This window comes from Haemophilus parainfluenzae (genome assembly GCF_003252795.1).
GTDB classification, from domain to species: domain Bacteria; phylum Pseudomonadota; class Gammaproteobacteria; order Enterobacterales; family Pasteurellaceae; genus Haemophilus_D; species Haemophilus_D parainfluenzae_K.
Genome location: NZ_QEPQ01000004.1, coordinates 1 through 189,278, shown reverse-complemented (window position 1 = coordinate 189,278; position 189,278 = coordinate 1). Strand labels below are relative to the sequence as shown.

Sequence of the window (189,278 nt, the reverse complement as noted above, 5' to 3'; positions counted from 1 at the left end):
AAAGAGTCCCTCTAAATAGACACGGTTATCGATGGGTAAATTAAACCACATTAACCAATAAAATCATTACTATTTAATAAGGAGAGAGGAATTTGGAAGGCTGGTGCTGATAGGCGGATTTGAACCGCCGACCTCACCCTTACCAAGGGTGCGCTCTACCAACTGAGCTATATCAGCGTTTGGAGCGGGCAGCGGGAATCGAACCCGCATCATTAGCTTGGAAGGCTAAGGTAATAGCCATTATACGATGCCCGCAGTCCTAAATTCATCTGTCCCATCAGAATTCATTTAGAAAATGGTGGAGGGAGAAGGATTCGAACCTTCGAAGGCTGAGCCAACAGATTTACAGTCTGCCCCCTTTGGCCGCTCGGGAACCCCTCCACGCTAAATGAATACTTGTTTACTAAAGGATGGTGCCGACTACCGGAATCGAACTGGTGACCTACTGATTACAAGTCAGTTGCTCTACCTACTGAGCTAAGTCGGCGTGTTGTAAGCAAGTGAGGCGTATTATATGGAAAATTTTATGCCTGACAAGTTTTTTTTATGAAAAATGCGTTTTTTTTAACTATTCGTCTAATTTACAAGCAAAAAGCCACATTCTTGCTTTAAAACTCATCACTTTTAATAAAAAACAATGATCACAATTCATTTATAGGGTATATTTTGTCCAATTTTTTCACTCCAGATATAAAGCACCGTGGAAATTACCGAACAACTAACCCCCTTTCTGAACTTTAGCCGTCAACAATGGGCTGAATTAAGAAAATCTGTTCCGCTAAAATTAACGGAGCAAGATCTCAAACCGCTTTTAGGTTTTAATGAAGAGCTTTCTCTTGATGAAGTGAGCACCATTTACCTGCCACTTGCACGTCTCATCAACTACTATATTGATGAAAATCTTCGTCGCCAAACCGTTTTAAATCGTTTTCTTGGCGGACAAAGCCCTAAAGTCCCTTACATCATTAGTATCGCAGGTAGTGTTGCTGTCGGGAAAAGTACATCGGCTCGTATTTTACAATCGCTGCTAACTCATTGGCCTACCGAACGAAAAGTTGATTTAATCACTACCGATGGTTTCCTGTATCCATTAGAAAAACTAAAAAAAGACGATCTGCTACAGAAAAAAGGCTTCCCTATTTCTTATGATACGGCTAAATTAATTCGTTTTTTAGCTGATATCAAATCAGGCAAGCCATCGGTAAAGTCGCCTATTTATTCTCATCTAACTTACGATATCGTTCCTGATAAATTTGATATTGTCGATCAACCGGATATTTTAATTTTAGAAGGGTTAAATGTTCTCCAAACAGGTTCAAATAAAGCAAATCAAACCTTCGTGTCTGATTTTGTGGATTTCTCCATTTACGTTGATGCAGACGAGAACTTGCTCAAAGAATGGTACATCAAGCGATTCTTAAAATTCCGTCAAAGTGCTTTCACTAATCCGGATTCCTATTTTAAACATTATGCCAATCTCTCTGAGCAGGAAGCCATTGAAACGGCTAGCAACATTTGGGATAACATTAATGGATTGAATTTAAAACAAAACATTCTGCCGACTCGTGAGCGCGCCAATCTCATTCTTAGAAAAGGTGAAAATCACGAAGTTGAGTTAGTGAAATTAAGAAAATAAAAAAGGCGGTCAATTTGACCGCTCTTTTTCTCACTGCCTTACGACATTCTTCCATTCTCAATGCCAATCACCTGATCGCAAATCGCCATGGTAGATTGGCGATGACTCACGAGAATAATCAATTTTTCTGCTTTCACGTTCAACAATGATTTCAAAATCATCGCTTCGTTTAAGCTGTCCAAATTACTAGTTGGTTCATCGAGTAAAATAATCGGTGCGTTGTGTAAGAATGCACGAGCAATACCTATACGTTGTTTTTCACCATCAGACAGGTTACCGCCCAATTCCGTCATTTTCGTTTGATAACCTTCAGGCAAACTCAAAATGAAATCATGAATTGATGCTTTCTTCGCGGCTTCCATAATTTCTTCTAACGTAGCATCACGGCGCGCAAGCCTAATATTTTCCTCGATGGTTTCGTTGAAAATATAGGTTTGCTGAGTAATGTACGCCATATTGTCACGCAAACTACGGGTGTTGATATTCGGTAAGATTTCGCCATTAATTTTAATGCTACCCGATTTAGGATCGTAAAAACGCATCAGCAGTTTTAACAAGGTACTTTTACCGCTACCACTTCTGCCATGAATCCCTAAGATTTCACCCTTTTTCACAGACAAGCTAACATCCGATAAAATTTGTTCTTCACCATAAGCAAAACTTACACTCTCAACATCAATGCGAGAAACCTCTTTCAAAGAGACCGCACTTTCTACGTCTTTTAATTCTGGTTCTTCTGCTAGCAAGCTCAATACACGCTCACCTGAAGCCAAGGTTTGTAACAAATTGCTTGAAAGGTTACTTAACGCAATAACTGGGCCGTAACTCGACATCAATAAAATTACGCCGATTAAAAAGGCTGAGAAATCAATCTTATCTAGGCTAAACAAAATTAAGCCTGTGAATAACATAATAATGTTAAACGCCGATACCGCCACTTCAGTGTAAACGCGCACTTTTGCTTCTTGGTCTTTAATGCGCTCAAAAGCCGTATCAATTTTTTGGCTGCGTTGTTGAATTTCATCTAAACGTTGTTTTGCATAACCGAAAAGTTGAATTTCTTTCATACCACGCACACTGTCGAGGAAGAAATCATTCATTTCGCCTACTAATTCACGATAGCGTCTGCCATCTTCACGCGCCAATTTGGTGGTGATAATGGGTAAAATCACCCCCACCGTTAAATAAGCGGCTAATGCTACAACCACAAACCAACCTGAAAGATGCCCAAAGACCAATAATAAAATCGCAGAAGTAAAGAACGCAATCATAATTGGTGCGATGGTATGCGCATAGAACACTTCGAGCAATTCGATATCATTAGTCACCAAGGACACTAATTGCCCCGCTTGTTTGTCTTGCAACTTCACAAAAGCTAAGCGGCGTAAAGAAGAAAATACTTTATCACGCAATAATGCCAATAATTTAAAAGCAATATAGTGCCCGGACATTTGCTCTAAATAACGCAATGCGCCACGAGCCACCGCTAACATGATAAGTGCGGTCAAAATTCCAGAAAAACTTAAATGGGTGTCAAAGTTTAATAAATTTACTAAACCCATCGCCCCAAGCACCATAATAAAAATGGCAGCAAGAAAACCGAGCGTTCCCATGGTGATAGTAAACGCCATGATATGCGCCAGTGGGGTCACTAATTTCAGCAAATGCCCCATCACAACAAAACCATTTTTACGCATTTGCCACCTCTCTAATTTGTTCTAAATCTTTTTGTTGTTGGAACATTTCAGCATACGCACCTTGTTTTGCCATGAGCTCTTTATGTGTACCTTGCTCAATTAATTTGCCTTGTTCAAGCACATTAATGCAGTCGGCATTCACGGCATTCGCCAAACGATGAGAAATCATCACAATGGTTTTTTGTTGTTTAAATTGCTGAATGAACTGCAAAATAATTTCTTCGCTTTCCACATCAATGTTACTGGTCGCTTCATCAAAAATATAAAGCTCGGCATTGTGTAATAACGCGCGAGCTAACGCTAAACGTTGAATTTGACCGCCAGATAAATTCGCACCACGGCTTAATAACGGCATATCTAATCCACCATTATCTCGAACGAATTGCGCCAAATTGACTTGTTCTAAACACGCGTAAATTTGCTCATCTGTGGCATCAATTTTCGCCATCGTCATATTTTCACGTAGCGTACCTTTAAACACATAACTGCTATGGCTCACCAAAGAGACTTTTTCATAAAACGAATGACGATCAATCTCTTGAATTTCTTGGCCGCTGAATAGAATTTTGCCTTGTTGTGCCTTATTAAAGCCCATTAGCAATGAAACCAAGGTTGATTTACCACAACCACTTTTACCCACAAATACCGTAAGCTGATTTGGTAAGATGCTTAAATCTAAGCCTGTAATTGCTGGTTTTTCTTCGCTATAAGCAAAATGCAGATCTTGAATATCCACCTGAATGGCATTTTTCGCTGCAAAATCGACCGCTTGTGTTTGGGTTTCCACTGGCGTATCTAACAAAGTAAAGATCTTATCGGATGCCGCTTTACCATTCATTGCTACATGGAAGAAAGAACCCAATAAACGAAGCGGAATAAAGAATTCAGAAGAAAGCAGAATAAATAAAATGACACCTAATACGGTTAATTGATCGGCTTGGAATTGCAACAAAGCCGTTAAAATCCCGATTGTCGCACCACCGTAAGCAAGTAAATCCATCAGCGACACTGAGTTAAGCTGCATAGTGAGCACTTTCATGGTAATTTTGCGGAAATGTTCCGCTTCTTCATCCATTGCTTTCGCTTTATAAGCATCATCTTGATAGATTTTCAGCGTGATTAAACCTTGTAGGTTATCTAAGAAACTGCTGCCTAATCCTACATAAATGGACCAATATTTTGCCAAGAGTTTTTTCGCAATTTTATTCACTGCAATGATCGACATCGGAATCAACGGCACACAAATCAGCAAAATTATGGCTGTTTTAAAGCTGAAAAAGATCAGAAAAGCAAAGAGTGTAAGCGGGGCAAGCAAGCTATAAAAAAGCTGAGGTAAATAACGCCCAAAGTAGATTTCAAGTTGTTCTACGCCTTCTGAAGCCACTTGAATGATGTTTGACGTAGATTGTTGATTCACTTGATTAAGCGGCATTGAAGCCAATTTGCGATAGATGAGGCTACGCAGCTCATGTTTTACTTTCGTACTGGCAAAATAAGAGGCCTGCACCGATTTTTTACCTGCAAAGGCACGCAACGCCAAAGCAGCAATTAAAACGATACCCAAAATGACCGCACTTAGTGGGCCCAATTCATTAAAATAAGCCGCCTGTAAAATATAAGAAAACACGACGGCACTAATAATCCCACCAATTAACGCCACCCAGTTCCATAACACTGTGATGCCAATCCATTTTTTACTATCGGCCACCGCGTTAATTAGGCGTTTATCTATCATCATAATGATTGCTCCTAAAAACAAAAAAGAAGTACGCACATTACTATGCGTACTTTGCTACCAATCTAACAACCAAAAAACGAGTCTATTTCGTCTCATTGTCTTTAAGCGATATAAGTCGCAAAAATTATAGTCAAGAATATAAATAAATAACAGATCTAATTGAAAATTATTTTTATTTATATTCTAGATAAAAAAATACCGCACTTGGTTTCCCTAAGTGCGGTCATTTTTAGTGATATTTTTGAGTGTTAGACTAAACGTCTAGATTTGCTCTCAACGCATTCATTTCGATGAATTCACGACGAGGCTCAACTTCATCACCCATTAATGTAGTGAAGAGTTGGTCTGCTGCAACAGCATCTTTAATTGATACTTTTAACATACGACGAACATTTGGATCCATGGTGGTTTCCCAAAGTTGCTCAGCGTTCATTTCACCTAACCCTTTATAACGTTGGATTTCTAGGCCTCGGCGAGATTCTTTCATCAACCATTCAACAGCTTGTTCAAATGACTGAACAGGTTGCGTTTTTTCACCACGAGTGACGTAAGCGCCCTCTTCTAGCAAGCCATTCACTTGCTGACCGAAGGCGGTAATCTTCGCAAACTCATTGCCCGTTACAAAATCAAAGTTGATGAAGTAATCAGTATCAATACCGTGTTTACGAACGGTAATGACTGCCTCATATACTTGGCGTTCGCTGTTAAATTGCGTTCTTGCTGAATATAAATGTGCTTCTGTTTCTTTTTCAGTTAAGTAGGCAACAAAAGCATTCGCCCAATTTTCGACCGCACTTTCATTACGCATTAAATCAACGGTTAATTGTGGTTGGTAAACCAAACCTTGTAATAATGGCTCTGGATAGTAACGACTTAAACGAGTAATTAATTTCTGAACATTGTTATATTCACTCACTAATTTCTCGAACACTAAATCATTCATTGCTGGTGCATTAGCACTGATGTGCAACGCTGCGCCATCAAGTGCAAGCATTAATTCATATTGCACCATTTCGTCGTTATCTTTGATGTAACGCTCTTGCTTACCTTTTTTCACTTTATAAAGTGGCGGCTGAGCAATATACACATAACCACGCTCAATTAATTCCGGCATTTGACGATAGAAGAAGGTCAACAATAACGTACGAATGTGTGAACCATCCACGTCCGCATCGGTCATGATAATGATGTGATGATAACGTAATTTATCCGGATTATATTCATCGCGACCAATACCACAGCCAAGCGCTGTAATTAATGTACCCACTTCTTGAGAAGAAAGCATTTTGTCAAAACGTGCTTTTTCAACGTTAAGAATTTTACCTTTTAATGGCAGAATCGCTTGGGTTTTACGATCACGACCTGATTTTGCCGAACCACCCGCAGAATCCCCCTCCACGAGGTAAAGTTCTGAAAGTGCTGGATCTTTTTCTTGGCAGTCCGCTAATTTACCCGGAAGGCCTGCAATATCCAATGCGCCTTTACGACGGGTCATTTCGCGGGCTTTACGTGCTGCTTCACGCGCGCGTGCGGCTGTAATAATTTGATTTACAATGATCTTCGCATCGGCTGGATTTTCTAATAGATATTCCTGCATACGCTCATTCATTGCAGATTCAACCGCACTTTTCACTTCAGAAGACACTAATTTGTCTTTTGTTTGTGAAGAGAATTTAGGATCGGGCACTTTCACCGAAATAATTGCCACCAAACCTTCACGTGCGTCGTCACCTGATGTGCTCACTTTCTCTTTTTTCAGTAACCCTTCGCTTTCCATATAGTTATTTAAGCTACGCGTTAATGCACCACGGAAACCGGCTAAGTGAGTACCACCATCACGTTGTGGAATGTTATTGGTAAAGCAATAAACGTTTTCGTTTACACCATCATTCCATTGCAATGCGACTTCCACACCAATACCATCTTTTTCAGCTGAAAAATAGAACGGTTTTGGGTGAATTGGATTTTTATTTTTATTTAAATACTCAACGAATGCTTGAATACCACCTTCATAATGGAAGTGATCTTCTGTGCCATCACGTTTGTCGATTAAACGAATTGATACGCCAGAGTTTAAGAATGAAAGCTCACGTAGGCGTTTTGCTAAAATCTTGTAATCAAAAGTTGTAATTGCAAAGATTTCTGGACTTGGCCAGAAACGCACCGTTGTACCCGTCGCTTGAGTTTCACCGATAATAGTTAAAGGCCCTTGAGGCTCACCCAAGTGATAGAATTGCTCGTACACATGACCTTGGCGACGAATGGTTAATTGCAATTTATCAGAAAGCGCATTTACTACCGAAACACCTACGCCGTGTAAACCACCTGATACTTTATAAGAGTTATCATCGAATTTACCGCCCGCATGAAGCACGGTCATAATAACTTCTGCCGCAGAAACCCCTTCCTCTGGGTGGATATCTACTGGAATACCACGGCCGTCATCTTGCACGGAAACAGAGTTGTCATCATGAATAGTGACGATAATATCGGAACAATAGCCGGCAAGTGCTTCATCGATCGCGTTATCCACTACCTCAAACACCATATGGTGTAGGCCTGTTCCATCATCGGTATCCCCAATATACATGCCCGGACGTTTCCGAACCGCATCAAGCCCTTTTAAGACTTTAATACTTGATGCACCATAAGCATTTTCTGTAACCGGTGTTTCTGACATAGTTTTTCTCTATTTTGTAATGAAAATTGTGCGGAATTATAGCAAAAAACTGACTATTTTGCGAAATAAAAGTGCGGTCAAAATTTTCGGTGTTAAAAACCCAATAAACAAGTACATAGCATATAAAACAAAAAGACGAGTTTTTATCTAAACTCGTCTTTTATTACATTAACGTTTATTTCCAAATATGGTTATTTAACCCGAGTTCTTTCACCATATCTGTAAAGCCTTTGATACTCGAAATATAATCACGAATCGTATTGTCTTCTAACAATGACTTTTCAAAGGACGGTTCAAAACTATTCTTTCCTAAATTAAGTGCAATAATCACTTCTCGGTTACGAAGTACCATCGAAATAGGGCAATTAAATTTCTCTTTCAGTCCACAAAAACGTTCCATTAACTTAGGCGATAAAGCATATCTGGCTAAGATTTGATCTTCCGTAAATACATCAAAATAGCGATTAAAAGACGGATTATCCATCAAGGCAATTTCACCTTCTTTTCTTAAACCTGCTTCTTTCTTATCACAAACATAAACCCAATGAGCCAGCTCTTTAGGGAAAGTGGCTTTAAATAAAATGCCTTGGAAATTCTGAGCACCTAATGCCTTAACGGATTTCTCTTTCAACGACATGTTAAATGCTGAAAAATCACAAATTTCAACTTCAGTTTGGTTAAACTCACCAAAGATTAAATCCTCACTACGGAAGGTCGCGGGACCACTATCATAAACGGAGAGAAAATCACCAATATTCAGTCCTCTATCTGCGTTAAACTGGAAACCAAATTCCTGGACAATTGTATTAATCACTCGAGTTTTAAATTCTGCGATAAAACGCTTATATTTAAAAAATAAATGACGAAAAGAATAAATGAGCACACCAAGGATTAAAGCTGTACTTAATAGATACCCATTCCCTATCGTTCCGATGAGGAAAAATAACCCAACGCATAGCATAATAATCCATTTATTGATGAGCGATTTTATGGCTAAACGTTCCTCATCTAACTTTTCTAATCCCAGAAAACGAATCCCTTCAATTTCTTTTGGTGTATTCATGGTTTTTCCACTTATTGTTTAAATAAATTACCCACATTAGGCACTTCAGCTTCATTCTGAGGAATATCGAAAAATGTTCCCTTCTGGAAATTAAACAAGTTTGCAATTAAATTTGACGGGAACATTTCCACCGCATTGTTATACTCTTCAACTGCTGAATTATAAGTACGTCTTGCTGCAGAAATTTGCTCTTCCACATCACTAAGTGTGGTCTGAATTTGCAAAAGATTTTGATTGGCTTTGAGATCCGGATAATTTTCTAGACGAACCTGTAAATGACGCAATAAACCCGAAATCTCATTATTGAGTTGGAATTTCTCACTTGTAGAATGGGCTGATTTAGCACTTTCACGTAACGTCACAATACGCTCAAGCAGGCTACGCTCATGCGACATATATTCCTTGGCGGTGGTGACAAGGTTTGGCAATAAATCATAACGACGTTTCAACTGAACATCCACACTGGCCTCAACACTACTCACCTGATTACGTTTTCTAATCAGTTTGTTATACATTGAAATAGTGAAAGCTAAACCTAGAAGGACAATACCTACAACTATATTCATCATTATTTCTCCATAGAAATTTTTCCCTATTCAGTATAGGGAAAAGCACAATAAAATCTATTCGCTTAGACAATATTTTGTTGATAAAAATCAATAAAACCAAGAATTTAGTTTTATCTACTTCCCCCATTCATATTAGCCAGAAGTGCGGTCAATATTCACGAAGTTTTCCTGAGCCCAAATTCTTACTTTATTATTATGATTTAGTGTACAAAAAATGGACTCCAAGTGAATCTGGCGTCAATAAATAACAATCATTCTCAATAATCAAGTAAAAACAATCACTTACCCACTTATTTTGTAAGGAAAATAAGAGTATTTTTGATTACGATCAAATAAATTTCCCGCGTCAGGGCATATCATAGCTAGATTAACCATACAAGTAACGTGCCAATTGGAGTGATTATATGCAACGAAGTGATGGATTATTTTCTGCTTTAGCAGAAGTTTCCCGTCGGGATTTTATGAAGTTATGTACCGCGCTTGCGGCGACTATGGGGTTAAGTTCAAAAGCGGGGGCAGAAATGACCGCGGCTTTAACCGAACCTAAACGTCCACCAGTATTATGGATTGGTGCGCAAGAATGTACGGGTTGTACTGAATCCTTGCTACGCGCCACCCACCCAACAGTAGAAAACTTGGTATTGGAAATGATTTCCTTAGAATACCACGAAACTCTTTCTGCAGCCTTCGGGGAACAAGCTGAAGATAACAAACACAATGCAATTAAACAGTATTATGGAAAATATGTTTTAGTCGTAGATGGATCTATTCCGGTGAAAGACGGCGGCGTCTATTGTATGGTAGCAGGTAAACCGATTGTAGAACACATCCAAGAGGCCGCTAAAGGGGCTGCGGCGATTATTGCGATCGGTTCTTGTGCGGCATGGGGTGGCGTACCTTCCAGCGGTGGCAACCCAACTGGTGCAAGCAGCCTATCTGAAGTATTACCAAAAGGTACACCTGTGATTAATATTCCAGGTTGTCCACCAAATCCACACAACTTCCTGGCAACTGTCGCTTATATTCTTACTTATAAGAAACTGCCAGCAATGGACAAATTAAATCGTCCATTATTCGCTTACGATCGCTTAATTCACGAAAACTGCTATCGTCGCCCGCACTTTGATGCAGGTCGCTTCGCTAAAGAATACGGCGATTATGGTCACCGAAATGGTTGGTGTTTGTATCATCTTGGTTGTAAAGGGCCAGAAACTTACGGCAACTGCTCTACTTTAGAATTCTGTGATGTCGGCGGTAATAACTGGCCAGTCGGTATCGGACACCCTTGCTATGGTTGTAACGAAAAAGGTGTCGGCTTTACTAAAGGTATCTTCCAATTAGCGGGCGTAGAAAACCCAACACCACGCGTTGAAAAACCTGATGTGAACAATACCGAAGGTTCAGGTGCAACTATGACCGCTATTGGTTTATTAGGTGGTGCAGCAGCAATCCTAGCCGGCGTGAGTGTTGTGACCTTACGCGAATTAAGCGCTCAACATAAAGCTCGTTCTGAAGCTAAAGCTGCAGAGAAAGAAGAACATGCAGGTAAATAATAATGGATAGACGAAAATTTCTAAAAGCGGGTATGCTTGGCGGAATCGCATCTACTTTGCCTGTGTCAAATGTGCAGGCATCGGAAGCGGTTGAGCCTATTCCCGGCGCACTAGGAATGCTTTACGACTCTACCCTTTGTGTAGGTTGTCAAGCATGCGTGGCTGAATGTCAAAACGTGAACCACACACCCGTGAATCCAAAAGGTGATCAAACTTGGTCAAATAACGATAAGCTCACGCCATTTACTCGTAACGTGATTCAAGTATGGAGTGATGGCGATGGCACAAATAAAGATAAAACCGAAAACGGCTATGCTTATGTGAAAAAACAATGTATGCATTGCGTTGACCCTAACTGCGTTGCCGTTTGCCCTGTTCAAGCACTCACCAAAGATCCAAAAACGGGTATCGTGAAATATGATCCCGATATTTGTACTGGTTGTCGTTATTGTATGGTAGGTTGTCCATTTGATGTACCAAAATACGATTACGACAATCCATTCGGTGAAATCAGCAAATGTGAACTCTGTAACCAAAAAGGCGTTGAACGCTTAGATAAAGGTGAATTACCTGGTTGCTGTCATGTCTGTCCGACTGGTGCCATTATTTTTGGTACACGTGAAGAATTATTGGCGGAAGCGAAACGTCGTTTAAGCTTATTACGTGGCACCGAATATGATTACCCACGTCAAAGTGTCAATAGCACAGATAAATATCGTGCTACCGTGCCAGCATATCAATATCATATCTACGGTGAAAAAGAAGGTGGTGGTACACAGGTACTTGCCTTAAGTGGTGTGCCTTTTACTAACCTTGGTTTACCAGACTTAGATGAAGTCGCAACAGGTTCTCGTGCGGCGCATTTACAACACTTCTTATATCGCGGTTTAGCCTTGCCATTAGTCGCACTGGCTGGTTTAACCTTTATGACTTACAAAAATATGCATGGCGATAAAATCGCTGAGCGTATTGCAGCACAAAAAGAAGCCATGCGTCAGGCACGCAAGGAAATCGAAGAAGCGGAGGATGAGCATCATGAGTAATCCACGTCCGGTAGGCGGTCGCCTTGTTTCTGCCGCAATTCTCTTTTTTGCACCACTTGCTGTGCTTTGCGTTTTATTAATTTTAAAACGTTTGGTTTTCGGTATTGGTTCTGTGACCGCACTTAATGGCGGTTATCCTTGGGGTTTATGGATTGCCTTTGACTTACTTGTCGGTACAGGATTTGCCTGTGGCGGTTGGGCACTCGCTTGGACCGTGTATATTTTCAATAAAGGGAAATATCACGCTCTTGTTCGCCCAGCATTGCTTGCAAGTTTATTCGGCTATTCCCTTGGTGGTTTATCTATCACCATTGATATGGGACGTTATTGGCATTTACCGTATTTCTACATTCCAGGCCAGTTCAACACGAATTCCGTTCTATTTGAAACGGCATTTTGTATGACGGTGTATATCATCGTAGTGACCCTAGAATTCGCCCCTGTATGGCTTGGTTTCTTCGGCTTGAAAAAATGGTTTAATAAACTGAATAAAATCATGTTTTTCATTATTGCCTTGGGGGCCTTGTTACCAATGATGCACCAATCTTCAATGGGTTCCTTGATGATTGTAGCCGGTCACAAAGTCCATCCGGTATGGCAAAGCTATGAAGCACTACCAATTCTCTCCTTGCTGACTGCTTTCATTATGGGCTTCTCTATTGTGATTTTTGAGGGTTCTTTAGTTAAAGCGGGTCTTGCAGGAAAAACACCAGATGAACGTCATTTATTTACTCAATTGGCACGCGTTACCGCAGGATTAATTTTCTGTTTCTTAGCGGTGCGTTTTGGTGAGTTGATTTATCACGACAAACTGCAAATGGTTGTAGGTTTCGATAAATTAACTAAATTTGAAGCATGGATGTTCTGGATGGAAGTCTGGTTGATGGTATTACCATTACTAACCCTCTTCCTTGGGGAGAAAAAATCAGATTCCCGTTGGTTATTTATTTCGGCATTAAGCATGTTACTCGGTGCAGCATTATGGCGGATGAACTACTCGCTTATCATGTATAATCCGGGCAACGGCTATCAATATTTCCCATCTGCGGAAGAATTGCTTATTTCAATCGGTTTCGTATCTATTGAAGTATGTGCCTATATTTTAATCATTCGTTTATTCCCTGTATTACCGGTATTTAAAGAAAAACATACCGAAGACTCAGAAAAAATTATTGCCGAAAAAGCGGCATTCAGCAAAAAAGTTAGCGGAGCAGAATAATGTCAGAAAAAAAACGTATCTCAATTGACCCAATTACCCGTATTGAGGGTCATTTACGTATTGATTGTGAAATTGAAAACGGTGTTGTCACCAATGCTTGGTCCTCTGGTACCATGTGGCGCGGTATGGAAAATATCGTAAAAGGTGCCGACCCACGTGATGCATGGATGATTATGCAACGTATTTGTGGCGTATGTACCACAGTACACGCGATTATCAGCGTACGTGCCGTAGAAGATGCTATCGGTGCTAAAGTACCCGTCAATGCACAGTATATTCGTAACATGATTCTTGCTGCACACAGCATTCACGACCATATCGTGCATTTCTATCAACTCTCCGCGATGGACTGGGTGGATATCACCGCTGCGCTAAAAGCTGATCCTGAAAAAGCAGCAGATATGCTAAAAGGTGTCTCTACATGGTCATTAAACAGTGCTAACGAATTCCGCAACGTACAGAAAAAAATCCAAGCATTAGTGGATAGCGGACAACTTGGTATTTTCGCTAACGGTTATTTTGGTCATGCAGCAATGAAACTTCCACCAGAAGTCAACCTCATCGCAGTTGCGCACTATTTGCAAGCCCTTGAATGTCAACGTGATGCTAACCGCGTGGTGGCATTACTTGGTAGTAAAACACCACATATTCAAAACTTGGCGATTGGTGGCGTAGCAAACCCAATTAACTTAGATTCCCAAGCGGTACTAAACCAAGAACGTCTCATGTTCGTGAAAGCTTGTATCGACCGCTTAACTGACTTCATTAACCAAGTGTATAAAGTAGATGCGGCAGTATTTGCGGCTTACTATCCTGAATGGTTAAGCTTAGGTAAAACATCAGGCAACTACTTATCTGTACCAGAATACCCAATTGATGCAGATAACTCTAAATTCATGTTGAAAGGTGGTTATATCGAAAACGGCGATTTATCGACTTTCCGTGCAATCGACCAACAAAAAGACGAGTTTGTTGTAAAAGGCATTAAAGAAAGTGGTAAACACGCTTGGTACGAAGATGATGAGCCATTAGAACCTTGGGCGGGCTTAACTCGTCCGAAATATACCGGCTGGCAAGATGATGGTAAATACTCTTGGGTAAAAGCACCAACCTTCTACGGTAAAGTCGTTGAAGTGGGTCCTCTCGCCTATTTAATGTGTGGTTTGGCTTCGAATGACACACCAACTGTCAACCACTTCAATGAATTAAAAGGCATTTATGAAAAATTGACTGGCAACACGTTAACTACCGATAAATTACATTCTACCCTTGGACGTATTATCGGTCGTACCGTGCATTGCTGTGCGATCAACGACATTTTAAGCGCTCAATGGCAAATGCTCATTGATAATATCGCTAAAGGTGATATGACGGCGTATATCAAAACAGATATTCCAGCAAGCGGTGAATTCCGTGGTGTTGGTTTCGGTGAAGTACCACGTGGTATGCTTTCTCACTGGGTTGTCATCAAAGACGGTCGCATTGAAAACTACCAAGCAGTTGTACCATCTACATGGAATGCCGGTCCGCGTAATGAACAAGACCAAATGGGCCCTTATGAGCTTTCCATTATTGGTACACCGGTGGCAGATCCAACTAAACCGTTAGAAGTGGTCAGAACCATTCACTCTTTCGACCCTTGTATGTCCTGTGCCGTACACGTAGTTAATACCGAAAACGGCGAAGTGACTGAAGTGAAGGTGTTGTAATGAAGCCGTTAATTCTTGGCGTCGGCAATATTTTGTTAAGCGATGAAGGTGTTGGTGTGCGCGTGGTGCAGGAGCTTGAAAAACGGCCTGAAATTCAACCGCACTTTGACATTATTGATGGTGGTACTTGTGGCATGGAATTACTGGATGCGATGGCAAACCGCGAGCATTTGATTATTGTCGATGCCGTGCTTGCTAATAAACAGCCAGGTGAGATTGTCGTGTTACATGACGAGCAAGTGCCAACCTTTTTCTCTCGCAAAATTTCGCCACACCAACTCGGCATTTGTGATGTACTTTCTGCAATGAAATTAACGGACGAATTTCCCAAACACCTTTGTCTCATCGGCATCCAACCAGAATCACTAGAATCTGGAATTGGCTTGACTGAAACGATACAAAATGTGTTGCCAAAGGTTTTTGAAACGTTAAATCAAGTCATTAAGGAATACGGCTTAACGCCCGCTATTTAGAATAGCAAAGAATTTAATAGCTAATCACTCATAGCACGCATCTTTTGATGCGTGCTTTAATTTGATTAAGTTTTATGTGAAAAATAAACCATGTATCGACACGAAAAAACACCTGAAAACTCTACCGCACTTTTAACCTCTGTTACTGGCTTTGAAGAAAACCCAACGGAGATTTTCCTTGCTGAAATGCAAAACATTGTACCTGAAATGCAAGATCTCCCTTTCTATCACAAAGGCATCGAGTGCTTCTGCCCTAAATTTGTTTTATTCGAAGACCAATGGATCGGCACCGTATTAACGCCATGGATGATGAGTGTGGTGATTCTACCTGGTCCTCAACAACAATGGGAACCACGTGAATTAGGCGATAAACTCACTGTGCAACTGCCTTACAAAGCACTCACTTTCACCGTTAGTAGTCTTGAAAATGTACCGCAATATTTAAGTTGCTCCTTACATTCACCACTCGACCCGAATCTGACTAACGAGCAAGCGGTTCAACTTACACAAGATTGTTTGCGTATGATTTTATCCATCCCAACCGCACAGCCGACATTTAATTCTGATCGCCGTAATCTATTTAAGGCGATGATCAAATAAATGTTAGCTGCAAACAGTTAATAAAAATGGGCAAAGTAAACTAACTTACTTTGCCCATTTTGCTTTCCATCCCACACAAAGTGCGGTCAGTTTTTACTTAATTTTTCGAATTAATACAACACACGTGCTTTAATTGTACCTTCAATTTCACGAAGTTTAGCCAATAACGGTGACGCATCATCTGTTTCGATATCAACGACCACATAACCAATTTTCGGATCGGTTTGTAAAAATTGTGCCGCAATATTGAGATTAGCTTCAACAAAAATTTGGTTCAATTTGTTTAATACACCAGGACGGTTTTCGTGAATATGAAGTAAACGTTTTGTACCAACGTGTTCTGGCAAGGATACTTCAGGGAAATTCACGGAAGAAAGGGTTGAACCGTTATCTGAATATTTCACAAATTTACCCGCTACTTCAAAACCAATGTTTTCTTGCGCTTCCGCGGTTGAACCACCGATATGCGGGGTTAAGATCACATTATCAAATTTACGTAGTGGCGAAACAAACTCTTCATTGATTGATGCAGGCTCAACAGGGAATACGTCAACCGCTGCACCACGAACTTTACCTTGTTCAAGCGCAGCTGCTAAAGCATCAATATCCACTACCGTGCCACGTGCTGCATTAATTAAAATAGAATCTTGTTTTAATTGCGCAATACGTTCAGCACTCATTAAATTACGAGTTGAAGGTAAATCTGGTACATGAAGCGAAATCACATCACAAGAACCTAACAACTCTTCAAGTGTGTGTAATTGTTTTGCATTACCCAATGGCAATTTATTTTCAATATCGTAGAAATATACTTCCATCCCTAGAGATTCCGCAATAATACTTAATTGCGAACCGATATGGCCGTAACCCACAATACCTAATTTTTTGCCACGCACTTCATGAGAACCCACTGCCGATTTATTCCATAAACCACGATGCACATCGGCATTCGCTTGAGGAATATTGCGCATTAAGAGCAAAATCTCACCCAACACTAATTCAGCCACAGAACGTGTATTAGAGAACGGTGCATTAAATACTGGAATCCCACGCATTTTTGCTGCATTAAGATCCACTTGGTTTGTACCGATACAGAAACAGCCAATAGCAATAAGCTTTGGTGCAGCTTCAATCATTTCAGCAGTTAATTGGGTACGCGAACGTAAGCCGATAAAATGCGCATCTTTAATCGCTTCTTTTAGCTCATCACCATCTAAAGCTTTTTTGTAAAAGTCGATATTGGTGTAGCCCGCCGCATGTAAGGTATCTAATGCGCTTTGGTGCACGCCTTCTAATAGCACAAATTTAATTTTTGATTTATCTAATGAGACTTTGTTTGTCATGTTTGCTTCCTTATTTTTATTAATCAATAATTTTTGCGCCGTCTGGTGTACCGACAATCACAATATCCGCCCCACGTAATGCAAAAATACCATTTGTTACTACACCTGCGACATTATTCAATTCTTTTTCCATTTCCACTGGATTTAAAATAGCGAAGTTATGTACATCTAAAATCACGTTGCCGTTATCCGTTACCACGCCTTCACGATATTCAGGTGCGCCACCAAGAGAGACTAATTTACGACCGACTTGTGAACGTGCCATTGGAATCACTTCTACTGGCAATGGGAATGTGCTGCCTAACACATCCACTTGTTTACTAGAATCCACGATACAAATAAATTTTTTCGCTAAAGCGGCCACAATTTTTTCACGAGTTAGTGCTGCACCACCGCCTTTGATCATCATTTTTTGCGGATTGATTTCATCTGCGCCATCCACATAAATATCTAAACTTGATACATCATTAGCACTAAACACTTCAATACCCTGTTTACGTAATAATTCTTCTGAAGCTTTAGATGCTGCTACTGCGCCTTGGATTTGATCTTTTAATTCACCTAAGGCTTCAATAAAACAATTCACTGTTGAACCACTTCCCACGCCAACAATGGTATCGGGCTTAACATATTTTAACGCCGCACGTGCCGCTAATTTTTTCATTTCTAATTGGTCCATTTTTCTCTCCCTTTTAAATCGTGGATAACAACGTAAACGTTTGCTTTACTTTAATACGACACTATTAAATAAACAAGTATAAAAATTTATTCGTGATGATGAAAAAATTTTATTCATCTAAAAAAAGTGCTAACAGCTCGTTCAAAAACAATTTTCCGTGTTCAGTGATTTGCCAAGAATCCAGTGTTTCGACGATATAATTCTGTTGAATGGCAAAATCAATTTGATTTTTGACCGCACTTTGTGAAAGCCCCGTGTAATGCTCAAATTCTTGTTTTGGCACCGCTTCCAGTAAGCGGAAGCGATTCATGAAAAATTCAAAAGCGCGGTCATTTTTTTCCACGTTTTTTTCTTCATAAAGGTATTCACCACGCAAATAGCCTTTTGGATGCTTCGTTTTAGAAAAACGTAAAATATCGCCATCAGGGAAAGTGAGTTTTCCATGTGCGCCACAGCCTATCGCCAAATAATCCCCGAATCGCCAATAATTCAAATTATGCTGACACTGAAAGCCCGGTTTCGAATAAGCGGATGTTTCATATTGCTGATAACCGGCTTCGGTTAAAAGTTGGTGGCCTTGCTCAAAAATATCCCAAAGCTCATCATCATCTGGCAACGTAGGCGGACGATAAGCAAACATGGTATTAGGTTCAATGGTGAGTTGATACCAAGAAAGGTGTGGTGGAGCAAGCTCAATGGCTTGTCGCAAATCATCTAGAGCTTCTTCAAGCGTTTGGTTTGGCAAGCCATGCATTAAATCTAGATTGAAACTTTTTAACCCAGAAACTTTCGCCAAACTGACCGCACTTTTAGCCTCCGCCGCATTATGAATGCGCCCTAAACGTTGTAATTTATCGTCATTAAAACTTTGGATGCCCATAGAAATACGTGTTACACCAGCGTCCACATAACCTTTAAAACGCTCTGCTTCCACGGTGCCAGGATTGGCTTCCATAGTGATTTCAATATTCTCTGAAAAAGGAATGCGACGTTTAATTTCTGCTAATAACCACTTGATACTTTCCGCTGAAAATAAACTCGGCGTACCACCACCAATAAAAATTGAATGAAGTGGCCGATTTTGAATACTAGCCTGATATTTCTCTAAGTCTGTCTCAAGATCGGCGATCAGATGTTGCACATATTCTTGTTCAGGAATTGTGCCTTTCTGTGCATGCGAATTGAAATCACAATAAGGGCATTTCTGCACACACCAAGGAATGTGAACATAAAGGGAAAGAGGGGGGAATTTTTGCATAATTAAAAGTCAAAAGGGCTTGTTTTCACAAGCCCTAAAAATGAGTCATTAATTGACCGCTCTTGCTGTTTTAGTCGCAGCTTTACGGCGTGGTGCTTTCGCTTTCGTTTCCACTTTCACGAATTCAATGCCTTTAGGTGGATTCTCTAACGCTAAACCTAACACTTCATCAATGGTTTCTACCGCATGAATCGCTAGATTTTCTTTCACGTTATCTGGAATTTCTTCCAAATCTTTCACGTTATCTTTTGGAATCAATACAGTTTTAATACCACCACGATGTGCCGCAAGTAATTTTTCTTTTAATCCGCCAATTGGTAATACTTTACCGCGTAGGCTGATTTCACCAGTCATTGCGACATCGGCACGCACTGGGTTACCTGTTAAACAAGAAACCAATGCCGTACACATTGCGATACCTGCGCTTGGACCATCTTTCGGTGTGGCACCGTCTGGTACGTGAATGTGAATATCACGTTTTTCATGGAATTCAGAATTGATACCCAATTTTTCAGCACGTGCACGAACTACGGTCATCGCAGCTTGGATAGATTCTTTCATCACATCGCCTAATGAACCGGTGAAGGTTAATTTACCTTTACCCACTACTGACGCAGTTTCAATGGTCAGTAAGTCACCGCCCACTTCTGTCCATGCAAGACCTGTTACTTCGCCTACACGGTTTTGGGTATCCGCTTTACCAAATTCAAAACGTTTCACACCAAGATAGTCATGCAAGTTGTCTGAATTAACGGTAATGGATTTCACTTTTGGATTGACCAATAAATTCTTCACCGCTTTACGACAGATTTTAGAAATCTCACGCTCTAATCCACGCACACCGGCTTCACGGGTGTAATAACGGATAATATCTAAGATCGCGTTTTCTTCGATGGTTAATTCGCCTTTTTTCAATCCATTACGTTCAATTTGTTTTTGTAACAAATGTTGCATCGCAATATTGAGTTTCTCATCTTCGGTATAACCAGAAAGACGAATGACTTCCATACGATCTAACAATGGGCCTGGAATATTCATGGAGTTTGAGGTTGCCACAAACATCACATCAGACAAATCGTAATCCACTTCAAGATAGTGATCGTTGAAGGTGGTATTTTGTTCAGGATCAAGCACCTCTAACAAGGCTGACGCAGGATCACCACGCATATCCGAAGACATTTTATCAATCTCATCAAGCAAGAAGAGTGGGTTTTTCACGCCAACTTTTGCCATTTTTTGAATCAATTTACCTGGCAATGCACCAATATAAGTTTTACGGTGACCACGGATTTCTGCTTCATCACGTACTCCACCTAATGCCATACGCACATATTTACGACCTGTTGCATTGGCAATAGATTGACCCAGTGAGGTTTTACCTACCCCTGGCGGTCCCACTAAACAAAGAATTGGACCTTTGATTTTGTTTAAACGTGCTTGCACCGCAAGGTATTCTAAAATGCGTTCTTTCACACGTTCTAAACCGTAGTGATCCGCATCTAAAACCTGTTGTGCTTTTGCAATATCTTTCTTCACTTTAGTACGTTTATGCCATGGCACTTGAAGCATCCACTCAACATAGCTACGCACCACCGTTGCTTCCGCAGACATCGCTGACATCATTTTGAGTTTTTGTAACTCACTTTCTACTTTTTCGCGCACATCTGCCGGCATACCTGCCGCTTCAACCTTTTGACGAAGTTGTTCAACTTCATCAATGGTATCTTCGCTTTCGCCTTCGTCCATTTCTTTGCGAATCGCTTTGATTTGTTCGCTAAGATAATAGTTACGCTGGCTTTTCTCCATTTGTTTTTTAACACGGCCACGGATGCGTTTTTCAACTTGAAGAATATCCGCTTCAGACTCCATCATGCCGAGCAAGTATTCTAAACGCTCTTGCACATCTGCAAGCTCTAACACACTTTGTTTATGGCGAACAGTTACTGGAATATGCGCAGCCATGGTATCCGCTAAACGATCGGCATCATCAATGCGTTGTAATGCCCCTAAAACGTCAGCAGGAATTTTTTTGTTGAGTTGAAGATAGCTTTCAAATTCATTTAAAACAGCTGCCTTCACCACATCTAATTCTTTTTCATCACCAAATGTGGTTTCAATCGGCGTGACTTCCGCTGAAAAATGGTCTTCACCATCATTTAATTGATTGATTTTCGCGCGTTGTTGCCCTTCCACCAACACTTTCACCGTGCCGTCTGGCAATTTTAATAATTGAATAATATTCGCAATCGTCCCGACATCGAATACATCATCAACGGTAGGTTCTTCTAAATCTGCTTGCTTTTGTGACACCAATAATAATTGTTTGCCCTCATTCATGGCTTCATCAAGGGCGCTAATCGATTTTGCACGCCCAACAAAAAGTGGCATCACCATATAAGGGAAAACGACAACATCCCGTAATGGCAATACAGGAAGTGTACGTTGTTGAGTTCTTTTGGCGTTCATAATTATCTCTCTTACATCAATTCTATAATTTCATTGAATATGGGGATGAGTTGCATAAATTCAAGGTAGGATTTGGCATATTAAGGAGAAATCGAAAAATAGGCAAGTAAAGAACCACCTTTATTGATGGTTAATTGGAAAAACCATGGAATACAGGTACAATAAGTGAGGTCAAAAATCAGCATGATTTTACCCAATAAAAAACGTTTGAAAAAATAACCGCACTTTATCCACTATGACAGCAAAACAAACTATTACTTTCGCGACCTTTCAAGAATTACTACCCGATTCTTGTAATCATCCATTAAAAAAACAATTAAGGGATAAAGCCCGTTATTACGGACGCAAATTTTTATTTAAAAAACAATGTGATGCACTGGTTGATTTCTTAAATACTCATCAAACTTGGATTCCGCTTTTTCAACAAAATCCATATCGTTTTAATGCATTGCTCGCGACCTATTGTGACAAACGTTTTTCTGCAACCGATCGACTCAATGCCATTACCAATAATCTGCTAATACTTGAAGAAAAAATGGGCGTAGAATTTTGTAAAAAACTACTCCAAGAAAAATCCCTTTTATTAGCACAATTAACGGATCAACTTGGTATTTATTTCAACATCAACCAGATTGACCCTTTTGAAGGTTATTTTTCCATTAACTTAAAAGACAATGATGGGCGTAGCATTTATGATGCTTCTTTCACCTTCTTAAAGCCAAATAAATTACTTATCGCCTCAATTCAAGGCCCTTCTTATGAAGGGGCGCAAGAAGCTGTGAAACAAGCCACAAAAGAATTACACGGTGTTCGTCCAATGTTTATGTTGATGAATGTTTTCCGCTTGTTAGCTGAAAAATGGCAATGTAAACTAGTCGGTATTCCTCACACTTCACAAGGTAAATACCGTTTATCTGCGCGCAGTAAAATCCTATTCAACTACGATGAATTCTGGCAGGAAAACCAAGGGCAATTAAAAGGTCAATATTGGCAATTACCGCTTGAAAGTGCCCGCAAACCGCTGGAAGAAATCGCCAGCAAAAAACGTTCCATGTACCGAAAACGTTATGAAATGTTGGATGATTTGAGTGAAAAAATTACTCAATTTTCCTAAATAAAATAGCCTTAAGCCAGGCTAACCAGATCTAAGCCAGGCTTAAGTAAACGATTGCCAACCTTGCTATTAGTGCATTCTTTCAAAAATCTCGCTTTGCTTTTTTGCTCATTTTGTGTAGAATACGCGCTCGGCTTATTGATTAATCCGAACACAAGGAGTTCTCCATAATGGAAGCATCAAAGAAAAAGATGAAATTCCCTTCCGCATTTAGCATTCTCTTTATTATTCTTCTTATTGCTATTGGTCTTACTTGGCTTATTCCCTCAGGGTCCTACTCTAAACTTTCCTACGACAGCACCGAAAATCATTTTATTGTCAAAACCCACGGAATTCCTGATCAAAGCTATCCAGCAACAGAACAAACCCTTAATCAACTCAATATCAAAATTCAACTTTCTAATTTCACCAACGGCATTATCAAAAAGCCGATTGCTATCCCCGATACCTATCAACGCATTGAACAACACGAAAAAGGCATTACCGATATGATTCACGCCATGGTAGATGGCACCATTGAAGTCGCGGATATTATGATTTTTATCTTCATACTCGGTGGGATGATTGGTGTGATAAACAAAACAGGGGCGTTTAATGCCGGATTAATGTCTCTAACCAAGAAAACAAAAGGAAATGAATTCTCTGTTGTCTTTGCTGTCTGCGTGTTAATGCTGTTAGGCGGTACGGCTTGTGGTATTGAAGAAGAAGCCGTAGCCTTCTACCCAATTCTTGTTCCTGTCTTTTTAGCCTTAGGTTATGATTCTATTGTCTGTGTTGGTGCCATATTCCTTGCTGCATCAATGGGCACTGCCTTTTCAACAATCAATCCATTCTCTGTTGTTATTGCTTCAAACGCGGCAGGGATTCCATTCACTGAAGGGATGGGATTTCGCACACTGGGACTTATTCTTGGTGGAACCTGTGTAATAGCCTATATGTATTGGTACTGTAAAAAACTGCGTGCCAATCCTGAATTTTCTTATACCTATGACGATCGCCAAGCCTTCTATGATCTCTATATGAAAGATATTGATCCGAATGCAACCGTTGAATTTACCTTTAGAAGAAAACTGATTCTGATTCTATTTAGTGGTGCCTTTCCTATCATGGTATGGGGTGTGATGTTTGGTGGTTGGTGGTTCCCTCAAATGGCGGCTTCCTTCCTAGCCATTACCATCATTATTATGTTTATCAGTGGATTGCCTGAAAAAGATGTTGTAAATGGGTTTACTCATGGTGCTTCTGAATTAGTCGGCGTCGCATTGATTATCGGACTCGCTCGAGCAGTTAATATCATTCTAGAGCAAGGAATGATTTCCGACACGATTCTCGATTATATGACTCATCTTGTTGGAGGAATGAATGGCGGCATCTTTATTATTGGTCAGCTCATTGTCTTCATATTCTTAGGATTGGTTGTTCCTTCATCTTCAGGTCTTGCCGTACTCGCTATGCCAATTATGGCACCGCTGGCTGATACTGTTGGCATTCCAAGAGATATCGTCGTATCGGCTTACAACTGGGGACAATATATTATGTTATTCCTTGCGCCAACAGGATTAGTCCTTGTCACGCTACAAATGCTTGGTATTCCATTCAATAAATGGCTGAAATTTGTCATGCCAATCGTGGGCTGTCAATTTGTTATCTCATCGATACTTCTTCTCGTTCAAGTATTTATGTATGCACAATAAGCAATAAAATAAAAAGCCACGCAATCTAGCGTGGCTTCTTTTTATCATCTAATGTTATTTGACAAACTCATCAAACTCTAACTCATAATCATCACCATCTCTGGTGTATTTGATATAACGTGGAAATTGTTCACCTGAGAATTTCTTCACCATAATATCCTTATTACCTGTTTTAAATGAATAAGTGATTTCAGTGACAGTTTGCTTGTTATATTGGATCTGTTTTTCCACTTTCTTCACATTCACATTTTCCATTGGGTAAAGTTTTTTACCATTTGTGATTTGGAAACTGGTTGGCAATTTATCGTAATAGCTCAACTGAAATGCCATGGTGAATAAGTCAAAAGTCGGTAATGTTAACGGTTCGGTTTCTAACCCATTTTTCACTTTACCGTATTCAATTGTTGTTGGCGAAATTTTAGAAATAGCATAAGGCTTACCATTACGCACATCTTGATAATTTACCATTTTAAATTGGCTCGCAGTTTGCGAACCACGAGAAGTAAACACAATGTTGTACAACGGAATATTAATTTTCGCATTGACTGAATACTGTGAACCATCAGCTTTAAAATGCACATACGCCGGCATTAAATAATTGGAACTGTATTTAATATTATAATCCACCGCAGACCATGCTGTTGGCACATAAGCAATTAATGCAGTAAAAAGGATTTTAAATAACTTCATTGGTTTTCCTTATATATAAAAATAGGTTGCCCTTTAGAGTATCACAGCGAGAAGAAGTTCCCCATTAAAAAAACCATCTTGTCTGCAGATAAGATGGTTTTCATTTATGTTAGCTTAATGGGAGATTATAAAACTGCACCCGCCATTAAGAAACCGAATAATACAGATAAGCTGATTGCAATCACACCTGGCACTAAGAATGGGTGGTTGAATACATATTTACCGATACGAGTTGAACCAGTATCATCCATTTCTACTGCCGCAATTAAGGTTGGGTAAGTAGGAAGAATGAATAATGCTGATACTGCGGCAAATGCTGCAATCGCTGCTTCCGGAGAAACACCTAATAAAATTGCAGTTGGGTATAATGCTTTTGCAGTTGCAGCTTGTGAGTAAAGTAAGGTACTAGCGAAGAACAAGATTACCGCTAAACTCCAAGGGTATTGTTGTAAGAACTCAGCTGATACCGCTTTAATTTGATCGATATGACCTTCAACAAAAGTATTACCTAACCATGCTACACCAAGCACACAAATTACTGCTGACATACCTGATTTAAAGGTTGCTGCATTAGTAATTTTTGCGGTATCCACTTTACATGCCATAGTGATAATGGCTGCAGTCGCAAGCATGAAAGAGATAATGGCGTTATCACGAGAAAGAATTGGGTTTTGAATTAAACCAACTGTTTTACTGATTGCAGTTGCATAAAGCATGACCACTAAAATCGCGATAAGGAAAATTGCAACAGAACGTTTTGCATAAGGTTTGATCTCAATTTGCATTTCACCACGCATAGTAATTAAACCTTTTGCTAGACGATCTTGATAAACTTCATCATCTTTCAAATCTTTACCAAGGAAGTTACAAATCACCGCAGTAATCATACATGCTGCGTAAGTAGTTGGGATCCAAATACCTAATAATTGTAAGTAACTTAAACCAAAGTTTTTCTCTAATTCAGCAGAAAGGAATACCACCGCAGCAGAAATTGGAGACGCTGTAATCGCAATTTGTGAAGCGATAACCGCAATAGAAAGTGGACGTGAAGGACGAATACCTTGTTCTTTTGCCACTTCAGCAATCACTGGAAGTGTTGAGAACGCTGTGTGACCAGTACCCGCAAGTACAGTCATAAAATAAGTCACAGTTGGCGCAAGGAAAGTGATGTATTTTGGATTTTTACGTAGGATTTTTTCAGCCATTTTTACTAAGAAATCCATACCACCCGCAACTTGCATTGCCGCAATCGCCATGATTACAGACATGATAACTGAAATTACATCAAACGGAATAGCACCCGGTTTTAAACCAAGTAGTGAAAGTGCAACGACACCCATACCACCCATGAAACCAATACCAATACCGCCTAATCTAGCCCCTAGGTAAATAAAGAGTAGGACGACTAAAAGTTGAGCCCAAATCATAATATTTTCTCCATATTAATTTTAAAAATAATTCCGGAACATATATTAACAACAAACTAGTGCATTATCTATATTTATTACTTGGATTAGTCTATTTTATCCGAAAGTGCGGTTAAAATTTGATTCAAATTCTGACCGCACTTTCAATGACTTTCCTAGAAATCCTCGAAGTATTGCTGAATCACTTTTGGATCTTTTGTTTGTGTTAAGGCTAATTGTAATAACACACGTGCTTTTTGCGGATTCAATGTACCTGAAGCCACAAAACCATATTTAGAATCATCTACTTCAGCATCACGTGTTGTGTAACCCGTTGGCACACGAGATGAACGTACCACCACAACACCATCTTTAGTCGCTTTTTCTAAACGTTCTAAATGGGCTGCATTCACGTTACCATTACCCACACCTGCAGAAACAATACCTTGATAACCCGCATCCAATAATGAATTTAACGGCTCAATTGGTGCATTAGAATAAGCATAAACAATGCCTACTTTCGGTAAGCTGTCTAATTTATCTACGTTAAATGGTGTGTTTACAGTATGTTTGCTTTCAGGTGAGCGTTCGTAATCCACTTTACTGTTATGGATATAACCCAAGGTACCATAGTTTGGAGAATGGAACGTTTGTACCGCAGTGGTACTCATTTTGGTCACATCACGTGCACCTAATACTTCATCATTCATCGCCACTAATACACCGCGACCAGATGATTTTTTATCCGTTGCCACGACTACAGCGTTATAAAGGTTTAACGGACCATCCGCACTTTTTTCTGTCGCAGGACGCATTGCACCGACTAATACAATTGGTTTTTCACATTTCGCGGTAAGATCTAAGAAATAAGCGGTTTCTTCCATGGTATCGGTACCATGAGTAATCACAAAACCATCGGTATCTTTACACTGTGCATTAATCGCTTTCGCTAATTTTAACCACACATCATCACTCATATCTTGTGAACCAATTTTTACAATTTGCTCACCTTTTACATTCGCGAGTTGCTTAATTTCAGGCACCGCATCAATTAATGCGTCAACATTGAGTTGCCCCGCTTTATAAGCAGAAGAAACTGCGGTATCACCGCTTCCGGCAATCGTGCCACCCGTTGCTAAAATTGTAATATTAGGTAATTCCGCAGCTTGTGCGACCGAAAAACCGAATCCGAGCATCATAAGTGCCGTTAATTTTTTTAATTTCATGTGCGTCTCCTTTCACGTTTAATCATCTAAGTTTGGCTATTCTCTACTTAATTAGGCGTAGAATAAACACAAAGATAAGATATTTATGATCCCGATCACATTTTTATCGATCCGATTGTATAAGCTTTCGCCAACGTTGCGTTTCCTTGATAATTTTTTTGAAAGATAACTAAAGTGCGGTTATACTTAAAGCCTTATTTCATCTGAAGATAAACTCTTATTCATTATCAAAATTAAGTTGAGAACAACATGCAAGAATTTATGCCTCAAGCAATTGAATTTGCTCAAAAACACACTTTTTTAACGATCGCATGGTTTGCTGTCCTTTTTATGACACTTTTCACCTTTTTTAAAAGTGCGACACAAAAATATCGCGTCATCACCAACCCTGAAGCGGTTCGCTTAATGAACGACGAAGAAGCAGTAGTGATTGATTTACGCCCTATTGATGAATTCCAACGCGGCCATATCATTGGTAGCGTCAACTTGCTTCCAACTGAAATTAAAAATCAAAATGTAGGCAAAATCGAACATCACAAAGAAAAACCGCTTATCATTGTGGATGTTAACGGTGTTTCTTCTGCTACGTCCGCAGAACTTTTAACCAAACAAGGCTTTGAAAAAGTTTATGTGTTAAAAGACGGTTTAACTGCTTGGGCGGGTGCAAATTTACCATTAGTAAAAAAACATAAGTAAGGATCCTCTATGTCTGAACAAAATCAACAACCTGAAGTAGCGGCTGAAGAGCAACAAGAAGCGGTACTTCAAATTCAACGTATTTATGTAAAAGATGTTTCTTTTGAAGCACCAAATCTTCCTCATATTTTCCACCAAGAATGGAAACCTAAACTCGGCTTCGACTTAAGCACTGAAGCGGTTCAAGTAGGTGAAGATTTATACGAAGTCACTTTAAACATCAACGTAGAAACCACCATGGAAGATTCTGGTGATGTAGCATTTATTTGTGAAGTGAAACAAGCTGGCGTATTTACAATCAGCGGTTTAGAAGATGTTCAAATGGCACACTGCTTAACATCTCAATGCCCAAATATGCTTTTCCCTTATGCACGTGAATTGATTTCTAACTTAGTAAATCGTGGTACATTCCCAGCATTAAACCTTTCTCCGGTAAACTTCGATGCGTTGTTCATTGATTACATGAACAAGCAGCAAGCAGCAGCTGAAGCGGAAGAAAATCAGGAAACCCAACATTAATTGTGATAAGGGCAGGCGATATCGTCTGCCCTTTTATTTTAAAGGTGATTGAAATGAACCCATCCCAATCTCCAATTACCATTCTTGGTTGCGGTTCTTATGGAACAGCGCTCGCTATCTCATTTTCTCGCAATGGTTCTCCAACCTATCTTTGGGGGCACAATCCCGATCACATTCATCAAATGCAACAAGAACGTCAAAATCGCCGTTTTCTGCCGGATATTGAATTTCCAGAAAGTTTGCATTTAGAATTAGATTTGAAAACAGCGCTTGATCAAGCTAAAGACATTTTAATTGTGGTGCCAAGCCATGCTTTTGGTGAAATTCTGTTAAAAATTCGACCGCACTTAAAACCTGATCATCGTTTAATTTGGGCAACCAAAGGGTTAGAACGTAACACTGGCCGATTACTACAAGAAGTAGTGGAAGAAACCTTAGGCAAAAGAATTCCGACAGCAGTGCTTTCAGGTCCCACTTTTGCGAAAGAATTGGCTCAAGGTTTGCCAACAGCGATTACCCTTGCCTCTCGTAATGAAAAGTTTGCCTTAGAATTTCAAGCTCGGATTCATTGCAGTCAGCATTTTCGGGTGTATGTAAACCAAGATATGATTGGCGTTCAATTAGGTGGCGCCATTAAAAACGTAATTGCGATTGGCGCAGGTATTTCAGATGGTATGGGATTTGGTGCCAATGCCAGAACGGCATTGATTACCCGTGGGATTGCGGAAATTACTCGCTTAGGTGTAGCCATGGGCGCCAATACGCAAACCTTTATGGGTATGTCTGGTTTGGGCGATTTAGTGCTCACTTGTACCGATAACCAATCCCGTAACCGTCGATTTGGTTTAATGCTTGGTAAAGGTACCGATAGCCAACAAGCTATGGATGAAATTGGCCAGGTGGTGGAAGGGTTTTATAACACCAAAGAAACCTATTTATTAGCACAACGACAAGGCGTGGAAATGCCAATTACAGAACAAATTTACCAAATGCTCTTTTGTGGTAAAAGTGCACAAGAAGTCGCACTGAGCTTATTAGGTCGTGAACGAAAAGGCGAATAAGGAGAAAAAATGACGTTAGAAGTATGGCAACACATTCGCCAAGAGGCAAAAGAATTAGCAGAATGCGAACCAATGCTCGCCAGCTTTTTCCATTCCACTATTTTAAAACATCAAAATCTTGGCAGTGCCTTGAGTTATTTACTAGCGAATAAACTGGCTAACCCGATCATGCCGGCAATTTCGCTGCGTGAAATTATTGAAGAAGCCTACCAAGCCGAGCCCAATATCATTGATTGTGCTGCTTGTGATATTAAAGCTGTGCGCCACCGCGATCCTGCCGTGGAATTGTGGTCCACACCATTGCTTTACCTAAAAGGTTTTCACGCCATTCAGAGCTATCGAATTACCCATTATTTGTGGAACCAAAATCGAAAAGCACTCGCACTTTATTTACAAAATCAGATTTCAGTGGCTTTCGATGTAGATATTCACCCTGCGGCCAAAATTGGGCATGGCATTATGTTTGACCATGCTACCGGTATTGTCGTGGGCGAAACTTCGGTAATTGAAAATGATGTGTCTATCTTGCAAGGCGTCACCCTTGGTGGTACAGGTAAAGAATCCGGTGATCGCCATCCAAAAGTACGAGAAGGCGTAATGATTGGAGCGGGAGCAAAAATTCTCGGCAATATCGAAGTGGGCAAATATGCCAAAATTGGGGCTAACTCTGTTGTACTCCAACCTGTGCCTGAATATGCCACTGCAGCAGGTGTACCTGCTCGTATTGTTGGCAAAGACAAAGCGGCAAAACCGGCATTCGAAATGAACCAATATTTTATCGATGATGATATAAATTTGAATATTTAAGGAATCGATATGATTAACAAAGATACCCAACTTTGCATGTCTCTTTCTGGCAGACCGGGCAATTTTGGTACAACATTCCATAACTATCTGTATCAAAAATTAGGGCTTAATTTTATCTATAAAGCCTTTACCACCACAGATATTGAAAGCGCTGTCAAGGGCATTCGTGCACTTGGTATTCGAGGTTGTGCCGTTTCAATGCCATTTAAAGAAAGCTGTATGCCATTTTTAGATGAAATTTCACCTTCCGCACAAGCCATTCAGTCCGTGAATACCATTGTGAATGATCAAGGTTTTCTTCGTGCTTACAACACCGACTATATTGCCATTGTTAAACTTATCAAAGAATATCAATTAGATAAAAATAGTCGCGTGATTGTACGAGGCAGTGGTGGTATGGCTAAAGCGGTCGTCGCGGCCTTTAAAAACAGCGGATTTGAGCATCTGAAGATTTTTGCTCGAAATGAAAAAACAGGTAAAAATTTAGCCGCACTTTATGGCTACGAATATATTTATTCTTTAGATAATCAATCGGCAGACATTTTAGTCAATGTCACACCAATTGGGATGAAAGGTGGGAAAGAAGAATTTGATCTCGCCTTTCCTGAAAATCTTATTCAACAAGCTCAAACCGCTTTTGATGTGGTGGCGATTCCTGCTGAAACACCATTTATCCAATTTGCTCAACAGCAAGGCAAACAAACCATTTCTGGTGCAGAAGTCATTGTGCTACAAGCTGTCGAACAATTTGAACTCTACACAGGCATTCGGCCTGATGACCAATTAGTTGCTGAAGCCGCAACTTTTGCTCGAAAAAACAGTTAAAAAATAAACCGCACTTTAAAAAAGTGCGGTTCTTTTTATCTGAGTTTTACGCTAACAATTTTCTTGCTGCTTCCACTACCACAGATACTGCTTTATCTTCCGTATCTTTCATGGTGGCTTCATTTGGAATTTCTTGTTGTGTACGGTTTACAATCACACCAGCTACCATACCTGCTCGTAAGCCAAGGGCATTACACATCGTGAATAACGTTGCGGATTCCATCTCATAGTTCATCACATTGAGATCTTGCCATTGTTTTAACAAACCTTGGTAATCACGATATACTTTACCACTGTAGGTATCGTAACGTTCTTGACCTGGATAGAAGGTATCTGAAGAAGCTGTAATTCCTACAAATGGCTCAATGCCTTTTTCTTTAGCCGCATTGAAAAGTGCCGTGGTACATTCAAAATTTGCTACTGCTGGATATTCAATTGGGGCAAAGTGACGGCTTGCACCATCAAGACGAACTGAACCCGTTGTAACAAGAATATCGCCCACATTAATATGCGGTTGAATCGCACCCGTTGTGCCAATACGTAAAAATGTACGCACACCAAGCTGAGCCAGCTCTTCCACACAGATAGATGTAGAAGGACCACCAATACCGGTTGAACACACCACCACCGGTTGACCATTTAAATAACCTAACCAAGAAGTGAACTCACGTGTACTTGCAAGAAACTCAGGATTATCAAGTTTTTTAGCAATACGTTCGCTACGCGCAGGATCACCTGGCACGATAGCTAATGTTGCACCTTTCAGTTGTGCTTTAGTTAGGTTTAAGTGAAATACATCAGACATAACAATCTCCTTTTTATCATTATTGCCGCAAAGTGCGGTCAAATTTTCGTTATTTTTTCAATGCCCCTAAGATACCACGCATGATTTGTTTGGTCACTTCATTACGAATATTGCGACCAACTGATTTTGCCACGCTATTCACAATTTGTTCTGTCGGAGAAAGTTTATCCCCGCGTTTTTGTGTTCCAAAAATCATACGGCTTAAGCTACCAAATAAACCGCTCTCTTCCTCTTGCTGTGCTTGTTCAGCTTGTTTTTGTTGCACTGCGGCTAAATCCGCTTGCGCATTTAACACTTCGAAAGCCGACTCATTATCCACATAATCTTTATAGAAGGCATAAAGCTCATCGTCTTTCACCCACGCAGCACGCTCTTCTTCAGTAATCGGTGCAAGTTGGCTTTTCGGCGGGTAAACATACGCCACTTCAACTGGCGCAGGCATACCTTTTTCATCTAAGAATGAAATCAATGCTTGCCCCACACCTAAGGTTGAAATGGTTTCAACCACATTGACAGCTGGATTTGAACGGAACGTTTCTGCCGCGGATTTCACTGCTTTTTGATCTCGTGGCGTAAAGGCACGTAACGCATGTTGCACACGGTTACCTAATTGCCCTAACACGGTATCCGGTAAATCTAATGGATTTTGGGTCACAAAATAAATACCCACACCTTTAGAACGGATCAAGCGAACCACTTGTTCCACTTTGTCCACCAACACACTTGGTGCACCATCAAAGAGTAAGTGTGCTTCATCGAAGAACATCACAAATTTTGGTTTATCTGGATCGCCCACTTCCGGCAATTGCTCAAATAATTCAGACATTAACCAAAGCAAGAACGCACTATACATTCTTGGGGAATTAATTAATTTTTCAGAATTTAAAACATTGATCACACCACGACCATCACGGGTTTGTAACCAATCTTCAAGATTTAATGCAGGTTCACCAAAAAGATTGGTTGCCCCTTCATTTTCAAGGGTCAGTAAAGCACGTTGAATCGCGCCCACACTCGCAGCTGATACGTTGCCATATTCTACTTGGAACGATTTGGCGTTTTCTGCTACAAATTTAAGCATTGCACGTAAATCTTTTAAGTCGATGAGTAACAAACCTTTGTCATCTGCCACACGGAATACGAGGTTTAATAAGCCTTCTTGAGTTGCGTTTAAATTTAATAAACGGGAAAGTAATAATGGTCCCATTTCAGAAATCGTGGTGCGAAGTGGAATACCGGTTTCACCGAATACATCCCAAAATGACACAGGATAGCCATTTAAATAACTCTCGCCACCTAAATCAAATTGCTCAATGCGTTCCGCCACTTTGCCACTGAATGTGCCCGCTTTGACTAAACCAGACAAATCGCCTTTTACATCAACTAAAAAGACCGGCACGCCATCATCACTGAACGCTTCTGCCATTTTACGTAATGTTACGGTTTTCCCCGTCCCTGTTGCCCCTGCGATCAGGCCATGACGGTTTGCCATTTTTGCGGTAATACCAAGGGTTTGACCTTGTTCGGTACGCGCGAGAGAATATTGCATAAAGATTCCTTTGTTTTGTTGGTTTTATTTAAACGAATAATAAGGAAAAAACGAAGTGCGGTCAAAATTAAAGTGATTTTACGGTATAATTTATCAAAACTAACTCAAAGTAGGAAAAATAGATGTCAAACGCAAAAATTCTTATTATTAAAACAGGATTGATCGAAACCTTAACATTCCCAGATGGTAGCTCATATGAAAGTGCCATCCGTAAAAAACCGGTATCGATGGTAAAAGTGCACACGCTGGGTGCTGAAGGTAACGATGTGGGTTTAAAAGCCCATCACGGTGGTGTAGATAAAGCCTTGTTTTTTATGTCTGATGTGTCTTTCGACGCTTTAAACGAGCTACTTGGTGAAAAGTTTGATTTTCACGGTAGCGCGATTTACGGTGAAAACTTTGTGGTATCCGGCTTACATGAAGATAATGTTTGTATAGGCGATCGTTACAAAATTGGCACCACGCTTTTAGAAGTGTCACAACCACGTAAACCTTGCGAACGTTTATCTCATAATACCAAGAATGAGAATACAAGAGAGGTAATTCGTCAATCTGGCTGGACAGGTTGGTATGTTCGCGTGATCGAAGAAGGTGAAATTCATCAAGGCGATGAACTCATCTTGCAACACCGTCCTTATCCAGAATGGACTATTCGTCGTTTAAACACGCTACTTTCTGCTCCTTCAAGTGTTGCAGAATTAGAAGAAGCCTTAGCCATTGAGGAATTAGCGCCAGCGTTTAAACGTTCTGTTAACTCACAATTACGTAATTTACAGCAGGCGGGCTAAAATGTCGGCTAAAACGACCGCACTTTGTCCGTGCCAATCTTCGCTTTCTTACGAAGATTGTTGCGGACGTTTTCATTCAGGCAATCTGTTTCCAGAAACAGCGGAACAACTTATGCGTTCCCGCTATTCCGCGTTTGTGCTCAAAAATATTCCTTATATTGTGCAAACCACTGTGCCAAGCCAACAAACCTTATTAGATGAAAAAGCCCTGCAAGATTGGGCTAATGAAACGCAATGGCTCGGTTTAGAGATTGTCAAAGCAGAAACCTTAACCAAAACACAAAGTGCGGTTGAATTTAAAGCACATTTTCAAGGCGGAGAACAGCCGCAAGTGCATCACGAATATTCTCTTTTTGTAAAAATTGATGGACATTGGTATTTTGTTGATCCCACTGTACCGCTCCCAAGCAATAAACAGCCTTGTGTTTGTGGCTCAGGGAAGAAATTTAAACATTGTTGCGGAGGCTTGCTCTAATGACCTTAACGTCTTTTCTCGCATTATTCTGGCAGCGTTCTCAAGAAAATAAATTAACGCAAGCCGCCGGTTCACTCACTTACAGCACCATGCTCGCTATCGTGCCATTAATTATGGTGGTGTTTTCTATTTTCTCTGCTTTTCCCGTTTTTAACGAAGTCACTGGTGCATTGAAAGAATTCATCTTCACCAATTTCGCCCCTTCTGCGAGCGATGTTGTGGGACAATATATTGATGAATTCGTCTATAATTCAAAGAAAATGAGCGCCGTGGGGATTGTGAGTTTGATTTTAGTGGCATTAATGCTGATTAACTCCATTGACCGTACACTCAATGGCATTTGGAAAGACACCAGTAATCGCCCGATTTTTACGTCATTTGCTATTTATTGGCTCATTTTAACGCTCGGCCCGCTTTTAATCGGTACTAGCATTGCGGCAAGTTCCTATGTTAAAGCCATGTTCGAGCAATCTGAAACGCTCTCTTTTGGCTTAAAACTCCTCAGCTTTGTGCCATTTCTTTCTACTTGGTTTATTTTCACGCTCATTTATATGGTCGTGCCGAATAAGAAAGTGAGCATCAAACATTCTGCAGCAGGTGCATTAATTGCGGCAATTTTCTTTACTTTAGGGAAACAAGCCTTTACTTGGTACATCACTACCTTCCCATCTTATCAATTAATTTATGGCGCCATGGCGACACTGCCGATCATGTTATTGTGGATTCAAATCAGCTGGACAGTGGTGTTATTCGGTGCACAATTAGCCGCAGTACTTGCAGAAGAGCGGTCAACGAATCAAACAAATTTAGAGGAAGTAAAATGATCGCATTAATCCAGCGTGTAACACAGGCTAAAGTGGAAGTTGAAGGTCAAATTGTAGGACAAATAGCCAAGGGCTTATTGGTTTTATTAGGCGTGGAAAAAGAAGATGACCAAGCCAAAGCAGATAAACTCGCCGAGAAAGTCTTAAATTACCGTATTTTCAGCGATGAAAATGACAAAATGAATTTAAATGTGCAACAAATCGGTGGCGAAGTACTTGTGGTATCACAATTCACCCTAGCCGCTGACACGCAAAAAGGCTTACGACCAAGTTTCTCAAAAGGTGCCGCACCAGCATTGGCTAACGAATTGTATGGCTATTTTTCGCAAAAATGTGCAGAAAAAGTCACTGTTGCCAACGGACAATTTGCGGCAGATATGCAGGTGAGCCTCACCAATGATGGCCCGGTTACATTTTGGTTAAATGTCTGAATAAAGAGAAAAATTGCTATTTTTTTCAAAGCAAAGGAAACTCTTTCTTTGATCGCATTGTCGTATTAACGCTCAAATGCATATAACAATTTCAAATCCCATCCATAATTGCGTTGGTAATCCCCTTATTTTATGGGTAAACTAAGGCAGTTTGATGGGGATCTTCTTAAAGTTTAGCTTGTAATAAAATGAAAAAAATTTCGTTAAAAATAACCGCTCTTTTGCTTGGATGGATGAGTTTTTCAGCCCTTGCAGAACAAACCGTGGATATTGAGATCCGCGGAATTAAAGGTGAACGCGCCATTCGCAATACTGATATGAATGTCAAACTCATTGATAAAGGTGAGATGGACGGCTCAGATCGGTATAAACAATTAGTTTCAGATGCTGTCGATAAAGGCCTTCGAGTCTTCGGTTATTATGGTTCTTCAGTCACCTTTGAATTGAAAAAACGCAAAGGTCAACGAGACTTACTTATCGCCAATGTAAAACCCGGTGAACCAAGCAAAATTGCCGGAACAGAAGTTGAAATTATAGGCGAAGCGGCAGAAGATGAAAACTTCACAGCACTCCGTAAAAACTTGCCAAAACAAGGTGAGTTAGTTGAGCATCAAAAATACGATGACTATAAAAGCAGCATTTCAAACCTTGCCCTTGCTCGTGGTTATCTTGACGGAAAATTCCAAATTTCTCGCTTAGAAATCAGCCCTGAAACCCATGAAGCATGGTGGCGTATGCTGTTTGATAGTGGCGTGCGTTATCATTACGGCAACATCACATTCAACCATTCCCAAATTCGCGAAGACTATTTGCAAAATATGCTCAACATTAAATCGGGCGATCCTTATTTAGTCAGCGATTTATCTGAATTAACTAACGATTTTTCTTCTACCAACTGGTTTAGCTCAGTGCTTTTACAGCCTCATGTCCGCGAAGAAGAAAAATTAGTGGATATCGAACTGTTGCTTTATCCACGCAAGAAAAACGCAATGGAGCTCGGGGTCGGTTTTGCAACCGATACGGGCCCTCATGTCCAAATTGGTTGGACAAAACCTTGGATTAATAGCCGAGGTCATAGTTTCCGTACAAATCTTTACGTCTCTGCGCCAAAACAAAACTTTGAAGCCACCTATAAAATGCCACTGTTGAAAAATCCATTAAACTATTATTATGAATTCTCAACCGGTTATGAAAAAGAAAATAAAAATGATACGGATACCAAATCGCTCACTTTTGCTGCATTACGTTATTGGAATAATAAAGAGGGTTGGCAATATTTTGCGGGTCTTCGTGTCCGTTATGATAGCTTCACCCAAGCTGATTTCACTGATAAAACGCTCCTTGTTTATCCAACTGGAGGTTTTAGTCGTACTCGTTTAAAAGGCGGTCAATTCCCAACATGGGGAGATACCCAAAAAATCACGGTCGATTTAGGAAATAAGCTTTGGATGTCAGAAGCCAATTTCTTTAAAGTTCAAGCTTCCACAGCGTGGATTCGTACTTACGCAGAAAATCACCGTTTTATTACCCGTGCCGAAATTGGCTATTTGAATACTGCGGATATTCGTAAAATTCCACCTGCATTACGTTTCTTTGCAGGTGGCGATCGCAGCGTGCGAGGTTATGGTTATAAGAAAATTTCGCCGAAAAATAAAGATGGGAAATTAGTCGGCGGTTCTCGCTTAGTAACAGGTAGCCTTGAATATCAATATCAAGTTTACCCAAATTGGTGGGGAGCCGTATTTGCGGATACAGGTTTAGCCGCAGATGCTTACAAAGCAAATGAGTTACGCTACGGCGCAGGTTTCGGTGTGCGTTGGGCATCGCCAGTTGGCGCTATCAAATTTGATATTGCGACGCCAATTCGAGATAAAGATAACAGCAAAAACATTCAATTTTACATTGGCTTAGGGGCTGAAATTTAGGGTATGACTATGTCTGAACAAGAAAAACAACCAGATAACCAAACCACACAACCCGTCAAAAAGAAAAAGACCTGCCGTAAAATTTTATGTGTCGGAAGTGCGGTCATTTTTGTCCCTGTTTTAGGCTTAGTCACAGCACTTTCTTTTGATAGTGGGCAACGTGCAATTATTCAACTCGCCGATAAAATGCTCGATAGCTTATCTATTGAGCAAGTCAGCGGTGGCTTACAAGATGGTTTAATCTTAGAAAATTTACGTTTTCAAACAACCGGCGTAGATGTGGCTCTTCCTAAAACGCGCTTACAACTGAATTTAGCTCGTTTACTGTCGGGAGATATTATTGTTGATGATCTCAGCTTAACGCAGCCGAAAATTGCCATTGATACCAGTGTTATGCCGCCTTCCGAAGAGAAAGAAACAGAAAGTGGTCCAATGGAAAAAATCCATTTACCGGTTTCTGTAAAAGTGAAAAATGTAGCGATTACTGACTTTGATATGAAACTCGATCAAAGCAATATTACGTTTTCGTCATTTAAAAGTGCGGTCAGTTTAAACAATGAATCAGGCCTTACCCTTGAGCCCACCACGCTTTCAGATGTGCTTTTCTCAACAGTCTCCCAAACTCAACCGAATCCCCCTCAGCCCGAGCAAAAAGAACCTGCTAAACCCGTTGATTGGGCGAAAATTGAGCAAACACTCACACCGGCTTTTTTAGGTAATTTAAATACGGTGAACTTGCCTTTTGATATGCACATTCCAAGTGTTTTGGGTACAAACTGGCAATATCAATCGCTCAATGAAAAAGGCGAAGAAACGCAAAAAATCACCGTGCCTAAAGTAGAATTGCAAGCGGATGCCACCGATCATTTAGTGAAATTACAAAAACTCGACATTGACAGCTCTCTCGGTACACTTTCTAGCCAAGGACAATTCCAGCTCAATGAAGATTTTCCTGTTGATCTCACATTAAAATCTGATCTCCAAGCGTTTAAATCAAAAGACAAAACCATTCTGCCTGCTAGCAAGGTTGATCTCAATTTATCGGGTTCATTGAAAAAAACGACCGCACTTTCGTTAACCACACAAGGGGTGCTTGATGCCACCTTAACCGGCGACGTGAAACTGGCTGAAGATAAAATGCCATTAAATCTGCAATTAAAAGCGAAAAAAGGTCAATATGCTTTTGCAGACAGCCTAGCGCCGCTCAAGATTAACGATGTTGATATCAAACTCACGGGCGATTTATTGAATTATCACGCAGAAGTTGTTGGTGGCGTGGAGGGGATGGATCATATCCCTCACACCCATGTTGATTTGAATGCAGACGGTAAACTCTACGAAGTCACCATCAACGAATTAAAACTTGCCGCCCTAGATGGTACGGCACGTTTAACAGGTTCATCAAACTGGAAAGATGGCGCGCAATGGGATGTGACGGCTGATTTAAATAAAATGAACATTCGTCCTTATGTGCCCGCCATGCCAGCCGTATTATCGGGTAAAGTGAGTTCACAAGGCTCCGCTGATTCCAATCATTGGAAAGTGGATGTGCCTACCGTGGACTTAACCGGTAGTCTTTCCTCTCGCCCATTGAGCTTGAAAGGTAGTGTCTTTTTAAGTAATGAAACTTTATTAAACATTCCTGATTTATTGCTGAACTATGGCGATAACCGCATTGCGGCAAAAGGTACATTAGGTGATAAATCAAACCTAGATTTAGATATCAACGCACCAAGCTTACGTGGTCTGTGGCAAGATTTAGCGGGCTCCGTGGTTGGTAAAGCACAGATTTTAGGTAAGCTTACTGCACCAACCATTAATACCGATTTAACAGCACAAGGCTTGCACTTCCAAGGATTAGAATTATCCAAAGCCTTAATTAAAGGTAATGTTGTCAGTGAACCTCAAGTAAAAGGTGAACTTACCGTCAAAGCGGAAAACTTCCGTTATGGTGACAGCATCAAATTACATAATATTGATTTGAATGCATCAGGTGATGAAAAACATCATACGCTCACCTTAAAATCAAAAGGTGAACCTGTTGCAGCTGATTTACAAATCGCGGGGAATTTTGACCGCACTTCTCAGCAATGGAAAGGCAATTTAAGCCAAGTGAGCCTAAACTCACCTATTGGTGATTTTAAAGTGAATCAAACTATTCCGGTGACTTATGATAATAAAAAAATCCAAGCCACCATTGGTTCACACTGCTGGATTAACCAAGATTTAGATCTGTGTTTCCCTCAACAATTTACGGCAGGGAAAAACGGCGAAGTCCCTTTTGAGCTTAAACGCATCAATTTAGATTTAGTGAATAAATTGATGGGACAAGACACGCTCAAAGGCCAGTTACAAAGCCGAGGTAAAGTGGCATGGTTCACAGATAAACCATTACAACTAAATGTGGTAGTAGAAGGAAATAACATTGGTGTGGCACAAAAATTAGACTACCGCACCTTTAAGCTGGATATTCCTAAATTAAGTGTGAATGCCGATATTCAAAATAACAATTTAACCTTGAAATCTGACATTAACGTTCAAAATCAAGGTCGAATCGGCACAGACTTAAAAATTAATGATTTAAGTAAAGGTCGTCAATTAGGCGGTACCTTTACCATTGAAGGTTTACGCTTATCCTTAGCCAATCAACTTTTCTCCAGCGGTGAAAGCATAGATGGTGAAGTGGTCTCACGCTTAAGTTTCGGTGGTAATTTAGAAAAACCATTATTAAATGGCAATTTCGACATTCGAAATGTGAAAACGAAACTGAAAAGCCTGCCTTTTGATGTGACTGATGGCCAAGTAGCAATTCGCTTTAATGGCACCTCTTCAACCTTAAATGGTCATGTTCAAACACCAGATAGCAAGCTAAATATTAACGGGCAAGCTAACTGGGCTCACATGGATAACTGGACGGCAGAAGTCAGAGCGCAAGCAGATAATTTCAAAGTTGATATCCCATCCATGGCGAAATTAAAAGTCAGCCCGAATGTGGTTGTCAAAGCTTCGCCAAAACTCTTAGATTTGAGTGGTAATGTGGATATCCCTTGGGCAAGAATTGCTATTGAAAGCTTACCGGACAATGCTGAACCAGTGAGTGAAGATGAAGTCATTTTAAATGGCCCAAGAAAAAGTAAAGAAGAACTCATTAATCGCCAATTTGCTTCAGAAACGAAATCTGGGATGCAAATTCAATCTGATTTAAAAATTAAAATCGGTGATGATGTGCATTTAGATGCCTATGGTTTAAAAACGAATTTGGATGGTTTACTTTTGGTGAAACAGGATAAAGGTAAGCTAGGATTATTTGGTCAAATTAACTTAAAAAATGGTCGTTATGCTTCTTTCGGACAGGATTTATTAATTCGTAAAGGACAAATCAGCTTCGCTGGTTTACCTTCACAACCGATGTTAAATATTGAAGCGATTCGTAACCCTGAGGCTATGGAAGACAGTAAAGTGACCGCGGGGGTAAAAGTGATTGGTATGGCATCTAGCCCACAAGTCACGATTTTCTCTGATCCAGCCAAATCTCAAGACCAGGCACTTTCTTATTTATTAACCGGTCGCTCATTAGAAAACAGTGGTGAAGCAGGCTCTAGTGGTTCTGTGGGTGCAGCATTACTTGGCTTAGGTTTAGCGAAAAGTGGTAAAGTGGTCGGCGGTATTGGTGAAGCCTTTGGTATTCAAGACTTAAACTTAGGCACTGCCGGTGTTGGGGATAGCTCCAAAGTACAAGTTAGTGGTAATATTGGTAAACGCTTACAAGTGAAATACGGTGTGGGATTATTTGATGGCTTAGCCGAAGTGACCTTGCGTTACCGCTTAATGCCACAACTTTATTTCCAATCAGTAACCAGCACAAACCAAGTTTTTGATTTATTGTATAAATTTGAATTTTAGGAAAGGACATGCATAACGACAAGCAACTGGCTCAACTCGCAGAACCTCATCACCGAGGTGAGGCCCGGGAGATTGCCGCCATTGATTTAGGCTCAAACAGCTTCCACATGATTGTGGCGCGGATTATCAATGGCTCAATCCAGGTGCTTTCTCGTTTAAAACAAAAAGTGAGGCTCGCCGACGGCTTAGACGATCACAATGTATTAAGCCAAGAAGCCATTGAGCGCGGTGTAAATTGCCTTGCACTTTTTGCTGAACGCTTACAAGGTTTTGCGCCAGAAGATGTGAATGTGGTGGGGACTTATACCCTACGAAGAGCGGTCAATAATGACGAATTTTTACGTCAGGCTGCCACTGTCTTTCCTTATCCAATTAATATCATTAGCGGTCAAACGGAAGCCAAAACCATTTATGCGGGCGTTTGCCACACTCAACCTGAAAGCGGACGTAAACTGGTCATCGATATTGGTGGTGGCTCAACCGAAATGATCATCGGTGATGATTTCACCCCCTTAGTGGCAGAAAGTCGTCACATGGGTTGTGTGAGCTTTGCCAAAAAATTCTTCCCGAATGGCGAAATTTCCAAAGAAAACTTCGAGCAAGCTCGCCAAAGTGCGGTCAATAAAATTGAAGATTTAGGCTGGGAATATCGAAAATTCGGCTGGCAATCGGTGCTAGGTTCATCAGGCACCATCAAAACCGTCTATCAAGTGATTACCGCAACGCTTGATCCGAACGGCATCATCACCGCTGAGCGCTTACAAAATTTAATTGAACGAACCTTACAAGCTTCTCATTTTGAAGAACTTAATATCGCGGGATTAAACCCTGATCGCGTGGATGTCTTTGTGCCAGGCTTAGCCATTTTAAGCGCTGTTTTTGACGTTTTTGGCTTAGAAAATATGCGCTATTCTGACGGCGCTTTGCGTGAAGGGGTGATTTACAGCCTGGAACAAAACTTCCAGGTTTCAGACATCCGTACACGTACCGCATTAGGACTTGCCGAACAATTTAACTTAGATTTGGCGCAAGCCGATCGCGTGGCAAATAGTGCGAAAACCTTAATTGACCAATACACCCATTGGCAAAAACCGCATCTTGCTGATGAAATGAAAAATCTGTTGATTTGGGCGGCACGCTTATTAGAAGTCGGTATTGTCATTAATCATCGCAATGTACAAAAACATTCGGCTTATATTCTGCAAAATATGGAATTACCGGGCTTTGATCGCGAGCAACAACGCTTATTGGTGAATTTAGTTCGTTATCACACTGGCGCATTTAAAAAGAATGATTTACCGATTTTTGCTCGTTATGCAGATGAAGATGTCCTTGTTTTACTGCTTCTTTTACGCATTTCGGTGATTTTAAATAAATCTCGCCAAGCGACAGATAGCACCGACAAAATCAATCTTAGAATTGACCGCTCTTTACAGACTTGGGAACTGACTTTTGAGAAACATTATTTGGATAACAATCCGTTAGTGTGGAATGAATTGCGCCTAGAAAGCAATTTACTCAAAGATTTAGAACTCAGCTTGATTTTTAACTGATAGAATAAGGGCTTTCATGCCCTTATTTTTTATCTTGCTCCAGCAGCAAGCTATAAATATTAGCTAAATAATAGCTCTGCTCGGCTTCGGGAATATCTTGCGGAATAAAAGAAAGCAAATCGTGGTGAATTTCCAAAACATCAGGAAAAATGACCGCACTTTGCATTTCATCATAAAAAGGCTGATGAAGTGGGGAAACGCAACCGCCTCGTTTTAAGCGAGCAAGGCTGTTGGCAATATGCAATAAGAGAGTGATGACAGTCGGAATAGACACATCTATGCGCCAATGATGCTCTAGGCGACTTTGCAAAGTCAGAATAATATCAATAACTTCCTGATCAATCTGACCGCGAATTTTCCAACGGGTTAATTGTTTGAGTAACGACATAACATTCCTTTTTAAGATAGGATAACTTTACCGCTATTTCATAAAATTACCAGTGCACAGATCACAAAATTGAAACAAAGTGAAAAAATTTACGAACTAGGAAAGCAATAAATGATAGATAACAGACTTTTTGAAAAATATGATGGCCTGATTTTTGATATGGATGGCACTTTAATCGACACCATGCCAGTACACGCCCGTGCGTGGAACATGGTGGGGGAACAATTTGGTTATCGTTTTAACAGCCAAATTATGTATGATTTAGGTGGCGCAACTGTGAGCACTATCGCCTCTGCCATTATGCAAGATGCCGGTATGCCACAAGAACGTTTAAATGAAGTGATACAAGCAAAACGCAAACTTTCCTATGAATTGATTCCAACAGAATCAAAATTACTCCCGACCTTTGATGTGGTGCGTCATTACTATCAACAAAAACCAATTGCGCTTGGCTCAGGTTCGAACCGCCGAATCATTGATATGTTGATGCAAAAATTAGATATCAAACATTACTTTAACGCCATTGTCAGCGCTGATGATGTGAAAGAACATAAACCGCATCCAGAAACCTTTTTACGCTGCGCAGAACTGGCAAAAGCCGAACCATCACGTTGCATCGTCTTTGAAGATGCCGATCTCGGCGTAAAAGCGGGATTAAGTGCAGGGATGGATGTGTTTGATGTCAGAACGCGTGAGATTATTAGAGCCTAATGTGGGACATTTTCTCTTTCAGCTTTTTGACTGATTTTTGGCAAACCCATGGCTTGTGGTTGATGTTTTTCAGCGCTTTCTTAAGTGCCACCATCTTGCCGGGTAATTCAGAAATTGTGTTTGTCTCCCTTGCTGTGCCAAAAGTATTGATCGGTTCATTATTAAGTGCGGATATTTTTTGGCTTGTTTTTCTGGCAACCGCAGGCAATACACTTGGCAGCCTCACCACTTATTGGATTGGTCGATGGTTTCCGAAAATTGATAGCAAAAATGACCGCACTTTATGGGTGATAAACAAAATACAACGCTATGGTGCCATCACTTTATTATTAAGCTGGTTGCCTATTGTCGGGGATGTGTTTTGTGCAGTAGCCGGTTGGCTTCGATTGAATTGGCTAAGTTGTTTGATTTTTATGACGATTGGAAAAGGACTACGTTATATTGCCTTGCTCTTTTTCAGTTTACCTTTCGTGTCATAGTCGAGAATAGCCTTTGTGCATAACCTGGTTGTGGGCTAGAATAAAGACGAATTAATATTCAACAGATAAAAAAACGCCCCTTATCGAGTAAGGGGCAAATAACCTAAGGAACCAATTTTATTAAAACAACTGCAAGTTGCTTGTTCTATAAGACCGACGCTAAAAAGAAAAGTTCAAAGAAATTGTAAAAAAATGTAAAAAAATTTACAAAAACTTGCAATTAATTTACAAATCACTGATTTTCAAGGAAATAAATATGCCATTACTCGACAGTTTTAAAGTGGATCACACCCGTATGAACGCACCTGCCGTGCGTGTTGCCAAAACGATGCGTACCCCAAAGGGCGATAACATCACCGTTTTTGATCTCCGTTTTTGCATTCCAAACAAAGAAATTCTCCCACCAAAAGGGATTCACACCCTTGAGCATTTATTTGCAGGCTTCATGCGCGACCATTTAAACAATGACAATGTAGAAATCATCGATATTTCCCCAATGGGCTGTCGTACCGGTTTTTACATGTCATTAATTGGCACACCAAACGAGCAACAAGTAGCTGATGCATGGTTAGCTTCCATGAAAGATATTTTAACCGTGCAAGATCAAAACCAAATTCCTGAATTAAACGAATACCAATGTGGGACTTACACCGAGCATTCTTTAGAAGAAGCACATGAAATTGCTAAAAATGTGATTGCTCGCGGTGTGGGGATTAATAAAAATGACGATTTAGCGCTTGATGAATCTTTCTTAAAATAAGGACACAACATGACAACCCTAGGTACAGCATTAACCCCGAATGCTATTAAAGTGATGATGCTTGGCTCTGGTGAACTGGGCAAAGAGGTGGTGATTGAATTACAACGTTTAGGCGTGGAAGTCATTGCCGTCGATCGTTATGAAAACGCCCCAGCACAACAAGTGGCACATCGTGCTTATACGATTTCCATGCTAGATGGTGCAGCACTCAAAGCCTTAGTGGAAAAAGAGCGCCCAGATTACATCGTGCCGGAAGTAGAAGCCATCGCGACTGATACGCTAATTGAATTAGAACAAGCGGGTTTTAATGTTGTACCTACCGCCAAAGCCACCAAGCTGACGATGAATCGCGAAGGCATTCGCCGTTTAGCCGCTGAAGAGCTTAAATTACCAACTTCACCTTATCAATTTGTTGATAACTTTGCTGACTTCCAAAGTGCGGTTGAAAAAATCGGTATTCCTTGCGTGGTAAAACCAATTATGTCTTCTTCTGGCCACGGTCAAAGTATTTTGAAATCCAAAGACGATATACAAAAAGCCTGGGATTATGCGCAACAAGGTGGTCGTGCAGGTGCGGGACGCGTGATTGTAGAAGGGTTTGTTAAATTCGATTATGAAATCACCTTGCTCACCGTTCGCCACATCAACGGCACCAGCTTCTTAGCGCCAATTGGCCATCGTCAAGAAGATGGCGACTATCGCGAATCTTGGCAGCCACAAGCCATGTCTGATGCAGCATTGAAGAAAGCCCAAGAGGTGGCAGAAAAAATTACCACCGCATTAGGTGGTCGCGGTATTTTCGGGGTGGAAATGTTTGTATGTGGTGATGAGGTTATCTTCAATGAAGTCTCCCCTCGCCCACATGATACTGGTATGGTCACGCTAATTTCTCAAGAATTATCCGAATTCGCCTTACACGCCCGCGCGATTTTAGGCTTACCTATTCCAGAAATTACTCTCATTAGTCCATCGGCTTCCAAAGCCATTGTGGTGGAAGGCCAATCGAAAAACGTGCAATTTGGCAATATCGCCGAAGTATTGGCTGAACCACACACCAATATCCGCATTTTCGGCAAAGGCGAAGTCAATGGTCATCGCCGTTTAGGTGTCTTACTCGCTCGTGATATTTCCGTGGAAAAAGCATTGGAAAAAGTAGAGCGTGCTTACGCGAAGTTGGATGTGAAATTATAAATAAGGTTTACTTAGCATAAGTATCGTTGAAATACAAAAGTGCGGTCAATATTCAAGAGATTTTAGAATTCACTGAATATTGACCGCACTTTTATATCTTTCAAATTCAAATTGTTATTTGAAAAATACTTACTATCTAATAAAAATACTAATTTCTGGATAAAAATTTATTGTTATAATCAAGTTATCAGATAACTTAAATGACAGAGAATCTCCATTTTCATCTAAATAAAGTTCTAATAGATCCTCTCTATAAAGATCAAATACAAGAGTATCATTTCTGTAAAACAGAAGTCTCACAGAGTTTACAGTAATATCAAAACTCAAATTAACTCTCTCATCACCATGCACAAACTTGAGAATCTGGATAACATCATCCATTTCACAATCGAACCCATAGATAGACATAAAATCATTACAACTTGGGATCACTAATTTAGTATTATTCATTTTTATTTCCCACGATGGCTCGCGTTTCCCAACGCGTGCCCATAACATCAATTTTGTTTGATTAAATTTTCATGAATAACTTCATTCAGCTTGTCTATTTTTAGTGAGATAAAAGCACGTATTAGGAGACGGGCTATCTGAGGTTGGTATAATATTCTAAATAATCGCAGATAAAATTTATCCTAATCTAATTTTTAGCAAAAATTTTATTAACAACAAGAAGCATTAAACCACCAATAAGAGAAAATCTTATTGGATCTAAAAAAATATGCTTTGACATATATAAAGATCCACTCTCCACATAAATTCTGAGCGTATAAATAACTAAGTTAGATACAAGTAAACCAATATAAATAATAAAACAAAAATATAAATATTTTTTCATTATTTTGACTCCTTAGATTATTCCTTATTATTTAATGAAGATCAGCTTTCCTTAACTTGATTTTCAGTTTTTAAAAATGATTGGTATCCGCTGCAATATCAACATCATGTCCACCTTAAATGTAGAGATTATTATTCGCAATAGCCTGAACTCCTCTAGGGAGAGTTACTCACTCGCAATATTTCCGTGGAAAAAGTAGAACGAGCTTACGCGAAGTTGGATGTGAAATTATAAGGTTTGCTTAAAAATAAGCATCATTAAAAACACAAAAAGTGCGGTCAGTTTTTAAGAGGTTTTAAAACTCTTTGAAAATTGACCGTACTTTATCTCCGCTTTTTAAATACTATTTCACCAAAACAGATATTTTAAGGCATATTATTAGAAACATCTCCCACTGGAAATAATGGACGTTCTAAATCTAAAGCTAAATTATTTTCTAAAAAAATATTATTTACCTCATCTATAAACATCATCCATCTGTGATCTTTTTCATTAAATTCTTCATATCCATATAAACCGCATTCTTCGCATATTTTTACCAATTTAGTTGTACCATCAAAAAACTCACAACTCCATACTTTATGCTGTAATTGTGTACCCAAGCGTTGCCATTCATAAATACCAATAGGTGAATTAGCTAAAAAAGAAGCGTAATCTTCTAATGTACCTGGCTGTTCAGATAAAAAAATTGAACCATTTAAAAACATAATTAAATCACATTTTAAACATCTATAAATAAACTCAATACTTACTTGGTTATACATTATTTCTGCTTCATAGGATATACCTTGTCCATAAGGAAAAAAACTACTAATGGAAAAATCCTCTTGGCTACACCATTGCAACTGTTCATAAAGTAGATTTATATAATTATTCATATTATTACTTCACCTCACTTTTGACTGGAAACTTTAACTTCAATTGCTGATTTCTATTTATATCTCTTAATTCTTGGCTATTTATTTCAACAGTAGTAGTTGTCTTTCTGCTAGCATTTCCTGCTAGTCGATATAAAATTCCCCTCTATTAAAATACAAAAAGCACGGTCAAATTTTGAGAAGTTTTAAAACTCTTTAAAAATTTACCGCACTTTCATGCTGAGACTAGCTATCTTGCTGTTTCTTCCTTCGCTTTTACTCGCTCTTCCCAAATTTCTCTAGGAATTCCATATTCCGTTATCTCATTTTCGTCAAGATCACTAACACCTCGAAGATAGAGCATTGGCCAACTATCTTCATCTGAAACATATGCAAATTTAATATTAAATTCCATATTATCAAATAGGGAAAACTTATATTGAGTCCATTCTTGAGATAAGGTTGATCTCAATTGTTTCATTAAATTTATAATTTCTCCTTCAATTTCATCAGGTCTTTGACCTAATGGGAAATAATGAATATCACCATTCGCAACAACCCATTCAGCTCCACCAGAATAATGTTCAGGGTAAATAGAACCAATAAAATCAATCCTTACAGCTTCTTCAGGCATTATTGACCACAATAACTCCCCAATTTTCTGGTAAATTTCTTGTTCTTTCATATTAATCTCCTATTGGGGTATTTTTCATAATTCTTTCAAATTGCTTACCATCAACTGAATAAGATACAAATCCCAACACCAAAGAATATCACAGAAGTATTGTCTAACCCCATCCCACTAAGCATTATAAGATTTACTTAAAGTAAAACACCACAGATAACCTGCCGTTTTTTACAATATATTTGCTATAAAAAATAAGCGGTTATAGAATACCTGTAGCAAGCTGAAATTAATGAGATTAAGTTGGTATGAATAACGTACAAAAGAAATATTTTATTGGCCTAACCCATTTTTTGGGAAATGTTCTCGGCCCTAAATACGAAGTCGTATTTCATTCTTTTGATAAGAATAAGGCTCATATGGAAGCCATTGCGAATAGCCACGTTAGCGGGCGGACCCTTTCCTCTCCACTTAGTTCTTTTGGTTCTAGTTTGTTGCAGGATAAAGTGTATTTAGATAAGGATTTTGTCTTTAACTACAAAGCCGTGGCAGATTCCGAAAAGGTCATTCGAGGTGCAACTTATTTCATTAAAAACGGGGATAAATTAGAAGGCATCCTTTGTATTAATCATGATACTTCTGAGTTGGTTGATGTGATGACCAAATTAATTTCACTGGAAAACCTTGGAAATTTCGTCAATATTTTAGGTATTGATGCGGCCTTTGCCGAAGTGGAAGAGGCTGAAATAATTAATAAAGAAAAACTCGAAAACTCTATCGAAGATATCCTTTGTGAATACCTTGATTTCACCCTATTACATTCCGACAAACCACTCAGCTTAAGACAACGAGAAAACGCCATTAAAGTATTATTTGATAAGGGTATTTTCAATATCAAGGGTGCCATTCCGATGGTCGCCAAATATTTAAAAATCTCAGAACCTAGCGTATATCGCTATCTTAAAGCGATCAAAGGAAAAGCATAAAAAAGTGCGGTTAAAATTAACCGCACTTTTTTATTTTAATCGTGTTATTAACCCACTACTTCAGGCAATATACCTAATTTAATTAGGAATGGGATACTCACGATAATAATCCCTAGAATTGAGACAAAGAGTAGGAGCCCTGAACCACCCGGCACACGATAAGGTAAGTTTGGATGTTGATGGCGAGCTTTCCAAACCAATGCTGCCGGCAATACCACCGCATAGAAAGCAAACATTTGTCCTGCATAACCTAATGCAAGGATGAAGCCTTCTGGATAGAAGAACGCAAAGAGCAATGGCGGAAGGAAGGTTAAGAAACCTAAACTTAAACGGTTTGCTGAAATATTGAAAGCGCGTTTTAACAAGTCGTCAATACATTCTAGTAAACCGAGTGCCACCCCTAAGAATGAGGTAATCAGTGCTAAGGCAGAGAAGATTTTCACGACAGCCGCAATAATGGTGCTGCCTGTAATCACTCGAACGGCTTCAATCAATCCATTTAATGTTGGATCTTGATTAAGGATTTCTAAGAATCGGCTTTGGCTTAACACACCGTGAGTAGAAAATTGCCATAAGAGATAACCCACTAATGTGATTGCAGAGCCCACAATAATAGAAAATCTTAAGGCTTTTACATCACCTTCTAAATATTTATTTAAGCAAGGAATTGAGCCGTGGAAACCAAAAGCAGTAAAGAAAACCGGGCTAGCCGAAATTAATAGCGCTTTATCAATTGGCATGGCCATTAAGTTATCGATTTTAATTTCTGGAATCATCAATCCAAGCACAATAAATAAAGCCGCAATCATCGCGATAAATAAGAAGCGATTTAAGGCATCAACAAAGCTTGTGCCAATTGCCACGAAGATACCAAAGAAGATTGTAAATGCCAGGATAGAACCTTTCATTTTAAGATCAGGTGTCGCAAAATCAGGTAAAGTTGAAGCAAGAATTGCACCACCACCGGTTACATAGGCGGAAAGTAACGCATAAAGGAAAATCATTAATACGCTGGTTGCGACAATTCGTCCCGGTCGACCAAAATACTGTGCGGCAAGCGTGCCAATACCGGCATCATGTTCAGCAGTTTGATAAACCTCAACAAATAATAATGCGCTATAGGTGAGCAGAATCCATAAAAGAACAAGTAGAACAACTGTAAACGTGAAACCTATTCCTGCAGAGGTGAGAGGCATAGCAAGCATCCCAGCTCCAATCATCGTCCCTGAGGTAATCAAGGTACTTCCCAATGTTTTGTTCATAAGTTTTCTCCTTTCCGATTATCGTAGAAAGGCTAGTCACTTCCTTATTTGACATACATCAAACCACAATGTCATTAGAATGTTTTCGCATTTTTCTCATTAACCAAATATTTTTTAGATACAAAAAGCCCTTACCCCGTTACTGAGGTAAGGGCGGTAGGCCTATTTTTGTTCAAAACGTGCAGTGAAGAAACGTAATTGTTTTGGTTCATACACGAAACGAAGCCCTTTAATATCCTCTTTATGTTTGAATAAGTGGATAATACCATCAGCAACTAAATCCATGTGTGCATAGGTGTAAACACGACGAGGAATAGTAATACGTACAGTTTCAAGTTTTGGATGATGGTTTTCGCCAGTTTTGATATCACGACCAGCTGAAATAATACCACGTTCCATTGTACGTACACCGCATTCAACATAGATTGCTGCCGCTAATGCTTGTGCTGGGAAGTCTTCTTCTTGTTTCAAATGTGGACAGAAACGACGTGCATCTAAGAACACCGCATGACCACCAATAGGTTCTACAATCGGTACACCCGCTGCTTTTAATTTTTCACCGAGGTAACGTACTTGTTTAACACGGTGTTCAATGTACTCTTCCTGAGTTGCTTCTTTCAAACCGATCGCCATCGCTTCCATATCACGACCAGCCATACCACCGTAAGACGGCATACCTTCGAACACCACAACCAATTCTTTCGCTTTCATGAACAATTCTTCATCATTCATACATAAGAAACCACCAATATTGGTTAAGCAGTCTTTTTTACCACTCATTGTACAGCCATCTGCATAGCTGAACATTTCTTGAACGATAGATTTGATTGAGCGATCTTGATAGCCTGGTTCTTGTTCTTTAATGAAATAAGCATTTTCAATACAACGAGTTGCATCGTAGAATACTTTAATGCCGTGTTTTGCAGTTAATTCACGGACAGCTTTCATGTTTGCGATAGAAACCGGTTGACCACCTGCTAAGTTTACTGTTACCGCCAAGCACACATAAGCAATATTTTCAGCACCTTTTTCGTTAATTAATTTTTCTAATTTTTTAACATCAATATTACCTTTGAATGGGATATCTAATGTTGCATCATGCGCTTCATCACGAATGATATCGTAGAAAATACCGCCATTGGCTTCTTGGTGGAAACGTGTAGTAGTGAAATACATATTGCCTGGTACGTATTGACCCGGTTTAATCGCGATACGAGAAAGAATATTTTCAGCACCACGACCTTGGTGAGTTGGCACAATATATTTAAAACCAAATAAGTCTTGAACTGTTTCTTGTAAATGGTAGAAGTTGCGGCTACCTGCATAAGCTTCATCACCCATCATAATACCGGCCCATTGACGGTCACTCATTGCATTTGTACCGCTATCGGTTAAAAGGTCGATATAAACATCTTTTGAATCAAGTAAGAAGGTATTGAAGCCTGCCGCTTTCATCGCTTTTTCACGTTCTGCTTTTGGTAAGATTGAAACAGGTTCAACACTTTTAATACGGAACGGTTCTGCTGGATAGTATGCCATAATAAATCTCCTATTATGTTAGGTTTAAAGTCCATGATTATTAACCCGCTACTAAAAACATCTATCATCGAGTTGCAAGCATAGTACTGAATTTTTTTCTGCAATACTGTGATCAAAGTCACAAATCGATAAATTTTTATCAAATTCATATAAAAATATTTTTATTTGATAATTTTATATCAAAAAATCATAAGCATTCTGATTTTTAGAGCAAGTAAACAAGCGAATTGGACTAACCAGTTTTCTCAATAGAACAACATAGGAATGGTGTTGCAGGCGGGATTGCTATGAGAGGGCGATATTTCGGTAGAAGAAGCATCAAAAATACAAAAGTGCGGTCAATTTTTGAGAGGTTTTAAAACTCTTTGAAATTGACCGCACTTTAATCCAACAATTTCTTTTGTATAAGAGCTATTAGAATGGAAGTATTGAATCATTTTTTGATATAAAAACTTTGTCACACTCTTTGTTTAGATATAAATAATCATATATGTTTTTTTCTATCCAATTCTTATCTAAAGAATAAATCGCGTCTTTTTTAAAAGCCTCTTTAGGAAAGATAAGCACTATTTTTCCAGCCTTATAACCAGATATAGATAACAATCCAAGCGGTCTGTCAACATCCTCTGTTTCAAAGATAATAAAGTCCACGACTCGATCTGTGTAATAATTCTCACCCTTATTCTGGATAAAAACTCTAAATATATTCCCAGACCATAACAATTCATCTTCATATTCTTCTAATAAATAAAACATTGTCACACCTTAATTATCTCATTTTTGCATCATCAGTAAGTCATTAATATTTATTATTACCTAAAGAATATATTAATAAAAATAAAACAAATAGAGAAAGCCATATCTTTAAACTAAAGAATAAATGCTCTTTACTTACAAAAAAATCAATCTGATCAACATTACCCGTAATAAACCATGCATTTATATAAAAAATAAGTTGCAGAATGATAGTCATCAAAAAAGATCTTTTTAAAATAAGTAATAAATATCTCATGCCTATTTCTCTTTTTCTTTTAATTTATCATGTGAAATACAGTCTATAACTTTCAAACTTATGACCTCTCGTTCTTCATTTGTCTTATCAGGAAGATTTTTATATTTCTCATAACATGATTCAAAAATTTTTTGTTCCTCATATGGCCTTTCAGGTATCACATCCCCATTCCAGAATCGAACAAAATAACTATTAGAAGAAACACATGCTGTCAAAATACTACAAAGCAAAAAAATACTGAGATTTATCTTACTCATTTTTTATCTCCAAAATATTTTTTCATTCCAACCGATCTAATCTCGTTTAAAAAAGAGAAGATAAATAGGCAAAGCAACCACCTGGAATTTTAGAGACATAAGTAAAGCCTCTTTCATAAGAACTGCATATTGCAAATTATTTCTTCCCATATCGAACTGAACTATCACCATAAACAAGAAAAATATGAATGCAACAGCTATAAAAAACTTTAATATTTTTAAAATCATTTTATCTTCTGTTATACAGTGCAACACATGAAATAAATAGACTAATAACTAATGATGGAATTAGAATAAGTTCTACATCCTCAAAACTAATATAAAAAGAAACGCCAAAATTAGTATGAATTAAAATATAAATATTTCTAACAACAATCATAGACACCAATAAAGTCATAGATATATAAATAAAACATCTAATAAAATTTATTAAAAACAACATAATCATTTATATTTTCTCACTTATTAAATTTTTTAGTAATGGTGACTATAACTTATAATACAATCCAATAATAATTAAGACGATCTTATTAAAAAATAGTTTAACTAAACTTAATGCTTTTTATTTTTTGTTCTTTTATATGATTTTATTGCAAAATCAATAAAACTAAGAGGTAAATACATAGCTAGTGTTGGGATCAATGCTTCTTTAAATACATCTGAATTCCAATACACTTCATTAAACTTAAAATATATAAATAGGGAGAAAATTATATCTCTAGAGATAAACAATAAATATAAAAGAGAAAATAACACTAGATTGCTAAACCATGAGTTTTTTCTAATCTTATTAAGCATGTTTTCCTCGAGAGATTCATGTGCGAATTAAATTATTAAACATGCATGGATTTTCAAATCAATGCACCCTACCTAGCTATTTTTCGTCATCAATACATTTTAATGTAGCAAGACTTGCTTTTCCCCTTTCCTCAGCTGTTCCTCTTGGTAAATTTTTAGTTTTCTCATAGCATAGATCAAATTTTTTCTCCTCCTCTGGAGTCATGTCAGATATAACATCACCATTCCAGAACCGAACAAAATGGCTATCAGAAGAAACACATGCAGTCAAAATACTACAAATCAAAAAGAAACTGAGATTTATCTTTTTCATTTTTTATCTCCAAAATATTTTAACCACTCTAATCTCGTTTAAAAAAAAGAAGATATATAGGCAAAGCAACCAGCTGAAATTTTAGAGACATAATTAAAGCCTCTTTTATCAGGAGAGCATACTGTAAATTCTTTCGTCCCGCATCTAATTCAGCGATCACCATAGCAAAGAAACATAGTAATGCAACAAATATAAAAAATTTTAATATTTTTAAAATCATTATTTATTTAGGTAGTAAGTGTATATTATACCCATCTCCTTTCCTCTAACTAATATTAATTTTATATATTAAATATTTATACAAACTTAAAATAAAAAACATGAAATGATATATTCTAAAAAATTAATGTTAGTATAAAAAACTAAATCAGTTTATTATTCATAACAATATTTAGATCTCGTAAAAACTCATCTTTCTCAACATCTTCAAGATCCATAATTAAATCATCAAGACTATTTAAAGATAAAATTTCTTCTATATCAGAAAAGATAGAATAATGGGCTATTTTATTTCTCCCAGACAATCCTGTTATAGCGATAACATATAACATCAATTTTTCTATAGGGAGCTGAAAAGCATTTTCATACGTATCTAAAGCTGCGCCCCATTCATTTTCATTAATAGTCCAATCATGAATATAACCGCTATTAAACTTTTCTTGACACCAAGAAAAAGCATCTTGAAAGAAAATGCTTTTTAAAAAAGAATAATTTGTTCTTTTATACATAATTAAATTCCTTACTTAGGGATAACCACGCTGCCATTATTATCAAAAATATAAATATTTATCAATTTCAAGATTATTACTCTCCAGTTTAATACTGTTTACCAACAATCATACCAAAATTTGTTCATTCTTAAACCAATTGAACACGCCGTTTGAACTAACTAATTTTCCAAACAGTCAAAGCAATCGTAAAAGGAATGCTTTTACACGCCGGATTGCATAAGTGCTTAGGCAAGCAATCCCGACAAAAATAGAGGAGTAGATTTATGAAATCTAAATTGATGAAAGGGTTAGTGATTGTTGCATTAGCAGGAAGCTTAACCGCTTGTGAAATGGACAGACAACAACGTCATACTGCAACAGGTGCAGCAATCGGCGGCGTAGCCGGTGGTTTATTAGGTGGTGATATTGCCACAACACTCGGCGGCGCAGCATTAGGTGGCGTAATCGGTAGTCAAGTGAATAAAGGTGGAGACTACGATGACAGAGAATATCGCCATCATAAAAAACATAAAAGACATCACCACCACAGAAAACATCGTGATTGGGATGACGACTGGGATGATTAATTCAAAATACAGATAAAAATGACCGCACTTTTGAGATTTAAATCAAAGTGCGGTCGTTTTTTTAGGGATTTTTATGAATTAATAAGGATTACCACCAACCTAGTAGTTTCATCCATAATCCACCCACACCGAACCAAATCACTAATGAAAGGATGGAAACAATAAAGCTCACGCCCCACCATTGACCGGTTGAGTTATAACCTGAACCGTATAGTGCTGGACCAGGACCACCAGCGTATTGCGTTAAACTCATGGATAATGTTGAGGTGTAACCTAAACCGATTGCAGCAATGATTGGTGGTGTACCCACAGCGATAGCCGCAGCCACGAAAGCGAGATACATTGCGGAAATATGTGCCATGGCTGAAGCAAAGAAATAGCGGGTATAGAAATACACCAACACTAAAATAGTAAAAGCAATTGGCCAGCTGAAACCTCCCACAGATGAGGAAATATGAGTGGAAATCCAAGTGATTGCACCGTATTTATTAAGTGCATTCGCCATCATCACCAATACCGCAAACCAGAACATCGTATCCCATGCGGTAGTTTCTGCCACGATATTTTTCCAGCTCATAATGTTGGTTAATAATAAAATCACTAAACCGATAAACGCTGAAATTGTTGCAGGGATATGGAAGACTAAATCACCCACCGTCCAAAGGAATAAAAGAAGGATAAAGTCTAGGGCAAGAATCCATTCCGCTTTACTCATTGGGCCCATGCTTTTTAATTCTTCACGTGCCATTTCTGCCATTTTAGGCGTATCTTTTAATTCTGGCGGATAAATTAAATACACGAAATAAGGCAAGACGATTAGGCTCACAATACCCGGTACGATCGCCCCTAAGAACCATGTCATCCAAGTGATTTCCACACCTTGGCTTTTCGCGAGTTCTGCAATTAACGGGTTACCCGCCATGGCGGTTAAGAACATGGTACAAATAATGGTATCGATTTGAGAGACCGCAATCGCTAAGAAAGCACCTGCACGACGAGCAGTTGGACCCGGTTTGGACTCATATGCATCAGCAATAGATTGCATAATAGGGTACATAATACCGCCACCACGCGCAGAAGCCGAAGGAATACCCGGACCGATAACGACATCAGCCAACGCCATACCATAAGCCACACCCATCATTTTTTTACCAAAACGACCAACGAAGTACAGCGCGATACGTTTACCTAAACCGGTTTTAATCACCGCGCGAGATAAAAACATAGCAATAGCAATCAACCAAATCGTGCCATTAGCAAAGCCGGATAACATGCCAACATCACCTTGTTTTGGCGAAATTGGTGTAAGACCAGTTAATCCACTGATCACCAATGCCACCAAGGTTGCAGCACCCATAGGCATTGCTTTCGCGATAATAGCCACAATGGTTGCGACAAACAGCGCTAGCATTCCCCAGGCTTTAGCGGATAAACCTTCTGGTGTCGGGATTAACCAAATCCCTAAACCAACGATGACGGCTATCAGCAGCCCCTGCCATTTAAAGCCAAGTTTGACTTCTACTGCTGGAATTTTACTTTCCATAGGATAACTCCTAGATAAATGAACAAAAAATAATTCATCACGGATAACGACCGTGACGCAATCGATTAAATAAGCGGTTATAAAGATACCACTTATTTAGTACGAGTAAAGATTTAAGCGCATTTTTTTAATAGAGTTGAGTAAAAATTTGATATAAATAAAAAAATAACCGCACTTTGATGGATAAAATCAAAGTGCGGTTTATTTTTAGGTTAGAAAGTGAGTGATTAATACATACCTTCGCGCTCTTCACGGGTGCTGATAAAGATGTTTTTCACCTGTGTATAAGCGTCAAGCATCATTTTATGGGTTTCACGACCTATACCGGAGGTTTTATAACCACCGAAAGGTGCTCCAGCTGGTAAACGGTTATAACAGTTCACCCAAACTCGACCGGTTTCAAGTGCGCGTGCAACTCGTAGCGCACGGTTAATGTTATATGTCCACACCGCACCACCTAGGCCATAATCACTGTCATTTGCCATTTTAATTACATCTGCTTCATCCTTGAATTTGATTACCACAGCAACCGGACCAAAAATTTCTTCTTGTGCCACGCGTTTTTTGTTATCAGGCGCTAAAATTAAGGTTGGTTGGAAAAATTCGCCTCGAGCCAATGCCGGGTCGGTTGATTTACCTCCACCAAGGATGATTTGACACCCTTCTTCTTTAGCAATATCAACATACTTGCTAATAACCTTAACTTGATTTCCGTTTACTTGCGCCCCCATTTGCGTGTCATCTTCCCAAGGTAAGCCGACTTTAACTTTCTTAAATTCTTCTTTTAGTGCCGCTATAAATTTATCGTAAACGCTTTCTTGTACGAAAATACGTGAACCGGCACAACACACTTGCCCTTGGTTGAAGAGAATTCCTTTTTGTGCACCCTCCAATGCTTTATCAAATGGCATATCGTCAAAGAAAATATTGGCTGATTTACCACCTAATTCCAAGGTGGATGGAATCAACATTTCAGCAGCAGCCACACCAATTTTTCTACCGATTTCGGTGGAACCGGTGAATGCCAGTTTGTTAAATCCAGTATGGTGCAACATGTATTCGCCAGATTTAGAACCCTTACCAGTAATAACATTGAAGACACCTTTCGGTAATAAATGATTAATTTTTTGAGCTAAGGAAAGTAAGCTCAATGAAGTAGAGGAAGATGGGTGAATCACGACAGTACAACCTGCTGCCAATGCCGGTGCTATTTTCCATGCAGCCATTAAGAACGGAAAGTTCCATGGAATAATTTGACCAACAACGCCAATAGGCTCGCGTAAAATCAACGACAAATCTTCGCTATCCAGCTGGTTTGCGACACCTTCTTCGGCGCGAATAACACTGGCAAAATAACGGAAATGATCTGATGCCAACGGAATATCTGCTGCGCGTGTTTCGCGAATCGGTTTACCGTTATCCAACGTTTCTTGTAAAGCGAATAATTCAGTATTTTCGTCAATAATATCTGCAATTTTATTCAAAATTGTAGCTCGTTCCGTTGCGCTGGTATTTTTCCAGGTTTTAAAGGCCTCTTTCGCAGCATTCACTGCAGCATCGACATCTGCATCCGTAGCGTCAATAAAGGTGGCTAAGGCTTCACCATTTGCAGGGTTATATGCTGTTAAGGTATTACCCTCAGAGCCATTTGTCCATTCGCCGTTGATCAATAAACCATAGTGTTTATCAAAGACATTAAGATCTTTTGTCATCTGTTTTCTCCTTTTTTCTACGTTGTGAATCAAAGTAATACCTGATCTTTTTACACCATCAGGTCTTTAATATTTTGTCCGTAAAAGAGGACTATGGGTTGATTTTAGTACAAGACAAGACTTAAAACTGGGAGACAGATCACATTTTGGTGGTCAGAAGGAAAGGTAGAGAAAATTGATTTGATAGGTGAAAAAAAACAAAGTACAGAAAAACTTATTGAAAAAAGACCGCACCTGAATGGATAAAATCAAAGTGCGGTCGTTTTTTATTGGTTTTACACAGCGTGTTTCGGTTGTTTGAATACCGTCACTTCAGGTGCTTTACCGGTAAATTTTTCAACCTGAACAATACAGGTATTTGGTGAGTTACCTTGAGCAAGTTTTGATGTACCCTCATCGCGTGTTAATACGTTCGGGCAACCATTTTTACACAACGGTTTTTCACTTTCGCCTAAGTCCATTGGGTCATACCATGCACCTTCATGGAGAGCAACAGTACCTTTAATGATATTTTCTGTGACAACCGCACCCGCAAGCACTTGACCACGTTTACTGTGAACACGAACAATATCACCATCTTTAATACCACGCGCAGCCGCATCTTCAGGATGAATCATCACTGGCTCACGATCATTTACCGCATATTTTTGACGTAATGAAGTATGCGCCAATTGGCTATGTAAACGATAGTAAGGGTGTGGCGTCACTAAAGCTAACGGATATTCTTCCGTCACATTACCCGCAAACTCTTCTGGTTCCATCCAGCTTGGGTGACCTTTACAGTCGTTATAATGCATTTTCTCAATAACATCAGAGAAAATCTCAATTTTGCCTGACGGCGTACCGAGCGGATTAAGCAATGGATCTTCACGGAATTCACCATAACGCACCCATTTCTTCGCGGCTTCGCCCGCTTCAAAACTTAATGGTTTATTTTCAGCCCAGAATTTATCAAAACGTGGCATTGCAACACGGTTTGCACGTGCGGCAGTAAAGGCTGCATTGTAGAATTCTTCCAGCCATTCCATTTCCGTTTTACCTTCAGTGTATTGTTCTTCCACACCTGCTCGTTTAGCAAGCTCAACGAAAATATCGTAGTCATTTTTCGCTTCAAATTGTGGTGGAACCACTTGTTTCATCGGGTAAATGCTCATCATGGAGTAGTCGCCTGCCATGGTTAAGTCATTACGTTCATAACTGGTAGTTGCCGGCAAGACAATATCTGCCATGCGCGCAGTTGGCGTCCAGTTTACCTCATTCACAATCACCACATCAGGTTGTTGGAAAGCCTTCACTAAGGTATTAGTATCTTGATGGTGAACAAATGGGTTACCGCCCGCCCAATATACTGCTTTAATGTTCGGGTAAGTAATTTCAGTGCCGTTATAGTGAATTTTTTTGCCTGGATTGAGCAACACATCTGAAATACGCGCCAATGGGAAAGCGGATTTAGATGTATCATCCAACCATGTTTTTGCACCTGCTTTGCCTGATGGACTTGCGGTAATAGAACCGATAATACCACCTGCTGCTGTTGGCACCCCACCATTTGAATAGTGATAACTTAAACCGAAACCACCACCCGGCAAGCCAATTTGTCCTAACATAGACGCTAGCGTTACTAACATCCAGTGGGTTTGTTCGCCATAGCGTTGACGTTGCATACCCCAACCACCCATTAACATGGTACGTTTGCTTGAGAAATCGGCTGCAAGCTGTTTAATCGTTTCTGCCGGTACACCACAAATTTTTGCCGCCCATTCTGCTGTTTTTGGTTGGCCATCAGTTTTACCTAATAAATATTCCTCGAATTTAGCGTAACCCGATGTGTATTTTTTCAAGAAATCTTTATCGTGCTTACCTTGTTCAACTAAAGTATGCGCAATACCCAGCATTAATGGTACATCCGTTGCGGTATTCACCGGAATCCATTCTGCATTCAGCATTTGACACGTTTCGCTTTTTTGCGGGTCGATACAAATAATGCGTTTTCCAGTCGCTTGGAATTTTTTGAAATATTCAATCCCTTTTTGGTCGGTGGACATCCAAGCAATACGCATGGTTGTGAGTGGGTTTGCAGACCAAAGCACAATGATATCGCTGTTTTCTAGCACTGATTCCCAGCTGGTTTGTTGTTCATAGACTTCAATGGTACCAAGTACGTGTGGCATGATTACTTGCGCGGCACCCGTAGAGTAGTCCCCTTTGTGGCCCACAAAACCACCGGTAGCGTTCATGTAGCGCTGTAATAACGTACGAGAAGCATGTAATGAACCACAGCTAAACCAACCATAAGAACCAGCAAAAATGCCTGTTGGACCATGTTCGTCACGAACACGTTTAAGCTGATTGTGTACTAAATCTAACGCTTCATCCCAAGAAACACGCACCCATTCATCACGACCACGCATTGTGGTATCGCTTTTTCCTGGGTTAGCTAAAAAGCCTTTACGCACCATTGGATATTTCACGCGAGTTTCGCTGTAGAGCTGATCAGCTACAACCGTTTGTAATTCGTTTGGTACAGCAGGCTCAATAGCAGGACCGGATTTCACAACCTTACCATCTTCCACAACCACACCAATCGGTCCCCAGTGAGCGGCAGTAACCACGGTTTTCATTTCAGCTTCTTTTGCCACCGCACTTTTTGATACAACGCCCACCATACCACCAGAAAGGGCACTACCTGCCACGCCTAAAGATGTTTTTTTCAGAAAATCACGACGTTGTTCGTTTACGTTATTCTTTTTCATTTCAGCCTCTTTTAGATAGTTAATTCATTATTGTTTTGCCATATCTTTGGCATTGCGTTGCAGATAAATAGTTAACGCACGTACTTCATCTTTATTCATTGATGTACGCTCTTTCATGGAATTCACTACACCAATCCATTGGTTAGCCGTGTAATGATCTGCGCTAATTGCTGCGTGACAACCACTACATTGAGTTTGATTTAACTGATTACCGTATTGATTAAGTGCGGTCAGATCTGATGTCATTTTTTCTTTTGCGACATTCACCGTAACATTGATTTCTTTCCAGTCAGAATCCGTTACTGCATCATGCACAGTTTTTACGACTTGAACATGGTTACGTGCATCTTCATCCAGTAAAGCAAGCGTAATACGTTTACCCAATTCTTGATAAATAACCGCTTCAGCTCCCACTTGTTGCCAACCATGTAAAGTGCCTTGAAGTTGATCACCATTTACTTTCCATTGCATTAATTCTGCATAAGGCATGAGGCGAACTTCATTTCCTTTGTCATTGGTCGCTTTCACCATTTCAGTGGCAAAAATCGCTGAGCCATCAGAGAGAGTACCGCCTTGTACAGCAGAAGATTTTTGCGCATTTTGATCGCCATGCACTTCAGGAAGGAAGTGAACAATGCCTTTATGGCAATCAATACAGGTTTGGCCATTTGTTTGCGCATCTGTATGAGTTTGTTTTGCTAATTTAGTTTGCTTTGAAAGCTCCATTGCATCAAAACTATGGCAGCTACGACAGGTTTCTGAATCGTTGGCTTTCATATCATTCCATACCATTTGAGCAAGCTCAGCACGGTGGGCTTCATATTTTTCTTTATTCTCAATCTTGCCTTGTGCTTCATACCACAAATCTTTCAAAGCAATAAATTTAGCTTTGACATAATGCCAACCTTCTTTTGGAATATGACAATCTGAACATTGTGCTCGCACGCCTTTTGCATTAGCAAAGTGGCTAGAACCTTCCCATTCTTCTTTTGGATAGCTCATTGAATGACAACTTACACAAAACTCAGGTGTACTGGTTTTATGCATAACCCATTGCGTTCCCCACAATGCCACAGCGCCGACACCAGCCAAGCAAAGTGCGATCACGATTTTCTTCATTTTTGACATAGACACTCCAACTATACAAACAATAAAAAGTATAACTATAAATAAGTATTATGAATTGTAGGGATATAGTGAGAAAGAAACTATGATCTTGCTCAACAAAAGCTAAACACTTATGAAATAGAAATAAAAAAACATTATATAAATCAATATATAATGCTTTATATTTAATATAATAAGGGAGGTTTAAGAATGAAGAAATTGATTCACGCGTTCAAGTACCGCTTTTCTCACGTTATCCTTTTCAAAAAGAATTTCATGTTTTGCTTGAGGTACAAGCATAGATTCGGCATGTGGAAAAAGTGCGGTCAATTTTTCAAGATTTTTGTTATCTACAATCTTTTCCTTTTCCGCTTGTAGGATAAGCACAGGTATTTCCACTCTTGGAATGATTTTAGGGAGCGCTTTGATTGCAGTTAAACACAAATGTACCCAGCGGAACGTCGGGCCGCCTAAGTGAATAACAGCGCGTTTTCGATTAATTCGGTTCATCCATTTCATTCGCGTTTTAGAATGGCTAAGTTCATTAAGGTTTAAATCTGCCGGTTTGTAATGTCCCTTACCAAAAACATAGCGATGACCTTGACCAAATGCCATCATCGTTGCAATGATGAGTTCATCTCGTAATGGATGTTTCATGGGAACGCCAAAGAAAGGCGAAGAAAGCACGGCTTTTTTAATATGGTGATCGTAATTGGCCAGATAATAGGTGGAAATCAATGCGCCGAGGGAGTGTGCGAGAATATATTGGGTTTGATAATCATAAAGTGCGGTCGTTTTTTCAATGATTTTTGCCATATCATCGGTATAAAAACGAAACTCATCTAAATGCCCTTTTTGAGGAATAATACGCTGTGAATAGCCTTGTCCTCGATGATCGAAAAGCAAAACATCATAACCTTGTTGGTAAAAATCATAAGCCAACTCAGTCCATTTCAGCATATTTTCTGCTCGACCATTCACCAAAATCATCAATTTTCTGACCGCACTTTCAGGCTGAACCAAATGACGATAAGCCAATTTGATATTTCGTTCGCCAGAAAGATATTGCGTCGGAAATTGCTCAAAAAAAGGCAATAACTCCGCAAGAGCAAATTGATGAAAATAAGGTTCTCTGATCATAATTTTCTAATGAAAAGGGCGTAGTGAATACGCCCTTTGTCGTGAAAGTAAAACTTATGCCACCAATTGTTTTAAGATGCGGCGAACTGGCTCTGCAGCACCCCATAATAATTGGTCACCTACAGTGAATGCCGCTAAGTATTCTGGACCCATTGCCAATTTACGTAAACGACCAACCGGCACGCTTAATGTACCTGTTACTTTAGCTGGGGTTAATTCACGTAATGTGGTTTCTTTGTCATTTGGAATCACTTTAACCCATTCGTTGTGAGCTGCTAAAATTTGTTCAATTTCTTCTAATGGTAAATCTTTTTTCAGTTTGATGGTGAACGCTTGGCTGTGGCAACGTAATGCACCGATACGTACACATAAACCATCAACCGGAATTGGATTGTCGCTTAAACCTAAGATTTTATTGGTTTCGGCATAACCTTTCCATTCTTCTTTAGTTTGTCCTGTTTCAGGGAGAAGTTTGTCAATCCAAGGGATTAAGCTACCACCTAATGCTGCACCGAAGTTATCCGTTGGGAAACTATCAGAACGCATTTCTGCAGTCACTTTACGTTCAATATCTAAAATTGACGAAGCTGGGTCTTTTAATTCACTTGAAACCGCTTGTTCTAATAAGCCCATTTGTGAAATCAATTCACGCATATTTTTTGCGCCCGCACCTGAAGCCGCTTGGTAAGTTGCGACAGATACCCATTCCACTAAATCTTTTTCAAATAAACCACCGATAGCCATCAACATTAAGCTCACGGTACAGTTACCACCCACGAAAGTTTTAATGCCTTTTTTCAAGCCTTCAGAAATCACGTGTTGGTTTACCGGATCAAGTACGATAATCGCATCATCTTTCATACGTAGTGCAGAAGCGGCATCAACCCAATAACCGTCCCAACCTGTTGCTTTTAATTTTGGATAAACTTCATTGGTATAGTCGCCACCTTGGCAGGTCACGATAATGTCTAATTTTTTAAGTTCTTCAATGTCGAATGCATTTTTAAGCTCACCTGCCTCTTTACCTGCAAATACAGGGGCTTTTTGACCTGCTTGAGAAGTGGTGAAGAAAACTGGATTAATATTGGCAAAATCTTGCTCTTGCACCATACGATCCATTAATACGGAACCGACCATTCCGCGCCAACCGATAAAACCGACGTTTTTCATGAATTTTTCCTTATTTTATGTTGTGTTGAATGGGTCTATTAATTACAGACTTTACGCTACAAAATCAAGCTTTTTTAGAAAAAATGAGGCTTTGTTTAATTTTTCTCAATAAAAAATCCCCTTTCGGGGATTTATTGATTATTTATCTGCTTTTTTCGTGGTTTTCTTTACCGTTTTTTTCGGCTCAGATTTACCTTCAGATTTGACCGCACTTTTCTTTGTTGTAGTAGACTTCGTAGTCTTCTCTTTTGTCGTTGCGGATTTAGTTGCTTTTTTCTTTGGCTTTTCAGCTAAATTTGCCGCTTTCCATTCCTCAAATTTTTCAAGTAATACTTTACCCATTGGGCTTGGATCGCCTGTAAACAAGGTTTGTAAACCATTATTTTCAATGATATGACGGCGAAGTGCTAAACGTTCTTGATGGTTTTCTGCTAAACGAATTGCACGTTCAACATATTCATCTACCGTATTTGCAATTAACCATTCCGGTAAACCTAAACGTTTAAATAACCCTTCATCAATATGTTCATGGACTTCTGCACCGGTTTTACATACCCCCACTAAACCTAATGTCACCATATCAATAATGCCATTCGTGTTACCGAATGGGAATGGGTTTACCATCATATCACAGTTATGCAAAATACGCAGATATTGATCATAAGGCGCATGTGGATGAGCTGTCGCATCATTGCCTAAATAAGACTTAATAAAACGCTCAACATAAGGATGTGTCACGCCACTAGATTGACCTAACGCAAAGTGGAAATGCACTTTCACGTTAGCACGATCACGAATAGCCTTTAATGCCGCCAAGAAATAGGGATTAAGCTTCATTGTAGTAGAAGCAATACCAATATTTACCACTTCAGGATTTTCACGTAAACGATACTCTACGTGTTGCGGTGCAAGAGCTGAAGGCACATAAGGTAAGGCATCTTTCGGTAAACGCAATAATTGCTCACTGAAGCATTTTTCAGACCCCACATAATCATCTTCTACAATCACATATTCAATAAAATCAGAATGTGTCGTAGCAGGATGGCCTAAAGCAATTACTTGAACTGGCGCAAGACGCGTGTTACTTGCAAAAATAGTGGTTAAATCCATCCCAATACTTGGCATATAAAGAACGGCTGCACCATTTTTCTCACAAATCTCTTTTAATTCATTCAATTTACTAAAAATATTATCGCCTTTTAATAAATGGAATTCATCAAACACCGCTTGGCCTGCCGCATCTACTGCTTCATTACCCACACCAATTAAATGAAAACGCTCACGTGCAGCAATCATTGATGTGGAATGCGTACGATAAATTGAATGGGATGAATGGAAATGCTCCAATAACACCACCATGACAGGTTTGCCATTACGCTCACCTAATTTCGTGACATCGCGATCTGTCCATCCACCTTGCAATAAATGACGGCGAATAACTTGGTTTAATGCTTTTTTCACCCAGTGTTTATTTTCAGCAATATCGTAGCTGCAATGCATATACACATCGTGTGAAATTGCACTTGGTAAATTATTTAAGTTTTCAATCGTCGCTAATTTTTCAGGGAACCATTGTAAAAGCGTACCACGCTTAGAGAACGCTTGATCAGTACCGATAAAACGTGGTGATTGCAATGCAAAACAAAGCGATGCGCATAACTCTGGATCTAAATTCCATAAAGCATCAAGATTAACATTCACATTAGATTCTGGCAGGTAGAAAATACAGAATTTAATTAATGATGATCTCGTATTGTCTAAATGGAAATCGGATAAATTGGTTTTATCTGGATTGCGGTTATAAGCTTGCAACACATGATCCGCATTTACAAATGGCGATGATGCGAAAATCATGTTAATCCAACGTTGTAAGGTAAAGAAACGTTGCGCCCCACCTTCAGAAATATCTAATTTAGGATCAGAAAATAGCTCGCTCATTGCTACCGCTACACGGGTACAAAAATGCTTAATTTTATCTTGTACTAATTCATCATTTAATTGGCTAGGATAATCAATTTCAATGCCTTCAATACCACCAAAATTAGTATCAATTTTGCTTAAAATATCGAGCAATTCTACGCAAGCTGCTTCATAATTTTTTGCCGCAACTTCTTGTTCAAAACGGATAACACTTGGTTGTTTTTGTGTTTCTGCCATTTTTTAATTCCTTTGGTAAAAAATAAATAATATTAATAATTAACAGGTTCCCCACAGATCGTATTCATCTGAATGAGTAATGGTTACTTTAATAAATTCGCCCACTTTCACAGGCGTGCCACTTAGATTTTCAATATAAACTAAGCCATCAACTTCAGGTGCATCAGCTTTTGTACGGCCGATAATACCTTCATTATCAATTTCATCCACAATTACATCAAGCGTTTGGCCAATTTTTTGTTTTAATCGTTCAGCCGAAATTTCTTGTTGTAACTGCATAAAGCGGTGGAAACGTTCTTCTTTTACATCTTCAGGCACTTGGTCAGTCATTTCAGTTGCAGGTGCGCCTTCTACTGGGCTAAATTTGAAACAGCCCACGCGATCAAGTTGTGCTTCTTTTAAGAAATCCAATAACATTTGGAAATCTTCTTCTGTTTCACCTGGGAAGCCTACGATGAAAGTTGAACGCAAGGTTAAATCTGGACAAATCTCACGCCATTGCTTGATGCGCTCTAAAGTGCGGTCAATTTTTCCTGGTCTTTTCATTGCTTTTAAAATTTTCGGACTCGCATGTTGTAATGGAATATCCAAATAAGGCAACAATAAACCTTCCGCCATTAATGGAATTAAATCATCCACGTGCGGATAAGGATAAACGTAATGTAAACGCACCCAAATGCCTAATTTACCAAGCTGTTTGCACAAGGTCATTAAGTCATTTTTAATTGGCATGCCATTCCAGAAAGCAGTTTTCACGCCACCTTCTTTGCGTTGTGTATCCATCGCATAAGCAGAAGTATCTTGTGAAACAACCAATAACTCTTTCACGCCTGCATCAGCAAGACGTTTTGCTTCATCCAATACTTGCGTGATAGAGCGGCTTTCTAAATCCCCACGTAATGAAGGGATTATACAGAATGTACAGCGATGATCACAGCCTTCTGAGATTTTCAAATAAGCGTAGTGTTTTGGTGTTAATTTCACCCCTTGTTTTGGTACAAGGCTGGTGTAAGGATTATGCTCAGGTTTCGGAACGTACTTGTGTACTTGTGCCATTACCGTTTCATAACTGTGAGGACCGCTCACTTCCAATACTTTAGGGTGAACTTGACGAATTTGATCTTCTTTCGCACCCAAACAACCCGTCACAATCACACGTCCGTTTTCTTCCAACGCCTCTCCAATAGCTTCTAGGGATTCTTGCACAGCACTATCAATAAAACCGCAAGTATTCACAATAACCAAGTCCACATTTTCATAACTTGGCACAATGTTATACCCATCAGTACGTAATTCAGTCAGAATACGTTCGGAATCCACTAAATTTTTAGGACAACCTAAACTTACAAAGCCAATATTCGGCGTTGATTTTTGCATAAATTTATTCTCAGCTATCATCATCTTTCAAAACTTTAGATTTTACTCAATTTCAAGCCGAAAGGCGATAAATTAAAGGTAAATTGATTGTAAATTTGCCCATTAAAGTCCTTTTTTCAGGTAGAATAATGCCCGTTTTTTTTATTTACTCATATTCATTATTAACATGGAAAATTCTTTTCTTTTTTCGACCGCTCTTGAACAGACGGCTTATTTACTTATCCTAGGGAAAATGCTACTTGCACTTGTACTTGGCGGGATTATTGGCTTAGAACGTGAACTTAAACACAAACCGGTTGGGGTCAAAACCTGTGCCATTATTGCGGTGACGACTTGTGTACTGACGATTGTATCTATTCAAGCTGCAGAACATTATGCGCAAGTTTCAGATAATATTCGAACTGACCCTATGCGACTTGCCGCACAAGTAATCAGTGGCATTGGTTTCTTAGGTGCAGGGGTAATTTTACACAAGAAAAATGATGCCATTTCAGGCTTAACCACAGCTGCCATTATTTGGGCAGCGGCGGCTATCGGTGTGGCAACAGGTGCAGGCTTTATTTTTGATGCCATTATTGCCACTTTAATGATTTTAATCGCTATCCGTATCAGCCCTATTGTGCAACGTTATGTTCGTCGTAAAACCTATAAAAAACGTACTCGATTGGCTATTCAACTAAGTTCTGCGAACGGCATCAGTAAAGTGACAGATTTATTATTGAAACATGACTACCGCATTGAAAATATCTCAGTAAAAGACCAAGCAAGTGGCGAAGTTCGCTTGCAAGTGCGATGCTACAACATTGATAATGAAATGCTAAAAGATGTCTATACGCTATTAAAAACAGAAGATGAAGTTTTGAGTGTGGATGTAGAAAATTAAAATCAGCTTAAAGTAACACATTACTTCTATCGTAAAACCACTACTTGCTAGACAAAAGTTAAATACTTAAACTGGATAACATCATGAATTTACAAGATAATTTCGAGCAGCATACGCCGATGATGCAGCAATATCTCAAGTTAAAAGCAGAAAATCCTGATATTTTGTTATTTTATCGAATGGGGGATTTTTATGAGCTTTTTTATGATGATGCAAAAAAAGCGGCAGCGTTGTTAGATATTTCTTTAACGAAACGTGGGCAATCAGCAGGTAATCCCATTCCCATGGCGGGTGTGCCTTATCATGCGGTAGAAGGTTATTTAGCAAAATTAGTGCAATTAGGTGAACCTGTAGCCATTTGTGAGCAAGTAGGTGATCCTGCCACCTCAAAAGGGCCGGTTGAACGAAAAATTGTACGAATTGTAACGCCAGGTACGGTAAGTGATGAAGCGCTTTTACCAGAACGCCAAGATAACTTAATTGTGGCGGTTTATCAGGAAAAAGAAAAATTTGGTCTAGCCACATTAGACATGACATCTGGACGCTTCCAGCTTTGTGAACCTCATTCAAAAGAAGCCTTACAAGCTGAATTACAGCGTATTAATCCCGTAGAATTACTTTATTGTGAAGATTTTGCCGAAATGGCCATTATCGAACATTATAAAGGTCTACGTCGTCGTCCTATTTGGGAATTTGAGCTCAGTACGGCGATTTCAGAACTTAATCGTCAATTTGGTACGAAAGATTTACGTGCATTTGGTGTAGAAAAATCCCCTCTTGGCTTGGCAGCAGCAGGTTGTTTATTGCAATATGCAAAAGAAACACAACGGGCTTCTCTTCCACATATTCAAAGCATCAGTATTATTCAAAATAACGATAATATTCAATTAGATGCCGCAACACGCCGAAATTTAGAACTTACTCAAAATCTTGCGGGTGGTACAGAAAACACGCTGGCTTCGGTATTAGATAAATGCGTTACCCCAATGGGTAGCCGTTTGTTAAAACGTTGGATTCATCAGCCTATCCGTCAAACAGACATTCTATTAAAACGCCAAAAAACCATTGGTGAAATTATTGAGCAAGATTTGTATCACGAATTGCAGCCTTATTTGCAACAAGTGGGAGATATGGAACGGATTCTTGCTCGTGTAGCACTACGTTCTGCGCGTCCTCGAGATCTCACACGTTTACGTACTGCATTAGAACAAATTGAACCGATAAAATCGCTGATTCATACAAAAATATCGTCAAATTTGACCACACTTTCCGCACAAATTGATGATTTTTCCGCGCAAATCGACCTACTTCAAAAAGCAATTATTGAAACTCCTCCGTTATTAATTCGCGATGGTGGCGTTATTGCTGAAGGCTATAATGCAGAATTAGATGAATGGCGAACCCTTTCCGCTGGCGCAACGCAATATTTAGAAAATTTAGAACAACGTGAACGAGAAAGCACAGGTATTGATACCTTAAAAATTGGTTTTAATGCGGTGCATGGTTATTACATTCAAATTAGCCAAGGACAAGCCCATAAAGCACCGATTCATTATGTTCGCCGTCAAACATTAAAAAATGCCGAACGTTACATTATTCCTGAATTAAAAGAATATGAAGATAAGGTTTTAAAATCAAAAGGAGCGGCGCTTGCTTTAGAGAAGCAACTTTATGATGAATTATTTGATTTATTGTTGCCACATTTAGGTCAATTACAGTTAGCGAGCTTGGCATTGTCTGAATTGGATGTGTTAGTTAACTTGGCAGAGCGAGCAGAAACCTTAAATTATGTTGCACCACAATTTAGCGATGAAATTGGCGTAAAAATTGAAAATGGTCGCCATCCTGTGGTGGAACAAGTCTTAAAAGACCCCTTTATTGCTAACCCTGTTAATCTCAATCAACAGCGTCATTTACTGATTATTACTGGCCCAAATATGGGCGGTAAAAGTACCTATATGCGTCAAACAGCTTTAATTACGTTAATGGCGTATATAGGCAGTTTTGTGCCGGCTGATAGCGCGGTTATAGGGCTAATTGATCGAATTTTCACTCGAATTGGCGCCTCTGATGATTTAGCATCCGGTCGTTCTACATTTATGGTGGAAATGACAGAAATGGCGAATATTCTTCATCAAGCCACTTCACAAAGTTTGGTTCTGATTGATGAAATTGGACGAGGTACGTCTACTTATGATGGGCTTTCTTTAGCTTGGGCTTGTGCTGAATGGTTGGCAAAGAAAACTCGTTCGCTTACGTTATTTGCGACCCATTATTTTGAACTCACCGCACTGCCAGAACAAATTGAAGGCATTGCTAATATTCATTTAGATGCATTAGAACATAACAATACCATTGCCTTTATGCACGCTGTTCAAGACGGTGCAGCAAGTAAAAGTTATGGTCTTGCTGTTGCCGCACTGGCTGGTGTGCCTCAATCCGTGATTAAACTGGCGAAGCAAAAATTACATCAGTTAGAAAAATTGTTGGCTCAAAATGGTGATCAACAAATTCAACATTTAAGAGCGTTAAATAAACATCAAGGTGAATTGGCTTTTGAAGCGGAACCGGATGCTTTACGTGAAGCCATTGAGCAGCTTGATCCAGATGAATTAAGTCCAAAACAAGCCTTAGCTTATTTGTATCAATTGAAGAAAATGCTGTAAGAAATAAAAAAGAGCGGTCAAAAAATTCATTGTTTTTTATGACCGCTCTTTTATTTTCACTAATTTCTTAAAATCTCATAGATTTCAGAATCTTTTCTATCAAGATAATGGATAGATTGGATTTTACGGATGGTGCGTGATTTACCACGAATTAATAAGGTTTCTGTGGTTGCCAAGTTGCCACGGTGAGAAATTCCTTTGAGTAATTCACCGTGCGTAATTCCCGTTGCGGCAAAAACAAGGTTATCATCACGTACTAAATCCTCTAATTTTAAGATTTCATTGACCTTCACACCTAAGGCTTCACAACGTTGAACTTCTTTTGCGGCAATTTTACGGTTTTCTTCTGTATCGCCTTTCACTTCATTACGTGGAATAAGGCGAGCTTGCATATCCCCACCTAATGCGCGAATTGCAGCGGCAGCTGCCACACCTTCAGGTGCACCACCAATGCCATAAACCATATCCACTTCAGCATCCGGTAAGCAACATAAAACCGAAGCAGCAACATCACCATCTGGAATAGCCATCACACGAATACCAAGATTATGCATTTGCTTAATCACTTCATCATGACGTGGTTTAGCGAGCACCATCACGGTTAAATCCGATAAGGATTTACCTAAACGAGAAGCCACACGGCGAAGATTTTGTTCAATAGGTAAACTTAAATCAATCATGCCTTTCACTTCAGGACCAACAACCAATTTTTCCATATACATATCTGGCGCTTTTAAGAAGGTTCGTTTACCGCCAGCAGCCAATACTGAAATCGCATTTGATTGGCCCATTGCTGTCATTCTTGTGCCATCAATTGGATCAACCGCAATAGAAACGAGTTCACCATTACCTGACCCTACTTTTTCGCCAATATAAAGCATTGGTGCTTCGTCAATTTCCCCTTCACCAATCACAATTTCACCGTCCATATGGATTAAATTCAGCATATAACGCATGGCTTTAACTGCCGCCTCATCTGCCGCATTTTTATTACCACGTCCAAGCCAAGTATAAGCCGCTAATGCAGCTGCTTCGGTTACTCTTGAAAATTCAATAGCTAATGCACGATTCATTTTTCTCTCCCAATGCAAAAAGTCTCGCTATTTTATCACTAAGCAAACGTTTGCATAATAAATTTTGACAAGAGGCTTTTAAAAATAGGATTAAGTGGGTAGAATAAAGCCGTTTCGGACTTATTTTAAAAAAGGAAATCACTATGTCTTTAGAAATTTTAGATCAGCTTGAAGAAAAAATTAGACAAGCAGTAGAAACCATTCAATTACTTCAACTTGAAGTGGAAGAATTAAAAGAACAAAAAAATCAATCTCAACAAGCGGTAGAAGCGTTGCAACATGAAAACGAGCAACTTAGAAATGAACACCGCAACTGGCAAGAACACATTCGTTCATTGTTGGGTAAATTCGACAACGTATAATGACTATAAAGGCTTAGAAAATCTAAGCCTTTTTTCTTATTAGGAAACAATATGAATATTTGCGTGATTTCAGGCAGCACATTAGGTGGCGCTGAATATGTGGCGGAGCATTTAGAAGAGGTGTTAAAAACACAAGATTTTTCTACCGTACTTTTCCACGGTCCAGAACTTGATGATGTGATTGATGAAAATATTTGGTTGATTGTCACTTCAACACATGGCGCAGGTGAATTGCCTGATAATTTGAAACCACTCTTTGAACAAATTGCGGCATCAGATAAAGATTTATCTTCCCTCCGCTTTGCCGTTGTAGGCTTAGGCAATTCAGATTACGATACATTCTGTCATGCCGTGAATAAAGTCGAAACACAATTAAGTGAAAAAAGTGCGGTCAAAATTTGCGAGAGTTTAAAAATCGATGTCTTACATGTTGATGATCAAGAGCAATTTGCGGAAGATTGGCTACCACAATTTATTCATGCACTTTAGTCATAATAAAGCGATAATTTGAGTTATCGCTTTTTCTTTATCCATTATCCAAAAAAATAACCTGTGGATAACTTTGATAAAACCTGTCAAAAACTTGTTCTTTTCCACTGAGTAAATATGATGATTGTTTTAGCTGTGGATAAAATTAAAGGTTATCCACAAAAAAAAGCCTCCAAACTGACGACATTTCAACACAGTCTAAAATGATCTAACTTCTTCATTTAAAAAAGGAAAAGGATCTTATTCACAAGGTAAAAGGATCTTAATAGTAACAATAGTAAGATCTTTATATATAAATAGATCTTATCTTTATTACCTCTCGATCTTCTCTTATCACAAATTGAATTCTTGCTTTCAAGCACACGTAATTTTCAGTAGAATAGCGCCTATTTTTAGATCGAAGATCAAATTGAAGACGAAGAGATATATATATGTTTTACACCGAAAATTATGATGTGATCGTTGTTGGTGGCGGTCATGCCGGTACAGAAGCCGCATTGGCACCAGCACGTATGGGATTAAAAACCCTGTTATTGACACATAATGTTGATACCCTTGGACAAATGTCATGTAACCCTGCTATTGGTGGTATTGGTAAAGGCCATTTAGTGAAAGAAGTGGATGCTATGGGCGGCTTAATGGCGCATGCTGCAGATAGGGCGGGTATTCAATTTCGTACTTTAAACAGCAGTAAAGGGCCTGCTGTACGTGCAACTCGTGCTCAAGCTGACCGCGTGTTATATCGCCAAGCCGTACGTATCGCACTTGAAAACCAACCAAATTTAGATATTTTTCAACAAGAAGTAACCGATATTTTAATTGAACAAGATCGCGTTTGTGGAGTGGAAACCAAAATGGGGCTTAAATTCCGTGCTAAATCAGTCATTTTAACAGCCGGTACTTTCTTAGCGGGTAAGATCCATATTGGTTTAGAACATTATGAAGGTGGTCGAGCTGGTGATCCGGCATCTGTTACACTTTCTCATCGTTTACGTGATCTGAATTTACGTGTTGATCGTTTAAAAACGGGTACGCCACCGCGTATTGATGCACGCACGATCAATTTTGATATATTGGCTAAACAACATGGTGATGCTGTATTACCTGTATTTTCTTTTATGGGATCGGTATCTGATCACCCTCAACAAATTCCTTGTTATATCACCCATACCAATGAACAAACCCATGAAGTGATACGTAATAACTTGGATCGCAGTCCAATGTATACTGGAGTGATTGAAGGGATCGGTCCACGTTATTGTCCATCCATTGAAGATAAAGTGATGCGTTTTGCAGATCGTAATTCACATCAAATTTATTTGGAACCAGAAGGCTTAACCAGCAATGAAGTTTATCCAAATGGAATTTCTACCAGTTTGCCGTTTGACGTGCAAATGGGCATTGTAAATTCTATGAAAGGTTTGGAAAAAGCTCGCATCATTAAACCAGGTTATGCCATTGAATATGATTATTTTGATCCACGTGACTTAAAACCAACGTTAGAAACTAAATCGATTTCGGGTTTATTCTTTGCGGGTCAAATTAACGGTACAACCGGTTATGAAGAAGCGGCAGCACAAGGCTTATTGGCGGGGATTAACGCAGGTCTTTACGTACAAGAGAAAGATGCATGGTATCCACGTCGCGATCAATCTTATACAGGTGTATTAGTGGATGATCTTTGCACGCTTGGCACCAAAGAACCGTATCGTGTATTTACTTCTCGTGCTGAATACCGTTTGTTATTACGTGAAGACAATGCAGACATTCGTTTAACGCCAATTGCCCATGAATTAGGTTTGATTGATGAGGCTCGCTGGGCACGCTTCAATCAAAAAATGGAAAATATTGAACAAGAACGCCAGCGCTTACGCAGCATTTGGCTGCATCCACGCTCTGAATATTTAGAAGAAGCGAATAAAGTACTTGGCAGCCCACTTGTGCGTGAGGCCAGCGGTGAAGATTTATTGCGCCGTCCGGAAATGACCTACGATATTTTGACTTCTTTAACGCCATATAAACCGGCAATGGAAGACAGAGAAGCCGTAGAACAAGTGGAAATTGCCATTAAATATCAAGGCTATATTGAGCATCAACAAGAAGAAATTGAAAAACAAAAACGCCACGAAAATACAGCTATCCCGGCTAACTTTGATTACAGCAAAGTGTCTGGTTTATCTAATGAAGTGCATGCGAAGTTGGAACAGCATCGTCCAGTTTCCATTGGTCAAGCAAGCCGAATTTCAGGTGTTACTCCTGCAGCAATTTCAATTATTCTGGTTAATTTGAAAAAACAAGGCATGCTAAAACGTGGGGAGTAAACTTCTCAGGTATTGAAAGCAAAAGTGCGGTGAATTTTCATCGCACTTTTTTATATTACAAATTAAAAAGATGTAATTGGTAGGCTAAATTTTTGCTGAAATAAAAACACTAAGGATTTTAACCGCACTTTCAAGTAGAATGACGACAAACAGACAAGATAGATAGAAAAATGAAAGCAAAACTCGAAAATTTACTGGCTCAAGCAGAAATTCAATTAACCGATCTGCAAAAAGATCAGCTGATTCAGTTGGTACAATTACTCCATAAATGGAACAAAGCTTATAATTTAACCTCTGTACGTGATCCACAAGAAATGTTAGTAAAACATATCTTGGATAGTATTGTTGTTAGTCCTCATTTACAAGGAGATCGTTTTATTGATGTAGGAACAGGTCCAGGCTTGCCAGGCCTGCCTTTAGCCATTATTAACCCCACCAAGCAATTTGTCTTGTTAGATAGTTTAGGTAAGCGTATTAGCTTCATTCGAAATGCAGTACGTGAGTTAGCACTAACAAATGTAGAACCTGTTCTTAGCCGTGTTGAGGAATACCAACCTGAACAAAAATTCGACGGTATATTAAGTCGTGCATTTGCTTCGTTAAAAGATATGACAGATTGGTGTCATCATTTGCCAAAAGAAAATGGGTATTTTTATGCTTTGAAAGGCATTTATCACGAAGATGAAGTTCAAGAATTAGACAAAAAATTCGAAGTGAAAGACGTGATTACTTTGCATGTCCCTGAGCTTGTAGGTGAGCGACATTTAATCGTTTTACAATAAAACATACTTTTTTATGAGTATTTTGTGAATAATTTTTTAAAAGTGTGATTTGTTTAACATTTTTTAGTGGTTTAAAAGTTGAAACTCTTCGTAGCACGGGTATAATTAGATAGTTTTTGTATTTTAAAAAAATAAGATAATGTCTAAGGTTTTAACACAGGCTAAAAATCGATATCAAAAAGCGATAATCATTGAATCGATTTGTCTTGTTGTTTTGGGATTATTCCTTGCAATTTGGCAAGGTGAAAGTGCGGTAGATTTCAGTTTAGGATTTATCAGTGCTTTTGTACCATTTTGTGCTTTTGCTTATATTGTTTTTTTTCGCAAACAAGATTTTTCAACAAAATTAACGGCATTTTATCGTGGTGAAGCGTTAAAGTTTATGCTAACGATTGTGCTTGTGGGGGTGTCCTTTAAATGGCTTGTTATCTCACATTTTATTTTATTTTTTGTTGGTTTTTTTACAGCATTAGCGTTGAATAATTTTATTCCGTTTTTGTTAAATAGATCTTAATTTTTTCTACAAAGGGTTGACTATGTCTGGACAAACAACTTCCGAATATATTAGTCACCACTTGTCTTTCTTGAAGACAGGTGATGGTTTCTGGAACGTTCACTTCGATACGCTTTTTTTCTCAATTGTATCGGCAGTGATTTTCTTGTTTATCTTTTCTCGTGTTGCAAAAAATGCTACGACAGGCGTACCAGGTAAAATGCAATGTTTGGTTGAAATTGTTGTAGGTTGGGTTGATGGCATTGTGAAAGAAAACTTTCATGGTCCGCGTAATGTGGTCGCACCAATTGCTTTAACCATTTTCTGCTGGGTATTCATTATGAATGCTATTGACTTAATCCCAGTTGATTTTCTTCCTCAATTTGCCGGTCTTTTTGGTATTCATTATTTAAGAGCAGTACCAACAGCAGATATCAGTGCAACATTAGGTATGTCAATCTGTGTATTCTTCCTCATTCTTTTCTATACAATTAAATCAAAAGGTTTTGGTGGTTTAGTGAAAGAATATACACTCCATCCTTTTAATCATTGGGCGTTTATTCCTGTAAACTTTATTCTTGAAACAGTAACTTTATTAGCTAAACCTATTTCTCTTGCTTTCCGTCTTTTCGGTAATATGTATGCAGGGGAATTAATCTTTATTCTTATCGCTGTGATGTACTCTGCAAATGTGGCCATTGCAGCATTGGGAATCCCATTACACCTAGCTTGGGCTATTTTCCATATTTTGGTTATTACGTTACAAGCATTCATCTTTATGATGTTAACGGTGGTTTATTTAAGTATTGCTTATAACAAAGCAGAACATTAATTTTTTATTAACCGGCTCTAGGGCTAAACTTAACTTCTATCTATTGGAGAACATTATGGAAACTGTAATTACAGCGACAATCATTGGTGCATCAATTCTTCTTGCATTTGCTGCATTAGGTACTGCAATCGGCTTTGCGATCTTAGGTGGTAAATTCTTAGAATCATCTGCTCGCCAACCTGAATTAGCATCTAGCCTACAAACTAAAATGTTTATCGTGGCTGGTCTTTTGGATGCGATTGCAATGATTGCTGTTGGTATTTCATTACTTTTCATTTTCGCAAACCCATTCATCGGTTTATTACAATAATCACCTTATTTGCTTATCAACGTAAAACAAGCATAGTAAGGAGGACGTTGTGAATTTAAATGCAACATTGATTGGTCAACTTATTGCGTTCGCACTTTTCGTGTGGTTCTGCATGAAGTTTGTTTGGCCACCAATTATTAATGCGATTGAAACACGTCAAAGCCAAATTGCGAACGCGTTAGCGTCAGCTGAAGCAGCGAAAAAAGAGCAAGCAGATACTAAAAATCTTGTGGAACAAGAACTTTTATCTGCCAAAGTACAAGCTCAAGAAATTTTAGATGCTGCGAATAAACGTCGCAATGAAGTGTTAGACGAAGTGAAGGCAGAAGCTGAAGAACTAAAAGCAAAAATTATTGCTCAAGGTTATGCTGAAGTAGAAGCAGAACGTAAACGTGTTCAAGAAGAATTACGTGTTAAAGTGGCTTCATTAGCAGTAGCGGGTGCTGAGAAAATTGTGGGTCGTTCTATTGATGAAGCGGCAAACAATGACATTATTGATAAATTAGTTGCAGAGTTATAAGAGGCTTAGCTTATGTCAGAATTAACTACAATAGCTCGCCCTTATGCAAAAGCTGCATTCGACTTTGCCATTGAACAAAGTGCGGTTGAAAAATGGACTGAAATGTTAGGTTTTGCTGCAGCCATAGCTGAAGATGAAACGGTAAAAGCTTACTTAAGTAGTTCTCTTTCTGCACAGAAATTAGCTGATACAGTAATTTCTATTTGTGGCGAACAATTGGATCAATATGGGCAAAATCTTATTCGGTTAATGGCTGAAAATAAGCGTTTGAGTGCGATTCCTACCGTGTTTGAAGAATTTAAACATTATGTGGAAGAACATCAAGCTATTGCAGAAGTTGAAGTAACTTCAGCACAACCATTGAATGCAACACAAATCGAAAAAATTGCAGCTGCAATGGAAAAAAGATTAGCTCGCAAAGTGAAATTAAATTGCAATGTAGATAGCTCACTGATTGCCGGTGTAGTGATTCGTACAGAAGATTTTGTGATTGACGGAAGTAGTCGTGGACAACTTGCTCGTCTCGCAAATGAGTTGCAATTATAAGAGGAATACAAGATGCAACTAAATTCAACTGAAATTAGTGAATTGATTAAAAAACGCATCGCTCAATTTGACGTGGTGAGCGAAGCCCGTAATACAGGGACTATTGTTTCTGTAAGTGACGGGATTATTCGTATTCATGGCTTAAGCGATGTGATGCAAGGCGAAATGATCGCCTTACCAGGCAACCGTTACGCAATGGCACTTAACCTTGAACGTGATTCTGTTGGTGCGGTAGTAATGGGTCCTTACGCAGATTTAGCGGAAGGTATGGAAGTACAATGTACTGGTCGTATCCTTGAAGTACCAGTTGGTCGTGGTTTATTAGGTCGTGTGGTAAATACACTTGGCCAGCCAATCGATGGTAAAGGTGAAATTGAAAACGATGGTTTCTCTCCTGTTGAAGTGATTGCACCAGGTGTTATCGATCGTAAATCTGTTGATCAGCCTGTACAAACCGGTTATAAAGCGGTTGACTCCATGGTTCCAATCGGTCGTGGTCAACGTGAGTTAATCATCGGTGACCGTCAAACGGGTAAAACAGCATTAGCAATCGACGCAATTATTAACCAACGTGATTCAGGTATTAAATGTATCTATGTAGCGATCGGTCAAAAAGCGTCGACTATTGCAAACGTAGTGCGTAAATTAGAAGAGCACGGTGCGCTTGAAAACACAATCGTTGTTGCAGCATCAGCATCTGAATCAGCTGCGTTACAATATTTAGCACCTTACGCTGGTTGTGCAATGGGTGAATATTTCCGTGATCGCGGTGAAGATGCGTTAATCGTTTACGATGACTTATCAAAACAAGCCGTTGCTTATCGTCAAATTTCATTATTATTACGTCGTCCACCAGGTCGTGAAGCCTATCCAGGTGACGTATTCTATCTACACTCACGTTTACTTGAACGTGCAGCGCGTGTAAATGAAGAATACGTAGAAAAATTCACTCAAGGTGCAGTAAAAGGAAAAACAGGTTCTTTAACCGCTCTTCCAATTATTGAAACTCAAGCAGGTGACGTTTCAGCATTCGTTCCAACCAACGTAATTTCGATTACCGATGGTCAGATTTTCTTAGAATCTAACTTATTTAACTCTGGTATTCGTCCAGCGGTAAACCCTGGTATTTCGGTATCTCGTGTGGGTGGTTCTGCACAAACTAAAGTAGTGAAAAAATTAGCTGGTGGTATCCGTACCGCATTAGCTCAATATCGTGAATTAGCGGCGTTTGCTCAGTTCGCATCTGACCTTGATGATGCTACCCGCAAACAACTTTCTCACGGTGAAAAAGTCACTGAATTATTGAAACAAAAACAATATGTACCGCTTAGCGTAGCAGAGCAATCTGTGTTGCTTTTCGCGGTTGAGTTTGGCTATTTAGAAGATGTGGAATTGCAAAAAATTGCAAGTTTTGAAGCTGCACTTTTAGATTACGCTCGCCGTAACCACAGCGAGTTTATGGCTGAATTGACCAAAACCGGTAATTACAATGATGAAGTTAAAGCATCATTGAAATCGATTTTGGATAACTTTAAAGCCAACAGCGCGTGGTAAAAGTAACGGAGAAATAAGATGGCAGGTGCAAAAGAGATAAAAACCAAAATTGCCAGTGTACAAAGTACACAAAAAATTACAAAGGCAATGGAAATGGTGGCGACCTCGAAAATGCGTAAAACGCAGGATCGTATGTCGGCTTCTCGTCCGTATTCTGAAACAATACGAAATGTTATCAGCCACGTCTCTAAAGCAAGTGTTGGTTATAAACACCCATTTTTAATTCAACGCGAAGTAAAAAAAGTCGGGATCTTAGTGGTCTCGACTGACCGCGGAATGTGTGGTGGTTTGAACATTAACTTGTTTAAAACCGTCATGACAGAAATCAAACAATGGAAAGATAAAGGTGTTAATGTTGAATTGGGTTTAATTGGCTCAAAAGGCATTAGCTTCTTCCGTTCATTAGGATTACCTGTCCGTGCACAACTTTCCGGTTTGGGTGATAATCCGACAATGGAAGATTTAATTGGTGTTGCAAACGGTATGTTTGGTAGCTATAAAGACGAAGAAGTAGATGCAGTTTATATTGCTTACAATAAATTCGTTAATACAATGGCACAAAAACCTGTTTATCAACAATTAATACCATTACCGGCATTAGAAACCGATAATTTAGAGCAAAGACAAAGCACCTGGGATTACCTTTACGAGCCAGAGCCAAAAGTCTTATTAGACAGTTTGCTTACTCGTTATTTGGAATCACAAGTGTATCAATCTGTGGTAGATAACCTTGCTTCCGAGCAAGCTGCTAGAATGGTAGCAATGAAAGCGGCAACTGATAATGCAGGTAATTTAATCAATGACTTGCGATTAGTTTACAATAAAGCCCGTCAAGCAAGTATTACAAATGAATTAAACGAAATCGTCGCCGGCGCGGCAGCGATTTAATGAAAGAGGAACGGTAATGTCAGCAGGAAAAATTGTACAAATCATCGGTGCGGTGATTGACGTTGAATTCCCACAAGATGCAGTACCAAAAGTTTACGATGCATTAAAAGTTGAATCAGGTTTAACGCTTGAAGTTCAACAACAATTAGGTGGCGGTGTAGTTCGCTGTATCGCATTAGGTACGTCTGACGGCTTAAAACGTGGCTTAAAAGTAGAAAATACGGGTAACCCAATTCAAGTTCCAGTAGGGACTAAAACGTTAGGCCGTATTATGAACGTATTGGGTGAACCAATTGATGAGCGCGGTGAAATTGGCGCAGAAGAAAGTTGGTCTATTCACCGTCCGGCACCAAGCTATGAAGAACAATCTAACAGTACGGAATTATTAGAAACTGGTATCAAAGTTATCGACTTAATTTGTCCATTCGCAAAAGGTGGTAAAGTGGGTCTATTCGGTGGTGCGGGTGTAGGTAAAACCGTTAACATGATGGAATTAATCCGTAATATCGCGATTGAGCACTCAGGTTACTCTGTATTTGCGGGGGTAGGTGAGCGTACTCGTGAAGGTAATGACTTCTATCATGAAATGAAAGATTCTAACGTATTAGATAAAGTATCATTAGTTTACGGACAAATGAATGAGCCACCAGGTAACCGTTTACGTGTTGCGTTAACTGGTTTAACCATGGCTGAAAAATTCCGTGACGAGGGTCGTGATGTATTATTCTTCGTGGATAACATCTATCGTTATACCCTTGCTGGTACTGAAGTATCTGCGTTATTAGGCCGTATGCCATCTGCGGTAGGTTATCAACCAACATTAGCAGAAGAAATGGGTGTGTTACAAGAACGTATCACTTCAACCAAAACAGGTTCTATCACCTCTGTTCAAGCGGTATACGTACCTGCGGATGACTTAACTGACCCATCTCCGGCAACAACCTTTGCGCACTTAGACTCAACAGTTGTATTAAGTCGTCAAATTGCGTCTTTAGGTATTTACCCTGCGGTTGACCCATTAGATTCAACTTCACGCCAATTAGATCCACTCGTTGTTGGTCAAGAGCACTATGATGTAGCGCGTGGCGTACAAGGTATCTTACAACGTTATAAAGAATTAAAAGATATTATTGCAATTCTTGGTATGGACGAGTTATCTGAAGATGACAAACTTGTGGTAGCACGTGCACGTAAAATTGAACGTTTCTTATCACAACCGTTCTTCGTTGCTGAGGTATTTAACGGTACTCCAGGTAAATACGTTTCTTTAAAAGAAACTATCCGCGGCTTTAAAGGTATTTTAAACGGCGAATACGACCATATTCCAGAACAAGCGTTCTACATGGTCGGTACAATCGACGAAGCGCTAGAAAAAGCCAAAAATATGTAATCACTTCAAGTCATTTGAAGGAGAACAAAAATGGCGACATTTAACCTAATAATAGTCAGCGCAGAGCGAAAAATCTTTGAAGGTGCTGTTAAACAAATCCAAGCAACAGGTGTGGAAGGTGAACTTGGTATTTTACCAAACCACACCCCTTTGATGACGGCGATTAAGCCAGGGATTGTTAAATTCACCCTTGAAGATGGCAATGAAGAAGTTATCTATGTTTCAGGCGGCTTCTTAGAAGTTCAACCTAAAGTAGTAACGGTACTTGCCGATGTTGCAATTCGCGGTAGCGAGTTAGATGCAGATCGTATTCGTGAAGCAAAACGTAAAGCGGAAGAAAATATTGTGAATCACGCAGTTGATGTGGATCATGATTTACTTGTAGCTAAACTTTCTAAAGAGTTAGCGAAACTTCGTGCTTACGAACTTACTGAAAAACTCGTTAAATCAAAACGATAAGTTAATGATAATAAAAAAGAGCGGTTATTTTGACCGCTCTTTTTATTTTTCTATCGTAAGAAATATCGATATGCTTTACTTTCACTCACATCTTCATAAACATAGCCGAGTTCTGCTAAAGCTTGTTCAAATTCTACGTTATCTTTTTCGCCTAATTGGAAAGCCGCAAGAATATTACCGTAATCGGCTCCATGTGCACGATAATGGAATAATGAAATATTCCAACGTTTACCCAAAATCTCTAAGAATTTAAGTAAAGCGCCTTTTTGCTCTGGAAATTCAAAGCTATAAAGTCGTTCATGATGATTGGATACTCGTCCACCCATTAAATAACGTACGTGAGTTTTCGCAATATCATCATCAGACATATCTTCTACATCAAAACCATTTTTCGTTAAATCAGCAATAATTTCCGATTTTTCAGCTTCATTAGCCGTGCGCACACCAACGAAAATACAGGCTTTTTGATTATCTGCATAACGATAACTGAATTCTGTTACCGCACGGTTGCCGATGACATGAGCAAATTTTAAGAAGCTGCCAGGCTGTTCCGGCATGGTTACCGCCAGTAAAGCTTCACGGTTTTCACCAATTTCGCAACGTTCTGAAACATAACGCAATGTATGGAAGTTAAGATTGGCACCAGATAAAATTGCCGCCATATTTTTGCCTTCCAGATTGTTTTGTTTTACGTATTTCTTTAAACCGGCTAATCCTAAGGCACCAGAAGGTTCTGCGACAGCACGCACGTTTTCGAATAAATCTTTCATTGCCGCACAAACTTCATCGCTGTCTACCAATACCATACCGTCTAAATATTTTTGACATAAACGGAATGTTTCGTCACCAATACGTTTTACTGCTACACCATCAGCAAATAAGCCAACGTGTGCTAAATCGGTAGGTTCACCTTTTTCTAAGGCCGCATTCAAACAAGCTGAATCTTTGGATTCGACACCAATGACTTTAATTTCCGGCATAAATTGTTTGAGTAAAATGGCTACGCCAGCGGCGAGACCACCACCTCCGACTTGTACAAAGACATAATCCAAATCGGCAACTTGTTGCAACATTTCCATCGCCAATGTACCTTGCCCAGCGATAACCAATGGATGATCAAACGGCGGGATAAATGTCATATGTTTAGATTTTGAAAGCTCAATAGCTTTAGCTTTGGCTTCATCAAAATTGGCTCCGTGTAGCAACACTTCACCACCAAAACCGCGAACTGCATCCACTTTAATGCTTGGTGTGTTTTGTGGCATAACGATCAATGCTTTTAGCCCAAGTTGTTTCGCTGATAATGCTACGCCTTGCGCATGATTGCCCGCAGAAGCAGCAATAACACCAGCCTGTTTTTGTTCATCAGAAAGGCTGGAAATCATTGCATAGGCACCACGCAGTTTAAAGCTATTTACTGGCTGGCGGTCTTCACGCTTAATCCAAATATTATTATGTAGGCGATCAGACAATTTTCCCATTTTTTGTAGCGGGGTTACAGTAGCGGCTTCATATACTCTGGAGCCAAGTTTAACAATCGCGTTAATGTAATCCGATTGAGAGGGTTGAGGATTGGTGAGTAGGTTTTTCATGATATTTGTTGTTTATGATGAAGTGCGGTTAAATTTTCTTTATTTTATTTATCCCTCTCATAAAAGAGAGGGAGAATCAGACACTATTTTAAAAGTGTTTTATCACGAACGGCACCTTTATCCGCAGAAGTAGCGAAGTGACCAAATACTTTTAATGCAAAAGACACTTCACGTTCACGGTTAGCTGGTTGCCAGCCTTTGGCATCTTGCTCGGTACGACGTTTTGCTAATTCTTCATCGCTGATTTTGAGATTAATCGCGCGATTTGGAATATCGATTTCGATAATATCGTCATCATGTACTAAACCTATGGCACCGCCAGATGCCGCTTCAGGCGAGGCATGGCCGATAGATAAGCCGGATGTGCCGCCGGAGAAACGTCCGTCCGTTAACAAGGCACATTTTTTGCCTAAGCCCATGGATTTTAAATAGCTGGTCGGATAAAGCATTTCTTGCATACCCGGGCCGCCTTTCGGGCCTTCATAACGAATCACGACGACATGGCCTTCTTTAACTTTGCCGCCTAAAATCCCGGCAACGGCATCTTCTTGGCTTTCAAACACGATGGCACGACCGGTGAATTTCCAGATAGACTCATCTACACCCGCGGTTTTTACGATACAACCATCTTTAGCGATGTTACCAAACAATACCGCTAGACCGCCTTCTTGAGAAATCGCATTTTCTTTGTTACGGATACATCCACTTACACGGTCATCATCTACGCTATCCCAACGACAATCTTGTGAGAAGGCTTGCGTGGTACGAATACCTGCAGGGCCGGCACGGAAGAATTTGTGTAATTCTGCATCTTTATTACGAATGATATCATATTGATTTAATTGCTCTTCTAAAGTCATACCTAACACGGTTTTAGTGTTATGGTGGATTAATCCGGCGCGATCTAATTCACCCAATAAGCCCATAATGCCACCTGCACGGTGTACATCTTCCATGTGGTATTTATTAGTATTTGGTGCAATTTTGCTTAAGCAAGGCACAACTCGTGATAAGCGGTCAATATCTGCCATTTTGAAATCTACACCAGCTTCTTGAGCAGCTGCTAATAAGTGTAAAACAGTGTTACTTGAACCACCCATCGCAATATCTAAGCTCATGGCATTTTCAAAGGCTTCAAATGTACCGATTGAACGTGGCAGTACACTTTCATCATCTTGTTCATAATAGCGTTTGCAAAGCTCAACAATTTGACGACCTGCTTTTAGGAATAATTCTTTGCGGTCAGCATGAGTCGCTAACATCGAGCCATTGCCAGGTAAAGATAAACCTAATGCTTCGGTTAAGCAGTTCATGGAGTTAGCGGTAAACATGCCTGAGCAAGAACCGCAAGTAGGGCAAGCGCTGCGCTCAATCGCATCAATACGCTCATCGCTTACATTCGGATCTGCCGCTTCAATCATCGCATCTACTAAGTCTAAGCGAATAAGCTGATCAGATAATTTCGTTTTACCCGCTTCCATTGGGCCGCCTGAAACGAAGATAGTTGGAATGTTCAAACGCATTGCCGCCATTAACATTCCTGGGGTGATTTTGTCACAGTTGGAAATACATACCATTGCATCAGCACAGTGAGCATTAACCATATATTCCACGCTATCTGCGATTAAATCACGGCTTGGTAAGGAATAAAGCATCCCACCGTGACCCATAGCGATACCGTCATCTACTGCAATAGTATTGAATTCTTTTGCTACACCGCCGGCTTTTTCAATTTCAGCTGCAACCAGTTGTCCCATATCTTTTAAATGAACATGCCCAGGTACGAATTGGGTGAAAGAGTTCACCACCGCAATAATCGGTTTACCAAAGTCATTTTCTTTCATCCCTGTTGCACGCCATAAGGCACGTGCACCCGCCATATTACGACCCTGAGTACTGGTCGCTGAACGTAGTTTTGGCATAAATAATCTCTCCAAGTAAATTTTTAGGGTTCGTTGAATTATTCGATATAATTAAGTTTATAAATACAATTATTTAGATAAAGAATCTACAGCTTGAAATGGTAATGTAATAATTGCTAATGGAATCATAAGAATAGCAACACCTCCCCAAACTAAAGCCATTGAAGCTCCATCTGTGGTTCCTTCATAATCAAAACTTGTTGATTTTTTATATTCAATAAAATTTGTTTTTAATGGTTTAGATAGTTTTCCTTTAATTAATATCTCATCTTTATTCTGAAGTTTTACAAGCTCACCATGACTTATTTCAAAAAGTAAGTCAGGATTTCCCTGAGATGATTTGTAAACATCACGTTTATTAAATAAACTTTCTATCTCTTTTTTAGCCAATTTTTTGCTATCAAGTTCAATAAATATCAATGCTTTAATTTTGTTATCTTCACTATTTTTTTCAATACGATCTATGCGTGCTTCTTTAAAAGCTTTCATATCTTTAGAATTTAAAAAATTAATGAAATTTCGCACATCTTCTGATTTAGAAGAAGAGAACTGATAGCTATTTAAATCTCCTACAGCATAAATATTATTATTTGCAATAAAAAAGGCTTGAATCACCTCTGTTTGCTTAGATATTTCTTTTTCTTGTGTTGTTGTACATCCAAATACAAATAAAATAGAAATGACAAGTAAGATAAATTTTTTCATCATTTTATTCCTAATACATCCGGTAATTTCGCCAACTGATTCACCAACAAATCAAAAGTGCGGTCAGATTTTACAGTGATTTTTATCTGCACTTGGGTTTCTACCAATGCCATATCCATATTAGTCACAGTGAAACCGCGTAAACGAATAACGCGTAATATCCGTTCTAATACTTCCGGACGATGTTGAGCAGTCAATTCAAAAGTATAGTGATTCATCTTAAATTTCCTCCAACATATCGGCATTACACGCACCTGGTGGGACTAACGGCCATACGCATTCCTCTGGTGGAATGCATACTTGCAATAAATAGGCAGTTTCACTATTTAATAAACGATTAAGTGCTGTATCCACCTCATCAGCACGCTCAATGCGTTCAGCTGGAATATCAAAGGCTTTTGCTAACATCACAAAATCAGGATTATCTTCTAAGATGGTTTCAGAACGGCGTTTGTTCCAGAAAAGGTCTTGCCATTGACGCACCATACCAAGGCGTTGGTTATCTAACAGCAAAATTTTTACCGGTAATTTGCCGCGTTTGATAGAGCCTAATTCTTGAATGTTCATCATCAATGAACCATCACCTGTCACTAAAATCACTTCATCATGAGGGCGTGCTTTTTTTGCACCCACCGCTGCAGGTAAACCAAATCCCATGGTGCCAAAACCTGCGGAGGTAATATAATTTTCTGGTGCGAAATGGCGCATATGTTGTGCAGACCACATTTGATGTTGACCCACATCGGTGCAAATCACCGCATTTTGAGGTTTACGCTGTGAAAGCGTGTTGAGCAACGACCAAGGGTCAATAGGTCGGTTGCCTGCATTGTCAATATAAGTGAAATCGAGTTTGGCTTTCAATGTTTGAATGTGTGCTCGCCAATCGTCAATTGCAAGAGGGATACTTAAAGCTTCTAAAGCTTGAATTAAATCACCTTGAAGGGCAACATTGGCCACACGGAGTTTGTTGATTTCCGCCGCATCAATATCACAATGAATCACTTTTGCATGTGGAGCAAAACTATCTAATTTGCCGGTCACGCGGTCATCAAAACGTGCACCGCACACTAACAATAAATCACATTCTTGTACGGCTACGTTTGCAGCTCTTGTGCCGTGCATACCAATCATGCCCATATAAACAGGATCGGTTGGGTCTATTGAGCCTAAACCTTTCAATGTTGAAACAGATGGCATTTTGGTGATTTGTAGGAATTTTTTGACCGCTTGCGTTGAGTTTGCCATACCTACACCGCCGCCCACATAAAGCACCGGTTTTTTGGCTTGCGTCAATAACGCTTTAGCTTCCGCTAATTTTAATTCTGAAAGTGCAGTTGGTTTTACGACTGGTTTGACAATGGGTTTGATATGTTCAGGCACATCACTTACTTGAATATTGCGAGGCACATCAATGAGAACTGGACCAGGTCTGCCACTTTGTGCAATTTGGAAAGCAGAGGCAATAATTTCGGGTAATTCTTCGATAGATTGCACAATATAGCTGTGCTTGGTACAAGCAAGAGATAAACCTAAAACATCGGCTTCTTGGAAAGCATCGGTACCGATAAGAGGAGCAGCCACTTGGCCAGTAAATGCTACGAGTGGCACAGAATCAGCAAAGGCATCGCCTAAACCTGTAATTAAATTGGTGGCGCCAGGGCCTGAGGTTGCGACACAAACGCCGACTTTGCCTGTGGAGCGAGCATAACCAATTGCGGCTATAGCGGCACCTTGTTCGTTACGGCAAAGAAGATGGTCAAGACCTGAGTCATAGATGGCATCGTAGGTTGGCATGATTGCCCCGCCTGGGTAGCCGAAAAGATCGGTTACACCGTGCGCTTTTAAACATTCGATAATGAGTTGTGCGCCTGTCATGTTGCTTCCCGTTTTTATGATTATTAAATAATTTTATGAATATTGAAGTTCAGCATTGTAGCGGAATTTTTCGCCTTTGGTTAGGTTTTCGCGAAAAAACAAACGAAAAAAACACGATAACTAAGATTATCGTGTTTTTTGATAAGAAGTGCGGTCAGAAAACATAATGTTTTCTACACAAAATTAGAAGCCTGCTTGTTTTTCTAATTGTTCAACAAGCGCATCGTCTAAGCCTAATGCTTGAGCTAAATCTGCTAAGAAAATGATTTCTTTGCGAGATAAATCTTTGCTTACTAAGCGAGCAGCTAAGTACACATTGCTTGCAAGTGCAGTATCATTACCTATAAGATGTGCAATTTCATTGATAGAAATTGGATTTTGGATTTCTTGTTCAAGCCATTGCGCTAATTCAGGGTTGTTACCTGCTTCGTTTGCAATAGTTTGTTTTTCATCTTCAGTGATTTCACCATCTGCTGCCGCTGCGGCGATCATAGTACGTAAAATTAATTCACCCGCATCGACATGGCTTGATGAATTTAATACATCAAACGCATTTTCTGAAATGTTTGGTTGGCTATTTTGTTGGGATTTTTGATAGTTTTGGTATGCTTGGTAAGCAAGATTACCTAATACAGCAAGTGAACCTAATTTTGCTAAACTTGCACCACCGCTGCGGCCTAAAATCATTGATAAAAGACCGCCTAACGCAGCACCGCCCCCCACTTTGGTGAGAGAATCGATTGTTTGGTTGCCGGTTTCAAGTTTGCTTGCAGAGTTTTTAGCGACATCTAAAACTTGATTTAAAATGCTATTGAGATCCATAAATGTTTCCTTTTGGTTGTTAATAGATATTAAATTTGGCCTTTAGACAGTGATTTTAAAAAAAAATTCATTATTTTTAACCGCACTTTAAATCAAATTCTTGACTAGGTTTTAGAATTCATTATATTGAAATCTTTCTTCATTCAAAAGGAACTTAATATGACGCAGTCAAACGCAAAGCGAGAGACCTTTTCTGGTCGGAAAGCATTTATTATGGCGGCAATTGGATCCGCTGTTGGCTTAGGAAACATCTGGCGTTTCCCTTATACCACTTATGAAAACGGTGGCGGTGCATTTATTATCCCTTATCTTATTGCACTTTTAACCGCTGGTATTCCATTACTTTTCTTAGATTACGCAATCGGTCATCGCCATCGTGGTGGTGCACCGCTTTCTTATCGTCGCTTTAACCCACACTTTGAAGTGTTTGGTTGGTGGCAAGTAATGGTTAACGTCATCATCGGTCTTTACTACGCGGTAGTATTAGGTTGGGCGGCAAGCTATACTTATTTCTCACTTAATTCTGCTTGGGGTGACCAACCGATTGATTTCTTCCTACACGAATTCTTAAAAATGGGCGATATCAGCAATGGTGTGAGCTTTGAGTTTGTCGGCATGGTAACTGGTCCATTAATTGCCGTATGGTTAGTGGCTTTAGGCGTACTTTCTTTAGGTATTCAAAAAGGGATTTCTAAATCTTCAGATATCTTAATGCCTGTTTTAGTCGTGATGTTTGTGGCATTGGTGGTTTATTCTTTATTCTTACCAGGTGCAGAAAAAGGCTTGAACGCGTTATTTACACCAGACTGGTCAAAACTCTCTAATCCGAGCGTGTGGATTGCGGCTTACGGTCAAATCTTCTTCTCTCTTTCCATCTGTTTCGGGATCATGATTACGTATGCATCGTACTTGAAAAAAGATTCAGATTTAACAGGTAGCGGTTTAGTTGTTGGTTTTGCGAACTCAAGTTTTGAAGTGCTTGCCGGTATCGGTGTATTTGCGGCATTAGGTTTCATCGCAACCGCACAAGGTGTAGAAGTGAGCGAAGTGGCAAAAGGTGGTATTGGTTTAGCTTTCTTTGCATTCCCAACTATTATTAATAAAGCACCATTCGGTGAAGTGTTAGGGGTATTGTTCTTTGGTTCATTAACCTTTGCGGCATTAACCTCATTTATCTCTGTTATTGAAGTAATTATTTCAGCGATTCAAGATAAACTCCGTTTACGTCGAGCAAAAGCGACCTTTGTTGTTGGTTTACCAATGATGGTGGTGTCAGTCATTTTATTTGGTACGACAACCGGCTTACCAATGCTTGATGTATTCGATAAATTTGTAAACTACTTCGGTATTGTAGCAGTGGCATTTGTTTCATTAATTGTGATTGTAGCAAATGAAAAACTAGGCTTATTAGGCAACCACTTAAATCAAAGCTCTTCATTCAAAGTCGGTTTCCTATGGCGTTTATGTATTGTCATCACAACCGGTATTCTTGCCTTTATGTTATTCAGTGAGGGTGCGAAAGTATTTACAGAAGGTTATGAAGGCTATCCAAGCTGGTTTGTAAATATCTTTGGTTGGGGTATGGCAATTTCGCTAGTGGTGGTTTCGTTCATTCTTTCTCGTTTAAAATGGAAAAATGAAGACAACTTCAAGCTTGAAGAAAAAGGAGAATAAAGATGACAAGTATTTCAATTACAATGATGATTGTGGCGCTTTTAGTAATTTGGGGCGGCTTGATCTTTTCCTTAATCAGACTTCCAAAAGAAGAAAAATAAGGTCAAAATTGACCGCACTTTGAAATAAGTAGGGCGTGCTGAGCACGCCCTTTTTTGTTATTTCGATAAATCGATTTGATATACCGCAAATCCCACTTCATCGGTGCCGACTTTCTTCATTGGGTATTGCGCATTGTCTTGAATAAATTTCGCTGCTTGTTCGCTTGGCGAGGTTTCAAAACGTACATCTAATTTATCGTTACCTTTAATCGGTGCAAAACGCCAATTTTTATCCGCACTTGGGTTTACATGGCCATTTTTTTCGCTTTCTGCTTTGATGTAATCCGCAAGAATTTGGCGGTTTTCATCTGGAGAAGCGTAAACAATGTGCGCATCGCCTGTGCCTGGGAATTTATTACCGTAAGCACGATAGTTATTAGTCGCAATTAAGAATTCTGCTTTTGGATCAACCGGTTTACCTTGGTAGGTTAAATTCACCACACGGTGTGAATTCGGGTTAATCAATTTACATTCGCCGTCATAACGCGGTGGTTGAGTGAGGTCGAATTCATAATTTACGCCGTCAATTACATCGTAGTTATAAGTACGGAAACCGTCCCAATCAAGTAAAGATTGTGGTTTGTCGCTGGTAGGATCGATTTGTTTGAACATACCTGCGCTACATTCTAACCATTCTTTCAATTCTTCACCGGTTGCTTTCACAACAACTAAGGTATTTGGATAGAGGTATAAGTCTGCTGCGTTACGGAATGTTAATTCACCTTTGTTAACTTCTGTATAGCCAGTAGGGTCATTTTTACGTCCACCTGCTTTAAATGGTGCGCCCGCACTTAAAATTGGTAAGCCCGCCATTGCTGCAACACTTGGTGCTACTTTTTCAACGTAAGCTTTTTGTGCTTGGTTCACAATTTGAATGGTTGGGTCATCTTGCACTAGGGCTAAGTAGCTATACATGTTATCGGTCGCTTTACCGATTGGCTGTGCCACGAATTCACGGGTGGCTTCATGCACAGGTTTTAAAAGTGCGGTCAATTCGGCATCACTTTCTGTGGTCGCTTTTTTGTTTTCTGCATCGTAAATTGGACGAAGTACCGCTTTACCATCAGCCACTAACCATTTGCCGTTGTGTTGAGCAAGGGTTAAGTCGATTACACTAATGTTGTTTGCCCAGTAGCCCGCCATACTTTCAGGTACGCCTTTTACGGTTCCTTTAGCAATATCTGCATTTGGTGATTTGGCGAACTCTTTGTTTGGGAATAAACGGTGAGAGTGACCGAAAACAATCGCGTCAATGTGTGGTACATCAGCAAGGTAGAATGCCGAGTTTTCTGCACCTTCTTGATATGGCTCATCTGATGGGCCTGTGTGAGCAAGTGCCACAATAATATCGGCGCCTTTTTGTTTCATTTCTGGCACATATTTTTGTGCGGTTTTCACGATATCGCGCGTTTCAACTTTGCCTTGTAAATTTGCTTTATCCCACACCATAATTTGTGGTGGTACAAAACCGATATAACCAATGTTTAGTTTGTGCTTTTTACCTTGGCTATCCACCACTTCTTTGGTTTGAATTACATAAGGTGTGAAATAGGGCTCTTCAGTACCGACTTTCACTACGTTAGCATTGATGATAGGGAATTTCGCTTGTTTAATCGCATCAGCTAAATAATCTAAGCCATAGTTAAATTCGTGGTTACCTAATGTGCCCACTTCATAGTGCATTGCATTTAAGCAATCTACAGCGGGGTTTGGTTTGCCTTCTTTATAACCTTTCGCTGCTTGATAGTCAGCAATTGGGTTACCTTGGATTAAGTCACCGTTATCAACTAAAACGCTGTTTTTCACCTCTTTACGTGCTTGACGAATCAAGCTTGCTGCACGGGTAAAACCGAATTTCTCAGTAGGTGCATCTTTGTAGTAATCGAAGTCAGTTAAAAAACTGTGAATATCGGTCGTTGCTATGATACGTAAATCGACTTGTGTGTCGCTTTTCGCAAAAGCAAAACGGCTCGCACTCAACGCTAAAATGCTGCTTGCGCCAAGTTGGATGAAATCTCTTCTGTTGATCATATGTGCTCCTGTTGTGTGAGAATCGACGGGATTTTAAATCTCTTTTATATATAAAGAAAGCGCAATATAAAGTTCTGGAATGAAGTGTGATGAGCATCACAAAATAAAGGATTGAATTTGGTTGCAAAACTCTGCATTTGGGACAAAAATAGGCTATCCAATCAACTAGAAATTAAGTCATTCATAGTAAGGTAGCCTGCATTTATTGATGGCATCCGATAAGGAGATCGCTATGGCTTTTAATCTTAAAAATAGACACCTATTAAGTCTTGTTCATCATTCAGAACGCGAAATTAATTATTTGTTAGATTTATCACGTGATTTGAAACGTGCTAAATATGCAGGAACAGAGCAACCTCAGCTTAAAGGTAAAAATATCGCACTTATTTTTGAAAAGACATCAACGCGTACTCGTTGTGCTTTTGAAGTTGCAGCTTATGATCAAGGTGCTCGAGTGACTTATATCGATCCAAACTCTTCTCAAATTGGACATAAAGAAAGCATGAAAGATACAGCTCGAGTACTTGGAAGAATGTATGATGCGATTGAGTATCGAGGCTTTAAACAAAGTACCGTACAAGAACTTGCAGATTATGCTGGAGTGCCGGTGTTTAATGGTTTAACGGATGAGTTTCATCCTACACAAATGCTCGCAGATGTTCTCACGATGACTGAACATTGTGATAAGCCACTTTGTCAAATTAGTTATGTGTATATTGGTGATGCACGCAATAACATGGGAAACTCTCTTTTACTGATAGGCTCAAAACTAGGGATGGATGTGCGTATTTGCGCCCCTAAAGCCTTATTACCAGAAGCCAGTTTTATTGAAATGTGTAAGGGTTTTGCTAAAGAAAGCGGTGCGCGGATTACTGTAACGGAAGATATCGATAAAGCTGTAAGCGGCGTTGATTTTGTGCATACTGATGTTTGGGTCTCAATGGGGGAGCCATTAGAGGCTTGGAGAGAACGTATTAAGTTATTGCTTCCTTATCAAGTAACGCCTGAACTCATGAAGCGTACAGGCAATCCAAAAGTAAAATTTATGCACTGTTTACCTGCATTCCATAATAGCGAAACCAAAGTGGGTCGCCAAATTGCTGAAAAGTATCCTGAATTAGCAAACGGCATTGAAGTGACTGAAGAGGTGTTTGAATCGCCGATGAATATTGCATTTGAGCAAGCAGAAAACCGTATGCATACGATTAAAGCAGTCATGGTAGCGAGTTTAGCTTAGGAAAGATCTCGATAAATGAGTACATTTATTAATCATCTATTTTAAGAATAATTTATTTCCATACTTTTTGTGATTTTATTTTTTATGTGAAAAATTAAATTTATTTTTTGATAATGATCACATTTTTTGAAAAATATTATTGACATGATATTTACACAAGCAGAGAATATACCCAACTAAGGTTAGTTTAGATAGAAAGAGGAAATTTTTCTATGCTACTTCGTACATATATACACAGATACGTCCATACGAAAGTATTGAGACTTTTACGGTTTAATCCGATAAAAGGTCGTTCTTTGATGGCGCATATCCGTCGTACACGTCATATTATGATGCCATCGCATCGTTCTTGCTTCTCATATTCAGTATTTGCTTCTCAAAACAAACCATCCAACACGGCTCTCTAAACAGAGTTGTTCTCTCTGTTTAGAGAGTCTCCACAGATTAATTTCTGAATATTTTTGTATTGTCTAGAACAGGCAAGAAATATTTTGTGAAATTAACTTAATCTTATTTAATTTAAAATAAAAAATTCTTACTTTAGTTTTTTTATATAAAAATCTAGAGCGGGTTGTTTTATTCTAAATAAATCTATTGCGTTATTAAAATTAATAATGCAGGGTAACTTTACGTCAAAAAAATAAATAAAAGGAGTTTATTATGCCAAACTTAAAAATTGCATATAGTCCAAAAGTTGAACAATATTTCTCTACAAATAGAGAATTAGTTGAAATTACCAAAACAGACTTTACTGATGTTGCCGCTATTGTGTTGACATCAGGGGATGTAGGTGAATACCTTGAACGTATTCAAGCAACAAATTTTGGTATCCCAGTATTTGTTGTTCAAACTGAAGAAGAACAAGTTGATCCGAAATTCTATGATGCTATTTATCATATTCAAGATTTAAATGGTTATGACATTAAGCTTTATAGCCGTCAAATCGAAACTGCTGCAAGACTTTATGAAGAAAAAATGTTACCTCCATTCTTCAAAATGTTAAGTGAATATGTAGAAATGGGTAATATTGCTTTTGACTGTCCGGGACACCAAGGTGGTCAATACTATCGTAAACACCCAGCAGGTCGTTTCCTTTATGACTTCTACGGTGAAAACATTTTCCGTTCAGATATTTGTAATGCTGACGTGAAATTAGGTGACTTGTTAATTCACGAAGGTGCAGCTTGTGATGCACAAAAATATGCGGCTCAAGTATTCAATGCAGATAAAACTTACTTCGTATTAAATGGTACATCTTCTTCAAACAAAGTTGCGTTAAACGCAGTACTTGCTCCGGGCGATTTAGTGTTATTTGACCGTAATAACCATAAATCAAACCACCATGGTGCATTAATTCAAGCGGGTGCAACCCCAATTTACTTAGAAACTGCACGTAACCCATTTGGTTTCATTGGTGGTATCGACAGTCACTGCTTCGAAGAAGATTATTTGAAATCATTAATTAAAGAAGTCGCACCTGAAAAATTAAACCAAAAACGTCCATTCCGTTTAGCAGTTATTCAATTAGGTACTTATGACGGTACAATTTATAACGCACGTCAAGTGGTAGATAAAATTGGTCATCTTTGTGACTACATCTTATTCGACTCTGCATGGGTAGGTTATGAACAATTCATTCCAATGATGAAAGACTGCTCTCCATTATTGCTTGAATTAAATGAAAACGACCCAGGTATTTTAGTGACCCAATCTGTTCATAAACAACAAGCAGGTTTCTCACAAACTTCACAAATTCACAAAAAAGATAAACACATTAAAGGTCAAGATCGTTATGTAAACCACAAACGTTTCAATAACGCCTTTATGTTACATGCGTCAACCAGTCCGTTCTATCCATTATTTGCGGCATTAGATGTGAATGCGAAAATTCAAGGTAGTGAAGCAGGTCGTCGTTTATGGCATGAATGTGTGAAAGTAGGTATCGAAGCACGTAAATTAGTATTAAATCACTGTGAATTAATTCGTCCATTTATTCCAACCACAATTAAAGGTAAAAAATGGCAAGATTATGACACAGAAGAAATTGCAACTAATCTCGAATTCTTCAAATTCCACCCAACAGATACATGGCATAAATTTGAAGGCTATGCTGATGAACAATACTTCGTTGACCCATGTAAATTCTTGCTTACCACTCCAGGTATCAGCTTAGAAACCGGCGAATATGAAAAATTTGGTGTACCAGCAACTATTCTTGCAAACTACTTACGTGAAAACGGTATTATTCCGGAAAAATGTGACTTGAACTCAATCTTATTCTTGCTCACTCCGGCAGAAACCCTCACCAAAATGCAAACTTTGGTTGCTCAAATCGCCTTGTTTGAAAAACACATTAAACAAGACTCTTTATTAAAAGATGTATTGCCAACTGTGTATAAAAACAACGAAGACCGTTACAAAGGCTATACCATCCGTCAATTATGCCAAGAAATGCATGACCTTTATGTAAGCCGTAATGTAAAACAACTTCAAAAAGACCTATTCCGCAAAGCAACATTACCGGAATATGCATTAAATCCACACGATGCGAATATTGAATTCGTTCGTAACAAAGTTGAACTTGTTCCATTAACAGACATTGTGGGTCGTGTGGCTGCGGAAGGTGCGTTACCTTATCCTCCAGGTGTGTTATGTGTGGTTCCAGGAGAAAGATGGAGTTCAACTGCACAAAAATACTTCCTTGCATTAGAAGAAGGTATTAACACATTACCTGGCTTTGCACCTGAAATCCAAGGGGTTTACTTACAAAAAGACCCTGATGGACGTACTCGTGCATATGGCTATGTTTTAACTGACTATTAATAAAGTGAGGTTATGAGGTTTTTCCTTATAACCCTCTCAGCACAAACAAAAAAAGTGCGGTTAAAAACATCTGATTTTTTGACCGCACTTGTAGGAGTATAAATTATGAGTGCTAAAAGTAATAAAATTGGTGTGGTACAACTCACCATTCTTACCATGGTTAATATGATGGGTTCCGGTATTATTATGTTACCGACCAAATTAGCCGAAATTGGGACTATTTCCATCGTTTCTTGGCTTGTAACAGCCGTTGGTTCAACAGCCTTAGCTTATGCATTCGCACAATGCGGTATGTTTAGTAAAAAATCTGGTGGTATGGGCGGTTATGCGGAATACTCTTTCGGTAAAGCCGGTAACTTCATGGCAAACTACACTTACGGTGTATCATTAGTTATTGCCAATACAGCAATCGCAATTTCTGCGGTGGGTTATGGCTCAGAGTTCCTTGGAGCAACCCTTTCTCCACTCTCTATCGCATTATGGACCATCTTCACCCTTTGGCTTGCAACCGTCCTTAATTTTGGTGGTGCAAGAATCACTGGTAATATCAGTTCATTCACCATTTGGGGCGTAATCATTCCTGTGGTAGGTATTTCAATCATTGGTTGGAAATGGTTTGATGGTACAATGTATGTAAATTCTTGGAACCCACACAATGTACCTACTTTTGAAGCGATCGGTGTATCTATTTCAATGACATTATGGGCGTTCTTAGGATTAGAATCAGCTTGTGCAAACGCAGATGCTGTTGAAAATCCAGAGAAAAACGTACCAATCGCAGTACTTGGTGGTACTTTAGGGGCAGCGGTAATTTATATCGTTTCAACTAACGTGATCGCAGGTATTGTACCTAACCTTGAACTCGCTAATTCAACAGCGCCATTCGGTTTAGCCTTTGCTCATATGTTTGATGAAACAATCGGTAAAGTCATCATGGGCTTAATGGTGATGTCTTGCTTTGGTTCATTATTAGGCTGGCAGTTCACAATTGCCCAAGTATTTAAATCTTCAGCAGAAGAAGGTTATTTCCCAGCATTCTTCAAAAAAGTTACCAGTAAAGATGCACCAATCGTTGGTATGGTGACCATTACTGCATTACAAACTTTACTTTCTTTGATGACAATTAGTCCATCATTAAATAAACAATTCAATGTGTTGGTGGATTTAGCGGTAGTAACAAACGTTATTCCATACTTGCTCTCAATGGCAGCACTTGCCGTGTTATTGAAAGCAGAGAATGTTGCGCCACAAAAATATAAAACAACCGTCTTTGTTGCCTTTATTGGTTCACTCTATAGTATCTATGCGCTTTATGCAGCTGGTGAACAAGCGATGTTATATGGTTCAATTGTGACCTTTATCGGTTGGACATTGTATGGTTTTGTTTCTTACAAATTTGACCTTAAAAAATCACAAGCAAATTAAAAAAGAGAAGCCTACATCTTCATGTAGGCCTTTCGAGTTGCAATAAACTTAAAGTATAAAAGCGCGGTTGAAAATTAACTTGTTTTTAACCGCGCTTTTTATTTAGGACAATACTCTCAACAATACAGGTTGAAATTCCGTTTGTTGGCCAAGTTTTTGGGTGTAACGTTTAACCATGACAAAGGAAAGTGCGGTCAACATAAAGATTAAAATCGCACGAATGAGTTCATTCTCACTGATATAGTTGGAAAGTAATGTTGCAACCAATAGTGTGAAAAGCGGCACGATATACATTAACAATGCTGAAAATAACATGGATTTTTCTTCTAGACCGATTTCTACCATTTGACCTGTACGCAGTGGCGTAATGGTTTCGAGCGTGAAGATATGTTCGCCTCGTTTTCCATTGAGTTCAGACAGGGAAGCTGTTCCACAGGCTTCTCTAGCCGAACAAGCTCCACAGGCGCTTTGTGACTGACATTTCACTTTAGCAAGACCGGTTTCTGCATCATAGCTCATCACAATGGCACTTTCTTTTAGCATCGTGCTTCTCCCATATAAATATCAAAGCGGTGATTTTTGGTTTCACGACTAACATGGGGCGCTTTTTGCGCTAAGAATTCCGCATAATCAGGACGTTTTACCACCACGCGTTTACGGGCTAATTGTAGCGCAGGTGTCAAGAGTTCATCGGCATCCAAATCGGCACCAACCAAATGTTGGAATACACGCATTTCTTTTTTGACTAGGGCGGATTTTTGCTTGTGCGGATACATTGGATCCAAATATACCACATCAGCACTATCGATTTGTGGATTAAGTTCGGCAATATGATGAACATTTAGTAAGCGCATATTTTGTTGCATCATTTCACCTATTTCTGCATCCTGATAAGCGCGGTTGAGGCCATCCTGCAATAGTAAATATACTACCGGATGACGCTCCACTAAACGCACTTGGCAACCGATAGAAGCTAAAACAAACGCATCTCGACCAAGTCCTGCTGTGGCATCAATCACGCTTGGCAATTCTGCACCCTTAATACCTACAGCTTTGGCAATAGCTTCGCCACGTCCACCACCAAATTTACGACGATGCGCCATCGCACCAGCTACGAAATCTACAAATACATCGCCCAACTTGGGTTCATCCAGTTTGCGTAGGGCTAGGTGAGTTTCAGTTTGCACCAATGCAAGTGGGCTTTCAGTACAATGCTCGATACCAAGAGGGGCGCAAAGTGCGGTCAATTCTGACAATGTTCCCGCTTCGGCAAGCAGTTGAATTTTTATTTTTTCACCAGCCATACGCCGCTTTCCATATGATCTGTGTAAGGGAATTGATCAAACAGCGCCGCTTTTTCAATGCGGTGGGTTTGGCTTAGGGTTTGCAAATTCTCACAAAGGGTATGTGGGTTGCAGGAAATATACAAAATACGATCGTAATTTTGCACCAGTTTTACCGTGTCAGGGTCAAGCCCTGCTCGTGGTGGATCAACAAAAATCGTATTGCATTGATAGGCTTTTAAATCAATGCCTTTTAAGCGATTAAACTCACGTACACCATTCATTGCTTGGGTAAATTCTTCTGCCGACATACGGATAATTTGCAGATTATCTATACCATTTTCCGCAATATTAAATTGTGCGGCAGCCACGGATGGCTTGGCAATTTCAGTAGCAAGCACTTTACGGAAGTTTTGTGCAAGGGCGATAGAGAAATTGCCGTTGCCGCAGTACAGCTCTAATAAATCGCCCTGAGAACCTTGAGTGCAATCAATCGCCCATTCCAACATCTTGCAATTCACGGCTGCATTTGGCTGAGTGAAACTATTTTCTACTTGGCGATAAACATAATTGCGTCCTTTTATCGGTAACACTTCATCGACAAAATCTTGCTCTAAACAGATTTTTTGTTTATTCGCACGACCAATCAGCTGCACATCAAAACCAAGTTGTTGTAATTCACTTTTTAGGTTTGCTGCAGCGCTTTGCCATTCTTCCGTGAGTTGCTTGTGGTAAAGCAGGCTTACAATAATTTTATTGCTGAGCGTGCTCAAATAATCAATTTGAAACAGTTTTTTATGTAGCACTTCCTGCATTTTTAACAACGGTAATAAGGCTTTCATCATGTGATTGATCAGTTTGCTGGCAATTGGAAACTCATCAACTCGATAGCGCTGCAAGGTGCTTTGATCAAACATGATGTGATAAAAATCGCCTTTATCATGCCAAATACGAAATTCTGCACGCATCCGATAATGGCTGGTTGGCGAATCAAACACGGCTATTTCTGGGGCGTTAAAAGGCTGCAAAAGTGCGGTCAGTTTTTCAGTCTTTTTTTGCAGGAGTTCGGTATATTGGGAAATGGGTAGTTGCATTGATGTTTACGTTTGAATGATAAATATCCCACAGCCCTTGGCAAGCATGGGGATTGAGTAAAAAAGCAAAAGGCAAGCTTCTGCCTGCCTTTTAAAATGTATTATTCGCCAGAATAATCTTCGCCACCAGAAGCCGCTTCGCTCACATCACCTGATAAGGTGTAAACACGTTTTGTTGTGTTAATGCGAGTACGATATTTATTCCAGGTTTTTTCGAAGAAAGTTTCCGGTGCACGTTCACCACGGCAAAAAGCAACAAATTCTTTTTCTTCTTTTGTCGCTGGCTTGCGTTCGCCTGAATCTAATGCTTTAAACGCTTGACCATATTGCTCTAATACTTGGGATTCTTTGATTGTATAATCACCGTGACGGGAAAATCCGCGTGGGTAGTTTTTGTCGTCAAAAAAACGACGAGTAACACTGAAACTAGCAGCCATAATCATCTCTCTTCTTTATATTTAAAAACGGCAGGCATTAAACCAATTTTTTTTTATTTTTGCAATAAACCTTTCACGGTTTCTACATAATCTTTGACGAAATCATCGTAATTTAAGCCTTCAGGGTTTACACGATATTTGCCATTTACATAGAAATCAGGTACGCCATGTACTTTAAACTGCTCAGCCGCATTCACTTGTTTATTCACTAAACCGTTTACAGCAAAGCTGTTGATGTTGTTATCAAATTGTTCAGCAGTCACACCGTTATCAATGAAGATTTTACGAATATCGTCCATTGAGCTTAATTTATCTTGTTGTGCAGCTTCAAATAAAGGCGCTTTCACTTTGCTTTCTGCACCAAGTGCCATCGCTAATGCCCATGCACGAGTGAGGTTTTCAGATTGACGACCTAAGAAGTTAACATGATATTGTTTAAATTCAGTGCCTTTTGGTAAGCTTTCTGCAACTTGTTTTGGAATGTGGTACTCCATTTCAAAGGCATAGCAGTGCGGACAGTAGAAAGAGAAAAATTCAATCACTTCAGGCTGTGCAGAAGCGGTTTGGCTCACTTGAACGTATTGTTTACCTTCTTCTAGATTAGCTGCGAATGCGTTAAATGAAAATAAAGCACCGAGTAAAAATAAAACTTTTTTCATTTGTTTTCCTTATTTAATAATTCCGCGTGCTTTTAACAATGCGGTTTTAAAATCTTCTTCATAATCTTTTTTGATGCCAGGAATTGGCTCAAGTTTATCTGTATCGTGCATTTTTAAATGATAAATAATCACTTCATCAGATAATTCTGCTACGGGTTTATCAAAACCTGCTTCATCAGCAATTTTTTGCAAAATTTGTAACAAGCTCAGATCTGGGTCTTTAGACCAGTAAGGTTGTAAAAGTTCCAAAACTTCATTTAAACGCTTACATTTCATTGCTATTTCCTTTTAAATGGAGAAAAATAAGGCTAGATCATACTTCAAATAAGGCAATAAGAAAATATGGAATACACAATAAGTGCGGTTATTTTGGCTGGCGGAAAAGCACGGAGAATGAATGGGTCGGATAAAGGCTTGCAGCTTTTACAAAATAAACCATTAATTAGCCATGTGATTGAACGCTTACAACCTCAAGTGATTGATATTTCAATTAATGCTAATCGCCACCATACGGAATATGCACAATGGGGTTTTCCCGTATTTTCAGATGAATTGCCTGATTTTCAGGGGCCGTTGAGCGGTATGCTAACAGCACTCGAAAAAGCTAAAACGGATTTTGTACTTTTTGTGCCTTGTGATAGTCCGTATTTTCCACAAAACTTATTAGAAAAACTAAAAAGCGCGGTTAAAAATGACCGCACTTTAATTGCTTATGCAAAAGATAAGGAGCGTGAACACCCGACATTTTGTTTGATGTCCGTTCAGCTTAAAGAGAAGTTACGCGCTTATTTAAACGAGGGCGAACGTCGCTTATTACAATTTATGAACAAAAATGGGGCGGTTGCTGTCCAATTTGACGAACGAGAGGGGCGATTTGTAAATTTTAATACCTTAGAAGATTTACAATAAATTATTTGTTAAATCTTGAATTTTGCAAAAAATTCTCCATTATTGCAGTGTTTACTTTCTATTTTATTGAGGAACTTTATTATGATGCGAATCCTTTTATTTTTAGCTACTAACTTTGCTGTAATGCTTGTGTTAGGGATTATTTTAAATGTGACCGGTATTGCAGGAAATAGTACTGGTGGCATTTTAATTATGGCGATGCTTTTCGGTTTTGCTGGATCGTTGATTTCATTATTTTTATCAAAAACCATGGCATTGCGCTCTGTGGGCGCGGAGGTAATTACCGAACCTCGTAATCAGGCTGAGCGTTGGTTAGTGGAAACTGTACGTCGTCAAGCACAACAAGCAGGCATCCCAATGCCAGATGTGGCGATTTACCATTCTAATGATGCGAATGCCTTTGCTACGGGTGCGACTAAAAACAATTCTTTAGTGGCGATTAGTACAGGCTTATTAAACTCCATGACGGAAGAAGAAGCTGAAGCAGTATTGGCTCATGAGGTCTCACACATCGCGAACGGTGATATGGTGACCATGACTTTATTACAGGGCGTATTGAATACCTTCGTGATTTTCTTATCTCGCGTGATTGCCAATGTGGTGGCGAGCTCCCGTAATGGTGATGAAGAAAGTCGGAGTTCAGGCATTTACTTCTTAGTTTCAATGGTGTTAGAAATTGTATTTGGTATTTTAGCGAGCATTATCGCGATGTGGTTCTCGCGCTATCGTGAATATCGTGCAGATGCAGGTTCTGCACAGCTTGTTGGAAAAGAAAAAATGATCGCGGCATTACAACGTTTACAACAAATTCATGAGCCACAAGAGATGGAAGGTTCACTTAATGCCTTTATGATTAACGGCAAACGCAGCGAACTCTTTATGAGCCATCCTCCGCTTGAAAAACGTATCGAAGCATTACGTAGTTTATAAAAGATAAAAAAAACAAAGGGCTAAATGTAATATTTAGCCCTTTTTATTGTAGATTATTTAATATCCGCTAAGACTTTAGTGAGTAATTCCCAGTATGTTTGTACTGTTGAAATTTGGACTTTTTCATCTGGCGAATGCGCATTGCGAATAGTTGGCCCCACAGAAATCATATCAATATTTGGATAATGTTCTTTCAACAAACCACATTCAAGCCCCGCGTGAATCACTTTAATCTCAGGCTCTTTGCCAAGCACTTCTGCATAATGTTTTTTCATTAATGTCAAAATTGCGGTGTCATTTACTGGTTTCCAACCTGGGTAAGAACCTGAAAGTTCAACTGTTGCACCAGTGAGTTTAGCGAGTGAGGTTAAGGTGTCTTCTACATATTCTTTACCGCTTTCAATCAATGAGCGAATAAGAATCGTGCCTTCGATTTTATCTTTAAGGGTTTTTAACACACCAATACTTAATGAGCTTTCCACGACGTTTTTGATTACATCACTGTTACGAATCACACCGTTTGGTAACACATTCAGTAAATTAATCACTTTTTGGGTGCTTTCAAGCGTGAAGGTTTGTTGTGGATTTTCAACTTGCTCAACTGTTAAAGTTAAGTTTGGCTCAGCGATAGCAAGCTCTTCTTTTAATAAAACTTCAAATTTTTTGACCGCACTTTTTACGCTTTCTACATCATGATTGAAGCAAATGGTTGCAGCCGCTTCACGTGGAATCGCATTACGAATTGAGCCACCACGAATTTCTGCAAGGGCAAAGTGCGGTTGATTTTGTGTAAGTTTTGCTAATAAGCGTGCTAATACTTTAATTGCATTCGCACGTGTGGTGTGAATATCACAGCCTGAGTGGCCGCCGCGTAAACCTTTTAAGTTAATTTGTAGGGCGTGGCTAAATGGATTGTTTTCACGGTGAACAGGTAACTCAACATTAGCATTTACCCCACCAGCACAACCAATATAGATTTCACCGATTTCTTCGGTATCGGTATTAATTAAGATTTCTGATTTTAACCAGTTACGACGAAGGTGTACGGCACCATCCATGCCGGTTTCTTCAGTCATGGTGAGTAACACTTCAAGTGGTGGGTGTGCAATATCGGTACTTTCTAATACCGCTAAGGTAGAGGCTAAACCAATACCGTTATCCGCACCAAGTGTCGTACCTTGCGCTTTTACCCAATCACCGTCGATATAAGGACGAATAGGGTCTTGGGTAAAATTATGAGGATTGCCTTCATTCGCTTGCGGCACCATATCTAAATGTGCTTGTAAGACAACAGGTTGGCTGTTTTCCATTCCTGCAGTAGCGGGTTTACGAATTAATACATTGCCGGCTTCATCACGTTCTGCAAAGAATTGTTTTTCTTTTGCCCAGTTGACAATAAAAGTGGCGAGTGCATCTTCATGATGTGAAGGATGTGGAATTGCACAAATTTGATCAAACCATTTCCAAAGTAATTGCGGTTGTAATGTGGTAATTTCTGACATAATGAACTCCTTTTTTCATTAAAATTTTTGCGGAAATCATAGCATAAAACGCCAATTCAGGTTAAAATTCCGCAATTTTTTTATTTAGCGACAAAGTTTAAGGTATTTGTTATGAGCGAAAAATATGTTGTTACTTGGGATATGTTCCAAATGCATGCCCGCAAATTAGCGGAACGTTTACTTCCTGCCACTCAGTGGAAAGGTATCATCGCAGTAAGCCGTGGTGGTTTATTCCCAGCAGCGGTACTTGCTCGCGAATTAAATATTCGTTTCGTAGAAACCGTGTGTATTGCGAGTTATGATCACGATGAACAAGGTGCATTAAAAGTATTACACCGTGCAAGTGGTGATGGTGAAGGAATGATCGTGGTAGACGATTTAGTGGATACCGGCAACACTGCTCGTGCAATTCGTGAAATGTATCCAAAAGCAAAATTCGTCACAGTATTCGCAAAACCTGCAGGTGCTGAGTTAGTGGATGATTATGTGATTGATATTCCACAAAATACTTGGATTGAACAACCTTGGGATTTAGGTTTAACTTTTGTGCCACCATTGGCAAGAAAATAATTACAAATATGAGTTGGGAATGCGGGGCTTAGCCTCGCATTTTGTTTATTGAGCCAATTGTAAAATCCCGTTAAAATTAACCGCACTTTTACTGAACAAGGAATTTGAATGTCAACTCAACCGCGTTTTGTACATCTTCGTACACACACCGATTTTTCAATGATCGATGGTATCGTGAAAGTGAAACCATTGGTCAAAGCGTGTGCTGCAAACAATATGGTTGCGTTGGCATTAACGGATTTTACCAATTTCTGTGGTGTAGTGCGTTTTTATGGTGAAACCCTTTCTTCGGGGATTAAACCGATTATTGGCGCAGATGTTCATGTTAAAAGTGAGCTATGCGGTGAGGAATTATTCACCCTCACTTTACTTGCCAAGAACAATGAAGGCTATAAAAACATCACTTTACTGCTTTCAAAAGCCTATCAACGCGGCTATGTGGACTTGCCTTATATCGACCAGGAATGGTTGATTGAACACCGTGAGGGTGTAATTGTTTTATCAGGTGGCACACAAGGCGATATCGCGAAAAAACTCCTTAAAGAAAATATTTCCGAAGCGGAAAGTGCGGTCAGTTTTTATCAAGAATTTTTTCCTGACCATTTTTACCTTTCGCTGTCTAGAACGGGTCGTCCGGATGAAGAGCGTTATATTCAAGCCGCATTAAAATTAGCTGAGGAACATGATTTACCGCTTGTTGCAACCAACGATGTTGTCTTTCTCGTACCTGATGATTTTGAGGCACACGAAATTCGAGTTGCTATTCATGATGGCTATACCCTTGACGATCCGAAACGTCCAAAACGTTATACCGAGCAACAATATTTCCGTTCAGAAGAAGAAATGTGCGACTTATTTGCGGACATTCCTTCTGCACTTGAAAATACGGTATTAATAGCTCAACGCTGTAATGTGACTTTGCGTTTGGGGCAATATTTCCTCCCTCAATTTCCAACTGGCGAGCTGAGCACGGAAGATTATTTGGTGATGAAAGCCAAAGAAGGCTTGGAAGAGCGTTTGGCGTTTTTATTCCCCGATGAAAAAGTGCGGGCAGAAAGACGACCAGAATATGATGAGCGTCTTCAAGTTGAACTCGATGTGATTAACCAAATGGGTTTCCCGGGTTACTTCTTAATCGTCATGGAGTTTATCCAGTGGTCAAAAGACAATGATATTCCGGTAGGGCCTGGACGTGGTTCTGGTGCGGGTTCATTGGTGGCTTATGCATTAAAAATTACCGATTTGGATCCCCTTGAATTCGATCTTCTTTTTGAGCGTTTCCTCAATCCAGAGCGTGTTTCCATGCCCGATTTCGACGTGGATTTCTGTATGGATGGACGGGATCGTGTTATCGATCATGTAGCAGAAACCTATGGTCGTGGTGCGGTATCACAAATTATTACCTTTGGTACCATGGCGGCCAAAGCGGTAATTCGAGATGTGGGTCGTGTATTAGGCCATCCTTATGGATTCGTAGATCGTATTTCGAAAATGATTCCTCCTGATCCCGGCATGACTTTAGCCAAGGCTTTTGAGGCTGAACCACAGTTACAAGTGGCATATGATTCAGATGAAGAAGTCAAAGCCCTAATTGATATGGCGCGTAAGCTAGAAGGTGTCACGCGAAATGCAGGTAAACACGCGGGTGGCGTGGTAATTTCGCCTTCTTTGATTACAGACTTTGCGCCACTTTATTGTGACAATGAGGGGCTTCATCCGGTTACTCACTTCGATAAAAATGACGTGGAATATGCGGGTTTAGTGAAGTTTGACTTCTTAGGTTTGCGTACACTCACCATTATCAAATGGGCACTAGATATGATTAATGCCCGCCTTACTCGTGAAGGCAAACCAGCAGTCGATATTGCTGCTATTCCATTAGATGATCCCGAATCCTTTGAGTTGCTGAAACGGTCTGAGACGACCGCCGTATTCCAGTTGGAATCGCGCGGGATGAAAGATTTAATTAAACGTCTTCAGCCAGATTGTTTTGAAGATATTATTGCGTTGGTGGCATTATTCCGCCCTGGTCCATTACAATCAGGCATGGTGGATAACTTTATTGACCGTAAACATGGTCGTGAGGAAGTGTCTTATCCTGATGCAAACTACCAACATGAAAGCCTTAAACCGATTCTAGAGCCAACTTACGGTATTATTTTGTATCAAGAGCAAGTTATGCAGATTGCTCAGGTGTTAGCGGGTTATACTCTTGGTGGTGCGGACTTATTACGCCGTGCGATGGGTAAGAAAAAGCCGGAAGAAATGGCGAAACAGCGCTCAGTATTTAAAGAAGGCGCTGAAAAAAATGGCGTTGATGGCGAACTTTCCATGAAGATTTTCGACTTGGTGGAAAAATTTGCCGGCTATGGTTTCAATAAATCGCACTCCGCCGCCTACGCATTGGTATCTTATCAAACCCTTTGGCTGAAAACCCATTTCCCTGCTGAGTTTATGGCAGCAGTAATGACCTCGGAAATGGATAATACGGATAAAATTGTCGGCTTATACGATGAATGTTTACGTATGGGCTTAAAAGTTACCCCACCAGATATCAATGTAGGGAAACATCATTTCAGCGTGAATGAAAATGGTGAAATTGTTTATGGGATCGGCGCAATTAAAGGTGTGGGGGAAGGTCCGATTGAGGCATTGATTACTGCACGTAATGAAGGTGGGATTTTCAGAGATTTATTTGATTTATGTGCTCGCGTTGATTTGAAGAAAATTAACCGTCGTACCTTTGAAAGTCTGATCATGTCGGGCGCATTTGATAAGCTAGGACCACACCGTGCGGCGTTATCTAAGAATCTCGAAGATGCACTCAAAGCTTCAGATCAGCATGCAAAAGATGAGGCTATGGGACAAGCCGATATGTTCGGTGTGCTGACAGAAACGCATGAAGAAGTGGAAAATGCTTATGCCCACACGCCACCTTACACAGAAAAACAAATTTTAGATGGTGAGCGCGAAACACTTGGCTTGTATTTGAGCAGCCATCCGGTAAGTCGTTATTTGAAAGAGCTTTCTCATTATAGCTCTACGCGATTAAAAGATCTCACGCCAAACCGCCGTGGACAAATTAGCACGGCAGCTGGTTTGTTGGTCTCAACACGTTTCGCGACGACGAAAAAAGGCAATCGAATTGGTATCGCCACTATTGACGACCGTTCTGGACGTTTGGATTTAACCCTATTTGGCGAAAGCTTAGACCAATTTGGTGAAAAACTGCAAAAAGACACGGTTGTGGTGGTATCTGGTCAGGTAAGTTTTGACGATTTTTCAGGCGGATTAAAAATGTCAGTACGGGATTTGATGACTTTAGATGAGGCGCGTTCCCGTTATGCGAAATCTTTGGCTATCAGTTTGTCAGAGGAACAGATTAGCCCAAGTTTTATTAAGAAACTGAAAGACATGTTAGAACCTGTTAGTGGCGGCACTTTACCAATTAACGTATATTATCAAAGTGCAAAAGGCCGTGCGTTATTGCGTCTAGGGATTCAATGGTCGATTACACCAACGGATGAAATTCTAACAGAATTGGTGAATTTGCTCGGTGAAAATGCGGTAGAGCTAGAATTCGGTTAATATTCCAGTCAAAGTGCGGTCAAAAAATCCGTGTTTTTTAACCGCACTTTAAGCGATATAAATAAAGCGAGAGATAAAATGGAAAAAATCATTATTGATGCAGACAGATTTTTACGCACCATTTCACGTATTTCCCATGAAATTATTGAGAAGCACCAAGATTTCGATAATGTCATTTTAGTTGGGGTGAAACGCCGTGGTGCAGAAATTGCTGAATTGATTCAACGCCGTATTGAAGAGTTGAATGGTGTAACGCTTCCAATGATGGAATTGGATATCACATTTTACCGCGATGACTTAGAGTATGTTGAACCTGAAAATCCGACGCCTGTGTATAGCGGTGCCTCCAGTTATATGAATATTCAGGGTAAAGAAGTCATTTTGATCGATGATGTGTTATTCACTGGTAGAACCATTCGTGCTGCGATGGATGCGTTAACAGATTTTGGTCGAGCAGCTAAAATTGAATTGGTGATTTTAGTGGATCGCGGGCATCGTGAATTGCCGATTCGGGCAGACTATGTAGGTAAAAATGTGCCGACTTCTCGTGATGAACAAGTTCAGGTGCGTACATTAAAATACGATGGTTGTTATGAAGTGGCATTATTGCCTAAATAACTGTCGACCTATTGTGAACCTTTGATAAAATTGATAATCTAACGAGCATTATCCTATTATTTTTTAAGACAACTAAAATGAAAAAATCAATGTTAAAATCTCTTTTATTTGCCATGATCGGTCTGTTTACTTTTTCTCAAGTACAAGCAGAAGAGCGCGTTGTGGCGACCGTAAATGGTACACCAATTTTACAAAGCCAAGTGAATGCTGTGATGGGCAAGAAAGGTAGCCAACGTGCAGCATTAGATAAGATTATTGATGATATGCTGACTGATAAGGCTATCAAAGAATCAGGCGTAAAAGTAAACCAAGCGGAAGTAAACCGTATCGTAGAAGATATTGCGGCGAAAAATGGTTTAACTTATGGTCAATTCTTAGATGCGTTGGATTATCAAGGGATTTCCTTAAATGCATTTAAACAACAAATCTCTCGTCAAATGTTAATGGCGGGTGTGCGTAACCATGCCATTCAAAACAGCGTAGATGTGACTCGTGAGCAAGTAGATGCATTGGGTAAACAAATGCTCGATGAAGCGAAAGCAAAAGGTACCGCACAAAAAGTGATGGGTAAAGAGTATGAAGTTCGTCATATTTTATTAAAATTAAACCCATTACTGAACGATGCACAAGCTAAAGCAGAATTAGAACGTATTCGTAGCGAGATTATTTCTGGCAAAATGACATTTGCCGATGCCGCATTAAAATATTCTAAAGATTATTTATCTGGTGCGAATGGCGGCAGCTTAGGCTATGCCTTCCCTGAAGCTTATGTAGGCCCATTTGCAAAAATGGTTGAAACAACCCCACAAGGTACTATTTCTGCTCCATTTAAATCTGAATTTGGTTGGCATATTCTCGAAGTAACCGGTAGTCGTGATGGCGATAAAACAGAAGATGCCTATCGTCAAAAAGCTTACGAACAAATCGTGAATAGCCAATTACAAGATGCAACCAAAGACTGGGTGAAAGCATTACGTAAAAATGCTGATATTCAATATTTCGATAAGTAACAGAAACCGTTAGAATAAGGGGGCATTTTTGCCCCTTTTGTCGTTTTTATAAAATGAGTGACGCATGAAAAAATTTTTTGTCTTTTTACTGATTCTTTTGCTAATTCTTGGTGGTGTTGGTTTTTGGGGTTATCAAAAACTAACGGAGTTTGTTGATACGCCGGTGAATGTCACGCAAGATCAATTGCTTACAATTGAGCGAGGCACTACTGGCAGTAAACTCGCAGCTTTATTAGAGCAAGAAAAAATTCTTGAGCATGCCGATTTATTACCGTGGTTATTGAAATTACAACCGCAGTTCAACAAAGTGAAAGCAGGGACTTATTCTTTAACGGGCGTGAAAACGTTGCAAGATTTATTGGATATGATTAATTCCGGCAAGGAAGCGCAATTTAGTGTGAAGTTTATTGAGGGTAAGACGTTCAAGGAATGGCGTAAAAACCTTGAAAGCGCACCGCACTTAAAACAAACCTTGCAAGGTAAAAGTGATAAAGAAATTATGGCGTTATTAGATATTCCAGCCGTTGCAAAAGCCGTTTACGAATGGAATAACATGGATGGGTGGTTGTATCCAGATACCTATAATTACACGCCAAACTCAACTGATCTTGAATTATTAAAACGTTCAACTACTCGTTTACAAAAAGCCTTAGATAAAGCGTGGAATGAACGTGATGAAAATCTCCCATTAGCGGATCCGTATCAGATGCTGATTTTGGCTTCTATTGTGGAGAAAGAAACGGGTGTTGCGGCGGAGCGCCCACAAGTGGCTTCCGTATTTATTAATCGCTTAAGAGCCAATATGAAACTGCAAACTGACCCAACGGTGATTTATGGAATGGGTGAGAGTTATACCGGCAATATTCGTAAGAAAGATTTGGAAACGATAACTCCGTATAATACCTATATGATTGAGGGTTTACCGCCAACACCGATTGCGATGGTGAGTGAAAGTGCCTTGCAGGCCGTGGCGCATCCAGCAAAAACGGACTTTTATTATTTTGTTGCCGATGGAAGTGGCGGTCATAAATTTACTCGTAATCTGAACGAGCATAATAAAGCAGTGCAAGAATATTTACGTTGGTATCGTAGCCAACAAAAAGGAGCCAACTAATGCAAGGCAAATTTATCGTGATTGAAGGGCTGGAAGGTGCAGGTAAAAGTACCGCCATGCAAACGGTGGTGGATACATTAAAATCTCTTGGTGTAAATGATATCGTATTTACTCGTGAGCCGGGTGGTACGCCGTTAGCAGAAAAATTGCGCCATTTAATTAAACATGAAACAGAAGAACCTGTTACGGATAAAGCGGAATTATTGATGCTTTATGCGGCACGAATTCAATTGGTAGAAAATGTGATTAAGCCAGCATTAGCAGAAGGTAAAATTGTGCTTGGCGATCGACATGATATGTCTTCACAGGCTTATCAAGGCGGTGGGCGTCAGTTTGACCAAACACTTATGGCGAATTTAAAAAATATGGTATTAGGCGATTTTGAGCCTGATTTTGTACTGTATTTAGACATTGATCCTGCAGAAGGGCTGGCTCGTGCTAGAGGTCGTGGTGAATTAGACCGCATTGAACAACAAGGACTCGATTTCTTCCATCGTACCCGCCAACGTTATTTGGAATTAGTACAGAACAACCCAAAAACTGCCGTTGTTAATGCAGGTCAGCCTTTGGAAAAAGTACAAGCTGACATACAAAGTGCGGTCAAAAATTGGTGGGTTTCACAAGCAAAATGAGCGAACTTTATCCTTGGTTAGTGCCTACTTATCACAAAATTAGCCAAACTTTTAGCGAAGGTTTGGGGCATCATGCATTATTGATTAAAGCTGATCAAGGTCTCGGTGCTGAAGGTTTGTTTGAGGCTTTGACAAAACACATTATGTGTCAAACGCCAGATAATGCACCTTGTGGCCATTGTCATGCTTGTCATTTAATGGCAGCGCACAGCCATCCTGATTTTCATGTTTTAGCCTCTCAAGAAGGCAAAGATATTGGTGTTGATCAGGTGCGGGCAATTAATGAGATTGTCAGCCAACATGCGCAACAAAATGGCAATAAATTAGTGTATATCCAAGATGCAGAGCGTCTTACAGAGGCTGCGGCTAATGCGTTGCTCAAAACCTTGGAAGAGCCGCGTCCGAATACGTATTTTTTATTGCAAACAGAACCCTCCTCTTCATTGTTAGCGACTATTTACAGTCGTTGCCAAGTGTGGAATGTGCCTTTGCCAGCAGAGGCGGAAGCCCTAAATTGGCTTTCTTCTCAATTTCAGGCAGAAACATCTGAATTATTGACCGCACTTGCGATGAATTTGGGGCGCCCACTGTTAGCATTGGAAACTCTCCAACAAGGATTAATTGAACAACGGAAGAATTTCCTACGCCAATTTTGGCTGTTTTATCGTCGTCGTTCGCCTTTGGAAATTTTGCCTTTCTTTGAAAAAGAACGCACCGTACAGCAAGTAGATTGGATTTTAGCGTTTTTAAGCGATGCCATTAAATACAAACTCGAAATACAAAGTGGCTGGCAAACACTTGATCTTAAAACAGGTGTAATTCAATTTGCAGACGAGCAAACAGCGCTTGGGTTATTAACCGCAAATAAAATTATGCAAAAAGTACGCTCGGATTTACTCACTATCAACGGCGTTAACACAGAATTAATGTTATTAGATGGTTTGACGAAGTTAATTACCGACGTATTTAAGGACTAAATAAATTATGTTTATCGTAGATTCCCATTGCCATTTAGATGCATTGGATTATGAAAATTTACACAAAGATATTGCTGATGTAGTGGCCAAAGCCCAAGCACGAGATGTGAAGCATTTTTTGGCGATTGGCGTAACATTAAGCCGTTTTGAAAAAGCTTACCCTGAGTTAGCAAAATTTCCGAATGTGTCTTTAGCTTGCGGCGTGCATCCATTAGATCTTGAAGAAGAACCTTACGATGCCGATCGTTTATTACGTTTATCCCAAGATAAAAAAGTGATCGCAATTGGCGAAATTGGTTTGGATTATTATTACAGCGCGGATAATAAAGCGTTGCAGCAAACGGTTTTTGCGGATCAAATCAGAATTGCTAATGAAGTGGATAAACCCGTGATTATTCATACGCGTTCAGCACCGGAAGATACCATTGCTATGTTGCGTGAGCACCAGGCTGAAAAGTGCGGTGGATTAATTCATTGTTTTACGGAAACCTTAGATTTTGCGAAAAAGGCGCTTGATTTAGGTTTTTACATCTCTTGTTCGGGTATTATTACCTTTAAAAATGCGGAAAGTATTCGCGAAGCCATTCGTTATGTACCAGCAGATCGTTTGTTAGTTGAAACGGATTCGCCTTACTTAGCGCCCGTGCCTTATCGTGGCAAAGAGAACCAACCTGCCTATACGCGAGAGGTGTGTGAATATGTGGCAGCGTTAAAAGGGCTGTCTATGGAAGAATTTGCACAAATTAGTACACAAAACTTCGAGCGTTTATTTAAAATTAATGTACAATAAATCATCGATTTAAATGAGAGAGTTTTATGCGTAAGTTTTTTAAATACTTTTTATTTTTAGTGGTCTTTGTTTTTCACGGCTTTATGTTTGCTGTGGTGGACTACGTTTTCCCACACTATGATGTAACGCGAGTAACGGGTGTGGAAGTGAAACGTGTTGATAAAGATGGCCCGATTACAAAATCGAATCCGGCTGATGGTCCAACGCGTGATGTGTATTTTATTAATACACAAAATGATGATGGAAAAATCATGGTATATCGTAATGAAGATACCCGTTGGGGTTTTCCATTCTATTTCAAATTTGGTTCAGCTAACTTACAGGCTCAAGCTCAAGCCTTTGGTAATGAAAATAAATTAGTACAAATCAAGTATTACGGTTGGCGTATGACGATGTTTGATGAATATCGTAATGCGGTTTCGGTGAAGGAAATCAGCGACGATATCACACCAAGCCATCCAATTTTATCTTGGGTATTCTATGCATTCCTATTAGTTACCCTTTTCCTTTCAGTACAATTTGTACGCGGCTGGTTCGACAGCGAAAATTAGCGTATCTCAAATAGGGCGTCATAGAACGCCCTAACAATTTAATAATAACATTTCTAACCTAAAAACCAGCGGTAATTGACCGCACTTTAAAACCAATAAAGAGAACATTATGAGTTTATCTGCAGCGATTTTAATTTTAATCGTATTAATTATTATCAGTGCAATCTTGTCATCAGCCGAGATTTCTCTCGCGGGTGCGAGACGCATTAAGTTACAAACGTTGGCCAATGAAGGCAATATCAAAGCGGAGAAAGTCTTAAAGTTACAGGAACAGCCTGGTCGCTTTATTACTGTGGTCCAAATTGGACTTAATATGGTCGCCGTACTCGGTGGTGTGATTGGTGAAGCAACCATTAGTCTTCACTTACAGAGTTTTTTACATGAATACACCACGGCTGAATGGGTTGAGCCAGCCTCCTCTTGGATTGCCTTTTTCATGGTAACCATAACATTTGTTTTATTAGCCGATTTAATTCCGAAACGTCTCGCACTGATTAATCCTGAAGGTGTTGCACTGCGGACTATTGGCATTATGCAAGCCTTTATTTTCTTATTGAAACCCATTGTATGGTTTTTTGATGGTCTTTCTAATATCTTCTTCCATTTAATGGGCGTATCCACTAAACGTGAAGATAACATGACTTCAGAAGACATTGTGGCGATCGTAGAAGCTGGAGCTGAAGCGGGCGTGCTAAAAACACAAGAGCATTATCTAATTGAAAATATCTTTGAAATGCAAGAACGCACTGTGTCTTCAACCATGACGACCCGTGAAAATATCGTATTTTTAGACCGCACTTTCACTCGTCAAGAAGTGTTGAATACCTTATCGGCAGACTCTCATTCTAAATTAGTGATCTGTGATAATGGTTTGGATAAGATTTTAGGTTATGTGGAATCACATACCTTATTAACACTCTATCTTCAACAAGAAGTGGTAGATTTAACGGATAGCCGTTTATTGCGTAAAGCGTTATTTATCCCAGATACATTGTCCTTATATGAGGTATTGGAGTTATTTAAGTCTACAGGTGAAGACTTTGCGATTATCGTCAATGAGTATGCACTTGTGATGGGTTTAATTACCTTAAATGATGTGATGAGTATTGTGATGGGAGAATTGGTTTCTAATGAAGAGGAGCAAATCGTTAGCCGTGATGAAAACTCTTGGTTAATCGATGGTGCAACGCCGCTTGAAGATGTGATGCGTGCTTTAGATATTGAATCTTTCCCAGATGAAGAAAACTATGAAACCATCAGTGGCTTTATGATGTATATGCTACGCAAAATCCCGAAAAAAACTGATTTTGTGTTATACGATAAATATAAATTTGAAGTTATTGATACCGAAAACTTCAAAATTGATCAAATTTTAGTTTCTATTGTCAAAGATAGCGGTGTGAGCAAAGAATCAGCGTAGTGCTAGGCGTTTCCTTGCTTAATCCCCCATTCTAAGTATAATTAACGGCGTTTTTAACCGCCTATAAATAAGGAAAATTTAATGTTTAAAAAAATCTCGGTATTCTTTGTGGCAGTAATGCTTGCAGGTTGTTCTTCGATTTCAGATATGACCTCTTACATTCCGTTTATGGGTAAAGACAAAAAGGTCATTGATTTAGATAAAGATAAAATCGACCAAAAATCTTATGCGGCAGCTTATGAAGCCACTGTGGCAACGTATAAAGATCGTGTAACAAAAAATTTCTTTGTGGATAATTTTGCAAGTGGTGCAAATGACTGGTATCTCGGTCGTATTGTGGTGCCAATCAAACAAATTCAAGATAAACTCTACACAGGTGGTCATGACTCTGATGTGTATGCTTACTACAGTGGTGTGTTGCATGCAGAGGCATTACAAACCAACTTCAGCCGCTTAAGCGCGAATTGTTGGCAAAAAGTGGATTCACCAAGTGTGACACAAGGGATCTACGATGCAATGCGTGATTTGCAAAAAGGCAAAGAGCGCGGTGAAAATGACGCTTACATTTCCCAAGGTAGCGAAATGCTACTCAAAGCCTGTACCGGCCAATAATCAATTTGAGCTGTTGATGAGCGATCTCATCAGCAGCTTTTCTTTTTTAAAATCATCGATGTGAAGGAGCAAGAATGTTAGAACTTTCGGAAAGCAACATTCATTTAAATGCTACAGCAACAAATAAGCTGCAAGCTATTGAAATGGCTGCAAGTGCGTTAGAGCAAGCTGGCAATGTTGAACAAGGCTATTTGCAAGGCATGCTTGGACGAGAACAACAAACCTCCACTTTTTTAGGCAATGGGATTGCGATTCCACACGGTACATTAGAAACCCGTTCGATGGTAAAAAAAACTGGTGTGCAAGTTTTCCAATTCCCACAAGGTATTGAGTGGGGAGAAGGCAATATTGCTTATGTTGTAATTGGTATTGCGGCCCGTTCTGATGAACATCTTGCTTTACTTCGTCAATTAACGCATGTTTTAGGTGATGAAGACACTGCAGCACAGTTAGCGACATTAACAGATGTTGAAAAATTCCGTGCTATTTTATTGGGTGAAAGTGATGCTTTTAGTATTACTGATGAAACATTAAGTTTAGATATTGAAACGCAAAGTTTGCTCATACTTACAGCCATCAATGCAGGCAAATTACAACAGCAAAGTGCGGTTGAAAATAGCTTTGTTTCTGAAGTGGTTTCCAATTCTGCTCTGCCACTAGGCAAAGGTTTATGGGTAACCGATGCTGTATCAGGTAACGTGAAAAATGCCTTGGCATTCAGTCGTGCGAAAACTATTTTTAATCATAATGGCAAAGCGGTGAAAGGCGTATTGACGATTTCGGCTGTCAATGACCAAATCAATGAGACATTAGCGCGTTTACTGGATGATGAAGTCCAAAATATTTTATTAAGTGGTAATGCGCAGCAAATTTTGACCGCACTTAATGGCGGTAAAGTGCCCGCTGCAGCAGTGGCTCAATCTGAAGACCAAATTGCGACAGGTGCAGTGATTGGTACCTTTACGATTCGTAATGAACATGGCTTACATGCTCGCCCAAGTGCCGTGCTTGTCAATGAAGTGAAAAAATTCGCCTCCAAGATTACGGTACAAAATCTTACTCGAGAAACCGCACCAGTTAGTGCAAAAAGCTTGATGAAAATTGTGGCATTAGGTGTCACTCAAGGTCATCGCTTACGTTTTGTTGCAGAAGGGGATGATGCGAAACAAGCCATTGAAGCCTTAGGTAAGATCATTGCGAGTGGGCTTGGCGAAACTGTCTCTGCTGTGCCACCTGCTGAACCGGATACTATTGAAGTCAGCAGTGAGCATGCACCACAAATTCACGAAGAAAAAACAGGTTTACCAGCCGATGCCATTGAAGCCGTATTTATGATTCGTAATGAACACGGTTTACATGCTCGTCCAAGTGCGGTACTGGTTAATGAAGTGAAAAAATACAATGCGTCGGTTGCGGTACAAAACTTAGATCGTGATAGCCAATTAGTCAGTGCGAAAAGTCTGATGAAAATTGTGGCGTTAGGCATTGTGAAAGGTCACCGCTTGCGTTTTGTGGCGAGTGGTGAAGAAGCTCAACAAGCGATTGACGGTATCGGTGCAGTCATTGAAAGCGGTTTAGGTGAAGGTAAGGAGTAAGTGATGGCAAAAGTAGCAACAATTACCTTAAATGCCGCTTACGATTTAGTTGGGCGTTTGCCGCGTATTGAAATTGGCGAAGTGAATACCGTAGAAGCCCTTGGTCTTTTCCCTGCCGGTAAAGGCATCAATGTCGCTAAAGTGTTGAAAGACTTGGGCGTAGAGGTGGCAGTTGGTGGCTTCTTAGGTGAAGACAACGTGGGTGATTTCGAAACGCTATTTAAAAAACAAGGCTTGGAAGACAAATTTCATCGTGTAGCAGGTAAAACTCGTATTAATGTAAAAATTACGGAAACCGAAGCTGATGTGACGGACCTAAATTTCTTAGGTTATCAAATTACTCCAGAAGCTTGGCAGCAATTTACAGCAGATTCATTAGCGTATTGTCAAAACTTTGACATCGTTGCGGTTTGTGGCAGTTTACCGCGTGGTGTCAGTCCTGAATTGTTCGCGGATTGGCTTAATCAGTTGCATCAAGCCGGTGTGAAAGTCGTATTAGATAGCAGTAATGCGGCACTCACAGCAGGTTTGAAAGCCCATCCTTGGTTGGTAAAACCAAATCATCGCGAATTAGAAGCGTGGATTGGTCATCCGTTAAATTCTCTTGATGAAATTATTGCGGCGGCTAAAAAACTTAAAGCAGAAGGCATTGCTAACGTCATTATTTCGATGGGCGCGAATGGTTCTTTATGGTTGAATGATCAAGCTGTTATTCAAGCTCAACCACCTAAATGTGAAAATGTGGTGAGCACTGTAGGCGCAGGTGATTCCATGGTGGCTGGCTTAATTTATGGTATCGAAAAAGGCTTGTCTCAAGCGGAAACTTTAGCGTTTGCGAGTGCAGTTTCCGCCTTTGCGGTTTCTCAAAGTAATGTGGGCGTGAGCGATATCGCCTTGCTTGAGCCAATTCTGGCGAATGTCAAAATTTCTGTGATTGAAGGATAATGTAATGAATTTGTTTTTAACTCAATCTCCGCAAATTGGTGCGGCAAAATCCTATTTACTTCGCCAAGCATTGAGCATGGCAGCGAAAAAAGCCAATCATACTGTGGTTGAGCAAGCCAAAGAGGCGGATTTAGTGATTGTTTTCGGATCTAGTTTGCCAAACTCTGCTGAACTTGTGGGCAAAAAAGTCTTTTTAGTCAATGAAGATGCGGCGATTGCTTCCCCTGAAGTCACGCTGACAAATGCACTTAATCAAGCAGTGGACTATGTTCAACCTACTCAAAGTGTGGTTGGGTTTGGCGGTGTTTCTGGCGTCAAAAATATTGTCGCGGTGACAGCTTGTCCGACAGGGGTTGCGCATACCTTTATGTCTGCTGAAGCTATTGAAACCTATGCAAAAAAACAAGGTTGGCAGGTAAAAGTAGAAACGCGTGGTCAAGTGGGCGCAGGTAATGAAATTACCCCAGAAGAAGTCGCTGCTGCAGATTTAGTCTTTGTTGCGGCGGATATTGATGTGCCGTTAGATAAATTCCAAGGTAAACCGATGTATCGTACTTCGACCGGTTTGGCTTTAAAGAAAACGGCACAGGAATTCGATAAGGCATTTAAAGAAGCGAAAATTTATGAAGGTGGCGCAGCAAAATCTTCTGCGAAATCAGAAGAAAGCGGTGAGAAAAAAGGCGTCTATAAACATTTGATGACTGGTGTATCGCACATGTTGCCATTGGTGGTTGCCGGTGGTTTATTAATCGCGATTTCCTTTATGTTTGGTATCGAAGCCTTCAAAGATGAAACAATTTTTCATGGTATTCCAAAAGCCTTAATGGATATCGGCGGCGGTGCAGCATTCCATCTGATGATTGCAGTATTTGCCGGCTATGTGGCCTTTTCTATTGCAGACCGTCCAGGGCTTGCGGTAGGTCTTATTGGCGGTATGTTAGCCACCACAGCAGGCGCTGGGATTTTAGGTGGGATCATTGCGGGTTTCTTAGCAGGTTATGTGGTGAAAGGATTAAATGCAACCATTAAATTGCCGGCGAGTTTAACCTCCTTAAAACCGATTTTAATTCTCCCGCTCTTTGGTACCTTGATTGTTGGCCTTGCCATGATTTATGTGATTAACCCACCGGTTTCACAAATTATGACAACCTTAAGCGATTGGTTAAAATCCATGGGGGAAGTCAATGCGATGGTATTGGGTGCGATTATCGGTGCCATGATGTGTATTGATATGGGCGGTCCAGTAAACAAAGCAGCTTATACGTTCTCTGTGGGAATGTTGGCCTCTCAAGTTCACACCCCAATGGCCGCTGCTATGGCAGCCGGTATGGTGCCACCAATTGGGATGGCGATTGCAACTTGGATTGCACGCAGTAAATTTACCAGTAATCAACGTGATGCAGGTAAAGCTTCTTTTGTCTTAGGCTTGTGCTTTATCTCTGAAGGGGCATTACCGTTTGTGGCTGCTGATCCATTGCGTGTTATTATTAGCTCGGTGATCGGTGGAGCAACTGCCGGTGCCATTTCAATGGCATTAAATATTTCTCTGCAAGCACCACATGGTGGTTTATTTGTCATTCCGTTTGTTTCTGAGCCATTACTCTACTTAGGTGCAATTGCAACGGGGGCATTATTAACCGGTGTGGTTTACGCGGTGATTAAACCAAAGGCGACAGAATAGCCAATTCTTTGATTAAAAAAGTGCGGTAATTTTTAACCGCACTTTTCATTTATCAGGTATAATTACAATGATTTAGGGAGAAATTATGGATAAATACAATAAACTCCGCATTGAATGGGATTGTCGTCGAGGCATGCTTGAGTTGGATAAAATCATCATGCCTTTTTATAAAGCGCATTTTGACCAACTGACTGACGACAAAAAAGATATTTTTATTCGTTTACTTGCCGCCACGGATTTACAACTTTTTTCGTGGTTTTTTAATGGCAGTCAATCAGACGATGCCGAAGTGCAAGCGATGGTTGAATATATCCAAGATGTGCAGAAAACGAATGTCCATTAATTTTTTTGAAATTTTTTATACATAAGGAACTTTTCAATTTTAACTCTGTCTGATAAAGCAACAATAGCTTGCTGTCTTGAATATATGAAGGCGTGTTAGACGTAGCATAGGAGATATATGGCTGAACAGCTAACAGATCAGGCTTTGGTAGAAAGAGTGCAGCAAGGCGATAAAAAAGCCTTTAATTTATTGGTTTCTCGTTATCAAAATAAAGTAGCCGGACTTTTAACCCGCTACATTTCTCATAACGACATTCCAGATGTTGTACAAGAATCCTTTATTAAGGCCTATCGTTCCATTGAATCCTTTCGGGGCGATAGTGCATTCTACACTTGGCTATATCGAATTGCCGTTAATACGGCAAAGAATTACTTAACGGCACAGGGGCGCCGTCCACCGAGCGAAGATATTTTGGCTGAAGATGCCGAAAGCTACGATGTGGGAACCCATCTACGTGATGTAGATACCCCTGAAAATGAAATGTTATCTAGCGAATTAGAAAAAGTGGTATTTGATACTATTCACAGTTTGCCAGAAGATTTAAGAACCGCGATTACCTTGCGTGAGCTTGAAGGGTTAAGCTACGAAGAAATCGCAGAAATAATGGATTGCCCAGTAGGCACTGTACGTTCTCGCATTTTCCGTGCTCGGGAAGTGATTGAGAACAAAATACAACCGCTTATGCAACGTTAAAATAAAGTCGGAGTTTATAAAATGCAAAAAGAGTTACTTTCAGCCTATATGGATGGAGAAGAAGTCAGTGCCGAGTTGACGGAACAACTTTGTCAGGATAAAGATTCACAAGAGTCTTGGGCGGCGTATCACACAGTAAGAGCAGTTATGCGTAAAGAGTCACCAGTATTATTAGGTGCTGATTTTACTGCGAAAATGGCTGATTTAATTGAATTAGAAGAAGTAAAACACGTTGAGATTACTGTTTCTCAACCAACACCAGAAGAAGCAGACAGTTTACCATTCGTGCAAAAATTAAAAGCATTCTTTGCACCAATGACACAAATTGCAGTGGCTGCAGGTGTGTGTTTAGTGGCAGTAGTAGGTGTGCAATCATTTAATGCGAAAAGCACGTCGGTTACACCTGAAAACCCAGTTTTACAAACCTTACCATTTAACAATTCTGTTCAAGAAGTAAGTTACAACGCTCCGACCAAAGATGTAGCCACTTCGGAACAGGTTGAACAAAAAAATCGCCGTATTGGTACGATGTTACAAAACTATGAATTACAGCGTCGTATGCATGCAGACAGCTTAAATGTGGGTAGCAACCAAGCGAAATAATTACAGCAATTAATCGATAATTCACCACCTTAGGCGTGGTGAATTTTTTTATGGATCAATTGATTTATTTATGAAAAAAACGTTTCTTAAATTAACCGCACTTTTAGGCTTATTCTTCTTGCCTTTCACGGCATTTGCAGAAGAGCCAATTCAGTCATTAAATAAAATGTCGCAAGCCATGCGAGATTTAAATTATGAGATTGCTTTTGTGCAAACGACACCAACAAATATGGACTCATTCCGCTATCGCCATATTAAGCAAGGGCAAAAAGTGTATGCACAGTTGGTGACATTAGATGGTGAGCAACAAGAGATCATCCAGCGCGGTAATTTAGTCAGCTATTTCCAGCCAGGGTCACGTGCTTTCACGATTAACAGTGGTGAGATTGTGGATGCACTTCCAGCAGTGATTCGTACTGATTTTAGCAAGCTGAGCCAGAATTATGATTTTATTAAGCTTGGAAAAGACCGAATTGCAGGCCGATTCGTTGATACTATTCGTATTGTGCCAAAAGATGATTTTCGCTATCAATACCTCGTTTTCTTAGATGAAGAAAATGGTTTATTATTGCGTGGCGATATGCTTGATCGCGAAGGCAAGTTATTGGATCAATTCCGCGTGGTGACGTTATATATCGATGATCGTCTACGTGGTTTAACCGATTACCTTAATAAGGTATCAGTGCCGCCACTTTTAAATGAAGGAAAACAAGAATCATTGCTTTCAATCAATTGGAAAACTGATTGGTTACCGCAAGGGTTTGATTTAATTCGTCAAAATCAAGATGTGATAGACGGTGAAGTGATTGAAAATGCGTTATTTAGTGACGGTCTTTTCACTTTCACACTTTATATCAATAAAGCGGATAGCACTGCTGCAAAAGAAAACACGTGGAAACAAGGGGCTTACACGATTTACAGTGAAGTCATGGGCGATAAAGAAATTACCTTTATCGGACAGCTTCCAATTGCCGCAGCTAAACGAATTGTACAAGGTGTAACATTCCTAAAATAATTCAGTAGCAGTGAGAAAGTTGCTATTTTGTTTCCCCTTGCTATACTTTCTTCACCTAATGGATTTTGATAGCTAAACCCCGTCCTGCGGGGTTTTGTTTTATCAAGTGCGGTCATTTTTCTTAAGGTTTTTACAATGAATAATCCCCTTCCTCTTCTTGGCATCACAGGTTACAGCGGTAGTGGCAAAACCACATTGCTGGAAAAATTGCTTCCTCAATTAATTAAAAAAGGTCTACGTGTTTCAGTGATTAAACACAGCCATCACAACGCTCATGTGGATAAAGAAGGAAAAGACAGTTGGCGCATGAAAGAGGCGGGGTCTGCGCAAGTTATTATGGCTTGTGATAATCGTTGGGCATTGATGACAGAAACCCCTCAAGAGCCGGTTTCATTATCCTATTTAAGCCAACAATTTGATTGTCATTTAACGGATTTAATTTTGGTGGAAGGATTTAAACAAGAACCTATTCCAAAGATTCTGTTGCATCGACAAGAGATGACAAAACCTTTGCCGGAATTAGATGAAAACGTGTTGGCTTTAGCAACAGATTATTCGCTTGAAACTGACCGCACTTTATTAGATATTAATCACATTGAACAGATCGCTGAGTTTATTTATCAATGGTGGAAAAAGACACAGTAATAGAACGTCAGCATTATAAAGGGCTGGCTTGGGTGGCTTCCATGGCTTTGTTTATGCAAAGCTTGGATGCGACTATTTTAAATACTGCCTTACCCACCATCGCAACAGATCTGCAAACTCCTGTCTTTGAAATGCAAATGGCGATTATCGCCTATTCTCTTACCGTTGCTTTATTTATTCCTTTAACCGCTTGGGCGGCAGCTAAATTTGGTACACTTACGGTTTTCCGCTCAGCAGTTTTTACCTTTGTATTGGGTTCAGTCGCTTGTGCGATGGCTACGTCTCTCGAGACCCTTGTGCTTGCACGGATTCTCCAGGGTATTGGCGGGGCATTTATGATGCCTGTCGCTCGCCTTGCGATTATTCAAACAGTACCGAAAAATCAATTAATTAATGCCTGGAATTTAATGGCGACAGCAGGACTCATCGGCCCGATTCTTGGCCCGATTTTAGGTGGTTGGCTTGTTGTACATACGTCATGGCATTGGATTTTCTTAATCAATATTCCTATTGGTATGTTAGGCTTCTGGGCTGCCGCTAAAGTGATGGGAAATCATAAGGGTAATGCGAATAAGTTAGACTGGACAGGCTTTTTACTCTTTGCATTTGGTTTAGTCGGTTTAACGCTCGGGCTTGATTTACTGGGCGAAAGTCACCGTGACAATATGACGACATATAGTGCATTGTCGATTGGTATTGCATTATTGGTGGCCTATTATTTTTATGCAAAAGGTAATGAACGTGCCATTTTGCCTTTATCTCTTTTCAATACAAGAACATTCCGATTAGGCATTGCAGCCAATATCTTTATCCGTCTTTCTGGTTCGGCTGTGCCGTTCTTATTGCCATTAATGTTCCAACTTTCTTTTGGCTATTCAGCTGAAGAGTCAGGCTGGTTGCTTGCACCCATTGCGCTAATGTCTGTCGTATTTAAACGTTTTATTGGGCATATCTTAAATATCTTAGGTTATAAAACCACGTTAATTTTATCGTCACTTTTAATGGCAGGCTCAACGGTTTCCATGTCATGGCTTGATACCTCATCATCAACGACGTGGATCATATGTAATCTGATGTGGTATGGTGCCTGCATGTCGATGATTTTTACCTCAATTAATACACTTACCGTTGGCGATCTATCACAGGCTCAAAGCGGTGTAGGCTCAACGGTACTAAGCATTGTGCAACAAGTGGGTATCGGATTTGGTATCGCTGTGGCATCTATTATTTTGACGTTATATCGTCAATTTATGGGTAACGACGGCGACGCATTACAACATGCTTTCAGCTATACGTTTCTGACGACTTCCATTTTTGCTATCGCATTAGTTTGGATATTGAGCTATTTGCACAAAACAGACGGGGATCATTTACGGAAAAAACGCTGATATTGAATGTCTTAGTCTAATTGGTTATAAGAAAGATCTTTTTCTTATTTCGTAAAAGTTTGATTTGCTTATATCTTAGGTGAAATTTTATATTCATGTTTGGGTGTTTCACCCGATTAAAGAAGGAAAACTTATGAAATTAAAAGCGACCTTAACGCTTATTGCTGCCAGTTTGTTTTTAGCAGCTTGTGATCAATCTGGTTCTGCGGCAAAAGAAAATGCGAAAGCAGAAACAGCAAAACCTTCAGGTAATAATACATTTGTGTACTGTACAGCGAAAGCACCACTTAGCTTTAGCCCAGCATTGGTAATGGAAGGCACATCTTACAATGCAAGTTCACAACAAGTGTATAACCGTTTGGTTGAATTCAAAAAAGGCTCTACTGATCTTGAGCCAGCCTTGGCTGAAAGCTGGGAGATCAGTGACGATGGTTTAACTTATACTTTCCATTTACGTAAAGGGGTGAAATTCCATACGACAAAAGAATTTACGCCAACACGTGATTTTAATGCGGATGATGTGATCTTTTCTTTCCAACGTCAGTTAGATCCTAACCACCCTTACCACAATGTATCAAAAGGGACTTATCCGTATTTCAAAGCAATGAAATTCCCAGATTTATTAAAATCAGTTGAGAAAGTGGATGACAACACCGTTCGTATCACCTTGAATAAAAAAGATGCGACTTTCTTAGCAAGCTTAGGTATGGACTTTATCTCTATTTACTCAGCTGAATATGCAGATGCGATGTTGAAAGCGGGTAAACCAGAAACGATCGATAACAAACCGGTAGGTACAGGTCCGTTTATTTTTGTGGATTACAAAACTGACCAAGCGGCACAATACGTAGCAAATGAAACCTATTGGAAAGGTCGTACACCGCTTGATCGTTTGGTGATCAGTATCGTACCAGATGCAACTACGCGTTATGCGAAGTTACAAGCGGGTTCTTGTGATTTAATTTTATTCCCGAACGTGGCGGATTTAGCCAAAATGAAAACCGATCCAAAAGTACAGCTTTTGGAACAAAAAGGTTTGAACGTGGCATATATCGCATTCAATACGGAAAAAGCACCATTTGATAACGTGAAAGTGCGCCAAGCATTAAACTATGCAGTGGATAAAAAAGCAATTATTGAAGCGGTTTATCAAGGTGCAGGCACTGCAGCGAAAAACCCATTACCACCAACAATTTGGAGTTATAACGACGAAATCCAAGATTATCCGTATGATCCAGAGAAAGCGAAACAGCTTTTAGCGGAAGCGGGTTATCCAAACGGTTTTGAAACGGATTTCTGGATTCAACCGGTGGTACGTGCGTCTAACCCAAATCCAAAACGTATGGCTGAACTTGTGATGGCAGACTGGGCGAAAGTTGGCGTAAAAGCAAATCCAGTCACATTTGAATGGGCTGACTATCAAAAACGTGCTAAAGCAGGCGAATTAACAGCTGGTATTTTCGGTTGGTCAGGCGATAACGGTGATCCGGATAACTTCCTTTCTCCGTTACTTGCAAGTGCTAACGCTGGTAACTCAAACTTTGCGCGTTTCAAAAATGCAGAATTTGATGCCTTATTAGATAAAGCGATTGGCTTAACGAATAAAGAAGAACGTGCGGCGCTTTATAAACAAGCACAAGTAATTTTCCATGATCAAGCACCGTGGATTCCAGTTGCACACTCAGTTGGTTTCGCACCACTTAGCCCTCGCGTAAAAGGCTACGTACAAAGCCCATTTGGCTATGATGCGTTTTATGGCGTGAGTGTTGATGGTAAATAATTAACGGACTATACTAGCCCTTGCAACTGCAAGGGCTTTTTGTTTTCAAGCAAAAGGAGAAAGAAAATGGACTTACATGATATTCGTGAGGATTATTGCAAACAGGCGCTTTCTCAGCATGATTGCGATCCCAATCCGATAAAACAATTTGAAAAATGGCTCAACGAAGCGATTACGGCTAAAGTCAATGAGCCGACAGGTGTTAATGTTGCGACGGTCAATGAAGAGGGGCGTCCAACAAGTCGAATGGTGCTGTTGAAAGAAGTGAACGAACAAGGTTTTGTATTTTTCACAAATTATCACAGCCGAAAAGGTCGTGCCATAGAACATAATCCTTTCGTCGCCCTGACATTCTTTTGGCCTGAATTAGAACGTTCTGTGCGTATTGAGGGCAAAGCCGAAAAAATCTCGCCTGAACAATCAGATGAATATTTTGCAACTCGCCCTTACACTAGCCGAATTGGCGCTTGGGCCAGTGAGCAAAGTGCGGTCATTTCTAGCCACAAATCTTTATTAGCGAAAGCGGCACTGATTGCAGCAAAACACCCATTAAACGTACCTCGTCCACCACATTGGGGTGGCTATCTTGTGATTCCTGATCGCATCGAATTCTGGCAAGGTCGCCCAAGTCGTTTACATGACCGAATTTGTTATTTATACAATGGTGGAAAATGGGAAAGAGAGCGGTTATCGCCATAAACTCCTTAAAAACATGCTAAAAAACAACCGCACTTTGATTTTTCAACCAAAGTGCGGTTAATTTTTACGTTATTTTTATTTACCGATGATTTCTGATAAATCAACTTTGCGGTTTTCGTAACGAGAACGAGTACATGCATCGGCAGTGGCGATGGCGGCACGAGCAGCTTCACCGGTGAGTAATTTTACAAATTCCTCAGTTGGTTTCATACCATGGAGAATGTCATTTAAATAACGCATTTCTTTTTTCATGATAGAACTCAACCAGAGCGGTGTACGTTTACCTGGTTTACCGTATTGAATCGCACCGTCCATTTCTGTGCTGTTGTAAATACGGGTACGGTCATCATCTTCTTCTTGGGTTTCGTGAATGAGGAAATAGGTGTCTTTTCCATCCACGCGAAGGGTACCTTTGGTATTGTACATATCAAGTTTGATCGCACCTTTTTCCCCTTGAATTAATACATAATGCTCACCCCAACGGAAAGCGGAGCCCCATTCGAGAACAGCAAAGCGATTATCATCGTATTCCATGGTGACAAAAATCATATCATCTTCATCACCGAATTTTTCGCCTTTGTGTGCAACATTGGCAGCTGCCATGGTAACGGTTTTTGGCATACCACCCATAATGAATTGTACGCAGTCTAATTCGTGAATGTGATGGTATAAGTGACCGCCAGATTTTTCACGGATTTTTTTCCATGAAATAGTCGGTTGTTGTTCTTCCCAGCCATTACGTGCGGTATGGCAGTAAAGCACTTTACCGATCACGCCTTGATTGATTAATTCTTTGGCGTGGTGAACACCGTTAAAGAAGTTCATCACATGGCCAGCCATAAAGGTAACGCCATTTTCTTCGCAAGCGCGCACCATGTCGTCACAGTCTTGATAACTTAAGGCGATTGGTTTTTCACAGAAAACGTGTTTTTTGTTTTTCGCTGCTAGGATTACCGGTTCTTTGTGTAAGTAGTTTGGAGTGGCGACAATTACGCAATCCACATCAGGTGAAGTGACCAATTCTTCAAGAGATTTTGCCGCTACGCATTGTAATTCTTGAGCAATGGTTTCACCATTTTCAGGGTCATATACCATGGTAATCTGTGCATCATCAAATTCATTCATGAAGCGTGCTAGATCTGCACCAAAATAGCCAACGCCAACAACACCATATCGCATCATAATAAACTCCTTATTTTTTCACTGAGATTTGTTTTTCCGTTACCATGGATTGCTTCGCTGCTTCTGCAACTTCGATGGCTTCAGTTAAACATAGACTTAATGGGCTGGTTTTTCCTTGCGTTAAGTGCTCTACCACGCTTTGCACTTCGATTTCAGCGGCTCGGCTTAACCAAAGTTGGCAAGGTGCGTGGGTGACATTATATTGCTGTGTGCCTTTGGCACTTTCGCGTAAAGATAAATCAGCCTCAAATTCATCAAATAAATCAACGTGTTCTATTTTTCCATCTAGATAATTAAATGTGACACTTGAGGTAAAGAAATTGACTTCAATCACACCATTTTCACCATGAATTTGAATGCCCCATTGGTGTAATCGATAAGCGGTGCCCATTTCTAGCGAACCTAATACGCCATTTTCAAAACGTAATAGCAACTGCAATACATCACGGCTATCAGGTGTATCGTGATGCGCTTGATTAGCCGCTTGAGCAAAGACCGCCTCAATATCGCCCAATAACCAACAGAGTAAATCCAGTTCGTGAATGAGGTGGAAAAGCTCACCGCCCGTAAGATTAGCATCTAATTTCCACCATTCTTTATTTGGTAGGTTTTCAATCCAACGCTGACGCATGGCTCTCGCGACCGTAATTCTGCCTAACTTTCCTTTTTCTAAAGCCGCTTTGACTTTCAACATGCCAGGTAAAGTACGTTCTAAATGGCCTACAAAAATTAATTTGCCTTTTTCTTCGGCAAGACGGCGTAAATGTTGGCCTTGAGAAGAGCTTAAGGTAAAAGGCGTTTCAATAAAGACATGACAGCCGGCATTTAACGCCAAAATAGCTGGGGAATAATGAGCATAGTTTGGTGTGGCGATAACCACTAAATCAGGTTTGGTTTCGGTCAACATTTCTTCCACACTAAAAAAGGCTTGGCTATCGTATTGCTCTGCAAGTTTTTGTGCAAGAGAAGGATTGATATCGGTCACTGCAATTAAGTTTGCTTGGGCTTTATCAAATGCTGAAGCCAACTGAACGCCAAAAAAGCCACAGCCGATTAAGGCAATGTTTAATCCATTAGTTTGCATTATGCCCTCCTTGTTGTAAGCGTTGGCGAATACTTTGGAAATATTGCAAGATCGCGCGTTGCATCCGTACCAAATCATGTGCTTCTACCGCATCAATTAATTCACGATGTTGCATGGCTAATTTTTCAGGAGAAAGTATTGGTGGCGGTAAGCTTTTTTCTACTTGCTGATAAATTTGCCAAAACGCATCTAAATATTGAATCAGTAACGGGTTATTTAATGGTTCATAAAGTTTTAAATGAATGTGGTATTCATCTTTAGGCGAAAATTTTTGCTCACGGGCATTTTTCTCCATATTTGCGACTGATTTTTGCAAAAGTGCGGTCTGTTCTTGGCTAATTTTTCCCAACACCATCGGAGCAAAACCGTATTCCAAAATTTCCCGAATATCCAAAATATTAATTAGCTGATTATGATCATTATGCAAATTCAGTTGGGTGTGAAAGCTTAATCCACGAATCATTGGCACAAGAGATGATTCACTCACAAAAGTGCCGACGCCATGGCGAATATCTAAAATGTGTAGCGCCTCTAAAGATTTAATGGCTTCACGTAAACTGGAACGGCTCACACCAAGCTGTTCAATCAGCTCATTTTCTGTTGGCATCAAATCGCCGGATTTAAGATTTTGTTTGATGATGAGCGATTTGATCTTATCCTGCAAAACGAGACTTGCTTCTTTTTTACTTGTTTTTTTCATTTCTGTTCTCATTTTCTAATCTATTTTCTGAATTTGTGATCCAGCTCTCATTCTCTCTAATTGACATAAGACATCATACGTCTTATCTTTATTTATGCAAGCAGAAATTAGCAGTGATTTTAAATTCTGTGATCTATACCACAAAATTCTCAAATACAAGGAAGGAGGTTGTTATGGCAACATCATTACCATGGTATAAAGAAGTCAGTCCTACGCAAAAAAAAGCGTTATTTGCGGCTTGGTTAGGTTATGTTTTTGATGGCTTCGATTATATGCTTATCACTTACGTGCTTTTGGATATTCAAAAAGAATTCGCCATGAGCACAACGGAAACATCCACATTATTACTTGCAGCGTTCGTCGCACGTCCATTAGGTGGAGCGATTTTTGGTAGCTTTGCCGATAAATATGGTCGTCGTTTAGCAATGATTGTTTCCATTGTTACGTATTCCGTCGGCACATTCTTGTGCGGTTTATCCACCAGTTATATTTGGCTTTTCATCTTCCGTATGATTATCGGTATGGGGATGGCTGGTGAATATGCGTGTTCTTCCTCTTATGCCATTGAAAGCTGGCCACAACATTTACGTACAAAAGCCAGTGCATTCTTAGTGAGCGGCTTCTCCATTGGTAATATTCTTGCTTCTCAAGTGATTCCTTGGGTGTCTCAAACTTATGGTTGGCGTATGGCTTTCTTCATTGGTTTAGCACCAGTCGCTTTAGTGCTCTACGTTCGTCGCCATGCACCTGAAAGTGAAGAATGGGCGCAAGCAAAAGCGGCGGGTAAAGTGAATAAAGTTCCACTTACTGACCTATTCACTAAAAAACAATTACCAATCACCTTAATTATTTTCTTAGTTTGCTATTCAATTTTCTCCGTAAACTGGCCGGTAGTAGGTTTACTTCCACTTTACCTCAAAGAAAACGGTTACGCTGAAAATGTGAAATCACTGATGTTCTGGGCGGGCTTTGGTATCCTTATCGGTACTTTAATTGCTGGCTTTATAGGGGATAAATTGGGTGAGAAGAAAACCTTTGTATATAGCTTATTGTTATCACTTTTCTTCCTCTTCCCAGTATTCTATTTGCCAGAAAATAATGTATTAGCGCTTGGTGCATTGCTCTTCTTCTTACTTGCAACTAACCTAGGGATTGCTGGTTTAGTACCAAAATATATGGCGACTTTCTTCCCTGCTGAAATGCGAAGCACAGGTATTGGTTTCATTTATAACTTTGCCGCAATCGGCGGTGGGGTGTCTCCAGTGATAGCCGCCGCACTTAGCGAAAGAGTAGGACTTGGTTCAGCTCTTGTGTATGTGACCTTATTCTGGACAATTGTCCTTGTTGCTCTCGTTGGATTAAGATTGCCAGAACGTATTCAAGCACGCATGCAACAATAAAAAACGAAAGCAAAACAGACCGCACTTTTAGGTGCGGTTTGTTGTTTATACAAAAATAGTTTGAAGCGCATCACAAATTTGTTAAAAATATGTTTCAATTTTCTCTGTTAAATGCTAATTAATAATCTCCCCTATCGTTTTATAGGAGATTGTATATGCAAACTCAACAAACCTTTCTCTCTAAATATAAAAGTCTCATTATTCTTGCCTTAGACTTTGTCTTCATGTTGGTGTTAATCAAAATACTGCCGTTTTCTGCTCAAGAGAATCGCGGGCTAGCCTTGCTGATTTTTATTGGGATTTTATGGTTAACTGAAGCCTTTAATATTACCGTGACATCCCTCATGGTGCCTGTTGTTGCTATTGGATTAGGCTTGATTAATACACAAAAAGCCCTTGCCCCATTCTCCACGCCAATTATTTATATGTTCTTTGGGGGATTTGTGGTGGCTGCAGTGCTGCAAATTCAGAATCTAGATAAGATTATTGCGAATTACATTATTCGTTTGGCCAAAGGAAACTTAAAACTTTCTATTACCTACCTTTTCACCGCAACGACATTCCTTTCCATGTGGATTAACAACACCGCTGTGGCGGCGATGATGTTACCGCTCACGATGGGCATGCTAAAAGGTATCAATGCAGAGAAAAATCATCGATTGTATGCTTTTGTCTTGTTAGGGATGGCATTTAGTGCCAGTATCGGTGGTATTGGTACATTAGTAGGAAGTGCGCCGAATGCGATTTTGGCGTCTCAAATTCAAGTGACCTTCACGGAATGGTTAGGTTACGGTTTCCCAGTGATGGTACTGCTTGTGCCTTCAATGATTTTTTCTTTATGGGTGATTTTACGTCCAGACTTTTCTGTGGAATTTAATCCGTCACTTGAGAAAGTCAGCTTTAATCGAAAAAATATCATTACTTTGCTGATCTTTATCGGTATGGCGATTATGTTGCTTTTCAGTTCCCTCTTGAATCCGTGGATTAGTGCTTTCCTTGAATTACCGAAAAAAATCGAAAACTTCGATACGGTGATTGCGTTATGTGTGGTGATCTTTATTTGTGTTTCAGGGGTCGCGAGTTGGAAAGAAATTCAAGAGCGTGTTGAATGGGGCGTGCTCGTTTTATTCGGAGGTGGTTTAACACTCAGTATCGTGATGAAAGATTCTGGCGCCAGTAAGATTATGGCGGATAGTATCGTTCAGTTTGTACAAACCAAACCACTTTGGGTGCTTTGTTTTGTGATAACCGCATTTATTATTTTCTTAACAGAATTCACATCGAATACCGCCAGTGCTGCATTGATTATGCCAATTGTGATTTCAGTGGCGCAATCCATGAATTTACCGCCTATCGCTTTAGCAGCAATTATCGCTTGTGGGGCAAGTTGTGCATTTATGTTGCCAATCGCTACACCGCCAAATGCTATTGTATTTGCAACAGGAAATGTGAAACAACTTGATATGGCTAAAGTCGGTTTGATTCTCAATCTATTCTGTATCGCTATCATCGGCAGCATGACTTATTTTGTTTGGTTGTAAATGTGGTTAAAACTGACCGCACTTTATTATTAACCTATAAAAGTAACCGCACGTTAAAGTGCGGTTTATTGTTTAATAATGCGGAGGAGGTGTTTCTTCTGCTTGGCTAGCAATGTTAGAAGATTGCATATCTTTTAATTTGCCGGCGAGATAGCGGAGTTGAAGTTGAATTTTATCCATATCAAACTGTTGTTGAACTAATGCTTGGTTTAGCTCGTCTAAAAGTTGTTCTTGAAATGCAATTTTCATTTCAAGTTCAGCAATGCGATCTTCTAAAATTTGTTGATTTTGCATAAAATTTCTCTAATTTTTAAAAAAATGTTGTGAATTTGGTCAATCCGATTTAACCTATTCGCTATTCCGTTTCTATTATAAAGGATCAAGCAAAATGTTGAAAATTCAAAAGCTTTCTCTTGCTGCGCTTATGGTAAGTGCGGTTGTTTCAGGTTCTGTTTTTGCAGAAGATAAAGCAGCGCCAAGCGCAAGTGATGCGTCTTATGCTGTAGGTGCATTAATGGGTAACCAAGTAAAAGATTTAGTGGATGCTCAAAAAGAAGTTATTCAATACGACAATGCGCGTATTTTAGATGGCTTAAAAGATGCATTAGAAGGTAAAGTTGATGTTCGTAAAGACGAGAAAATTCAAAAAACCTTAGATGGCATTCAAGAACAATTAGTATCTGCAGCGAAAGCAAAAGTAGAACAACAAGCGAAAGCTGCAAAAGAAGAAGGCGATAAATACCGCGCTGAATTTGCGAAAAAAGATGGCGTGAAAAGCACCAAAGATGGCTTACTTTACAAAATCACTGAAGCAGGTAAAGGTGATGCAATTAAAGCAACAGACACTGTAAAAGTACATTACACCGGTAAATTACCAGATGGTAAAGTATTTGATAGCTCTGTTGAACGTGGTCAACCGGTTGAGTTTAAATTGAACCAAGTGATCAAAGGCTGGACTGAAGGTCTTCAGTTAGTGAAAAAAGGCGGTAAAATCGAATTAGTGATTCCACCTGAATTAGCTTACGGTAAACAAGGTGCAGGCGATTCAATTCCACCTGATGCAACGCTTTACTTCGAAGTTGAAGTATTAGACGTTAATCCTAAAAAATAATCCTTAATTTAACCGCACTTTGTCCAAAGTGCGGTCATTTTCCCTACCAGATTTGAAAAATGATACTAACCGATAGACAACCTTTCACTGATGAAGATCGTGCTATTCTGATTTCCTATAAAGCGGTAGTTGATGGCGTGAGCGCGTTGATTGGCGAGCATTGTGAAATCGTATTACATTCTTTGGAAGATATTGAGCATTCTGCGATTTGTATTGCCAATGGGCATAATACTAATCGCCAAGTGGGTTCCCCGATTACGGATTTAGCCTTAAAATCCTTGCGTAATATGCAAAGTGAGAGTGTGTCTAAGCCTTATTTCACGCGTGCGAAAGGCAATGTGTTGATGAAGTCTGTGACCATCGCCATTCGAAATAGCAAGCAGCGTATTATTGGTTTACTTTGTATCAATATTAATTTGGATGTGCCAGTTTCTCAATTTATGCAGGCCTTTATGCCAACGCAGGAGCAAAATGAAACCTCTTCCGTCAATTTTGCAAGTTCAGTGGAAGAATTGGTGGCACAAACGGTAGAAAAAACCATTGAAGAAGTGAATGCTGATCGCTCGGTTTCGAATAATAATAAGAACCGTCAGATTGTGATTTCACTTTACGAAAAAGGCATTTTTGATATTAAAGATGCGATCAATTTAGTGGCTGATCGCCTCGCGATTTCTCGCCACACCGTGTATTTGTATATTCGTCAAATCAAACAAGAGCAAGAGTAATGAACTATGTTCTCGCCGTGAAAAGTCCCGTTTATGGAAAACAAGGGGCTTTTCTTGCCTATCAATTTGCCCAAGCTTTACTCGAAAAAGGGCATGCCATTAGCCAAATTTTCTTTTTCCAAGACGGTGTGAGTAATGGCAATGGCTTGGTTTATCCTGCCAATGATGAATTTAATCTCACGCAAGCTTGGCAAGCCTTTTCAGCGCAACATCATATTCCTTTGCATTTATGTGTAGCCGCTTCACAACGTCGTGGCGTAGTGGATTCACTTACGGCAAAAGAGACTGATAAAACCAATTTGGCAGAAGGTTTTGAGATTGCAGGTTTAGGCGAGTTTATGGCGATGGCATTAAAAGCGGATCGGGTGGTGACATTATGAAACTGGCATTCTTATTTCGTACCGCGCCACATGGAAACGCAATTTCTCGAGAAGGCTTAGATGCTTTGCTTGCGGCAACAGCATTTTGTGATGAAGAGGAAATCGGTGTTTTTTTTATTGATGATGGTGTGTTGAATTTACTCGATGGGCAAAATCCTGAGTTATTGTTACAAAAAGATTTTATTCGTACCTTTAAATTATTAGATTTATACGATATTGAACAGCGCTTTGTCTGCGCCGATTCGCTCGACCAATACAATTTGCAAACAGAACAACTCATTATTTCTGCTGAAAAAATTGACCGCACTTCGCTGATTAATAAACTTAACCAAGCAGAAAAAGTGTTTACGTTTTAAGGAATATTATGCTTTATACCTTTTCTCAAGCTCATTATTCTGAGACAGAACTTCAACGTTATTTGACTGAAACCACGGAAAATGATGCAGTGGTTTTATGGCAAGATGGCGTGTTGCTAGCGGTAAAGTACGGGGAAATGTTTACCCAATGCAAAGGGCAATGTTTTATGTTGGAACAGGATGTTTTAGCCCGAAATTTAACCGCACTTTTGCCAGAAAACAATCAAGTGCGGTCAATTTCATTAACAGATTTGGTGGATTTAACTGCTCAATATTCGCCTCAAATCGCCTTATAGTGGGCGTTCTTTCGGTAACAAGAGCGGTAATACCATAACAGAATAAAGTGCTAAACCTGCGGCCATTAAGCAGGTAATTTCTAATCCTCCTGCGCGTAACCATTCGCCAAACCCCGTGTCATTAACGAGTGTAGCATAAAAGAATCCTGCCACGACGGTATAACTAAATCCGATTAATCCTGCAATTAATGCAATAGCTTTTACGTTGTAGCTTGCATAACGGTGAAATGCTGCCCAAAGCGTAATGAGAAAAGTCGGTACTGCAGCCACAATAAAGACAGAAAGCAGCGAGCTCTGAATTTGAGCAGTATCATTATTCGAGAATGTTAAGGCAACAGTGCCAATAATTTGAATAATCAATGGAAAAAGAATAAATGCTTTAAGATATTTTTTCATGAGATGTCCAATTAATAGAAAAACGGAAGCATTGTATCAATCAAATGACAGAGAACCAATCTTTTCTCTATTCGGTTTTTATTACATCCACTAATGTGGGCTGAACGATTGAAGCATAATCTTGGGTATTAAGGATAATAGAGCGCTCCAAGGTGCCTGCATTAAATGCTAATTCATCATAACGAGACAGTAAGCTAGGATCAGCAATTAGCAACAAATCAGGATGAAAGCTAAAAGGTGGAATTGCACCAAATACACAGTCAGTTAGGGTGTCTACTTCTGCTGGGCTGGCAAGCGAGGCTTTCGTGCCACCTAAATAGGCCGCTACTTTGCTCAAATCAGATTGTTGATCGGCCGGCAATATAACTAATACCGCTTGTTTTACGCCATTTCCTTTCACTTTGCATACTAGCGCTTTTGCCCCTTGCCCTAATTCTGTACCACGGATTTTAGCCACTTCCTCAGATTTCCCTGCAGTCGGATGTTTAACCACGCGATAGCGTGCTTGATGTTTATCTAAAAGTGCGGTCAATTTTTCAAATGTTTTTACAGACATGACTATTTCCTTAAAGGGGGATAAGTTTAATAAGGATTCGAACCCTTTTTTATGTGAGTACAGGAATAAATCTATTTTTTAGTCTTTATCATTTTTATTCCTTGTAAAAGCATGTCGCTTAGTAATAAGTTTCTACTCAACAAACCTTGCATCTATACCATATAGCACCTCTAAATCATGCTGGGGTAAGAAGTCTTTTTCTTTTACTTGATATTGCACAACTTTATCGTTTTGCAGCACTTTTTTCACTTCGCCTTTACCTTTCCAACAGAAAGAAACGATCTGTGTTTTTGGTCTTTCAATGGTAAGCGTAAAGTCCGCAATAGGTTTTGCCCAGTTTGCCCCAGTTTTAAGAATATAGCCTAATTCGTGGTAATATATTCCTTGCGATTTTGCTTTTACTGATTTTTTGAATGCGGGATCAATACAAAAGGTATCGGCAAACTTTTTAATGTTCACGAGTTCAGGAAGCCCCACCCCCCCCCCGACTAGAGGGGCATATTCGTGCTGAATTTGAGTAATCGAATTGGCTTTAAAGGTTTGTTGCCAGCTATAAATAATTTGTCCACCCCAAGTGATATCCTGGCTATCCTCAGAGTCTTTGTATGAATATTTAGCAAGACGTGGATCCTGACATTTCAAGATTTTCTTATTTGCCGAATCAGATTTACGCAACCAAGGCTCCATTAACTCTTCTTCAGTTAAACCACAGGCACGAAGAATGTCCGTGACATCATGAGAAACAAATTCTCTTTTCTCTGCATCATCTACATTTTGGGTTTCGTAAAAGAACGCGCGTACATGAGTCATCGGTTTGATTTCTTTGCCATTCGCATAAATCTTAAAAGAATTGATTAAACTTTGGGTGTCAGCAAAATCACCGTAATCGTGCAGCATCACTTCCGGTAATGGGAATAGCACCGTCTCAGTAATGTCTTTATCGGTCAGATTGCGATATTCATATTCCACCTTAATTTTATCTTGGCTGATAAATAGGTTTTCTTTTTGCATCGCAATATGTTCATTTTTAATATATTCCACACCACCAGTAGAGACTGTTCCCGTACTGTCGTTAGCTTGAGCCATAGATGGAAGACAAAGAATCGTTAAGATAAGGGACTTTTTCATGTTGAATTCCTTATTGAATAGAGAGATTGGTAAAATTCCTCAAATTTAACTGCTTACAAACCCTTTTGAATTGCTAAGTTATGAGTTTACTAGTTTTATTTCTTACAATAAAGGTAGGATAACAAACTTAGCAATAATGGGCATAAAAAATAAATATAAACTGATGAGGTTTGGAATACGCCATCATAATTAGTGCTTTATAGTGCATTCAAATAAATATTTCCCGAATACTCCAACTTTGGCAATCCATAGCAACATCGCAAAGCTGCGATAAAAACGTTGAAAAATAGCAAAAAAGAGATAGCTGAAACTGGTAATAGCAATAAGTAATAGATATCAATAGAATGCGTTAGGTTTTTAGTGGCTTGGTCGTTTAACGTTAAATCATAATCACTAACCTGCAACCAGTGAACGCTAAAGTTGTACCAGAAATAAGCACTAAATAACAACATGGCGAAATGTGTTAAAAAGAGTAGCGTTCTCATTTGTAACGTCTCAAAAGTAGTAAATACTTAAAAATTTATTTTTCTTAAAGAGATAAGCAAATAATAGACAAATACATTTATGCCCCGTACTATGTTTCTTTTTCTTTGGTATCGATTATGACTCGAATTAATCTTGTTCCGCCAGCGGAGCTGTGTGATCAGCATCTTTTAGCTGAACATCGTGAATTAACCCGTATTCCTAATGCCGTAGCGAAAGGTAAATATCACTTAAAAGGACAGCCTGCAGAATATAAGTTAGGTGAAGGGCATGTGCGTTTTTTCTTTAATAAATTGGCGTTTTTAAAGAAACGGTATGATGCATTACATGCGGAATGTAAAGCCCGAGGCTTTAACGTGCAGTATATTTGGAATGAAACATTACCCGATGACCCAAGTTTATGGTTGGACTATGAGGCCACAGAGGCTGCATTGCAGATTAATCGGGAACGTATTCTGGAACGAATGCCATTAAAGGCGAGATTTACACCGCATCTTCCAAAGAGCGGTCAAAAATAAAGGAGTTTTCACTTATGAAAGGCAGTGAGAATATAAAAAAGGTGAGCATCGCTCACCTTATGAATAGTTTAATCTTTCAATTTAATAAAAAACGTACCACTAGGTATGATAGGCAAATAGTTTTTATGGAAATCCATAAAGGTTTTTTGTGGGTCTATGTCTTCAAAAAGTTTTGGGTAAAGTGCTTTTGCCATAAATTGAGCGGCTGCTAGATCACTTAGTGAGCGAGAAGCCGTATGATAAATACCGTAAACACGGTGGTTTTTAACTGCAGGTAAATCTTGCCACCCTGCACGGGTTAAGAAACCTTTTAGGCGTTTTTGTGCATCCTGTTCATTGATGTTTATTCCCATCGCCATCATTTCATCGTTAGTTTCATGCCCCATTTCTGTGCCAGAAATCATAATCACTTCAGGTTGTGCGGCAAGAAGTTGTTCTGGATTAATTGGTCCCCAATTTTCGACAAAAGGCGCGCTTACGTTATTCCCGCCAACAGTTTCAGCAATAGCACCCCACATATTTTTACCAAAGGTAAAGCTATATTCACTAGGACCTTTATTGCCAAATTCTACATAGATTTTAGGTTTAGGTAGGTTAGCCTCTTTTACACGTTTTTGAATATCAGTAATGCCTTGAGCATATTCATCTGCAATTTTATTTGCTCGTTCTTCGGTACCTGCAAGTTGCCCAAAAATCTTTGCGCTTTGGGTGTGTCGTTCTACACTTTGAGCATTAAAATCGACAACAATAATTGGAACGCCAGCTTGTTCTAACTTTGGTAGTTCGGAACCAATAGTTTGATATTGCCATTCTGCAAGAATCAATACATCAGGTTTTAATGCCAAGGTTTTTTCGGTTGAGAAAGTTCCTGTATTTACATTACCAATATCAGCAATATTTTTGAGTTCAGGCATTTTTTCAGAAAACAATGCCCAACTTCCTGGATTAAATTTTTCCCAAAATTCACGTGAGATACCTTTAACATATTTAAAATTTTCAACACCCGTAACAGCAATGTAATCAGGATAGTAAAAGCCTAACACGGCATTTTTTACGGGCACATCAACGTTAACTTCTCGTCCTAATACATCTTTGATTGTTTTTATTTCTGCTTGAGTAGTGATACCAAAAGTCAGTAATAGAACGGCCAAAATTAAACGAATTGTTGATTTTTTTTGCATATAAACTCCTGTCTGAATAAAACATCAGAATATTGCCATAAATAAGAATTATTATCAAATTTAGGTGTTATAAAGTGATAATACAAGAAATGCTGTTGAAGGGTAAAATAGGCATATATCTAGAAAAAACATATTTCGCATTTAAAATTGGAAGTGCGGTCAAAACTTAGTAAGTTTTCACTTCTCCTTGAGTTGGACTAAAGGAGAAGTGAATGTGGGAGAATTATTTATATTCAACCACGATATCGCTTTCGCTAACAGTATCACCATAAACTGGCAATAAGGTTTTTTCGTAAGCTTGTTTTAAACGACCATCTTTGCCTAAGGTTTGGATTTCGTTGTTTAACCAATTTAGCAATTCAGGTGCATCTTTGCGAACAGCTGGTGCAATAACATCTTGATCACCAAAGTTTTTTACGCCTACGGTATAACCTGGATTTTGTTTTGCCCAAGCGAATAAGAAGGTATTATCGTTAGATAATGCATCACCACGGCCATCACGTAAGGCTTCAAAGGTTTCGGTATTTTGTTCAAATTTTAATAACTTCACATCTGGATAGTTTTTGGTGAAGAAAATATCGGCCGTGGTACCTTTATCCACGATCAAAGTTTTGCCTTTTAATTGCTCAAGATTAGTAATGACTGAGCCATCTTTTGAAACGACACCGAGTGCCACTTTCATGTATGGATTCGCAAAATCCACCACTTCTTTACGTGCTGGAGTTACAGTAAAGTTGGCGAGAATAATATCAACTTTCTTAGAAAGTAAGTATTCAGCACGGTTTGCGGCATCCACTAAAACAAATTCCACTTTGTTTTCGTCGCCTAATAAGTCTTTACCGATCGCTTTACCAATTTCAACATCAAAGCCTTGGCTTTTGCCTTGTGCATCAACATAACCAAATGGTGGTTTATCGCTAAATACACCAATGCGCACTTTGCCATCTTTTTGTATTTGCTCAAGGCTTGAAACCGTTTTTGCCCCGTCTTTAGCTGGTTCTTTATCATTACACGCAGTTAAGCCTAATGCTAAGGTGGCAGTAGCTAAAAGTGCGGTCAATGTTTTAAATGTTTTCTTCATAGTTTGTCCCTCTCGGTTCATAATTTAAGATATTTAAGAATGTTTTCGCACGATCCGTAGTTGGATTCGTGAAGAAATCTTCCGGTTTTGCTTGTTCAATAATTTGCCCTTTATCCATAAACACGATGCGATTAGCCACTTGGCGGGCGAAGTTCATTTCGTGGGTAACGATGAGCATCGTCATGCCGTCTTTGGCGAGACCTAAGATCACATCAAGTACTTCACGTACCATTTCAGGGTCAAGGGCAGCAGTCACTTCATCAAACAGAATAATTTCAGGGTTCATGCAAAGTGAACGTACAATGGCAATTCGCTGTTTTTGTCCACCGGATAATTCACGTGGATAGGCATTTTTTCGGTCATATAGGCCTACGCGTTTAAGTAACTCATCGGCTTGTTTTTCAGCTTCAGCATGATCGCGTTTTTGTACTTTTAAAGGGCCGAGTAAAATATTGTCAATCACTGATAAATGAGCGAAGAGTTCATAACTTTGGAATACCATCCCAATGCGTTGACGCGCTTTGACCCAAGGAATGTCTTTGCCTAATTCGCCTGCATTTTGCAGCAAAATCTGACCGCTCTTTATTTCCTCTAGTCCATTTAGGCAGCGTAAAAAAGTACTTTTACCACAACCCGATGGACCTAAAATCACGACAACTTCGCCTTTCTCTATAGAAAGATTGATGCCTTTGAGTGCTTCTACATCACCGTAATTTTTGACGAGGTTTTTAATTTCTAATAACGCCATGTGTTTTCCTAATTAAAATTAACTTTCCCAACGGGTTTCTAAATAACGGGAAAATAAGGATAGTGGGTAACAAATCACAAAATATAAACCGAAAATGACACCGTAAATCCAAAGCGCTGCCGATTGATTACTAAATAATGAATGTTCGATAATTTGTTGACCGACTTTAATCACTTCGACTACACCAATTAACATCGCCAAAGAGCTGGTTTTTACCATGCGAGTAAAGAGGTTAATAGCACTTGGTGTCACACGTTTTAAACTTTGCGGAAGTAAAATATACACAAAGGTTTGAAACGGCGTTAAACCTAAAGCGTAGGCTGATTCCACTTGATGTTTTTCAATGGAAGTTAATGCACCACGCACTAAATCGCCCATTTCTGCCGTTCCCCAGAAAATAAACACTAAAATACATACAGAAATGCCATCTAAGTGAATATCAAACCATTTTGCTAAACCGAAATAAGCGAGAAAAAGTAATGCTAATAATGGAATGATGCGTACAAATTCTAAATAAAAGCGGCAGATGGCTTTGATAATTGGATTTCTGCTTGTCATGATTACGCCAAAAATGACACCTAAAATACAGGCGAAGAAGACAGAAACGAATGCAATTTCAGATGTTACCCATAAACCATTAAGCAAGCGTTCGATGTTGCTGCCTTGGAATAATAACTCAAGCCCCATATTTTGCTCTCCGAGTACGGCGTTCTAAATAACTGATGAACAGAGACATCGGTAATAGAATGATCAAATAAAATACCACTAATAAAAATAAGGCTTCATTGGTTTTGTAATCGAGCCCAATGACTTCTTTTGCGACAAACATGAGTTCCGCAACTGCGACAGCACTGATCACAGAGGTTTCTTTCATTAAGAACAAGCAATTTGCACCAATTGCAGGTGTTGCAATCGCAAAGGCTTGTGGGAAAATGACATAGCGAAAAGCTTGAAAAGGGGTTAGACCAATACTTAAGGCTGACTCAATTTGTCCTTTTGATACCGCTTCTAGGCCTCCGCGAATGGCTTCTGCCATATAGCTTCCACCTAAAAATGCCAGGCCAATAATACCGCAAGTAAACCCATCTAATTTCAGGCCAATTTTAGAAAGCCCAAAATAGAGAAAAAACACTTGAATCAATAAAGGCGTATTACGAGAAAGCTCAATATAACCTTTTACGAGCCAAGTTAATGATTTGACTTTGTAGGTGGTAATCACAGCACAAATCACACCAATCACCAGCGACAATAAAATGCCCCAAAAGGCAAGATGAAGCGTCATCAGCGTGGCGTGGATAAAACGTGGAGTGACGCTTAAAATATAATCCCAATTCATTTTTTATAATTTAATCGTTTGCTTGACGATATAGTAAAAAATTTTGAAACGACGAGAAAAGAATGGAAATGCATTATTTATAATGAAATGTAATAAGAGATGTGTTTTAAATGAGATCAGTGAGGGTGAAGTAATAAAAAACGGGGCTTTACTTAGCCCCGTCGTTGTTTATTTTAATCACGTTTTGCGATAAGTGCGGTTGGTTCTTCGTCTGTTTTTGCTTCAGTTTGTGTTTCAGCGGGTTTGTCCTGAATAGACATGGCTGATTTTAAACTATCCTGACGAATTTTTTTAGCTGCTTCTTTGTCACCAGCTTGTTCAAACACATAAGACGCCATCATAACATCATTTGGTTGAAGCTGAGTTGGGCAAGCAGTCACTTCTTTAAATGCTTCTGCTGCTTTAGCAAAATCGTTATTACGCACATAAAGATAGCCTAATGCACGATTGAGACAACAACGTTGGCTTTCATCGGCACGTTTCGCACGTTTTTCCACGAGTTTGAGCAGCTTGCTGTTATCTTCTGCTTGTAAACGAGTGATTTGCGTGCAAAGTTCAGGGCTAATTGGTGTGTTATCACCCAATTTCTTCATGATTTCAAGCGTGAATTCATAAGCCGATTCATGATCGTTACAATCAATTAAACGTTGAATTAAAGCGGTTTTTAACTCTAAATCATTGCGACGACGGCGTGGCTGAGCTTCCCACCATGCGAGCAAGCCTTCAACGCCTTCTTCATTCATTTTCTCATCTAACAAGCCATTTTCTGTTTCTTGTTGAAGCGCTTTAAATTCTTCTGCTGAGAATAAACCAGAACCTTCGATTAAATCTAAGATGCCATCAAGTGCTTGGTAAGCTTTGGAACGGCTATAAATTTCAGCCGCAAGTTTTAACACTTCTTTGTTGCGATCTGACATTTCAAGCAAGCTATCAACAGAACTACGCGCTGCCGGTAATTTATTTTGTTGTAATAAAATACGAGTACGGGCAATTTCGACTAATAGATTATCTGAACCGGCAAGCTCCGTCGCCTCAATCAAATAACGGTTTGCGCTGAATTCATCACCGCGTTGTTGAGCAGCTTCTGCGGCTTTAATCAGATTCAATACTGGCTCTGCAGAGTGTTTCGCGTTTTTACCAATTAGTTTTTCTGCCTTGGCATAATCGCCTTCATTCATTTTCATCAAGCCTTCAAGGGTTTGACGTTGTGCTTTCACACGTTTACGGCGAGAAAACCAGTTATAGGTATTGCTACTTAAACGGAAGAAACGGGTAACAATCCACTCTAATGTATAAATCACTGCAAGTGCGACCACAAAGAGAATGACTAATGTGGTAAGTGACATTTCATACACGGTGTTTGCCGTTTCAACTCTGACATAACCTTGCTGACCGGAGAGGTAAGGCCCTGCAATCAATCCGGCAAGTAAGGCGATCATTAAAAAGAGAACTCTAAACATTATCTATCCTTATTGTTGGGGTTCAGTTGCCGGTTGTGCAGCTGGTGCTTCAGCGGGTTTTTCTTCCGCTTTTGGCTCTTCTGCTTTCGCTTCAGGTGCCGGTTTTACTTCTTCTTTTCTTGGTGAATTATCCACTGCTTTTTCTGCTTCGATTTCCACTTTTTGCACATCTAAAGGTGTACGGTTTAAGTATTTATCAAGCATGCTTAAGCTTTGTAATTGGCTTGGCACATCCACATAGATGGACAATTCAGATAATTCATCCACTGATTTTAAGAAGCTTTGAGTTACTTCAGCATTGGTATCAAAATAGCTACGAATCCAAGATGCGACGGCTTCCAAAGATTGTTTATAAAGCTCGTTTTGTTGACGAGGCACTGCCATAATCGCTAATTGTAAGCGTAAACGAATGTTTTCACGCAAATAGATATCTTGGTTTGGCGCTAATAATTCTTTGCGATCCGCACCATGTTTCGGTGAAATACGGATAAAGTGATTTAAGAATGAGGTTGCACTTTTTTCTGCATTTTCAGCCCAATCTGAAAGAGAATCCGATAATTTTGTTGCATTTTGATCATCACCGAAATTCACATCTAACACAGGTAACTCATCAACCGTATTGGCTAATTGCGATAATTTTTGCATCACCGCATTTTGATCAACGCCAGCTACGGAGAGAAGTTGTTTCAGATCTTGATTGATTGCACTACGGATAGCCGCGGATTGTGAATTATTCACTTTAGCAAGAGTTTCATCAGCGAGTTTTAAGAGTGAAACCGCTGTGTCCACATCATTATCTAATACTAATTTGCGTAATGCATTGTTGAGCAAGAAATCCGCTTCTGAGAATAACCAATCTGTAGGTTGTTGAGCATTAGCTTGAGCGCTCACTTTATTAATTTGTGATTGTAAGCCAACTAACTCATGTGATTTGGCATTGATTAGCTCTTCTACTTGCGCAATTTTGTTTTGCGTTGCTTTATTTGCAGACTCTAACTGAGCAAGCTGTGTAGTATCAAATTTTACGTCTTGAGCAGGTGCTGAAACCACCGTTTTATTATTGATTTGAGCTTCAAGTGCGGTCAATTTTTGTTGGAATTCATCCACCTGTTGTTGGCCAAAATAATAACCTGCACCACCCACGCCAAGTGCAATGAGAATAGCCAATAAACTTAATCCAGTACCACTTTTCTTCACAACGGTTTGTGTACGTGGCGCAACAGGCTCGCGATCTTCAGTTTGAATTTCCACCGCATCTGTTGCTTGGATTTCATCTGTCGTTTCAGGGGTTAATTTCTCTTTCGCCATATCTTTTCCTTAGTGAGAAAGGGGAGTTACTTCATTAAGTAAGGTATTAAGTAAACTTTGATTGTCCGCACCGGCGGAAACCACCACATTATGCCAACCTTGTTGTATTGCAACATCCGCAATGCGTTGACTTACCGTGACTAAACAGCAATTTTTTAGCCAATTTTGTTCATTTTCAGGCACAAATTCGATTAACGCCTGCAAAATTTCAAGACTTGTTACTACAAGGGTTTGTACACCAGAACGAATACAAATACTGGTTTGCTCTTCGTTATTATAACTAATCGGCGTGCGTTGGTAACATTCGACTGTCTCAACAGTTGCACCGCGTAGTGTGGCCTGTTCGCGTAATAATTCTCGTCCACCGTTGCCGCGTAAAATTAACAAGTTTTTATCTGTTAATTCTGCCATTTGCGGTAAATTTAGCACGCCTTCCGTATTTTCCGACGTGATTGGATAACGAACAGTACATTCAGTTTGACAGGAAAAATGCTGTGCCGTTCTATGTCCAACTGTAAAGTATTGTAAATCTTGACGCCAGCTAAAGCCAATATCTTTCAGGGTTTTATCCGCAAAATCGACCGCACTTTTGGATACCAAAAACACATAATCACCGCTTTTTAGCTGATTAAGTTTCGTTGGTAATTGTGCCAACTCAGCACCCGCCTCAATAGAAAACAAAGGCAAATGCAAGGCAACCACACCGGCTTGATTCAGCTGGTCAACTAGGGCTTTTCCTCGTTCATCGGGGCGAGTGACTAGTACGGCCATGGTAATTTCCTATGCTGAATAAATCTTCGCCAGAATCTTATCTGCGCCTTGTGCTAGAAGTTGTTCTGCAATGGTCACGCCTAATGCTTCGGCGTTTTCAACCGCACTTTTACCTTCTGCACGAATAATCGCAGAACCATCGGTTTCTCCGACGAGTGCACGCAAGAAAACTTCGCCATTTTGCTCAATGGCATAGCCACCGATTGGTACTTGGCAGCCGCCTTGTAAGCGGGTATTCATTGCACGCTCAGCCAAAACACAAGTCGTCGTGGTCGCATCTGCAAGTGGAGCAAGTAACGCTTTCACTTCTTCGTCATTAAAGCGACATTCAATGCCCACTGCACCTTGTCCGGCAGCCGGTAAAGATTGTTCTACTTCAATAAATGAGGCGATGCGTTCTGCTAGTCCTAAACGAATTAAGCCGGCTGAGGCTAAAATAATGGCATCGTATTCGCCATTGTCTAATTTACTTAATCGGGTGCCCACATTGCCACGTAAAGAGCGAATATCAAGATCAGGACGTAATTGTTTCAATTGGCATTGACGACGTAAGCTTGATGTTCCAACAATAGCACCTTGTGGTAATTCATCTAATGAACGGTATGTATTGGAGACGAAAGCATCGCGCGGATCTTCACGTTTACAGATTACACTTAACCCTAAACCTTCTGGAAATTCCATCGGTACGTCTTTCATTGAATGGACGGCAATATCGGCACGTTTTTCGAGTAAAGCATTTTCTAACTCTTTAACAAATAAGCCTTTTCCGCCAATTTTAGCTAAAGGAGAATCCAGGATGACATCGCCTTTTGTCACCATTGGAACTAATTCAACAGAAAGCGTTGGATGAAATTTCTCTAATTGATCTTTTACAAAATTCGCTTGCCAAAGGGCTAAAGGGCTTTGACGAGTCGCTATTTTTAAGGTTTTAAGTACTGCCATAAATACCGCTGATTTTAAATAGAAATATGCCCTATCCTACCATTTTTAGGGCAAAAAGTCAGATCATTTAAATTTTTGATTTCTGATGAGCTAAGTGGTACAGTAATATCAGTTATATGGTCATAGGTAGGAAGCCTTGAAATACGATCTCACTCAAGCCCGAAAATGTATCGAAACTCTAGATAAACGTCGTTTTGATCGTGCATTATTGGGCTCTGGTGATGCATTCCGACACATCGTCTCTTTGGTGCCGCTGTTGTTGCATCTTAATCATCCAGCTCTGCCGGGTTATGTGGAAGATGCCCCTGCAGGCATTGCCGATTTTATCCTTTCCAATTATCAGCAAAATTTTCTCTCAAAAGAACATCTCGAACTTGTCGAAGACGTGCAAAGTGCAGTCAATTCTGATGTTGTTTTTACTCCGATTTTAGGTATTTATGTGATGGGCAGTTTTGGCTCCATTAGCCAAACTTCAGCTTCGGATTTGGATATTTGGATCTGCCATCAAGATGATTTATCTGAACAAGATCAGCAACGTTTGGCGGAAAAAACGAAGAAAATCAGCCTATGGGCATCCACATTTCATGTGGAAATGCATTTTTATTTGATGACGCAAAAACGCTTCCGTAATGAGCGTTATTCCGATCCATTAACCAAAGAAAATAGCGGTTCTGCTCAATATATGTTGCTGTTGGAAGAATTTTATCGTTCTGCTGTACGCCTTTCGGGCAAGCCATTATTGTGGCTCCACTTGTGGGTGGAAGATGAAAAACAATATGAAGCCGAAGTTTCGCGTTTAGTGGAAGCTGGTGAACTTGATCCAAATGATTGGGTGGATTTTGGTGGATTGGGGCAATTCTCTGCGAGCGAATATTTCGGTGCGAGTTTATGGCAACTGTATAAAGGTATTGATTCACCGTATAAATCGGTGATGAAAATCTTATTATTAGAAACCTATGCCCAAGAATACCCAAATGCCCATTTAATTGCTCGTCAATTTAAAGAAGATTTACTGTCCGGTCGAAGTACCGCTGCACACCATTTTGACCCTTATATCGCGATTCTAGAGAGAATTAGCCAATATTTGACCGCACATTCAGAGTTTAAGCGCCTTGATTTTGTCCGTTCTTGTTTTTATGTGAAAGCCACTGAAGACTTTGCGTTATACCACGCTTCAAATTGGCGTATTTCTTATATGAAAATGATGGCGCAAGAGTGGGGCTGGTCAAAAGAATGCATTGAAGAATTGGATCAACGTCCAAATTGGAAAGTCAAACGGGTGAAAGAAAGTCACACTAATTTAGTGACCTTCTTGATGATGAGTTATCGAAATCTGGTAGATTTTGCACGCAAACACAAAATTAATTCTAGCGTGATTCCGCAAGATATCACGGTGCTGTCTCGCAAACTTTATACTGCTTTTGAAGAATTACCCGGTAAAATCACTCTACTGAATCCACAGATTTCGCATAATTTAGCAGAAGATCACCTCACATTTATCGAAGTTCACGGTAATAAGAATTTTAAGGATGGGTGGTATCTGGTGAATCAGCCACCAAATCATATTATGTTTTCGAAAGAACGCGTGATTGAATATGGGGAAAGTTTAAATAAAGTGGTCGCATGGGCTTATTTTAATCGCTTGCTAACAGCTGAAACGCGTTTACATCTAATTAGTCAAAATATCGACCAACTGACTTTGCGTAATTTTGTTGCCGATTTACGGTTATTTTTCCCGCATACCAATGGCCAAGCGCCTACAAATGAGGCGCTTTCGTCCCAATGTGAAATCCGTGATCTATTTATCGCTGTGAACTTAGTAAATGACCCAACTGCACAAGTGGAAGAACTTAAATCCAATATTTCGCCAAGTGATTTGTTCAGTTTTGGTCAATTAGAACAGAGTTTGGTGGGTAGCATTGATTTCACTTACCGTAACGTATGGAATGAAATTCGAACTCTACATTTTGAAGGGCAGAATGCGATTTTGCTTGCCTTAAAAGTGCTTTCTAATAAAATTGATCAGGGTGTAAATCAGCCGCGTTCTGTACAGGTTTTCTGTTACAGTAAACACTACAATCGTACGTTGCGAAACTTAGTGAGTGCGTTAGTCAATCGTTGTATTAGTATTCAATTGGGAGATAGTCGTCCAACAACCCATTCTCGTTTACGTGTAGCAGGAAAAAACTGGCAATTCTTTTTTGAGGAAAAAGGGATCAGTTTGCAACCTATTGAAGGCGGAAAAGAAAGTGCGGTCAATTTTGAGGACGTTTTACCGACTCAGTTGGAAGAAAAAGAAATTATTCCTGAGGCCCGTCGATACCCGCCTGAAATTGATTTATTTGCCAGTGAAGGTTTTTTACAGTTCTTTTTTGAAGATAATGTGGATGATAGTTTTAACGTCTATTTGTTAGATGAAAAAAATCGTCTCGAAATTTATCGTCAATGTGAAGGTTCGAAAGATGATAAAGTACGTGAAATAAATCAGATTTATCAATCGCTTGGTTCGAAAGATTGTGAAAATCCGTATAAAATGGTGCAACGGAATTTTAATTACCCGCAATTTTATCAATTGCATCCGACAGAAAGCGGCATGCGTATTATGCCGTTCAAATTTAAAAGCAAAAGGACTTGCTAATAGCTAAATCAAAACAAGCATTGTTTGGGATAAAACTCATTTATCTGCAAATTATGCATTGGAAGATAAGCAAAATCCCGATAGAATCCCTCGTCCGAAAATCTATTGAGAAATAATCTAAGGCGGTAGACGTTTTTGCCTTCGGGCGATAAAATGTGCGCCTGCTTATCTCTTGGAGAATATTATGCAAGAAAAATTAAAAGTATTAATTATCGACGACCACCCATTAATGCGTCGTGGTATCAAGCAATTAGTTGAATTAGAAGAGAATTTTGAAGTCGTCGCTGATGTAGGAAGCGGTACCGAAGGTATTTCTATTGCGATTCAAGAATCCCCAGATTTAATCATTTTAGATCTTAATATGAAAGGTCTTTCTGGTTTAGATACGCTCAAAGGCTTGCGTGCAGAAGGTGTTGATGCGCGAATTTTGATCTTGACGGTATCTGATGCGAAAAATGATATTTTCACTCTCATCGATGCGGGGGCAGATGGCTATCTATTGAAAGATACTGAGCCAGATGTGTTACTTGAGCAAATTAAACGTATTGCACAAGGTGAAGTGATTTTAAGTGATTCGATCAAGAATTTACTGTTAGAACGTAAACATACTGTTGATCCAATGGATTCACTCACTGATCGTGAAATGGATGTGTTACGTTTAATCGCGACAGGTTTATCCAACAAACAAATTGCAGGTCAGCTTTTCATTTCTGAAGAAACAGTTAAAGTCCATATTCGTAATTTACTGCGTAAACTTAACGTGCATTCACGTGTTGCGGCAACTGTCTTATTCTTTGAACGAAATGGTCGATAGGCAAGTTTCAAAACGTAAAAAAGTGCGGTCAAAATTGACCGCACTTTTTATTTATCTCGGCACCCCCCTTAATAAAGGGATTGGTTCAAATGGCGCAACTGAGGTTGGCGCAGGAATATCATTAAAAATTAAGATAAATGGTTTAGGTGGCAAGATTTTTTCGTTTCGCCACAAGCTTCCCATGCCGACTAATTGAATATCATCGGGTAAATTCTTTATTCCCGCTTTTAATACAGCCACAGTATTTGGGCGAGGGTGTCCAATAGCAATGGCTGTGCCTTGTTTACGCGCATATTGAATTGCACTTTGAAATTGGCGTTGAACATCTGCCAAATTATCACTGTCATCTAAAAACACATGGCGATCTAATACACGTATGCCTTGTTCTTTTGCTATTTTTCCCGCAACTGATTTCCCGATAGTACGGCTATCTAAAAAGAATAAATGCTGCTCGCGAAGTGCTGTCATCAAATAGGTCATTAATGTTGCATCGGCTGTGGCTGCACTGCCCATATGATTATTCATTCCGATAGCATTGGGCACAATAGCTTTCGCTTTTTTCACTCGCTCATTCACTTGCGCTTCAGACAAGCCTAAAGTCAAACCACCTTCTTCAATTTTAATATTGCTGACCGGTTGCATCGGCATATGAATGAGAATATCGTGATTTTGTGCTTTCGCTTCTTGATTGCGTATTTTTGCATAGGGTGCTGCTGGAATGATCGCAACGGAGATTTCTTTGGGCATGGCTAAAACCTCAGCATCCTCTTTCGGATGATAGCCAATGTCATCAATTACAATAGCCAGTTTGCCTTGTGCAAAAGTAAACGCAGAGAAAAGTGCGGTTGAAAAAATGATCGTATTTCTGACCGCACTTTGAAAGAATGCCGCCATTATTTAATCCACCCAGCTGGATTTACAGGCACCCCTTTACGGCTGATACCAAAGTATAGTGCCGGTTTAGATAGCTCACCCGTATTACCCACTTGTGCAATGGTTTGTCCCGCAGACACCAGCTGACCTTGTTTTACAAATACCGCTTGGTTGAAACCATATAAGCTCAAGTCGCTGTCGCCGTGTTTCACAATCACCATATAACCATAGCCATTAAGATGGCCGGCGAGAATGACACGACCACTTGCAATGGCTTTTACCGCTGTACCCGTTGGTGCGCCGATAACCATGCCTTTCCAACGTACTTCGCCCGCTTGGATTGAACCAAAGGAATACAACGTCGGGCCGGAAACAGGGCGACTATATTGACGTGCAGCCGTACCTAAACCACTGGTACTGTTAATCAACTTACGTTCTTGATCAGTTGGTTGATAAGGTTTTGAGGTACGTTTTTCTTCCTCTTGTTTTTTCTGAGCAAGGGCTTCACGCTCACGTTGTTCTTGTTGGCGAGCGGCTTGTTCAGCACGTTGAATTTCTTGGCGAAGGGCATTTTCGTTCGCTTTTAACGTTTCCAGCTTATTCTGATCTTTGGTTAAGTTTTTGTTGAGTTCATTTAACGTAGATTGACGTTCTTGTTGCGCTTTTTGTAATTCTTGCTGCTGTTTCTTTTGCGTAGAAAGCTGATCGCGATGATTTTTTTGTTGGCCTGAAATCGCTTCGCGTTGTTTCGCTAAATTCTCTTGTGTCGCTTTCAGATTATTGATCATATCGATGCGAACTTGATTTAAGTGCTGATAATACACTTTCATGCGTTCTGCTTTTTTCGCATCTTCCGAAAGCATTCTTTCTAAGGTAGAAGGATTTACCCCTGAACGATAAATAGCATCTACTTGCTGCGCGAGCTTCGCTTTTTGAACGCGTTCTTGCTTTTCTAATTGCTTGATTTGTTTTTCGGTTTCCGCCATTTGTTTGCGGATTTCTTGCAAACTTAATTCTGTTTCACGTAATTCACCGACAACGCTATTAATTTTGCTTTCTTGGTCTTTAAGACTAGCTTGGAGTTTAGCTTGTGCGCGTTTTTGTTCGGCGATCTTCGACTCTTGTTGTTTAATTTGTTTTTGAATTTGGTTGAGATCGTTGCCTTGCGCGAAAGATGAAAAGCCAAGCAGACCGCAAGCCAAAAGTGCGGTCAGTTTTGATAAGATTTTTTTTCTACGATTGCTTTGCTGCATACATCTAAACTTGAGAGAAATTAAGGGACGAATAAGGCTTAAATACTAGCATTATTTTTGAGTGGCTAAAAGTTTACAGACGTTTTTTTGCGAAAGATCAGTAAATACCGCCTTTTTGCTTTTAAACATAACGATTTTTTGCTATAAAAGAGCCATTCATTTTTTTATTAATACTTAGGAGATCCTTATGGAATTAGTATTCATTCGTCACGGTTTCAGTGAGTGGAACGCAAAAAATTTATTCACCGGTTGGCGTGATGTGAATTTAACCGAGCGCGGCGTAGAAGAAGCAAAAGCTGCGGGTAAAAAATTGTTCGAGAAAGGCTATGAATTTGATATTGCCTTCACTTCTGTTTTAACTCGTGCAATCAAAACCTGTAACATCGTGTTAGAAGAATCTCACCAATTATGGATTCCTCAAGTGAAAAACTGGCGTTTAAATGAGCGTCACTACGGTGCATTACAAGGCTTAGATAAAAAAGCAACCGCAGAACAATACGGTGACGAACAAGTTCATATCTGGCGTCGTTCTTACGATATTTCTCCTCCAGATTTAGATCCAAAAGATCCAAACTCTGCTCATAACGACCGTCGTTATGCAAACATCCCATCTGATGTTGTACCAAACGCAGAAAATTTAAAATTAACCTTAGAACGTGCATTACCATTCTGGGAAGATCAAATTGCTCCAGCAATGCTTTCTGGTAAACGTGTTTTAGTGGTGGCGCACGGTAACTCACTTCGTGCATTAGCAAAACACATTATCGGTATTTCTGATGCGGAAATCATGGATTTTGAAATCCCAACGGGTCAACCGTTAGTGTTAAAACTTGATGATAAATTAAACTACGTAGAACACTACTATCTTTAAATTTATAAATAATTTCAAAGTGCGGTTAATGTTGACCGCACTTTTTGTTTAAGGAGAATAACGGATGAAAAAATTACTCGCAGTGATTTTTGCCTTGTTACCTGCTTTGGCCTTTGCTGCATCGCCAAATCATACGGCAAAATCAACTCAAACCAAGTCAGTGAAAACGGCAGTTAAAAAAGTGGAAGCCAAGAAAGCCACTACGCCTAAAGCCGTAGCTAAAACAGCGAAAAAGCAAGGCGATGCCAAAAAAGCAGAAGCGAAAAAGCCAGCTAAAATTGTCGAAGCGAAAAAAGCGGTAACGAAAAAAGAAAAAATAAAAAATAAAACGACAACTAAAGCCGCTAAAGCCGAGCCAACAAAAACGAAAGGCAAACAGCCAGTAGAAAAAACTAAACAAACTGCATTAAAAGACAAAAAGACGGTAGCGAAAAGCAAACAAAGTGCCGTTAAAGAATCAGCTAAACCTGAAAAGGTGATTGCTAAAAAAACACCCGCAGTTAAAACTGAAGTGAAGAAAGCGGAACCCAAAGCCGTTGAAAAAGTGACTGAAAAGAAAGTAGATACTGTCGCACAAAAAACAGCGAGTATGGTGACAAAATCCGTCGTCGTACCAAGATGTAATGATTCAAAAGTTTTTGCGGTATTATCTGATGCCTTCAAAAAACAAGGTGCAGCCACTAACACCCAAATGACGGTAAAACAAATCTCGCAAGCCCGTGAAACGCAATCTTATCCACAACAAGGCATTCGCAGCTGTAATGCGATCGTGGAAACCAACAGCGTTAAATATGTTACGGATTACAGCATTATCTTGAATGATAAAGGTTTCTTCGTGCAAGTAGAAAACGCACAACCCGCTCAACGTTTCTAATCTTAACGTGCGTTATTTAAATGAAGTTGTTTGAATAACGCACGCATTTCTTCTTCATTCAAACGGCGATATTCACCATTGCCTAATCCATCAAGCGTTAAATGACTCATTTGATAACGGATGAGACGCAATGTCGGAAAGCCGATATGTGCGGTCATTCGACGCACTTGTCGATTTCGTCCTTCACTAATTTTGATTTCCAACCAGCTCGTTGGAATACTTTGACGTTCACGAATAGGTGGATTGCGAGGCCAGAGAAAATCAGGTTCTGAAATCAACCGCACTTTTGCCGGCTTTGTCATTCCATCTTTCAATTCAACGCCTTTGCGGAGTTTGTCTAAGTCCGTTTCTTCAGGAATACCTTCCACTTGCACAAAATACGTTTTTTCTGTTTTAAACTTAGGATCTGCCAAATGATGTTGCACTTCACCATTATTCGTTAAAATCAGTAACCCTTCGCTATCACGATCCAATCGCCCTGCCGCATACACATTAGGAATGGTAATAAAATCTTTTAATGTCGCTCGGCCGTTTTCATCGGTGAATTGTGTCAGTACATCAAATGGTTTGTTAAATAAAATAACCTGACTTTCCGCGATAGAAAGTACACGTGGACGACGATATGTTCCCCTATGACTTTTTTTCTGAGGAGTGTTTGATGAAAAAGATGTTTTCGTTTTTGAGATTTTTTTCAAAAAAATACTACCTAAATTATTAATTTTATAAACATTAACTAAAAATAAGAAAAGCCGATTTGTTTGTGCAAATCGGCTCGAAATTTTATAGGTTTAAGTATTAACCCGCAACTGCGATACGTTTCATATCTGTCATGTAGCCACGTAACTCTTGACCGATTAATTCAACCGGGTGGTTACGGATTGCATCGTTTACATCGCGTAAGGTGATGTTGTCGATAGCGACAGCTGGTGTTGGTTCACCTAAGTCACCTTTTTGTAAGGTTGGGATGATTTCTTTAGCAAGAATTGGGGTTGCTACGTTAGAGAATAAGTAGTTACCGTATTCTGCAGTATCAGAAATTACCACGTTCATTTCGTATAAGCGTTTACGCGCGATAGTGTTAGCGATTAACGGTAATTCGTGAAGTGATTCATAGTAAGCTGATTCTTCATAGATACCGCTTGCTACCATTGCATCAAAGGCTAATTCAACACCCGCTTTCACCATTGCTACCATTAATACGCCGTTATCAAAGTATTCTTGTTCAGAAATTTTGATGCCGTCTGCTTTTGGTGCATTTTCAAAGGCAGTTTTGCCAGTTGCTTCACGCCATGCTAATAAGTCTTTATCACCGTTCGCCCAGTCTGCCATCATGGTTGCTGAGAAGTGACCGCTGATGATGTCATCCATGTGTTTGTAATATAAGAAACCAAGGCTTTCTTTGATTTGCTCAGATAGTTCAAATGCACGTAATTTTGCGCTGTTTGATAAGCGATCCATCATTAATGTGATACCGCCTTGTTTTAATGCTTCAGTAATGGTTTCCCAACCGTATTGGATAAGTTTGCCTGCGTATGCTGGATCTTTACCATCTGCAACAAGTTTGTCGTAACATACGATAGAACCTGCTTGTAACATACCGCAAAGAATGGTTTGTTCACCCATTAAGTCAGATTTTACTTCTGCAACGAATGAAGATTCTAATACGCCTGCACGGTCACCACCAGTTGCTGCAGCCCATGCTTTCGCAATTGCCATACCTTCACCACGTGGGTCATTTGCTGGATGAACTGCGATTAATGTTGGCACACCGAAACCACGTTTGTATTCTTCGCGAACTTCAGTACCTGGGCATTTTGGTGCACTCATCACTACAGTGATGTCTTCACGGATTTGCTCACCTACTTCAACAATGTTGAAACCGTGTGAGTAACCGAATGCTGAATCTTTTTTCATTAATGGCATTACATCAGCCACCACTTTAGAGTGTTGTTTGTCTGGTGTTAAGTTGATCACTAAGTCTGCTGTTGGAATTAATTCTTGGTAAGTACCCACTTTAAAGCCGTTTTCAGTTGCACGTTGGAATGAAGCACGTTTTTCTGCAATCGCTTCTGGACGTAATGCATAAGAAATGTCTAAGCCAGAGTCACGCATATTTAAACCTTGGTTTAAACCTTGCGCACCACAACCTACGATAACGATTTTTTTGCCTTTTAAGTAGTTGCAACCGTCAGCAAATTCGCTGCGATCCATAAAACGACAACGACCTAATTGATCTAATTTTTCACGTAAATTTAATGTGTTGAAATAGTTAGCCATTTTTCATCCTTTCTATGATGTTGATTAATGTGTATGAGGTTGTGTTTGAATATAGTTTTTTGTTGTGAAGTGGATTATAAGGTTTTTAGTTGTTGCGTAAAGTGATATTATTTGCACTTAGTGTTGCAATTTTTGCAATGTAATTTGCTTTTAACGATACATATGAACTTTCAAGACCTCCAAATATTTCTTCATCTTGCTGATACACAAAATTTTGCTAAAACCGCTACGCAAAATTATATGTCACCCTCTACGCTCTCACGCCAAATTCAACGCATGGAAGAAGAATTAGAACAACCTTTATTTATTCGTGATAATCGACAAGTGCGCTTAACCGAACAAGGCGAGAAATTTCTGCAATTTGCGAAAGCAGAATGGCAAAACTGGCAAGAGTTTAAGCGTCAGCTGCGAGATAATTCAGCGGAATTAAGCGGAGAGTTGCGCTTATTTTGTTCGGTAACAGCTTCATATAGCCACTTGCCACAGGTGTTAGCCAAATTTCGTTCTCGTTATCCGAAAGTTGAAATTCAACTGACGACTGGTGACCCAGCTTCTGCGGTGCAATTTATTCAATCAGAACAAGTGGATCTTGCCTTGGCGGGGAAACCCAATAATCTACCGACGGGATTGGAATTTTATAAGATTGATGACATTTCCCTTTCATTAATTGCACCACGAGTCGCTTGTTTAGCGACACAATTATTACAGGAAGACCCTATCAACTGGCAACAGATGCCTTTTATTTTGCCGTTAGATGGAATGGCACGCCAGCGTATTGAACAATGGCTACGTAGCAAACACATTAAACATCCCAAAATTTATGCCACAGTGGCGGGGCACGAAGGTATTGTGCCAATGGTGGCGCTTGGTTTTGGATTAGCGATGTTACCGGATGTGGTGATTGATAATAATCCTATGTCAAAAGACGTGTCTCGGTTAAATTTAGATAATCCCGTTGAGGCGTTTGATTTAGGTGTTTGTGTGCAAAAAAGAAATTTAGCGAATCCCCTAATTCGTGCATTTTGGGAGATGTTAGACTAAAATAATAAGCAGAATTAACCTAAGGATTTATTATGTTAAGAGGCATACTTATTTCACTTTTAGCCTCGCTTTTATTTGGCTATATGTATTATTTTTCCACGTTACTGAAACCGCTCAGTGGCACGGATATTTTCGGCTATCGAATGCTGTTTACATTCCCTTTCGTTGCCCTTTCCGTCATCATGTTTAAACAAAAGCAGGCATTGGCAGAGCATTTAAAACGCATTAAAAAACAACCGCTCTTTGCCCTTTCCTATATTATTTGTGGCGCATTAATGGGGTATCAAATGTGGCTCTTTTTGTGGGCCCCCAATAATGGTAGCTCCTTAAGTGTTTCTTTCGGTTATTTATTATTGCCAATTGTGATGGTGGCTGCGGGACGGATCATTTTTAAAGAGCGAATTTCAACATTGAAATTCATTGCGGTGTTAATTGCAGCAATCGGAGTGATTTCTAACATCGTTTTAAAAGGCGGATTATCTTGGGAGGCCATTGTTATCTGTGTGGGTTACACCACCTACTTCTCGATACGAAAAGCCTTAAAAAATACCGATCTTGGTGCTTTTTGCTTAGAAATGATCGCATTATTGCCAGTTAGCGTTTACTTTGCCCTTCAAACCGATTTTGCCACCGTGCAGGAATCGAATCCTAATATTTGGGGGTTATTGGTATTGCTCGGGCTCATTAGTGGCTCTGCATTGATTGCTTACGTGATTGCCAGCAATATGCTGCCGATGAATTTACTTGGCCTTTTAGGCTATGTTGAAACCATTTTGATGGTAATTATTTCATTTTTAATTGGAGAGAAAATGGATGCGAACAGCTATCCGTTATTCATTTGTTTAGTATTGGCGATGAGCCTGATTATTTTTGATGGCGTGTATAAACAGCGCGCAAAAGGAACAAACCATGTCGTTTAAAGAAATTACCCCAGAACAAGCTTGGGAAATGATGCAAAATGGCGCCATGCTTGCTGATGTTCGGGACCCTCAACGTTTTACCTATTCCCATGCGAAAGGGGCATTTCATTTAACTAACCAAAGCTTTTTACAATTTGAAGAACTGGTGGATTTTGACTCCCCGATTATCGTGAGTTGTTATCATGGCGTGAGCAGCCGAAATGTGGCGACTTTCCTCGTTGAACAAGGCTATGAAAATGTGTTTAGTGTCATTGGCGGGTTTGATGGTTGGGTAAAAGCTGGTTTACCGATAGAAACGGCTTATTAATATTTTTTTGATTTAAAGTGCGGTGAAATTTACCGCACTTTTTATTTTTTGTCTCGCTATTGCTTATCCACAATCGATTTTAACATCGTATAAGATTGGGCTTGCTTTTGTTCATCAAAAATATAGCTGACAGCCATAATTTCATCAAAATGTACCCGTTCACGTAATTGCTTGAGTTGAAATTCCACGCTTTCAGGACTACCGATCAGCGAACAAGCGGTCATTTGTTCCACTACGGCACGCTCTTGGTTGTAAATCGGGATCTCCTCGAAATCGACTGGGCCAAAGTGCGGTTTATTTTGGGCGTGCATTTGAGCTTTCCAAACATCTTCTTCTGATGCCATCGGTGGTTGTAAATTTTGTTGCGCGTTAGTCACTACGTTTAAGAAAAATAGTGTTTGTGTTGTCGCCAGTTCTCTCGCTTCTTTATCGGTTTCGGCAACAATCGCGTTCACACCTAAGATGACATAAGACTCAGCAAGATAGGTCGATGGTTTGAAGTTTTTGCGATAAATCTCTACCGCCATTTCCATCATGCGTGGCGCAAAGTGTGAAGCAAAGGCATAAGGCAAGCCAAGTTCTGCCGCAAGATACGCGCTTTCGGTACTCGATCCTAAAATATAAAACGGTATATTCAAGCCCGCGGAAGGATAAGCAGAAACCGGGTTGCAATCTTTAAAGTAGCCGCGAAGTTCCGCAATTTCCGCAGGGAAGTCCAGACTGTTTCGTCCACGACGAAGTGCTACAGCCGTTTGCATATCCGTTCCTGGCGCACGTCCTAAACCGAGTTCAACACGGTTTGGATAAAGCGTCTCCAGTGTGCCATATTGCTCGGCCACCACATAAGGCGAATGATTCGGTAACATCACGCCGCCCGAGCCAACGCGCAAGGTCTTTGTATTGGCTAGCGTATGCTGAATTAAAAGTGCGGTCGCTGAACTCACCAAATTTTTCATATTATGATGCTCAGCAATCCAATAGCGTTCAATACCAATATTCTCAGCATGTTTTGCAAGGCTTACCATAGACTCAACCGCTTGCAAATAAGTTTGCCCTTCCCGAACGGGGGCGAGATTAAGAATAGAGAGCTTCATTTTATTTCCTCATAATTGATTTGTGAGCGTTATTATACTTGGTTTTTCTGGCAGAAATATCGATAAAATTGGAATAGACTGTTCCGAGAAAAGGAAAAATATTGCAAAATAAGCACAAATTCAGATGTATTCGAAAAAATGATTGTATTTAATAATATTTCCCTAAAGCGCGGGCAAACCGAATTGCTCGAGAATGCCACGGCGACCATCAATCCGAAACAAAAAGTCGGCTTGGTGGGGAAGAATGGTTGTGGTAAGTCTTCTCTTTTTGCCCTATTAAAAAAAGAATTAACGCCAGAGGGCGGCGAGGTCACTTATCCATCCAACTGGCGGGTATCTTGGGTGAATCAAGAAACGCCAGCATTGGATATTCCCGCCATTGATTATGTGATTCAAGGAGATCGCGAATATTGCCGCTTACAGCAGGAATTAAACGAAGCCAATGAGCGTAATGATGGTCATGCGATTGCGCGCATTCACGGGCAGTTAGAAACCTTGGATGCTTGGACGATCCAATCTCGTGCGGCTTCCTTATTACATGGTTTAGGCTTTAGCCAAGACGAAATCACTCAACCGGTAAAATCCTTCTCCGGTGGTTGGCGGATGCGTTTAAATTTGGCACAGGCATTGCTTTGCCCATCGGATTTATTATTACTGGATGAGCCAACCAACCATTTGGATTTGGATGCAGTTATTTGGTTAGAACGTTGGTTAGTGCAATATCAAGGCACCTTGGTACTAATTTCCCACGACCGTGATTTTCTCGATCCAATTGTGACGAAAATCCTTCATATCGAAAATCAGAAGCTCAACGAATACACGGGCGATTATTCTTCCTTTGAAGTGCAACGGGCAACCAAATTGGCACAACAAACGGTCATGTATCGTCAGCAACAACAAAAGATATCTCATTTACAAAAGTATATCGACCGCTTTAAAGCCAAAGCGACCAAAGCCAAACAAGCACAAAGCCGCATGAAAGCCTTAGAGCGCATGGAGCTAATTGCACCGGCTTATGTGGATAATCCTTTTACCTTTGAATTCCGTCCACCGCTATCTTTGCCGAATCCTTTGGTGATGATTGAACAGGCGAGCGCAGGTTATGGCAATGGTGAAAATGCGGTAGAAATTTTAACTAAAATTAAGTTGAATTTAGTGCCGGGTTCGCGCATCGGTTTGCTCGGGAAAAACGGTGCGGGGAAATCAACGTTGATTAAATTGTTAGCCGGCGAGCTCACCGCACTTTCTGGCACTGTGCAATTAGCTAAAGGCGTACAACTCGGCTATTTTGCTCAGCATCAGCTTGATACACTACGTGCAGATGAATCCGCTCTCTGGCATATGCAGAAACTTGCACCGGAGCAAACGGAGCAACAGATACGGGATTACCTCGGGAGTTTTGCGTTCCATGGCGACAAAGTTAATCAAGCGGTGAAATCTTTTTCTGGTGGAGAAAAAGCCCGTTTGGTGCTCGCGCTGATTGTTTGGCAACGTCCAAACTTATTACTGCTTGACGAGCCAACTAACCATTTGGATTTGGATATGCGTCAGGCATTAACCGAAGCGCTAGTGGATTACGAGGGCTCTTTGGTGGTGGTTTCCCATGATCGTCACTTACTACGTAATACCGTGGAAGAATTCTATTTGGTACACGATAAAAAAGTGGAAGAATTCAAAGGCGACTTAGAGGATTATCAAAAATGGCTTAACGAACAAAACAGTGCACCAGAAAATAAATCCTCGGAGAAAAATGACGACAATGAAAATTCCATGCAAAATCGCAAGGAACAAAAACGTCGTGAGGCCGAACTTCGCCAACAAACTGCACCTCTTCGCAAAAAAATCTTCCAACTGGAGGAAAAAATGAATAAACATGCCTCCAAACTTGCGGAGATTGAAAACCAATTGGCAGATTCCGAACTATACAGCGCAGAAAATAAAGAAAAATTGACCGCACTTTTGGCGCAGCAAGTAGAGGTGAAAAAAGCCTTGGAAGAAGTTGAAATGGATTGGTTAGCGGCCCAGGAAGAATTGGAAGCAATGCTACAAGCATAGGGACAGCGTATGAGTCAAAGTCTTTTCCAACACACAAAACACGAAGAATATTGCCCACAATGCGGCGCGCCTTTGCAAGTGAAACAGGGGAAAAAAGGACTGTTTTTAGGTTGTACAGCATATCCCGCCTGTGATTATTTGCGCCCCTTGCATAAGGTGGAACATAAGGTGTTGAAAGAGCTTGATGAAACCTGCCCGCAATGTGGCAACCCACTCCAACTCAAACAAGGTGCCTTTGGCATGTTCATCGGTTGCAGCCATTATCCCGATTGTGATTTTGTGGTGCATGAGCAACAGGATGAAGAACAAGCCATTGATTGCCCGGAATGCCATAAAGGGCATTTAGTTGCCCGTCGCGGACGACAAGGGAAAATCTTTTATGGTTGCGATAACTTTCCCCATTGCAAATTTTCCTTACCGGCAAAACCCTACGCCATGCCTTGTCCACAATGCCATTTTCCACTTGCGCTATTAAAAAGTGAAAATGCCGAACAGCAAGTCTGGCAATGCGCGAATAAAGGCTGTCGACATATTTTTGAGAACGAAAAATGAATATACAACAAATTGCCGCTCGTTTAATGCAAGACGAAGTCGTTGCCTATCCTACTGAGGCGGTATTCGGTTTGGGCTGTAATCCGCTAAGTGAAAGTGCGGTCAGAAAATTGCTTAATTTAAAACAGCGTCCGATTGAAAAAGGCCTTATTTTAGTCGCGTCGAGCTTGCATTTTTTACAGCAATTTATCGATTTTTCCCATTTGTCTGACGAACAGCTTGCACGCTTACAGGCACAATATGAACATCCAATCACCTGGGTGGTGCCGACAAAGGCAGAAGTCCCACATTTTCTGACGGGGCAATTTAACAGCATTGCGGTGCGTTTATGTACTCATCCTGCCGTCAAAGCCTTATGCGAAGAAACAGGCTTTGCCCTCACTTCGACCAGCGCCAACTTAACTGGTAAATCACCTTGCCGCAGCGCAGATGCCGTGCGTTCCCAATTTGGGGCAGATTTCCCCGTACTCGATGATGCAGTCGGGCAAGCACAAAATCCATCGGAAATCCGCGATTTGCTCACAAACCAACTTTTCAGACAAGGATAAAACATGCAGCACTATGCCGTTTGGGGCAATCCGATTGCCCAAAGTAAATCCCCGTTGATTCATCGCTTATTTGCCACACAAACCCAGCAAACGATGGAATATGTTGCCAAATTAGGTGATATTGAGGATTTTGAGCAGCAATTAAAAGTCTTTTTTGCTGAAGGAGCGCAAGGTTGCAATATCACCGCACCATTTAAAGAACGCGCCTATGCACTCGCTGAGGAACATAGCGAACGGGCGAAATTGGCAGAAGCCTGTAATACATTAAAAAAATTGGCTAACGGCAAACTCTATGCGGACAATACCGATGGCATTGGTTTAGTGACGGATTTACAACGCTTAGGTTGGATTCAACCACAACAACGCATTTTAATTTTAGGTGCCGGTGGAGCAACCAAAGGGGTATTACTGCCTTTATTGGAAGCACAACAGCAAATTGTCTTGGCTAACCGCACGCTAGAAAAAGCACAACAATTGGCAGATAAGTTCAAGTCTTACGGCACAATTGAAGCTGTCGCGATGGATGCGATTCCCGCGCAAACCTACGATTTAGTGATCAATGCAACTTCGGCCGGATTAAGCGGACATACCGCCGCTGTTGATGGATCAATCTTATCGTTGTCCCGCGCCTGTTATGACATGCAATATGCCAAAGGTAGTGACACGCCTTTTATTGCCTACTGTAAATCCTTAGGTCTGAATAATGTCAGCGATGGTTTTGGTATGTTGGTAGCTCAAGCGGCCCATTCATTCCATTTGTGGCGTGGGGTAATGCCCGATTTTGTCGCAATCTATGAACAACTCAAAAAGGATATGGCATGAGTACAAGATGCCCTTGGGTGGGTGAACTTCCAATTTATATCGACTACCACGACAAGGAATGGGGCAAACCACAATTTGATAGCCAAAAGCTGTTTGAAAAAATTTGTTTAGAAGGGCAACAAGCGGGGCTTTCCTGGATCACCGTATTGAAAAAACGTGCAGCCTATCGGGCTGCGTTCCATCAATTTGATCCTGCCAAAATCGCGCAAATGACCGCACAGGATATTGATCGTTACATGGAAAATGCCGGACTTATTCGCCATCGGGCAAAACTGGAAGCCATTGTGAAAAATGCCAAAGCCTATTTAGCCATGGAAAAGTGCGGTGAAAATTTCAGTGATTTTGTGTGGTCGTTTGTGAATCATCAACCGATTATCAATGATGTCCCCGATATTTCTGTGGTGCCCGCTAGAACTGAAATCTCAAAAGCAATGTCAAAAGCGTTGAAGAAACGTGGTTTTATCTTTGTTGGGGAAACCACATGTTATGCCTTTATGCAATCTATGGGGTTAGTTAACGACCATATAAATGGCTGTTGTTGTAAGTGATATTCCAGTATAATCCCCCTAATTTCATCTGAATAAGAACTGAATTATGAATAAAAAATATACCTTAATTTCAATCTCAATTCTGACCGCACTTTATAGTCAACAAAGTTTGGCCGATCTGCATTCTCAATGTTTGCTTGGTGTGCCTCATTTTACTGGTGAGGTCGTGAAAGGTGATGCCAATAATTTGCCAGTTTATATTGAAGCAGATAAAGCAGAGATTAATCAGCCAACTCAGGCAATTTATCAAGGCAATGTGGATTTGAAACAAGGAAACCGCCATTTGGTAGGGAATTCAGTTGAAGTCAAGCAAACAGGTGAGGGCAATCAAACTCAACGCTGGGCTTATTTGCGAGGCGGATTTGACTACAAAGATAATCAAATTAATCTATTAGGTAATGATGCGAGTTTTAATTTAGATAGCAAAAACGGTAACGTCACTGATGCAGACTACCAACTTGTAGGACGCCAAGGTCGTGGTAAAGCACAAGAAATCGAGTTGGGCGATAATTACCGCGTAATGAAAAATGCAACATTTACCTCTTGTTTGCCAGATGATAATGCCTGGGCAGTAGATGCTTCTGAGATTCGTCAGCACATTAAAGAAGAATATGCCGAATTTTGGCATGCGCGTTTTAAAGTATTAGGTGTGCCAGTGTTCTATACCCCTTACTTGCAATTACCAATTGGAGAACGCCGTCGTTCAGGTTTATTAATGCCAACAGTTGGTCATTCCAGCCGTGATGGTTATTGGTATAAACAACCAATTTATTGGAACATTGCGTCAAATTATGATGCCACAATTGCACCTAAATATATGTCTCGTCGTGGCTGGCAATTAAATGGTGAGTTCCGTTATTTAACACCCGTTGGTGAAGGTAGACTGGCAGGAGAATATTTAGGACGTGATCGTTATGATGAATATACCAGTGATAATCGTAAGCGTCATTTGTTCTATTGGAACCATAATTCCTCTTTTCTTGAAAACTGGCGTTTAAATGTTGATTACACTAAGGTAAGTGATAAACGTTATTTCACCGATTTTGATTCAGATTATGGTGACAGTACTGATGGTTATGCAAATCAATACGCACGTATTGCTTACTATAAACCTAATTACAACTTCGCGATTTCTGCACGTCAGTTCCAGATTTTTGATGAAGTCGATATCGGGCCTTATCGTGCGATGCCACAAATTGACTTCAATTATTACAAAAATGATTTGGCGAATGGTTGGGTCGATTTTAAATTATTTTCGCAAGCAGTACGCTTTGATAATGATAGTGCTTTGATGCCAAAAGCATGGCGTTTTCATGTTGAACCAAGTTTGGCAACAGCGATGTCAAATAAATATGGTAGCTTAAATATTGAGACTAAACTTTACGCGACCCATTATAATCAGAAAAAAGGCTCTTCTTCTTCGGCGGAAGACGTACAAAAATCGGTAAATCGTGTATTGCCACAATTAAAAGTAGATTTACAAACGGTTTTAGCGAGCAATAAAACTTTATTTGATGGTTATACACAAACGCTTGAACCTCATGTTCAATATCTGTATCGACCATACAAAGATCAAAGTAATATCGGTTCAAAACGAGTGAATGATTATCTTGGTTTTGGCTATGATTCTGCGTTAGTCCAACAAGATTATTATTCATTATTCCGTGATCGTCGTTATAGTGGTTTAGATCGTATTTCATCAGCTAATCAAATAACGCTTGGTGGAACAACTCGTTTTTATGATAAGAATTCTGATGAACGTTTTAACTTCTCTGCAGGACAAATTTATTATTTAATGGCATCAAAAATTGATGATAATCCAAATAATCGTACACCAAAATCCTCTTCTTCTTGGGCCTTGGAGTCTAACTGGAAAATTAGTGATAAATGGAATTGGCGTGGTAGCTACCAATACGATACATTGCTAGATAAAGCCTCATTGGCGAATAGCAGTTTGGAATTTAACCCGATGAAGAATAATCTGATTCAGTTAAATTATCGCTATGCGAGCAAAGAGTACATTAACCAAAATTTGGGTGCTTCTGCTAACCGTTACCAACAAGACATTAAACAGATTGGTGTTGTGGCGGCATGGGAAGTGTCGGACAACTGGGCGCTTGTGGGAAAATATTATCAAGATATTGCGTTGAAAAAACCAGTTGAGCAATATGTGGGGGTGCAATATAACTCGTGCTGTTGGTCTGTTGGCGTAGGGGCGAGACGTTATGTGACGAGTCGCCAGAATCAACGTGACGATCAAGTAGTTTATGATAATAGCATTGGTGTTACCTTTGAATTACGCGGTTTAGGTGAAAATGATCACCAAAGCGGTATCGAAGAAATGCTAGAAAAAGGGAAACTTCCTTATATTCAGGCGTTTAGCTTATAGTTAAATGAATAAAGGCTACCTGAAGGTAGCCTTTTTGTTTAGAAGTGCGGTTAAAAAAGACGATGATTTTTGACTGCACTTTGTTTATTTTTTTCGTTTTGCTCGAGGATGGGCTTGATCATACACCTCTGCAAGATGTTGGAAATTTAAATGTGTATAAATTTGCGTGGTGGACAAATTGCTGTGCCCTAAAAGCTCTTGAACAGCACGCAAATCTGAACTCGCTTCCAGCATGTGAGTAGCAAAAGAGTGGCGTAGTTTGTGTGGATTGAGATGGCTGTTTAATCCTTGGCGAATGCCCCAGGTTTCCATTCGTTTTTGAATAGAACGATGAGTAAGGCGATTTCCCTGTTGGCTCACAAAAAGGGCGTCATCTTTTGGATTAAATAAGGGGCGTACTTTCAACCATTGCTGAATTGCATGAGAAGCATAGCGTCCAAAAGGCACAATACGTTCTTTGTTCCCTTTACCAATCACTCTGACTTCGCGTACTCGCGTGTTAATGCTATTGAGGTTTAAGCCTTGCAATTCAGATAAGCGAAGCCCTGAGCTATACATTAACTCCATCATGGCGCGATCTCGCAAATCAATTGGATCTTTACTGTCATTTGAAAGCAATTTTTGGACCTGTTCAGCATCAATATTTTTTGGTAAATGTTTGCCTTGTTTCGGCGCTGAAATACCTGTTGCCGGATTCACTTTCATTTGCCCTTGTTGCACAAGATAGCTGAAAAACTGACGAAGGGCAGACAAACGTAATGCCAGACTCTTTTCTTTTAAACCTTGCTTACGGCTTTCCGCCAAAATAAGGCGAACCACGCTTGGATTTACTTGCTGCCAGTGCTGAATACCTTTTTCAGCGAGAATTGCTAAAATCGCATCCAGTTGATGTTGATAATTAGTGAGGGTATGTGGGCTTACTTGGCGTTCAATTCGCAAGTAATCCCAATATTGATTGAGGAGCGTATGCATTAGAGAGTTAATTCAAACAAACTTTTTTTCGTGTTTAGCTTAAATCCTTCGCGTTCTAAAATACTCTGTTGAGCTTGGCTCAATTCCGCCACTAAACGGTTAGATTGTGTATAACGGACAAACTCTTTTGCTTTAGAAATAAGCGCTGCATAAATCTCGGCTTGATGTTTATCTTCTTTGACAAAAATATCGGTTAATTGCCAATAGCGTTGTAATTGTAAAGAGGATAAGCGAGGATAAAGTTGAACAAAGCCAATCGCCTGTGCGTTTTCGTTTACAGCAATAAAAAACATGCTCTCATTAAAACGCATACGATTTGTTAGAAAGGTTAAAGTGCGGTCAGGATTTTCACTCATTCCGTTGGCAAGTCGATAGGCTTCAAAGAGTGGAGCAAGCACTTCTATATTCCATTGTTCGGCTTTGAAAATTTTCATTGTTACCAGACCTATTTTCCGTTTATTTATAAAATTGGTTATTTTTTATCGGTTCCGTACAGTAGATTGTAGCTTTTTAGCACAAAATAATCATCATTTCCCCAAAAAAATTTTCAAAATGTGATTTTGCACAAAGAAATCTGTTCAAAGTTTGGTATAGTAAACATACTTTTTATTTATTCAATATGGAGAAACAAAAATGGCACGTCGTCCTTTAGTGATGGGTAACTGGAAATTAAACGGTTCCAAAGCCTTTACCAAAGAATTAATCGAAGGATTAAAAGCTGAATTACAAGGTGTAACAGGTTGTGATGTGGCAATCGCCCCACCTGTTATGTACTTAGGTACAGCTGAAGCCGCACTTGCAGGCAGCCAAATTGCTTTAGGTGCACAAAACGTTGATGTAAATGTTAAAGGTGCTTTCACCGGTGATATTTCAACTGAAATGTTAAAAGATTTTGGTGCAAAATACATCATTATCGGTCACTCTGAGCGTCGTACTTACCATAAAGAAAGCGATGAATTTGTGGCGAAAAAATTTGGCGCATTAAAAGAAGCAGGTTTAGTGCCAGTATTATGTATCGGTGAAACTGAAGCTGAAAACGAAGCAGGTAAAACTGAAGAAGTATGTGCGCGTCAAATTGATGCAGTCATCAATGCATTAGGTGTAGAAGCATTTAATGGTGCAGTGATTGCTTACGAACCAATTTGGGCAATCGGTACGGGCAAATCAGCAACTCCAGCACAAGCTCAAGCTGTTCATGCATTTATCCGTGGCCACATTGCAGCAAAATCACAAGCTGTAGCAGATCAAGTGATCATTCAATACGGTGGTTCAGTAAATGATGCTAACGCAGCAGAATTATTCACTCAACCAGATATTGATGGTGCGTTAGTGGGCGGTGCTTCACTTAAAGCGCCTGCGTTTGCAGTAATCGTGAAAGCAGCGGCAGCAGTGAAAAGCTAATTTTCTTGTTCTAAAAGAGATAAAAAAAGTGCGGTTAATTTTAACCGCACTTTTTGTTTTTGATTAATGTTGATTGCGTTCCCACAAATCAGCATATTTCACAAAGGTGGAGTGGGCAGAAAGTATTGCAAGCAGAAAACCTTGTTTTCCATCTAAGAAGCCTGCTTTTAAAATGTACATTTTGACAAAGCAACCAATCGCATGACTAATACCTTGCCATAACGTTGCTTTTTTCCCTTTGGCTTGGCGTTGGTCAGCCCAAGCTTTAGCGTAGCCCGCGGACTTCACCAAATAGTGATGAATGCTTTTATAGGTGAAATGCTCTAGATCTCCAGTTAATTTCTGTACTTTCGTATTTTCAGGATAAACCACTTTTTCATGTACCAGAGAATCATTATATCCAGCATAATTTGTGCGATATAAACGCACCACATAATCCGGATACCAACCAGAATGACGAATCTCACGCCCAAACACTTCACTCACACGAGGAATATCATAAACCGTATTTGGCGTATCTTGTTGAACCGCTTGTCGAATGGATTCACGAAGTTTCGGAGTGACGCGTTCATCGGCATCTAACCACAAAACATAATCACTGGTGACATATTGTTGTGCACGTTGGCGTTGTTTGCCAAAGCCTGGCCAATCAGGATGCGAATAAAATTTTGCACCATATTGCTCAGCGATTTCTTGGGTATTATCAGTACTGCCTGAATCGACGATAATGATTTCATTTACCCAATCTTTTACCGTATCGAGGCATTGAGCGAGATCTGCCGCTTCATTTTTGACAATCATGGCAACGCTAATTGTTGGCATATTTTGATCCTTTTTTTGCTATACTAGCCGAAATTTTTGTAAGTATAACCGAATTTATTTTATGTGGCGTTTTTTTTATACCTGCCTGATGTATCTGATTCAGCCTTTTGTCCTGTTCTTCATGTTGCTACGAAGTCTCAAGGCGCCGAATTATCGTAAGCGTTTAGGAGAGCGATATGGGATTTATGCGAATCTTGTTAAGCCTACACAAGATGGGATCGTCATTCATGCCGCATCAGTCGGTGAAGTAATTGCCGCTACGCCCTTGGTAAAACGTATTCAGAAGGAATATCCACATTTACCTATTACGTTTACAACGGTTACACCAACAGGTTCTGAGCGTGTAAAAGCTGCATTCGGGAAAAGTGTGACGCATTGTTATTTGCCTTACGATTTACCTTGTGTTATCAATCGTTTTATTGATTTTATTCAACCTAAAGTATTCATCGTGATTGAAACGGAGCTTTGGCCAAATTTGATTGATTGTTTGGCTCGTCGAAATATTCCTTTCATTGTGGCGAATGCTCGTCTTTCTGCGCGTTCAGCGAGACGTTATGGCAAAGTCAAACAACATCTACAACGAATGTTTTCTCAAATCAGCTTAATTGCACCGCAAGATAGTATTAGTGGAAAGCGTTATTTAGAGTTAGGTTATGAGAAAGATCGCCTGCAATTAACCGGCAATATTAAATATGATCTTGTGGTCAGTGACGAATTACTCAAAGACATTGCGACACTTCATGAGAGCTGGGCGAAAGACCGTCAGATTTGGATTGCGGCAAGCACCCATGAAGGGGAAGAAGAGCTTATTTTACAAGCGTATCATTTGTTACTAAAAAAACATCCAAACTTATTGTTATTGCTGGTGCCTCGCCATCCTGAGCGTTTTAATCCTGTGGCAGATTTAATTGAAAAAGCCAACTTTAACTTTATCCGCCGTTCAACGGGTGAGATTCCTTCAGAGAATACCCAAGTGATTCTGGGTGATACCATGGGTGAATTGATGTTGATGTATGGTATTTCTGATATTGCGTTTGTAGGCGGAAGTTTGGTCAAACATGGGGGACATAATCCGCTCGAGCCTTTGGCGTTTAAATTACCCGTTGTGAGCGGAAAGTATACTTTCAATTTCCCTGAAGTTTTTACCTCGCTGTTAGAGGTGCAAGGGGTATTGCAAATCAACTCAACAGAGAAAGCATTGGCAGAAATTATTGATAAGTTATTGAATTCAAAAGAGGCACGTCAGCGTTTAGGTAATGCCGGCTATGAGGTATTAATCGAAAATCGAGGTGCATTACAGCGTCTTTTAGATTTGCTTCATCCTTATTTAACCAATATTTCGGAGAACAATAAATGACAAGCGTAATTTACCCTGGCACGTTTGACCCGATTACTAACGGGCATTTAGATATCATTGCGCGAAGTGCGGTCATTTTCCCGAAAGTTTTTGTTGCGGTTGCGAATAGTCCGAGCAAAAAGCCATTGTTCTCATTGGACGAACGTGTTGAGCTGGTACGTCAATCGGTCGCTCATTTACCCAATGTGGAAGTATTTGGATTCTCTGATTTACTCGCAAATGAAATTAAAGCTAAAAAAATTACTGCGATTATTCGTGGTGTGCGTACAACGACAGATTTTGAATACGAATTACAATTGGCCGCGTTAAACCGTTTATTAACCGATGGTGTGGATAGTTTGTTTTTCCCACCAACAGAAAAATGGGCGTTTGTGTCTTCCACGATTGTACGAGAAATTTATTTGCACCATGGCGATGTGAAAGAACTGGTGCCGGAAGCCGTTTATTTAGCTTTAAAAGCACGTCGTGAATGAAAAAAACACTTCTGATTTTAACCGCACTTTTAACATTAACAGGTTGTGGTACGGTGGTGAAATTAATCGATCCATCCGAGAAATACACACCTTACGCGGGTGCGGCTTATGATTTAGAGATGGCACAAAAATGGGGCTTACCTATTTTAGATTTGCCACTGTCATTTTTATTAGATACTGCATTGTTGCCTTATGCGTGGTCAAATTAATTTGCATTAAGATATGAAACTCAATCCTCAACAACAACAGGCTGTCGAATATGTCAGCGGGCCTTGCTTGGTGCTAGCTGGCGCAGGCTCTGGCAAAACTCGCGTGATCATCAATAAGATTGCTCATTTGATTGAACACTGTGGTTATTTACCTAAACAGATCGCTGCCGTGACATTTACCAACAAAGCCGCTCGTGAAATGAAAGAGCGTGTAGCCCATTCCATTGGTAAAGAAAAATCCAAAGGATTGATTGTTTCCACTTTCCATACCTTAGGTTTCGACATTATCAAACGGGAATATAAAGCTTTAGGCTTTAAATCGAATATGACCTTGTTTGATGAGCACGATCAACTTGCCTTACTAAAAGAACTGACGGCAGATGTGCTGCAGGAAGATAAAGACTTACTGCGTGAATTAATTTCCGTTATTTCCAACTGGAAGAATGATTTGGTTTCGCCAAAACAAGCTTATGCCTTAGCGAAAGATGCCAAATATCAAACCTTTGCAAAATGTTATGAGCGTTATGCGGCGCAAATCCGTGCTTATAATGCATTGGATTTTGATGATTTGATTATGTTGCCGACCTTACTCTTCAAACAGAACGAAGAAGTGCGGTCAAAATGGCAGGAGAAAATCCGCTATTTGTTGGTGGATGAATATCAAGATACCAATACTAGCCAATATGAACTCATCAAATTACTCGTCGGTGAGAGAGCTTGTTTTACCGTAGTGGGTGATGACGACCAGTCCATTTATTCTTGGCGAGGTGCTCGACCGCAAAATATGGTGCGATTACGTGATGATTTTCCGCGTTTGCAAGTCATCAAATTAGAACAAAATTACCGTTCCACTCATCGTATTTTGCATTGTGCCAACATTTTAATTGATAACAACGAGCACGTGTTCGACAAAAAGCTTTTTTCCAACTTGGGCGAAGGTGAAAAACTGCAAGTCATTGAAGCAAAAAATGAAGAGCATGAAGCTGAACGAATTGTGGCAGAATTGATCGCTCATCGTTTTAGCCGTAAAACTAAATTTAAGGATTATGCGATTTTATATCGCGGTAATCATCAATCCCGTCTATTAGAAAAAGTGCTGATGCAAAACCGTATTCCATACAAAATTTCTGGCGGGACATCTTTTTTCTCCCGCGCTGAAATTAAGGATATGATGGCCTACTTGCGTTTAGTGGTAAATCAAGATGATGATGCAGCCTTCTTACGTATAGTGAATACACCAAAACGAGAAATAGGTACTGCAACACTGCAAAAATTAGGTGAGTTGGCACAAGAAAAACATATCAGCTTATTTGAGACGATTTTTGAGTTTGAACTCATGCAACGAGTCACGCCAAAAGCCTATGATGCGTTGCAAAAATTTGGTCGTTGGATTGTGGAGTTGAATGATCAAAGTTTACGTTCTGATCCTGAAACGGCTGTGTGTTCTTTGCTCTCTTCATTACATTACGAAGAATATTTGTATGAGTATGCCACCAGCCCGAAAGCCGCCGAAATGCAAAGTAAAAACGTGGCAACCTTATTTAGCTGGGTAGAGGAGATGCTCAAAGGCGATGACGTGAATGAGCCGATGACTTTAAATCAAGTGGTTACCCGTTTAACCTTGCGCGATATGATGGAACGCGGTGAAGATGATGACGAGAGCGATCAAGTGCAATTGATGACGCTGCATGCCTCCAAAGGTTTAGAGTTCCCTCATGTGTATTTAATCGGTATGGAAGAGGGGATTTTGCCGCATCAAACCAGTATTGATGAAGACAATGTGGAAGAAGAACGCCGTCTAGCCTATGTGGGCATTACGCGAGCACAACAAACGCTGACTTTTTCTCTTTGTCGTGAACGGCGTCAGTTTGGTGAGTTAATTCGTCCAGAGCCGAGTCGTTTCTTGGCTGAGTTGCCACAAGATGATGTGCAATGGGAAAAAGATAAGCCCAAATTAACGGCAGAGCAGAAGCAACAACAAACTTCTAGTCAGCTTGATCGTCTGCGGGCAATTTTAAAAGGCTAGAGATGATAAAAATTAAAGAGCGGTGAGAAATATATTTGTTTTTTCAACCGCACTTTATTTATGCAAAATGTAGATAAATCAAGCAACCAACATCGCTTTTTCAAAAAATGATTTGACATATTTTCAAAAAAACGTATTATACCGCCCACACACCGAATGTGGTGAGATGGCCGAGTAGGCTGAAGGCGCTCCCCTGCTAAGGGAGTATGGGGTCAAAAACTCCATCGAGGGTTCGAATCCCTCTCTCACCGCCATTTGTTGTTAGTTTTATTTATTCTGCACCCGTAGCTCAGCTGGATAGAGTACTCGGCTACGAACCGAGCGGTCAGAGGTTCGAATCCTCTCGGGTGCGCCATTTTAAATCGGCTCTATCAGATAAAATGGTCACGAAGGATAAAACATCACTACGCACCCGTAGCTCAGCTGGATAGAGTACTCGGCTACGAACCGAGCGGTCAAAGGTTCGAATCCTTTCGGGTGCGCCATCTTTTCTCTTCAAATTTTTCTTTTTATCAAAAACAATTAACGCTTTATTTGATCATTTTTCTCGATCATCAATAGTTTTTAATAAATAATTTCCTTGTACGTCTGTGACACTTCTAAAACCGACATTCGTGATTTTATAAGGGAAATTTGTCTTGTATTCGACGTTATCGTGGTGATGGCCATGGAAAACGTGTCTTACCCCTAATTTTTCAGCAAGTTGATTAATCACACGAAATCCCATTGGGTGAGGCTTTGGTGCTTCATGGCAAATTAGAATATCGGCTTGCTCGTTTTCAATGGCTTCGATATCAGAAGGGAAAATAGACGTGCGATGGCGTAATGGTACACCGCCACGCCAAATTTTTTCTTGTGGACTATATTGGCAATAGTGGATAGGATCAAAATACATTGGCTTATTGGGTGGCATCCAGATTTGCCCACGGAATACTCCTCCTAAGCCTGCAATGCGTTGTCCTTGAATTTCAACAACACGATTATGCAAATTACGCGATTTCCAATGAGTGCCCCAAATCGAATCAAATGCGGCAACGGTTTTGCTGTCATGATTACCGTGAATAAACCAAATATCACAATGTTGTGCGAGTTTATCTAATTCATCAGGCGAAGAAAGTTGCAAGTCGCCCAAAATAATCAGGGCAACGTTATCATTTTCTTGCACGAAAGGATAAAGATGTTCATAACTTCCGTGTGGATCGCCTGCGAATAAAAGCATTTTATTTCTCGGTGGTTAATATGCGTTTAGTATGTGGTAAACCTTCAAGTTCTTCATCATTTAATACTTTTTCTACGACAGATTTGACTTGGTTATAACGGTCTAAATAACTTGGTGATTCAATTTCGATGTAAGGCACTTTGTATTTATCTAACAATTTCTTCAATAATTGTTGGAATTGTTGACGTTGTTTTTGGTTACCTAAACTACGTAAGCCATCATCCACCCACTTTGTGTTGTTTTTCAATAAAATGGTGACATCAAATGGGTATTCTTTGATCATAGAATCCAAGAATGGATGGGCTTTGCCTTCGTATTGAATACAAAAAGCCTGCGTGGTAATGAAATCAGTATCAATAATCGCCACTTTATGAGCATGACGCACGGCATAATCAATATAACGCTGGTGACCTAATGCCATTTGTGGATAGTCAGAATATTGCATAGCTTGCTCATCGCCACCTAATTTTTCAAAGACATATTCACGGCCATATTCCCATGCGGAAGTGGTATTAAATACGGCAGCCAGTTTGCTGACTAACACGCTTTTACCGCTGCTTTCACCACCTAAAATGGCAATGGTTTTCGCAAAGAACGGACGAACTTCTTTCGGAATGAACTTCCAATATTGGAAAGGTGTAGTACGAATTTTCGTTGCAGATACGTTAAAGAAAGAGCGGTCAGGATCCACTAAAGAAACTTCGAGACCCAAGTATTTTTCATATGGCGCTTTATCTTGTGGCTCACTACTAAATACCATCGTCGGGGTAAATTGTTTTTCTTCAAATAGATTTTTTACCGCTTCACTCCAAGCTTGCCAACCATTCGGATAACTTGGAATGCCATCCTCAACTAAATGATGAATGAAAATTTGATTTTTTTGATATTTAAAGATTTGCTGCATCCAGCGAAGACGATCTTGTACCGTCGGCATACGCTTCATTTTACTATCATAAAACAGCTTTAAATCGCGTTCGGTATCGCTACAGACAATCACGTGAAGTTCATCCACTTTACTGAATGCTTCATAAATCATATTAATATGGCCGGTGTGAACAGGGTAGAATTTCCCAAAAATCACACCCACTTTTTTATCGTGTTTGTTCGACATAATGTATCCTTCGCTAAATCGCCACTGCATAGTGGCAGTATAGTCCTATTTTATGCAATCTTTGTGCAAATAAAAACATTTTTCATTGAATGATTTTTTACCGTGACATTTTGCGTTATACTACGGCCTGCATTCTCAGGGCAGGGTGAAATTCCCTACCGGTGGTGACAGCCCACGAGCACTTAAAAGTGCGGTCAATTTTGATTGTGTTTTAACAAAATTGTTTCGCTTTGTACTTTTAAGGTTAGCAGATTTGGTGAAATTCCAAAGCCGACAGTATAGTCTGGATGAAAGAGAATAAAACGGATTGGGTTCCCAATTCCGTTCTATTTATTTGCATTTCTCAGCCCTGATTCTGGTTAATTTTAACGTAACAACAAAGGAAATTACGATGAATCAGTCAATTTTATCTGCATTTGGTGCGACCGGCGAAGAACGGGTAATTAATGCACTGAACGCATTCAAACAAGGTAATGGCGTATTAGTATTGGATGATGAAGATCGCGAGAATGAAGGCGATTTAATCTTCCCAGCAGAAACTATTACCCCAGAACAAATGGCAAAACTTATTCGTTATGGCAGTGGTATCGTGTGTTTATGTATCACCGATGAACAATGCAAACAGCTTGATTTACCTCCGATGGTTGAGCATAACAATAGCGTGAATAAAACCGCATTTACTGTGACGATTGAAGCGGCAGAAGGTGTGTCAACAGGTGTATCAGCACAAGATCGCGTCACCACAATCAAAGCGGCAATTGCAGATCAGGCGAAACCCACAGATCTTCACCGACCTGGACATGTTTTCCCATTACGTGCTGCAGAAGGCGGTGTTTTAGCACGCCGCGGTCATACTGAAGCCTCAGTTGATTTAGCACGTTTAAGCGGTTTTAAACCGGCTGGTGTGATTTGTGAAATCACGAATGATGATGGCACCATGGCTCGCGCACCAGAAATTATCGAATTTGCGAAAAAATTTGGTTATGCGGTGTTAACGATTGAAGATTTAGTGGCATATCGTCAAAAACATCATTGCTAATCAAATACTCAGAAAACAAAAGTGCGGTCAGAAAATCTGTTAAATTCTGACCGCACTTTGCATTTTAGTCTTAATTGGTTTCCACAAAGCTTAATGCCGTTTCAACCACTTCAATTCCTGCGCCTTGTTTAAAGGCATTTTCACTTAGATAGCGTCGCCATTGTCTTGCCCCTTTGCAGTTTTGAAATGCACCGAGCATATGTCGAACGATATGATTTAGATAAACACCTTGGCTCAGTTGTTTTTCAATGTAAGGGAACATGGCTTCCACCGCTTGTCTTGGTGTGACGATATCCGCATTAGTATCAAAAAGCATTTGATCAATATAGCCCAATAACGACGGATTTTGATAAGCCTCACGCCCAACCATCACACCATCCACAAATTGCAAATGATGTTTCATTTCTTCGATGGTTTTAATACCTCCATTAATTGCAATGGTCAACTGCGGAAAGTCTTTTTTCAATTGATAAACACGCTCATAATCCAAAGGGGGAATCTCGCGATTCTCTTTCGGGCTTAATCCTGAAAGCCAGGCTTTTCGTGCATGAACAATAAATTCTTGGCAGCCTGCATGATGGACTTTTTCGATAAAATCGCAGAGAAATTCATAGCTATCCAAATCATCAATGCCAATACGCGTTTTCGCGGTGACAGGAATATTCACGACACTTTGCATTTCTGCAATACATTCTGCTACTAAATCTGCTTTTGCCATTAAGCAAGCACCAAACATACCATTTTGCACGCGATCGGAAGGGCAACCCACATTCAGATTAATTTCATGATAGCCTCTTTCTTCGGCTAATTTGGCACAATGTTTAAGCTGAGCAGGATCGCTTCCACCGAGTTGTAGGGCAACTGGGTTTTCTTGCAAATAAAAATCTAAATGATCGTATTTCGCATGAATAATGGCGGGAGCCGTAACCATTTCAGTATAAAGCAACGCATGTTTACTAAATTGGCGATGAAAATAGCGACAATGGCGTGTCGTCCAATCTAACATCGGCGCAACGGAAAAGCGGCCACGGTAAAAGTGCGGTTGGTTTTCTGACATATTTTATTTCTCTTGAATCTCGTTACGGCGAAGATCTTCTGCTTGTTGTTCCTGCATTCGTTGGCGGAAACGTCCAGCCGCAAAGTGGTAAAAAGGTTTCGGACTAAATTGGCGCGAAATTATGGAGGCAATGATACTGGAAATCAAGAGCCAAATCAGCACAGGTTGAGCCCCAGTCATTTCCATCACCACTACGCTGGCTGTCACAGGGGATTGTGTACCACCGGCTAAAAAGGCTGCCATACATAAAATGACCAAAAAGCGTTGATCGACCATGCCGTTGCTGATTTCCCATAACATGGTGCCGATACCCGCGCCAGTAGTGAGAGATGGCGTAAAAATTCCGCCCGCGATGCCATTCCAATACGTCGTAACCGTTGCGAAGAGTTTTAGTATCCCCACTTCAGGTGAAACAAGTTGTCCTTCTAATGCTCTTGCAACAACATCATAACCTGTTCCATAGGTTTGTCCTTCGCTGTAGGTGCCCATAGCCGCAAGCAATAAACCAAGTAATAAGGCAATATAAATAGGGTGTTTACGGATCCAATCACGCCATTTGATTGGAGACAGCCCCGCAAGCCCTTTGGCAAGGAGTCGTCCAAATATACCACCCAGTACGCCGCAGATGACGCCACAAATGGCAAGCCAAAGATATAAATAAGGAATGGAGGTCGTACCCTTATAAACAGGAAAGTAAGGGCTATTGCCTTGAATCGCCACTAAAATAAAACCGGCCGCTAATACACCGAGCAACACGCGGCGTTCCCAGCGTAACATCACACCTCGACCTAATTCTTCAATGGCAAAAATTACGCCAGCCAAAGGGGCATTAAATGCGGCAGCAAGACCGCCTGCTGCACCCGTTGCAACGAGTTCATTCGTACTTAATCCGCGGAAAGCAAAGTTATATTTACGACAGAAATTTCCCCAACTCAGCATAACAGCAGCACCAACTTGAACAGAAGGGCCTTCTCGTCCAACAGAAGCACCGATAACCATTGCAAAGAAAGTAAGCGGAATTTTCCAAATAGTTTGGCGAAATTCAACCAGTTTTGTTTTATAACCATTATAAGGAATATTAATGGAGGCGATCACTTGTGGAATACCGCTGCCACCAACATAAGGCGTGTATTTGGCGGTAAACCAGGTGAGAAATGCAAGACCAAGCGGTAAAACGATCCAAACGGCGAGAGGGTATTTAGCAGACCAATAGGCATTAAATTCAAGTCCGATATCGGCTAGCTTGGCAAATCCAAAGGAAAAGAGGGCAACAAACGTCGCACCAATCAGTAAACATACAAACTCGAGTGTTTTATGAGAGATACGATGCGTTTGTCGAAGTTTTTTATGATAGAAATAACGTAAGTGAAAAATAAATGAACGTAACATAATGATTGCCAACAAAATAATTCTGTTTGGAATTATAAAACCCTGGCTTCAGGCATGCAATTGATTTGGCAAAGTGCAGTCTGTTTTATCTGAATTTTTTGCTAAGCGATCCTTTGCGATCCTATTTCTGTTTAAATATTGACAATGCTAGACGAAACCATTAAAATTCAGCGTCTATTTATTCTGTCTATTGGATAGAGAGATAGATTTTGTAACAAACATTCTATTATGAATAACATTTAAACTGGAGCTTTTTTAATGGCAACTATCAACCAGCTAGTACGCAAACCGCGTGTGAAAAAGGTTGTAAAAAGTAACGTTCCTGCATTAGAGGCTTGCCCGCAGAAACGTGGTGTGTGCACTCGTGTATACACAACTACACCTAAAAAACCGAACTCAGCATTACGTAAAGTATGTCGTATTCGTTTAACTAATGGCTTTGAAGTAACTTCTTACATCGGCGGCGAAGGTCACAACCTTCAAGAGCACAGTGTTGTGCTTATCCGTGGTGGTCGTGTTAAAGACTTACCGGGTGTGCGTTACCACACTGTACGCGGCGCATTAGACTGTGCAGGCGTTAAAGATCGTAAACAAGGTCGTTCTAAATACGGCGTTAAACGTCCTAAAGCTTAATGGAACTCCGTTAAGTAAGGCCAAACGTCTAAATTAGTAAAAATTTAAATCAGAAACTCCAGTATCACATTAGCTCACTTTAAAGTGCGGTTAATTTTTATAGAGTTTTGGATATCCTGAAGATTAAATATACGGAGAAATTCGCAATGCCACGTCGTCGTAGTGTTGAACCACGCAAGATTCTTCCAGATCCGAAGTTCGGTTCAGAGTTACTTGCAAAATTTATTAATGTATTAATGGTAGACGGTAAAAAATCCGTTGCTGAAACCATCGTTTACGGTGCGTTAGACAAACTTGCAGAACGCACAGGTAAAGAACCTTTAGAAGCATTTGAAATTGCACTTGAAAACGTTCGTCCAACTGTTGAGGTTAAATCTCGTCGTGTTGGTGGTTCTACTTACCAAGTGCCAGTTGAAGTACGTCCAGTTCGTCGTAACGCATTAGGTATGCGTTGGATCGTTGAAGCTGCACGTAAACGCGGTGATAAATCAATGGCTTTACGTCTTGCAAATGAATTATCTGATGCATCAGATAACAAAGGCGCAGCTGTGAAAAAACGTGAAGACGTTCACCGTATGGCTGAAGCTAACAAAGCATTTGCTCACTTCCGTTGGTAATACGCTTTTAAAATTTAAGGGCTTCATCCTCGATGAAGCCTTACCCTTATATAAACAGATATTAAACTTAACAAGGTTATAATAATGGCTCGTACAACCCCTATTGAAAGATATCGTAATATCGGTATTAGTGCGCACATTGATGCTGGTAAAACTACTACCACTGAACGTATCTTATTCTACACTGGTGTAAGTCACAAAATTGGTGAAGTACACGATGGTGCAGCAACAATGGACTGGATGGAACAAGAACAAGAGCGTGGTATTACCATTACCTCTGCGGCAACTACCGCATTCTGGTCTGGTATGTCACAACAGTTCCCACAACACCGTATCAACGTTATCGATACTCCGGGACACGTAGACTTTACTGTTGAAGTAGAACGTTCTATGCGTGTTCTTGATGGTGCGGTAATGGTTTACTGTGCAGTTGGTGGTGTTCAACCTCAGTCTGAAACTGTATGGCGTCAAGCTAACAAATATCAAGTTCCACGTATTGCGTTCGTAAACAAAATGGACCGTACTGGTGCTAACTTCTTACGTGTTGTTGAACAACTTAAAACTCGTTTAGGTGCGAATGCTGTTCCTCTTCAACTTCCAATCGGTGCAGAAGAAAGTTTCACTGGTGTTGTTGATTTGATCAAAATGAAAGCGATCAACTGGAACGAAGCTGACCAAGGTATGACCTTCACTTATGAAGATATTCCAGCAGATATGCAAGCAGCGTGCGAAGAATGGCGTCAAAACCTTGTTGATGCAGCAGCTGAAGCAACTGAAGAATTAATGGAAAAATATCTTGGTGGTGAAGACTTAAGCGAAGAAGAAATCAAAGCAGGTCTTCGTCAACGCGTATTAGCAAACGAAATCATCTTGGTAACTTGTGGTTCTGCATTCAAAAACAAAGGTGTTCAAGCGATGCTTGATGCAGTTGTTGAATACTTACCAGCACCAACTGATATTCCAGCAATCAAAGGTATCAACCCAGATGAAACTGAAGGTGAACGTCATGCAAGCGATGATGAGCCGTTCTCTTCATTAGCATTCAAAATTGCAACTGACCCATTCGTAGGTAACTTAACCTTCTTCCGTGTGTACTCAGGTGTAATTAACTCTGGTGATACAGTATTAAACTCTGTACGTCAAAAACGTGAACGTTTTGGTCGTATCGTACAGATGCACGCTAATAAACGTGAAGAAATCAAAGAAGTTCGTGCGGGCGATATCGCTGCAGCAATCGGCTTAAAAGATGTAACTACGGGTGATACATTATGTGCAATCGAAGCACCAATCATCCTTGAGCGTATGGAATTCCCAGAGCCAGTAATCTCTGTAGCAGTAGAACCTAAAACTAAAGCTGACCAAGAAAAAATGGGTCTTGCATTAGGTCGTCTAGCTCAAGAAGACCCTTCATTCCGTGTTCACACTGATGAAGAATCTGGTGAAACCATTATTTCTGGTATGGGTGAGTTACACTTAGATATCATCGTTGACCGTATGAAACGTGAGTTCAAAGTGGAAGCTAATATCGGTAAACCACAAGTATCTTACCGTGAAACTATCCGTACTCGTGTTAACGATGTGGAAGGTAAACACGCAAAACAATCTGGTGGTCGCGGTCAATATGGTCATGTTGTTATTGACTTATACCCATTAGATCCAGAAGGTCCTGGTTACGAATTTGTAAACGAAATCAAAGGTGGTGTAATCCCTGGTGAATACATTCCTGCAGTTGATAAAGGTATCCAAGAACAGCTTAAATCTGGTCCATTAGCGGGTTATCCGGTAGTAGATATTGGTGTACGTTTACACTTCGGTTCATACCATGATGTTGACTCATCAGAATTAGCGTTTAAATTAGCGGCTTCTTTAGCATTTAAAGCAGCGTTCGCTAAAGCAAACCCAGTTCTACTTGAGCCAATCATGAAAGTTGAAGTAGAAACTCCACCTGAGTATGTGGGTGATGTAATCGGTGACTTAAGTCGTCGTCGTGCTATGGTTAACGGTCAAGAAGCGAACGAATTCGTTGTTAAAATCGATGCAGAAGTTCCACTTTCTGAAATGTTCGGTTATGCAACAGACTTACGTTCACAAACTCAAGGTCGTGCATCATACTCAATGGAACCGTTAAAATATGCTGAAGCGCCAACAAGTGTTGCTGCTGCAGTAATTGAAGCGCGTAAAAAATAATTTTTTGTAACAATCCGCTCTATAAGTCGAATGGCTTATAGAGCATTTTCTAGGAAACTAAAC

General features: G+C 39.9%; 178 protein-coding genes, 7 tRNA genes and 1 riboswitch. Of the genes, 105 read left to right on the top strand and 80 right to left on the bottom strand.

The features are described 5' to 3' along the window. Positions 1–101 precede the first annotated feature (101 nt). The 4 genes from DPV81_RS08150 to DPV81_RS08135 all read right to left on the bottom strand — a co-directional run bounded on the left by DPV81_RS08150 (position 102) and on the right by DPV81_RS08135 (position 487). A tRNA-Thr gene (locus DPV81_RS08150) sits at positions 102–177 on the bottom strand. A gap of 3 nt (positions 178–180) precedes the next feature. Continuing rightward, positions 181–255, bottom strand: a tRNA-Gly gene (locus DPV81_RS08145). A 41-nt stretch (positions 256–296) separates the two neighbouring features. Then, positions 297–381, bottom strand: a tRNA-Tyr gene (locus DPV81_RS08140). 30 nt (positions 382–411) lie between these two features. Continuing rightward, positions 412–487: transfer RNA gene (locus DPV81_RS08135), tRNA-Thr, on the bottom strand. Positions 488–700: 213 nt separating this feature from the next. Between DPV81_RS08135 and coaA the strand changes: the two genes are divergently transcribed. Beyond that, positions 701–1,636, top strand: coding sequence for a type I pantothenate kinase (gene coaA, locus DPV81_RS08130; RefSeq protein ID WP_005695046.1), 936 nt, complete (start codon positions 701–703; stop codon positions 1,634–1,636). Between the two features lie 38 nt (positions 1,637–1,674). Here coaA and DPV81_RS08125 read toward each other — a convergent pair whose 3' ends face one another. The 5 genes from DPV81_RS08125 to DPV81_RS08105 form a co-directional block, all read right to left on the bottom strand. Next, positions 1,675–3,333, bottom strand: a complete 1,659-nt coding sequence (locus DPV81_RS08125) for an amino acid ABC transporter ATP-binding/permease protein (protein ID WP_111387790.1) — start codon at positions 3,331–3,333, stop codon at positions 1,675–1,677. Continuing rightward, positions 3,326–5,071: an ABC transporter ATP-binding protein/permease gene (locus DPV81_RS08120; protein ID WP_111387788.1), complete on the bottom strand. Its 1,746-nt coding sequence runs from the start codon at positions 5,069–5,071 to the stop codon at positions 3,326–3,328. Before DPV81_RS08120 ends, DPV81_RS08125 begins: the two co-directional genes overlap by 8 nt. Positions 5,072–5,324: 253 nt before the next feature. After that, positions 5,325–7,751, bottom strand: coding sequence for a DNA topoisomerase (ATP-hydrolyzing) subunit B (gyrB, locus tag DPV81_RS08115; protein WP_111387786.1), 2,427 nt, complete (start codon positions 7,749–7,751; stop codon positions 5,325–5,327). Positions 7,752–7,926: 175 nt separating this feature from the next. Continuing rightward, the gene (locus tag DPV81_RS08110) at positions 7,927–8,814 is read right to left on the bottom strand and encodes a DUF3137 domain-containing protein (RefSeq protein WP_111387784.1); all 888 of its coding nucleotides are present in this window, start codon (positions 8,812–8,814) and stop codon (positions 7,927–7,929) included. Between the two features lie 11 nt (positions 8,815–8,825). Next, positions 8,826–9,383: a LemA family protein gene (locus DPV81_RS08105; protein WP_243583393.1), complete on the bottom strand. Its 558-nt coding sequence runs from the start codon at positions 9,381–9,383 to the stop codon at positions 8,826–8,828. 404 nt (positions 9,384–9,787) lie between these two features. On the opposite strand from DPV81_RS08105, the gene hybO reads away from it, so the two are divergent. The 6 genes from hybO to hybE all read left to right on the top strand — a co-directional run bounded on the left by hybO (position 9,788) and on the right by hybE (position 15,980). After that, positions 9,788–10,936 (top strand): hydrogenase 2 small subunit, encoded by a 1,149-nt coding sequence (hybO, locus tag DPV81_RS08100; protein ID WP_111387782.1) that lies wholly within the window; start codon positions 9,788–9,790, stop codon positions 10,934–10,936. A 2-nt stretch (positions 10,937–10,938) separates the two neighbouring features. Continuing rightward, entirely contained in the window at positions 10,939–11,979 is a 1,041-nt protein-coding gene (gene hybA / locus DPV81_RS08095) for a hydrogenase 2 operon protein HybA (RefSeq protein ID WP_049365050.1), read from the top strand. Continuing rightward, positions 11,972–13,198 (top strand): Ni/Fe-hydrogenase cytochrome b subunit, encoded by a 1,227-nt coding sequence (gene hybB / locus DPV81_RS08090; protein WP_005695037.1) that lies wholly within the window; start codon positions 11,972–11,974, stop codon positions 13,196–13,198. Before hybA ends, hybB begins: the two co-directional genes overlap by 8 nt. After that, positions 13,198–14,907 (top strand): hydrogenase 2 large subunit, encoded by a 1,710-nt coding sequence (hybC, locus tag DPV81_RS08085; protein WP_111387780.1) that lies wholly within the window; start codon positions 13,198–13,200, stop codon positions 14,905–14,907. Before hybB ends, hybC begins: the two co-directional genes overlap by 1 nt. After that, a complete protein-coding gene (locus tag DPV81_RS08080; protein WP_049365052.1) occupies positions 14,907–15,380 on the top strand; it encodes a HyaD/HybD family hydrogenase maturation endopeptidase in 474 nt (157 codons plus the stop codon). Before hybC ends, DPV81_RS08080 begins: the two co-directional genes overlap by 1 nt. 90 nt (positions 15,381–15,470) lie before the next feature. Then, entirely contained in the window at positions 15,471–15,980 is a 510-nt protein-coding gene (gene hybE, locus DPV81_RS08075; RefSeq protein WP_111387778.1) for a hydrogenase-2 assembly chaperone, read from the top strand. Positions 15,981–16,090: 110 nt separating this feature from the next. Here hybE and serA read toward each other — a convergent pair whose 3' ends face one another. The 4 genes from serA to lon all read right to left on the bottom strand — a co-directional run bounded on the left by serA (position 16,091) and on the right by lon (position 21,726). Further along, a complete protein-coding gene (gene serA, locus DPV81_RS08070; protein WP_049369724.1) occupies positions 16,091–17,323 on the bottom strand; it encodes a phosphoglycerate dehydrogenase in 1,233 nt (410 codons plus the stop codon). Positions 17,324–17,342: 19 nt separating this feature from the next. Beyond that, complete coding sequence (gene rpiA, locus DPV81_RS08065; protein ID WP_049364295.1) at positions 17,343–18,002, bottom strand: ribose-5-phosphate isomerase RpiA; 660 nt, start codon at positions 18,000–18,002, stop codon at positions 17,343–17,345. A gap of 109 nt (positions 18,003–18,111) precedes the next feature. Next, positions 18,112–19,260, bottom strand: coding sequence for a radical SAM family heme chaperone HemW (hemW, locus tag DPV81_RS08060; RefSeq protein ID WP_111387776.1), 1,149 nt, complete (start codon positions 19,258–19,260; stop codon positions 18,112–18,114). A 48-nt stretch (positions 19,261–19,308) separates the two neighbouring features. Next, on the bottom strand, positions 19,309–21,726 hold the full coding sequence (lon, locus tag DPV81_RS08055) for an endopeptidase La (RefSeq protein WP_111387774.1): 2,418 nt from the start codon (positions 21,724–21,726) through the stop codon (positions 19,309–19,311). Between the two features lie 235 nt (positions 21,727–21,961). Here lon and DPV81_RS08050 point away from each other — a divergent pair, with 235 nt between their 5' ends. Continuing rightward, entirely contained in the window at positions 21,962–22,840 is an 879-nt protein-coding gene (locus DPV81_RS08050) for a VirK/YbjX family protein (RefSeq protein WP_111387772.1), read from the top strand. 170 nt (positions 22,841–23,010) lie between these two features. Then, complete coding sequence (locus tag DPV81_RS08045; protein ID WP_111387770.1) at positions 23,011–24,534, top strand: YfcC family protein; 1,524 nt, start codon at positions 23,011–23,013, stop codon at positions 24,532–24,534. Positions 24,535–24,588: 54 nt separating this feature from the next. On the opposite strand, the gene DPV81_RS08040 is transcribed toward DPV81_RS08045, so the two are convergent. The 3 genes from DPV81_RS08040 to ansB form a co-directional block, all read right to left on the bottom strand. Then, positions 24,589–25,224, bottom strand: coding sequence for a hypothetical protein (locus DPV81_RS08040; RefSeq protein WP_111387768.1), 636 nt, complete (start codon positions 25,222–25,224; stop codon positions 24,589–24,591). A gap of 125 nt (positions 25,225–25,349) precedes the next feature. Continuing rightward, on the bottom strand, positions 25,350–26,651 hold the full coding sequence (locus tag DPV81_RS08035; protein WP_049365060.1) for an anaerobic C4-dicarboxylate transporter: 1,302 nt from the start codon (positions 26,649–26,651) through the stop codon (positions 25,350–25,352). Between the two features lie 155 nt (positions 26,652–26,806). Then, positions 26,807–27,856 (bottom strand): L-asparaginase 2, encoded by a 1,050-nt coding sequence (gene ansB, locus DPV81_RS08030; protein ID WP_111387766.1) that lies wholly within the window; start codon positions 27,854–27,856, stop codon positions 26,807–26,809. Positions 27,857–28,105: 249 nt separating this feature from the next. Here ansB and DPV81_RS08025 point away from each other — a divergent pair, with 249 nt between their 5' ends. From DPV81_RS08025 to DPV81_RS08005, 5 genes are read left to right on the top strand one after another with little or no spacing between them, the layout of a single operon-like run. Continuing rightward, positions 28,106–28,552 (top strand): rhodanese-like domain-containing protein, encoded by a 447-nt coding sequence (locus DPV81_RS08025; RefSeq protein WP_111387764.1) that lies wholly within the window; start codon positions 28,106–28,108, stop codon positions 28,550–28,552. A 9-nt stretch (positions 28,553–28,561) separates the two neighbouring features. Beyond that, positions 28,562–29,071, top strand: coding sequence for a protein-export chaperone SecB (gene secB, locus DPV81_RS08020; protein ID WP_005695013.1), 510 nt, complete (start codon positions 28,562–28,564; stop codon positions 29,069–29,071). Between the two features lie 53 nt (positions 29,072–29,124). Further along, positions 29,125–30,132 carry an NAD(P)H-dependent glycerol-3-phosphate dehydrogenase gene (gene gpsA / locus DPV81_RS08015; protein ID WP_111387762.1) on the top strand — a complete coding sequence of 336 codons (1,008 nt, stop codon included), beginning with the start codon at positions 29,125–29,127 and terminating at the stop codon, positions 30,130–30,132. Between the two features lie 9 nt (positions 30,133–30,141). Then, entirely contained in the window at positions 30,142–30,939 is a 798-nt protein-coding gene (gene cysE / locus DPV81_RS08010) for a serine O-acetyltransferase (protein ID WP_005695011.1), read from the top strand. 9 nt (positions 30,940–30,948) lie between these two features. After that, entirely contained in the window at positions 30,949–31,764 is an 816-nt protein-coding gene (locus tag DPV81_RS08005; protein WP_111387760.1) for a shikimate 5-dehydrogenase, read from the top strand. Between the two features lie 46 nt (positions 31,765–31,810). On the opposite strand, the gene udp is transcribed toward DPV81_RS08005, so the two are convergent. Next, positions 31,811–32,569, bottom strand: coding sequence for a uridine phosphorylase (udp, locus tag DPV81_RS08000; protein WP_111387758.1), 759 nt, complete (start codon positions 32,567–32,569; stop codon positions 31,811–31,813). A 49-nt stretch (positions 32,570–32,618) separates the two neighbouring features. Next, complete coding sequence (locus DPV81_RS07995; protein ID WP_070582125.1) at positions 32,619–34,118, bottom strand: helicase HerA-like C-terminal domain-containing protein; 1,500 nt, start codon at positions 34,116–34,118, stop codon at positions 32,619–32,621. A gap of 122 nt (positions 34,119–34,240) precedes the next feature. On the opposite strand from DPV81_RS07995, the gene DPV81_RS07990 reads away from it, so the two are divergent. The 7 genes from DPV81_RS07990 (at position 34,241) to ppx (ending at position 44,017) form a co-directional block, all read left to right on the top strand. Then, positions 34,241–34,906 carry an MOSC domain-containing protein gene (locus DPV81_RS07990; RefSeq protein ID WP_070582126.1) on the top strand — a complete coding sequence of 222 codons (666 nt, stop codon included), beginning with the start codon at positions 34,241–34,243 and terminating at the stop codon, positions 34,904–34,906. A 1-nt stretch (position 34,907) separates the two neighbouring features. Then, positions 34,908–35,381, top strand: coding sequence for a YchJ family protein (locus tag DPV81_RS07985; protein WP_070775128.1), 474 nt, complete (start codon positions 34,908–34,910; stop codon positions 35,379–35,381). After that, the gene (locus DPV81_RS07980; protein WP_111387756.1) at positions 35,381–36,205 is read left to right on the top strand and encodes a virulence factor BrkB family protein; all 825 of its coding nucleotides are present in this window, start codon (positions 35,381–35,383) and stop codon (positions 36,203–36,205) included. The genes DPV81_RS07985 and DPV81_RS07980 overlap by 1 nt, the downstream gene beginning before the upstream one ends. Next, complete coding sequence (gene dtd, locus DPV81_RS07975) at positions 36,202–36,636, top strand: D-aminoacyl-tRNA deacylase (protein ID WP_111387754.1); 435 nt, start codon at positions 36,202–36,204, stop codon at positions 36,634–36,636. Before DPV81_RS07980 ends, dtd begins: the two co-directional genes overlap by 4 nt. 188 nt (positions 36,637–36,824) lie before the next feature. Then, positions 36,825–38,561: an autotransporter assembly complex protein TamA gene (gene tamA / locus DPV81_RS07970; protein WP_111387752.1), complete on the top strand. Its 1,737-nt coding sequence runs from the start codon at positions 36,825–36,827 to the stop codon at positions 38,559–38,561. 3 nt (positions 38,562–38,564) lie between these two features. Then, the gene (tamB, locus tag DPV81_RS07965) at positions 38,565–42,464 is read left to right on the top strand and encodes an autotransporter assembly complex protein TamB (protein ID WP_432206729.1); all 3,900 of its coding nucleotides are present in this window, start codon (positions 38,565–38,567) and stop codon (positions 42,462–42,464) included. A gap of 8 nt (positions 42,465–42,472) precedes the next feature. Beyond that, complete coding sequence (ppx, locus tag DPV81_RS07960) at positions 42,473–44,017, top strand: exopolyphosphatase (protein ID WP_111387748.1); 1,545 nt, start codon at positions 42,473–42,475, stop codon at positions 44,015–44,017. 22 nt (positions 44,018–44,039) lie between these two features. On the opposite strand, the gene DPV81_RS07955 is transcribed toward ppx, so the two are convergent. After that, positions 44,040–44,405, bottom strand: a complete 366-nt coding sequence (locus tag DPV81_RS07955; RefSeq protein WP_111387746.1) for a hypothetical protein — start codon at positions 44,403–44,405, stop codon at positions 44,040–44,042. Positions 44,406–44,516: 111 nt separating this feature from the next. Between DPV81_RS07955 and DPV81_RS07950 the strand changes: the two genes are divergently transcribed. The 4 genes from DPV81_RS07950 (at position 44,517) to purT (ending at position 47,546) form a co-directional block, all read left to right on the top strand. Then, the gene (locus DPV81_RS07950; RefSeq protein ID WP_049369681.1) at positions 44,517–45,116 is read left to right on the top strand and encodes a beta-phosphoglucomutase family hydrolase; all 600 of its coding nucleotides are present in this window, start codon (positions 44,517–44,519) and stop codon (positions 45,114–45,116) included. Then, positions 45,116–45,595, top strand: coding sequence for a YqaA family protein (locus tag DPV81_RS07945; RefSeq protein WP_049369679.1), 480 nt, complete (start codon positions 45,116–45,118; stop codon positions 45,593–45,595). The genes DPV81_RS07950 and DPV81_RS07945 overlap by 1 nt, the downstream gene beginning before the upstream one ends. 256 nt (positions 45,596–45,851) lie before the next feature. Beyond that, positions 45,852–46,355 (top strand): S-ribosylhomocysteine lyase, encoded by a 504-nt coding sequence (gene luxS, locus DPV81_RS07940; RefSeq protein ID WP_111387744.1) that lies wholly within the window; start codon positions 45,852–45,854, stop codon positions 46,353–46,355. Positions 46,356–46,364: 9 nt separating this feature from the next. After that, complete coding sequence (gene purT / locus DPV81_RS07935) at positions 46,365–47,546, top strand: formate-dependent phosphoribosylglycinamide formyltransferase (protein WP_111387742.1); 1,182 nt, start codon at positions 46,365–46,367, stop codon at positions 47,544–47,546. A gap of 132 nt (positions 47,547–47,678) precedes the next feature. Here the strand turns inward: purT and DPV81_RS07930 are convergent, their stop codons facing one another. From DPV81_RS07930 to DPV81_RS07915, 4 genes are all read right to left on the bottom strand, one after another. Next, positions 47,679–48,044, bottom strand: coding sequence for a hypothetical protein (locus DPV81_RS07930; RefSeq protein ID WP_207930107.1), 366 nt, complete (start codon positions 48,042–48,044; stop codon positions 47,679–47,681). A 139-nt stretch (positions 48,045–48,183) separates the two neighbouring features. After that, positions 48,184–48,381, bottom strand: coding sequence for a hypothetical protein (locus tag DPV81_RS07925; protein ID WP_111387740.1), 198 nt, complete (start codon positions 48,379–48,381; stop codon positions 48,184–48,186). A gap of 365 nt (positions 48,382–48,746) precedes the next feature. Next, positions 48,747–49,259 (bottom strand): hypothetical protein, encoded by a 513-nt coding sequence (locus DPV81_RS07920; RefSeq protein WP_133252928.1) that lies wholly within the window; start codon positions 49,257–49,259, stop codon positions 48,747–48,749. 229 nt (positions 49,260–49,488) lie between these two features. Next, a complete protein-coding gene (locus DPV81_RS07915) occupies positions 49,489–49,923 on the bottom strand; it encodes a hypothetical protein (protein ID WP_111387736.1) in 435 nt (144 codons plus the stop codon). A 248-nt stretch (positions 49,924–50,171) separates the two neighbouring features. Here DPV81_RS07915 and DPV81_RS07905 point away from each other — a divergent pair, with 248 nt between their 5' ends. Beyond that, the gene (locus DPV81_RS07905) at positions 50,172–50,849 is read left to right on the top strand and encodes a helix-turn-helix transcriptional regulator (RefSeq protein ID WP_070590903.1); all 678 of its coding nucleotides are present in this window, start codon (positions 50,172–50,174) and stop codon (positions 50,847–50,849) included. A gap of 47 nt (positions 50,850–50,896) precedes the next feature. Here DPV81_RS07905 and DPV81_RS07900 read toward each other — a convergent pair whose 3' ends face one another. From DPV81_RS07900 to DPV81_RS07855, 6 genes are all read right to left on the bottom strand, one after another. Continuing rightward, entirely contained in the window at positions 50,897–52,111 is a 1,215-nt protein-coding gene (locus DPV81_RS07900; RefSeq protein ID WP_049384237.1) for an aromatic amino acid transporter, read from the bottom strand. A 162-nt stretch (positions 52,112–52,273) separates the two neighbouring features. Then, complete coding sequence (locus tag DPV81_RS07895) at positions 52,274–53,650, bottom strand: tyrosine phenol-lyase (RefSeq protein WP_049370042.1); 1,377 nt, start codon at positions 53,648–53,650, stop codon at positions 52,274–52,276. 414 nt (positions 53,651–54,064) lie between these two features. Then, positions 54,065–54,406, bottom strand: a complete 342-nt coding sequence (imm45, locus tag DPV81_RS07890) for an Imm45 family immunity protein (protein WP_005694978.1) — start codon at positions 54,404–54,406, stop codon at positions 54,065–54,067. Between the two features lie 258 nt (positions 54,407–54,664). Next, positions 54,665–54,919, bottom strand: a complete 255-nt coding sequence (locus DPV81_RS07880; RefSeq protein ID WP_111387734.1) for a hypothetical protein — start codon at positions 54,917–54,919, stop codon at positions 54,665–54,667. 874 nt (positions 54,920–55,793) lie between these two features. Further along, entirely contained in the window at positions 55,794–56,030 is a 237-nt protein-coding gene (locus DPV81_RS07865) for a hypothetical protein (RefSeq protein WP_111387730.1), read from the bottom strand. Between the two features lie 362 nt (positions 56,031–56,392). After that, positions 56,393–56,758 carry a hypothetical protein gene (locus tag DPV81_RS07855; protein WP_054420064.1) on the bottom strand — a complete coding sequence of 122 codons (366 nt, stop codon included), beginning with the start codon at positions 56,756–56,758 and terminating at the stop codon, positions 56,393–56,395. Positions 56,759–57,024: 266 nt separating this feature from the next. Between DPV81_RS07855 and DPV81_RS07850 the strand changes: the two genes are divergently transcribed. After that, the gene (locus DPV81_RS07850; protein WP_014064485.1) at positions 57,025–57,327 is read left to right on the top strand and encodes a YMGG-like glycine zipper-containing protein; all 303 of its coding nucleotides are present in this window, start codon (positions 57,025–57,027) and stop codon (positions 57,325–57,327) included. 88 nt (positions 57,328–57,415) lie between these two features. On the opposite strand, the gene DPV81_RS07845 is transcribed toward DPV81_RS07850, so the two are convergent. The 8 genes from DPV81_RS07845 to rimO form a co-directional block, all read right to left on the bottom strand. After that, positions 57,416–58,870 carry a DASS family sodium-coupled anion symporter gene (locus tag DPV81_RS07845; protein ID WP_065242610.1) on the bottom strand — a complete coding sequence of 485 codons (1,455 nt, stop codon included), beginning with the start codon at positions 58,868–58,870 and terminating at the stop codon, positions 57,416–57,418. Positions 58,871–59,097: 227 nt separating this feature from the next. Then, positions 59,098–60,582 carry an aldehyde dehydrogenase family protein gene (locus tag DPV81_RS07840; RefSeq protein ID WP_111387728.1) on the bottom strand — a complete coding sequence of 495 codons (1,485 nt, stop codon included), beginning with the start codon at positions 60,580–60,582 and terminating at the stop codon, positions 59,098–59,100. A gap of 275 nt (positions 60,583–60,857) precedes the next feature. Next, complete coding sequence (gene torA, locus DPV81_RS07835) at positions 60,858–63,335, bottom strand: trimethylamine-N-oxide reductase TorA (protein ID WP_111387726.1); 2,478 nt, start codon at positions 63,333–63,335, stop codon at positions 60,858–60,860. Between the two features lie 27 nt (positions 63,336–63,362). Next, a complete protein-coding gene (locus DPV81_RS07830; RefSeq protein WP_111387724.1) occupies positions 63,363–64,463 on the bottom strand; it encodes a NapC/NirT family cytochrome c in 1,101 nt (366 codons plus the stop codon). 183 nt (positions 64,464–64,646) lie between these two features. Beyond that, positions 64,647–65,582 carry an alpha/beta fold hydrolase gene (locus DPV81_RS07825; RefSeq protein ID WP_111387722.1) on the bottom strand — a complete coding sequence of 312 codons (936 nt, stop codon included), beginning with the start codon at positions 65,580–65,582 and terminating at the stop codon, positions 64,647–64,649. Between the two features lie 54 nt (positions 65,583–65,636). Further along, positions 65,637–66,752 carry an aspartate-semialdehyde dehydrogenase gene (gene asd / locus DPV81_RS07820; protein ID WP_049375909.1) on the bottom strand — a complete coding sequence of 372 codons (1,116 nt, stop codon included), beginning with the start codon at positions 66,750–66,752 and terminating at the stop codon, positions 65,637–65,639. Between the two features lie 138 nt (positions 66,753–66,890). Continuing rightward, positions 66,891–68,909 carry a UDP-glucose:protein N-beta-glucosyltransferase gene (locus DPV81_RS07815; RefSeq protein WP_111387719.1) on the bottom strand — a complete coding sequence of 673 codons (2,019 nt, stop codon included), beginning with the start codon at positions 68,907–68,909 and terminating at the stop codon, positions 66,891–66,893. Positions 68,910–68,948: 39 nt separating this feature from the next. Further along, complete coding sequence (gene rimO / locus DPV81_RS07810; protein WP_111387717.1) at positions 68,949–70,286, bottom strand: 30S ribosomal protein S12 methylthiotransferase RimO; 1,338 nt, start codon at positions 70,284–70,286, stop codon at positions 68,949–68,951. Positions 70,287–70,452: 166 nt separating this feature from the next. Here rimO and DPV81_RS07805 point away from each other — a divergent pair, with 166 nt between their 5' ends. Continuing rightward, entirely contained in the window at positions 70,453–71,169 is a 717-nt protein-coding gene (locus DPV81_RS07805) for an MgtC/SapB family protein (protein WP_014064479.1), read from the top strand. Positions 71,170–71,252: 83 nt separating this feature from the next. Then, complete coding sequence (mutS, locus tag DPV81_RS07800) at positions 71,253–73,835, top strand: DNA mismatch repair protein MutS (protein WP_111387716.1); 2,583 nt, start codon at positions 71,253–71,255, stop codon at positions 73,833–73,835. Between the two features lie 59 nt (positions 73,836–73,894). Here mutS and glpX read toward each other — a convergent pair whose 3' ends face one another. Then, the gene (gene glpX / locus DPV81_RS07795) at positions 73,895–74,908 is read right to left on the bottom strand and encodes a class II fructose-bisphosphatase (protein WP_111387714.1); all 1,014 of its coding nucleotides are present in this window, start codon (positions 74,906–74,908) and stop codon (positions 73,895–73,897) included. Between the two features lie 143 nt (positions 74,909–75,051). Between glpX and zapB the strand changes: the two genes are divergently transcribed. From zapB to DPV81_RS07730, 13 genes are all read left to right on the top strand, one after another. Further along, a complete protein-coding gene (gene zapB / locus DPV81_RS07790) occupies positions 75,052–75,270 on the top strand; it encodes a cell division protein ZapB (protein ID WP_014064476.1) in 219 nt (72 codons plus the stop codon). Positions 75,271–75,321: 51 nt separating this feature from the next. Then, on the top strand, positions 75,322–75,759 hold the full coding sequence (gene mioC, locus DPV81_RS07785) for an FMN-binding protein MioC (RefSeq protein ID WP_111387712.1): 438 nt from the start codon (positions 75,322–75,324) through the stop codon (positions 75,757–75,759). A 431-nt stretch (positions 75,760–76,190) separates the two neighbouring features. Then, a complete protein-coding gene (gene mnmG / locus DPV81_RS07780) occupies positions 76,191–78,080 on the top strand; it encodes a tRNA uridine-5-carboxymethylaminomethyl(34) synthesis enzyme MnmG (protein WP_111387710.1) in 1,890 nt (629 codons plus the stop codon). 170 nt (positions 78,081–78,250) lie between these two features. Beyond that, a complete protein-coding gene (rsmG, locus tag DPV81_RS07775; RefSeq protein ID WP_111387708.1) occupies positions 78,251–78,862 on the top strand; it encodes a 16S rRNA (guanine(527)-N(7))-methyltransferase RsmG in 612 nt (203 codons plus the stop codon). A 139-nt stretch (positions 78,863–79,001) separates the two neighbouring features. Continuing rightward, positions 79,002–79,376 (top strand): ATP synthase subunit I, encoded by a 375-nt coding sequence (locus DPV81_RS07770; RefSeq protein WP_111387706.1) that lies wholly within the window; start codon positions 79,002–79,004, stop codon positions 79,374–79,376. A 22-nt stretch (positions 79,377–79,398) separates the two neighbouring features. Continuing rightward, positions 79,399–80,187: a F0F1 ATP synthase subunit A gene (atpB, locus tag DPV81_RS07765; protein ID WP_014064469.1), complete on the top strand. Its 789-nt coding sequence runs from the start codon at positions 79,399–79,401 to the stop codon at positions 80,185–80,187. A gap of 55 nt (positions 80,188–80,242) precedes the next feature. Next, the gene (gene atpE, locus DPV81_RS07760) at positions 80,243–80,497 is read left to right on the top strand and encodes a F0F1 ATP synthase subunit C (RefSeq protein ID WP_005539567.1); all 255 of its coding nucleotides are present in this window, start codon (positions 80,243–80,245) and stop codon (positions 80,495–80,497) included. 49 nt (positions 80,498–80,546) lie between these two features. Next, positions 80,547–81,017, top strand: coding sequence for a F0F1 ATP synthase subunit B (gene atpF / locus DPV81_RS07755; protein WP_005699161.1), 471 nt, complete (start codon positions 80,547–80,549; stop codon positions 81,015–81,017). Between the two features lie 12 nt (positions 81,018–81,029). Further along, entirely contained in the window at positions 81,030–81,563 is a 534-nt protein-coding gene (atpH, locus tag DPV81_RS07750; protein ID WP_111387704.1) for a F0F1 ATP synthase subunit delta, read from the top strand. A 12-nt stretch (positions 81,564–81,575) separates the two neighbouring features. Then, positions 81,576–83,117, top strand: coding sequence for a F0F1 ATP synthase subunit alpha (gene atpA, locus DPV81_RS07745; RefSeq protein ID WP_049365101.1), 1,542 nt, complete (start codon positions 81,576–81,578; stop codon positions 83,115–83,117). A gap of 18 nt (positions 83,118–83,135) precedes the next feature. Beyond that, the gene (atpG, locus tag DPV81_RS07740) at positions 83,136–84,005 is read left to right on the top strand and encodes a F0F1 ATP synthase subunit gamma (protein ID WP_005694946.1); all 870 of its coding nucleotides are present in this window, start codon (positions 83,136–83,138) and stop codon (positions 84,003–84,005) included. A gap of 16 nt (positions 84,006–84,021) precedes the next feature. Continuing rightward, positions 84,022–85,395, top strand: a complete 1,374-nt coding sequence (gene atpD, locus DPV81_RS07735) for a F0F1 ATP synthase subunit beta (RefSeq protein ID WP_049371380.1) — start codon at positions 84,022–84,024, stop codon at positions 85,393–85,395. Between the two features lie 30 nt (positions 85,396–85,425). Beyond that, positions 85,426–85,854: a F0F1 ATP synthase subunit epsilon gene (locus tag DPV81_RS07730; protein ID WP_005699104.1), complete on the top strand. Its 429-nt coding sequence runs from the start codon at positions 85,426–85,428 to the stop codon at positions 85,852–85,854. A 50-nt stretch (positions 85,855–85,904) separates the two neighbouring features. On the opposite strand, the gene ilvA is transcribed toward DPV81_RS07730, so the two are convergent. The 6 genes from ilvA to DPV81_RS07700 form a co-directional block, all read right to left on the bottom strand. Continuing rightward, complete coding sequence (ilvA, locus tag DPV81_RS07725) at positions 85,905–87,446, bottom strand: threonine ammonia-lyase, biosynthetic (protein ID WP_111387702.1); 1,542 nt, start codon at positions 87,444–87,446, stop codon at positions 85,905–85,907. 83 nt (positions 87,447–87,529) lie between these two features. Then, positions 87,530–89,368 (bottom strand): dihydroxy-acid dehydratase, encoded by a 1,839-nt coding sequence (gene ilvD / locus DPV81_RS07720; protein WP_111387700.1) that lies wholly within the window; start codon positions 89,366–89,368, stop codon positions 87,530–87,532. A 69-nt stretch (positions 89,369–89,437) separates the two neighbouring features. Continuing rightward, positions 89,438–90,076: a hypothetical protein gene (locus DPV81_RS07715; RefSeq protein ID WP_126469998.1), complete on the bottom strand. Its 639-nt coding sequence runs from the start codon at positions 90,074–90,076 to the stop codon at positions 89,438–89,440. Then, positions 90,073–90,291: an acetolactate synthase 2 small subunit gene (ilvM, locus tag DPV81_RS07710; RefSeq protein WP_111387696.1), complete on the bottom strand. Its 219-nt coding sequence runs from the start codon at positions 90,289–90,291 to the stop codon at positions 90,073–90,075. The genes DPV81_RS07715 and ilvM overlap by 4 nt, the downstream gene beginning before the upstream one ends. A 1-nt stretch (position 90,292) precedes the next feature. Then, a complete protein-coding gene (gene ilvG, locus DPV81_RS07705) occupies positions 90,293–91,948 on the bottom strand; it encodes an acetolactate synthase 2 catalytic subunit (protein ID WP_111387694.1) in 1,656 nt (551 codons plus the stop codon). A 183-nt stretch (positions 91,949–92,131) separates the two neighbouring features. Further along, the gene (locus DPV81_RS07700) at positions 92,132–92,770 is read right to left on the bottom strand and encodes a tellurite resistance TerB family protein (RefSeq protein WP_111387692.1); all 639 of its coding nucleotides are present in this window, start codon (positions 92,768–92,770) and stop codon (positions 92,132–92,134) included. 159 nt (positions 92,771–92,929) lie between these two features. On the opposite strand from DPV81_RS07700, the gene DPV81_RS07695 reads away from it, so the two are divergent. Beyond that, positions 92,930–94,444 (top strand): sodium-dependent transporter, encoded by a 1,515-nt coding sequence (locus DPV81_RS07695; protein WP_005694934.1) that lies wholly within the window; start codon positions 92,930–92,932, stop codon positions 94,442–94,444. A 2-nt stretch (positions 94,445–94,446) separates the two neighbouring features. Then, positions 94,447–94,545 (top strand): methionine/alanine import family NSS transporter small subunit, encoded by a 99-nt coding sequence (locus DPV81_RS07690; RefSeq protein ID WP_049375886.1) that lies wholly within the window; start codon positions 94,447–94,449, stop codon positions 94,543–94,545. 57 nt (positions 94,546–94,602) lie between these two features. On the opposite strand, the gene cpdB is transcribed toward DPV81_RS07690, so the two are convergent. Next, positions 94,603–96,576 carry a 2',3'-cyclic-nucleotide 2'-phosphodiesterase gene (gene cpdB / locus DPV81_RS07685; protein ID WP_111387690.1) on the bottom strand — a complete coding sequence of 658 codons (1,974 nt, stop codon included), beginning with the start codon at positions 96,574–96,576 and terminating at the stop codon, positions 94,603–94,605. Between the two features lie 232 nt (positions 96,577–96,808). Here cpdB and DPV81_RS07680 point away from each other — a divergent pair, with 232 nt between their 5' ends. From DPV81_RS07680 to potE, 4 genes are all read left to right on the top strand, one after another. Further along, on the top strand, positions 96,809–97,813 hold the full coding sequence (locus DPV81_RS07680) for an ornithine carbamoyltransferase (protein ID WP_111387688.1): 1,005 nt from the start codon (positions 96,809–96,811) through the stop codon (positions 97,811–97,813). Positions 97,814–98,025: 212 nt separating this feature from the next. Beyond that, positions 98,026–98,220 (top strand): leader peptide SpeFL, encoded by a 195-nt coding sequence (gene speFL / locus DPV81_RS09520; protein WP_197534114.1) that lies wholly within the window; start codon positions 98,026–98,028, stop codon positions 98,218–98,220. A gap of 253 nt (positions 98,221–98,473) precedes the next feature. Then, positions 98,474–100,636: an ornithine decarboxylase SpeF gene (gene speF / locus DPV81_RS07670; protein ID WP_111387686.1), complete on the top strand. Its 2,163-nt coding sequence runs from the start codon at positions 98,474–98,476 to the stop codon at positions 100,634–100,636. Positions 100,637–100,741: 105 nt separating this feature from the next. Next, positions 100,742–102,061 (top strand): putrescine-ornithine antiporter, encoded by a 1,320-nt coding sequence (gene potE, locus DPV81_RS07665; protein ID WP_049365111.1) that lies wholly within the window; start codon positions 100,742–100,744, stop codon positions 102,059–102,061. A 102-nt stretch (positions 102,062–102,163) separates the two neighbouring features. Here potE and DPV81_RS07660 read toward each other — a convergent pair whose 3' ends face one another. From DPV81_RS07660 to DPV81_RS07635, 6 genes are all read right to left on the bottom strand, one after another. Then, the gene (locus DPV81_RS07660) at positions 102,164–102,604 is read right to left on the bottom strand and encodes a SoxR reducing system RseC family protein (RefSeq protein WP_165818973.1); all 441 of its coding nucleotides are present in this window, start codon (positions 102,602–102,604) and stop codon (positions 102,164–102,166) included. Then, complete coding sequence (locus DPV81_RS07655) at positions 102,598–103,365, bottom strand: class I SAM-dependent methyltransferase (protein WP_111387684.1); 768 nt, start codon at positions 103,363–103,365, stop codon at positions 102,598–102,600. The genes DPV81_RS07660 and DPV81_RS07655 overlap by 7 nt, the downstream gene beginning before the upstream one ends. Continuing rightward, positions 103,347–104,438 carry a tRNA (uridine(54)-C5)-methyltransferase TrmA gene (gene trmA, locus DPV81_RS07650; RefSeq protein WP_111387682.1) on the bottom strand — a complete coding sequence of 364 codons (1,092 nt, stop codon included), beginning with the start codon at positions 104,436–104,438 and terminating at the stop codon, positions 103,347–103,349. Before trmA ends, DPV81_RS07655 begins: the two co-directional genes overlap by 19 nt. A gap of 101 nt (positions 104,439–104,539) precedes the next feature. Beyond that, positions 104,540–104,875, bottom strand: coding sequence for a MaoP family protein (gene maoP, locus DPV81_RS07645; protein ID WP_032804166.1), 336 nt, complete (start codon positions 104,873–104,875; stop codon positions 104,540–104,542). Positions 104,876–104,928: 53 nt separating this feature from the next. After that, complete coding sequence (dsbA, locus tag DPV81_RS07640) at positions 104,929–105,534, bottom strand: thiol:disulfide interchange protein DsbA (protein WP_111387680.1); 606 nt, start codon at positions 105,532–105,534, stop codon at positions 104,929–104,931. 9 nt (positions 105,535–105,543) lie between these two features. Continuing rightward, complete coding sequence (locus tag DPV81_RS07635; protein WP_111387678.1) at positions 105,544–105,810, bottom strand: YihD family protein; 267 nt, start codon at positions 105,808–105,810, stop codon at positions 105,544–105,546. A gap of 66 nt (positions 105,811–105,876) precedes the next feature. Here DPV81_RS07635 and mobA point away from each other — a divergent pair, with 66 nt between their 5' ends. Beyond that, positions 105,877–106,443 (top strand): molybdenum cofactor guanylyltransferase MobA, encoded by a 567-nt coding sequence (gene mobA / locus DPV81_RS07630; RefSeq protein ID WP_111387676.1) that lies wholly within the window; start codon positions 105,877–105,879, stop codon positions 106,441–106,443. A 78-nt stretch (positions 106,444–106,521) separates the two neighbouring features. Next, positions 106,522–107,373, top strand: a complete 852-nt coding sequence (gene htpX / locus DPV81_RS07625) for a protease HtpX (protein ID WP_192829122.1) — start codon at positions 106,522–106,524, stop codon at positions 107,371–107,373. Positions 107,374–107,426: 53 nt separating this feature from the next. Here htpX and DPV81_RS07620 read toward each other — a convergent pair whose 3' ends face one another. Further along, positions 107,427–108,875, bottom strand: a complete 1,449-nt coding sequence (locus DPV81_RS07620; RefSeq protein WP_111387674.1) for an aminoacyl-histidine dipeptidase — start codon at positions 108,873–108,875, stop codon at positions 107,427–107,429. 111 nt (positions 108,876–108,986) lie between these two features. Between DPV81_RS07620 and gpt the strand changes: the two genes are divergently transcribed. The 22 genes from gpt to pdxH all read left to right on the top strand — a co-directional run bounded on the left by gpt (position 108,987) and on the right by pdxH (position 132,144). Continuing rightward, on the top strand, positions 108,987–109,445 hold the full coding sequence (gene gpt, locus DPV81_RS07615) for a xanthine phosphoribosyltransferase (protein ID WP_005699092.1): 459 nt from the start codon (positions 108,987–108,989) through the stop codon (positions 109,443–109,445). A gap of 108 nt (positions 109,446–109,553) precedes the next feature. Continuing rightward, the gene (gene dnaE, locus DPV81_RS07610; protein WP_111387672.1) at positions 109,554–113,033 is read left to right on the top strand and encodes a DNA polymerase III subunit alpha; all 3,480 of its coding nucleotides are present in this window, start codon (positions 109,554–109,556) and stop codon (positions 113,031–113,033) included. A 78-nt stretch (positions 113,034–113,111) separates the two neighbouring features. Next, positions 113,112–113,651 carry a bifunctional pyr operon transcriptional regulator/uracil phosphoribosyltransferase PyrR gene (gene pyrR, locus DPV81_RS07605; protein WP_111387670.1) on the top strand — a complete coding sequence of 180 codons (540 nt, stop codon included), beginning with the start codon at positions 113,112–113,114 and terminating at the stop codon, positions 113,649–113,651. 77 nt (positions 113,652–113,728) lie between these two features. Next, positions 113,729–114,661: a peptidylprolyl isomerase gene (locus DPV81_RS07600; RefSeq protein WP_049365121.1), complete on the top strand. Its 933-nt coding sequence runs from the start codon at positions 113,729–113,731 to the stop codon at positions 114,659–114,661. 64 nt (positions 114,662–114,725) lie between these two features. Continuing rightward, the gene (gene mltG / locus DPV81_RS07595) at positions 114,726–115,775 is read left to right on the top strand and encodes an endolytic transglycosylase MltG (RefSeq protein ID WP_111387668.1); all 1,050 of its coding nucleotides are present in this window, start codon (positions 114,726–114,728) and stop codon (positions 115,773–115,775) included. After that, entirely contained in the window at positions 115,775–116,407 is a 633-nt protein-coding gene (tmk, locus tag DPV81_RS07590; protein ID WP_111387666.1) for a dTMP kinase, read from the top strand. Before mltG ends, tmk begins: the two co-directional genes overlap by 1 nt. Then, entirely contained in the window at positions 116,404–117,384 is a 981-nt protein-coding gene (locus DPV81_RS07585; protein WP_111387664.1) for a DNA polymerase III subunit delta', read from the top strand. Before tmk ends, DPV81_RS07585 begins: the two co-directional genes overlap by 4 nt. A gap of 7 nt (positions 117,385–117,391) precedes the next feature. After that, positions 117,392–118,174, top strand: coding sequence for a YchF/TatD family DNA exonuclease (locus DPV81_RS07580; RefSeq protein ID WP_111387662.1), 783 nt, complete (start codon positions 117,392–117,394; stop codon positions 118,172–118,174). A gap of 26 nt (positions 118,175–118,200) precedes the next feature. Next, positions 118,201–118,725 (top strand): DUF1523 family protein, encoded by a 525-nt coding sequence (locus tag DPV81_RS07575; RefSeq protein WP_049365127.1) that lies wholly within the window; start codon positions 118,201–118,203, stop codon positions 118,723–118,725. A gap of 109 nt (positions 118,726–118,834) precedes the next feature. Continuing rightward, entirely contained in the window at positions 118,835–120,145 is a 1,311-nt protein-coding gene (gene paeA / locus DPV81_RS07570; protein ID WP_111387660.1) for a polyamine export protein PaeA, read from the top strand. A gap of 81 nt (positions 120,146–120,226) precedes the next feature. Next, positions 120,227–120,757, top strand: coding sequence for an HI_0449 family lipoprotein (locus DPV81_RS07565; RefSeq protein ID WP_049365129.1), 531 nt, complete (start codon positions 120,227–120,229; stop codon positions 120,755–120,757). Between the two features lie 74 nt (positions 120,758–120,831). Next, positions 120,832–122,352 carry a fused PTS fructose transporter subunit IIA/HPr protein gene (gene fruB / locus DPV81_RS07560; RefSeq protein WP_111387658.1) on the top strand — a complete coding sequence of 507 codons (1,521 nt, stop codon included), beginning with the start codon at positions 120,832–120,834 and terminating at the stop codon, positions 122,350–122,352. Between the two features lie 3 nt (positions 122,353–122,355). Next, on the top strand, positions 122,356–123,297 hold the full coding sequence (gene fruK / locus DPV81_RS07555; RefSeq protein ID WP_111387656.1) for a 1-phosphofructokinase: 942 nt from the start codon (positions 122,356–122,358) through the stop codon (positions 123,295–123,297). A 4-nt stretch (positions 123,298–123,301) separates the two neighbouring features. Continuing rightward, entirely contained in the window at positions 123,302–124,978 is a 1,677-nt protein-coding gene (locus tag DPV81_RS07550; RefSeq protein ID WP_111387654.1) for a fructose-specific PTS transporter subunit EIIC, read from the top strand. An 85-nt stretch (positions 124,979–125,063) separates the two neighbouring features. Continuing rightward, positions 125,064–125,321: an FAD assembly factor SdhE gene (locus DPV81_RS07545; protein WP_111387652.1), complete on the top strand. Its 258-nt coding sequence runs from the start codon at positions 125,064–125,066 to the stop codon at positions 125,319–125,321. 117 nt (positions 125,322–125,438) lie between these two features. Beyond that, positions 125,439–126,014, top strand: a complete 576-nt coding sequence (gene rpoE / locus DPV81_RS07540) for an RNA polymerase sigma factor RpoE (RefSeq protein WP_014064431.1) — start codon at positions 125,439–125,441, stop codon at positions 126,012–126,014. 21 nt (positions 126,015–126,035) lie between these two features. Next, positions 126,036–126,617, top strand: a complete 582-nt coding sequence (locus tag DPV81_RS07535) for a sigma-E factor negative regulatory protein (RefSeq protein ID WP_065242590.1) — start codon at positions 126,036–126,038, stop codon at positions 126,615–126,617. Positions 126,618–126,687: 70 nt separating this feature from the next. Next, entirely contained in the window at positions 126,688–127,632 is a 945-nt protein-coding gene (gene rseB, locus DPV81_RS07530) for a sigma-E factor regulatory protein RseB (RefSeq protein WP_111387650.1), read from the top strand. A gap of 135 nt (positions 127,633–127,767) precedes the next feature. After that, on the top strand, positions 127,768–128,277 hold the full coding sequence (mobB, locus tag DPV81_RS07525) for a molybdopterin-guanine dinucleotide biosynthesis protein MobB (RefSeq protein WP_111387648.1): 510 nt from the start codon (positions 127,768–127,770) through the stop codon (positions 128,275–128,277). Then, positions 128,256–129,665: an MDR family MFS transporter gene (locus DPV81_RS07520; protein WP_111387646.1), complete on the top strand. Its 1,410-nt coding sequence runs from the start codon at positions 128,256–128,258 to the stop codon at positions 129,663–129,665. The genes mobB and DPV81_RS07520 overlap by 22 nt, the downstream gene beginning before the upstream one ends. Positions 129,666–129,798: 133 nt before the next feature. After that, positions 129,799–131,445 carry an ABC transporter substrate-binding protein gene (locus DPV81_RS07515; protein ID WP_111387644.1) on the top strand — a complete coding sequence of 549 codons (1,647 nt, stop codon included), beginning with the start codon at positions 129,799–129,801 and terminating at the stop codon, positions 131,443–131,445. Positions 131,446–131,511: 66 nt separating this feature from the next. Continuing rightward, positions 131,512–132,144, top strand: coding sequence for a pyridoxamine 5'-phosphate oxidase (gene pdxH / locus DPV81_RS07510; protein ID WP_111387642.1), 633 nt, complete (start codon positions 131,512–131,514; stop codon positions 132,142–132,144). A gap of 75 nt (positions 132,145–132,219) precedes the next feature. Here pdxH and DPV81_RS07505 read toward each other — a convergent pair whose 3' ends face one another. From DPV81_RS07505 to DPV81_RS07495, 3 genes are read right to left on the bottom strand one after another with little or no spacing between them, the layout of a single operon-like run. Next, complete coding sequence (locus DPV81_RS07505) at positions 132,220–133,326, bottom strand: Gfo/Idh/MocA family protein (RefSeq protein ID WP_111387640.1); 1,107 nt, start codon at positions 133,324–133,326, stop codon at positions 132,220–132,222. Between the two features lie 10 nt (positions 133,327–133,336). Continuing rightward, positions 133,337–134,410, bottom strand: coding sequence for a Gfo/Idh/MocA family protein (locus DPV81_RS07500; protein ID WP_111387639.1), 1,074 nt, complete (start codon positions 134,408–134,410; stop codon positions 133,337–133,339). Next, positions 134,400–135,110, bottom strand: a complete 711-nt coding sequence (locus DPV81_RS07495) for a FadR/GntR family transcriptional regulator (protein ID WP_111387637.1) — start codon at positions 135,108–135,110, stop codon at positions 134,400–134,402. Before DPV81_RS07495 ends, DPV81_RS07500 begins: the two co-directional genes overlap by 11 nt. Positions 135,111–135,283: 173 nt before the next feature. Between DPV81_RS07495 and DPV81_RS07490 the strand changes: the two genes are divergently transcribed. Next, on the top strand, positions 135,284–136,510 hold the full coding sequence (locus tag DPV81_RS07490) for an MFS transporter (RefSeq protein WP_111387635.1): 1,227 nt from the start codon (positions 135,284–135,286) through the stop codon (positions 136,508–136,510). Between the two features lie 155 nt (positions 136,511–136,665). Beyond that, positions 136,666–138,051 (top strand): SLC13 family permease, encoded by a 1,386-nt coding sequence (locus DPV81_RS07485; protein WP_111387633.1) that lies wholly within the window; start codon positions 136,666–136,668, stop codon positions 138,049–138,051. Positions 138,052–138,123: 72 nt separating this feature from the next. On the opposite strand, the gene DPV81_RS07480 is transcribed toward DPV81_RS07485, so the two are convergent. After that, positions 138,124–138,345 (bottom strand): SlyX family protein, encoded by a 222-nt coding sequence (locus DPV81_RS07480; protein WP_111387631.1) that lies wholly within the window; start codon positions 138,343–138,345, stop codon positions 138,124–138,126. A 94-nt stretch (positions 138,346–138,439) separates the two neighbouring features. Here DPV81_RS07480 and fkpA point away from each other — a divergent pair, with 94 nt between their 5' ends. Genes fkpA through DPV81_RS07455 form a run of 5 tightly spaced genes read left to right on the top strand, consistent with a single transcriptional unit; the run spans position 138,440 to position 140,919 of the window. Continuing rightward, positions 138,440–139,162, top strand: a complete 723-nt coding sequence (fkpA, locus tag DPV81_RS07475) for an FKBP-type peptidyl-prolyl cis-trans isomerase (RefSeq protein ID WP_070583713.1) — start codon at positions 138,440–138,442, stop codon at positions 139,160–139,162. Between the two features lie 59 nt (positions 139,163–139,221). After that, complete coding sequence (locus DPV81_RS07470) at positions 139,222–139,887, top strand: helix-turn-helix transcriptional regulator (RefSeq protein ID WP_075875883.1); 666 nt, start codon at positions 139,222–139,224, stop codon at positions 139,885–139,887. Then, a complete protein-coding gene (gene tusD, locus DPV81_RS07465; protein WP_111387629.1) occupies positions 139,887–140,267 on the top strand; it encodes a sulfurtransferase complex subunit TusD in 381 nt (126 codons plus the stop codon). Before DPV81_RS07470 ends, tusD begins: the two co-directional genes overlap by 1 nt. Further along, positions 140,264–140,623: a sulfurtransferase complex subunit TusC gene (gene tusC / locus DPV81_RS07460; RefSeq protein WP_111387627.1), complete on the top strand. Its 360-nt coding sequence runs from the start codon at positions 140,264–140,266 to the stop codon at positions 140,621–140,623. Before tusD ends, tusC begins: the two co-directional genes overlap by 4 nt. 8 nt (positions 140,624–140,631) lie before the next feature. Then, complete coding sequence (locus DPV81_RS07455; RefSeq protein ID WP_111387625.1) at positions 140,632–140,919, top strand: DsrH/TusB family sulfur relay protein; 288 nt, start codon at positions 140,632–140,634, stop codon at positions 140,917–140,919. On the opposite strand, the gene DPV81_RS07450 is transcribed toward DPV81_RS07455, so the two are convergent. From DPV81_RS07450 to DPV81_RS07440, 3 genes are all read right to left on the bottom strand, one after another. Next, complete coding sequence (locus tag DPV81_RS07450) at positions 140,914–141,315, bottom strand: HI_0559 family membrane protein (RefSeq protein WP_111387623.1); 402 nt, start codon at positions 141,313–141,315, stop codon at positions 140,914–140,916. The two genes, DPV81_RS07455 and DPV81_RS07450, sit on opposite strands and share 6 nt — an antisense overlap. A gap of 67 nt (positions 141,316–141,382) precedes the next feature. Next, positions 141,383–141,871, bottom strand: coding sequence for a YbaK/prolyl-tRNA synthetase associated domain-containing protein (locus tag DPV81_RS07445; protein WP_111387621.1), 489 nt, complete (start codon positions 141,869–141,871; stop codon positions 141,383–141,385). Positions 141,872–142,003: 132 nt separating this feature from the next. Continuing rightward, positions 142,004–142,999, bottom strand: a complete 996-nt coding sequence (locus tag DPV81_RS07440; protein WP_111387619.1) for a DUF4424 family protein — start codon at positions 142,997–142,999, stop codon at positions 142,004–142,006. A 602-nt stretch (positions 143,000–143,601) separates the two neighbouring features. Between DPV81_RS07440 and DPV81_RS07430 the strand changes: the two genes are divergently transcribed. Further along, a complete protein-coding gene (locus tag DPV81_RS07430) occupies positions 143,602–144,000 on the top strand; it encodes a pyrimidine dimer DNA glycosylase/endonuclease V (RefSeq protein WP_065286166.1) in 399 nt (132 codons plus the stop codon). A gap of 68 nt (positions 144,001–144,068) precedes the next feature. Here the strand turns inward: DPV81_RS07430 and DPV81_RS07425 are convergent, their stop codons facing one another. From DPV81_RS07425 to hemC, 9 genes are all read right to left on the bottom strand, one after another. Beyond that, positions 144,069–145,181, bottom strand: a complete 1,113-nt coding sequence (locus tag DPV81_RS07425) for an ABC transporter substrate-binding protein (RefSeq protein ID WP_111387617.1) — start codon at positions 145,179–145,181, stop codon at positions 144,069–144,071. A gap of 223 nt (positions 145,182–145,404) precedes the next feature. After that, positions 145,405–146,262 carry a cysteine ABC transporter substrate-binding protein gene (locus DPV81_RS07420; RefSeq protein ID WP_111387615.1) on the bottom strand — a complete coding sequence of 286 codons (858 nt, stop codon included), beginning with the start codon at positions 146,260–146,262 and terminating at the stop codon, positions 145,405–145,407. After that, positions 146,246–147,010, bottom strand: coding sequence for an amino acid ABC transporter ATP-binding protein (locus tag DPV81_RS07415; RefSeq protein WP_111387613.1), 765 nt, complete (start codon positions 147,008–147,010; stop codon positions 146,246–146,248). The genes DPV81_RS07420 and DPV81_RS07415 overlap by 17 nt, the downstream gene beginning before the upstream one ends. Positions 147,011–147,028: 18 nt before the next feature. Further along, on the bottom strand, positions 147,029–147,697 hold the full coding sequence (locus DPV81_RS07410; RefSeq protein ID WP_111387611.1) for an amino acid ABC transporter permease: 669 nt from the start codon (positions 147,695–147,697) through the stop codon (positions 147,029–147,031). Then, on the bottom strand, positions 147,687–148,346 hold the full coding sequence (locus tag DPV81_RS07405; RefSeq protein ID WP_070591079.1) for an amino acid ABC transporter permease: 660 nt from the start codon (positions 148,344–148,346) through the stop codon (positions 147,687–147,689). Before DPV81_RS07405 ends, DPV81_RS07410 begins: the two co-directional genes overlap by 11 nt. 173 nt (positions 148,347–148,519) lie before the next feature. Further along, on the bottom strand, positions 148,520–149,806 hold the full coding sequence (locus DPV81_RS07400) for a heme biosynthesis protein HemY (RefSeq protein WP_111387609.1): 1,287 nt from the start codon (positions 149,804–149,806) through the stop codon (positions 148,520–148,522). A gap of 9 nt (positions 149,807–149,815) precedes the next feature. Beyond that, positions 149,816–151,114 carry a uroporphyrinogen-III C-methyltransferase gene (locus DPV81_RS07395; protein ID WP_111387607.1) on the bottom strand — a complete coding sequence of 433 codons (1,299 nt, stop codon included), beginning with the start codon at positions 151,112–151,114 and terminating at the stop codon, positions 149,816–149,818. 9 nt (positions 151,115–151,123) lie between these two features. Further along, entirely contained in the window at positions 151,124–151,885 is a 762-nt protein-coding gene (locus DPV81_RS07390) for a uroporphyrinogen-III synthase (protein ID WP_111387605.1), read from the bottom strand. Between the two features lie 9 nt (positions 151,886–151,894). Next, positions 151,895–152,827: a hydroxymethylbilane synthase gene (gene hemC / locus DPV81_RS07385; protein WP_111387603.1), complete on the bottom strand. Its 933-nt coding sequence runs from the start codon at positions 152,825–152,827 to the stop codon at positions 151,895–151,897. Between the two features lie 136 nt (positions 152,828–152,963). Between hemC and DPV81_RS07380 the strand changes: the two genes are divergently transcribed. Both DPV81_RS07380 and DPV81_RS07375 read left to right on the top strand, forming a co-directional pair. Then, positions 152,964–155,465 (top strand): class I adenylate cyclase, encoded by a 2,502-nt coding sequence (locus DPV81_RS07380; protein WP_111387601.1) that lies wholly within the window; start codon positions 152,964–152,966, stop codon positions 155,463–155,465. Positions 155,466–155,649: 184 nt separating this feature from the next. Next, the gene (locus DPV81_RS07375; RefSeq protein WP_005694852.1) at positions 155,650–156,279 is read left to right on the top strand and encodes a response regulator; all 630 of its coding nucleotides are present in this window, start codon (positions 155,650–155,652) and stop codon (positions 156,277–156,279) included. Positions 156,280–156,330: 51 nt separating this feature from the next. Here DPV81_RS07375 and DPV81_RS07370 read toward each other — a convergent pair whose 3' ends face one another. Together DPV81_RS07370 and envC are read right to left on the bottom strand one after the other, a co-directional pair. After that, positions 156,331–157,173, bottom strand: a complete 843-nt coding sequence (locus tag DPV81_RS07370; RefSeq protein WP_111387599.1) for a divergent polysaccharide deacetylase family protein — start codon at positions 157,171–157,173, stop codon at positions 156,331–156,333. Beyond that, the gene (envC, locus tag DPV81_RS07365; RefSeq protein ID WP_111387597.1) at positions 157,173–158,405 is read right to left on the bottom strand and encodes a murein hydrolase activator EnvC; all 1,233 of its coding nucleotides are present in this window, start codon (positions 158,403–158,405) and stop codon (positions 157,173–157,175) included. Before envC ends, DPV81_RS07370 begins: the two co-directional genes overlap by 1 nt. 187 nt (positions 158,406–158,592) lie before the next feature. On the opposite strand from envC, the gene DPV81_RS07360 reads away from it, so the two are divergent. After that, positions 158,593–159,276 (top strand): 2,3-diphosphoglycerate-dependent phosphoglycerate mutase, encoded by a 684-nt coding sequence (locus DPV81_RS07360; protein WP_005694847.1) that lies wholly within the window; start codon positions 158,593–158,595, stop codon positions 159,274–159,276. Positions 159,277–159,340: 64 nt separating this feature from the next. Beyond that, positions 159,341–160,150: a hypothetical protein gene (locus DPV81_RS07355; RefSeq protein ID WP_111387596.1), complete on the top strand. Its 810-nt coding sequence runs from the start codon at positions 159,341–159,343 to the stop codon at positions 160,148–160,150. A 2-nt stretch (positions 160,151–160,152) separates the two neighbouring features. Here DPV81_RS07355 and DPV81_RS07350 read toward each other — a convergent pair whose 3' ends face one another. Both DPV81_RS07350 and ilvC read right to left on the bottom strand, forming a co-directional pair. Continuing rightward, complete coding sequence (locus DPV81_RS07350) at positions 160,153–160,869, bottom strand: rRNA large subunit pseudouridine synthase E (protein WP_432206730.1); 717 nt, start codon at positions 160,867–160,869, stop codon at positions 160,153–160,155. 76 nt (positions 160,870–160,945) lie between these two features. Further along, complete coding sequence (ilvC, locus tag DPV81_RS07345) at positions 160,946–162,427, bottom strand: ketol-acid reductoisomerase (protein ID WP_111387592.1); 1,482 nt, start codon at positions 162,425–162,427, stop codon at positions 160,946–160,948. A gap of 162 nt (positions 162,428–162,589) precedes the next feature. Here ilvC and ilvY point away from each other — a divergent pair, with 162 nt between their 5' ends. From ilvY to glpE, 3 genes are read left to right on the top strand one after another with little or no spacing between them, the layout of a single operon-like run. After that, positions 162,590–163,468, top strand: a complete 879-nt coding sequence (gene ilvY / locus DPV81_RS07340) for an HTH-type transcriptional activator IlvY (protein ID WP_111387590.1) — start codon at positions 162,590–162,592, stop codon at positions 163,466–163,468. Positions 163,469–163,500: 32 nt separating this feature from the next. Beyond that, a complete protein-coding gene (gene rarD, locus DPV81_RS07335; RefSeq protein ID WP_111387588.1) occupies positions 163,501–164,388 on the top strand; it encodes an EamA family transporter RarD in 888 nt (295 codons plus the stop codon). Continuing rightward, positions 164,378–164,695 carry a thiosulfate sulfurtransferase GlpE gene (glpE, locus tag DPV81_RS07330; RefSeq protein ID WP_049384666.1) on the top strand — a complete coding sequence of 106 codons (318 nt, stop codon included), beginning with the start codon at positions 164,378–164,380 and terminating at the stop codon, positions 164,693–164,695. The genes rarD and glpE overlap by 11 nt, the downstream gene beginning before the upstream one ends. 56 nt (positions 164,696–164,751) lie before the next feature. On the opposite strand, the gene DPV81_RS07325 is transcribed toward glpE, so the two are convergent. Then, a complete protein-coding gene (locus tag DPV81_RS07325; protein WP_111387586.1) occupies positions 164,752–165,789 on the bottom strand; it encodes an LLM class flavin-dependent oxidoreductase in 1,038 nt (345 codons plus the stop codon). A gap of 138 nt (positions 165,790–165,927) precedes the next feature. Between DPV81_RS07325 and DPV81_RS07320 the strand changes: the two genes are divergently transcribed. From DPV81_RS07320 to lptD, 6 genes are read left to right on the top strand one after another with little or no spacing between them, the layout of a single operon-like run. Further along, entirely contained in the window at positions 165,928–167,844 is a 1,917-nt protein-coding gene (locus DPV81_RS07320; protein ID WP_111387584.1) for an ABC transporter ATP-binding protein, read from the top strand. Positions 167,845–167,853: 9 nt separating this feature from the next. Next, the gene (locus DPV81_RS07315) at positions 167,854–168,396 is read left to right on the top strand and encodes a DNA topoisomerase family protein (protein ID WP_111387582.1); all 543 of its coding nucleotides are present in this window, start codon (positions 167,854–167,856) and stop codon (positions 168,394–168,396) included. Next, complete coding sequence (gene tsaC, locus DPV81_RS07310; RefSeq protein WP_111387581.1) at positions 168,393–168,944, top strand: L-threonylcarbamoyladenylate synthase type 1 TsaC; 552 nt, start codon at positions 168,393–168,395, stop codon at positions 168,942–168,944. The genes DPV81_RS07315 and tsaC overlap by 4 nt, the downstream gene beginning before the upstream one ends. 3 nt (positions 168,945–168,947) lie before the next feature. Next, complete coding sequence (gene aroE / locus DPV81_RS07305) at positions 168,948–169,766, top strand: shikimate dehydrogenase (RefSeq protein WP_111387579.1); 819 nt, start codon at positions 168,948–168,950, stop codon at positions 169,764–169,766. Next, positions 169,763–170,314 (top strand): DNA-3-methyladenine glycosylase I, encoded by a 552-nt coding sequence (locus tag DPV81_RS07300; RefSeq protein ID WP_111387577.1) that lies wholly within the window; start codon positions 169,763–169,765, stop codon positions 170,312–170,314. Before aroE ends, DPV81_RS07300 begins: the two co-directional genes overlap by 4 nt. A 46-nt stretch (positions 170,315–170,360) precedes the next feature. Then, positions 170,361–172,703 (top strand): LPS assembly protein LptD, encoded by a 2,343-nt coding sequence (lptD, locus tag DPV81_RS07295; RefSeq protein WP_111387575.1) that lies wholly within the window; start codon positions 170,361–170,363, stop codon positions 172,701–172,703. Between the two features lie 84 nt (positions 172,704–172,787). On the opposite strand, the gene xerC is transcribed toward lptD, so the two are convergent. Further along, positions 172,788–173,675, bottom strand: coding sequence for a tyrosine recombinase XerC (xerC, locus tag DPV81_RS07290; protein ID WP_014064388.1), 888 nt, complete (start codon positions 173,673–173,675; stop codon positions 172,788–172,790). Then, positions 173,675–174,109 (bottom strand): GNAT family N-acetyltransferase, encoded by a 435-nt coding sequence (locus DPV81_RS07285; protein WP_070868226.1) that lies wholly within the window; start codon positions 174,107–174,109, stop codon positions 173,675–173,677. The genes xerC and DPV81_RS07285 overlap by 1 nt, the downstream gene beginning before the upstream one ends. A gap of 199 nt (positions 174,110–174,308) precedes the next feature. Between DPV81_RS07285 and tpiA the strand changes: the two genes are divergently transcribed. Further along, on the top strand, positions 174,309–175,076 hold the full coding sequence (gene tpiA, locus DPV81_RS07280) for a triose-phosphate isomerase (RefSeq protein WP_111387573.1): 768 nt from the start codon (positions 174,309–174,311) through the stop codon (positions 175,074–175,076). 63 nt (positions 175,077–175,139) lie between these two features. Here the strand turns inward: tpiA and DPV81_RS07275 are convergent, their stop codons facing one another. Beyond that, on the bottom strand, positions 175,140–175,898 hold the full coding sequence (locus DPV81_RS07275; protein WP_111387571.1) for a glycosyltransferase family 2 protein: 759 nt from the start codon (positions 175,896–175,898) through the stop codon (positions 175,140–175,142). Between the two features lie 61 nt (positions 175,899–175,959). Here DPV81_RS07275 and waaA point away from each other — a divergent pair, with 61 nt between their 5' ends. The 7 genes from waaA (at position 175,960) to DPV81_RS07240 (ending at position 180,448) form a co-directional block, all read left to right on the top strand. Continuing rightward, positions 175,960–177,255 carry a lipid IV(A) 3-deoxy-D-manno-octulosonic acid transferase gene (waaA, locus tag DPV81_RS07270; protein WP_111387570.1) on the top strand — a complete coding sequence of 432 codons (1,296 nt, stop codon included), beginning with the start codon at positions 175,960–175,962 and terminating at the stop codon, positions 177,253–177,255. Continuing rightward, positions 177,252–177,728, top strand: coding sequence for a pantetheine-phosphate adenylyltransferase (coaD, locus tag DPV81_RS07265; protein ID WP_111387568.1), 477 nt, complete (start codon positions 177,252–177,254; stop codon positions 177,726–177,728). Before waaA ends, coaD begins: the two co-directional genes overlap by 4 nt. Beyond that, positions 177,725–177,937 (top strand): lipoprotein, encoded by a 213-nt coding sequence (locus DPV81_RS07260; protein WP_005699112.1) that lies wholly within the window; start codon positions 177,725–177,727, stop codon positions 177,935–177,937. Before coaD ends, DPV81_RS07260 begins: the two co-directional genes overlap by 4 nt. Positions 177,938–177,950: 13 nt before the next feature. Beyond that, complete coding sequence (gene rep / locus DPV81_RS07255) at positions 177,951–179,963, top strand: DNA helicase Rep (protein ID WP_111387566.1); 2,013 nt, start codon at positions 177,951–177,953, stop codon at positions 179,961–179,963. 160 nt (positions 179,964–180,123) lie between these two features. After that, positions 180,124–180,217, top strand: a tRNA-Ser gene (locus DPV81_RS07250). A 24-nt stretch (positions 180,218–180,241) separates the two neighbouring features. Then, positions 180,242–180,318, top strand: a tRNA-Arg gene (locus DPV81_RS07245). Positions 180,319–180,371: 53 nt separating this feature from the next. Next, positions 180,372–180,448: transfer RNA gene (locus tag DPV81_RS07240), tRNA-Arg, on the top strand. A gap of 53 nt (positions 180,449–180,501) precedes the next feature. On the opposite strand, the gene DPV81_RS07235 is transcribed toward DPV81_RS07240, so the two are convergent. Together DPV81_RS07235 and nadR are read right to left on the bottom strand one after the other, a co-directional pair. Further along, positions 180,502–181,182, bottom strand: a complete 681-nt coding sequence (locus DPV81_RS07235; RefSeq protein ID WP_111387565.1) for a metallophosphoesterase family protein — start codon at positions 181,180–181,182, stop codon at positions 180,502–180,504. A 1-nt stretch (position 181,183) separates the two neighbouring features. Further along, positions 181,184–182,293: a multifunctional transcriptional regulator/nicotinamide-nucleotide adenylyltransferase/ribosylnicotinamide kinase NadR gene (gene nadR, locus DPV81_RS07230; RefSeq protein WP_111387563.1), complete on the bottom strand. Its 1,110-nt coding sequence runs from the start codon at positions 182,291–182,293 to the stop codon at positions 181,184–181,186. 127 nt (positions 182,294–182,420) lie between these two features. Then, positions 182,421–182,596: riboswitch (FMN riboswitch) on the top strand. A gap of 88 nt (positions 182,597–182,684) precedes the next feature. Here nadR and ribB point away from each other — a divergent pair. Continuing rightward, on the top strand, positions 182,685–183,332 hold the full coding sequence (ribB, locus tag DPV81_RS07225; RefSeq protein WP_111387561.1) for a 3,4-dihydroxy-2-butanone-4-phosphate synthase: 648 nt from the start codon (positions 182,685–182,687) through the stop codon (positions 183,330–183,332). 70 nt (positions 183,333–183,402) lie between these two features. Here the strand turns inward: ribB and dusA are convergent, their stop codons facing one another. Both dusA and DPV81_RS07215 read right to left on the bottom strand, forming a co-directional pair. Further along, positions 183,403–184,389: a tRNA dihydrouridine(20/20a) synthase DusA gene (gene dusA, locus DPV81_RS07220; RefSeq protein ID WP_111387560.1), complete on the bottom strand. Its 987-nt coding sequence runs from the start codon at positions 184,387–184,389 to the stop codon at positions 183,403–183,405. A gap of 3 nt (positions 184,390–184,392) precedes the next feature. After that, positions 184,393–185,778 carry a chloride channel protein gene (locus DPV81_RS07215; RefSeq protein ID WP_111387558.1) on the bottom strand — a complete coding sequence of 462 codons (1,386 nt, stop codon included), beginning with the start codon at positions 185,776–185,778 and terminating at the stop codon, positions 184,393–184,395. 258 nt (positions 185,779–186,036) lie between these two features. Between DPV81_RS07215 and rpsL the strand changes: the two genes are divergently transcribed. The 3 genes from rpsL (at position 186,037) to fusA (ending at position 189,215) form a co-directional block, all read left to right on the top strand. After that, a complete protein-coding gene (gene rpsL / locus DPV81_RS07210; protein WP_005543325.1) occupies positions 186,037–186,411 on the top strand; it encodes a 30S ribosomal protein S12 in 375 nt (124 codons plus the stop codon). A gap of 146 nt (positions 186,412–186,557) precedes the next feature. Next, the gene (gene rpsG / locus DPV81_RS07205; protein ID WP_005699184.1) at positions 186,558–187,028 is read left to right on the top strand and encodes a 30S ribosomal protein S7; all 471 of its coding nucleotides are present in this window, start codon (positions 186,558–186,560) and stop codon (positions 187,026–187,028) included. Positions 187,029–187,112: 84 nt separating this feature from the next. Then, the gene (gene fusA, locus DPV81_RS07200) at positions 187,113–189,215 is read left to right on the top strand and encodes an elongation factor G (protein ID WP_049365197.1); all 2,103 of its coding nucleotides are present in this window, start codon (positions 187,113–187,115) and stop codon (positions 189,213–189,215) included. Positions 189,216–189,278 lie beyond the last annotated feature (63 nt).

Coding starts and splice junctions, on each gene's coding strand:
- DPV81_RS08125 (WP_111387790.1), bottom strand. CDS start 3,333: ATGCGTAAAAATGGTTTTGTTGTGATGGGGCATTTGCTGAAATTAGTG.
- DPV81_RS08120 (WP_111387788.1), bottom strand. CDS start 5,071: ATGATGATAGATAAACGCCTAATTAACGCGGTGGCCGATAGTAAAAAA.
- gyrB (WP_111387786.1), bottom strand. CDS start 7,751: ATGTCAGAAACACCGGTTACAGAAAATGCTTATGGTGCATCAAGTATT.
- DPV81_RS08110 (WP_111387784.1), bottom strand. CDS start 8,814: ATGAATACACCAAAAGAAATTGAAGGGATTCGTTTTCTGGGATTAGAA.
- DPV81_RS08105 (WP_243583393.1), bottom strand. CDS start 9,383: ATGATGAATATAGTTGTAGGTATTGTCCTTCTAGGTTTAGCTTTCACT.
- hybO (WP_111387782.1), top strand. CDS start 9,788: ATGCAACGAAGTGATGGATTATTTTCTGCTTTAGCAGAAGTTTCCCGT.
- hybA (WP_049365050.1), top strand. CDS start 10,939: ATGGATAGACGAAAATTTCTAAAAGCGGGTATGCTTGGCGGAATCGCA.
- hybB (WP_005695037.1), top strand. CDS start 11,972: ATGAGTAATCCACGTCCGGTAGGCGGTCGCCTTGTTTCTGCCGCAATT.
- hybC (WP_111387780.1), top strand. CDS start 13,198: ATGTCAGAAAAAAAACGTATCTCAATTGACCCAATTACCCGTATTGAG.
- DPV81_RS08080 (WP_049365052.1), top strand. CDS start 14,907: ATGAAGCCGTTAATTCTTGGCGTCGGCAATATTTTGTTAAGCGATGAA.
- hybE (WP_111387778.1), top strand. CDS start 15,471: ATGTATCGACACGAAAAAACACCTGAAAACTCTACCGCACTTTTAACC.
- serA (WP_049369724.1), bottom strand. CDS start 17,323: ATGACAAACAAAGTCTCATTAGATAAATCAAAAATTAAATTTGTGCTA.
- rpiA (WP_049364295.1), bottom strand. CDS start 18,002: ATGGACCAATTAGAAATGAAAAAATTAGCGGCACGTGCGGCGTTAAAA.
- hemW (WP_111387776.1), bottom strand. CDS start 19,260: ATGCAAAAATTCCCCCCTCTTTCCCTTTATGTTCACATTCCTTGGTGT.
- lon (WP_111387774.1), bottom strand. CDS start 21,726: ATGAACGCCAAAAGAACTCAACAACGTACACTTCCTGTATTGCCATTA.
- DPV81_RS08050 (WP_111387772.1), top strand. CDS start 21,962: ATGACAGCAAAACAAACTATTACTTTCGCGACCTTTCAAGAATTACTA.
- DPV81_RS08045 (WP_111387770.1), top strand. CDS start 23,011: ATGGAAGCATCAAAGAAAAAGATGAAATTCCCTTCCGCATTTAGCATT.
- DPV81_RS08040 (WP_111387768.1), bottom strand. CDS start 25,224: ATGAAGTTATTTAAAATCCTTTTTACTGCATTAATTGCTTATGTGCCA.
- DPV81_RS08035 (WP_049365060.1), bottom strand. CDS start 26,651: ATGATTTGGGCTCAACTTTTAGTCGTCCTACTCTTTATTTACCTAGGG.
- ansB (WP_111387766.1), bottom strand. CDS start 27,856: ATGAAATTAAAAAAATTAACGGCACTTATGATGCTCGGATTCGGTTTT.
- DPV81_RS08025 (WP_111387764.1), top strand. CDS start 28,106: ATGCAAGAATTTATGCCTCAAGCAATTGAATTTGCTCAAAAACACACT.
- secB (WP_005695013.1), top strand. CDS start 28,562: ATGTCTGAACAAAATCAACAACCTGAAGTAGCGGCTGAAGAGCAACAA.
- gpsA (WP_111387762.1), top strand. CDS start 29,125: ATGAACCCATCCCAATCTCCAATTACCATTCTTGGTTGCGGTTCTTAT.
- cysE (WP_005695011.1), top strand. CDS start 30,142: ATGACGTTAGAAGTATGGCAACACATTCGCCAAGAGGCAAAAGAATTA.
- DPV81_RS08005 (WP_111387760.1), top strand. CDS start 30,949: ATGATTAACAAAGATACCCAACTTTGCATGTCTCTTTCTGGCAGACCG.
- udp (WP_111387758.1), bottom strand. CDS start 32,569: ATGTCTGATGTATTTCACTTAAACCTAACTAAAGCACAACTGAAAGGT.
- DPV81_RS07995 (WP_070582125.1), bottom strand. CDS start 34,118: ATGCAATATTCTCTCGCGCGTACCGAACAAGGTCAAACCCTTGGTATT.
- DPV81_RS07990 (WP_070582126.1), top strand. CDS start 34,241: ATGTCAAACGCAAAAATTCTTATTATTAAAACAGGATTGATCGAAACC.
- DPV81_RS07985 (WP_070775128.1), top strand. CDS start 34,908: ATGTCGGCTAAAACGACCGCACTTTGTCCGTGCCAATCTTCGCTTTCT.
- DPV81_RS07980 (WP_111387756.1), top strand. CDS start 35,381: ATGACCTTAACGTCTTTTCTCGCATTATTCTGGCAGCGTTCTCAAGAA.
- dtd (WP_111387754.1), top strand. CDS start 36,202: ATGATCGCATTAATCCAGCGTGTAACACAGGCTAAAGTGGAAGTTGAA.
- tamA (WP_111387752.1), top strand. CDS start 36,825: ATGAAAAAAATTTCGTTAAAAATAACCGCTCTTTTGCTTGGATGGATG.
- tamB (WP_432206729.1), top strand. CDS start 38,565: ATGACTATGTCTGAACAAGAAAAACAACCAGATAACCAAACCACACAA.
- ppx (WP_111387748.1), top strand. CDS start 42,473: ATGCATAACGACAAGCAACTGGCTCAACTCGCAGAACCTCATCACCGA.
- DPV81_RS07955 (WP_111387746.1), bottom strand. CDS start 44,405: ATGTCGTTACTCAAACAATTAACCCGTTGGAAAATTCGCGGTCAGATT.
- DPV81_RS07950 (WP_049369681.1), top strand. CDS start 44,517: ATGATAGATAACAGACTTTTTGAAAAATATGATGGCCTGATTTTTGAT.
- DPV81_RS07945 (WP_049369679.1), top strand. CDS start 45,116: ATGTGGGACATTTTCTCTTTCAGCTTTTTGACTGATTTTTGGCAAACC.
- luxS (WP_111387744.1), top strand. CDS start 45,852: ATGCCATTACTCGACAGTTTTAAAGTGGATCACACCCGTATGAACGCA.
- purT (WP_111387742.1), top strand. CDS start 46,365: ATGACAACCCTAGGTACAGCATTAACCCCGAATGCTATTAAAGTGATG.
- DPV81_RS07930 (WP_207930107.1), bottom strand. CDS start 48,044: ATGTTATGGGCACGCGTTGGGAAACGCGAGCCATCGTGGGAAATAAAA.
- DPV81_RS07925 (WP_111387740.1), bottom strand. CDS start 48,381: ATGAAAAAATATTTATATTTTTGTTTTATTATTTATATTGGTTTACTT.
- DPV81_RS07920 (WP_133252928.1), bottom strand. CDS start 49,259: ATGAATAATTATATAAATCTACTTTATGAACAGTTGCAATGGTGTAGC.
- DPV81_RS07915 (WP_111387736.1), bottom strand. CDS start 49,923: ATGAAAGAACAAGAAATTTACCAGAAAATTGGGGAGTTATTGTGGTCA.
- DPV81_RS07905 (WP_070590903.1), top strand. CDS start 50,172: ATGAATAACGTACAAAAGAAATATTTTATTGGCCTAACCCATTTTTTG.
- DPV81_RS07900 (WP_049384237.1), bottom strand. CDS start 52,111: ATGAACAAAACATTGGGAAGTACCTTGATTACCTCAGGGACGATGATT.
- DPV81_RS07895 (WP_049370042.1), bottom strand. CDS start 53,650: ATGGCATACTATCCAGCAGAACCGTTCCGTATTAAAAGTGTTGAACCT.
- imm45 (WP_005694978.1), bottom strand. CDS start 54,406: ATGTTTTATTTATTAGAAGAATATGAAGATGAATTGTTATGGTCTGGG.
- DPV81_RS07880 (WP_111387734.1), bottom strand. CDS start 54,919: ATGAGTAAGATAAATCTCAGTATTTTTTTGCTTTGTAGTATTTTGACA.
- DPV81_RS07865 (WP_111387730.1), bottom strand. CDS start 56,030: ATGAAAAAGATAAATCTCAGTTTCTTTTTGATTTGTAGTATTTTGACT.
- DPV81_RS07855 (WP_054420064.1), bottom strand. CDS start 56,758: ATGTATAAAAGAACAAATTATTCTTTTTTAAAAAGCATTTTCTTTCAA.
- DPV81_RS07850 (WP_014064485.1), top strand. CDS start 57,025: ATGAAATCTAAATTGATGAAAGGGTTAGTGATTGTTGCATTAGCAGGA.
- DPV81_RS07845 (WP_065242610.1), bottom strand. CDS start 58,870: ATGGAAAGTAAAATTCCAGCAGTAGAAGTCAAACTTGGCTTTAAATGG.
- DPV81_RS07840 (WP_111387728.1), bottom strand. CDS start 60,582: ATGACAAAAGATCTTAATGTCTTTGATAAACACTATGGTTTATTGATC.
- torA (WP_111387726.1), bottom strand. CDS start 63,335: ATGAAAAAGAATAACGTAAACGAACAACGTCGTGATTTTCTGAAAAAA.
- DPV81_RS07830 (WP_111387724.1), bottom strand. CDS start 64,463: ATGTCAAAAATGAAGAAAATCGTGATCGCACTTTGCTTGGCTGGTGTC.
- DPV81_RS07825 (WP_111387722.1), bottom strand. CDS start 65,582: ATGATCAGAGAACCTTATTTTCATCAATTTGCTCTTGCGGAGTTATTG.
- asd (WP_049375909.1), bottom strand. CDS start 66,752: ATGAAAAACGTCGGTTTTATCGGTTGGCGCGGAATGGTCGGTTCCGTA.
- DPV81_RS07815 (WP_111387719.1), bottom strand. CDS start 68,909: ATGGCAGAAACACAAAAACAACCAAGTGTTATCCGTTTTGAACAAGAA.
- rimO (WP_111387717.1), bottom strand. CDS start 70,286: ATGCAAAAATCAACGCCGAATATTGGCTTTGTAAGTTTAGGTTGTCCT.
- DPV81_RS07805 (WP_014064479.1), top strand. CDS start 70,453: ATGGAAAATTCTTTTCTTTTTTCGACCGCTCTTGAACAGACGGCTTAT.
- mutS (WP_111387716.1), top strand. CDS start 71,253: ATGAATTTACAAGATAATTTCGAGCAGCATACGCCGATGATGCAGCAA.
- glpX (WP_111387714.1), bottom strand. CDS start 74,908: ATGAATCGTGCATTAGCTATTGAATTTTCAAGAGTAACCGAAGCAGCT.
- zapB (WP_014064476.1), top strand. CDS start 75,052: ATGTCTTTAGAAATTTTAGATCAGCTTGAAGAAAAAATTAGACAAGCA.
- mioC (WP_111387712.1), top strand. CDS start 75,322: ATGAATATTTGCGTGATTTCAGGCAGCACATTAGGTGGCGCTGAATAT.
- mnmG (WP_111387710.1), top strand. CDS start 76,191: ATGTTTTACACCGAAAATTATGATGTGATCGTTGTTGGTGGCGGTCAT.
- rsmG (WP_111387708.1), top strand. CDS start 78,251: ATGAAAGCAAAACTCGAAAATTTACTGGCTCAAGCAGAAATTCAATTA.
- DPV81_RS07770 (WP_111387706.1), top strand. CDS start 79,002: ATGTCTAAGGTTTTAACACAGGCTAAAAATCGATATCAAAAAGCGATA.
- atpB (WP_014064469.1), top strand. CDS start 79,399: ATGTCTGGACAAACAACTTCCGAATATATTAGTCACCACTTGTCTTTC.
- atpE (WP_005539567.1), top strand. CDS start 80,243: ATGGAAACTGTAATTACAGCGACAATCATTGGTGCATCAATTCTTCTT.
- atpH (WP_111387704.1), top strand. CDS start 81,030: ATGTCAGAATTAACTACAATAGCTCGCCCTTATGCAAAAGCTGCATTC.
- atpA (WP_049365101.1), top strand. CDS start 81,576: ATGCAACTAAATTCAACTGAAATTAGTGAATTGATTAAAAAACGCATC.
- atpG (WP_005694946.1), top strand. CDS start 83,136: ATGGCAGGTGCAAAAGAGATAAAAACCAAAATTGCCAGTGTACAAAGT.
- atpD (WP_049371380.1), top strand. CDS start 84,022: ATGTCAGCAGGAAAAATTGTACAAATCATCGGTGCGGTGATTGACGTT.
- DPV81_RS07730 (WP_005699104.1), top strand. CDS start 85,426: ATGGCGACATTTAACCTAATAATAGTCAGCGCAGAGCGAAAAATCTTT.
- ilvA (WP_111387702.1), bottom strand. CDS start 87,446: ATGAAAAACCTACTCACCAATCCTCAACCCTCTCAATCGGATTACATT.
- ilvD (WP_111387700.1), bottom strand. CDS start 89,368: ATGCCAAAACTACGTTCAGCGACCAGTACTCAGGGTCGTAATATGGCG.
- DPV81_RS07715 (WP_126469998.1), bottom strand. CDS start 90,076: ATGATGAAAAAATTTATCTTACTTGTCATTTCTATTTTATTTGTATTT.
- ilvM (WP_111387696.1), bottom strand. CDS start 90,291: ATGAATCACTATACTTTTGAATTGACTGCTCAACATCGTCCGGAAGTA.
- ilvG (WP_111387694.1), bottom strand. CDS start 91,948: ATGACAGGCGCACAACTCATTATCGAATGTTTAAAAGCGCACGGTGTA.
- DPV81_RS07700 (WP_111387692.1), bottom strand. CDS start 92,770: ATGGATCTCAATAGCATTTTAAATCAAGTTTTAGATGTCGCTAAAAAC.
- DPV81_RS07695 (WP_005694934.1), top strand. CDS start 92,930: ATGACGCAGTCAAACGCAAAGCGAGAGACCTTTTCTGGTCGGAAAGCA.
- DPV81_RS07690 (WP_049375886.1), top strand. CDS start 94,447: ATGACAAGTATTTCAATTACAATGATGATTGTGGCGCTTTTAGTAATT.
- cpdB (WP_111387690.1), bottom strand. CDS start 96,576: ATGATCAACAGAAGAGATTTCATCCAACTTGGCGCAAGCAGCATTTTA.
- DPV81_RS07680 (WP_111387688.1), top strand. CDS start 96,809: ATGGCTTTTAATCTTAAAAATAGACACCTATTAAGTCTTGTTCATCAT.
- speFL (WP_197534114.1), top strand. CDS start 98,026: ATGCTACTTCGTACATATATACACAGATACGTCCATACGAAAGTATTG.
- speF (WP_111387686.1), top strand. CDS start 98,474: ATGCCAAACTTAAAAATTGCATATAGTCCAAAAGTTGAACAATATTTC.
- potE (WP_049365111.1), top strand. CDS start 100,742: ATGAGTGCTAAAAGTAATAAAATTGGTGTGGTACAACTCACCATTCTT.
- DPV81_RS07660 (WP_165818973.1), bottom strand. CDS start 102,604: ATGCTAAAAGAAAGTGCCATTGTGATGAGCTATGATGCAGAAACCGGT.
- DPV81_RS07655 (WP_111387684.1), bottom strand. CDS start 103,365: ATGGCTGGTGAAAAAATAAAAATTCAACTGCTTGCCGAAGCGGGAACA.
- trmA (WP_111387682.1), bottom strand. CDS start 104,438: ATGCAACTACCCATTTCCCAATATACCGAACTCCTGCAAAAAAAGACT.
- maoP (WP_032804166.1), bottom strand. CDS start 104,875: ATGGCTGCTAGTTTCAGTGTTACTCGTCGTTTTTTTGACGACAAAAAC.
- dsbA (WP_111387680.1), bottom strand. CDS start 105,534: ATGAAAAAAGTTTTATTTTTACTCGGTGCTTTATTTTCATTTAACGCA.
- DPV81_RS07635 (WP_111387678.1), bottom strand. CDS start 105,810: ATGAAATGTAAGCGTTTAAATGAAGTTTTGGAACTTTTACAACCTTAC.
- mobA (WP_111387676.1), top strand. CDS start 105,877: ATGGAATACACAATAAGTGCGGTTATTTTGGCTGGCGGAAAAGCACGG.
- DPV81_RS07620 (WP_111387674.1), bottom strand. CDS start 108,875: ATGTCAGAAATTACCACATTACAACCGCAATTACTTTGGAAATGGTTT.
- gpt (WP_005699092.1), top strand. CDS start 108,987: ATGAGCGAAAAATATGTTGTTACTTGGGATATGTTCCAAATGCATGCC.
- dnaE (WP_111387672.1), top strand. CDS start 109,554: ATGTCAACTCAACCGCGTTTTGTACATCTTCGTACACACACCGATTTT.
- pyrR (WP_111387670.1), top strand. CDS start 113,112: ATGGAAAAAATCATTATTGATGCAGACAGATTTTTACGCACCATTTCA.
- DPV81_RS07600 (WP_049365121.1), top strand. CDS start 113,729: ATGAAAAAATCAATGTTAAAATCTCTTTTATTTGCCATGATCGGTCTG.
- mltG (WP_111387668.1), top strand. CDS start 114,726: ATGAAAAAATTTTTTGTCTTTTTACTGATTCTTTTGCTAATTCTTGGT.
- tmk (WP_111387666.1), top strand. CDS start 115,775: ATGCAAGGCAAATTTATCGTGATTGAAGGGCTGGAAGGTGCAGGTAAA.
- DPV81_RS07585 (WP_111387664.1), top strand. CDS start 116,404: ATGAGCGAACTTTATCCTTGGTTAGTGCCTACTTATCACAAAATTAGC.
- DPV81_RS07580 (WP_111387662.1), top strand. CDS start 117,392: ATGTTTATCGTAGATTCCCATTGCCATTTAGATGCATTGGATTATGAA.
- DPV81_RS07575 (WP_049365127.1), top strand. CDS start 118,201: ATGCGTAAGTTTTTTAAATACTTTTTATTTTTAGTGGTCTTTGTTTTT.
- paeA (WP_111387660.1), top strand. CDS start 118,835: ATGAGTTTATCTGCAGCGATTTTAATTTTAATCGTATTAATTATTATC.
- DPV81_RS07565 (WP_049365129.1), top strand. CDS start 120,227: ATGTTTAAAAAAATCTCGGTATTCTTTGTGGCAGTAATGCTTGCAGGT.
- fruB (WP_111387658.1), top strand. CDS start 120,832: ATGTTAGAACTTTCGGAAAGCAACATTCATTTAAATGCTACAGCAACA.
- fruK (WP_111387656.1), top strand. CDS start 122,356: ATGGCAAAAGTAGCAACAATTACCTTAAATGCCGCTTACGATTTAGTT.
- DPV81_RS07550 (WP_111387654.1), top strand. CDS start 123,302: ATGAATTTGTTTTTAACTCAATCTCCGCAAATTGGTGCGGCAAAATCC.
- DPV81_RS07545 (WP_111387652.1), top strand. CDS start 125,064: ATGGATAAATACAATAAACTCCGCATTGAATGGGATTGTCGTCGAGGC.
- rpoE (WP_014064431.1), top strand. CDS start 125,439: ATGGCTGAACAGCTAACAGATCAGGCTTTGGTAGAAAGAGTGCAGCAA.
- DPV81_RS07535 (WP_065242590.1), top strand. CDS start 126,036: ATGCAAAAAGAGTTACTTTCAGCCTATATGGATGGAGAAGAAGTCAGT.
- rseB (WP_111387650.1), top strand. CDS start 126,688: ATGAAAAAAACGTTTCTTAAATTAACCGCACTTTTAGGCTTATTCTTC.
- mobB (WP_111387648.1), top strand. CDS start 127,768: ATGAATAATCCCCTTCCTCTTCTTGGCATCACAGGTTACAGCGGTAGT.
- DPV81_RS07520 (WP_111387646.1), top strand. CDS start 128,256: ATGGTGGAAAAAGACACAGTAATAGAACGTCAGCATTATAAAGGGCTG.
- DPV81_RS07515 (WP_111387644.1), top strand. CDS start 129,799: ATGAAATTAAAAGCGACCTTAACGCTTATTGCTGCCAGTTTGTTTTTA.
- pdxH (WP_111387642.1), top strand. CDS start 131,512: ATGGACTTACATGATATTCGTGAGGATTATTGCAAACAGGCGCTTTCT.
- DPV81_RS07505 (WP_111387640.1), bottom strand. CDS start 133,326: ATGATGCGATATGGTGTTGTTGGCGTTGGCTATTTTGGTGCAGATCTA.
- DPV81_RS07500 (WP_111387639.1), bottom strand. CDS start 134,410: ATGCAAACTAATGGATTAAACATTGCCTTAATCGGCTGTGGCTTTTTT.
- DPV81_RS07495 (WP_111387637.1), bottom strand. CDS start 135,110: ATGAAAAAAACAAGTAAAAAAGAAGCAAGTCTCGTTTTGCAGGATAAG.
- DPV81_RS07490 (WP_111387635.1), top strand. CDS start 135,284: ATGGCAACATCATTACCATGGTATAAAGAAGTCAGTCCTACGCAAAAA.
- DPV81_RS07485 (WP_111387633.1), top strand. CDS start 136,666: ATGCAAACTCAACAAACCTTTCTCTCTAAATATAAAAGTCTCATTATT.
- DPV81_RS07480 (WP_111387631.1), bottom strand. CDS start 138,345: ATGCAAAATCAACAAATTTTAGAAGATCGCATTGCTGAACTTGAAATG.
- fkpA (WP_070583713.1), top strand. CDS start 138,440: ATGTTGAAAATTCAAAAGCTTTCTCTTGCTGCGCTTATGGTAAGTGCG.
- DPV81_RS07470 (WP_075875883.1), top strand. CDS start 139,222: ATGATACTAACCGATAGACAACCTTTCACTGATGAAGATCGTGCTATT.
- tusD (WP_111387629.1), top strand. CDS start 139,887: ATGAACTATGTTCTCGCCGTGAAAAGTCCCGTTTATGGAAAACAAGGG.
- tusC (WP_111387627.1), top strand. CDS start 140,264: ATGAAACTGGCATTCTTATTTCGTACCGCGCCACATGGAAACGCAATT.
- DPV81_RS07455 (WP_111387625.1), top strand. CDS start 140,632: ATGCTTTATACCTTTTCTCAAGCTCATTATTCTGAGACAGAACTTCAA.
- DPV81_RS07450 (WP_111387623.1), bottom strand. CDS start 141,315: ATGAAAAAATATCTTAAAGCATTTATTCTTTTTCCATTGATTATTCAA.
- DPV81_RS07445 (WP_111387621.1), bottom strand. CDS start 141,871: ATGTCTGTAAAAACATTTGAAAAATTGACCGCACTTTTAGATAAACAT.
- DPV81_RS07440 (WP_111387619.1), bottom strand. CDS start 142,999: ATGAAAAAGTCCCTTATCTTAACGATTCTTTGTCTTCCATCTATGGCT.
- DPV81_RS07430 (WP_065286166.1), top strand. CDS start 143,602: ATGACTCGAATTAATCTTGTTCCGCCAGCGGAGCTGTGTGATCAGCAT.
- DPV81_RS07425 (WP_111387617.1), bottom strand. CDS start 145,181: ATGCAAAAAAAATCAACAATTCGTTTAATTTTGGCCGTTCTATTACTG.
- DPV81_RS07420 (WP_111387615.1), bottom strand. CDS start 146,262: ATGAAGAAAACATTTAAAACATTGACCGCACTTTTAGCTACTGCCACC.
- DPV81_RS07415 (WP_111387613.1), bottom strand. CDS start 147,010: ATGGCGTTATTAGAAATTAAAAACCTCGTCAAAAATTACGGTGATGTA.
- DPV81_RS07410 (WP_111387611.1), bottom strand. CDS start 147,697: ATGGGGCTTGAGTTATTATTCCAAGGCAGCAACATCGAACGCTTGCTT.
- DPV81_RS07405 (WP_070591079.1), bottom strand. CDS start 148,346: ATGAATTGGGATTATATTTTAAGCGTCACTCCACGTTTTATCCACGCC.
- DPV81_RS07400 (WP_111387609.1), bottom strand. CDS start 149,806: ATGTTTAGAGTTCTCTTTTTAATGATCGCCTTACTTGCCGGATTGATT.
- DPV81_RS07395 (WP_111387607.1), bottom strand. CDS start 151,114: ATGGCGAAAGAGAAATTAACCCCTGAAACGACAGATGAAATCCAAGCA.
- DPV81_RS07390 (WP_111387605.1), bottom strand. CDS start 151,885: ATGGCCGTACTAGTCACTCGCCCCGATGAACGAGGAAAAGCCCTAGTT.
- hemC (WP_111387603.1), bottom strand. CDS start 152,827: ATGGCAGTACTTAAAACCTTAAAAATAGCGACTCGTCAAAGCCCTTTA.
- DPV81_RS07375 (WP_005694852.1), top strand. CDS start 155,650: ATGCAAGAAAAATTAAAAGTATTAATTATCGACGACCACCCATTAATG.
- DPV81_RS07370 (WP_111387599.1), bottom strand. CDS start 157,173: ATGGCGGCATTCTTTCAAAGTGCGGTCAGAAATACGATCATTTTTTCA.
- envC (WP_111387597.1), bottom strand. CDS start 158,405: ATGCAGCAAAGCAATCGTAGAAAAAAAATCTTATCAAAACTGACCGCA.
- DPV81_RS07360 (WP_005694847.1), top strand. CDS start 158,593: ATGGAATTAGTATTCATTCGTCACGGTTTCAGTGAGTGGAACGCAAAA.
- DPV81_RS07355 (WP_111387596.1), top strand. CDS start 159,341: ATGAAAAAATTACTCGCAGTGATTTTTGCCTTGTTACCTGCTTTGGCC.
- ilvC (WP_111387592.1), bottom strand. CDS start 162,427: ATGGCTAACTATTTCAACACATTAAATTTACGTGAAAAATTAGATCAA.
- ilvY (WP_111387590.1), top strand. CDS start 162,590: ATGAACTTTCAAGACCTCCAAATATTTCTTCATCTTGCTGATACACAA.
- rarD (WP_111387588.1), top strand. CDS start 163,501: ATGTTAAGAGGCATACTTATTTCACTTTTAGCCTCGCTTTTATTTGGC.
- glpE (WP_049384666.1), top strand. CDS start 164,378: ATGTCGTTTAAAGAAATTACCCCAGAACAAGCTTGGGAAATGATGCAA.
- DPV81_RS07325 (WP_111387586.1), bottom strand. CDS start 165,789: ATGAAGCTCTCTATTCTTAATCTCGCCCCCGTTCGGGAAGGGCAAACT.
- DPV81_RS07320 (WP_111387584.1), top strand. CDS start 165,928: ATGATTGTATTTAATAATATTTCCCTAAAGCGCGGGCAAACCGAATTG.
- DPV81_RS07315 (WP_111387582.1), top strand. CDS start 167,854: ATGAGTCAAAGTCTTTTCCAACACACAAAACACGAAGAATATTGCCCA.
- tsaC (WP_111387581.1), top strand. CDS start 168,393: ATGAATATACAACAAATTGCCGCTCGTTTAATGCAAGACGAAGTCGTT.
- aroE (WP_111387579.1), top strand. CDS start 168,948: ATGCAGCACTATGCCGTTTGGGGCAATCCGATTGCCCAAAGTAAATCC.
- DPV81_RS07300 (WP_111387577.1), top strand. CDS start 169,763: ATGAGTACAAGATGCCCTTGGGTGGGTGAACTTCCAATTTATATCGAC.
- lptD (WP_111387575.1), top strand. CDS start 170,361: ATGAATAAAAAATATACCTTAATTTCAATCTCAATTCTGACCGCACTT.
- xerC (WP_014064388.1), bottom strand. CDS start 173,675: ATGCATACGCTCCTCAATCAATATTGGGATTACTTGCGAATTGAACGC.
- DPV81_RS07285 (WP_070868226.1), bottom strand. CDS start 174,109: ATGAAAATTTTCAAAGCCGAACAATGGAATATAGAAGTGCTTGCTCCA.
- tpiA (WP_111387573.1), top strand. CDS start 174,309: ATGGCACGTCGTCCTTTAGTGATGGGTAACTGGAAATTAAACGGTTCC.
- DPV81_RS07275 (WP_111387571.1), bottom strand. CDS start 175,898: ATGCCAACAATTAGCGTTGCCATGATTGTCAAAAATGAAGCGGCAGAT.
- waaA (WP_111387570.1), top strand. CDS start 175,960: ATGTGGCGTTTTTTTTATACCTGCCTGATGTATCTGATTCAGCCTTTT.
- coaD (WP_111387568.1), top strand. CDS start 177,252: ATGACAAGCGTAATTTACCCTGGCACGTTTGACCCGATTACTAACGGG.
- DPV81_RS07260 (WP_005699112.1), top strand. CDS start 177,725: ATGAAAAAAACACTTCTGATTTTAACCGCACTTTTAACATTAACAGGT.
- rep (WP_111387566.1), top strand. CDS start 177,951: ATGAAACTCAATCCTCAACAACAACAGGCTGTCGAATATGTCAGCGGG.
- DPV81_RS07235 (WP_111387565.1), bottom strand. CDS start 181,182: ATGCTTTTATTCGCAGGCGATCCACACGGAAGTTATGAACATCTTTAT.
- nadR (WP_111387563.1), bottom strand. CDS start 182,293: ATGTCGAACAAACACGATAAAAAAGTGGGTGTGATTTTTGGGAAATTC.
- ribB (WP_111387561.1), top strand. CDS start 182,685: ATGAATCAGTCAATTTTATCTGCATTTGGTGCGACCGGCGAAGAACGG.
- dusA (WP_111387560.1), bottom strand. CDS start 184,389: ATGTCAGAAAACCAACCGCACTTTTACCGTGGCCGCTTTTCCGTTGCG.
- DPV81_RS07215 (WP_111387558.1), bottom strand. CDS start 185,778: ATGTTACGTTCATTTATTTTTCACTTACGTTATTTCTATCATAAAAAA.
- rpsL (WP_005543325.1), top strand. CDS start 186,037: ATGGCAACTATCAACCAGCTAGTACGCAAACCGCGTGTGAAAAAGGTT.
- rpsG (WP_005699184.1), top strand. CDS start 186,558: ATGCCACGTCGTCGTAGTGTTGAACCACGCAAGATTCTTCCAGATCCG.
- fusA (WP_049365197.1), top strand. CDS start 187,113: ATGGCTCGTACAACCCCTATTGAAAGATATCGTAATATCGGTATTAGT.